Below are 169,879 nucleotides of genomic sequence, written 5' to 3'. Positions count from 1 at the left end.
ACTGTTCTGAGGGAATTTATTGATCGGGGTGTAACATATGTTTGACAAACCTACAGTGTTAGCGCCTCTTCTCCTCTGGAAACACTGTGATATCCAGTTTCTTTGCTGTTACCATTATCATATTTCATTGTTATGCCGCCTTTTGTATCACCCGGTTTGTAATAGTAATATCCTGTGTACGTATTATCCAGCTCATCCTCTCGAAAATCCCAATATGTTCCATAATTGTAATACAAAGCATTTCTGAACGATGCTTCATTAAAATACTCTGCATATAAAATTGTGCCATCTTCCTTATTAAAAGATACCTCCAGAGAATCACCTGATTCTGCATATTTTTGAAGCACAACATCTGAATCAAATGCAATATTATAATTCCTGCTTTTCGGTGTACCATTATATTCTTCTGCTGTATATTCCACACTGTGTTCTTCTATTAGTTTAAGAAGCTTATCTTCTGTTGTTTCTTTATTAATTTCCAGAAATATCTTTTGCAAAGCATCATATTCCTGCGTTTCCTCTGCTTTTGCTTCATTTGTTGAATCTGAAGCAGCCACGCTCCAGCATGAAACGGAAAAAGCAAGACCAGTTGCAATCCCTGTGGCAACAATTTTTAATATATTTTTTCTGATTTTCATTTTCATACAGTCCCTTCTCTTACCTAATTTCCGTTTTCTTCCCAGTAGTCATACGCATCATCGTATCCACCATCATAATCTCCGTCTCCAAATTCATCAGCCCAATCATCGGCAAAATCATCCGGGTCATCATAGTTACTGACATCATACGAATCACTCTTCCAGGAAGAATAGGAATTACCATTATATTTTCTTGGTACAGGTGTAGGAGTATTTCTCCTCTTTGGTGTATAATGATATTTTTGTGATTGGTTAAAAAGCTCAAAACTGTTATAAATTCTTTCACCATTGGAACTGCCTGAAGATTTCTTTTTGCTGTTTTCATAAATACTATTAATATGATCCCAACAGTACTGTGTTCCCGCATCTTTTAGATTCCAACACCCCGGCATTTCACAGAAACTATCATATATCTTCAAGCTCACAATCATCAGCAATAATAATCCCATGGTCACTGCGTATATTATTTTGAATTTCTTTGATTCAAAAAATGGTGGTAAAAACACATAGATTGCCCCCTTCTCTGTCGATTTACTAAATAATAAACTTTTGAGTATTCTAGCTTGCTACTTAACGAAATTCCACCGCACATGAATAATAATGAATTTCATTTTTTATTGATACTTCTCTTCCATGAGATTCCAAATACAAAAAGGATGCCAAAAAAATAGAGCGTTTTTTTCTGTTCAGTGCTTATGCTAAAATTTATACATCCACTTCTAATAAACTGAATAAGTTTTAAGATCTCGATAATTTGCAGACAAATATTCACTTACTTTATCTACTCTAATAAATTTTTGTTTTTTCCATTCATATATTTCGAAATAATCATTGATTTTTAGACATAAAAAAGTATCTTTGCCAAACATTAACTCATCCCTATAAGTCAATAAATTTTTAAACGCATTTAAAATTCCAGATACTACAAACACATTTCCCTCTGTGATATTGCTTACCGATGAATCGATCTTTTTTGCACTTCCAAGTCTGATTGCACGTATCTTAGGATTAGAAATCAATCGCTCCAACGCATTATCAACTGCCAAATTAGCTTGAGATGCAACTAAAACACGCTTATTTCGTATAACCAATTGATAAATTGCCTCTGCAATAACAGTTGTTTTCCCTGTTCCGGGAGGCCCCTGAATTAAACATACATCCGGAACAGACAATATTTTTTCTACCGCTTCTTTTTGTTTTTCGTTGATATCTGAATTCTGCCATGTACTTATTTTCTTGATTTCCTGTGGCGTTCTTGCTTTATTAATGTCAAAAAGCCATTGATCCAGTCCCTGTGAAGCAGCCTTTCCCATAACAAGATTGTTGACTGCACCTTTTAAACGATGAAGCAATGCAAAATCTCCAATTTGCGATGTTGCAATATAGCCATCTGCGTAAAGCTCTCCGGCCATTGTTTCCTCTACATCATCCTGAATGCTTCCCATTCGGCGTATCTGACGTTCAATCATTGTATTTGCATTCACTGTGAATTCAAAAACCAATTCCATCACATAAGGTTCAAAATAATTTCGATTAATTCCAGAAATCAGGGATCTTGTACCTGAATCTCGGTCATTCTCATATTTCTTTGCATAATCCTTTAATGTATCCCATTCATATGTTTCAAGTATTAAACTAAGCACAGTCATCACAAAAAACGTGCACAAAAAAAGACACCAGCCTCCCAGCCAGTGTCTTTTCAAAAACTTTCTTATTCATTCTTTCTACGCCATCATCTCATACGATCCCACCATCACGGGCATGGTCACGATTGACAACAGCGTCGTCAGAACATACAGTGAACTGGCGTATGCCGCATCTTTATCGTAGAGCTGTGCCATGGAGGTGACAGTCGCACAGGCAGGTGTTACAGATGCCAGATACACGGTCAGGAGAATCTGTTTTGCATCCATTATTCCGATAAATGCACAGATTATTTTCATCAGGAACAATACAAATATCGGATATACAATAAGTCTTAAAGCTGTAGAAACATAGTTTCTTTTTCGGTTAAAAACAGTTTTAAGCGGTACTTCTGCGATGACCATCCCAGCCAGCAGCATGCCAATTGGGCCGATCATATTATTCATCATATTCATGACATCCTGTACACCGGATGGCAGCTGGATTCTGCCAATAAACAGTACTACGCCTACTATAATGGATATGATATTTACATTCAGAAGCACCTTTTTCCATTCCAGTTTATCTTCTTCGCAGAGCATATTTTTGCAGTGTGTCCAGATTAATATAAGCTGTACTGCAATGTATGCACTTGAATAAATAACGTACTCCTGTCCGAGAAGTTCCTGCACCAGCGGAATGACCAGGTATACCATGATCACAGATACACTTTTGCTCTCTGAGGATTTCATAAGTCCTGCCTTTACGACTGCATATCCCATAAGCATGATTGCAAACAACTTCGCGATTTCTTCCATTAACAATAAACTGATTTCCATTTCTAGCCTCTCTTCTCCGTCATAAACTCCCGTACAATCTCCAGTCCGCCACTTGGTACGCAGAACTTCTCTCTGCTCTTCTGGCACTCTGCATAGGTTTCTTCCAGGGCAAACCATTCCACGGCCTCGACTTCTTCTTTCTGCAGAACCAGATCCGCGATATCTACCGGTTGATCATAGATATATACAAAAGCCAGTTCTTCATCTCGAAACATTTTGCCATGAAATTCTTTTGCAAACGAAATCGGGAATGTTCCGGCGAATACAAGCTGCTCCGGTGTGGCTTGTATTCCAAGTTCCTCTCCTAACTCGCGAAGTGCTGATTCCAGTGGTTCATCGCCTGCCTGGATGTGTCCCGCCGACGAAGTGTCAAATTTTCCCGGAAAAGAGTCTTTATTCATGGAACGCTTCTGAAGCAGCACTTCTGTTCTTCCATATTTCTCCCGTATGATCCATATATGTGCCGTCCTGTGTGGAATGCCTTCCGCATGCGCTTTCTCGCGGGTTACAGTCTCGCCGGTCGGATTTCCCTGTGTATCTATGATGTCAAATATTTCTTCCATTATCTTTGCCTTTCTCTGCCTGTTTTCCGCAACTTATCTCGAGTTCATTTTTCATCTGCGCGCGTGCTTTCCGCGCGATTCCGGAATTGCTGTTCATAATGCTTGCACGTGTGATCTTGTCGTTGCCGAATTTCTGTCGGATTTCGTCCATAGTTGCGTCCAGTTTTCGGTGACGTTCTTTCTTTTCATTATCTTCAAAAAGTGATAATTGCTCGAAGCTCTCGTCTGTAAGGTTTGTAAGTGCTACTCCGATCAGTCGGAGCGGTTCGCCTTTCCAGGATTCTGTAAAGAGTTTTTTCGCGTTCCTGAAGATTTCATCTGTCATATCCGTTGCATTGGAAAGTGTTGTCTGGTGCGACTTATTTTTGAAATCAAGCGTACGGAAAGTTACTGATACAGAAGTACATTTTTTTCCTTTTCGGCGCATTCTGGTGGTGACCACATCACATTGCTCCAAAAGAATCGGAAGTACCTGCTCTACTGAGACAATATCATCATTAAACGTTGTTTCTACACTGAAGCCCTTGGCTTCTTCAGGCTTTGCTTTGACTGGTGATTCATCGATTCCAAGCGCGTATTGATGCAGCTGATGTCCGGCTTTATTCCCTAATAATGCCTGTATTTCTGACTCACTTACATGTGCCATATCACCAATCGTGCGAATTCCGGCCTCTGTCAGTTTTTTCTCAAAAGCTTTTCCCAGAAACAACAGATCACGCACCGATAACGGCCACATCTTAGTCGGGATTTCCTCTGGAAAAAGTGTATGTACCTTGTCCGGTTTCTCAAAATCGGATGCCATTTTGGCCAGCAATTTGTTTGTAGAAATTCCTACATTAACTGTAAATCCCAGTTCGTCCCGTATCTTATCTTTTATCTCATGTGCTGTTTTTATCGGGTCTGGATAAATCAATGAAGTGCCTGTCATATCCAGAAAAACTTCATCTATAGAAAAGGATTCCATCACCGGTGCATACGACGCGCAGATTTCTTTAAATGCCCTGGAACATTTGATATACAGTTCAAAATCACTTTTTACAATGACGAGCTCCGGACATTTCCGAAGTGCCATTGCCACCGGTTCACCTGTCGTGATCCCATATTTTTTTGCCGGTATGGACTTTGCCACAACAATTCCTGTACGCTTCTTCGGATCACCGCCAATACATGCAGGAATATCTCTTAAATCTGACAGTCCCTGCTTCACTCTTCGTGCTGACTCCCATGAAAGAAACGCACTGTTGACATCTATATGAAAGATTAAACGGCTCATTTTTTGCCCACGTCCTATTCTTTCTTCTGATATTTCGTTCTCAAAAGCCACTTCTGATCGATCACTTTTATTTCATTTCCAAATCGAATATGCAGGGTCACAGATCCTGTCGCCTGCTCGATTTTTTCTATACAGCCTTCTCCAAACTTGGGATGCTGTACCTGCTCCCCGACCGTATACTGAACGATACTTGCCTGACTGCTTTTGTGTTCCTGCTGCCTTCGGTAGGTATCCCGTATCGCCACTGTCTTATCATGAATCGGATTTTTGAGTTTCTTTTCATAGTCATGTTTCATCAACGCTTCGCCAGCTTTGTAGTATGGTGTCGGCGCCGCTCCGACCAGGGAACAACAATATTTCCAGGCACTTCCATGAAGTCCCGGCTGCCACTGATATTCCCTTGGGATTACAATATGATGTTCCATATAATGGGCATACTCATGTTTATAAAGGTCCATACGGTCTTCTTTACTCAGGGGATTTTTTACTCCATATCCCACAAAAAGCAGAGAAAAATGGAAGTGTTCTTTTTCATGATGTCCGGTTCTTGTATAGGATCCCAGTGCATCTGTTTCAAATCCAAAAGTGATTGGAATCTGTGCCCCGCGAAGATGAAATTTCTTATCCAGTTCACGGTATAATGCCCGGATCTGCGCAGTCAGAATCGTAGTTTCTTTTTGTAAGGATGCATATAATTCTGTGTAATCTCTGTCACTCATATCATCTTATTATTTAAGGAAATATTTTCTCAGAAGGTACGTTGGTGTACAGCTCCATGCATGGCAGTAACTGTTTACGATACTGCTTCCATATGGAGACTCTGCCGGATTTTCCGGATTGTAGAGCTCCCAGAAAGTATCCGCACCGTGATTGATCATGCCGCCCCAGTAATATTTCATATAATCCATTGCCTGGTCTTTTTTGCCGCACATCAAAAGTGCTTCTACATAATGATGGTTCATGTATGGAGAGACCATTGCTTTTTCCGGTTTCAGCTCATCCAGCTTATCAAGCATTGCTCTGCCTTCTTCAATGCTGACTGCACCTGCAAGGATCAGCCATACCTGACTTGCGTAGTTGATCTGTTTTTCTTCGCCACTTACAAACAGGCCTGTTTTCTCATCCAAAAGATATTTTCTGACTGCTGCAGTCTTTTCTTCTGCTTCTTTTTTAAGCTCTTCTGCTTTTTCTGTATCACCAAGGATTTCTGCGATTTTCTGCACTTTCTTTGCGCAGTAGATATAAACACCCTGCATAGCTGTCTGTTTGTTCAGGCCTTCGGTCCAGTCGATGAATCCCCAGAAACCTTCACCGTTTTTCATAAGATTTTTTTCGTCAAACTGCTCGCCTGCGATCTCAATCTGGCGATATGCACATTCACTTAAATCCTGCAGAGTATCTTTATCGCCGGATGCTTCATAATAATCTAGAAGTGTTGCACCAAAGAACATGGAATAGTCCAGAAGAAAGGTATCATCTACGATGAATTTCGGCTCTGTAAACAGGCATGCACTTACCTGACCATTGTCTTTTGTCTGCCCTGCAAACAGGTACAGGCATCGTTTTACGAGATCCATGTTATGGAATGTTTCATAGTTTGCAAGTGCCTGAAGTCTTAAGTCTCCGAGCCACAGACGGCGGTCTCTCTTCGGTCCATCCTCAAATACGGACTGCATGCAGTTGTGCAGGGTACGAAGGCTGACCCTGTCCAGTTTACGGATTATTTCGTCATCACTCTCTACCGGTTTCACATCCTCCATGCGAACAGCAGAAACACTGGTGCAGTACACATCTTCTACTACCATCTGCCATTTCAGAGAAGTATCGATTGCCTCGATTTCCATATAGCGGAACGCATATCTTCTTGGGAGTTTCAGTTCCGCCGGAAGTACATCGATATGGATAAATTCTTCCTGAATCCAGCCACGACTGATCCATCCATTATAATCTGCGGAATCCTCTGTCATTTCTTTTGCGATCTCACCGAATTTCAGTCTGAAAAACGCCGGTGAATCCTGCGGACTTCCTACGGAATTCAGTTTCAGAGTCACATAGCCTACCTGATGATCTCCGAAATCCAGGCAGATTTTATCCCCTTTTGCAAGATGACAGGAAGAAAGATTCTCAATCTCATCTCTCTTATGGACTTCCGGAAAAATCTCTTCTGTTTTTACAATATCTACTATAGCAACAGGACGTACCACTGTCTCGATAAGTTTTGGCGTACATGCCTCTGCTTTTTTTACAAATTCATCATTGGTTACTCGAACCATATTTAAATCAATACTTACTGCTGGCATTATGTCATTTCCTTTCTAAATTCATGCAGACTGAATCTGCAAAATATCAAATTATTTTACCTTTTATTGTAAAATAAGCTATACCATTGCGTCAATATTTTTTACCTATCTTTCTCTTTACAAACCTTTCACGCTGACGTATTCTATAACAGGATGAAGAAAATATAATGTATTATTGAGGTTTTATTATGTCTGAAAATACGCAAAAAAAGGCCCGTTCCATTGAAATGGTAACGGGTTCTTTATGGAAAAATATTATTTTATTCAGTATTCCGCTGATGTGCTCGCAGCTTCTGGAAGTTCTCTTCAATTTAAGTGATGTCGCTGTTGTTGGGCGTTTTGCAGATTACAAGGCACTTGGTGCCGTGGGATCTACCACTTTGCTCGTCACATTGTTTGTCGGATTTCTGATTGGTATGGGAAGTGGAGTCAATGTCCGTGTTGCCCACGCACTTGGTGCCGGAAAGCACAAAGATACCGTGGAAACAGTCCACACAGCACTTCTTTTGTGTATGATGATGGGGCTCCTGATCGGAGCCGTCTGTTTCTTCTTTTCCGGGCGCATGCTCATGCTTTTGCATACAAAAGATGATCTGATCGGACAGGCATCTCTGTATCTGAAGATTTATGCGATCGGGCTTCCGGCCATGGGAATATACAACTTTGGTAATGGTGTCTTAAGTGCCCGTGGCGAAACAAAACGTCCACTTTATTATCTGGCGATTGCCGGTGTTTTGAACGTCATTCTGAATTTATTTTTTGTTATCGTACTTCACATGGCAGCAGCCGGTGTTGCGACTGCCACAGCAATTGCGCAATATGTTTCTGCCGGACTGATTCTGATTCACCTGCTCCGTCGCAAAGATGAATGCCGTGTTTCTTTAAAAGACATCAGATTTCACAGACACGCCGCCATTTCTATTCTGATGCTTGGTATCCCGGCCGGAATCCAGAATGCAATTTTCGCAATTGCCAATCTGTTTGTACAGACCGGTGTTAATTCTTTCGATACTGTCATGGTTTCCGGAAGTACTGCGGCTACAAACGCTGACACACTGATTTTTAATGTCATGTATGCGTTCTATACCGGATGTTCCAGCTTTATGAGTCAGAACTACGGTGCCAGAAACAAAAAGCGTGTGCTCAAAAGCTATTTCATCAGTCTGTTTTATTCATTTACAACAGGCTTGATCCTTGGTCTTCTGCTCTTTATTTTTGGTCATCAGTTCATGTCTCTGTTCGCCACAGACGCAGCGGTTATTGATGCCGGCATGCAGAGAATTAAGATCATGGCCTTTTCATATTGTGTGTCCGCTTTTATGGACTGCACAATTGCAGCATCCCGCGGTCTTGGAAAAACCGTCATTCCTACGATCATTATCATTCTGGGATCCTGTGTTTTCCGTATTGTCTGGATCTACACCATTTTTGCCTGGATTCATACAATTCCGGCATTATTCCTTCTGTATCTCTTCTCATGGATCATCACATCTATCGCAGAAATCATTTATTTCATAATAATCTACAGGAAGCTGTGATCCTGTAGATTATTTTTTTCTTTTCTTCTATATTAATAAGTAGGCTTTGTCATTTCTCCTTCATAACTGTTAAATTATTATCATTTTTTAAAAATTTCACTGTTTTTTTATTGCTTTTATTGATGAATTATGTATAATTAACTCTATGAGAAGTTGGAATGTTCCACTTCTTAGAGGTTAAAGAAGCCAGCATATAGATGGCCCTATTAAAGAAGAGAGGTAAATGTAAGATGGCAAAAATCGATTTAACTAAGTATGGCATCACAGGAACAACTGAAATTGTGTACAATCCTTCTTACGAAGTATTATTCGAGGAAGAGACCAAAGCAGGTCTTGAAGGATTTGAAGTAGGCCAGGAAACAGAACTTGGCGCTGTTAATGTTATGACAGGTATCTACACAGGACGTTCTCCTAAAGATAAATTCATCGTTATGGATGAGAACTCCAAAGATACAGTTTGGTGGACTTCTGATGAATACAAGAATGACAACCATCCTGCAACACAGGAAGCTTGGGATGCTTGTAAAGAAATTGCAAAAAAAGAACTTTCCAATAAGAAACTTTTCGTAGTTGACGCATTCTGCGGTGCTAATGCTGATACTCGTATGGCTATCCGTTTCATCGTTGAAGTTGCTTGGCAGGCACATTTTGTTACAAACATGTTCATCCAGCCAACAGCTGAAGAGCTTGAAACATTTGAGCCAGATTTCGTTGTATACAATGCTTCTAAAGCAAAAGTTGAAAACTACAAAGAACTTGGTCTGAACTCTGAGACAGCTGTAATGTTCAACATTACATCCAAAGAACAGGTTATCATTAACACATGGTACGGTGGAGAAATGAAGAAAGGTATGTTCTCTATGATGAACTACTTCCTGCCACTGAAAGGTATCGCAGCTATGCACTGCTCCGCTAACACAGACCTCAACGGAGAAAACACAGCAATCTTCTTCGGACTTTCCGGAACAGGTAAAACAACTCTTTCCACAGACCCGAAACGTCTCCTGATCGGTGATGACGAACACGGCTGGGATGACAACGGCGTATTCAACTTCGAAGGTGGATGCTACGCTAAAGTTATCAACCTTGACAAAGAATCTGAGCCAGACATCTACAATGCAATCAAACGTAACGCTCTTCTTGAGAACGTAACTGTTGATGCAAACGGAAAGATTGATTTCGCTGATAAGAGCGTTACAGAAAACACACGTGTTTCCTACCCGATCGACCACATCGAAAAAATCGTTCGCCCGATTTCTTCTGCACCGGCAGCTAAAAACGTTATCTTCCTGTCCGCAGATGCATTTGGTGTACTTCCGCCAGTATCTATCCTGACAGAAGCTCAGACACAGTATTACTTCCTGTCTGGATTTACAGCAAAACTTGCTGGTACAGAGCGTGGAATCACAGAGCCTACACCTACATTCTCAGCTTGTTTTGGCCAGGCATTCCTGGAACTGCATCCAACAAAATATGCAGAAGAACTTGTTAAGAAAATGGAAAAGAGCGGAGCAAAAGCTTACCTCGTTAATACAGGATGGAACGGAACAGGCAAACGTATCTCCATCAAAGATACTCGTGGTATCATCGATGCTATCCTTAACGGAGATATCAACAACGCTCCTACTAAGACAATTCCTTACTTCAACTTCGAAGTTCCAACAGAACTGACAGGTGTTGACACAGGAATTCTTGACCCACGTGACACATATGCAGACGCTGCTCAGTGGGAAGAAAAAGCTAAAGATCTTGCTGCAAGATTCATCAAGAACTTTGCTAAATATGAAGGAAATGAAGCTGGTAAAGCACTTGTTGCTGCTGGTCCTCAGTTATAATTTCATAACAAATAGCAAAACCCAAGGGGCTGCCGTTTAACGACAGCCCCATACTTTTATCTAAACGCTTTATATCTATCCCCCAAACTACTACGAAACGAGATGATGAAACATGAGTTGGTATAACGAAGCTATTTTTTATCACATTTATCCACTTGGCCTTACCGGTGCTCCCAAACAGAATGAGTACACAGAACCGGTACATCGCCTGAACACTCTTCTTCCATGGATCGGCCATATCAAAGAAATCGGATGCACAGCCCTGTATATCGGACCGCTCTTCGAAAGTGTCGGCCATGGCTATGAGACAACAGATTACAAGAAACTGGACTCCCGTCTTGGAACAAACAAAGATCTGACTGCTTTTGTAAAAGCCTGTCATGACAAAAAAATCAAAGTAATTTTTGATGGTGTATTCAATCATACCGGACGCGATTTCTTTGCATTCAAAGATATTCAGCAGAATCGTGAAAATTCCAGATATCTGAACTGGTATTGTAATGTAAATTTCTGGGGAAACAATGAATACAACGATGGATTTTCCTATGATAACTGGGGTGGATACAATCTGCTTGTCAAATTAAACCAGAGAAATCCAGAAGTTCAGGATTATATCTGTGATGTGATCCGTTACTGGGTTTCTGAGTTTGATGTAGATGGAATCCGCCTGGATGCTGCCGATGTACTGGATTTTGATTTCATGCGTGCGCTCCGCCGTACTGCAGAAGAAGTCAAACCGGATTTCTGGCTGATGGGCGAAGTAATTCATGGAGATTACAGTCGCTGGGTAAATGGAGAGACTCTGCACAGTGTTACAAACTATGCTCTGCACAAAGCACTTTATAGCGGACATAATGATCACAACTATTTCGAGATCGCCCATACGGTAAAATATCTCCAGAATATGGGAAATCTGGATCTTTATAATTTCGTTGATAACCACGATGTAGAAAGAATCTATACAAAGCTATCCAATAAGGCGCACTTTACTCCGGTTCATATTCTGCTCTATACCCTTCCGGGCGTTCCAAGTATTTATTATGGTTCTGAGTTTGGGATCGAAGGACATAAAGAACGCTCTTCCGATGACAGTCTGAGGCCGGCACTTAATCTTGAAGATTACGAATCTGCCCTCAGTGATAATCCTTGCACTGCTCTCATTGCAGCTCTTGGTAAGATCAGACAGAATACACCTGCTCTGAGCTATGGAAGCTACACAGAACTGCAGCTTACCAATCGTCAGTTTGCATTTGCACGTGATCTGGACAGCGTGCGTGTGATTGTGACTGTCAACAATGACGACAACGATGCCTGGATGAATCTTCCTGCCGGAAATGCTGTTGAATATATTGGCACACTGACCGGGCAGAAAGTTTCTGTAGAAGGTGGACACATCAATGTACGCGTGGGTGCAAACAGCGGTGAGATCTGGGTGCCATCAGAAGAAACATCTGTTCCTGAAACATTTTCTGAAAACAAGGACTCTATCGTTGAAGAAACACCTGTTACTCAGGAAGAAGTCAAAAACGAAGGCTCTGCAGAAACCAAAACAGCCTCTGCTTCCTCTGTACCGGAAGCTGCAAGTACAAAAGAAGACACCGATAGAACTCCTGCCTCTACTGAAAAGGAGCCTGTCAATTTCGATCCGAACAAAGCTCCGGAAGACATGTCCATCGAAGAGCTCCAGGCTGGCATCCTCGCAAAGATGGCAAACAACGGTCCCGTCACCGATCAGATGAAGAAAACAGTTTACGACAATATATGGCACGATTCTCTGGTCAACTGGCTCAAGAGCTTCTGCTGATTCATATTATAAAAGGAATACTGCATCGCAAATCGACAATTCTTTCTTAAGCGATGCAAAAAAGAGGAGTATCTCACACAATTTTCGTGTGATTACTCCTCTTTTCTTTTATATTGCTCTGTTATGCACATTCCCCGTCAGTCTCTGTCGCAATTCTCCACCGAGCATCGTCACAAATACACTTACCGCAAATACAGAAATGCATCTGTCCAGATAATCCGTCAGAAACTGTACTGCAAAGATACTTCCGGTCAGTCCAAGCGGTGTTCTGGAAAGAAGCTGGACCAGAATCGAAGATCCTGATGAGGTCACACCTCCAAATAATACTGCATTGATCACAGAACTTACAATCGTTCCCGGTACAGTGATCAGTACTGCAGCAAACAGCACTTTTACTTTCTTTACGGATAACTTACGAAAAACAAGTCCACTCATGATACCTGTGATCATACCCACAGGTGCAAAATATAACGAATAGATATCCACTGTCATACCCATAAAAATTCCACTGATCAGGTTCGGCAGCATACCAAACCACGGTCCCAGAACTGCACCTGTCAGAATAGTTCCAATGCTGTCCAGATAAACCGGCAGTTTCATAAAGAGTGCAATCTGTCCCCCGACAATATTGATTCCTACTGCCAGTGCCACCAGACAGATCTGGTAAACATTGATCTTGTTTTCTGAATAATCTTTTTTGTTTCTTTTCATTGTTATCTTCATTCTGTCACCTCTCTACAGCTCATGCAGAAGTTTAAATTCATCCTTCTTCCATCTGCTTCCATCATTTTTTCTGAGTACACGTTCCATAAAGAATGCAAAAAATCTTTCAGAATCTGTTTCTGTAAGAATCCTGCTATTCGGTTCTTTTTTCCAGAAGTTCATAGAATCTACAACAGTCTGACCACGACAAACTCCGTCAGTTGCAACGACTGTAAAGCTATCAAATCCATCGCACATGGATCGGTCAATAAAATATGCCACTGCCAGTGGATCATTGATCACGCAACCAATAATTCCCTCCTGTTCCCAGTGAAAATCCATATAAAATCCTGTGATCTTACGAATAAATTCTCCCATCTCCGGATCCAAGCGGCACATATATTCCAGCCTGTTCGGTGTCAGGACAATTTCACGCGTTACATCCAGTCCAATCATATGAATCTTGCTTCCTGCCTTTGCCAAAAGATCATACACAACGGCAGCTGCATCCGGATCACACCAGTAATTATACTCAGCTACCGGCGAACAATTTCCATGACTCTTGAAACTTCCTCCCATGGATACCATCTCTTCTACATTAGCGATCAGTTCCGGCTTTCTCGAAAATACTTTTGCCAGATTCGTCATCGGGCCAAGTGCGATAATGGATATTTTTTCTCTCTCCAGAAGTTCTGTCAGAAAATCAACTGCATTCTTCTTCTCATATTCACCTTCCACTTCCGGAAAAAAGCTTTCTCCAAGTCCATCCATCCCATGGGTATCCCTCGCATCAATATATTCTTCCCGGAGCGGAACTTCTTCTCCAATATAGATTGGAATATCCATTCTGCCAAGCTGCTTCAGAACCTTTCGTGCATTAGCCGCCCCCATATCAGATGGCACATTACCTGATACTGTTGTGATTGCCAGAATATCAAGTTCCGGAGAATTTGCAGCAAGCATGATCGCAAGTGCATCGTCAATTCCCGGATCACAGTCTATAATAATTTTGCGCATAAAAAAACTTCCAACCTTTCCTTCTTCCAGGTGATTTTTATAAAAATCCTCCACAGAAAAAGGTATCGACGATCGGAAGATACCTGCATGACCTAGTTTTTTATACTGGGAGGGTTTCGAACCAGTTATGAAATTTATAAAACATTTCATAAAAATCTACTTATGAAACTTTTTGTAGTATAACAAAAAGGACTCCGGAATGCAAGTATATTTTTACATTCCGGAGTAAAATTTTAGTTACTGTGTATGAAATAAGTATTTACCGATTTTATTCAAATAACTTCTTCACCATATCCGCGTCAAAAATCACAGAAGATACATGATTTACTTCAATCTGATACAGAGCATTTGCAGCAATGTGTTCTGCCGCCTGTTCCAGATCACGGATACCGGTCGTATCAGCAAACTGATCGATCACTGCATCAAGTCCATCCGGAGCCACTACGCACTCTTCTTCTTTGAGGCTCATGCGTTTTAATACTTTCGGAAGTGCAAATTTGGAGAAAATAACTTTCTTTTCTTCTGCTGTGTAATCCGGAAGTTCAATGACCGCAAAGCGGGACATTAACGGAGCACTGATCTGTGCTTTGTCGTTGGCTGTCGCAATCGGATAAACACCGACAGTCGGAACCATACATTCCATATAGTTATCTGTAAATCCAAGGTTATCAAGGAGTGTCAGAAGTACATCCGCCGGATTGCCATTTCCCTTGCCATTGGTTGCCTTATCTAGCTCATTGATAATAAATACAAGATTGGACTCGCCTGCCATGGAAAATGCTTCCATAATGATTCCAGGCTTTGCATTGGCATAGACACGGGAACTTCCGGTAAGCTGCTCCGGATCATTAATGGAACTCATATCCAATGTTGTCCACGGAAGTTTCAGGATACGTGCAACTGCATAAGCAATCTGGGATTTGCCGGTTCCTGCCGGACCAACCAGAAGCAGCCCGTATGCCGGAAGTGTATGCGTACGGTTAATCTGAATGATCGTCTCAATGATTCTCTGTTTTACTTTTTCCATTCCATAGAGTTCTTCATCCAGAATACGGCGCGCCTCTACTGGATCAATGGATTCAAAATAGTTATTTTTCCACTGAATATTCATCATAATGGACAGTGCTCTCTGTGCATGTCTGCGTTCTTCCTGCGACACCTCATGAGATTTCGCAACAGCAAGGTTTCTTCTTGCCCAGAGACGGATATTATCCGGCATGGTCCTTCCTGCACAGGTCATAAAATCCGTGATGCTCTGAATACTGGTCAGCTTCATATCATCGCCGTCTTCATCTTCCTCATCTCCATCCAGAAGCTCTGTCGGTGCATTACTTGCCAGAAGACGTTCGATCATAAACTGCAGGAATCCATCTTCTGCTGAAAGTTTTCCGGCTCCCCCAAACGCAGTTTCACGAATCTTATAGATTGCATATCCATCTTCTGTATTCTGTCCAGATAATCGTACACTAATATGGTTTTCGCCCAGCCATTTTACGAGGCTCACAAAACGTGCATCAATTTTGAGAATATCTGCCGGGAAAACACCGTCCTGTTCTTTGAATTCAAAAGAAGATTTCTGGTTTGGATTGGAAAAGACACCACAGGAATGATGCTTCCACTGACGACTTTTATTATCAATGATCAGGATCGGTTTCTCCGGTGACGGTACTTTTTCATTCGACTGGAACGTCGTATAAGTACATTCCGGATCTTTCTTTTCTGTTTTGCTGTTGCTGAAATCAAATACTGGCATAATAAACTGCTGCTCCTCTTTTATTGTTTGTATTGTTGCAATGATTACCATGAATCTATAATCACTTATCTGTCTTTAATTCTGATAAAACTCACCGCTGCACACATTATAGATTCCCCGTGGAGTAACGCGTATCTCTGGAATGACCGGCAGAGCCATAAAGGACAGAGTGATAAATGGCGCCATAGCATCCGGCACACCCATCTCGTGTGCCTTGTGGATCATTCGTTCCAGTTTTCTATGACTGTACTGAAAACCTGCATCACTCATCAGTCCCATTACCGGAAGTTCCAGTGTATCATATACATGATGATCTGCAACCAGTGTATAACCGCCCTGCGTACGGATCAGTTCCTGTACAGCAAGATACATATCTTCATCATTGTCACCAATTACAATGATATTGTGAGAATCATGGGATACACTTGACGCAATTGCACCACCCTGAATACCAAATCCACTCACAACACCGACACCTGTTTTTCCAGTTGCTTTGTGCCTTTCAACCACCGCAATCTTCTGATACTGTTCATCTGCGGTGAACACTCCCATTTCATGAAGTATCTGTACATTTTTACGGACAGTTGTAATTTCACCTTCCTGCATTCCGACTACATTGAATATACCATCCGGAGATTCCAGCCGCAAGTCTTCCTTTGAGAATTCTCCAACATGAACTGTATTTTTCAGTTCTGATGGACATTCTTTTACAATGATCTCTCCATCCTGATCAATTTTTCTGCCCTTATAGTAAACATCCTGGATCGTCATCTTTTCAAGATTATCCACAACAAGCAGATCTGCCTGATATCCAGGTGCAATCGCCCCAAGATGTGTTAATCCATAACATTTTGCAGAATTGATGGTTGCCATACAGATTGCATCTATCGGATTCATTCCGAGTCCGATAGCCTTACGTACATTATGGTCGATATGACCTTCTTTTTCAATATCTTCGATATGTTTATCATCTGTACAGAAGCAGAATCCCTCTCCATTCATCTGATTCTCTACGATTCCATTCACAATTGCTTTCAGATTTCTTGCAGCACTCCCTTCACGAATATGTACGATCATGCCATTTCGACGCTCTTTCATCGCATATGCAAAATCTGAACATTCATGATCTGTAGCAATTCCGGCCATCGCATATGCCTGCAGATCCATATCAGAAAGAAATGGTGCATGTCCATCCCTGACTTTATCCCTGAACAGTTCCAGTTTCTGGTGCATGGCTTCATCACCCTTTACAACTGATATGTAGTCCATGACTTCACCCAGTCCGAGAATTCTTTTTTTTGAAAGATAAGGTTCCATATCCTGTGCAGTAAGCGTGCATCCATTATCGTCGATCGCAGTTGCCGGAACACAGGATGGCATCATAACAAAAACATTGGCATCCACGTCTTCTGTCTGATTCAAAATATAATCAATGCCCTTTAATCCGGACACATTGGCCGATTCATGTGGATCTACGATAAACGTTGTCGTTCCATGCCTGGACGCCACTGTTACCAGCTCTGCCGGAGTCACAAGTGTAGATTCCAGATGCAGATGACTGTCTATAAATCCCGGACAGACATACCTGCCGCCCAGATCTGTTTCTTCTTCACCCTGGTAGTTTCCGATTCCAACGATCATTCCATCCTGAATCGCAATATCACCTTCCAGGATCTCTCTGGTAAAAACATTCACAATACGGGCATTTTTCAGTACAAATTCTGCTTTTCTCAGTCCACGGGTTACTTTTGAACATTTCTGATATTTCTGTAACTTCATAAAGCCCACACTCCTTTTTATTACTGCCCTTTACAGCAGTTCTATTTTTACCTTATTCTATTATTATCTGTGAAACTTCCGGCAGAAATTTAATCCAGTTTAATCCCGGAAAGTGCCTGTGCAAACGCATTATTTACTGGTTCTGCTGCTTCTTTCTGCTGTTTTTTCAGATATTTCTGTACGTCTCTTTTGTTGACACCGGCTCCTTCTTTGGTTCTTCTGGCCTGGAAAGATGACAGTTTCTCTTTATATCCACATACACATACAAATGTTTCTTCTTTGCCTTTGACCAGCATCTCCATTCGCTTGTGACATTTCGGACATCGTGCATTTGTTGTACGTGAAATTGTCTCTCTGTATCCGCATTCACGGTCCTGACACACCAGCAGCTTACTGTTCTTGCCATTTACTGCAAGCATTCGTTTACCACAGTTCGGACAGATCTTATTCGTCAGATTATCATGACGGAAGGTTCCCGTTCCTGTCTTGATCTCACCAACGATCTCCTCGGTATATTCGCGAATTCCATCAAGAAAGACTTTCTGTTTCAGTTTGCCTTTGGATATATCAGACAGTTTCTTTTCCCAGTCTGCTGTCAGTTCCGGCTTCTTAAGTTCTTCCGGTACAAGTTCCAGAAGCTGTTTTGCTTTGGAAGTCAGATAGATTTCATTGCCTCTCTTTTCCATAAGGAAGGTGTGGAAAAGTTTTTCAATAATATCTGCTCTGGTGGCAACTGTGCCAAGTCCACCGGTTTCTCCCAGCGTCTTTGCTGCTTGTGTATCTTTTGAGGACATATATTTCACCGGATTCTCCATTGCCGCCAGAAGCGTTGCCTCAGTAAAATGTGCCGGCGGCTTGGTCTTACCTGTTGTCAGACGAACACTGCCTATCGGAAGCTTCTCTCCCTGTTTCAATACCGGAAGCTTCTGGTCTTTCAGTGTCTGCTCTTCTTCGTCATCGTCCGTGCTTCCGCCTTCGTAAACTTCTTTCCAGCCAGCACTCACAACCGTCTTGCCACTTGCCACAAAACTCTGTCCCGCTGCCTTCCCTTCCATGGAAGTCTGTTCATATTCAAATGGAGAATAAAGAACACTCAAAAATCTCCGCACAACCATATCATAGATTTTGCGCTCTTCATTTGTCATATGATCCAGCTGTACAAACTGCTCTGTCGGAATGATTGCATGATGGTCACTGACCTTTTTATCATCCACGAAACTTCCGTTTGTATGGATTGGTTTAGTAAGCAGCGCACCGGCAAGTTTTCGATATGGGCCGGTTCCACAGGCTTTCAGTCTCTCTTTGATCGTCGGGACAACATCCTTGCCGATATAACGGGAATCCGTTCTCGGATACGTAAGTACCTTATGATTCTCATATAATCTCTGCATGATATTGAGTGTTTCTTTTGCGGAAAATCCATATTTCTGGTTTGCTTCCCGCTGCAGAGTCGTCAGATCATAAAGTCCGGGAGCCATTGTTTTCTTAGGCTTTCTGTCCACAGATACAAGTTCCAGATCCGTATTGGAAATCTTCTTCTGGATCTCCTCCGCACGCTCTTTCTGAAAAGTTCGATAGCTTCCGTTCTTCGCATCTTTCCATGTCCACTGTATTCCACCAGCCAGCAAAGTTACTCCAAAGTAATCCTCTGGTTTAAACTTACGTATTTCTTCTTCTCTTCTCGCAATGATTGCAAGTGTCGGTGTCTGTACACGCCCGCAGGAAAGCTGTGCATTATGTTTACAGGTCAGCGCTCTTGTTCCATTGATTCCAACCAGCCAGTCTGCCTCTGCTCTGGCAACTGCCGCACGATAAAGATTATCATAATCTCTGCCGTCTTTCAGATTGTGAAATCCGTCACGAATTGCTTTATCGGTTACTGAAGATATCCACAGACGGCGAATTGGTTTGTGACATCCGGACTTATCCAGAATCCAGCGGGCAACCAGTTCTCCCTCTCTTCCGGCATCGGTTGCAATGATGATATCACCGATATCTTTTCGGAACAGCTGTGTCTTCACTGCCTGATATTGTTTGGAAGTCTGTCGGATAACGACAAGTTTCATTTTATCCGGCATCATCGGCAGAGTTTCCATATCCCATTTCATATATTTCTTATCATATTCTTCCGGATCTGCAAGTGTCACAAGATGTCCCAGGGCCCATGTTACAACATATTCTTTGCCTTCAAGGATTCCGTTACCCTTCTGGGTACAATGGAGTACTCTTGCAATATCCCTTGCTACAGATGGCTTCTCTGCTATTACCAATGACTTCATACTTCTGCCTCTTTCTCAGGTTATTATCCGTTGCTGTCTGTTTTCCCAGCAAGCTTTCAGTTAAATCTGCTTTGATGTGAGTATATCATATCCCAACAAAAAAAGGAAGGTATGTCACCTTCCAATCTTATATCCTACGCCACGCACTGTTTCAATCAAATCTCCGGCGCTTCCCAGCTTCTGCCTGAGTGTCCGGATATGTACATCCACAGTTCTGCTTTCACCATCAAATTCATATCCCCATATCTGATTCAGAAGCTGTGTTCTTGATAAAACCATTCCGCTGTTTTTCAGAAGCAGCACTAGCATCTCATACTCCTTCAATGTCAGATTAACAGGTTCCTGATCCACCGTCACTATATGTCTTCCCGGACACAGATACAGGTTTTCCAGATGGTATTCTTCTGCGCCTTTATCCTCTGCCCGACGAAGCCGTGCCTTGATACGTGAGATCAGCTCCATCATACGAAACGGCTTCGGGATATAATCATCTGCACCGCTGTCCAGTCCCATGACCACATCATATTCTGTGCCTTTGGCCGTCAGCATGATTACCGGAATCTTGCGTGTGTCCGGTCTGGTACGCAGTTTTCGTAAAATCGATATTCCGTCTTCTTCAGGAAGCATGATATCCAGAAGGATCAATGCCGGCACTTCTTTCTCCAGTTCTTTCCAGAACAGGGACGGTCGTTCAAATCCTTTTGCATCCATTCCCTGACTCTTTAATGTATATACTACAAGTTCACGAATACTCTCATCGTCTTCTACAAGATAGATCATTTATTTCCTCCTGCCTGTCTGTTTCTTCACAAACAGGTTCTTTTTTATCTTTTTGCAAAGTATAAAAAATGAACGTTAAATTTCCGGCCTGCACAGTGTTAAATGTTTGTAAATTTCTGTCGAACATGCTATGATAAACGAGAACATAAGGGAGGAACTCATGTACTATTTTATTATAAATCCCAACTCCCGTTCCGGCAAAGGTGCTCTGATCTGGAGGGATCTGGAGAACATTCTGCGTGAACGGAATATTAAATACCAAACTTTTTTTACAGAATATAAAGGACATGCTGTTAAGCTTTCTGCTTCCATTACTGCCTCGATTCCGGAAGATAGTCAAATCAAGCTGATTGCCGTTGGCGGTGATGGTACGATACAGGAAGTCCTGAGCGGAGTAAAAGATATTTCCCGTGTCATTTTCGGCTACATTCCCACCGGATCCGGAAACGATTTCTGCCGCAGTATGAAACTTCCACAGGATCCTATGAAGGCACTTGAACTGATTCTTTCCGATAAACGTCCACATCTGATGGACGTTCCTCATATTTCCTGTGGTTCCAGCAGCAGTCGTTTCGCGATCAGCTGTGGAATCGGTTTTGACGCAGCGGTATGCCATGAAGTTGGCGTCACTCCTATGAAAAAAGTCCTGAACAAAATCGGCCTCGGCAAACTGGTCTATCTCTTTGTCGCATTGAAACAGTTGCTTTTCCTGAAGCCATCTTCTATGACACTGCTCATGGATGACAATAAAAAAGAAGAGTTTTCCAAAGTATATTTTACTGCCATCATGAATCAGAAATACGAAGGCGGTGGATTCAAATTCTGTCCCGATGCCAGTCCTTCCGACGGCTATCTGGATGTGATCGTTGTAGACAGTTTGAGCAAACCCAAAGTAATATGTTGTCTTCCTACTGCTTTCTTCGGAAAACATACACATTTCAATGGTATCCACATTTTTCGCTGTAAAAAAATTGATATCCACAGTGAAGCCAGACTGGCCGTACATAAAGACGGAGAATCCGCTGGCCTTTTGCATGATTTTTCTGTATGTATGGAACCGAAACAAATCAATATGATCTCATAGAAGTAATTTCTGCAACGCAAAAAACTTCCCCATAAAGGGGAAGTTTTTTAGTTGAATCCATAGAATTTCTGACATACTTTGTAAGCAGCTACGAACATTTTGCGTCCACCTCTGCCCGGAAGATTGGCTGCACGTCCCAGAATACTGTAACGCAGTTTATGATACAGCCAGAGATCCTGTTCACGAATATACTCCAGCATTTCTTTTTTCTTATCCAGTGCTTCCTGAGTACCTGCACGTACCAGCATGATCGAGGACACGGTCGTAATGATATCCAGATAGCTGAGCATATATTTCTTAAGATGTTTACTGTCAAACTGACAATTATGGAATGCGTCCGCCATCAATTTATTGACACGGATCTGCTGGTCAATTCTCTTAATCATTACCTTTTCATTGACAGACTGATCATCTCTTCCGATAAAATAACGATAAAAATTGACATCCAGATAGTACATGTTCTTCACAAACGGAAGCGGCTCAAATGCAAACAGGTTATCCACATAGAATGTATGCTTCGGCAGTTCCAATCCACATTCGTGAAGCAGTTTTGTACGATAAATAATAGAATGCATCAACAGATATTTACCTTTTGACATATGCACACTGTCCCATCCGAAAATTTCATTCACCGGAAGACAATGTCTGTACTGCATGACTTTTTTTCTGGAAGCACCCTGTTTTTCATATACAAAATTGCTGATCAGCATATCCAGTGTTTTTGGTCCTCTTGTCAGTTCTTCAAGTGTTTTTAAGATTTGTTTATATGCCTCTTCATTTACCCAGTCATCACTGTCAACAACTTTGAAATAAAGGCCTGTCGCATTACGGATTCCGGCATTTACTGCTTCACCATGACCACCGTTTTCCTGATGAATAGCTTTTATGATCGTCGGATATTTTTCGGCATAAGCATCCGCAATCTCAGCAGTTCGGTCAGAAGAACCATCATTGACCACAAGGATCTCCACTTCTTCTCCACCTTTTAACAAAGATTCGATACATTTCTCCATATATGCTTCTGAATTATAACACGGAATTGCTATACTCAACAATTTCATTTTCCAGATTCCTCCTTCATGTATTTTACATAAGCTCTGAATGCAGACGGAATCGCGTACTGCTTTTCAGACTGTTTTTTCTCAGCAAAAATAAATGGCAATCCTCTGTCTGTGTCCAGCGCTGCCACCCGAATCAGATATCCGGTCATCCTCCATTCAATATGCGAAAAAATATGCTTCGCATCCGGAAGTTTCTCAATATAAAGCGGTTCCAACTGCATATTTTTTACCTTATCCAGCACTTCCTCCCGTGTAAGATGGCCCAGAAGATTCGGAAGCTCATATAATCCGGCAAGAAGACCTTTTTCCGGTCGTTTCTGTATAGCAGTTTTCTCTCCGTCCTGAATCACAAGCACTGTCCTGTTTTGCAGAATACGCTCCTTCTTCGGTGCTTTGACCGGCAGCTCCTCTACTGTTCCGTGTCTGTATGCAAGACAGTACTCCGACACTGGACATGCTTCACAGCGTGCTGATCCATTCGGTACACAAACCACTGCCCCAAGTTCCATCAGCGCCTGATTAAAATCTCCTGGTGTCTCTTCCGGCATTATCCCCAAAAGGTTTTCTTCAATCTGCCGGCGTACTGACTGTTTCATAATATCCTGTCTGTCCTCTGTAATTCTGGATATCACACGAAGAACATTTCCATCTACTGCCGGTACCGGAATCTGATAAGCAATGGATGCAATCGCACCTGCTGTGTAATTCCCGATTCCTTTCAGACTCAGCAGTTCTTCGTAAGAAGCCGGAAGTTCTCCCTCGTATTCACAAACTACCGTCCGGGCTGCCGTCTGCATATTGCGGACGCGATTATAATATCCCAGACCTTCCCAGAGCTTCATCAGCTTCTCTTCCGGGCATTCTGCCAAAGCCTGGACATCTGGAAGCTCTCCGATAAAACGCTGAAAATAAGGCTTCACGGCCTCAACTCTTGTCTGCTGAAGCATAATCTCCGATACCCACGTATAGTAGGCATTGTTTTGATCTCTCCAGGGAAGAATCCGTTTATTCTGTCTGTACCAGTCTGTAAGAGGTTGTACGATTTCATTCAGCATGCTTCTGTCTTTTATCTGATCATTTTTCATCTTTTACCCTCAGTATGTTTTAGTATAACATAATTTCAGCCAAATGCCAGTTGATTTTTTTTATTTTACCGGATAGAATGTTATTACTTGGGATCATACCTGTAAATAATTATCTCCCATTACTAAAATTAATATTATTTTTGATACGAAAGGACCCTATTATGGACAGTATTATTTTTGATGTTGATGGAACTCTGTGGGATTCAACAGAAAGTGTTGCTCAGTCCTGGACCGCATATCTGCGGGAAAAAGAACATATGGATATTACCCTGACATCAGCCCGTCTGATGACACTTTTTGGGCAGACTCTGTCTGATATCGCACGCCAGATTTTCCCTGACTGTTCAGAAGCAGAACAGCTTCGCCTTATTGATGGATGCTGCCAGGCCGAACATGAAGCTCTCTTAAAAAAATGTGCCCCACTTTATGAGGATCTTGAAAAAATGCTGCAGATCATGTATAAGAAATATCCACTCTATATTGTCAGTAACAGTCAGAGTGGCTATATTGAAGTTTTTCTTCAGACATCAGGTCTTGAAAAATATTTCAAAGGTCATCTTTGTAATGGAGATACCGGTCTGGACAAAGGCTCCAATATCCGTAAACTTGCAGACACATATGATCTGAAATCCCCCGTATATGTCGGTGATACGTTTGGCGATTACCAGGCATGCCAGAAAGCAAATGTTCCTTTTATCTTTGCTGAATACGGCTTCGGAGAAGTTCCAAAACCGGATGCACGCATCTGCAAACCAATGGATCTTGTCAATATTTCTTTATAAATTCTCTCAAACAAAACAGGCACGGAAGATTTTTATCTCCCATGCCTTGTTTTATCTTTGTATTTATTTCTTGATGCATTTCTTTTTCAGGTATACCACAAATCCTACAAGAATCGCAAGAATTGCAAGAATATAAATAAACTTTGCAGTAAGACTTGTTGTGTAGGAATCTATAAATGTCACGATACCAAACAGAATCAATGTCACTCCGGATCCCTTAGTCATTTTTTTCTCATCATACTTTTCTTTGCGAAGTTTTGTGTTTCCACCCTTCAGAAAAATATCGCCATGTCCTGTCAGAAGCATGATTCCAACGATCAATGCTATTCCCGCAAGGATAAAATCAAATGATCTGTCCATTTTTTATCTCCTGTAATTATATATTAGTAAAAGCATACGATTGGCACACCATACTGTATGATATCATACAAAACTGCTGCATTATCCGGTGGAAGATTGATACATCCGTGAGATCCGTCTGTAAGATAAATATCACCGCCGAATTCATCTCTCCATGACGCATCGTGGAACCCAATACCTCCATCAAATGGCATCCAGTACTGTACCTCTGATTCATATTCATAAGTTCCGTCTGCTTTCATGGTTCCTCTCAGTACATCCGGACTTTTCTTATAGTACAATGTAAAGATACCTGCATGTGTCTGACGATCAGCATAACTCATATTTCCAGATACAAAATCTGACTCAAAGATATCGGAACCATTTTGATAATAATACATATGCTGTTCACTTAAATCTACTTCTATATAAGTATCACCCAGATCATTCACTCCGTAAGAATTGGCCGTCTGTGAATAAACAGGCTCTCTGGTCGTCTGTGTACCAGACTGAATTTCCTGACTCAGCTGAGCAGCCTCGGCAGCCTGATCGATTTTCCAGCCATATACAGAGCTGGAAACGTAAACGGTTCTGCCACTTGTGGTCTGGAACTCACGCTCTGTACCGACCGTATCATAAGTAGCTGCAAGCTGTGCAACATAATCTGATACATGCTGCTGGAAGGAATTATCATCCCAGATCAGCTGACCTTTCTCATCAAACTGCAGCCAGTCTTTGATCGTGTCGCCATTCAGAGTTGTTGTCTGACTGCCAAATGTATAGGTAATACTTGCTTTTGTATAATTATTACATGCTTCCAGTGCAGACTGCAGTGCCGGATCATCCTGTGTAACCTCTGCATTCACATATGCTTCCGGTGTATCACTGAAATTTACCGAAGTCTGACCTGCATCTACAGCAGCATTCAGTACTTTATATGCTTCTTTGATATTCAGTTTACTTCCCACTGTTTCCGGTACGATCACAAACTGTCCGTTCTGATATGCAACATATGCATTTTCCGGTTCTGTCTGATTCTCTGCCTGGGCACAGCTGAGTGTCTTAAGCTGTTCTTGCAACTGTGTTCTGTTATACCCTGTATTCTCGGATACAGTATAACTTTTCTGTTCATAGAGTCCTCTGATCCACTCATATGGCTTCTGCTGTTTCAGGAGCTTCAGAACTTCTCCTGTAGAAAGGTACTGATAACTGATATCCGCTCCGGAAATCGTCTGTGGTGCCTGATCTCTGGCTGAAACTTCAATGGTATAATTCTCAAACTTTTGTTTGAAAAGATTTTCTACCTCTGCTGCCGTCATCTGAGAACAGTTCACACCATTGATCCACGTACCTTCAAAGAATCTGTCCGCAAAATAATAACTTGCAGCCGCATAAGCACTCCCGCCAAGAACTACGATCATCAACATAATAAGGCCAAAAATCCGCGCCCCTTTGTGTTTCTTCGCAGATTTAGAATTCTGATACTCTGGTTTTGCTGATCTGTTCTTTTGCGTATTTGTTTTTCTGGATTTTTTCTTCCTGGAAGTTGACTGATCCGGCATTTCCATATCATCTACCGGAACATATACAACCGGACCTGGTCTGGCAGATTTGCGATGCTGTCTTACCGGCTGTGGATCTGGTTCTTCCTCTGCAGAATCATCATAATCTCCAAGGTCATCCATCTCATCTTCGTCCGTTTCCGGTGGAGCTATGATTTTATCCATGGTTGCATTGATTTCTTCTTCAATGCCTGTATTCTCATCCGACACTCCAGAAGTGTCTTCCTGAAGTCCGTCCTTCATTTCTTTGTTGCTCATTTAATATACTCCCTGAATATAAACAATTGAATACAACCATCTATTTATCCTGTTTTTTCCTGTAACGTTTCCATTATAACATACTTCTGTATTTTTGCACCTTAATTTATTGCTTTTTTATATTCTTTTTCCGAGGGTTGGAGCATTATAGTAACAAACCCCTGAATCTTAAGACTCAGAGGTTTGTTCAAAGTTCTGTTTATTTTAGATATTGTGATTATTTCTCAACCAGAAGACTTTCTCCCGTCATTTCTGCAGGCTGTTCCATTCCCATCAGCTGAATCAGAGTCGGGATGATATCTGCGAGGCATCCATTCTCTCTCAGAGTGTATTTCGGATCAGCGTTTACAAGAATGAACGGAACCGGATTCGTTGTATGAGCAGTCCATGGCTCTCCTGTCTCATAATCAATCAGCTGCTCTGCATTTCCGTGGTCAGCACAGATAAACATCTGTCCGTCAACTTCTTTGAGAGCTTCTACTGCTCTTCCCACACATCCATCAACTGTTTCGATTGCTTTGACAGCTGCTGCCTGTACACCAGTATGACCTACCATATCCGGGTTTGCAAAATTGATAATGATCACATCATATTTATCAGATTTGATTGCATCCACCAGCTTGTCACAAACTTCCGGTGCGCTCATCTCCGGCTGAAGGTCATAAGTTGCAACCTTCGGAGATTTAACGAGAATTCTGTCTTCTCCTTTGTTTGGTTCTTCTACTCCACCGTTAAAGAAGAAAGTAACATGTGCATATTTCTCTGTCTCAGCAATACGAACCTGTGTCATATCATGAGCCGCAAGATATTCACCAAATGTATTCTTAAGAAGTACTTTGTGGAACGCAACCTGTTTGTTCTGAATTGTTTCATCATAATCTGTAAAGCAGACATAAGTAAGATCCAGTTTCTTAGCTCTTTCGAAGCCTTTGAATTCATCATCGCAGAATGCTCTTGTGATCTCACGTGCACGGTCTGGACGGAAGTTAAAGAATACTACAGAATCTTTGTCCTGGATCTTTGCAACCGGCTGTCCGTCTTTCTCAATAACTGTCGGAAGGACGAATTCATCTGTCTTATCATTATCATAGGAAGCCTGAACTGCTGCTGCAGCGTCTGTACCTTTGACACCTTCACCTTCTGTCAGGGCTTTGTATGCAAGTTCTACACGATCCCAGCGATTATCTCTGTCCATTGCATAGTAACGTCCGGAAACAACACCGATCTGTCCAACACCGATTTCTTTCATCTTGGCTTCCAGCTGTTCAATGAATTCTTTTCCTGATGCCGGCGGTGTATCACGTCCGTCAAGGAAGCAGTGTACATAAACTTTATTAAGTCCTTCTCTCTTTGCCATCTCAAGCAGTGCATAGAGATGTGTATTGTGGCTGTGTACACCACCATCAGAAAGAAGTCCCATAAAATGAATAGCAGAATCATTTTCTTTTGCATTTTTCATTGCTGCAAGAAGTGCTTCATTCTTGAAGAAATCTCCATCGTTGATTTCTTTTGTGATTCTGGTAAGCTCCTGATATACGATACGGCCTGCTCCCATATTCATATGTCCTACCTCGGAGTTACCCATCTGTCCATCCGGAAGACCTACTGCCAGTCCACTGGCGTTTCCTTTTACAAATGGATATTCTGTCATTAATTTATCCATAACAGGGGTTTTTGCTTCATAAATTGCATTTCCCTCATGTCTGTCATTCAGTCCATAACCATCCAGGATCATTAAAACGGTTGGTTTCTTACTCATAATATTCTCCTTTTATTGTATATTTGTTCTGCATTTTAGCGCAGTATTACTGGTATCTTTTCCTATTATATAGTACCAAAAATTTAGAATTTTTCAAGGATTTTATCAGAAAAGCTTAACGGAAGTACGGATAGTTTGTCTTTCGTATCTGCCTGGAGCTGTTCAAGCCAGCCTCCGCAGATTGCTGTCAGAAGTTCCATCATCATTCCACGGGATTCCGGAGCAAATTTTTCCACACGTTTCACCATCGCAGCCAGACTTTTCAGTCCTCCGGACTGTACTTCACTCAGATTCTCGTAACCGGATGCCTGTAATGTTGCAAAAAGATCTTCAATCAGAAGTCTCTTCTGTTCCGTATCCATACCATCGATCCATTTGTGCAGGATTTCAATAAATCGGAGTGCCGTTTTGTTCAGACTGTCTCGCCGTACCAGCGCCGGTCCCTGCACCTCCCAGGAAAATCCATCATGCTGGAGAAGTCCCTTACTAGAGCTTGCAACAATAACTGGTTCTTTTTCATGCTCCAGAAGCGTCCCTATAATAGAATACTCCGGAATAATACGTATAATCTTCGGCATCATTTCTTTCATTTCCGGCAACTCTTGAAATTCTCTGGAGAATCCGGGCCCGTCATTAGAATAGATTTCAAGTATCTTTTCATGAGCACTTTTGCACATCACCGAGCCATAAATCGCAAGGTTTCCACCTTTAGAATGTCCTCCGACTCTGAGCATTCCATCTGTATGTTCCGAGATTTTCTGTAAATACTCTATGGCTCTTTTTTGTGCCGGAACTACACCTGTGCTGAGATTAAAATCTTCTTTCCATCCTATGATCGTATCATCCGTTCCGCGAAAAGAGACATAGGAAGTGCCATCCTCCAGAACAATTTCCATTGCAGCAAACTGCTGCTCAGCTTCCGTTACAATATCATTCACATAATTTCTTACCACACATTTTCCAAATCTGACAGACTTCGCCATTTCCATCATCATAAACGGAGCCAGGCGGATAAAAGATTTATCCGCCTCCAGTTCTTTCATCGTATGAAGTTTCATAAATTCTTTCGTCAGCTTTTTCAGTCCGATTCCCTTCTGTTTTGTCACTGCCGAAATTCCATCCAGATTCACATATGAAAAACATGCAAGAATCAAATTGTCCACTTCGTTAAACTGCGACTGTTCAAAGGAAAGATCCCCTCTCCAACTGATGTAATCCATAATATTTCCCATAAGCAACCCCTTTTGTGAAATTTTATACTCCGTCCACAAAGCAACTTAAGGTATCTCTGATCTATACGATCTTATTCTCCATATACACGAAGCATGCTGCTTACTTTACGTACTGAGCTTCTTCCACTCAGTTCTTCCATTGCCGTACGGAAATCACCTTCGCGAACTTTGGCTGTGATGACAACAACTTCGGCACTTTCTTCTGCACGGGCAGCTTTCTGAATGATCTGTGCTACGCTGACTCCATATTTTGCAAAGACAGCAGTCATTTCAGCAAGTACACCACAACGATCCTCTACGATCAATCTCATAAAATAACGATTATAAGTATCTGCCATCTTCTTTACCGGAAGTTCTTTATAACAGGTACATCCGATTCTGGCACAGCAGTTTGCCTTAATATTTCTTGCAATATCAAAAAGATCTCCTACAACAGCGCTTGCTGTCGGAAGCTCACCTGCGCCACGACCATAGAACATGGCATTTTCTACTGCATCACCATTGACAAATACAGCATTATAAGAATCATTTACAGATGCAAGCGGATGACTGCTTGGAATCAGCATTGGGCAAACATATGCTTCAATTCCCTCTTCTGTATTCTTTGCAACTCCAAGAAGTTTTATGTCACATCCCATTTCTTTGGCATATTTGATATCTTTTGCTGTAATCTTGGTAATTCCTTCAATATAAACGTCATCAAAAACAACTCTGGAATTAAATGCTACAGACGCGAGAATTGCCACTTTTCTTCCTGCATCCAGTCCTTCAATATCTGCTGTCGGATCGGCTTCTGCATAGCCAAGTTCTGTTGCAAGTGCCAGTGCATCTTTGAATTCCATTCCATCCTGGGTCATCTTTGTAAGAATAAAGTTTGTTGTACCATTGACAATACCCATAACTTCTGCCATATGATTACCGGCAAGACATTCTTTCAATGGACGAATGATCGGAATTCCACCTGCTACAGCTGCTTCAAACAAAAAATCTACATGATGTGCTTCTGCTGCATCAAGAAGTTCTTTACCATGTACCGCAATCAGATCTTTATTTGCCGTTACGACATGTTTTCCTGCATTTATTGCTGCCAGTATGTAGCTTCTTGCCGGTTCAATTCCACCGATCAACTCGATCACAATATCAATTTCCGGATCATTTACGATTTCATCCCAATTGTTGGTCAGAACGGCCGGATCTTCAACCTTTGCAGCAGCTTTTTCCAGATTACGTACCAGGATCTTCTTGATTTCGATCTGACTTCCAAGCTTCGGAATCATGTCTTCTTTCTGCTTCTGTAATACCTTATATACACCTGTTCCTACTGTACCAAAGCCCAGAAGGGCAGCACGAATGACTTTTTTATCCATTTTGAAATAGGCTCCTTTCTCCTCGTCCCTTATCTCTTTGTTCTTATATTACTGTTCACAGGTAATATCCCGCGAGGTGTTTTTCCATGAATATGGCAAAATCCCGAGACATACGGGGCAAAATGCTATCACCGAAGGTGATGTGGAATGCATTTTAACCAAGCTACTGTGAACGAAGTGAACAGTGAATATTTTACCACTTGTGTTTAATAGTATTGTATAAAGCGGATTTTGTCAAGCGCGGACATTTGTACGTCTCTGGAAACAAAAAAAAAAGCCAGATACCTCTTACCTGGCCGGTTTGAAGTATCTGACTCTTAAAATCATCTTATTGATAATTATTTGTAGTTAACAATCTTTCCGAAATCTGGTTTCAGGGAAGCTCCACCAACAAGTCCACCATCGATATCACCCATTGCAAACAGTTCTGCTGCATTTCCTGCATTTACAGATCCGCCGTACTGGATACGGATAGCTTCTGCTGTATCTGTGTCATAGATTTCAGCAACACACTCACGGATACCTTTGCAGATTTCCTGAGCCTGTTCGCTTGTAGCTGTTTTACCTGTTCCGATAGCCCAGATTGGTTCATAAGCGATAACCATAGTTTTAGCCTGGTCAGCTGTTACGTTCTGAAGACCAACTTTAACCTGCTGACGGATCCAGTCCATAGTGATGCCCTGTTCTCTCTGCTCAAGAGATTCTCCGCAACACATGATTGGTGTAATGCCATGTTCGAAAGCTTTAAGTACTTTCTTGTTAACGTCTTCGCTTGTTTCTCCGAAGTAATCTCTTCTTTCGGAATGTCCAAGGATAACATATTTAACACCAGCGTCAACCAGCATAGCCGAAGCGATTTCACCTGTGTAAGCACCTTTTTCTTCGAAGTACATGTTCTCTGCTGCTACAGCAATATTTGTACCTTTGCAGGCTTCAACAACCGGAACGATGTCGATTGCCGGAACACCGAATACTACGTCTACTTCATTGTTCTGTACAAGTGGTTTCAGAGTTTCTACTAATTTAACTGCTTCGCTTGGAGTCATGTTCATTTTCCAGTTTCCAGCGATAATTTTCTTTCTTGCCATTTTTATTATCTCCTTTTTTATTTATCATTAGCTGCTGCTACGCCTGGCAGTTCCTTACCTTCAAGGAATTCCAGAGATGCTCCACCACCAGTAGAGATGTGAGTCATCTTATCACCATAGCCAAGGATATTTACTGCTGCTGCGGAGTCACCACCACCGATGATAGTTGTAGCTTCTGTATCTGCAAGAGCTTTAGCAACTGCTTCTGTACCATGAGCAAAATTCGGCATTTCGAAGCAACCCATTGGTCCGTTCCATACAACTGTCTTAGCATCTTTTACAGCGTCACAGAAAATCTTTTCTGTTTCTGGTCCGATGTCCATTCCTTCCCAGCCGTCCGGAATGCATCCACGTTTTACAACCTGGATATTGCAGTCGTTAGAGAAGTCATCACCGATTCTGTTGTCAACAGGAAGAAGAAGCTTAACGCCTTTTTCTTCTGCTTTTTTAAGCATGTCTAATGCATACTGAAGATAATCATCCTCACAGAGGGAATTACCAATGTGTCCGCCAAGAGCTTTGGAGAATGTATAGGACATTCCACCACCGATGATCAGAGTATCAACTTTGTCAAGAAGGTTGTTGATAACAGAGATCTTGCTGGAAACTTTCGCTCCACCAAGGATAGCTACAAATGGTCTCTCCGGATTTTCTACTGCATTTCCAAGGAATGCGATTTCTTTTTCCATCAGATATCCAACAACTGCGGTATCTACATATTTGGTAACACCAACGTTGGAGCAGTGTGCTCTGTGAGCAGTACCAAATGCATCATTTACGAATACATCGCAAAGGGAAGCAAGTTCTTTACTGAACTCATCACCGTTTTTGGTTTCTTCTGCACGATAACGTGTATTTTCAAGAAGAATAACTTCTCCGTCTTTCATGTCAGCTACTGCTGCTTTTACGGTATCATCAACAACAACCGGGCTCGGAACGAATTTAACTTCCTGTCCCAGAAGCTCTGTGAGACGTTTTGCAACAGGTGCAAGAGAAAGTTCCGGTTTTGGTTCTCCCTTCGGTTTGCCAAGGTGTGAGCAAAGAATGATCTTTCCGCCATCTGCGATCAGCTTCTTGATTGTAGGAAGAGCTGCTACCAGACGGTTCTCATCTGTGATTTTGCCGTCCTGCAGAGGTACATTAAAGTCACATCTTACCAGAACTCTCTGGCCTTTTACATTGATATCATCAACGGATTTTTTGTTTAATCCCATGCTAATATTCCTCCAAATTCATAAAAAATGGGCCCGGTCCAAATCAGACCGGACCCTGACTGAGTCTATTTGTGTCATTGCAAAATGCAACAACTTACTCCACACTTTAACTTATGGACTTAATTAAGCGTTCAGAAGTTTTCCAAAATGTTTGATTGTACGAACCATCTGGCTTGTGTAGGAGTTTTCATTGTCATACCATGAAACAACCTGTACTTCTGTTGTGCCGTTCTCAAGTGGCAGAACCATTGTCTGAGTAGCATCAAACAGAGAACCAAATCTCATACCAACGATATCGCTGGATACGATTTCGTCTTCGTTGTATCCGAAGGATTCGTTAGAAGCTGCTTTCATAGCTGCGTTGATCTGCTCTTTTGTAACGTTTCCTTCAACTACTGCTGTAAGGATTGTTGTAGAACCTGTTGGGGTTGGTACACGCTGAGCGGATCCGATCAGTTTGCCGTTCAGTTCTGGGATAACCAGACCGATTGCTTTTGCAGCACCTGTGCTGTTCGGAACGATGTTAACTGCAGCTGCACGAGATCTTCTCAGATCACCTTTTCTCTGCGGTCCGTCAAGTGTCATCTGATCACCTGTGTAAGCGTGGATTGTGCACATGATACCAGATTTGATCGGTGCAAGATCGTTAAGAGCCTTAGCCATTGGTGCAAGGCAGTTTGTTGTACAGGATGCAGCGGAGATGATTTTATCTTCGTTTGTAAGTCCTTCATGGTTTACATTGTAAACGATTGTTTTAAGGTCGTTTCCAGCCGGAGCGGAAATAACAACATGTTTAGCACCTGCATCAATATGAGCCTGAGCTTTGTCTTTGGATGTATAGAAACCTGTGCACTCGAGAACTACGTCTACACCGATTTCTCCCCAAGGAAGTTCTGCAGCGTTAGCTTTTGCATAGATTTTGATTTCTTTTCCGTCAACTGTGATGGAATCTTCTCCTGCTACTACTTTGTCAGCCAGAGCATATCTTCCCTGAGTTGAGTCATATTTTAATAAGTGAGCCAGCATTTTCGGGGATGTAAGGTCGTTGATAGCAACGATTTCAAATCCTTCTGCTCCAAACATCTGACGGAATGCCAGACGACCAATACGGCCAAATCCATTAATTGCAACTTTTACTGCCATGATAAATTCCTCCTATGAAATAAATGGTTGATTATGGCGTTTGTTAAAGAAACGTCAACCTATTGCATATTGTATCGAATCTCGTACAAAAATTCAAGGGGATTTTATAAAAAACATCAGAAATTTCTATTTAAAAGGAAATGAAACCATAGCATATGCGATTTTTGCATGCTATAATAATGTCAATCCATACAAAGGAGGATACAAAAATGTCAAATCAGATCTTATGGGACTGCCATATGCATTCTTCTTTTTCTGCTGACTCAGACACATCTATGGAAGATATGATCCGCGAAGCAATCTGCCGGGGTCTCACCGGCATCTGTTTTACAGAGCATCTGGATCCTGATTACCCACCTACACCGGATAATGAAATATTTGAGCTGGATCTTGATGGATACAGAGAGACTCTCTTTAGACTCCGAGAAAAATATCAGAAGGAACTACAGATTCATTTCGGTATTGAGCTTGGTCTTCAACCACATTTGAACAGTTATTTTCACAAGCTTTTGAAAACCATGCCGTTTGATTTCGTAATTGGATCTTCTCATATTGTACACGGATATGACCCTTATTATAAAGAATATTTTAAAGGGCGCGAAGAATCTGCATGTTACCAGGAATATTTTGAATCCATTCTCGAAAATCTGCATGCATTTTCTGAGATGGATGTATATGGACATATTGATTATATTGTACGCTATGGCCCGAATCAGAATAAATACTATACTTATGAACGTTACCAGGATATTCTTGATGAGATCCTGCGCACCGTCATTGCCAGGGGACGGGGAATTGAGCTGAATACCGGCGGTTTCCACTACGGCCTCGGAGAGCCAAATCCCTGCCGTGCAGTCATTCGCCGCTATCGCGAACTTGGTGGTGAGATCATCACTGTCGGTGCTGATGCACATGGACCGGAAAAGATTGCCTATGATTTCGATAAGGCTGCTGCAATACTTGCAGACTGCGGTTTTAAGTACTATACTGTATTCCAAAACCGTAAACCGGAATTTGTCAAATTATAATTTTCAGATAAAGATACAAAAGGAGGAGATCCATCATGGCAAAAAAACGTCTTCAGAAAAAGCGTGAAGCTGCCAAAGCAGAAACCCCGAAAATAACTACAAAAAAAGTTCAACCAATTAAGGTTGAAACAACAAAGACTGAACCTGTTAAAGTCGAGACTAAGAAAACAGAGCCTATCAAGGTTGAAACAAAGAAAGTCGAACCTGCTAAAGTTGAAACGCAAAAAGCTGAAGCTGTCAAAGTTGAAACAGCTAAGGTCGAATCAGCTAAGGTTGAGACTAAAAAAACAGAGACTGCCAAAGTCGAAACTACAAAAGCTGAACCAGTCAAACTGGAAAATAAGCGTGATGATGATCACATCTATCGTGAGCGTCTTGCCCGTCATCTGGACGAGCTGAAATGGCTCTACTGTGAACTGTATCAGGATAACCCATATGTCACAATGCATCTCAATGATCTTCTCAAAGTCCTGAAGAAATTCTATGATATGAGAAATGATGCCTTGAAAGAATCTGATCTGAATCGCGAAAAAGATCCGACATGGTATAAACGCAACGATCTCACCGGTATGATGATGTATGTCAACGCTTTTGCCGGTACTCTTTCCAATCTGGAATCCAAACTGGATTATATACAGGAATGCAATGTCAATTATCTGCATCTGATGCCACTCCTTGACTCCCCGAGGGGACGCAGCGACGGCGGTTATGCAGTTGCTGATTTCCGGAAGGTTCAGGAAGAACTTGGAACCATGGATGATTTTGCAGCACTGACTGCTGCCTGCCATAATCGCGGCATCAACGTCTGCCTGGACTTCGTCATGAACCATACATCCGAAGACCACGAATGGGCAAAACGCGCCCGTGCAGGAGAAAAAGAATATCAGGACCGTTACTTTTTCTTTGATAATTATGATATTCCTTCATTATATGAGCAGACCTGCCCGGAAGTGTTCCCGACAACTGCACCTGGCAACTTCACCTGGCTGGAAGACCTTCATAAACATGTTATGACTACTTTCTATCCGTATCAGTGGGATCTGAACTACCGCAATCCGATCGTCCTGAACGAAATGATCTTTAACATGCTGTACCTGGCTAACCAGGGTGTAGATATTGTCCGTCTGGATGCTGTACCATATATCTGGAAGCAGCTTGGGACGAACTGCCGTAACCTGCCACAGGTTCACACCATCGTTCGTATCATGCGTATGATCTGTGAGATCGTATGCCCTGGCGTTCTTCTTCTCGGAGAAGTTGTCATGGCTCCTGAAAAAGTTGTTCCATATTTCGGAACTGTCGAAAAACCAGAATGTCATCTGCTGTACAACGTTACGACTATGGCAAGCACATGGCACACAGTTGCAACAAAAGATGTCTCCCTGCTTCGCCGTCAGCTGGATATCATCTCCGAACTTCCGAGAGATTATGTATTCCAGAATTATCTGCGTTGCCATGACGATATTGGATGGGGACTGGATTATGAATATCTTGAAAACTTCGGTATTCAGGAAGTACCTCATAAGAAATATCTGAATGATTTCCTTACAGGAAAATATCCAGATTCTTTTGCACGAGGAGAACTTTATAATGATGATCCGCGTCTTGGTGATGCAAGACTGTGCGGAACAACAGCTTCTCTCTGTGGTATTGAGCGTTTTGGATTTGAAGGAAATCAGGAAGGTGTGGACAGAGCTGTCCGTTATGATATTACACTGCATGCATTCATGCTCTCTCAGTCCGGTATCCCGGTAATCTACAGCGGCGACGAGATTGGTCAGGTGAATGATTATTCTTACAAAGATGATCCGGAAAAATCCGATGATTCACGTTATCTTCACAGAGGAAAATTCGACTGGAAGCTGGCTGAAAACCGTCATGATCCTGCTACTGTACAGGGCAAACTTTTCCCTATGCTTGATAAACTGGAGCATATCCGTTCAAGCCATGGTATATTCAACAGCAATGTGCCAATTCATACCATTGACACCTGGGATAATTCCATTCTCGCCTTTGTACGTGAGAATGATGAAGAAAAATTTATCGGAATCTACAATTTCAGCGAAAATGATAAAGTTGCATGGATCAATGAAGAAGATGGTATGTACACAGATCTTATCTCCGGACGTGAGATGGAAGCCAAAGGTGTGCAGATTCCTGCATTCGGATGCTATTGGCTGTGCAGAAATAAACAATAATTTTTAAGTACATAAATATTTAAAAAGGCTCCGGTCAGATTGACCAGAGCCTTTTTATTCGAATTCCTATTCTATTTGCGTAATTTATCAATAAATGCAGTAAATTTTCCTGGGTTTTCTTTATCCAGAGAACGTGCATAGATTCCCTTCAGCCAGACAGTGATCACATCGATCAGTACCGGTGCAAAGGTCATCAGGATGAATACCAGGATGATCATTCCAAAATCCAAAGAACCAAGAGAAAGCAGTTTCTGGAAAATAACGGCCGCCGCAAAGAATATAAACTGCATACCGTAAATGATCGTCTTACGATAGGTATTCAGTGGTGCATAAACGGTCTTCAATGCAGCCATATAGTTCCATCCCGTAACAAGAACACAGGCCGTATTCAACATTTCTGTGGAATGATATACATTCTGACAAACGAGCATGACCGCAAACACACACGATGTAATCGTGAGTGCTGCCGGAAACGCATTGATAAATACATGCCTCAGGAACGTGTGATCAATCTTCTCGTAATTGTTTTCCTGTGCAAGCAGGAATGTCGGAATACCTACCGCACACGCGCTGATCAGCGACATCTGGATCGGTTCAAACGGATACGTATTTCCAAAGAAGATCGTCAGCAATGACAACATAACGGAAAACATCGTCTTGATCAGGAACATGGATGCCGCCGTACGGATGTTGTTTACGACTCTTCGTCCCTGATTTACAATATGCGGCATAGATGCAAAATTTGAATCCAGAAGAACGACATTTGCAATATTCTTTGCAGCATCACTTCCCTGTGCCATGGCAATACTGCAGTCAGCCTCTTTCAGGGCAAGAACATCGTTGACACCGTCACCAGTCATAGCTACTGTATGTCCCTGGGACTGCAGTGCCTGAAGCATCGCTTTTTTCTGCTGTGGCGTCACCCGTCCGAACACGCTGTACTCTGCAACTGCATTCTGAAGCATCTCATCGGATGTCAATGTCGTCGCATCTACATATCTGTCGGCATTTTTAAGTCCGGCACGCTTTGCAATCGCTGCGACCGTCACCGGATCATCACCGGAAATGACCTTAAGATCTACCTCCTGGCTTTCAAAGAATGCCAGTGTATCTGGTGCTTCCTCTCTGATCACATCTGTCATAAGCATCAGTGCAAGCGGTTCCAGTCCCTCTGGAAGTTCTGTCCCTTCTACCATCTGGGAACTATGCGCCAAAACCAGTACTCGAAGCCCGTCTTCAGCATATACCTGACATCGTTCTGTCAGCTCCTGGTTATCTTCTGGAAACAGGAACTGTGCTGCTCCCATCAAATATGTGCCTTTTTCTTCAAAAACGGCACCACTGTATTTTCTGTCGGAAGAAAATGGAATCACATGTTCCAGTGTCATACCCTGCTTTGCCGGAAAACGTTTACGCAATGCATCGATCGTTGCATTCTGATCTTTGAGTACGTACATCATATTGCACATGATCTCGCCGACTTCGTCCATAAATGCCGGACCTGCGTCTGTTTCATCTGCCGAAACCTCAGTTGCAGAAACTTCTGTTATTTCTGTATCGGATACTTCGGCTGCCTGTACTTCTGTCTGTCTGAATTCCGTATCCATTTCTGTCAGTTCTGCTGATTCCGTAATCTCGGCCAGTCCTGCATCGACTTCCGCATCCGTACTCTCATCTTTAGAAACTCTGTAAGGCTCCACACGCTCCACGCACATGGTTCCTTCGGTGATCGTACCAGTCTTGTCCAGACAAAGTGTGTCAACTCTGGCAAGCGTCTCAATACAATAGAGCTCCTGCACCAGTGTCTTCTTATTAGCAAGGACAAGTGCTCCAAGTGTCAGTGCAACGCTGGTCAGAAGAACAAGGCCTTCCGGGATCATACCAAGGACTCCGGCTACCATACTTACGATAGAATCCTTAAATGTATCTCCGACAATATAGTACTGCTTGTAAAACAACAACGCTCCAATCGGTACAATAATGATACTGATCACCTTCAGAATCGCATTCAGAGAATTCTTCAGTTCTGAATTGTGACGCTTGAATTCTTTTGCCTCACTGGTGATCTGGGCTGCATAGTTGTCCTTTCCGACATGGATGATCTGACAGTTTGCCTCTCCGGAAGTCACAAAACTTCCGGAAAAAAGCTCATCTCCCACATTCTTGGGAAGATTGTCTGATTCACCAGTCAAAAGAGATTCATTGACCTCTACACTGCCTTCAAGCACCCTCGCATCTGCCGGTACCTGATCACCGGTCTTGAGACAGACCACGTCATCCAGTACCAGTTCTTCTGTCGGAACGGTCCATTTCTGTCCTTCACGGATAACAACTGATTTTCTCGCTGTAAGGATTGCCAGCTTATCGATTGTTTTCTTGGCACGTATCTCCTGTGCAATACCGATCAGAGTATTGATAACAATGATACATACAAAAAATGCATTCTTATAAGAGCCAACCAGAAGTACAAGCACCAGAAGTACAAGGTTCAGAAAGTTGAAAAATGTCAGTGTGTTTTCTCTTATGATCTGCTTATAGGTCCGGGTATTCGGATTCTCGTCCGCATTAACCTTGCCTTCTGCGATTCGCTCATTTACCTGTTCATCTGTAAGTCCTGTCAACATTTCACCTCACAATTTACTGTTTGCTACAAATTAATATTTCCAAACAGCATTCTCTATTTTACCGTTGGCATTCTCCCCCTCACAGCCGAATTTATTAATATTCTTCTTCCTCTTCACCCTCACTGATGTCAGACTTTGGTTTGTCCAGTCCCTCGATCACGATTCCATGTTTCTGTGCATAATCCCACAGTGCAGCATGGATTGCTTCTTCTGCAAGAAGTGAGCAGTGTACTTTGACCGGCGGAAGTCCGTCCAGAGCTTCCATAACGGCTTTATTTGTGATCTGCATTGCCTCTTCGATAGTTTTTCCTTTTACCATCTCTGTTGCCATACTGCTGGTTGCAACAGCAGCACCACAGCCAAATGTTTTGAATTTGCATTCTTTGATGATATGAGTCTTATCATCGATATCAAGGAACATTCTCATGATATCGCCACATTTAGCGTTACCAACGGTTCCTACACCACTTGCGTTTTCGATTTCTCCTACATTTCTTGGATGCTGAAAATGATCCATAACTTTTTCACTGTACATAATATAACTTCCTCCTGTTATTTTCTTCTTATTTTCTTCGGTCTATCATCGTCTGCCCTTGATAAACACTTTTATTTATTACTGCTGATGTTTCTTGATAAAATCTTCATATAATGGAGACATACTTCTCAGATACTGTACAATTTCTTTCAGTTTATCTACTGTAAAATCAAGATCTTCTTTTGTTGTCTCATCGCTTAAAGTAAGTCTCAGAGAGCCATGTGCAACCTCATGCGGTACACCGATCGCAAGAAGTACATGAGACGGATCCAGAGAACCTGATGTGCATGCAGATCCACTGGAACCGCAGATGCCGTTCTGGTCAAGCATCAGAAGCATAGATTCTCCTTCAATGAACTGGAAACTTACGTTTACATTGTTCGGAAGACGTCTTACTTTGTCACCATTCAGTCTGGAATATGGAATCTCAGTAGTCAGACGATTGATCAGATAATCTCTCAGCTCGATTTCCTTAGCAGTACGTTCTTTCATAGTTCTTACTGCACGTTCTGCTGCTGCACCATATCCAACAATTCCAGGAACATTCTCTGTACCTGCACGACGTTTACGTTCCTGTGCGCCTCCATGTACAAAGGATTTGATCTTGACACCTTTACGAATATAAAGGAAGCCGATTCCTTTCGGTCCATTAATCTTGTGTCCACTGGAGCTCAGCATATCAATGTTGTATTCATCCACATCGATCGGTACCTGACCAAATGCCTGAACTGCATCTGTATGGAACAGGATGCCATGTTCTTTGGCAATACGTCCAATTTCTTTGATTGGCTGAATGGTTCCGATCTCATTGTTTGCAAACATTACAGAAATAAGGATGGTTTCCGGTGTGATTGCTTTTTCCAGTTCATCCAGACGGACAACTCCATTCTCATCCACATCAAGATATGTGATCTTTGCTCCTCTCTCTTTTTCCAGATATTCACATGTATGCAGAATAGCATGATGCTCGATCTTGGTTGTAATAATGTGATTACCTTTGGATTTGTATGCTTCAAAGGTAGCCTTAAGTGCCCAGTTGTCTGCCTCACTTCCGCCTGCTGTAAAATAAATATCTTCTTTTCTGGTATTCAGTGCATCTGCAATCTGCTGTCTTCCTTTTGTTACAGCCTCTTTGCTCTTCTGTGCAAAATCATAGATACTGGAAGGATTTCCATAATATTCAGAAAAATACGGAAGCATTGCATCAAGAACTTCCGGAGCAGTTTTGGTTGTTGCTGCGTTATCCAGATATATTAATTTACTCATGTTTTTTCCTCCTGCTTAAAAAATGAAATTTTACATTTTTTCCTGTTGTTTTTTCCGGCTTTCTTCAATCAACTGATCCAGCATCATAGTATCTACCGCCTGTGTGATACTGTCGTTGATTCGTTTCCACACATATTTCGTCACGCAGATATCGTGATTCTCACAGGTGCTCTCATCTTCCATTCCGGAACACTGTGCAGCTTCCAGACTTCCCTCCAGAACCCTCAGGACATCACCCACGGAAATCTCTGCTGCCGGTCGTCCCAACCGGTAACCACCACCGGCACCTCTGGTACTATCCACCAGACCAGCCTTCTTAAGCTTCGCCATAAGCTGCTCCAGATAGCTGTCTGAGATATTCTGTCGGCTTGCAATACTCTGAATGGAAACGGCTTCTGTTTCACAATGCAGACCCAGATCAATCAATGCTTTGAGACCGTATCTTGCCCTTGTTGACAGTTTCATCCACTCACCTCTTTAATTCCTAGTGTTTTCGTCGGATTTATTTCAAATCATACTTTAGCAGAAACCCTCTGTTCTGTCAAGGAGGTTTTCTGCATATACTGTCAAAAAAGTCACAGGACGTTTTTCATGTCGAAAGAACGATTTTTCAAAGGAACTTTCCTTCTGACTTCTGCTGGCCTGATCAGCCGTATTATGGGCTTCTTTTATAGAATATTCCTTTCACATACCATTGGTGCAGAAGGAATCGGTCTGTATCAGCTGGTTGTTCCTCTGCAGCATCTGGTTCTTGCCATGACCACCTTCGGGATTCAGACAGCACTCTCCCGCCTGATATCCTCTCACACGGCACTTGGAGAAAAAAAAGAAGCGCAGGACTGTTTCCGCATTGGTACCTTTCTTGCTCTTTTTCTCTCCGGTATAGCCGCATGGAGCATTTTTACTTTTTCTGATTTTTTTGCTGTACAGATTTTAAAGGAACCGGCTACTGAATCACTGATTCGCCTGCTCGCCCTAAGTTTTCCCTTTGCTTCCGTCCATCTCTGTGTTAATAGCTACTATCTTGGACTGAAAAAAGCTTCTTTTCCCGCTGCCACACAGATTCTAGAACAGGTCGTCCGTATTTTTTCCACCTGCCTGCTCTGGCAGATCTGTCTTTCCCGCAATATTGCTGTCACCGCAATGATTGCAGTTGCAGGAAGTTTTCTCTCAGAACTTGCCGCTGCTCTGTGTTCTTTTATCTGTGTAAGTCTGAACAGTTCTGTATCTTCACATCATATAGAAAAACCTGTGCAAAAAATATCTGAGATCGGGCATATGGCACTTCCCCTGACTCTGAACCGGCTTCTTCTCTCTGTACTGGCCGCCATCGAAGTTGTATTGATTCCCCAGTGTCTCCGTATGTATGGTCTCTCTCCATCCGAAGCTTTGAGTCTCTATGGAGTTTTTACCGGAATGGCTCTTCCCTGCATTCTTTTTCCTTCTACCGTTACCAGCTCTGCATCTGTCATTCTGATGCCCTCTGTTGCGGAAATGCAGGCACTTGGACACCGCAAAAAAATCCGCTATATCACACGTACCACCTGTACTGCCTGTATCCTTCTCGGATCTTTATGCACCACCTTTTTTTACTTTGGGGGAAATTTTGCCGGAACCATACTTTTCCATAATACAGATGCCGGACTCTACATTCGTACACTTTCATTTATCTGTCCGTTTCTTTATACAAATATTGCACTTACCAGTATTTTGAATGGTCTGGGAAAAACCGGAACAACACTCGTTCACAGTGTTCTCGGGATTCTTCTCCGAATCTCTTTCGTAATATTTGCCATCCCTGTCCTTGGTATACGTGGATATCTGTATGGACTTCTGCTTAGTGAAATTCTGCTCAGTCTTTTACATATTTATGCACTGTATCATATGGAATTTTAGCAATTACACATGGTAACTTTATAAAGTTTTGCGTTAAATATATAACATTTCTATCGACAACCACTTTTTAATCGTTTATAATAAACGCGATATGTCCGATGCTGTCGGACAAACGGGGAACGCCCCGCATATGCAATTATGAATATACCATTATGTCCGGTAAATTCCGGATGCGAGGAGGAAAATATGGGATTCACTTTTTTAAAGAAACTGCCTACACCTGCCGAGATCCGCAACCAGTATCCCATCGATGCTGCAATTCAGGAATTGAAAGCAAAAAGAGATCAGGAGATCCGTGATGTCTTTACAGGCAAATCTGATAAATTTCTTGCAATCATCGGTCCATGTTCTGCCGATAACGAAGATGCTGTTTGTGATTATCTTCTTCGTCTGCGTAAAGTGCAGGATAAAATTGCAGACAAAGTTCTGATCATTCCACGAGTTTATACAAATAAGCCACGTACTACAGGTGAAGGATACAAAGGTATGGTTCATCAGCCAGATCCTGAAAAAGCACCCGATATGCTTGCCGGACTGATTGCCATTCGTAAAATGCATATTCACGCAATTCAGGAAAGCGGTTTCACCTGTGCAGATGAAATGCTTTATCCGGAAAACTATCGTTATCTTTCCGACATTCTCTCTTATGTAGCTGTCGGTGCCCGTTCTGTTGAAGATCAGCAGCATCGCCTTACCGTCAGTGGTATGGATGTGCCTGCCGGCATGAAAAATCCGACCAGCGGCGATTACAGCGTTATGCTGAACTCTGTTGTTGCTGCACAGGGTTCTCATCGTTTTATATACAGAAGCTGGGAAGTTGAAACAACTGGTAATCCTCTTGCACATACCATCCTTCGCGGTGCTGTAAATAAACATGGAGAGGCTATCCCGAACTACCATTACGAAGATCTTCGTCTTCTGTGGGAAAAATATCAGGAAAAGAATCTCCAGAACCCGGCAGTTATCGTAGACACCAACCACTCCAACTCCAACAAAAAGTATGAACAGCAGGTTCGTATCGCCAAAGAAGTTCTTCACAGTCGTATGGTCGATCCTGAACTTCATAAACTGGTAAAAGGTTTCATGATTGAAAGTTATATCGAACCTGGCAATCAGAAGATTGGCGGAAATCATATTTATGGAAAATCCATCACAGATCCATGTCTCGGATGGGAGGAATCCGAAAAACTGCTTTACACAATTGCAGAAATGTGTTAATTACTAAGAACGCCAAAAGGCAGAGCCGTTTATCTGACTCTGCCTTTTTAATGTCTGGGATGTGCTTTCATATACACATCTCTCATTCTTGCTACATTCATTCCCAGATAAATCTGTGTAGAAGAAATATCCGAATGTCCAAGCATTTCCTGCACGCTTTTTACATCTGCTCCGTTCTGCAGCATATGTACCGCAAAGGAATGGCGTAATGTATGTGGTGTAATATCTCTGTGAATTCCGGCATCTACCGCATATCCTTTCAAAACTTTCCAGAATCCCTGTCTGCTCATAGATTTCCCCGAACAGTTTGTAAATAAAGAGGATTCTTTTTTGTTCTTAACAAAAAAACCTCTGGAATGCTCCATATATTGCAAAATTGCATTTCTGCTCACATTGCCGATTGGAATGATCCGCTCTTTTTCTGAATCATGGCAGATCACATATCCCATCTGCAGATTAATATCTGTAATCTGTAAATGGATCAGTTCACTGACTCTCATTCCTGTTGCATACATCAATTCCATCATAGCATTGTCCCGAATACCCTTAGGTGTGTTCAGGTTCGGTTGTTTTAGCAGCCTGTCTACTTCTTCTACCGACAGAATTTCCGGCATTTTTTTCTCTAATTTTGGCGGCTTTAGTGTTTCAGACGGATCTTCCTGCATTTTCCCTGTTCTTATCATATAATGATACAGTGCTCTTATTGATGCAATATTTCTGGAAATTGTAGATAATGCCAGATTCTCCTTCTGCAATTCCTTCAGATAACCTTGTAGATCCGTCTTGGTAACTTCTGAAAAATCCATAATCTTCTGATTACGAAGATATCGGGCCAGTTTTTTCAGATCACGCTCGTATGAAATCTCCGTGTTCTGCGATGCCTTCTTTGCCTCTCGCATATACGCAATAAAATTTTCTATTACTTTTTCCATTCCCATTACTTCCCGTATTATATTAAAAATTTATCTTCCCCAAATGTATCTGTATTATACTTGCAATTTTACATAAAATCAAATCTTTTTTCTGTGCTAAACCCTTTTAAAATCAGGCTTTTCCGTGTTTTCTACAAAATATCGCAGATTTATTGTCAACCAATACTATATATGGTAAAACAACCTTTAAAATATTTTCAAATTCTGTATTAAAATTTTCATTATGACCGGATTGCAGTAAACCTCTGACAGAATTCCAGCACACAGGACAACTGCACATATCAGCATTTTCACTATATAAGTCGATACCTGTCCCGAAAAAGAGCTATGGTTTTTCCAAATTCTCATCGAATATTCATATACATTCTTACTTACAGCAAAAAAACATGGTACGTAAATAATAAACTGAGGAAACATCAGTCCTATGCCGATCAAACCACCGTGAAATCCGAACTGAAGGATTGACATGGTCATCAACATACCCATTCCTATTCCCAACAAAATCATTCCACCTACCGCAACCAAAACCCCAAATATCGTCAGGCCACTGCCAGCAACAAGAAGAAACAAACCTCCCCTCATTCTCAGCACTTTCCAGAAATACTCTCTGCTCCCTTTTTCTGCATAAATTCCCATAAGATATAATGCAGATACTGTATTTTGTTTCCACTGCATTTTATATATCAGATTCGGAAGCACAATCCCAATGACACACCCAATAAAAAACAGATAATAAGCCGGTAATTCTCTGTTTTTATTTACTGATAGTTTTTGTTTCATCTCCTCACCCCATACCAGTCTACGGAGTTTTTCTCAGACTTAGAACATAAAAAAAGGATATGACACTTCTCAGTATCATACCCTTTCTGAACTTCTATGTCCCCGAAAGATTACTTCGCATAATCTACCGCACGGCTCTCACGAATCACATTAACTTTAATCTGACCCGGATATTCCAGTTCAGCTTCGATCTGTTTGGAGATATCTCTTGCCAACAGAACCATATCTGCATCTGTAACCTGTTCCGGTACTACCATTACACGAATTTCCCTGCCTGCCTGAATAGCAAAGGACTTGTCGACTCCCTTAAATTCATTTGTAATGTCTTCCAACTGTTTCAAACGGTTTGTGTAAGTCTCAAGTGTCTCTCTTCTTGCACCCGGCCTTGCTGCTGAAATTGCATCAGCTGCCTGAACAATACATGCAACAAGAGATTCCGGTTCCACATCTCCATGGTGAGACGCAACTGTATTGATGACAACTGCGGATTCTTTGTATTTCTTACAAAGATCTACGCCAATCTGAATATGTGAACCCTCTACCTCATGATCGATAGATTTACCGATATCATGAAGCAATCCGGCACGTTTTGCCATACGGACATCTACACCGATTTCTCCGGCGAGAATTCCTGAAAGCTGTGCCACCTCGATAGAATGTTTCAAAGCATTCTGTCCATAGCTTGAACGGAATTTCATACGTCCAAGAAGTTTCAGCAGTTCTGGATGGATACCGTGAACACCAACATCCATTGCTGCGTTCTCACCATCTTCACGAATCTGTGTTTCTACTTCTTTCTGTGCTTTCTCTACCATTTCTTCGATTCTAGCCGGATGAATACGTCCGTCAACGATGAGTTTCTCCAGAGCCACTCTGGCGATCTCACGGCGAATCGGGTCAAAAGCAGATAAAACGACTGCTTCCGGTGTATCATCAATGATCAGATCAACACCTGTCAGTGTTTCAAGAGTACGAATGTTACGTCCTTCACGTCCGATGATTCTACCCTTCATCTCATCACTTGGAAGCTGTACAACAGAAATTGTAGTCTCTGCGACATGGTCAACTGCACATTTCTGAATTGCATTTACCACGTACTCTTTTGCTTTCTTGCCAGCTTCTTCCTTGGCTCTGTTTTCCAGTTCCTTGTACATTCTGGCAACATCAACTTTGACATCATCTTCTACACTTCTGAGTAACTCGTCTTTTGCCTGGTCGGAGGTCAGACCGGAAATTCTTTCCAGTTCCTGTACTCCTTTTTGTTCAAGTTCGTCTACTTTCTTTTCTCTTTTTTGTAACTCAGCAACTTTTGCTGTGCACTCTGCCTCACGCTTCTCTACTGCATCCGCTTTTTTATCAACCGATTCCTCTTTTGATAAAACACGTCTTTCGTATTTCTGCAGTTCGGATCTTCGTTCCTTGGTTTCCTTCTCAAGTTCATTTTTCGTTCTGAGGGATTCTTCCTTTACTTCCAATAAAGCTTCTCTCTTCTTCGTCTCAGCAGTTTTTAAAGCTTCATCTATGATGCTTCTTGCTCTGTCTTCTGCTGTGCCAACAACTTCAGCATCTTTTTTAGCTTTGTTGTTAACCGCAACCTTGCAAGTAAGAGGAACCGCAATAAGCAGTGCGACCGCTACAGCGACAATTGCTACAATAATTGTAATTGCCACAGGAGCACCTCCTTATTTAGTTTTCATTGTACAAATACAACAATACAAGTTTAGCTGTTTTTAGGATTTATGTCAAGTTTTTCTACATAATTTTTAACTCATAACTGTTCAGGTACAGAACCATTATGAGATATCCATTTCTTCCAATACGGAAAAAATATCTCCGGAGCGAAAACCACGTCGTGCCAGATACCCATACAGCCGTCTCATTTCCCTCTCATCAAGGCTGCTACCTGGAGCATATTTCTTCTCTACCATCTGCCGAAGGAGTTTCCTTTCATCCGGCATCTCCAGTTCTGCCGCTTCGTCCCATGCACTCTGGATCGTCTGACGGTCAATCCCTTTCTGCTGTAATTCCTGGAATATCTTCTGGTGACTCTTGTCATGAATCCTGTACATAATATAATTCGTCGCATATCTCGCATCATTTACATATCCATAATCCTTCACATATGCGACAGCATCTGCTGCCAGAGCTTCCGAAAAGCCGGCACGGAGAAGCCGATCATATAATCCCTTCTCCGTGCGGTCCATATGTTCCAGAAGCTTCAGTGCTTTCTTACGAACTTCTTTCTGCTGCTGTTCCATATCTGTCATTCAATTATTCCTGCTCTTCTTCTGCATCCTGCGCTGCCGGATTCTGCTGTGCAGCCTCCTCTTCTGGAAGAAGATGATACTGGATTCTTACCTGTTTTTCGATTTCTTCACAGATTTCCGGATGATCTTTCAGGAAAATCTTCACATTCTCTCTTCCCTGTCCGATACGCTCTCCATTGTAAGAGTACCATGCACCACTCTTATTCACCACATTGCATTCTGATGCAAGATCAAGAATCTCACCTTCTCTGGAAATGCCAGTACCAAACATAATATCAAACTCAGCCTGTTTGAACGGCGGAGCAACTTTATTCTTAACAACTTTGACCTTGACATGGTTACCAACCATCTCGCCACCCTGCTTCAGGGTTTCTGTTCTTCTGACATCAAGACGTACAGAAGCATAGAACTTCAGAGCTCGTCCACCGGTCGTTGTCTCCGGATTACCAAACATAACGCCAACTTTCTCACGAAGCTGGTTGATAAAAATAACCACACAGTTGGATCTGCTGATCGCTGCAGTCAGTTTTCTCAAAGCCTGCGACATCAGACGGGCATGCAGTCCAACATGGCTGTCTCCCATATCACCCTCGATCTCCGCCTTCGGAACAAGCGCCGCAACAGAGTCCACGATTACAATATCAACAGCCCCTGAACGAACCATTGTCTCAGTGATCTCCAGAGCCTGCTCACCATTATCCGGCTGTGAAATATATAAATTGTCAATATCAACACCGATATTCTTTGCATACACCGGATCAAGTGCATGTTCTGCATCAATAAATCCGGCAATTCCGCCTCTCTTCTGCACCTCAGCTACCATATGTAATGCAACCGTTGTCTTACCACTGGATTCAGGTCCGTAGATCTCCACGATACGTCCCTTCGGCACTCCACCGACTCCAAGCGCAATATCCAGTCCAAGAGAGCCTGTCGGAACCGCTTCTACTACCATATTAGAACTGGAATCCCCAAGCTTCATTACAGATCCTTTACCGTACTGCTTCTCAATATGTCCAAGAGCTGCCTCCAGCGCTTTCTGCTTCTCTTCATTAATCATCTTATGGATTCTCCTTATATTTTCTTAATTTCAAACGCTCATACCAAACCTATGTTCGTGTTTTCTTCTTATATGCTATTATAAATCGTCGGCAAAGTCAAGCAAAACTTTTCGACAAAAAGGGCACCGTTTCTGCACGGTGCCCTGCATCATATTTGGGTTTACTCCTTATTTATCACCGATCAGCCAGTTGTACATTTCTTCGTACTGTTTTGCAGAATGACTCCAGGAGAAATCTGCTGCCATGGCACGATCAACCATCTTGTTCCACTCGCGTTTATTATCGTAATATACACGTTCTGCATTGCGGACTGTTGCAAGCATTTCATGTGCATTGTAATTCGTAAAGCTGAATCCGGTACCTGTTCCTTCAAATTCATTGTACGGCTGCACTGTATCCTTCAGGCCGCCTGTCTCACGCACGATCGGAAGTGTTCCATAACGGAGACTCATCAGCTGGCTGAGCCCGCATGGTTCAAACAGAGACGGCATCAGGAATGCATCCGATGCTGCGTAGATTCTGTGTGAAAGCGGCTCATCATAATAAATCTGTGCCGATACTTTTCCATGATATTTCCAGTCAAAATGACGGAACATATTCTCATAGCGCTCTTCTCCTGTTCCAAGCACTACGATCTGTACAGCGTCCTGACAGAGTTCATCCATTACGTATGCGATCAGGTCAAAGCCTTTCTGATCTGTCAGACGGGAAACGATTCCGATCAGCATCGCATTCGGGTCTTCATTCAGTCCAAGATCTTTCTGAAGCTGGATCTTATTCTTAACTTTTTCCTTACGGAAAGTCTTTGCATTGTAGTTTCTGGTAATACATTTATCTGTTTCAGGATTGAATACATCATAATCAATTCCATTGACAATACCTCGAAGATCATGTGCTCTGGCACAGAGAAGACCATCCAGACGTTCTCCATAGAACGGAGTTTTGATTTCTTCCGCATAAGTATTACTTACCGTAGTTACTGCATCAGCAAAAACAATTCCACCTTTCAGGAAGTTTGCATCTTTGTATGCTTCCAGTTTATCCGGTGCAAAATAATAATCAGAAAGTCCTGTGATTCCCTGAACAGTCTTTACATCCCATACTCCCTGGAATTTCAGATTGTGAATTGTCATAACTGTCTTGATTCCCCAGAAAAATTCATTCTGCTGGAAGGAATCATGCAGATATACCGGAACAAGACCTGTCTGCCAGTCGTGACAGTGGATCACATCCGGGCGGAAACCGATAACCGGAAGGACAGACAATACAGCCTTTGAGAAGAATGCAAATTTTTCAAGATCCCATGGGGCACTGTCATATGGCTTCGGTCCACTGAAATAATATTCATTATCGATAAAATAAAACTGGATTCCTTCGTATTCCATATGCATAATGCCAACATAGCAGTTTTTGTATCCCAGATCCATATAAAAATGAGTAATGTATTCCATTTTATCTTTCCATTCCTGTTTCATACAGGCATATTTCGGCAAGATAACACGGACATCAAAATAGCGCTTATCAAAACATTTCGGAAGTGCACCAGCTACATCGGCAAGTCCTCCTGTTTTAATAAATGGTACCGCTTCTGATGTTGCAAATAAAATTCTTTTCATCTGTAAATCCCCCTCCTTGTATCTCGATGCCAGATTATTGTTATTTCGAACATCCGCTCGCTATTTTCTGACATTTCTGTCTGTGACAGACCTTTTGTTTATTATACTCCAAAACCACCTTGTTGAAAAGAGTGATTTTTGTATTCAAGGCGAATTTTATCTGCAATAAGTGCAATAAATTCTGAGTTGGTCGGTTTGCCTTTTCCTGTGCTGACCGTGTACCCAAACAGTGCATCGATCGTATCCATCTTGCCTCTGCTCCATGCAACTTCGATCGCATGACGGATAGCCCTCTCCACCCGGCTCGGAGTAGTCTGATGTTTTTTTGCAATTGTCGGATAAAGTACTTTTGTGATCGAATTCAACATTTCCATATCGTTAACAGACAGAATGATCGCATCTCTCAGATACTGATAGCCTTTTATGTGTGCTGGAACACCAATTTCATGTATAATATTCGTCACATCTGTTTCCAGATTCCGTTTTCCGTAAGGCGCCGGTTCCTCTCTCACCGCCTGTCGCACCGGTTCTCTCATTTTTCGTTCATTTCCCCTGCGTATATGTTTGATACGACTTAAGAGCACCTGTTTGTCAAAAGGTTTCAGCATATAATAATATGCGCCAAGATTGAACGCATCTTCTGTGATTCTTTCCTGTCCCACCGCCGATACTACAATAAAAGCCGGCTGTTTCTTTACTGAACTGTCATGACTGCAGTGTTCCATAACGGTAAGTCCATCCATCTTCGGCATAATGATATCCAATACAACAACATCCGGTTCTTTTTCTCTGATGATGCTGCAGATTTCTTCTCCATTGTGTGCTTTTCCGACCAAAGTCAGGTCTTTATCTTCTTCGATCATCTGACCGAGTATGTCAGCCATTCTAACGTTATCATCTGCAATCGCCACATTTAATTTTTCCATGAGGCCTTTCCCTCCTAACCAACAAAAATCTTCTTCCTTACAACAAGGACATTATAGTGGAAAGGCCTTCGCGAAATCAAGCCGAAACTGGCTGAAATACGGCATTTTCGTTCGGCCTGAATCGACTTTTTCAGATATTTTCCAGCATGTTTTCTGCAAAAATACCATATCCTCCTGTAGAATCCTGTATAAAAACATGCGTGACAGCTCCCACGAATTTTCCATTCTGAATCACCGGGCTTCCACTCATTCCCTGTACAATTCCTCCTGTCAGTTCCAGAAGTTCGGGATCTGTCACCTGAATTACAAAACTTTTATTTGTATCTTCATGATTCATGTCAATTCTTGTTATCTCAGCATCGAATTCACGTACCGTTCCATCCACACAGCACAATATGGATGCCGGCCCGATTTCCAGTTCCTGTTTGTATGCAACTTCCATCTTTCGCAATCCAAGCTCCTCCGGCAGTTCTGATAATCTTCCATAAATTCCCTGTTCACAGTTTTTTTCTATACTTCCGATGATTTTTTCCGCCTCATAATGAATCAGACCGGAAAGTTCACCCGGACTTCCGCTGCTTCCTTTCTGGATCCCAACGATCTGTGCCTGATACAGGTCACCATCATCAATATGAAGAAGCTCTCCGGTATCTACATCGCTGATTCCATGACCAAGTGCTCCGTAATTTCCATTCTGATCAACAAATGTGAGTGTCCCGATTCCCTGTGTATTATCTCTCACCCATATCCCCAGCTTATACTCGCCCTTGATATCTTTTACCGGACTCAGCGACAAAGGAATCTTTTTTCCTTTTCTTATTACCTGCAACTCCACAGTATCCTGTTTCAGCTTTTCGAGATCTTCTACAAGATCTTTTTTAGTTTCAATAATTTCATCATTAAATGCAACGATATAATCTCCCGGCTCTATAATTTTTTCTGCCGGTTCCTCCGCACGGCCTTCTTCAGAAATAATCTCACCGGTATCAATTACCAGTACTCCGTCGGTTTCCATATAGATTCCGACAGTGCTTCCACTGACAAGCACTGTCGTACTGTCTGTGGGGATTACTTTGACATCTTTAAACGGTATCACTCCCAAAATTCTGCTGGATAACAGATAACTTCCATCTCCGGAAACCGTAATTGCATCATCAAAAGAAAGCAGCGGATAATCCAGTACATTCTTCACCTGCTGTTCCTGACTTTCTGTCACATAAAGCTCATCAGGAATCTTCCTGTCAAGATATCGATATCCCAGCCATATCACCGTCAGCAGATCCAGGCATATGATCCACCAGAGAAGATGTCTGTATTTTGTTCTTCTGTCCATTCTGCCACATCCTTTCTTTTGTAAAACCAAACTCTCTTCCACCAGCATTTTTACAGAAAAAAAAGAGAAGCGATCCTGTTGGATCATCCTCTCTTATTATGCTGTGAATACAGCTATTTCAGTCTTGTATTTTTATGAACCCGTGCCAATTCTTTCATTTCTTTTGCGTTTTCAAAAACTGCCTGTGTAAGTTCAGCTCCACCCAGAAGTCTGGCAAGTTCTCTCACAGAATCATCTCCTTCCAGCGGATGAATCTCCGTGATCGTTTCTGTACCCTTCTGATGTTTTTCGATTTCAAAATGTGTATCTGCCATTGCAGCAATCTGCGGAAGATGCGTAATACACAATACCTGGTGACATTTTCCGATAACTGCCATTTTTTCGGATACTTTCTGCGCTGTCCTGCCACTGATACCTGTGTCGATCTCATCAAAGATCAATGTCTCTATCTGATCTCTGTCTGCAAGAATTGCTTTTATTGCAAGCATGATCCTGGAAAGTTCACCGCCAGATACAATCCTGCCTAATGGTTTTACGCTCTCACCCGGATTGGTAGAAATTTCATATTCTATATCATCAAACCCATTATCTGTATATTCTTTTTTTCGTTGAAAATCAATATGAAACTGTACGTCCAGAAAATTCAGATCTTTCAATCCCTCAATAATCTTATCCGTAAGCATCTGGCTGTATTTTTTCCGGATAACAGAAAGTTTATCCGAAACAATTTCAAGCTGTGCTCTGCTTTTTTCTACTTCAGCTTTTGCTCTCCGGAAATTCTCCTCATATCTGTCAAGATCTTCCAGTTTTTGTTTCTGGTTGCCGCAGTATGTGTGGATTGCCTCGATTGACTGTCCATACTTTGCTTTGAGATTGTTGATCAGATCCAATCTTCTTTCTGTTTCATAAAATGTTTCTCCGTCAAAGTTCAGTTCATCCACATAAGAGGAAAGCTCTCTGTTGAAATCATTCAAAAGCCCATCGATTTCCTGAAGTGCTGATGACATGGATTCCAGCTGGCTGTCATACTCCGTGACACGCATCAGCTCTTTCACTGCATTTCCAACCGCTTCTCCGGCTCCCTGCACGGAATCATTTCCTGTCAGATCCCGCACCTCCTGCAGAGTCTCAAGAATCTTCTTCCCGTTATCCAGCTTACGGTACAGCTTTTCCAGTTCTTCATCCTCTCCCGGATTCAAATTCGCGCTTTCAATTTCTTTAATCTCAAATTCCAGGAAAGCACGCTCTCTGTTTCTCTGTTCTTCATCCATATCAAGAGACTTTAATTTTTTTAGGCTGTCACGATATGTACGATATGCACGATTCACTTTTTCTTTGACCGGATAGATTTCATCTTTACCATATGCATCCAGAATCTCCAGCTGTTTATCCTGATAAAGCAGAGACTGGTGCTCATGCTGCCCGTGTATATCCAAAAGGCAGGAAGCTACTGCTTTCATCTGTCCAACCGTGCAGGTCTCCCCATTAATCTTGTTGATACTCCTGCCATCCAGAATTTTACGTGTCAGCAATACCTGTCCTTCTTCCAGCTCAATCCCCAGTTTGCCCAGCGCTTCTTCAGCTCTTGGATTTTCTACCTGAAACAACAGCTCCACCAGTGCATATGACGCACCTTCGCGGATCATATCCTTTGCAATTCTGCTGCCCAGGATCAGCTGCATGGAACCCAGCAGAATCGATTTACCTGCTCCTGTCTCACCAGTCAGAATATTCAGTCCCGGCCCAAATTCTACTTCAATATCTTCAATAAGTGCCAGATTCTTCACATGAAGATGAACTAACATAATTTCAGAATTCCTTTCAGCTTCTCAGCAACAATTTCTGCCTGCTCTGCATCACGTGCCACACACATGACTGTATCATCTCCGGCAATACTTCCAAGAATCTCCTTCCATTTCAGGGCATCCAACGCAGCCGCCACCCCCATGGCCATTCCCGGCACAGTGCGGATCACAAGCATATTCTGACCTACATCAAGTGATGTCAGTGTATCCTGGAGAATCCTTGTGTATTTGTCTCCCAGTTCCGCAGACGGTTCTGTAAGAATCGCGTAACGGGATTTTCCATCTTTTCCTGCAACTTTCATAAGCTTCAGTGCCCGGATATCTCTGGAGACTGTAGCCTGTGTTACTTTGAATCCTGCCTCATTCAGTCTGGCAGCAAGTTCCTCCTGTGTATCAATATCATATTCCTGGATCAGTTCTATGATCTTTTCATGTCTTGCACTTTTCACTGCATTACCTCCATCACATTGTCACTGTTATTCCATCTTCTGCCGTAATACCTCTACAAAGCTTAAATGATTTAATTTCAGGATTTTCACACTGGCTGAAGCTTTTTGAATCACGATCCTGTCTCCCGTCACGATCGGAATTTCTGTATCTCCGTCAAAAGAAGCAAGCCCCTGTTCCTGAACCTGCCTGCGGCCTTCTCCCAGCTCTACTGTAATAACATCTTCCTCCGGAAAAATAATACTGCGGGTATTCAATGTATGCGGAGCGATCGGTGTCATCAGCGTCATCGCCGCATTTGGAGATACAATAGGTCCTCCACATGAAAGGCTGTAACCGGTAGAACCTGTCGGTGTGGCAATAATAATTCCATCTGCATTATACGAATTAAGATAGACATCATTCACATAATTTTTAAATCTTACAACTCGAAGGGGGCCCTCTCTGCCTATTACAATATCATTCAGTGCAATGTCCTGCCCAATGATCTTATCACCATGCCAGACTGTTCCTGTAAGCATCATTCTTTCTTCGATCTCATAGTCATCTGCGATCAGTTTATCCAGTGCAGCATGTATCGACTGTCTGTCTACTTCAGCCAGAAACCCCAGCGTCCCAAGATTGATTCCCAGCATTGGAATTTTTCTGTAAACAACATCTCTGGCAGCCTGAAGAAGTGTACCATCACCGCCCAGAACCAGAATACACTGTGTTCCCTCTGGAATCAGTTCCGGATTTGTATAATGGTATGCCCCTTCCAACTTACGTTCCGCCTGCTGAACCTGACATTTCTTTCCATTTTTTTTCAGATAAGAAACAATTTCATTTGTGATCTGAAAATCTTTATCTTTATCATTGTTTGTGATGATATAAAACTTATCCATCTCCCCTAGACCTTCCTTAATCCAGTTGACTGTGTGCCTCCTGCACTACAGCCTCAGGTGTTACTTCAAGAGAGGACTGGATCACTTCCCCTTCCGGTCTCTTTTTCAAATGAAGCAAGTATTCAATATTTCCCTCTGGTCCCTTGATCGGTGAAAAAGAAAGATGGCACGGCTCCATTGCAATTGTAGACGCATAAGCGATCACTTTTTCAATGACTTCCAGGTGCACTGCCGGATCACGTACAACGCCTTTTTTCCCAACTTTTTCTCTTCCGGCTTCAAACTGCGGTTTGATCAGACAGACGATCTCTCCATCATCTGTAAGGAGGTTTCTCACTGGAAGAAGCACTTTTGTCAGAGAAATGAAAGAAACATCTATCGATGAAAACTGTGCTGGCTCCTGCAGATCTTCCGGAAGTACATAACGGATATTCGTTTTTTCCATACATACCACTCTCGGATCATTACGAAGTTTCCAGTCAAGCTGTCCATATCCGACATCGATTGAATAGACCTTCACTGCACCATTCTGGAGCATACAGTCTGTAAATCCGCCAGTGGATGCACCAACATCCATACATACCTTTCCATCCAGAGAAACGCCAAAATTATTCATGGCTTTTTCCAGTTTCAGTCCTCCACGGCTTACATATGGAAGTGTATTTCCGCGTACTTCAATCTTCACCGTCTCCTTGAACATTGTTCCCGCTTTATCTTCTTTCTGTCCGTCCACATAAACATCTCCGGACATAATATATGCTTTTGCTTTCTCTCTGGAAGGTGCAAGTGCACGCTCTACCATCAAAAGATCCAGTCTTTTCTTCATTCCTGCTCCTCATATTCCTCAATCGCATCAAGAATATCCGGTGCTGAAAGCCCGATTTTGGCTCTCAGACTGGCAATTTCTCCATGCTCTACAAAACGATTCCAGATAGCGATCGGAAGTACTCTTACTTCCGGATGACATGCTTCCATATAAGCTGCCACATGCTCACCAAATCCACCGTTTCTGACATTTTCTTCTACTGTTACAAATAATTTATGATCTTTTGCAAGCTCATCAAGAAGCTCTGTATCCAGTGGCTTCACAAATCTTACATTTACAAATGTTGGATTTTCACCTTTGTTCTTCAGTTCTTTGCAGACCTGTTCACAGACCTCCGTCATGCTTCCAACAGACAGAAGTGCTGTTTTCTCTCCACGGTAAAGAACTTCACTTTTTCCAAAACGTATCGGGCTGTCAAATTCCTCTAGTCCCTGATATGCAGTGCCTTTGGGATAACGGATTGCACATGGTCCTGCCGCATGAACTGCAAATTCCAGCATTTTTTCAAGTTCTCTTCCATTTTTTGGTGCCATGACCGTCATATTGGGCATCATTGTCAGATAAGACAAGTCAAAATTTCCCTGATGTGTCTCTCCATCTGCTCCTACAAGACCTGCCCTGTCAATCGCAAAGATCACGTGCAGCTTCTGCATGCAGACATCATGAAGCATCTGGTCTACTGCCCTCTGTAAGAAAGAAGAATAAATCGCTACGACTGGTATCACGCCACCCAGGGCAAGGCCGGCTGCAAAACTGACTGCATGCTCTTCGGCAATTCCAACGTCAAATAATCTGTCCGAAAAAACTTTTTCAAAAGCCTTCAGTCCGGTTCCCTCCTTCATTGCCGCTGTAATGCCGACAAGCTTCGGATTTTCTTTTCCCAGTTTCACCATAGCCTGTGAAAATACATCTGTATACGTCGGTCCTTTCTTCACAGAAAGCTGTCTGCCAGTTTTTATGTCAAACGGGCCAGTTCCATGGAACTGATCCGGATGCAGACTTGCCGGTTCATATCCTCTGCCTTTGTGCGTCAGGACATGAACGATCACTGGTCCTTCCACACGTTTTGCTTCGTTAAAAAGTTTCATCATCTGCCGCATATTGTGTCCGTCAACCGGTCCAAGATACGTCAGTCCCATATTTTCAAAAAGCATTCCCGGTATGATCAGCTGTTTGATACTGCTCTTGGTCCTGCGCATGGTATCTACAACCGCAGTACCTACCTTCGGTACCTTCTTAAGCGTCTTAGTCACATTCAGTTTCATTCCCGTGTAAGCTTCCGCTGTACGCAATGCACTGAGATAAGAAGACATTCCACCAACATTTTTGGAAATAGACATATTATTATCATTGAGTACAATAATAAAATTGGTTTTCAATTCTGCTGCATTATTCAATGCTTCATATGCCATGCCACCTGTCAGTGCACCATCTCCGATCACTGATACGACACGATAATTCTGTCCAAGCAGATCTCTGGCTCTTACATAGCCCAGCCCCGCTGAGATTGAATTAGAACTGTGGCCTGCATCAAATGTATCACAGTCACTTTCACAGCGTTTCGGAAATCCACTCATTCCGCCTTCTTTTCGAAGATTTTTGAATTCTTCTTTTCTTCCTGTCAGAATCTTATGGGTATATGCCTGATGTCCCACATCCCATACGATCTTATCCTGTGGAAGATCCAGCACATTATGCAAAGCCAGTGTCAGTTCCACTACCCCAAGATTCGATGCCAAATGGCCTCCTGTCTGGCTGACTGACTCAATCAGGAACTGTCTGATCTCATCTGCAAGCTGTGGAAAATCTGCCAACGCTATCTTGTGTATATCATTAGGCTTATTGATCTTTTCCAACATCCTTCGTATCCCTCTTTCATTTCCTGCGGGTTGCCATTTCCATGACCAGCTCCGTCAGGAACTCATTTTTATTATACAGTCTGTCCAGAACTGCCAGAGCTTTTTCAGAAAGTTCTCTGACCTGCTCAGATGCTTTCTGTACCCCAAAAAGAGTCACATAAGTAACTTTGTTGTTTTTTTCATCACTGTGTACCGGCTTTCCCAGTTCCTGACTGGTACTTGTCACATCCAGAATATCATCCTGTATCTGGAATGCCAGACCAATATCCGATGCAGCCTGTTCGATCATGGAGGTCTGTTCCTCGTCCGCTCCTGCCAGAACAGCTCCTGCCATCATGGACGCTTCGATCAGTGCAGAAGTTTTGTGTTCATAAATGTAATCGAGAAGGTCCTTCTCCAATGGTTTGCCATCATTTTCCACATCAACACTCTGACCGCCCAGCATACCGTAAATACCTGTTTTTTCTGCCATGATCCGCACAGCCCGGATCACCCTGTCTTTGTCATCTGTCAGTTCAAATGCACGAAACATGGTCTCATAAGCATAATTCAAAAGTGTCACACCGCTTAATACGCCCATTGCCTCACCATACACTTTGTGCGTAGTCAGACGACCACGGCGATAATCATCATTATCAATTGCCGGCAGATCATCATGTATCAGAGAATGTGTATGAATCATTTCGATTCCCGCCATAAACGGTTCAGCAAGTTTCTCATCCCCTCCAAATAATCGAAGAGTCTCCAGAAGAAGGATCGGCCTCAGTCTCTTGCCGCCGGCACACATGCTGTAGTTCATCGCTTGTGCCATCGTTTTGGAAAATCCACGTTCTTCCGGAAGCCATCTGCGGATCACTTCTTCTGCATAATCTGTTCTCTGCTGTAATTCTTCTTTAAAATTCACGTAATGTCCCATCCTCATCCATCTGAAGCATCTTCTTTTCTACAGTATCCAGTCTGTCACTGCAGTATTTCAGAAGCTCCATACCTTTTTTGTATAAACGAAAAGAATCCTCCAGCGATGTGTCACCACTCTCCAGCTTTTCAGCAATGGTGTCCAGTTCCTGAAAGACTTCTTCTATTTCTCTGTTCTGTGTATCTATTTTCTGAATCTGTTCTGTCATTTATTCCAGTCTTCCTTCCTGCTGCTTCGCACTTCTGCCTCGATCACACCATCTGTCACAGAAATCTCCAACAGATCTCCGGAATGTACCTGTTTTGTGGATATAATTCCATTTCCCTCTCTGTCCGAAACAAAAGAATATCCCTGATTTAATTTATACAAAGGAGACAGTCCTCTGTATCGTTCCAGATAGATTCCAAGCATATGTCTTTCTTCTGCAATGCGGTTTTTCATTGCTCTTCGAAGCAATTCATCAAGATCAGCCAGACGCTGTCTGTTATCCCTGAGCTTTGCTTCCGGGTTCAGATACTGAAAACGCATCTGATACTGCATCAGCTGTGCACGGCCAAGTTCTGCCATGCGCTGCATTGCCTTCTGCATACGGTCTCTGAGGCCAGCAATATTCTGCAGTATCTGTCTGAAATCCGCTACTGCAAGTTCTGCAGCTGCCGAAGGCGTTGGGGCACGAAGATCTGCCACAAAATCTGCGATCGTAAAATCAGTTTCGTGACCTACTGCCGAAATAATGGGCGTCCTGCACTCAAAAATAGCTCTGGCAACTTTTTCTTCATTAAATGCCCAGAGGTCTTCGATCGATCCACCGCCTCGTCCGACAATAATCACATCAACCTCTGCCTGATCCAGCATATGGATTCCACGTACAATACTGTCTGCTGCTCCTTCTCCCTGTACAAGTGCCGGATACAAAATAATCTGCAGATAAGGATCACGTCTCAGTGAAATATTTCTTATATCCTGCACGGCCGCTCCCGTAGGCGCAGTAACGACTCCCAGCCTGTGGATAAAAGCCGGAATTGGCTGTTTGTACTCCTGTGCAAACATTCCCATCTCTTCAAGCTCTGTCTTCAACGCCAGAAATCTCTCATAAAGTGCACCTGCTCCTTCAAGCGAAATTTCTTTTGCATACAGCTGATATCTGCCATCCCTCTCATATACATCCACGGCACCACCTACTACGACACGGTCACCGTCTTTCATTCGAAATGCCAGTCCTCTTCTGTGTCCGGCAAACATTACACAGGAAAGCACTCCTGTCTCATCTTTCAATGAAAAATAAATGTGTCCACTGGTATGATATTTGCAGTTGGAAACTTCTCCCTTTACATAGATCTTCTGCAGAATAAAATCCTGTGTAAACATATTCTTGACATATCGATTGATCTGGCCCACTGAAAAAATATTTTTCATTTTTATTATTCTGTGCTTTCTTCAGACGCTCTCTCAGGATTTTTCTGATCTTTGGAAGCTTTTCCATCCTTTTTGGATGAACGAATGATAATCTTTGCAGAATGAGTCTGACGACGTGGTTTCTTATGTTCCTCACCGGAGTCCTTCTTACCACTGGCGATTTTTCCAAGAATACCGTTAACAAAAGAGCCGGAGTCTTCCCCGCCAAAAAGTTTTGCCAGTTCTACTGCTTCGTTGATAGCAACTCCAACCGGTACTTCTTCATCCATTTTCATTTCATAAACAGCCAGACGCAATGCAGTCAGGTCAACACGATTCATTCGTGTAGTTTTCCATCCACGGCTGTATTCATTCAAGATCTGGTCGATCTCATCCAGATGTTCCAGAATATGCTGATATTTGTTCTGTATTGCTTCCTGATCTTTTTCTTCCAGTTCTCCTAGTGTATCAAAATACATGGAAACCTGATCTGACATTTCATTTTCAGAATTAAACTGTGTCATAAACAGCAGTTTAAAAATATGTTCTCTCTGTTCGCTTCTTCGCATGTTTCCTCCTAAAGAAAAAAGGAAAGGTTTACTTTCCTTTTTTCTCTCTTCCAATTTCCTTTACTTATCATTCTCCATATCAACACCTGCAATACGGATGTTTACATCTGCTACTTCCAGGCCTGTCATATTCTCAATGGATGATTTAACTTTGTCCTGAACTTTCTTACTGACTTCCAGAATATTCTTTCCAAATTCAATATTCAGAGTAAGATCCACGGTAACCACACCTTCCAGTACAGTGATCTTAACACCCTTGGAAAGATTCTTGACGCCAAGCTTGCTTACCAGTTCATTGGTGATATTTCCTTCCATGGAAGCGACACCCTCAACTTCTGTGGCCGCAAGTCCTGCGATAACAGTTACTACTTCATCAGCAATCTTAACTTCACCAATCCCACCTACATCCTGTAATTTATAAGTTGTTCTTTTTTCTGCCATTCCAATTCCTCCTGCGGATTTCGAATCGAATTTTGTTATTGTTCACTCCGTTCACAATAACGAATCTGTCAATTATTTATAGGCTTAGTATATCAAATCTGACTGCAAAATAAAAGCGTTTATTTACTGAATTCTGTCAGTACCAGATCTGGATTACGGTCTTCTGTCATGCCTACGCTCCATGCGTTTACAAACAAAAGCAGTGGATTGCCCTTCAGGTCTGTAACCTTCTTCATATCGGAAGTTCCGACAATCTTGGCAACATCAACTTCTTCTTTATTTGCAATCCAGCGGATATGCTCATATGGCAGGTTTTCCAGACGGATTTCTACATTATATTCATTCTCGAGACGATATTTCAGTACATCAAACTGAAGGACACCAACAACACCGACAATAATCTCTTCCATACCTGTATTAAACTCCTGAAAGATCTGGATTGCACCTTCCTGTGCGATCTGGTTGATTCCCTTAACAAACTGTTTACGCTTCATGGTATCGATCTGACGAACTCTTGCAAAATGTTCCGGTGCAAAAGTCGGAATCCCCTCAAATGCAAATTTCTTTCCAGGTGCGCAGATCGTATCTCCGATAGAAAAAATGCCCGGATCAAATACTCCGATAATATCTCCTGCATATGCCTCATCTACCACATGACGGGATTCTGCCATCATCTGCTGTGGCTGAAGAAGACGCATCTTCTTATCCCCCTGCACATGATAAACTTCCTGGGAAGCATCAAATTTGCCGGAACAGATTCTCATAAATGCGATTCTGTCTCGATGTGCTTTATTCATATTTGCCTGAATCTTAAATACAAATGCCGAGAAATCATCAGACATCGGATCAATCTCGCCTTCATCGGATACTCTCGGAAGTGGCGATGTTGTCATCTTGAGGAAATGTTCCAGAAATGTTTCCACACCAAAGTTTGTCAGCGCAGAACCAAAAAAGACAGGTGTCATATTTCCTTTGCTTACCTGTTCCTGATCAAAATCCACACTCGCTCCATCCAGAAGTTCGATTTCTTCCATCAGCTGTTCTCTCTGATCCGGATCCACAATATCATCCAGCCGTGCATCATCAATGTCAATTTCTTCGATCACACCCTCCTTGGTTCCTTTCTGTGTATCAGAGAAAGTCAGGACTTTATGTGTATTACGATCATAAACTCCGCGGAATTTTTTACCGGAACCGATCGGCCAGTTGATCGGACATGTTGCGATTCCGAGTTCTTTTTCTATTTCATCCAGAAGATCAAACGTATCATTTGCATCTCTGTCCATTTTGTTGATAAAAGTAAAAATAGGAATATGACGCATAACGCAGACTTTGAAGAGTTTTCTGGTCTGTGCCTCTACACCCTTGCTTCCATCAATAACCATAACAGCTGAATCAGCAGCCATCAGTGTACGGTAAGTATCTTCAGAGAAATCCTGATGTCCCGGAGTATCCAGGATATTGATACAATAGCCATCATAATGGAACTGCAGTACAGATGAAGTTACAGAAATACCTCTCTCTTTCTCTATTTCCATCCAGTCAGACACTGCATGGCGGGATGTAGCTTTACCCTTAACACTTCCTGCCAGATTAATGGCGCCTCCATACAGCAGGAATTTCTCTGTCAGAGTTGTCTTACCTGCATCCGGGTGGGAGATAATGGCAAAGGTTCTTCTTTTTTCTATTTCTTTCGCATACTTAGACACGTTTTTCCTCCTGTCTATTATCTGTTTTCTCAATTATCCAATTTCTATACAACTTTTTATTCTAGTATATCAAATACCCTGATGTCAAGAAAAAAAGGGAAGAACTGCCCGGCTCAAAAGTCCGGACAGTTACCCTGCAGGATACGGTCTGCAAATAACCATACAGACGCATTTTAATCATAGATTCCTTCCGTAACAATATCTTCTCCTGAAGTTTCCTGCTCCTTGTATGTATCAGTCTGTTGCTCATCTGTCTTCTCTTCGCCATCACTTTCCGAGGTCGTATCTGTTGCCGCTTCATCATTGCCTTCATTTAATGGCGTGATCACAATATTTTCCGGTGTGATTCCTGTCTTTCTTTTTACAATATCTTCAATCTGTGCACGCTGTGCATCTTCCAGCTCAGCCTCCGGAACAACCACATCTGCAGTCTCACCCGTCAGATTGACAATTGCATTTTCAAATCCTTTCGCCTCCAGAAGCATTTCTGCGGCAGCTTCCTTTTCGGATATTTCAGTCATCTGCACCATCGTATTTACTGCTTCCTGTTTCTGCTCATCTCCAACCTCTGTATTGTTCAGGATCTCCTGCAGATCCGCTTTACTCTGAGAGCGAACCTGTTCTCTTGATAATTTTGCCTGTGCTGCAAAATCCGATGCTCCTGTAAGGACCGCTTCTCCCGGCGTACTGCTTCCATCTGGTACTTCCGCAGTCTCCGCAGCAGTCTCTGCATTTTCATCTGCTACCGCTGTTTCATCACTCAGATCATACTCTACCTGGTCCAGGATACTGCTATTGTCCGTGCTTGCCTCTTTATCACCAATTCCCAAATCTACATCTGCAAAGTTCAAATACCCAGCTACGGCGATCAGAATTGCAAGAGATGTGATGATCACCTGATTTTTTTTGAAAATTTTTTTCACGTCTTAACTCCTCATTTCATTTTCATTATTCTAATTTTATGAGCATCTATCTGAAATAATGCCATTACTGCCTCCTGTATTTTCCGAACCGTCACAGAATTATCTGCTCCTTCTGCAACGATCAGCACTCCGGTAACTTCATTTCCCCCAGAACCATACAGCCCCTGCCCGCTCTCTGTCATCAGCATTACTTTCACATTTCCTACCCCTTCAACATTTTTCAAAAGATCTTCCAGTTTCATCTCAAGATCTGTCTTGGTTTCCATATTTTCACCTGTCGCCGTTGAAAAATTCTGATTTTCTGTTTCAGTCTCTGTTTTCGATATGGGAAATGCGATTACCATCAGTAAAAGGCCCAGAAGCAGAATCACCAACCAATGTTGTCTGTTCATCTTTCCCCATAAGAAGCTGACAGTTTTTCTCTTCGATTCCGAAGTCCCTGGCAAGTCCATCCCGAATTCCCCTTTCCTGCTCCTGTGTAATGTTTCCCGCTGTACTGATCACCGCCGTAATCTGATCTCCATTTATATGTACGACGATATCCTCTGTTTCTATTCCATTTTCCTTACATTTTTTCGAAATTTCTTTTTGCAGCTCCCTGCTGTAATTCTCCTGCAGGTAAAGTGCCTGAAGATTTTCTGTATTTTTTTCTTCCAGTGCTGTCAGTTCTTCCTGATAATTTAATCGAAATTCCTGCAGCAGTTTTTCCCCATTTCCAAACAGGTTAAAAACAGGTGTGCTTAAAATATAGATCAGAAGGATTCCCATGAAAGAACGAATATAACGTTCATATTTTACATCCGGCACCAGATGGAGCACTGCCGAAAAGACAATATAGAAAAAAGCAATCGTTTTTACCCATCGATAAATTTCCTCTTTCATCCGCTTCCTCCAATCCCGGTCATCAAAATAACAAAATCAAGGATACATAAAATCTCTGCCGTAAAAAGAATACGCAGGAGCAGCGCACAGCCTTCTCCCATCGTTGCAAGTGAATCTACGATCCTTTTTTCCGAGACTGGCTGCGCTATTGCTGCCAGAAATCGATAGAGCAGGGACAAAATTCCATAATGGATCACCGGACCGGCCCCTGCTGCCACAAAAGCAAACAGTATAACAACTCCAAGGCAGTTTCTCACAAGTACCGCACTTGTCAGTACCAGCTCTGTAACCATATTCACTGCATTCCCCACTCCTGGCAGCGCACCTGCTGCCTTTCCCAGTGCACTTCTTTTTAAAGTATCCATTACCGGAGCAATAAGTCCTCTCACAACCTGCAGTCCCACTACCATACCAAGAAGTGTTTTCAAGCCCCAACTCACTGCAGTGTCCAGAAGTTCCGCCATTTTTCCAAGCATTTCCTCTTTTGACAGATTGTTGATCAGCGAGATCAGCACATACAGGCATGCTCCCGGAAACAGAAGATTCAATATTACTTCCTGGATCAGCCAGGTAAGGATCAGAACCCCCTCATAAAAGACCGCTGCCGTCGAACTCCCTGCCGCTATCGATATAGTCAGGAAATATGCCGGGGCAAGTCCTCTCATAAACTCCGCCATCCATGTAATCGTCTGCTGCACGGACCTGGTAACAGATGAAAAAGAATCCATCAGCAGAATAAACAGCAACAAATAGACAATATAAAAACAGATATCTCCAATCTGTCCGCTCTCAAAAACATCTGCAAAATTCGCCAGTACAGCAGATAGTAAAATAAGAAGCAGTATTTTTATCAGAAGACTCTTTTCCTTTTCCAGACCGGAAAATAAAAAACTGTGCACCATCTCCTGCACAGTATCTTCAGATAATACCTTTTCTCCTTTTATCAGACCATCCAGCATGTCCTTCATGGAAAAGCTTTCTTCTCCGAGCATCTGGTCCAGCATCCTTTGCACCCGTGAAAGATCAAGTTCTTCAAGGATATCCGATACCGTGCTGGCTTCCGTCTGCGTTATCTTTTCTTTCCCTGTCCCTCCTGAATTATTTTCAATCTCTGTATTCTCTGACTGCCTTTCAGCTGCCTGACAGATAATACTTCCCGATATCAGATTCGAAATTTTCAGATCCGCCAGATTCATCAGTAATACGAGCATTCCTATCATAACTGGTGCATATTTTTTTCCACGCCATCTTCTGCTCTGTTTTCGGCGCTTCATCCCAGAAACTCCTGAATCGTTTCCAGCAATGCCATCAATACGGGAATACTCAGAACCATGACAGATAATTTACAAAAAAGTTCAATCTGTGACGCGGTTGCCTGATATCCCGCATCTTTACAGATCCCGGCAGAAAACTGCCCAATATATGTAATTCCTATCATCTTAATCAGCGTAAGAAAATACTCCGGATCCACCGACAGACTCTGCTGTATTTTTCCGATCATCCGGAAAAGATAATCCAGTTTATCCACAGCCAGTCCCAGAATTATGATACCTATCCCCATCGTTATGAACGAAACATATTCCGTTCTTGTTCCTTTCAAAAAAAAGCCAAGCACTACACCGCAGATTCCCAGCAGAGATATTCTGATAATATCCACGTTTTCTGCTCCTTTCAGATTACAAATAACTTCTGGATGTTCTGAAACAATTCATAAATATACGGAACGATCCAAAACAGAACGATCAACAAACCCGCAAGGCTTACCATAAAAGCCTGCTCATCCCTGCCACTGTGTTTCAATACCTGAGAAAGAATGGAAACAAGTATCCCAACTGCCGCAATCTTAAATATGATCGTAACTTCCATTCTCTCTCCTTTCTCCGGAATTACCAGAATAATATTGCAAGCAGGATACCACCCATAGCACCAAGACTTCGATATATTTTTTTCTTTTCCTCTTTATCTTTCCGCAGATTTTGCAAAAGATAAAGAAAATCTGTTTCATATAGTTCCAGCTGCCGAATCTGCATTTCCCGGTCCAGATAGCCAAGTTTCTCTCCCAGCAAACTTATTTTTCTCCGTTCATCCTCATCGAGTTTTAAATCTGTAAGGTAATTTTCTGTACAATTTTGAAAAATTATGCTGAGTTTCTCTTCTGTGTTAGCTTCTATGCATGCAGCCACCCTTTCTAAAAACTCCTCGTACCTTCCCCGACATCGACATGCCGTATCGCGAAGCGCATCCGAAAGCGAGCTGTTTCCGCACCGTATCTCTCCTTTCAGACATAAAATAACCTGTAAAAACTCTTCAAGATTTTTCTCATGTAGCATAAGTTCTTTGCTTTTTAAGTATCCCAGTCCTGCGGACGCGAAGATAATAAGGACAGCTCCCACCAGTTTCAGCATGGTTTTCCCTTCCCATCATATATTGCTTCTATACTTCCTGCATGTCCTTTTTTTCCAAGAACAATATATCGTTCAAAGACTTCCAGTTCTCTCAGTTTCTGAAAAAAGGGCTGTCTTAAAATATCTTCCAGTGAATTTCCGTGAGCTGTCGCAAACAATTTGCACCCACAATGGACCACGGACTCTACCGCTTTAAAATCTTCTTTCTTCCCAAGTTCATCTACAGCCACAACATCCGGTGACATCGAACGCAGCAACATCTGCATTCCTTTTGCCTTTGGGCAGGCATCCAGCACATCTGTCCGCATCCCCAGATCATTCTGTGGTATTCCCTGATAGCATCCGGCAAGTTCACTTCTCTCGTCCACCACTCCTACTGTCTTTCCCTGGATTCTATCTGTCCCATTGCTGATCTGCCGTATCATATCTCTGAGAAGGGTGGTTTTTCCACATCTTGGCGGTGCAATGATCAGTGTATGATATACCTGCTCTCCATTTCGGATATACGGCAACACTTCATCTGCGCACCCCTGTACCTGATGTGCAAGCCGCACGTTGATGCAGGAAATATACTTCATCCCCCGGATATGTTCCCCATCCAGAATGACTTTTCCGGTAATTCCTACCCGATGCCCTCCCTGTACACTCAGATAGCCCTGACATATTTCATCTTCATAAGCATAAAGAGAATATCCACTGATATACTCCAGTGTTTCTTTCAAATCCTGTCTCGTTACCCGATAAGGCATTCCATTTCCGGTTCGGAGAAATTTTTCTCCGTCTCCATAACACAGAAATACCGGTCGGCCTGTCCGAAGTCTGATTTCATAAAGTTTTTCGTAATCTATCACACATTCTTCCAGAAGTTTCCGGATATTTCCGGCAAAAAGACTCTGAATCTGTCCCGCCCTGATCGTCCTCACCTCTTTTACTACTGCGAACGACTGTATCTCTTTTACACTAATATATGTTCAATGTCCGGATTTAGTACAAAAAGAATCCCGCGATTTTGATTTCATCGCGGGATTCTGTATCACTCCAATATTTTAGCCATAATATTTCATGGCAGCTGTACTTCCGCATGCTCCCATCGCAATTCTAATGGTTTACGCGACCACACAGCGCCACTATAGTCTTCTCCGAGTTCCAGCATCAGATAAGTTCCGTCATCCATGGAAATCGTTCGAAGATCTCGGGACAGGCCTTCTCCCGTCCATTTAATATAGGCTTCCCTTAATACCCACTGCGTAAAAAAGGCTTTTTCCGGTTCATCACTGTCCAGTATTTCTCGAATCATATCCGCCGGAACCATTCTCTCCAGCATCCGTTCATAATTTACCTTTTTATGCACCTGCACATCTATTCCAATTTCCTGGTCTGCGATGATACACATTACATATTTGCCGGAATGTGTAATATTATAATGTATCTTCGGCTGCAGGGTAAGGAATGGTTTGCCATGTTCACCGGTAGCCCTCGGTTCAAATGCCAGCTTCAGTCCATACTCTTTGTAGAGTCCTGTCGCAAGCAGTTTCTCCCCTATCATGTGCTCCATATTTTTGTGTTCGTACTGCTGTGGAACTTCTGTAAAATAAATAACCGCCTTCATACTCCAGCCTCCTTTAAGAATCGGGACGGTTCCCGTTTCTTCTCATACTGCTGTCTCACGTAACATAAAGCCAACTGTTTCCTGGCCCGTGTCATTCCGACATAAAACAGTCTGCGTTCTTCTTCAATGGCAGGTTCCAGTACCGCTTTTCGATAAGGCATACTACCTTCATTAACATTCAGGATATACACCTGTTCATACTCCAGACCTTTCACCCCATGAAGTGTAGAGATCAGAACGCCCTCCCGTTCCTGCTCAGCTTTTCGTGCCTGCTCTTCAAGCTTTTCTGTGTATTCTTCTATGTAGGATTCCCATTCTTCCAGACTGTTCATTCCTTTTGTACTTTCTGTCAACCGGTCCAGAATCTCACTCAGCTCTTCTGGTTTTATTTTACGATACTCTGCATATTCACGCAAGTATTCTTCATATCCCATTCCCTTTCGGATAAAATTAATTGCAGCATAAGGTGCCAGACTCTTCAGCACTCGCAAATGCGTTTCCAATGTTGTGATACGGTCACACATCCAGTCCTTATCTTTATAAAATTCTTTTAGTTCTTCAAAGGATACAACTGATGATAATGACAAGGCATCACGGGAAATATATCGATTGGGCCGATTCATAAATTCAAGGAAATACTTCCTGTTCTTTTCCCCTGCTGCAAAATGCATATAGGCAAGAAGATTCCGGCAGATCCAATGCTGAAAAAGATTCGGGAGTTTTTCCTTCATGTTAAACGGGACCTGTCGTTCCATCAATGCACCTACCAGTCCTTCTGCCTCCTGATTCGTTCGAAGAAGAATTGCCGTATCTTCCAGACGCTCTCCGTTTTCCATCCGTTCTCTGAGTTCCGAGACAACTGCAAGATATTCTTCTCTCGGATTTTGGAATTCCCGTATCTGAACCGCTTTACCTACCTGATTCGGTGTGGAAAGCTTTTTGGAAAAACGTTTTTTATTTTCTCCGATCACGTGCATCGCTGCTGAAAGGATCTGTCCACTGCATCGATAATTCACATCCAGTGTAACTGTTTCCGCATCCGGATAATCTCTGGTAAAATTCAGCATAATTTCAGGCCTTGCACCACGAAAATGATAAATCGACTGATCATCATCTCCAACGATAAACAAATTATTCTGTGGCTTTGCCAGCATGCGTACAATATCATATTGCAATTGGTTGATATCCTGAAATTCATCCACAAGAATATACTGAAATTTCTTCTGCCATGCTTCCAGAATATCTTTTCGCTGCACAAAAAGCTCATAACAATACAGGATCATATCATCAAAATCCAATTTACGTCTGCTCTGACAGGCTTCACGGTATCCCTGGTAAATCTGTCGGAACACTTCATCCGGACAGCATGAAGAATAGTAATGTTCCAGTGCAATTTTGTTTCCTTTCACCACACTGATCTCCCTGGCAATCTCTTCCGGAAAATCTCCTTCTTCTGCCAGATCACCACCATAATTCAACGTCAGTTCTCTCAAAATGCCGAATTTTTCTTCATCAGACAGAATATTAGCCGCAGTAAATCCATATGCCTGTTTCAATATTCCATAAAACACGCCATGAAATGTACCAAAAGTAACCGGAGTATACTGCTGTCCGGTAAAACTTAAAAAGCGCTCCTTCATTTCCTTTGCCGCCGCCCTGGAAAAAGTCACGACCAGAATATTTGAAGGTGAGATTCCGCCTTCATTTATCATATATGCAGTTCGTTCTACAATTACGGAAGTTTTCCCCGAACCGGGGCCTGCCAGAACCATCATTGGTCCTGACAGGTGGGCGATCGCCCTTTGTTGAGATGGATTTCTTTTTATCATTTATTACTCTCAGCTGAGTTTCTCAATTGCTGCCTTTACACGTTTCAGTGTTTCTTCTTTGCCGATGATTTCCATAATTTCTGTTGCTCCGGCCGGTGTCATCTGTTTACCGGATACTGCTGTACGAAGCGGCCACATTACATAACCGTTCTTATAACCTTTTTCTTTGACAAATGCACTTAAAGAAGCAAACAGTGGATCATTTGTATAATCTTCCTGTGCTTCCAGAACCGGAAGAACTTCTTTCAATACTGCAAGAGAAGTTTCTTCATTTGTCTTCATCTTCTTATGGCAGTACATTGCAGAATCATATTCCGGAACTTCTTCAAAGAAATCGATCAGTGCCGGGATATCCGGGAATGTCTCGATTCTGGTCTGTACCATTCCGGCAATTTTACGGAAATCATAATCTCTTTTGAGAACTTCCTTCATATATGGAAGAGCTTTTTCATAGAACTCTTCCGGATCCATTTTCTTAATATACTCGCCATTCATCCAACGAAGCTTGGTAATATCGAATACGGCCGGTGATTTGCTGATATGATGATAATCAAAAGCTTCGACCAGTTCCGGAAGTGAGAAGATCTCACGATTGTCCTGCGGGCTCCATCCAAGAAGTGCGACAAAGTTAACGATTGCCTCTGTAACAAATCCCTGATCCAGAAGGTCTTCATATGAAGAATGTCCGGAACGTTTGGAAAGCTTCTGATGTTCTTCGTTTGTGATCAGCGGACAATGAACGTATACCGGAATCTCCCATCCGAATGCTTCGTAGATACGGTTGTATTTTGGTGCAGAAGAAAGATACTCATTTCCTCTGACAACATGAGTGATTCCCATAAGATGGTCATCAATTACGTTTGCAAAGTTATATGTCGGATATCCATCAGATTTGATCAGGATAAGGTCTTCCATCTCTTCGTTGTTAACTGTGATATCTCCATAGATCACATCATGGAATGTCGTAGTTCCTTCTGTCGGCATATTAAAGCGGATAACGTGTGGTTCTCCTGCATCAAGACGTCTCTGTACTTCTTCTTTTGACAGACGCAGACATCTCTTATCGTAGATAGAGATTTCTTTTCCTGCAACTACACGTTTCATAGATTCCAGCTCTTCCGGTCCACAAAAGCAGTAATAAGCATCTCCCTGCTCGATCAGCTGCTGTGCATATTTCAGATAAAGTCCCGAAGCCTGTCTCTCACTCTGTACATATGGTCCATATCCCTTATCTTTGTCCGGACCTTCATCATGAATGAGTCCTGTTCCTGCCATCGTACGATAGATGATATCTACAGCGCCTTCCACATAACGCTCCTGGTCAGTGTCTTCGATTCGAAGAATAAAATCTCCACCTTCGTGTTTTGCAATGAGATATGCATAAAGCGCTGTACGAAGATTACCTACATGCATTCTTCCTGTAGGGCTCGGTGCAAATCTTGTTCTGATCTTTGTCATTGTATCTTTCCTGCCTTTCAAAATATATAAACTCAGAAAAAACCCCTGAGACATCACTGCCTCAGGGAATGTTCTGCATACTAAGCTTCGATGCCTCTGCCTTTCAGATATTCGATCACATCTCCCACTGTTGCCAGTTCTGTCAGCTCTTCAGCAGGGATCTCTATATTGTATTCATCTTCCAGAGCCATTACCAGTTCAAAAAGATCAAGAGAATCTGCTCCAAGATCATCTTTAAAAGAAGTATCTGCTGTAATTTCGCTTTCTTCGCAGTTTAACTGTTCTGCAATCATTTTTCTCATTTCTTCTAACATTGCTATTTCTCCTTTATCAAGTAACAATTTTGCTCTACTTTGATGTGCAAAGTATATATTCTGAGAACCTATTTGTCAATAGATTTTGCTTATTTTAGAGAAGCCTTTCCGGCTCTTTAAATTTAATCTGTCTGGCCACACTCAATGCCAGTCCCATCTCTGCCATCAGGAACAGGATTGATGTACCTCCATAACTGATAAACGGCAAAGTAACACCTGTATTTGGCATCAGATTTACCACTACGGCAATATTAAAAATAACCTGCAGTGCAATATGAATAAAAATACCGCTCACTATCAATGAGCCAAACAGATCTGGTGCATTCTGTGCAATAAAGAACAATCGGTACAAAAGGTAAGCAAACAGAAGAAGTACGATCATTCCGCCAAGAATTCCAAGTTCTTCACATACAATAGAAAAGATCATATCGTTCTGCGCTTCCGGCACACTTCCGAGCTTCTGGATACTGTTTCCAAGTCCTCTTCCCAGAAACCCTCCTGATCCAATCGCATACAATGCCTGTATCGTCTGATAGCCATCTCCTGATGCATAATCCTCCGGATGCAGCCATACAAGGATTCGTCTCAAACGGAAACTTGAACTGGTTTCCATCGTTGCACTTAAGAAGCTGATAGCAACAATAGCAACAACCAGGAGAATACCTGCTGCAATGAGGAATGGTCTTACTTTTGGATGTGCAATAAAGATAAGGCCAATCGTAATACCGAAAATAATGATCGCAGTACTCAGGTTATCTGTAAATACATATGTTATGAATGCAAGCGCACCACCACTTCCTGCCAGCATCATAAAGCCTTTCAGTGTACCAATCTTTCTTCCCATATTTACGATCATATAAGAAAGACAGACGATCACTGCAATCTTCGCGAGCTCCGACGGCTGAAATGACAATGGTCCCAGATTCAGCCATCGACGCGCTCCATTTGCGCTTCGTCCAAGAGGTGTCTTGACCAGCAGCATCAGCACTGCTGCTACACCATAAATAACCCCTGTAAATCTCGTCAACATATGATAATCTATCTTTGAGATTGCAAGTGCGGCTATGATACATGCCAGACTGATCGCAGCCTGTTTTTTAAAATAATACATGTCATCGCCATAGTTCAGTTCTGCCATGTAAGAGCTGGTACTGTACAGCATAACCAGTCCAAAACAAGTCAAAAGAATGATAACCGCGAGAAGACTGTAATCATAATAATCGGTTTTCTTTTTTATTTTTGGTTTTCTTACAACTGCTTTTTTTCTACTCATAGCATACAGTATAGCAGACTCCTTTCCCGTCCGCAAGAAAAAAACAGGGAAACGGCATACAATCCGTCCCCCTGTTATACTGTGGATCAACGACCATTCCCATTCCTGCAAACAATCGTTTATCTGTCACATTTTTATATTACTTATCACTGTCATTGTCGATAGCTGCGGTCTCGATCACGAACTTCACATTGCCGTCCATGTCATCTTCCTTACCACTGAAGGAACGATATGCATTGTCATCAGAGCAAATTGCATCCAGGCGATCCAGGATATCCTGAAGGTCATCATCCACGATATCAGAGAGTTTTTTGATTCCATCATCATTAAACTCTTTTGTTCCGTCAGCAAGTTCCTTTGCTCCATCAGAAAGACTCTTAATTCCACTCTTAACCTGTGCACTTCCGCTGCTGAGTGTAGATGTTCCGCTCATAAGCTGCTGTGTACCGGATGCAAGCTGGCTGGCTCCACTGTTAAGCTTGCTGCTGTTTGCAGAAAGTGTACTTGCTCCACTGGTAAGCTGACTCGTGGCACTTGTTACTTTGGAAGTTCCACTGTTGAGCTGTTTGCTGGCCTTTGTAAGCTTGCTTGCTCCACTGGTCAGTGTCTTTCCAGAACTTTCCAGTGCAGTTGCTCCGCTGGTAAGCTGGCTGTTGCTTCCCATCAGAGTCTTGGCTCCGTTTACAAGTGTCTGAGAAGCTTCTGATGCCTGTGAATAACCATCTGACAGATTCTTTGCACCGTCAGAAAGCTGTTTGGCTGCATCTGTCAGATCTTTCAACTGACTTCCATCTCCAAGCATTTCACTGAGTTCTGTCTGAATCTTTGTGATTCCTGCTTTGACTGCCTCAGCACCCTGTGTCAGGGACATAGTCTCTGCAGTTGTACCTTCGGTACTTGTTCCTTTAGCTGTCAGCTGATCTCCTGCTTCACTGAGCTTAGCCCCGTTATCTATCATTCCCTGCAGACCATTATCAAGTGTATCTGCAAGACTCTGTGCTGTTTTCAGAGCTGAGGTTGTATCCTGTGCCTCCAGTCCGGAAGCACCTGCCTCTATCTGGCTGAGTCCTTCCTGGAGCTGATCAGCTGCCTCTCCAACAGCTGCAGTCTGTGCACTCTGTGCATTTACGGAATCTGCTGCTGCCTGTACCTGTGCTGCCTGATCAGACAATCCTGATACCTGACCTGCATGAGCCTGAAGACTTGCAACACCTCCCTGTGCAGTTGCCACACCACCGGAGATTGCTCCGATCGCACTCTGTACTGCACTGTTGACTGCTGCTGCAGTCGCCTCATCCATGGAAGATGTATCAATACTACTTAAAATATCAATTGCGGAACTTGCACTGTCCAGACCTGCTGAAATCGTACCTGCATCACCCTGCAGCGCATCTCCTGTTCCGGCTGCAGCACTGACCGCACTCGCTGCCGCAGATACCTGATCTCCTGCGGAAGCTGCACCAGTCTCTGTAAGAGAGGCTGCTGCTGCTTTTGCTGTTTCAAGGCCATCTGAAATCTGCTCTGCGCTCTGTGCTGTACTGCCACCATTCAAATTATCAATGATTTGCTTTAATCCGGCGGATGCTTCTTTTAACTGCACAGGTGCCTGTGTATATGCTTTTACATTTGCTGCATACTCAGCTGTACTGGATGCATATTTCTCTGCACTGTCTGCAAAATCAGAAACACTTGCAAGTGAAGTATTCAGTTCCGGAAGTTTTGCAGCTACAGCTGTTGCAAGTTTTGAAATACTGTCTGTAACTGTTGTAATTCCTGCTGTTTCTGTTCCGATACCTGTGAGCAGTTCTCCGATCGCAGATATATAATCCTGAATTCCCTGTCCGAGAGAAGAAGCGCCGGATACATATTTCTTCACACCATCTGTCAGTGTATTGCTTCCTTTTACATACTGCTGAACACCGGACGCCAGTGTGCTGACACCACTGTTGTATTCTTTCAGGGATTTTGAAAGAGTACCAACTCCGGCTGCATATTCATTTACACCGGATGCCAGTTTGTCTGCTCCGGCAGTATAAGAGGAAACACCACTCTTAAGAGTAGCTGCTCCGCTGTTCAGACTGCTTACTCCACTTACGAGGGTTCCGATACCGGAATCAAATTCCTGATATTTTTCATCAAGCGTAGATGCTCCATCAGAAAGTTCCTTGCTTCCATCTACCAGTTTGGCTGCTGCATCTGTCAGATCCTTCATAGAATCTTTCAGATCATCAATACCATCAATGTTATCTACATCCAGAGAATCCAGAAGATCTGTCAGTGCAAATGTAAATGTAGAACTCATATTAAAGTCTGTCACATCTGCTTCCATTGTAAAGTTTTCCGGAATATCCAGATCAATGTCTTCATCTATGCTCTTAAGATCAAGATTATCAGCAAGTCCCGGCATACCAACGCCTACTACAATATTTCTCTGTCCGTCTGAAAGGATCTTTCCATTATCTATCGTTACATTTGTAAAATTGTCTGTAGGAAGGATCATCGCTGTTACCATTACAAACGGTGCATACAGATCTGTTGTTTTGTTTCCAACTTTTGTTTTATTCTTCACATTATTTTTGTATGCTACTTCGATCTTCAGATGTCCGCTTTTACCCCCGAGATCATCCGGATTTACCTGAGTACCATTCAGATAATATTTAATTTCCATGGAAACTGGAAGATCCTGGGTTGTAGTTCCCTGATAATAAATATCTTTATCATCTGTGTTCCAGGTCAGCTTATCTCCATTCTGAGAGAAAGTTTCATCACCTTTTACATTCTTGATGTCTTTCAGATCAGATACATCACTTAAGTCTCCTGCAGAAGCTGAATTTTTCAGCCAGTCAGAAACTGTGATCTCCTGTGGAGTTCCGTCTGCCGCTGCATTTACATATACGGTCTCTTCTTTTGAAATATCTGTATTTGCTGCCAGTACCGGGCTAAATCCCATTACCATAGTCATTCCTACTGCTACAGAAGCTGCTACCGCTTTTTTTCTGTTTCGGTTCATATTATACGACTCCTTTTCCAGCCATTGGCTTTTTATATTTAATGGTTGTTGTGTACTTATTATTTTTTGTCAGGTAAAAAACCTTTTGATGTATGAACGATGATCGGATCAAACACCATAAACATTGCAGGTAATACAAGAAGTACAACAATCGTACTGATCACTGCACCACGTGCGAGCAGTGTACAGATCGCACCGATCATATCTACCTTTGAGTACAGGGCTACACCAAATGTTGCCGCAAAGAAACTACATCCACTTACGATAATAGATTTCATTGAGAATTTATGTGCAATGGAAATAGATTCTTTTTTAGTTTTTCCAAGATGACGCTGTTTCTGATAGTTACTTGTCATCAGGATCGCATAGTCTACAGTTGCACCCAGCTGGATGGCACCGATTACGATACTTGCAACGAATGGAAGCGTTACCCCCTGGTAATACGGGATTGCCATATTAACAAAAATTGCAAATTCGATAACAAACAGCAGAATAAATGGTAACGAGATTGATTTGAATACAAACAGGATAATCAGGAATATTGCTGCCATAGAGAGGATATTTACTCTCTGGAGGTCAACATTTGTTGTATCCTGAAGGTCTTTCATCAGAGGTGCTTCACCGATCACCATTGATTCCGGACTATATTTCTTAACGATCTTCTGAATCGCATCAAGCTGTGCGTTACATTCATCCGTTGCAGAAGAATATTCAGAGCAGACAAACTGTACTTCATAGTTGTCGGACTGAAGCATTTTTTTAATATTGGAAGGAATCATAGATTCTGGGAATGTCGGTCCGATCAGAGAATTCATTCCAAGTGACCATTTTACTCCGTCAACTTTATCAATCTGATCCAGCATCTGTGTTTTTTCTTTGCTGTCCATTCCGTTTTTCAGAAGAATCATATGAACAGTACTCATATCGAAGTCTTCTTTCAGTTTTTCATTGGATACATTACTGTCCAGTGTAGCTGGAAGAGACTTATCAATATTGTAATAAATCTGAGTATGATTGTTTCCGTAAACAGCCGGATACAGCATTACCAGGAAAACAAGAAGCCATACTTTGTAATGCTTTGTGATAAAACCAGAAGCCTTATCCAGGCTTTTGACCAGTGGTTTATGTTTTGTTTTTTCAATCACTCCGTCAAATACAAGGATCATTGCCGGCAGTGTGGTAATACAGCAGATAACACCGATGACAACACCTTTTGCCATAACAATACCCATATCACGTCCAAGTGCAAACGTCATAACACACAGAGCAAGGAATCCGGCAATCGTAGTAACCGAGCTTCCGGCTACAGATTTAAATGTATCTGCAATCGCATGTGCCATCGCACGGTCTTTGCTATCGTATTTTTTCTTATAATTTTCAAAGGAGTTCAGAAGGAAAATGGAATAGTCCATTGTTACACCTAGCTGAAGTACTGCTGTCAGAGATTTTGTTATATAACAAACTTCTCCAAAGAAAATATTAGTTCCAAGATTGTAAACAACTGCAAGGCCTACACTGAGAAGGAACAACACAGGAATTACCAGTGAATCCATTGCAAGAAGCAGAACCAGCAATGATAAGCAGGCTGCGATCACAACATAGATCGGCATCTCTTCAAGTGCCAGGTTCTTGATATCTGTTACAACACCGGACATACCACTGATAAAGCACTGTTCGTTTGCGATCTTACGCATGTCGCTGACTGCTTCCATCGCTGCATCAGATGATGTTGTATTATCAAACAGTGCAATCATCATGGTAGCATCACCATTAAAGAATCCATCCTTAAACTTTTCCGGAATCATGCTTACCGGAATACTTAAATCAGCCACACTGTCATACCACAGAACGTCTTTTACATGCTCCACATTCTGGAATTTTTCTTTTAATGCTGCGACATCTTTCAATTCCATATCTTCCACGACTACCATGGAGAATGCACCCATTCCAAATTCATCCACCATGATATCCTGGCCTTCAACTGTTTCCAGTGATTCCGGCAGATAACTCAGGATATCGTAATTTACTCTCGTCGCTGCCATTCCCAGGAATGACGGGATAAGCAGTAACATACTGATGATTACAATAATCACTTTATGCTTTGCTATCCACTTTCCAAACTTAATCATCATGTCCTCCTTATTGAATATATTTTTCATTAATGACTATCAGTCACTTTTTATTCATCTAGAGTTATATACCCAAACTGACCATTAGTCAATATACGTTTTTGCCAATGTGTCCAAAAATCAACAACTTCTTTTTGTGATATTGACTTTTGGTCATTTCTGTTTATAATAAATGGCGACCATCAAATACAGGGAGGTTTTCTTAATGGGTAAATTAGAATCAAATAAAAAGAAAAAAGAAGACGCACTGTATAACACTGCTTTCGAACTGTTTACAACAAAAGGGACCAATAAAACTACTATCTCTGATATTGTTGAGAAAGCCGGAGTTGCTAAGGGTACTTTTTATCTGTATTTCAAAGATAAATATGATATCCGAAACAAACTGGCCTCTTCCAAAACGCAGGATTTATTTTTCGCTGCATATCTGGCTGTTCGTCAGAATCAGATCACAGGTTTTCCTGCTCAGCTCCATTTTATGATCGATCATATCCTAAATGCACTCAAAAATGATTCTCAGCTTCTTATCTTTGTTTCGAAAAACCTCTCCTGGAATGTATTTCAGGCTGCATTGGAACAAAAAATGCCTGACAGAGATGTCAGATTTTATGATAAATATCTCCAACTGATCGAGGAAGGTCATCAGGCTTATGAACATCCTGATCTGCTGCTCTTCTCAGTGATCGAGCTTGCAAGTTCAACCTGCTACAACTGTATTCTGTATCAGCAGCCAGTTCCACTTGAAGAATACATGCCTTATCTGCACAAATCCATTGATGGGATACTTTCCAGTTATCAGAAAGATTCTTCTGATACTTCCGCAGACTAAAACAGAGCTGTACCTTATTGGTCAGCTCTGTCTTATATTTCATATCTATTCTGTTTTTAATTTTCCATCTCTTTTGGCTTTTTCCACAAGTCTCCGATTAGCCGCATTCATTGTACCAAACTTATCCACACAGCAAATGACTTCTGCACAATCATCCATCATTTTCTCTGCTTTTTCCAGATGTTCTTCTGTAACAGCCTCGAATGGTTCTTCACTGATCACCTCTGCTGCCAGTGCTTTTGCAACATCATAGTCCAGATCATTACTGTGGATCACACCTGCAATAAATGGAATACCCGCTCTCTGCAATTTTCGATATACCGGAATTCCTCTGCCATTTCCACCAATGACAAATACCTGTGGTTTACCTGCCGGAGCGCCCATTTCCAGACATCCAAAAGAAGCATTATAGCTTCCCGTTGTAATTCCATAAAGATGATGGATATATTCGGATGTAAAAATCTCCTCCGGTGTACCGTATTTTTCGATCCGGTCACCATGGACACAGATCACATAATCTGATATTTTCTGAGCCAGATCAAGTTCATGAAGCGACATCAACACAGCTGTGTGATGTTCCAGAACCATCTTCTTTAATATAGAAAGAAGTTCCAGTTTATGACGAATATCCAAAAAGGAAGTCGGCTCATCTAGAACAATCACTTCTGGTTCCTGGCAGATTGCTCTGGCCAGCAGAATCCTCTGTCGCTGTCCATCACTGATCTCGGTAAAATCTCTGTCCTTAAAATCCAGTGCATGGACCATTTCCATTGCCTTATGTACCTTTTCCCAGTCACCCTCCGATAAGATTCCCAGCGTACCTGTATACGGATATCGTCCTGTTGCAACAATATCCTCACATGTCATAAGCTCTGGTCTTATTCTCTCCGTCGTTACAACGGCCAGCTTCTGTGCAACTTCCTTACCTGACATCTGACTCATCAGTTTCTGATCCAGATACACAGTTCCTCCTACCAGTTTTAGCTGTCTGGTAAGGCTCTTCAATATTGTTGATTTTCCTGCACCGTTCGGTCCGATCAGAGTCAGGATTTCTCCCCGGTTCAATCGAATTTCAATATCACGGATCAGTGGCTTTCCATCGTATCCTACTGTCATCTGTTCAGAATGAACAAAATATTCTCCCATCAGGCCATCCTCTTTCTTCGAATCATAATATAAATCACAACCGGAGCTCCAAATACTGCAGTAACAGAACTGATACTGAGTTCTGTCGGTGCAAAAGCAGTTCTTGCGATCAGGTCACAGAAGAGACAGAATACAGCGCCTCCAAGAAAACATCCCGGGATCACCAGAAGCGGCTTGGATGTTTTCATAAGACTTTTTATAAGATGTGGTACCGCAATTCCAACAAAGGAGATCGGACCGGCAAAAGCGGTCACGCAGGCTGACAGAATACTGGAAAGCAGTATCAGTGCAATACGAAATGCTTTGATATTTACTCCCATATTCTGTGCATAGCCCTCGCCAAGCTGATATGCACTGATCGGCTTGGACATTAAAAATGTAAGAAAAAGTGCAGCAAACACCACAACTGCCATCACAGAAACATTATCCCAGCTTGTTCCGGAAAAGCTTCCCAGTGACCAGTTATGAAGATTTACAATATTGGAATCATCTGCAAAAGTAACCACAAAATCTGTTATCGCAGAACAGATATATCCAATCATAATACCACTTACAACAAGCATGGACATCTGCTTTACCTTTCGTGAGATCAAAAGCACAAATCCCATGGATATCAGAGATCCGGTAAACGCAGCCAGTATCATCAGACCTGAAGTAGCTACCATAGATTTTCCCAGCAGATAGATCATTGTCAGTGCCACGATCAGTTTTGCACCTGATGAAATACCAAGTACAAAAGGACCTGCGATCGGGTTTCCAAAAAATGTCTGCAGAAGAAACCCTGATACTGAAAGCGCTCCTCCAAGAATCACTGCCGCCAGTATTCGTGGCAGTCTTATCTCCCAGACAATATTGTAAGCAGTTTCATCTCCGTTTTTGTGGAACAGTATCTGAAATATATCATTCAGTGAAATAGAAATACTTCCTGAATTGATATTCCAGAATATAAAGACCAGCAGAAGCACTATCAGTATTATAAAAGACAGCCAGTATCTGAAATGCAATTTCTTCCGCATGTTACTTCCTCTCATCATTTTAATTTATGCATGTAAGTCAGTGTATCCAGATTTGGATCATCTGAGGTCAGCATGGTATGAATATCTTCGATCATTGTTCCAAGTTCCATTGTCTCCTGAAACAGATTCTGATTGGTACACCAGACATTTCCATCCTTAACTGCTTTAAAATCAGCAAGCAGAGAACTCTTCTCCAGCATCTGGCTGATATCTGTCAGTTCACCATCGATCGTACTATTGTAGATGATATAATCCGCATCCTTAGCTCCGGCATAAAACTCTTCCATCTGCATATTCATTGTGGAAAGAGAGTTATCATCCTCCGCTCCAAGGTCACTGAAAATATATTTTCCACCGGCGAGTTCGATCATCTTGGATACATAATCTCCTGACTTACGAACATTGGCAGCCCCTACTGAATTGATATAGAAGAAAGCCACTGTCTTTCCGGTAGATTCACTGTCCTCTATTGCTTTCAATTTATCAACCTGTTCCTGAAAAAGTTTGTCTGCAAGTTCTTCTTTTCCAAGAAGAACCCCATATAGCTTCAACCACTCAGTACGGCCAAGCGGATGACTTTCGTAACTTGAATGCTCTACCAGAACCGGGATCCCGAACTGCTCAAGCTTTTCTTTTACTTCCGGTTTATGGTAGATCATTGTAGACTCAATCGCCAGATCACAATTTTTAGACAAAATCAGTTCGTAATCCGGTGCACTGTACTTACCAGCAAAAGAAATACTTCCATCTTCCAGTGCTTTCTTAGCCTCGTCGATATACCATCCGTCAGCATTGGTTCCTGAAAGACTGATACTGTCCAGCCCGTCCAATGCACAGAAAAGATCCATTGCCGATGTTGCCACAAGATAGATATTATCAAGTGGCTGTTTAATAACTGCAATATCACTGTCAAGGCCTTCCGGAGCTTCTTTTCCTTCCGGAACAAGAAGAAACTGCCCATCTCCTGCAATTGTGATAAGTGCATAACCATCTTCATAATAATCTACTGAAAACTGATCTGCATACTGAAGTTCCAGACTGTGATCATATTTTAAGCCAGCCAGATCCTGTCTGACAGCATTGCTTTCTGTTGTTTCTGTTGTCTCTTTTTCTTCAGCCGCCTGAACCAAAGCAGGTGCAGTCGCCATCATAGATGCGGTCAGTGCCGCACATAAAAACATGCGTAACTTTTTTTTCATCTTTATTTTTCAGCCTCTTTGATACTTGCAGAATCAAACTGTAAAGTATATTCAATCTCATGAGGAGTACTCATCGCAACTGTATCTGCTACAACTTCCATTGGATAATCAAATCCATCGACTGGTATTTCAAACACAGAATTACCATCCTTATTAACTGGTTCGTATTTTTCATCACCAATCAGCATATAGTCATAGTACGGACTGCTCCATTCTACAGAAGCGGTCACTTTGCCATCCTTAACTGTAAATCCAGTCGGACTGGTAACGCTTGCTTTACCAGAACCACCTTCCATTTTTACTTCTGCTGTATAGTCTCCGTCTTCCAGTTTCAGATCTTCAGCAGTTACTTTTTTTGCATCAGTTTCTTTTGTATCAGAAGCTTCAGCATCGGCTTCTTTCTGAGGATTTGTTACTTTTACTTTATGATCGTACCATTTGTTCTTCTTTCCGATCAGAGCAACGTCAAATTCTTCGTCAATGGCAGGAACCGGAATGTCAAATCCATAAACTTCTTCGGTATATCCATCACTATAGGTTACTTCATCTGTTGTCGGCTCAAGAATCTCAGCTCCGTCTTTCTGGGCATCATCTGCCTTTCCAACAAAAAGGTTTACAATCTTCTTTGAATTCAGGCTTACATGAATCGTCATTTTACCGTCTTTGACTGTCAGTGTTCCCTTACCGTCATTTGCTTCATTTACATGAAACATGGAGCTGTCGGTATCAAATTCTGCACTGTAAGTACCGTCTTCAAGAACTTCTACTTTTGAAGTATCTTCTTTTTTCTCAGATTCATCCTTTGCTTCATCTGTTTTGGAATCCTCTGTCTTCTCTGTTGTTTCCGCAAAAACAACCGGACTGTAAGCACTGATCATAAGTGCTCCGCTTAATACGCATGCCATCATTGCCACTGAACGTTTCATAATATAAATCCTCCTGATTTTACAGGAAATGCCCGGAAGACAATCAAGCCTTCCGGGCAGTCCCGTTTATTGCATAAATTATTTACACATTACATTATTCTGCTGCAGAATCGTCTGTAACTTCTTCTGCACCATCTGTTGTGTCATCTGCTGCTTCTGCAGTATCATCTGTTGTTTCTTCAGCTGTATCAGCTGTTCCAAGAGAATCAATTGCTGCTTTTGTATGCTCTACGTAAAGATCCTCTACAGCTTCAATTCTTCCAAGACCTGCGATCTGGCAGTCAACGCTGTCAAATGCACCAGATGCATTGAACTGAGATTTCCAGGAATCGTCATCATCACCAGCCATATCGTTGTTTGCATGGTCACCAGCAACAACCATCAGCGGACGAAGAACAACTTTCTTGAATCCTGCGTCTTTAACTTTTGCAATAACAGCCTGGCATTCTGTATCTTCTGGCTTACCTTCTACAGTTCCAATGAAAGCGTTTGTAAATCCAAGATTATCCATCTGTGACTGCATCTGATCATATGTTACATTTGCTGTATGGGAAGTACCATGTCCCATGAATACAAATGCTGTGCCATCTTCTGCAGCTGCTTCCATGCTGTCATATCCAGCTTCTTTGCAAGCTTCATCTGTGATAGCCTGCGCAACCGCTTTCTTGTCATCGTTGATTACTGTAGCATCTTCACCAACTTCACCAAGCATTGGCTCTGCGATCGCAACAGATTCAAATTTATCTTTGTATCCATCAATTGCTTCTGTCATTTCATCATATTCAGCACCATGCATCAGATGTGTAGGCTGAACAACAAGATTTTTAACGCCATTATCAACTGCACGGTCAAGTGCCTGCTGCATATTGTCAATCACTTCATCATCTCTTGCTTCTACATGGTTGATGATGATCTGTGCTGTAAATGCACGTCTTACAGACCAATCCGGATATGCTTCCTGCAGTTTGTCTTCGATTCCTTTGATATCCTCAGCACGGCTGTCGTTGAAGGATGTACCAAAGCTTACAACAAGAAGTTCATTCTCACCGATTTCATCCTGGTTACGAGGATCATCTTTGGATGCATCACCAGTGTCACGTCCGAAGTAATCCGGATCAGCTTCTTCGCCTTCAACCAGTTCCTTCTGAGCGTCTGTCAGTTTATCCCATGCTTCTTTGGCAGCTTTGCAGTCTTCATCTGTTGTATCAGTTCTTTCCTGAACATAGATCTTGTCGATCAGTGCTGCTACTTCATCTGCTGCTTTCTGATCATCATCGGAAGCTTCTTCTGTATCAGCGGTTTCTGCATCATCTGCTGTTTCTTCTGTTGCTGTCTCAGCAGTGTCATCAGAAGCGTAGATGCTTGCAGATCCCATCATTGTGACTGTTGCTACAGTCATTGCAATTGCCAGTGCTTTTACAGTTTTGTTTTTCATGTTTTTTTCCTCCTGTACCTGTTTTCTCATGAAAATTAAAATGAATAACAAAGTACGGCAGCAAGCCTGGTCAAAAAATATTTTTCGGAGAAATACTATATTTCCCAACAAAAAAACTCCTGCACCGGGCTAGAGTTTCTGGATTATGGTACAACCAATTACTCGTGATCCGGAATTTAAAATCCCCGTACCAATAGCAGGCAGGTTTCCTGACTTACAGATCAATACACCCGAATCGTCTTCCCAGTTTCCCAGTGACTGTGCATACACACATGATTCTGCATTCCCTGTATACAGTGACGAGATCGTACAGGACTTACACCTGTTTCCCTTTTAACTGAAGGCTATTTGATTATCTAACATCAGCACCTGTTATTTTTATTATTCAATTTCTTACAGAATACCACTATTTTGGTCAATTTACAATAGGGCAGTTATTTTTTTAACACTAAATCGCACAACGGAAGCAGATACAAAAACACTGCAAATAAGACGCTGTATCCCGGTGCACCTGCTGCTGTAAGCGGAACAGCACACGCGATCGACCACGGCACCAAAGGTGCTATGAGTACTGCACTGTCCTCCAGATTATTGGCAAAACGCAGCTTATCCGGTTCTGTTCTGCTGCAGAGCTGATCTGTAAGCATGATTGCCAATGTCTGATTACATGCCATAACGCTTGTCAGGATTGATGTGACAAGCACTGCAAAATATGGTTTTGTCCTGTCGGCAAGCAAACAGACCATTTTCTGAAATCCATTCAGGATTCCTGTTGCCTGAAAAATTCCTGAATAAGATGAAGAAATGCATACGATTGCTCCAACCTTCAACATCGAAGTGATACCACCTCCATTCAGCATTGCCGCTACCGTCACATCTGTAGAATGGAAACCATTCAGAAGAAGTTCAGGAAGTTCCGTAAATGCCATATTCTGAAGGCCAATACAGACAGGAATTGCAGTAACTATACTTGCGATCATTGCGATCTTCACCCCTGCCTGCATAACAGACAACAGCAGAATCACCGCTGCAGGCAGCAATGCAATCCAGCTGAGCCGGAACTCACTGCCAAAAGCATGTCCAAGATCCGGCATCTCTGTTTTTCCATGAAGCTGTATGCTGACAGTCAGATAAAGAATACAGGTAATGGTAAATGGTGCCAATGCACTTTTGATCATATTTTTTATATTTGTATAGATACCTGTCTCCGTCAGTTCGGCCACCAGAAGTGCACTTGTCGAAACAGGAGAACAACGATCTCCGAAATATACCCCGGAAAGAATTGCACCACCGGTCATCCATGAAGGAATTCCAAGTGCAGAAGCCATCGTTGCACATACAACACCAATCGTAGCTGCCGTACCAAGAGCAGTTCCTGTCAGGACTGAGATCAGACAATTCAGAAGAAATGTCATCAGCAAAAATGTCGATGGTTTTATCAGATGCACGGTATAACAGATGATTGCAGGAATTGTTCCAGCCTGTCGCCAAAGTGCTGTCAGCATTCCGATCAGTATAAATGTGAGCAGAATATTTTTTACTTTCCAGGCTCCCTGTAATGCCATCCTGCTAATCTGTCTCCAGCTATATCCCTGTTTTTTTCCATACAGGCTGAAAATGATCAGACCTGCCAGAAGAGCATATAATATAGATTTTCCTGTTATGATGCATATAATGAGCAAAGCACAGAAAATCCCAATCGTCAGAACTTCCATGATCGTTTTCCTTTCATATTTAATGCGTTGTCATAATAACATGGATGAAAGGAATTGTAAAATCCTGTATTTACCCTAAAAGACCCGGAAGAATCCTCCCAGGTCTTATTTGATATTTCTTTGTTGTTATGAATTTTTACAGGACGCCTCACATGGACAGTCAAAGCTTGGATTGAATGCATAGAAGTTTTTCGCATCCAGCTGTTCCTGTACGGAACGAAGTGCTTCCCCGAAACGCTGGAAGTGTACGACTTCTCTCGCACGTAAAAAACGAATCGGATCTGCAATTTCAGGAATGTCACGGACAACTCGAAGAATATTATCGTACGTTGCCCGGGCTTTCTGTTCCGCAGCAAGGTCTTCAAACAAATCTGTGATCGGATCACCTTTACTCTGGAATTCACATGCATTGAAAGGAACTCCACCGGCTGCCTGTGGCCATACACCTACTGTGTGATCAATATAATATGGCCCAAAACCACTTTTTTCAATTTCTTCCATAGAGAGATCTTTTGTCAGCTGATGAACGATCGTGGAAACCATTTCCAGGTGTGCCAGTTCCTCAGTGCCAATATCATTCAGCACTGCCATGGCCATGCGATTTGGCATAGTAAAACGCTGAGAAAGATAACGCATAGATGCTCCGATCTCGCCATCCGGGCCACCATACTGACTCATGATGAACTGGGCGATCTTTGCATTTGGAGTCTTAATATTTACCGGATACTGCAGTCTTTTTTCATAATTCCACATAAACTATCTGCACCCTCCTTCCGTTTCCCATGGGAATGGCTGCTGCACCCATTTCCATGTATCCCCACCAGATTCCAGTGCAGCATCTACTGTCAGTGGGCCATAACACTGCGCATATTCTTTCAGCAGTTTCTGGCGTTCCTGTTCACACTCCTGATAAAAGGAGATTGCTTCTTCACAGCATGGATGTGTATCCAGATAAAGCAGAACATCATTTACTGCAAAACTGACTTCGTTGATACGGTTCATTAATTTTTCTTTTGCAGTACACTGATTGCGATACATCATCTCTGCCCACCTCTCTTTCCACAAAATGGTTTACAGAGCTGCGGAAAAACAGTTCCGACCTTCAACGCATATCCAAGATCATATGTCGTAGTAAATTTCTGGCAGGGAACATACGCCATGGCTGCTTCCATCTGATCGATGTGTGTATACATTTCCGCATCTCTGGTTTTGGCATCCGGAAGGTGACACGGACATGGCGAAGGGCGGGATGGCTGATTTCTGGAATTATTCCGGCAGGAACACTGCTGCCCGGACATCATCTCTTTTGCCATTCCACAAGTTGCATTATATGGGCGGCCACATGGACGGTTCATCTGATAATTTTCCATGAGCAAATCCTTTCTGTCACAAATAATATGTCTCTATATTTTATGACATAAATATGGAATGGTGCGCATATCTGCCCATAAAAACAGCTCCCTTCACCGGGGAGCTGCACATTTCTTATCGCATTACTCAATCACATATGCATCTACGATTTCTCCGTAATATGCAATGTGTGTATCTCTGTTTGCACCTGAAAATGAACTTTCTACATTCTGTGGGTAAAACTTCTCTCTGTTTTCCTCTGTCATGGCCTCTGTATCCTGTGTCTGTTTATAGACTACTTTGCATTCCAGTGTCAGTGGAAGTTCTTTTACTCCCGGGACAGAAATTGTTTCCGGTTCTTCGTAAGTCAGACCAATTTCTTTCGCTTTATCTACATCTCTTCCTGATTTTGCCCCACAGTATCCAAGAATTTTTTTTGCACTGTCATCCAGTGGAATATTAACCGTAAATTCGCCATTCTTCTCAAGAAGACTTCTTGTAAAACGACTTTCTCTGACAAATGTAATAAAAACTGGTTTTCCCCATTCTACGCCAACCATTCCCCAGGAAATTGTCATAGAGTTCACTCTGCCATCTGCTTTTCCGGTAATCAGCACTCCATTTTTTACTCCGTTCAAAATTTCTCCCATATGTTCAAAAACATCTATTTTTTTCTTCATGATCTTATTTTCCTCCTGTTAGTTTACATACATTTCTTTTGTCCTTTATCTTAAGATAAAAAACAGGAATCTGCAAGTATTTTGTACTTTATCATTCACGTTTTTAAATGTATAATAGAAGTACTTTAACAAAGGAGTTCAGAATCATGTCACCATCAAAATCCAAAAATCTTACCCCTTCCTATGCAGTCATCCAGGGACTGTACTGGATGTATTTTGCAGCAATCATGAGTTTTTCCGGTTTTTTTCTTCTTTCCGGTGGATTTACCAATACTCAGATTGGAATCCTTGCAGCTATAGCAGGACTTCTGTCTGCAGTACTGCAGCCTGTCCTTGCAGGTTACGCTGACCAGCCACAAAGCCCCTCCCTGAAAAAACTGATCCAGATGCTGTATCTTCTTCAGCTGATCCTTGTGATCGGATTATTTTTATCCCATTCTCTCATACTTACCGGACTTCTTTATGGTTCCAGTATTGCCCTGCTGCAACTGATGACTCCTTTTATTAATTCCCTTGGAATGGAAAGCATCAATCAGGGACATTCTCTCAATTTTGGTCTTGCACGTGGAATGGGATCTGTCGCTTATGCCTGTATCTGTTACATTCTGGGGATCATTACGGTAAAAGCCGGACCTGTTTCCATCCCGATCACTGTAATTGTCCTTACCCTGCTGTCTCTTGGTATCCTTATTCTTTTTCCATTTTCCAAAGCAAAATCAGACAGCACTGCCACGAATGCTCCCAAAAGCAGCTCAGACAGTAATCCAATACTTTTTTTCAGGAAATACAAACGTTTTTCCCTGGTACTGCTCGGATGTATCTTTATCTATCTCAGCCATGTTCTGCTGAATAACTTTAATTTTCAGATTGCCCTGGCAAAAGGGGGCGGAAGTGCAGAAATGGGAACAGCCTCAGCAATCGCCGCCATATGCGAATTGCCAACGCTTTTCCTTTTTGGCTATATCATCCGCAAATTTCGCTGTGACCTTCTGCTAAAAACTGCCGGGATCTTTTTCACGATAAAAGCACTTGGCACGCTGCTTGCTCCGGGTATTCCGATATTTTACGGCGTACAGATTTTTCAGATGCTCGGATGGGGACTTATGACTGCAGCTTCTGTTTATTATGTAAATGCCCTAATGGAACCGGAAGACGCAATCAAGGGGCAGGCCTATTTCACAATGGCATATACCCTTGGAAGCGTACTTGGTTCTTTTCTTGGCGGAACACTCATCGACCTTGCCGGAGTACACGCAATGCTGCTCTTCTCAACAGTCTCTGCATTCATTGGTGCACTGATCGTACTAATCTTTGCTGAACGTACTTCAAAATAATATTCCAAAAAACACCGCAAACAGATACTACTTCCATCCGTCTGCGGTGTTTTTCATTTGTTATTTTTCATTTGTTTCGTTTCCATCTGCTCTGTTTATTCGCACAAATCTCATTCCACTGACAATTCCCACAGATTTCCACCCGTTTTCCTGACTCGATCACATTTTTCTGCACATTTTCCACAAATTCCTGAAATCTCATCTGTGCTTTTTCACTGAGTCCGCATGCTTCAAGCACTTTACGGTCATAGGCTTCCACCAGACCGGCACTCACGCAACTTCCCTCTTTCAGATTCGGACACTCTTTACAGATTTCATCTCCGGATACGGTAAGCTCAATATCTGCGCCTTTTTCAAAAAACTCCAGCATCTTCTGCATATTTACTGTGAATCCGCCACTGTAGCCTTTTCCTTCAAAATACGCAAGACACATTCCATGATGCGGTCTTAAACAGATCATGCTACAAATTTGCGGAGCTTTCTGGAAAGACCATAAGCCAGAACAATTTTAATAATATCCGGAATGATAAATGGAATGACACACCATCCCAGAACAGTTGCAAGACCAACGGCACCATTCGCTCTGCTGTAAACGATCATAAACCATGCAGTACCAAAAGCATAGCATACGATCAGTCCTACGATCATGGACACAATCTGCATTACGGATTTCTTACCCGGAAGTTTTTCCATTGCCCACATAACAAGGGCAGAAAACAGAAAACCAATAATATATCCGCCAGTTGTTCCAGCAAGAACACCAATACCTCCAGAAAATCCTGCAAATACCGGTACTCCAATTGCTCCAAGCAGAATAAATACCAATATGGAAAGTGTTCCTCTTTTTCCACCAAGGACACCTACCGCTACAAAAACGCCAAACGTCTGCAGTGTAAACGGAACAGCTGTCGGAATGGATATCCAGGAACAGATTGCCATAATAACTGCAAATACGGCAATGTACACAATATCATAAGTTTTACTTCTGGTTGCTGCTATTGTACTCATTTTTTTCTCCTCCTCGTGATGACAGTTCTATCTGTTATCTATTTAACAATTTAACACAGGCCTTTCCAATTGTCAACTTAATATAAAAAGAGGTTTACATTCAAAAAATTATATTCTTAAATGTAAACCTCTTTTTATAATATTATTTATCGTCAACTATTTCTGTTGATGTACATAAACCTCCATCTGGTTATATGGAATCACAATTCCGTTAGCATCAAATTCTTCTTTTATCTTCTGATTCAGGCGCCATTTCGTTGGCCAGTAACGTTCTGTCGACACCCAGACACGCAAGCCCATGATCACTGCACTGTCTGCAAGCTCGTCCACAAACACAACCATTTCTTTTGTGTCGCTTTTGGTATCTGCATCTTCTCTGAGAATTTTCTCAATGATTCTCTTTGCCTTCTGAATATCTGCCTCATAGGAAATTCCAACTTTGATCTCAAGTTTACGATTCTCCTTGGCCGTTACATTTATGATCGTACTGTTTGACAGTGTTCCATTTGGTACCACAATTTTTTTATTGTCAATGCTCAGAAGTGTTGTATAGCAGATCTCAATCTTGGCGACCGTACCCTCACACCCGTTTGACTGATCCTGAATGATATAATCTCCAACTACAAAAGGTTTAAAAAGCAACAAAAGAACTCCTCCTGCCAGATTTGCAAGACCTCCCTGTAGTGCCAGACCAACCGTCACACCTGCCGTACCAAGCAATGCCGCTACAGAAGATTCCTTTACACCAAGGCTTACTGCAATATTGATGATCAGAAGGACATACAAAACCGCTTTCCCGGCAGAAGAAGCAAACTGTATCACACCAGCATCCACATTGGCTCTCTCCAGAGATCGTCTCATAACATTCAATATCCACTGAATGATTTTTCGTCCCACGAAGAACACAATTACTGAAAGAACAACTTTAATACAAAAGCCCATAACTGCCGGAACCTGGTTTTCCATATACTGTTTAAAATTCAACAGATCTTTCAGACTATCCTTCACACCGTCAATTCCCATTTCCTGCAGACCTTCATCTACTTTACTGACAGTTTCACTGACTGTATCCATAAAAAATCCCTTTCTTTTTTCAATCTGTAATTGTATCTATCATACATCTCTGATATTTTCTTTTGTATTTATTAATATACCATGATTTTTCTGCAAAAACTATTTTAAATATTTAAAAATCCCATATACAGTGATATAATGGAAACACTTATAATAATTATATTCTTTTTACGGAGGAAAGCATGCATATTATAATTGTCGGATGCGGCAAAGTTGGAAGCACCCTTGCAGAGCAATTACAGGAAGAAGATACTGATCTTACTCTGATCGATACAGATGCAGACGTTATCAACAATCTCACCGAAGATATTGATGCCATGGGAATTGTTGGAAATGGAGCCAGCATCAATACACTTATGGAAGCCGGCGTCAAAACTGCTGATATCATGATTGCAGTCACCGCTTCTGATGAATTAAACCTGCTCTGCTGTCTGATTGCACAGAAAGCCGGACATTGTCAGACCATTGCCCGTGTACGCAATCCACTTTACAGTAAAGAGATTGGTTTTATTCAGGAACGCCTTGGTCTTTCCATGATCATCAATCCGGAACTGGCCACTGCCAGAGAAATCTCAAGACTTCTGCGTTTTCCGGCAGCCATCAAAATCGATCCATTTTCAAAAGGACGTGTAGAACTTCTCAAGTTTAAAGTTCTCCCGGAATTTGAACTGGATGGAATGTCAGTTTCCCAGATCACAGACAAATATCGCTGTGATGTTCTGTTTTGTGCCATTGAAAGTAAAACGACCTTAAGCATCCCGGGCGGTGATCATCTGGTTCACAATGGCGATTTTATCTCTATTATCGCAACACCCAAAAATACAGCTCTTTTCTTTAAAAAGATCGGGCTGAAGACACATCAAGTCAAAAATACTCTGATCATTGGCGGCGGCACAATTTCCTATTATCTTGCCAAAGCCCTTTCTGATCTGAAGATCAGTGTTAAAATCATTGACAAGAACAAAGAGCGCTGTGAAGAACTCAGCGAGATGCTTCCAAATGCCACAATTATCTGCGGTGATGGTACAGACCGCGCACTTCTCATGGAAGAAGGTCTTTCCACAGTAGAATCCTTTGTCACACTCACAAACATGGACGAGGAAAACATTTTCCTGTCACTGTCTGCAAAAAATATGACACAGGCCAAACTGATTGCCAAAGTAAACCGTCTTCCTTACAAAGACGTTATCGATGAGTTGGATATTGGAAGTGTGATCTACCCGAAATATATTACCTCTGATTCTATTCTCCGGTATGTACGTGCCATGCAGAATACTATCGGAAGTAACGTAGAAACCCTTTATCATGTGCTTGACAATCAGGCGGAAGCGCTTGAATTTATCATTCGTGATAATTCTCCTGTTGTGGGAATTCCACTTTCCAAACTGAATCTGAAAAACAATCTTCTTGTTTGCTGCCTTACACGTGAGGGGACTGTCAGAATTCCAAGAGGACAGGATTCCATTCAGATTGGCGACAACGTGATCATTGTCACAACCCATAAGGGACTTCGCGATATCCGCGATATTCTGGCATAAGAAGGGATGTATACAGATGAATTTTCGAATTATTGCTTATATCGTTGGATGGGTGTGTAATTTTCAGGCAATGTTCATGGTTCTTCCATGTATCACGGCTCTCATTTATCAAGAACATGAATTTTTCGCTTTTCTGATTTCCATGATTGTCTGCCTGATCGTAGGTCTTCCACTGACTATCCGAAAACCTAAGAACAAAGTTTTTTATACCAAAGACGGATGTGTTGCAGTAGCTTTGAGCTGGTTTGCACTTTGTATTTCCGGTGCAGTACCTTTTGTCCTCAGCGGTGCTATCCCACATCCAATCGATGCTTTTTTTGAGACAGTATCTGGGTTCACAACAACCGGATCCAGTATCCTGACAGATGTGGAAGTTCTCCCTCATTGTATTCTGATATGGAGAAGTTTCACACACTGGATCGGTGGCATGGGGGTTCTTGTATTCTTGCTCTCACTGCTGCCACTTGCCGGCGGGTATCATATGAATCTGATGAAAGCCGAAAGCCCTGGTCCTTCCGTCGGCAAACTGGTTCCAAAAGTTCAGCAGACCGCCAAAATTCTTTACACGATTTATATTGGAATGACACTGTTCCAGATTATTCTTCTTCTGATTGGCAGAATTCCTCTGTTCGATACCCTGTGTATTTCTTTTGGTACAGCCGGTACTGGTGGATTTGGTATCGTCAATGACAGTATGGGAAGCTACAGCACCTACTGTCAGGTTATCACAACGATTTTTATGATTCTTTTTGGAGTCAACTTTTCTGCATATTATCTTCTTCTTACGAAAAAGTTTGTGCAGGCATTTAAATTTGAAGAAGTACGTTATTATTTTGGAATCATTCTCGCTGCAATCCTTGTGATCGGATTAAATACAGCTCATCTGTTCCGCAATCTGGGTGAAGCATTTCAACAGGCAGCCTTTCAGGTTGGTTCTATCATTACAACAACCGGTTTTTCCAGCACAGATTTCAGCCAGTGGCCCTCTTTGTCCAAAACGATTCTCGTACTTCTGATGTTTGTCGGTGCATGCGCCGGAAGTACCGGTGGCGGAATCAAAGTTTCCCGAATTTTGATTCTATGTAAAGCAGCCAAAAAAGAATTCCAGTTATATCTGCACCCGAATGCAGTCAAAAAAATCAAAATGGATGAAAAAACGATTGGACATGATATCATCAGATCTACAAACATTTATCTGAGTGTATATCTCCTGATCTTAGCAGCTTCTGTCCTTATTATCTCTCTGGATAATTTTGATCTTATTACAAACTTTACAGCAGTCACCGCAACATTGAATAATATCGGTCCTGGTCTGGAAATTGTAGGCCCGATGGGGAACTTCAGTTCCTTTTCCTATCTTTCCAAATGTGTGTTAATTTTTGACATGCTTGCCGGACGATTGGAAATTTTTCCTCTGATGCTTCTTTTCTTTAAAGGAACCTGGAAGAAATTCTAGTTCACAATTTTTTCAAATTTATACCATATTTTTTTCACATTTATTAGGTATATTAATATGCATAGAAGGTGCATGCCTTCTATAAAATATTTTTCTTTTTCATACGCGCCGGTACGAAAGTACCGGCCTCCTTCCATTTATGGAACTTTTTTTATTTACGCAACGTCAAAAGCTCTGTCGTATCAATCACTGATACAACAGAGCTTTTTATTACTGTAAATTATCGCTGATCGTCTGCCAGATACTGCTGTTTTCAAATCCCAGCTTCCACTGTGCAACGCCCGCAAGATTATATTTCGGAATCAGTTTCACTTTCTCCGCGATCGATTGTGCATCTTCCAGCCAAATCTGATACGTTGAATTATCTTTTTCAAATGTTGCATAATTCTGACTGACACTTCCGTCCCATACAGCTTCAACGCCATTTTCAGTAAGGACATTCTGTGCTTCATCCATTCCAATCGCCTCACTGGTCAGAGCCCCACCAGTTGTTTTCCAAAGTCTTGTATAAAACGGAATTGCAAGAACTGTTCTTTCTGCCGGCGCTTCTGCAATCGTATCCTGCACGCCCTGCTCCACCCATGGAAGAGAGGCCACAGATCCGGCATCTGACCCTACATAATGTTCATCATACCCCATAATAACAATATAATCTACCACCAGTCCTTGTTCTCTGCGGTCATAATGGCTGGTAAAATCTTCCGGAACCGGATTATCTACTGAAAGAACAAGATTATTCTTATGACATTCAATAGAAAGTTCTCTTAAAAATTCCAGGAAATGAGGTCCCGCATCTTCACTGAGTGTCTCGAAATCCACATTTATACCATCTAGCCCAACGGTAGTTGCTGACTGAATCAGCTGCTGAATCATATTTTGTCTGGATGACAACTGTGAAAGTGTATCCGTTGTACTCACTTCTGCCGTAAAATTATCAATCAGTCCCCAAACCTTTAATCCGCGTTCATGTGCAAGTGCCACATAGTCCGCCGACGCAATATTTCCTATATTTCCTGCTGTGTCCTGAATATAATACCATGTAGGAGAAATTACATTTACACCGCTGACATTTGCGATCGTGTCCGCCAGATATGCATTTGCATCCTGACTTGTCACCTGATGCCAGCTCATATTTACTTTTCCATCCATAGTAAGATAGGTATATTCCTCTTTCTCAAATGATCTCTCAAAATCTTTTGTCTCAGCAGATGCTATCGTATCCTTCTGAACATATCCTATATAGCCATCCATTGTAGCAACCTGGGCCCAGTCTTCCAGTTCTTCCAGAAAGATCAATGTATCCCCCGTCTTCACATCTGTCAGGATCGGAGACTTGATTCCACCCTGATAACGGATACTTGTATCTTTTTTAACTGTCGTTGTCTGCACTCCGGTAAACCTGTACTGGATTGCAACTCTGTTCGGATTTTCATATACATAAGCATCCAGGTCTGTAAATTTCTGCACGAAACCAAGACGCAGATAAACTGTTCCATCCTTCAGCCATACATCGCCTTCTCCGCTCTCTGCTGCCGGATAATACTGCAATTCAGAAGGTGTCGCATAAAGTACTTGCTGGTCAGCACTATCCCAGTAATATCTCTGATTCAGATATGTATTTACCATATCAAGTGGAAGATATATCTGATCTCCTGACATCAATGCGCGTTCTTCCATGATTTCAGTTCCCAGAACAACTGCCATTTCCCCATCTCCGGGCTGTCCATAATATTCTGTAAGATTCATTCTTTCTTTTGTAGGAATATATTTCTTAATAAAATGCATTCCCAGCCCCATAACTGCCAGCACTAAAATCAATATGCAGACAATTACGACAGGCATGTGTTGATTTCTCGTTTGTTTTTTTGCCTGATGCTTCATCTGTTTCTCCCTTTAATTTCAGATAAGATCTGTAACCATTCTGTGTTGCGCTTCTTTTTTTCTTACGTATCGTAACACTTTTTATGCTATTCTCAGTAACCTGATTATTACATATACTTTTTTATTATAACATGCTTTACTATATAATGTCTTAACTAATTATAAATTTTCAAATATTTCCTGTACAGAATCATTACCTCAGACTTTTTAATTTTGTGCAGGATTTTCCGGTCTGGTTAAGTACGAGAGGGGAAACTGCACTTGTACCGGAAAATCGCTGCAATCATCTTATGTATATAAAAGCAGGTATTTATCATCTTCTGTTTTTGGGAAGTTCCCTGATATGTTCAAAGTTCACTTTTGCAATCCTGCCTTCTTCATCTGCAGTATAATCCCTCATGTAACCACCGTCTTCTGCGATCATACAGGCTTTCGCAATACATTTCGGTGTACTGGGATTTCCATTCAGAAAAAGCCTGACACCTTGTTTCCGATAATCTTTTAATTCATCCTTCAAAGGTTTCAATGACTTTTTACTGCATTTACTGTGTGACATATTTTATTTTTTTCGGCCCTCCTTTCCTGAAATTGATTTTAGAAAACACCTGATAGGTTCAAGAAAAAATAATCCTCCGTATAATTGAATTTAATCTTATTGTGGGATTTCCACACTGCCCCAGCAAGAACGCTGTATGATATGTTGTATTACCGGCAATGATATGGAAGGAAAATGTATTGTGTAAGTCTTGCCTCTAATCTGTTCTTCAGCTATATGACGAATATTTTTTCTTATTCCTCATTATACAGAGTTCCTTTGTTTATGCAAGCCTTTTTAGCACTTTATCTAAAAATTCCCAATTAATTTCTAAATATTTTATAAATAGACAGGTTCTATTTCTTTACATTTTCTATGATTGTGGTATATAATATGTCATATTAATAAGTCATGGACTATATAGCCTGTCGTTCTGATATTTTCATATAATATAGCAGAGACAGGTGCATAAGAATAGGATGTGATCATAATGAAAATAGAAAAAATCAATGAAAATCAAATCCGCTGTACATTAACCCGAGAAGATCTCGAAAGCCATCAGGTTAATCTCAAAGAGCTGGCTTATGGTTCCGAAAAGGCAAAAAAACTTTTCCGCGATATGATGCAGCAGGCACAGATACAGTTCGGTTTTGAGGCTGATAATATTCCTCTCATGATCGAAGCAATCCCGGTCAATTTGGACAGTGTCATCCTCATCGTTACTAAAATAGAAGATCCGGAAGAACTGGATACTCGTTTTTCCAAATTTTCACCATATAAGGACAATGCTCAGGCAGAACCACTTCAACTTGACGGAGCAGACAACATTATTGATATCTTCCAGAAAATATGTGAGGCAAAAATGAAAGGTACTACTCGCAAGCAGGCCAATCAGAAAGAAACTTCTGAGAAATCTGCTGCCTCTTCTGAAACACCGACAGTTGATCTGATCCGGTTGTTCAGCTTCTATCATTTGGATGATGTCATCGCTGCTGCACACGGTCTGAACGGATTTTTCACAGGCAAAAATACTCTTTATAAAGATTCTTCAGACCGTCGTTACCAGCTTGTCCTTCATCAGTCTGAATACTCACCAGAAGAATTCAACAAAGTTTGCAATATTCTTTCTGAATATGGATCCGGCAGAGCATTTTCCGCAGCCGGTGAAGCTCATCTGAAGGAACATGGAGAACTGATTTCTTCCAGTGCCCTTCAGCAACTTACACAGCTTTGATAAACACCATGACTTATAAAATGCAAAAAAGACTGGCCCGAAAGCCAGTCTTTTTTATGCGGTAAATCCGTGCTTATTCACCAAGAAAATCATTGATCTGCTGAACCAGAACATCTACGTCCATTCCATGAACCATAGCTGCTTCTTCCAGAGATTCCATCTGTGAAGACGGGCATCCAAGGCAGTGCATACCAGCTCTCATGAGAATTGGTGCAATATTAGGATCTAAAGTAATTAACTGGCCAATCAGCATGTCTTTTGTAACTTTTGCCATTGTAAATTGCCTCCTTTAATATGGAATTCTTAAAATTCCCGACTATGATTTATTATAATATAAAAGTTAGAAGCGGTCAACCAAAAATATCGATTTTTTTGCTTGTTCACAATTTTATACTTGTAATCCATAAAGATATATATTAGAATAACGATATAGAACCTGTAAGGGTACTAACGAGAATAAAGGAGGATACTATAATGGCATATGTAATTTCTGACGAATGTGTAAGCTGTGGAACATGCGCAGCTGAATGTCCAGCTGAAGCAATTTCTGAAGGTGCAGAGCATTTCGAAATCGATGCTGATGCTTGCCTTGACTGTGGAACATGCGCTGATGCCTGTCCTACAGAAGCTATTCACCCAGCTGAATAATTTCATTCATATCAACCAAAAAGCTGCAGCGTCTGCTGCAGCTTTTTTATATTCCGTTACTTATCCCGGTGCCTTCGTCCAGATTTTTTCTCAGCAGCAGCTGCTGCCTCTTTTCGTGCAAGCTGCTGTCTGCGTATCGCATAATCAAGCGATCTGCATCTTTCTTCATCTTCATTCTGTGCCTTCAGTTCCTGCGTGATCAGTCTTTCAAGAATCGCCTGAAATTCTAAGATCTTATCATTTTTCCCCTCGTCTTTTTTGGATATTTTTTCTTTTAAATCCCTGTCTGTTTTTACTTCAGCATGATCTATAACTTCTCCTTCCAGAAGTGTTGATGCACTTTCTCCAAATCCGGTCATAGATGCTGTTATCTGAGGGATCAGGTTCTTGATTGCCCGAAGCTGCAATCCTCTTTTCTTCAGTTCTTTAATATTCAAAAAAAGTTGAATATCATATCCGGTGTAATAACGGTGTCCCAATTCGTTTCTGTGAATCTGTAGTTCCAGTTCCTCTTCCCAGTATCGCAGGACATATGACTTGACTCCAGTCATTTCCACCGCCTGTCTGACTGTATATCGTGTCTCCATCATGCACCTCCTTATGAACTTCATTACATTTTATTATAAAAAGTAACCCTTACGAATTCAACAAAAAACGTTCGACAAAAAAGCAGGCATCCACCTCAGAACTATGTTTATTCTTCGGTAGATACCTGCTTTCTGCTTTTTTATTATTTCTTCATGTTTACAAACTGTGTATATCTTGGCAGCCATACCAGTTCAATCGTTCCGATTGGACCATTTCTTTGTTTGGCAATGATTACTTCTGCAATATCTTTCTTCTCTGTATCTTTGTGATAATAATCATCGCGATACAAAAACATAACGACATCGGCATCCTGCTCAATCGCACCAGACTCTCGAAGATCCGAAAGCATCGGTCTGTGATCCGGTCTCTGTTCAACCGCACGACTAAGCTGCGACAGTGCAATGACCGGTACACTCAGTTCCCTGGCAAGTGCCTTAAGCGAACGAGAGATATCAGAAATTTCCTGCTGACGTGAATCACTTTTGCCACTGCCACTCATCAACTGAAGATAGTCGATCATAATGATTCCAAGATTATGTTCCAGTTTATATTTTCGACATTTGGATCGCATTTCCGCAATACTGATTCCCGGTGTATCATCAATGATCAGGTTGGAACGTCCAATGATATCCGCTCCTTCCACCAGCTTTGTCCAGTCCTCATCTTTCAGATTGCCGGTACGCATATTCTGTGAATCGACATGCGACTCCATCGCCAGAAGTCGGTTTACAAGCTGTTCCTTTGACATTTCCAGACTGAATATCGCAACCGTAACATCTTTACGAAATGCCATATACTGTGCAATGTTCAGAACAAATGCAGTTTTACCCATAGAAGGACGTGCTGCGATCAAAACCAGATCTGACGGATGCATACCTGACGTCTTGTAATCCAGATCGATAAATCCTGTCGGAATACCGGTTACACTGCCTTTCAGTTTGGATGCCTTCTCAATGTTGTTGATTGCATTCAACACAACCTGCTGAATCGGTACATAATCCCCGCCAATACTTCTCTGCAGAATATTAAACAGTTTCTTTTCCGACTCTTCAAGAATCATCTCTGTACTTTCTTTTTCCAGATAACAGGTATTTGCAACATCTTCTGTCGCTTTGATGAGGCGACGCAAAAGTGCTTTTTCACTTACAATGTTGGCATAATACTTCACATTGGCAGAAGTAGGAACTGCCTCAATAAGCTCTCGTACATATTCCATACTGCTGATATCCGGAGGAAGATCTTTTTCTTTCAGTCGATTCTGCAGAGTGATCAGATCAACCGGCTTCCCTTCATTACAAAGCTCTACCATTGCATCAAAAATAATGCCATACTGATTCTGATAAAAGTCATCACTTGTCAGGATTTCCGATGCAATCAGAATCGCATCTCTGTCAAGGAGCATGGCGCCGATGACAGACTGCTCTGCCTCAATACTGTGAGGCGGTATTCTTTTTATCAGCGCTTCTTCCATAGCAGATTCTCCTTACTTATGCTTCTTTGATCCATACTTTCAGACTTCCGGTTACTTTAGGATGCAATTTCACCGGAACCTGTGTCACACCGAGATTTCTGATCGGACTTGGCAGTTGAAGTTTCTTTTTATCAATATCCAGCCCAAGCTGAACTTTGGCTGCTTCTGAAATTTCTTTGGAAGATACAGATCCGAAAGTTCTTCCGCCTTCTCCTACTTTCAGTGTCAGAATGATTTCTTTTGTTTCAAGATCTTTTGCAAATGCCTGTGCTGACTCAAGATTTTCCTGTGCAACTTTTTCTGCATTGGCTTTCTGAAGTTTCAGGTCATTCAGATTCTTCGGAGTAGCCTCTACTCCCAGTTTTTTCGGAAGAATCATATTTCTTGCATATCCGTCACTTACATTTACAATGGCGCCTTTTTTTCCAAGTGCCTTTACGTCTTCTAATAAAATTACTTTCATTTCTTGCCTTTTTCCTCCTGATACAACTCATCTATAATTTCTTTCAGCATATCCTGTACTTCGTCAATCGGACGTTTTACCTGTGCGCCGGCAATATTAATATGTCCGCCACCGCCAAGTTTTTCCATCATTACCTGTACATTAACTTCATCGATTGCACGGGCACTGACATAAACTTCTTTATTATATGTGGTCAGTACAAATGATGCTTTTACACCGGCAATATTCAAAAGTTCATTTGCCGCCTGTGCACCGACAACTGTCGGACTTTCCAGTCCCTCACTCGGACATTTTGCAATAGCAAAGCATCCTCTGTAGATTTCTGCTGTTCGAACAGCTTCCGCTCTTGCCTTATAAGAATCAATATTATCACGAAGCATCTTACGCACTCTGGTCATATCCGCACCGGAACGACGCAGGAATGCGGCGGCCTCAAATGTACGCACACCGGCCCGTGTAATGAAGTTGTTTGTATCTATCATAATACCGGCATAAATGCAATCTGCCTCAATATTACGAAGTCTAAGATCATCCGAGAAATACTGCAGGATCTCAGCTACCATTTCACATGTTGAAGATGCATATGGTTCTACATAGGATAATACCGCGTTCTGGATCACTTCGTTGCCTCTTCGGTGATGGTCGAGAACCACGATTGTCTTTGTCATGTACAAAAGTTCTTCGCACTCTGTATAGCTTGGCTTATTTGTATCAACAACAACCACTACCGTATTGTCATCTACCAGTTCCATTGCCTGGTTCCGGTCAATGAACATAGATGGTTCATAGTCCGGATTATTTATATATCCAGCCATAAGCGGACGTATGGATGTAGATGGGTCATTTACAACAATGTGTACCGGTTTGCCAAGTGTCTTACCTGCACGATAAATACCAATAGCCGCGCCCAGAGCATCAACATCTGTGATCTTATGCCCCATAACAACAACACGTTCTTTAGTGCTCATGAACTCTTTCAGCGCCTGTGCTTTGACACGGGCTTTGACACGGGTAGTCTTTTCCATCTGCTGGGCCTTACCACCATAATAAGTAATGCTGTCACCGTTTTTGATAACAACCTGATCTCCGCCACGTCCAAGTGCCATTTCAATGGCAATACGTGAATACTCATAGTTCTGAAGATAAGTTGCAGCATTCAGACCGATACCAATACTTAAAGTCACTGTCATTTCGTTACCGATATTAACAGTTTTTACTTCATCAAGGATATGGAATTTCTGCTCCTTCAACGTTTCCAGCGAACTCTGCCTCATGATCAGAAAATATTTATCTTTTTCCAGTTTTCGAACCAGGCCATCATAATTGGAAAAATATTTCGTGATCTTACGGTCGATCAGAGCAATCAGAAGCGATCTTCTGACATCTTCTACACTTTCCAGTGCTTCTTCATAATTATCCAGATATGCAAGAGCAACAACAAGTTTATTGTCTTCATTCGCCTGGATATATTCCTTTAACTCAGTCTCATCGTACAGATACATTGCAATAAGACTCGTTGTTTTCGGAATATCCATCAGCAGTTTGGACGGTGCAACAGACTCTCCCAGAAAAACTTTCTGCATAGAGATACGATAAATGCGGTCCCCAAACTGGGTACTGACTTCTGTGATATCTTTTCCATCATGTCCCGGAAGTTTGTTCGCTGTAATATCCGGAAAGATCGTACTGACATTCTTTCTGTAAAACGGATCTTTTCCCGTCAGCTGAGAAAACATTCTGTTTGACCAGATCATTCTCCCCTGCATATCCATCACTGCATATGGAAGTGCCAGTTCTTCGAGTACTTTCTTTTCCAGAAACTCATACTGGCTGGCAAAAGCAATCAGATCATTAAACATCAATGGTCTGTGATAAAACAGAAGTGCAATCGCTGCCACAAGATAAAGGACGTTTCCCATCGTGACAACCACACCTGCTTTGATGTTGATCACATATACCAGAATGTTCAATACAATCAGCAGAACGGACAAATACAGTGGCCAGCGGGCTAAATGCTTCAGATGGCCTTTTAATTTTAATTTTCCACTCATAACACTCTTTACCATTCTTTTTCTTAGTTATTTAAACGCTGCCTTTTATTATACCAGATATCCATGAATTATGCCAGATATTTCCCACAAACTAAAAAAAGAGCTACGTCCGGAAAGCATATTCTGCAATCCGGACACAGCTCCCAAACTTCAATAAGCTATATCGATCAGATTAGTCCTGAACATATGGCATCATGGAAAGATGACGTGCTCTCTTAACAGCAACAGTCAGAGCTCTCTGATGTTTTGCACAGTTTCCTGTGATTCTTCTTGGAAGGATTTTACCTCTTTCAGAAACATATTTTCTGAGTTTTGCTACATCCTTGTAATCGATTTCATTATTTTCTTTACCGCAGAATACACAAACTTTTTTTCTTCTGCGTCCGCCTCTTCTCTTCATTGGAGAGTCCGGTCTTTCGCCTCTATTGTAAGCCATGATGGTTTCCTCCTGTTCTTATTTCTTTCAGTTTAGTTAAATGGAAGTTCTTCGTCGATTCCATCCGGAATATTCATAAAGCCGTCTGCGCTTGCTGCCCCCGGACTCGGCATAGACGGAGCCGGTGCTGCATTCTGCTGAGGATGTGATGCTGCATAGCTGTCACTGGAAGCTTTACTCTCGGCAAATTCCTGTTCCTCAACTACAACTTCTGTAGTATATACTTTCTGGCCATCTCTGTTTGTGTAGCTTCCGGTCTGAATACGACCACTTACTACAATTCTGATTCCCTGATGGAAGTACTTCTCTGCAAATTCCGCGCCACGTCCGAACACAACACAGCTGATAAAATCTGCAGTTGCTTCTCCGTCACGACGAAATCTTCTATCTACCGCTAATGTGTATCTAGCAATTGCCAGTGCATTTTCTCCTGCGGAATATCTCACCTCAGGATCTCTTGTTAAGCGTCCCATTAAAATTACTTTGTTCATTAAAATACCTCTTTCTTCATAGTGAGTGAACGGGTTTCTTAATGGTGCTTTCTAAAATCCATCTGTAAAAAGATTATGCGTCTTTACGAACGACTAAGTATCTTAATACGTTGTCCATGATACGTACATGTCTTTCTACTTCTGCCGGACACTGTGCGTCTGCTTCAAACTGAATGAAATAGTAGAAGCCTTCATGCATTTTCTGAATTTCGTAAGCTAATTTCTTCTTACCCCATTCTTCTACTTCTGTGACGTTTCCGTTGTAACGAGCGATGTAGCTTTTAGCTTTCTCTACTACTGCATCACGAACTTCGTCTTCAACTTTTGCGCTCACAACTAATGCTAATTCGTACTTGTTCATGCTTTCTTACCTCCTTATGGTCTTCATGGCCCTCTGCCTGTATATCAGAGAGCAAGGATATGAAAAATATATCACACAGTTGATTATTCTATCATAGAAAATTTTAAATGTAAAGAACTTTTTTGTCGAATAAATTATTTTTTATAAATATCATGTTTCCTCAAAATACATACTTATTTAATCAGTTTTATTTCTTGTTATTTTGCATAATTTATTGTTTTCTTTTCCAAAACAAGATATACTGATTGCACAAACGCATTTGCGTTATCTCAGGAAAGGAGCACATTAAAAATGAACTCTGCATTATATGCAAACTATCTGAACATCCTAAAACAGGAACTTGTCCCTGCTCTTGGATGTACAGAACCGATTGCGATTGCATACGCAGCAGCAAAAGCACATCAGGTCCTCGGAGAATTTCCTGACTCTGTAAATATGAGTCTCAGTGGTAACATCATTAAGAATGTCAAAGGTGTCACTGTTCCAAACTCCGGAGGTCTGAAAGGAATCGATGTAGCGGCAATCCTCGGCATCGTTGGTGGAAATGCTGACAAGGCTCTTGAAGTCTTAAGCGAAATCACAGAAGATGACATTGCCAGAACCCGAGAACTGGTCAAACAGCATGTCTGTTCCTGCTCTCTGGTCGAAGGGGTAGACAACCTCTACATCACTGCCAAAGTAATCAAAGGTGATCATTTCGCCTCTGTTACGATTGAGCACCAGCACACCAACATTACCAGAATTGAAAAAGACGGTGAAGTTATTCTGGATAATCCATATCAGGCAGAATGCAAAACTGTCATAGACAAATCTAAACTTACAGTCAAGGACATCCTAGATTTTGCTGATCAGGTCAGAATAGAAGACGTACAGCCGATCATTGACCGTCAGATTAAACTGAACTCTGCAATTGCTCAGGAAGGGCTGGATAACAACTATGGTGCACAGATTGGTAAAACTCTAATGCATGTATGGGGCAAAAGTGTCACCACAAGAGCTTGTGCCCGGGCTGCAGCCGGGAGTGATGCACGTATGGGAGGCTGCTCCATGCCAGTTGTTATCAACTCTGGAAGTGGTAACCAGGGAATGACTGTTTCTCTCCCGGTCATCGTATTTGCCGATGAATGGGAAGTATCACATGAAAAGCTCTGTCGTTCTCTCGTCGTCAGCAATCTGATTGCCATTCATCAGAAATATTATATAGGAAGTCTTTCCGCATACTGTGGTGCAGTCAGCGCTGCATGTGGTGCCGGCGCCGGTATCACATACATGTATGGAGGTACTTATCAGCAAGTATCTCTGACTATTATCAATACACTCGGAAATGTAGGTGGCATCGTCTGCGATGGAGCAAAACCCTCCTGCGCAGCCAAGATTGCTTCTTCTGTTGACGCTGCTCTGATGGCTTTTCAGCTCAGTATACAGAACAAGAGCTTTCTTCCTGGTGAGGGTATCATCAAGGATGATATTGAAGAAACAATCAAAAGTATGGGTTATATCGGACGTGTCGGTATGCGTTCTACCGATACTGAAATTCTCAATGTCATGATTGACCGGGCAGATATCAATCAGGAATGCTGAAACATAGCCGTTACTATAATGGAATAAAACGTAACTTATAAACTTTTACAGGGGGATTTATAAAATGAAAAAAAACAGTTTTTTTACAAGCCTTCCGTTTAAACTTCTGGTAGGCGTTATCGTTGGTATTATTGCAGGTCTTATTTTAAGCAGTACCGACTCCTATTCCATTACTATGGGAATCCTGAATGTTGTTGTAACTCTGAAATACATCCTTGGTCAGCTGATCAACTTCTGTGTACCACTGATCATCATTGGATTTATCGCACCTTCCATCACTAAACTCGGTAACAGTGCCTCCCGTATGCTTGGTGTGGCTCTTGTTATCGCCTATGTTTCTTCCATCGGTGCAGCTCTGTTCTCTGTTGCTGCCGGCTATACACTGATTCCACACCTCTCTATCGTTACAAACGTAGACGGACTGAAGGAACTTCCGGAAGTTGTATTTGAGCTCTCTATTCCGCAGATCATGTCTGTAATGAGTGCACTTGTTTTCTCCATCATGGTAGGACTTGCAGCTACCTGGAACCAGGCAAAACTTATTACAGGTCTTCTTGATGAATTCCAGAAGATCGTACTTTCTATTGTGTCCAAGATCATCATTCCGGTACTTCCTTTCTTTATCGGACTGACTTTCTGCGGACTGGCTTACGAAGGTTCTATCACCAAACAGCTTCCTGTTTTTCTCAAAGTTATTGTAATCGTACTAATCGGACATTTTATCTGGATGACACTTCTGTATGTTCTTGCAGGTATTTATTCTCATGAAAATCCATGGGAAGTTGTACGTAACTATGGTCCTGCTTACCTGACTGCTGTTGGAACCATGTCCTCAGCCGCAACTCTGGCAGTTGCATTACAGTGTGCCGGCAAAGCCAAACCGCTTCGTAAAGATATGGTGCAGTTTGGCATTCCTCTTTTTGCAAATATCCACCTCTGCGGATCAGTTCTGACAGAAGTATTCTTCTGTATGACAATCTCCAAAATCTTGTATGGCTCCATTCCAGCTCCAGGAACTATGGTTCTGTTCTGTCTGCTTCTCGGAATCTTTGCTTTGGGAGCCCCTGGTGTTCCCGGTGGTACTGTTATGGCCTCTCTTGGTATCATCACCGGTGTCCTTGGATTCAATGAAACCGGAACTGCTCTGATGCTTACCATCTTTGCTCTTCAGGACAGCTTCGGAACAGCCTGCAATGTAACCGGCGATGGTGCTCTGACACTGATTCTTACTGGCTATGCCAAAAAACACAATATCAAAGAACAACATCTTGATATGATCGACCTTTAAATGAATCTCCAATAAATAGTATTTCATAACCAAGGTTCCCAAACCGGAGGGTTTTGCCGACTTGACAAAGCTCTCCGGTTTCTTCTATACTCATATTAAGTCAATATGAAAACAGATTGTAACTTTCTGCTTTCATTCATTTTTTCTGTCAGGAGGTTAAGCTTATGCTTTTAAAAAACGGACATCTTATTGATCCGACAACTAAGACAAACGAGTTTATGGATATTCGTATCGAAAACGGAATCATCACGAAAATTGCCAAAGATCTTACATCTGAAACTGGTGAAGAAATCCTTGATCTGTCCGGCCTTACAATTGCTCCGGGACTCATCGACACTCATGTTCATTTCCGAGATCCCGGACTTACTTATAAAGAAGATATTCATACCGGTTCTCTTGCCGCTGCAAAGGGTGGTTTTACCTCCGTCATCTGTATGGCGAACACCAAACCAACAGTAGACTCTGTAGATACCCTTAACGATATCCTGAATCGTGCCAAAGTGGAAAATATACATATTTATCAGACCGCTTCCGTTTCCTATGGTTTAAACGGTGAAAAAATGACGGATTTCGATGCTCTTGCCGATGCTGGTGCCTGTGGATTTACTGATGATGGAATTCCGCTCCTTAACGCCACCTTCTGCTATGAAGCCATGCAAAAAGCAGCTGCACTTCATATGCCGATCAGCCTCCATGAAGAAGACAAAGCATTTATTACCAATAACGGTATTAACGCCGGTGAAACTTCTGCCCAACTCGGTGTTATCGGTTCACCTGCCATTGCAGAAGAAGTGATGGTTGCACGGGACTGTATGCTTGCCCTTCGAAGTGGTGCTACTGTTGTAATTCAGCATATTAGTTCTGGAAATTCTGTAGAACTTGTCCGCACTGCCAAAAAACTCGGTGCTGACATCCACGCTGAAGCAACCCCTCATCACTTTACATTAACTGAAGGTGCACTCCTGGAACACGGCACTCTTGCAAAAATGAATCCACCTCTCCGTACAGAAAAAGACCGCCAGGAAATCATTCATGGCCTTAAAGACGGCACAATTGATCTTATTGCCACTGATCATGCTCCACACAGCGAAGAAGAAAAGGCAAAACCGCTGACCGAAGCGCCCAGTGGTATCACCGGACTGGAAACCTCGCTTGGACTTGGAATTACTTCACTTGTAAAAGAGGGATACCTCTCTCTGATGGAACTTCTCGAGAAAATGACCTGCAATCCAGCCTTTCTTTATAAGCTTCCAGGAGGGGTGATTCAGGTCAATGCACCAGCCGATTTTGTTATCTTTGATCCTGATGAAAAATGGACTGTCACAGACTTCGCATCAAAAGCCTCCAACAGCCCATTTAAAGGATATGAATTATATGGAAAAATCCATTATACGATCTGCAATGGAAAAATTGTATATGAAGGATAAATTTGTTTCACATTTCAAATATATAAATTAATCTATTGTTATTAGATGAAGCTCCCCTGGTGTAGCGATCTTGCTGTCTTCAGGGGAGTATTTTATACCGGCAGGATTCTTCTTTACTCTTCATAAATCTGATCGAATACACCACCATCTGCAAAGTGAGTTTCCTGTGCCTTGTCCCATCCGCCAAAGTCGTCAATGGTCACAAGATTAACATTCAAGTCAAAAACATCTGCATATTCTTTAAGAATATCTTCATTGGATGGACGATTTGTTACAAGAAAGGAATCTCAAATTCTGAAAACGATGTCATTTAAATAAAAAAAGCTGCAGGATTCAGCGGTCTTTTGACCGGAATCTTACAGTTTTTCTGCATTTTTTGTCTATTTTATGAAAACGTTATCACTTAGGATTTATAAGGATTATAAGAATAAATAAAAAATCCAGGATAAACTCCTGGATTTTAGTAGAGGTGCCACCCGGATTTGAACCGGGGATAGAGGTGTTGCAGACCCCGGAAAAAAACCTCGGAACCCTCTAAAACTCTAAGGTTTTCCAAACTGTCCACCTTATATCCACCCTAATTTTCATGTTGCTTTCATGCCATATCAGGTATTTTACTGTGCCAAATCTATGCCACTTAGCACCCCTATGGGCATATTATATACATTTTAGTATCTTTCGTCTACAATTATTTTACTACAACTACAATATTATATGGAGGTTTATCGTGAATTATCAATTAGAATTAAAACAAATTGTGGATTTTCCACGCTGCCGGATTTACCGGGAATTTATACAAACCCTTATGAAAGACAGAAGCATCCGTACCAACGGAGGTTCCTGTCTTTTTTATTTTCTCATTTTATGTTCTTATGCAAATTACAGCTCCTCTTATCGGAACATCGAACACCTTACTTACAAAGTTGTTCCTGGCGAATGGATCTGTTCTCTTAAAGAACTACAGATTCACTTCCGCCAAAAATTCCAGCACCAGGTCATATCCATACTGGATACCCTGGTTGAGCAAAACCTTTTAACCTACTCACTGCACGAAAAAAATAAGATTATCCAATACAAGATCAAAGACTGGCCAAAAGATAATACTGCCCTTTCCTATAATTACCCATGCAAAAAAGACATCGGGTTTTTCTTTTTTCCAATCGCAGATGTTCATAAACTAATCGGACTGGGAAAATGTTCAGAAATGGATGCTCTTTTGGATCTTTGGATTCATGCAGTCTATAATGATCCATCTGTGCAAGGCTCTGATGCCGGTCCAGTAGTATATTTTCGCAATCAGACTGGAAATCCCTTGTTCAGTTATCAGGAACTTGCCAGACGTTGGAAACAGTCGAAATCTTCTGTATCCCGTCTGCTTAAAAAACTTGAAGATACCGACATGATCACACTGATTTCCTATTCCGGGAAACATGGTAGCATGGTATATCTGCGTAATTATCTGTCCGTTATGTTTAATATCAGTGATGTCATGATTGATAAGGAGGAAATTGCCATGAAAATGCAACTGCCAATACATATAACCGAAGATACCTTGCCTGACAAAAACAATTCTGAATGCGTTTCAGAATCTATTACTGACGAACAAATCATCGTTTCACAGGAAGGCTCCTGCGTTCCAGAATCGCACATCAAAGTCATTGTTCGCAAAGTCGCTGAAATACTGGAAATACAAGGCATTTCTTGTTGTAGATGCCCCAAAACAAAGTATATATTATCTCCTTTATCAGCCTGCAAGGATAGTATATATCTATATTCACTACGTATTATCTGCCCCTGGGGGAAAGCAGCCTATCAGTTTGAATTAAAACTAAAACCGGAAAATCACGCCGTCACCAACGTCCCAGGGCATACTCCGCCTCTGCAGCATACCTTACCTGCCTTCGCTGAAATCCCAGAAGTTCTGTTGAAAGGAGGGGTTGTATAATGGCAAAGAAAAATCACCACCCTGTTTCTGCTGAAGTAGAAAATAATCCGTTGTACCATGATACCTATAAGCTGCTCCGTTGTTACCGGGATTCTACTTATAGCCTGATGGTTGCTGTCCGGCAGGTGGAAATTCAATTCCAACTGGAATACAACACCAGTGTAGACGAATTTCTAGATTCCATCTATGCTGCAGGAGCAGATCTGGGAGACAGCCAGATTGAAGAATGGGCAAAAAGCATTGCCCGCAGTAACAAAATGATAAAGCTGCTTCTCTCTTCTGTGGATCTGCTCCGGAAAAATCATAAGCATGGGGAAGAATATTACTGGATATTATATTACGCCTTTCTGTCTCCCCATGAACTGAAAAATACAGAGGAAATCCTGGAAGAGTTGGAAAAGCACGTTCCCAGTATCTCCTACCGGACGTACTACCGAAGGAGGCAGGCTGCTATTAACGCTCTTAGCAGCATACTATGGGGATTTTCTGCAAAGGGGACACTGGAAACTTTAAATAAGTTTTTCCCAAAATAAAATCGACATTTTCCATATAGGCACTCATAATTGAAAAAAACAAAGGAGGGTGCCTATTATGGATCAATTATCAAATTTTATATCCGAATATCTCAAAACATGTGAAACCATAAAAAAGTTAAATTCCAAAACCATTAAAGCATACCGTATAGATTTATCACAATTTCTTACCCTTTGAATCTGAATAATGTTTGTCTCTTTTATTTTATTAAAAAAGTGCATATCCTGAAACTGAATATGCACTCCAAATAGCATTATATATTTATTTTCTTTTGCACAAAAAAGCACGATATTTTCTAAAACTCTATCTGTGTGTCAAAGTAAAAGCTTCTTCCACTTCCTAATCTTTGTCCGAAATGTTCCAAAAGGGGCTACTGTATTTACATGAATAAACTTATAAACTTCCCATACTGCTGTTTTGGTAGCTTCATCTGCCCACTTTCTTTTATGTGGTAAAAATAGCTCCTCTTCCGTCATAGAATCAATCATTGTAAAAATTTTCTGTATATTATCATCCAGCATGCCCATTAGTTCTTTTAGAGATAAATGGGCATAGGTATCGGTAAACCACTGATACAATTCCCCCAATTGATTCCACTTAAAACCATCCGATGGTGTTTTCACTGGAAGTCCAGCCTGTTCATCATTTTCCCATTTCAATACTAATGCGGTCCACCCAACCTGATATGCAAGATTTTCTGCAGGTGTTCGATCTACCTCCATACATTGTTTGTCCTTCAAGGATTCCGGGATATCCTTAAACTCTGCAATATATTTGTCGTAAGCCCTCTTGATTTCTGCCTTTAGTTCCTCTTTATTTTCATACGTCTTCATCGTTTACCTCGCAGTCTTCCGTCTTTACTCCTTGTTCCACACTCCAAAATTGATTATCCCCTGCGAATTTCAATAAGCTGAAGTACATCCGCAAACATTTCTCCTTGATCTTCTAAATCAATCATAAGCCATTTTTGTCCATTTCCCCATCTTGTTTTTTCATAAAGTTCTCTTAATTCTGGGGCACAGTCGCATAAAATATTCTCAACTGCTTCTTTTACTTTTGAACCAATCACAACCAGCACTGTGAAATACCCTTCTCTTGGATATATCGTACACAGGCTTTTCCCAGACTTTTTAAATTTTACATTCCAACCACGTTCTAAACTACAACGGCTAAATTCTATTTTTTCATGGCACCTGTACTTCTTTTTAATCTCGGAACAAAATTTCATAAATACTGGATTTCTAATATATGCCGCAAAATCCTCTAAGATCGGAATTTCCTCTTGATTCTGCATATCAATCATGACCATTCTCCTTTGCTCTTTATAGAAACTGGAATTTTTTGTTGAAACACTTAAACAAATGAAGCATAAATAACATAAATTTCTGCAATCAAAACAATTCCGAGAACGCCATCTATCATCAAATTATACTGTATATCTGTCAAAAATGTTTTTGAATGTGTCAGGAAATATTTAATGTTTTCTTTTCCAGTCAAAAGTGTAATTATGATTAACAAAATAGGAAATAAAAAAATCTCTACCTTATTTCCAAAATCATCTGCTATCCCATTTGCAAAATGAACAGGAATAATCTGAGGTAAGAAAAACACGCTTACTATTGCTAATAAAACACCAATACTGCAAATTCCCCATGTTAATTTTCTGCTTCCTACAAGTTTCATAAAAATGCCTTCTTTCTGCAAAATTTAATTTTATATTTTTTCTCTTGGCTATCCCTATTTCTCCACAAATCTAATAATATGGACTTCAGTATATCATATCATTTATATCGCATCAACATCCAATCTTGTGAGGTACATTTGAAATAATTCCGGCTAAATACTCCTTGCTGTCTTGCCCCTTCTACTCTGTATCGGATTTCTCTTGATCTGCGTCTTCTCTTTTATTCCTCCTTTTCGTTAACCTGTTTTTCACTTCAACCAACCCTACAAAGGCAACAACCACTGTAGCCATCCCCATTCCTATCCCTGAAGCAATATCATTGATGATATTTTGAGCAGGAGATAACGCCCCTACCAGTAAAACGCCATATACCATCGCAAATAGTAGAGCAGAAAGAATGTCTTTGACCTTACGTTCACGAAATGTCTTCTTATACTTTTCCTCCCATTCTTCTTTCATACTTTGCAATTCTACTTTCCCTTTTTTCCCATCCTCTAATAATAATGTAAAAGGTACATAAGCTCCGATCAAAACGCTAATTGTTATATTTGGAATTTCTAAAGCCATTTTCGAAGCATCACGACTTGCAATAATAAATCCCGATATGCAGGCTCCCACATACGCCATAAAAATATAGCGTTTTTTTTCACTTATCCCCAAATCATTTTTTTTAAAACATAAAGAAAACAGATAGTCCATAGCCCAAATCAAAAGAAGTAATAGCACCGCACATATCACAGCATTAAAATCAGCCTTTATGAGTAACGAAAAGCATATATAGGCATACGATGATAGGAGCATAAGAAAAACATAAACAAGTTGCTGTATCGGCTTCTTTATTCTGTTTACAAATTCAAAAACCCAATATTTCTCTCTATAAATACAATAAATAAAGCCTGCCGTAAGTATCATACTGATAATATAAGATATTATTAAAACTCTCTCCATGTATTTCTCCTTTGTAAAATCTGTTTGATATAACCTATTTCTTATTTAGATAGATTCGTTAACTATGGAGGGACAAAACATTGCAGCTAAATATATTTTCTACCCTATATATCTCAAGGAATATGAAAAATCATATTCCCCAATTATTCTACCATCCAACACACCTACCACTTAGGTCGTAACTGTGCATTGGTAATTTCATCAATGATTCTTCACCATGTTCTGAGAACACAACCACTGCTCCTCTTAGTGAAAATTCAACTAAAATTTCCTCTATAGTATGATTCCAAACATTTTCAAACATTTCATGCAAAATAATAATGTCTGCTTCTTGAAGAAATGCCACTAATATTTCTAAGCAGTATCTCTTAGATATATCCAATCTGCTAACCATTTCGTCTTTACAATCGGACAACTTCCCCATTCCCAGAAAGCCTTCAATCACATAATCTTTGTTTATAATTGAACCTACATTTCTCTCTATATACCGAGATACTGTAACATTATCCTCTGGCTTCATGTTTTTCAGTTCAACTTCTTTTATGCTTTTTGTTGTTCCATAGCATTTTATAATGTCTGTTATCTTACGCTCTTGTTTACTACTACAATTATAAAATCCAACTATGTCTCTCGAACTTATGCGGAACAACCCATCTTCTTCATCATTTTTACTAAACTTCATTTCTATCATATATTCCCTCAACTCCTATAAGCAATGGTAATTTGGGCATCTTATATTTTAACAAAGCATAAGCGATTCCTGATAAACCAGTCATAAAACCTGGATTGTATAATTCTGTTGGTAATATATTTTCCTCATTAAGGAATTCCAAAATCTGTTCAAATCGAGAATCACAAATGCTTCTTACCTGCTTATCATCAAAAATTTCTGCATATCTTTTTAAAATCAATAAATTTCCCATGTTTCCATGGCATAGGCAGAAACCTGCATGTAACCCGTCTTCAATTAATTTATTTTTAGCAAGGCTTATATCTTTAATAGCTTGCTGAAGCAATGCAGTTTCTCCTAAATTCTTGATGGCATTATATAAGGTTAATCTGGATAACAGAATACCCGCAGCTCCATGGCACCACGCTATTGGTTGACTCTTATGCTGATCAACCTCTGAAAACTTTCTTAAATCAATCCAATTATTATCCTTTTCTGAGTATAAAGAATTTTCATATTCTACTAAACTTGAAAGGATATCTAAATATTTTGTTTGTGGATATACCTCATATAATCTTGAAAATAGTTCTATAAAACCACTGTTTCCATGTGCAAATCCCGCCAATACTTCAGGAACCACCTCTGATTTCCAACCAACTTTTCCATTTTCAGTAATCATATTCTCTATCAATTGTTCTGCTATTTGTATAGCTTTTTGTAGATAAATAGGCTTTTTTGTTTTTCTATACATATTAATCAGAACCAAAACTATTCCCGAATTTCCCGAAATCATATCGAACAAACGATCTTCTAAGATAAGTGTTTCCATACAATTTAGCCACTTATCGAAATATTCCTTATACTTGATATCATCATATATTTCATATAAAATACCCAACGTATATAAAATCGAACCTTCGCCGCTAAAGATTCCTGTATTAAAGTCTTCGATATTCTGTTCCCCTTCACTTATAGTATCAATATACCTCAACAAACGATTATCTAAAACCTCACAAATCTTATGATATTTTCTGTCATGGTATATCCATTCATATAAATGGAATACCAAATTAATCCCAACCGTACCATCATATAATGTATTCGGTAATGCCTGGATCATCCACTGATTTTCTTTTATACCAAATAATTTTACGCCAATCCAATTAACGTCTGCTCCATCTTCGCTATAAATCGCATTTGTTCCTATTTTATCTAGCAGCTCTTTTGCCAATTCTTCTGCCGTTTTGGCCATATTACTATAAAGATCTAGTTTTAACCTTTTATTCTTTATTTTCCTTGTTCCTGCATTCTCCATATTAAAAGTAATTTTAATATATTGCGTCTGTTGTTCTAAATTCTTATAGGACAAATTCTGTATATTTTCCTCAATTTGCTGCAAAGCTGGCTTACTAAAGAAATCCTTTACTTCTCTGCCATCCCAAGTATAAATGTTTTTTTTACTTCCACGAAAATAAAAATACGGTATATCACCACTTAATAAATCTTCAATTTCATACTCAATAAGAGATCTACTCCTTTGATTTTGAAGATTTCCATTTGCCAATGAATAAAAAAATAAATTTCGTGCTCCTCCATCCACTAATAATTCAGGATGATATGAACTACTCAACACAATTGCATACTGTTGTGTATTTCTAATCAGATATCTCACCTCTAATTCACCATATTGTTGTATGATTCTTAATAGTGTTTCTGTATTTTCCATTGCACCTAAGTATGCACTTTCAAATCCCTGGATAATTTTATCTGCAAATTCGGAGGGTTGAATAAACCTTCCTTTTAGCATTGCCAAATTGTGATTTCCTTTCGATACTGGATAATCATAGACAACCCTCATGTTAACCGACTTCGGATTGATAATAAAGGGGATTTTTATCGGGAATTTTTGTCCTTCTTCTCCACTAATGGCACTCATATTGATTCCTGTATCTCCTGCGTTATTCCATGAATAAAAGGGGAGTATTCCTGAATACAACACCGATTTTCTTAAAAGACTAGCCACTTTTTCTGCTGCACTTTTCCCATTATTCTCTTCTATATTTCCTATAAATGTTTCCGCATCAATAATAACTGGATATTCATTGCATGCAATGAGATTTTCAAAATGAATATCTCCTCCTTCCAAAAGATAATTTATAAACAAAATAATCCCTATTCTTTGATAATATCTTGAAAGTTCTTCTATAGACTTACAATCTCTTTGTATTACAATTTCGCACCAACCATACATTTCTTTATCAAGTATAGAATACTCATAACTTCCCAAATTACATATTCTATAGAAATAATTTGTAATCTCTTGTAGCTTAATCTCATTTTGCAAACTTCGTGGTTTATATAAAATTTTATCTCCCGATACAAATTCCACACAAAATACTCTTCTCCCTTTTTTATGCGAATCAGAAAAATCTGTCGAAAGATGGTTTACGACAAATCCTTTTTCAGTGATATTAAATTTTTTCATTAAAACATCTGCATCTTTCTCAATGCGCTCTATCACTTCTTTGTAAATATCTATCGCATTTTGTATAATTTCATTTATCCTTCTTTCTAACACTGGATAAAGCGAAAATAAATCATTCAAATATTGTTTATCCTTTAAAAAATGGTCGATATAATATTGATACTGTTCAGATTCATTTCCCCTTAACACGCCTTCTTGTCCACATATATGCATTTCATAAATTAAAGTTCGGATACAAAGATTATTAAGCGAATTAAACAAAAATTGCTGAAAATCAAATAGAATCGATTCATTGATATATCGTCTTTGTATAACTATTTCTCTAAGCTGTCTATTTGCCTCTTGCACAAAAGGATCATAAAATGCTCCGAAAACCATTTTCTCACCCTCATGCCTAAACGCCTTTTTGTTCAAAGACAATTTCACAAAATTTCGTGGTTGACTCTTCTCGTGGCTACTAAAAGCACAATTATTTATAAAACCAAAAAAATACTCAAGGTGGTTTTTCTTTACATATTGTAATCCTTCCTCCTTCAGTATTTTCTTCCAATACTCTAAAGACTCCATATTTATTTCAGACGGAATAGCATCATACACTCTTTCAGATAAATAACTAGATTTTTTCATGTTATCTCCCTTTCTCTTAATCCAGGCCCTAGTTCTAAAATCATCTTTGGTTAATTAGCAACAAGCAAGTGTAAAAATACTTCCGCATTCAACAGAAATTGTGCAAACCACACCTGATGAAGCTAAACTATCAACTTTGTTACTTGTCAAATCTGCTGCTTCTAATTCTGTCAAAAGATCTCCAGCCGGGTTGTTATATTTCATATTTGTTCTGTCAAATTTTCTCATAATATCCACCATTCCTTTCTTCAGAACTAGGGCCTTTTGATACCTAAGTATCTTGATTTTTATTATATCCTATCTCCGAATTTCGTCTTTATTTTTGGTATAGATTGACATTTTTTCTTCCTAATTGGTTTTCAACTGTCTTTATCATTTCCTAAATATGCCACAACTTGGCACACTTCTGCGATTGAAGGGTAATTTTACCCATGTTACAATAGGTATTGCTTATAGTATTCCTATTTTCCCCAGCACCTTAATCGGTGCTTTTTTTGTACCCGTAAACCTTTCGCTGACAGTAGCCAATACTTACACAGTACGTACAGCGTACTTCCCCTAAAATAAAACGTATTCTGTGCGTACAGTGTAAGTAAAACTTCCTATTATATAATGAAGGGAGATTACCATGAAAACAAGAAATGAAATCTATCAAGGGGAAGGTGCCCAACTGCTCCGGTTCATTACAACTTACCATTCGTTGCAATATGAACAGGTCTTACGGCTCTTTTCCAAAAACAGAGAGTCTATCAAATCTCTGATCACAAGTCTGGTAAAACAAAAACGCATTATCTATGATAAGGAGAACGGGCTTCTCTTCGACAGCCAGGAATCTGCAAACAATCCTGATTATGGCATGATTGCATCCTTTTGGGTGCTTTTGGACTTCAAAACAGCCATTGTGTACCATACTGACGGTGAATTTCCTGTGAAACTGAACTTTTTCTCTAAAGATGAGTGGTATGAAGTCCTCTATGTCCCCCAGGAACAAGAATATCTTATCAATCATGTCATGGAAAGCCAGACAAAAAGCGATGCGAAACGGCTGGTTGTATTAGAAACAGAAGAACAGGCTGCAAAAATTCATATCACAGGCGTGATTGCCTTTTGCCTTGTAGACTCCTCTACCGGATCTGTCAGCTATTATGCAAAGAAATGAGGTATGTATGAACACCAAAACTGTTTTTGACCGTTTACAGAGCATTGATGATGAAGTCCAAAAACTTCACAACACTATTTTTGCATTGAAAACAACAGATATTCAAGCGTATGCCGACAAATACGAAGAGCTGAGTATCAGTGCTGCCCTACGTTCTGAAAGGATTGCCTGCCAGCTCAGAAATCTGGTATATACCACAACTGACACTGGAAAGAAAGACTATCTGAAACAGGCTGCGGCTGTGCAGGGAATCAAAATCTCTTTTTCAAATAGTGTTCTTTCCATTACCATGCCAGGACTACTGCCCAAACGTAAATTGCGAACCAACACCGCTTTTCTACATGAGCCATTAAACCTTGCCTTGCAGACTTATGTGACAGAACATTCTATTCCGTTATATAAAAGATGTGTGGTCTGTTTTAGTCAAATTTATGACCAGAGCCTTTCTTTACAACGGATACGTGATTACGATAATTTGGAGTTCAAACAGATTTTAGATACTATCGCTTCCTATGTTCTGGTTGATGATACGGGACTCTTTTGCGACTCCTATCACACTACGGAACTGGGGAATTACGATCACACCGTTATCTTTGTAATGGAACCGGAAATCTTTCCTGGCTGGCTGAAAGATAGAAAAGAGTCTATCAAAACCATATCGGAAATTTCCTGATATTTTTCTTTCTTTTTCCGATATGGGTAATTTTTCTGCAAAGAAGCCATATTCTTTGCATTTTTTATGCTTAATACCGCCCTTACTTTACCCAAGTATAGGCTGTCATAGGTAAAAATCGAACTGAGGTGATGCTTATTTGATAAAAACCGATTCTATAAAATATCAGCTTTTGGAAATGGTTGGGCTATGTGGGGAATTCCCTTCCGGACAGCTTAACAGATTGATTGAGAGTGATTCCTATGCAGAGAAGGTGGTTACAGATTTAAAGCAGAGTAAGCTTATAAGAACACACTATAAAGATGGCCTACGAGGTTATCGCCTTACCAAACGGGCAAAAGAACTGCTGCTTTCGCAAAATCCCTGTCGTTTTCAAAACTATTTAACCGGAAATGCAGAAACCAACCTCATACGTAGTGAATTACCAAGACGGCTGCGACTTCATCAAAAAGCAGAAACCTATTTAACGCTTTCACATGCCGGAATCCCATTCTTTCCAGATGAAAAGCCGCTGCTTTTTTCTGAATCCAGCGAAGCGGCTACGTTTCCTGTGCGAAGCCTTCCTCTGTTTTACTCTTCCAGAGAAATAAAAAATCTTGGAGCATCCACTACCAAAATTAAAAATTCCCGTTGTATAGGAATCCTGATGGCTCCTCACTGTGTCTATGCTGTTTATAATACCGGAAATACACTTCTAAAATGGGAATACAAAACGGAAGTCCGACTCAATGCTTTTTTGCAGCACTATCTTCAGGGACTTCCTTACCATGGGCCACCTACCGTTTATGCCATCATGACTGGCAGTGATATGGATATGGCTTTCCGGCTCCTTACCAGTACCGGTGGATACAAAAAAACACTGTTCATGCTGGATACTTCGTATGAACACTTCTATTTCCTGCCCAATAACAGCTACGGAGAATACCTGCTCCGTTTATTGGTACAACCCCAGCGTATGATGCAGCTCAATCAGCTACTACTGTCCGACTGTTTTCCCCAGCGTGAGGATCTGCCAATTGAACATGATGGAATAGACAGCCAGGAAAATCCTATTTTGCTTGCGTATGATTTTGACATGCAGCGTATCAACCGCTTCAATACTGGATTAAATGTATATGGGCTATCCGGGAACCTGATTTGCTTTGACTTTCAGCTTCCCTGCCTGAAAAAATACCTAACTGCAGATATACACTTCTCCAGCATTGATTTTCAAAAGTTTAAAAGGAGGTTTTTCAATGAACCGTAAATGGTGGAAGTTCCTGTTTTTGCTTCCCATAAGCGTCTGCACTCTGTATGCCGGAGGATACGCAGCACAATTTATTAAAAACTATCAGGAATGGACTTCTGCCGGAAACTTTGCCGGCAACGGAACCTATCCGCAAGCAGCTTCTTTACACCCATTGGTCTGCTTTCATACCGCCCTTACCGATTTCCCATACAATTTGTATGGGATTTTTCTTTGCCTGGTTCTCTTTGGGCTTCTTACTTTTTTACTTATGCGTATGGGATATGACAGAAACGGGGAAATTAGTGACCATGACCGGAACTTAAATTACTCTACAAAAGGAACCTACGGTACATCCGGATTCATGACTCCAGATGAAATGATGAAAGTTTTGGAACTGACCGGAGATGTCAAGAAAAATAAAGGAACCATTTTAGGAAAATTAAATGGCAAAGCCGTATGTCTTCCATATCAAACACGAATGAATAAAAATATCGCCGTGTATGGTGCCAGCGGTTCCATGAAATCCAGGGCATTTGCCAGGAATATGATTTTCCAGTGTGTCGCCAGAGGGCAGGAAGGCAACAACGCTTCCGGGGAAAGTTTAATCATTACCGATCCCAAAAGCGAACTCTATGAAAGCATGTCTGCTTATCTGGAAAATGAGGGCTATGTAGTAAAAGCATTTAATCTGGTCAATCCGGAAAACTCGGATAGTTGGAATTGTCTGGGTGAAATCAATGGACAAGAAACGATGGCTCAGGTATTTGCAGATGTCATTATCCAGAATACAGGTTCCGGAAAAGGAGATCATTTCTGGGATAATGCGGAGATGAACCTGCTAAAAGCCCTGGTTCTCTATGTAGATCAGGGCTTTCCGCCGGAAGCCAGAAATATTGGACAGGTTTATAAGCTGCTGACCATGAGTTCCGAAAAGGAGCTGAACAGTCTTTTTGATCTGCTCCCAGTGTCCCATCCAGCAAAAGTTCCTTACTGCATCTACAAACAAGCCAGTGATACCGTGCGAAGCGGAGTTATTATCGGATTGGGTGCCAGACTTCAGGTATTTCAGAATAAACTCATTCGGCAGATTACCTCTTATGATGAGATTGATCTGACACTTCCAGGGAAACAGAAATGTGCTTACTTTTGCATTACCTCAGACCAGGACAGCACCTTCGATTTTTTATCTTCCCTGTTTATGACCTTCATCTTCATCAAACTGGTCCGTTATGCAGATAAGTATGGAGAAGAAGGAAAACTTCCTGTTGCTGTACATATACTGGCTGATGAGCTTGCCAACACCGGAGCTATCCTGGAACTGAATAAGAAAATCAGTGTAATCCGAAGCCGGAATCTCAGCATTTCCTGCATCTTTCAGAATTTGCCCCAGATGCAGAACCGCTATCCTTATAACCAATGGCAGGAAATCATTGGCAACTGTGATACCCAGCTCTTTTTGGGCTGCACAGATGAAGTTACTGCTACCTTTATCAGCAACCGCAGCGGCGATGTGACCGTAGGGGTAAGCAGCGAAGCCAAGCAGCTCAATAGCTGGCGGGTATCCGACTATACACCGGAATACCGGCAGACAAAATCTATCGGCAAACGAAAACTCTTAACACCAGATGAAATCTTGCGGCTCCCGCTTGATACTGCTTTGGTTATCCTACGTGGGCAAAAAGTCCTAAAAGTAGAAAAGTACGATTATACCCTGCATCCAGATGCCAAAAAGCTGACACCAAGAAAAGCATCGGAACACATACCTGAATGGCGCAAAAATGGGTCTTCGGAAGAAACAGAGTATCGACCACAGCCCTCACCCGGATCAGCCAAAAGGAAACGCCGTTCATCTTCTGCGTCAATAGCAAAACAGAAACCACATTTTACATCCGAACCCGTTTATCAGGAACCTACTCCCGATGATTTTATGGAGGATTTCTTTCAGGAAAATTTTATAGAAGATTCCCCCGAATCTGGCATGGTTCCTTTAGATAAAGATTCCATCATGTCATAACACATTTTGAAAGGAGATAACATTTATGGCAAACGAAACAATGAACCTGAACACCCCTATTTTAACCCTTGACTCCGATACTGTATTAGAAACTGCTCAATCAAAAGCGGATTTAATCTGGCATGACATCCAAAATGCCTATCGTACCCGGAAAATTCTCACCGGCATTCTGGGCGGTATTGAAAAGACCGAAGCCGGCAGCTTAATAGCAATTATTTACTATAAGGATTACCGGGCTGTCATCCCTATCTCGGAAATGATGATCAATCTGGTCCAAGATGAAGCCCATGACTACGGTGACATTTCCCTCCGCCAGAATAAGGTTCTGAATAATATGCTTGGCTGCGAAATTGATTTCATTATCAAAGGTCTGGATACCAAATCCAGAAGCATCGTTGCCAGCCGGAAAGATGCTATGCTGAAAAAACGTCAGATTTTCTATTTTGATCAGGACTCTTCCGGGCAGACTAAAATCCATGAAGACCGTATTGTACAGGCCAGGGTCATTGCCGTTGCTGAAAAAGTAGTCCGGGCAGAAATCTTTGGTGTAGAAACTTCCATCCTTGCAAGAGATCTGTCTTTTGACTGGCTGGGTGATGCCAGGGAGCGATTCCAGGTAGGGGAACACATTTTGGTACGTATTCTGAACGTAGATGGAGATTCCCCTGAAACGCTCTCCATCCATGCAGATGTAAAAAGCGTGGAAGGCAACACCAGCAAAGAAAATCTGAAAAATTGTCGGGTACAGGGAAAATATGCCGGAACGGTGGAAGACATCCACAAAGGAACTGTTTTTGTCCGGTTAGAATTGGGCGTCAACGCCATTGCTCATAGTTGCTACGACAGCCGCACCGTTGGAAAGAAAGATAAGGTGTCCTTTGTTGTGACACATATTGATGAAGAACGGAATGTTGCAGTTGGAATTATCACTCGGATTATTAAACAGAATATTTAACATCAAGATGGAGTAAAAAACTATTTTCTATCATTATGAACGATAAAAGGATAAAATTGGAAGTTACTCAAAATTAAGCACCTACGTCTCAAACTAAAATAAAGTAAAACGCTTGCATCTATCATTTTAGGTGCAAGCGTAATTAAGGAGAGTATGGGCTTTATCCTGTTTCAGGCATCTGCTATGCAGGTGGAAACAACGGGTTATTCACCCTGAAAAACCCAAAGCCTTAACTGACTGAATTTTCACCAAAAGTTATCAAACAAGCTCTGGAAAGTTGCCAACATTTCTCTTATACTCTTCTCGTTTTAGACTTCCCCAACTTTTCGCACATTATAAAATATTTTCTTGTCCCTATTATATAACCTCAACTACAACTCATAAGAAGTATAGATTAAATCTCTATTAAAAAATCATTTGAATATTACTCTAAATCAAACAATACTCCAGTATATGCTAATCGTATCCCTTTATTTGCATAATATTTTATCAATTCTTCAACAGCTCTAATATCCTTTATTTCAATATTAGGATGTGTTTCCATAAAATATTCTCTATTAATAAACCATAATGGATCATCAAATATACTTTCGTTAACCTCTATTCCATAGTTTTGTCTTTCATCCCACAAGTCAGAAGGCATTAACCACAACCAATTAATATTTGCTAAAATTTTAAAATTATCATATAAATAGGCTGCTGTAGAAATTGTACTTTTTATTTCCGTAATTGTTTCCCAAGGAAATCCTATAATAAAAGAAAAAAAAGCTTTGTCTTGTAGATCCAACTCATATAAATGTTCCGCACATTCCTCTAACTGTGCTATAGTAATCCCTTTTCTAACTTTTTTAAGCCCTTCATTGTAACCAGCTTCTACACCAATTTGAATATTATCTATAATTTTCTCGGGAATATTTTCCAAAAATCCAACCTGCATTAAATCAGTTACCCTAGCCTCAAATGATATTCTTAGATCCAAACTCTTTTTTGAAAGTAAATTCAAAATATTCTTAGCTCTTTTAACATCTGCCGTAAAACAGTCATCGACAAAGTATATTTTCGCATAATTACTTTTTGTTTTTTCTTTTATAGTTTCTACTTGAGACATAATATTATTTACAACATATTGCTCCGTCAATCCTCTCCATATATGTTTGTACAAAACAGAACAAAAAACGCATCTAAATCTGCAGCCTCTAGAAGTTTCTAACCCTATACACCCATAACTATTTTTAGGTACTTTAGAATAGTCAACGTTTTTAATTTCCTGCAACTCCTTGATTTCCATTAATTCATTTTTTACAGTTTCTACTACTTGTTCCCCATCATAAAACACAATGTTGGGAATTTTTTTTAACTCATTATAATTCTTTACATTTTGTATTACACTTACAATATTCTTTTCTCCTTCTCCTTTCAAGGCTATTAAATACGGCATACCTGTAATTATATATCTTGCAAAATAAGATACATGAATCCCTCCTACACAAATAGGTATATTGGGAAACTCTTCATGTATTTGTTGTATCATTTCTTTGGTTACACCCCAATTCCCCGTTGTAGCAGAAAACAAAATAGCATCATACTCTTTATTGTCAAATAAATTTCCAATAAATTTTTTAGCTTCTACATTCGTATCAAAATATTGTGACCTAGAAATTATGGACGGATCCACAATATCCACCTCAATTCCATTATCTTCTAAAATGGTAGCTAAATAATAAAGTGCCAGTGGTGGCATTGAGCGCATTCCAATTGTATTACATTTTGGATGAACCGGCAAAAATAAATATAATACTTTCATATATTCCTACTCTCCGCTAATTTCTATTGCATTTTTCAATAATGTTTCTTGCTTTTAAAGTTCCACACGCTTCCGCTAAGCTTTCTATTGCTTCTACTCTTGGCAAATAGTTTGCTACATTCTTATTTTCTTCGCAAAGTTTTTGATATATTTCTTCTATTGTCAATTTACCATCTATCTTTTTTATAAATGTTAATGTTGCATCATCTAACTGCGCAATTATTTTTCCGTTTCTACAAATGGCATAATATTGGGGAAACTTTTGGATTTGAAAGTCTTTATTATTTTTTAAAACTGGAACATCATCTTTTGACCATGTGGTTGTCATATTGATGACTTCTATGCTTCCCTGTGCCGGCTGCGTTCTTTCTACTTTTAAATAATAGTTATACACAGAAGTCGCATTAACTTTTTTTATCCAGTCTTTATATTTTTCAAACAATTCATCAGCATTTTTACCATTCATTTTACCCATATTTATAGCAACATAAGATGATCTTCTTAAATGTGCCTCAATTGAGAATTTAAAATCTAAAATCACCGTTATTTTAAAATCATTGCCTAATTCTGTACGTAACTCATCTATTAAAAACGGTTCTTTTTCTGTCCCTATTGCTTCTCCTACCATATATGCTCGCCCATTGATATTTAAATGCCTTTTATACCCCCGTATAATATTCAATGTAATTTCTAAACCATTTTCTCCCCCATTTCCTGCTATTGGAAAATTCCAGTCTTGTGGCACAGCAATAAAAGGTGGATTTACATATATTTCATCAAATGTTGTATTACCAAGATTTTCATATAAAGATCCTTCTTTCACTCTTACCTTATCCTCAACATTATTTAAAACAATGTTAAATTTTGTAAAGGGAATTGTTTTATGATTAATTTCTACCAAGGTAACACTATTAGCCTTATTAGCAGCACAAATTCCTTGAATTCCACTTCCGGCACATAGGTCTAAAACTTTATCTACTCGTTTAGATGTTATATTCTCTGTTAATCTATATGTATCCATGCCTATATAAACAGATGGATCCTTTATCCTGCAATTAGGATTATTATAAGGTAATCCCACTAAAAAATATTTATCCAAAAAGGAAATTATAATATAACTGTCCGTCTGAACATAACCATCACTTTTTATAACAATCCCTAATTCAATCAATAAATTCAGGAACTCGGTACCAATTGTATTTTCAATCTCATTTAATTCAATCTTATCTCCTAGCAATAATAATTTCAACAATACTCTTTTGTCTTTTTTTAGCTTTAACAATTCTAATTGAATATTATCATATTCATTTGGTAAGGGATTAAAAAAATAATTCTGATGCTGCCTGATTTTTTGGTTTAATGTGTCATAGCAAGTATCATCTAAATAATTTCTTAATTTTTTAATTTTTTCTATATTTATTCTTATCATTGTTTTCTCCTTGTCAATCATGTTTAACAGAATCTCTTAAGCAAAATAGTCCTATATATTCTAAACTCATTTTAAAGAATAAGACCTTTGATTTACTTTTCTCTGCATTACAATTTATCTTATAATTATTTATACATGCTTATAAAACACTTCAAAACTTTCTAATTTTTCTTTCGATTTTTCTAATCATTAAAACACACATAATTATTTGTGCCATACAAACCCATGGAGTAATAAATGAACCTATGCTTTCATATCTTAATATAATATCAATTATACTTGTTAATATTAAAATTACAAATCCATATCTAAACATAATTTTACCAGCATATATATTGGCTTTCTTAAAAATGGTTTCATTTTTCATTGCCGCAGGTGTCCTCCAACCAATCCACCTATTTTTTTTTGGCGTCTTTGTTTTCATCCCCATTCCTAATCCAACAAGCAGAATTGGAATGCAAAGTGTGAAGAATATTTCTAAATTACTCATAATTATCTCCTTTTCTACTCAGAGAGAGTTAGAAGAACCTCATTTCAATAATAATATTCTGTCTAAACTCTCTCCACTAGCTCACCATCATTTCACTGTAAATACAGCTCCAACAACTGCTAATACTACTACTGCAACACCTGCCAATGTTGCAACAGCCGCATTTGCATATCCTATAGCATTGGCTACGCCCTCAGCGTTTCCTACCCAATTTGTATTGGCTGCTACAGATCCTCTCTGTCCATCTTGAGCCAAACTGTACATTTCCGGACTTTCATACATACGTATCACCTCCTACTGAAAAGTATTTATGGTTAATATTCCTCACAATCAGTAAGGTATTACCATACTATCGTTTAATTCGTCCAAGGAACAGACTTAATAAAAATAATCGTATATTAGTACATCTTGTCCAATTGTCAGTTCATCTTTTAATTCTGCTACTTTAATAAAAGATAATTCTATTAAGCTCTGAATAAGCTCTTTATATATCTCTGTATCTTTATTTTCAAAACTAATACGTATCTTTTTACTATCCTTTTTCACCTCATTTTTATAATTGATTAAAACACTGCCAATAAAATCTTTTAAAACTTGCTGGTTGAAACTCTTCGTTAAAACTATCTTTCCTATAAATGATGTTTGATTTATGTAAACTTTTCCATTTACAATACTAATAACTCCATAGATTTCATCCTCTTTTCTAAGTAAATAATAATCTTCCACATACATAAATACTTTTGCACGAATACTGATTGCATTATACAATTCTTCAGGTGTATTATAATCTCTCATATCTAAAATAGTATCTTGATCGTTTAAAATTTTATAAATTAACTTTAAATCACCTTCACTACATCTATATATTTCAAAATCATTTATTCTTTTTATGTCGTGTCCTTTATACATTTTTTCTACTCCTCTCACTTTAATAATTTCTCGCCTTTCTCCCTCATATAAAAAAGAATACACATCGTTCTCTACCACGTCCTTTTCTACCTCTGGATATTTTTGTATCATTAAATTTATTATTTCTTCTACTGTTCTCTTATTATTTATAAATTCTAAGATTTCCTTTCCTTGCTCATTAATAATAATAGCATCATCGTATGTTTTACCATTTTGAATTATCAATTCACTGTTTTTTAGTTCTTCTCTAACAAAAGCATTTTTAATCCTTTTCAAAACTATGCAATCTTTACATTTTCTATCAAACATCTTTCTCTCCTATTTATATAATTTTTCAAGTGTAAATTCTTCAAGATGATGCATTATATCATCATCTACTAAATCTATTTCAATATTATCTTCATAAAAAATTTTCGGCAGCTCTTGTAAATCGTATTTCATATCTTCTATACAAACCACAAACTCCGCAAGTTCTCTAATTACAGGAATATCCCAAACTTTTCCTAATCCTGCTTTCCAATAATCTTTTAGAGAATGTCTTTTTAGATTTCCCACTGTTACTGGAATATAAGCTGAAGCTGTAAGATTGCCATCTGACTTTATCTCTGAAAATATATTATTTTTAAAATTTAATGTAGTAAATCTTCTGAGATGATCTAAAGGATCACTCCAATCTATTCTAAACTTGTTATTATAATCTCTCTTAGCGTTAAATCTTTCGATATATGCAACTAATTCTCTATATTCCTCTTCCGATGCAAATAATTCACTTTTTCCTTCAACCGCTTTTCCCAATGGCATCAAAGGCTGAACTTTAATTTCCCTTAGATTTTCAAATTTTTGAAGCAATTCAACTACCTCTGGAAATTGCTTGATATTAAATTGTGTCGGACTAAAAGCAACTGCCGAGGAAATTCCTGCATCATCAATAAAATTTAAAGCATCCAATACTTTTTCATAAATTCCATTAATCCCTCTCATACGTTCATGCGTTTTTGCATCTTTTCCGTCCAGACTAAGTTGTATATGTGTAAGACCAGCATTTCGTAAACTTATTACTCTATCTTTAGTTAAAAACCAACCATTTGTAACCATTGCTATATTCGGGACTCCACCATTTTTTAAGACTTCTGTTGCTCGCAAAACTAAATCATATTTCATCATTGGTTCGCCTCCACAAAAGCATGTAGAAAATGGTTTTATCACTGCTATTTCTTTAAATATTTCTAACATTTCTCTGTCTGAAATCTCGTTACGCAACAATCCGTTCCCACTCCTATTAAAACAATGCAAACATTTTGCATTACATTTATTAGTAATATCTATCGCTATGTGTAATGGTCCTGATAAAATATCACTTTTATCAAATTCCTGGAACCTATTTTCTTCTAAATTTTTATATTTATAATATTTACCCATCTCCCATTATACAGATGCACAATACATCTTTCTCCTTTCCACTACTTTAGTGTTCTAAATTTTATATAATATTGAATTATTCATAAAGCCTTGCAAATGTTTCACTTTTCTACACAATACTAAATGCTGCAATATTTCTACGTTTTCATTATTTTCACCTTCTCTACTAAATTTTTAGATATTTTTATTTTCATATCAGCTTTATTAATAACCATTTCGTCATGGCTTATTATTAAGACTATTTTTTTCTTCTTTATTTCCAATAAAAAATCTAAAAATAAATTAGCAATTTCTATACTAAGATTTGTGGTAGGTTCATCCAACAAATATATATCTGCTTTTTTCAAAATAGTTCTCAAACATAAAACTATTTGTCTTTCTCCATCTGAAATCTGCTGCAAATTTTTCTTTCTTAGCTCTTCTAAGTGAATTTTATTTAATAATTCTCCTCCACCTATTTGTATTATTTCGTCTTTAATTTTCTTTAAAGAATTCTTATCCAAAAATTTACATAAATATTCTTCGACATTCATATATGGAACTTTTTCATTCTGTAGCATAACTGATATATTATTTTTCCTTAAATAGAATTTATCTATTTTCCCTAAATTTTCATCTGAATAATAAACATTCCCTGTATATTCATTAAATAATCCCAACATTCCTTTTAAAAATGTTGTTTTACCTATCCCATTTTCTCCAGTAACAACATACATATTATTCACTTCTAGCTTTTCGTTAAAGCAAAAAAGATTTCTTATACAAAAATTCTTTATATCTATTTCTTTTATTTTTTCCAGACAGACTGTCCCATTATTTTCAAGCGGAATACTAAAAATTTCATTTATACGGTCAATAGAACTTTTCACGTCTTGATATTCTTTTCCCAATCCGAAAAAGTATTTAATCAGCGTTAAAAGATTTAAAAAATATATATTAATTATTGTATATTGGCCAATTGATAATTGACCTTTCAAAACTAATGCCCCTCCCAATATTAGGGTTATTGCTTGGAAACACACACAAACAATTTGATCCAATGTTTGAAATAGAAGTCCAACTTGATATGCTTTATATGCATGCCAAAAAAAACTCTTATAACTGCTATTTAAAACTTTTCCAAATATATTAAAAATAGAATGCACTTTAATTTCTTCACGTAATACTAATTGCTCATTCAACGTATTAAAAAAATCACTTTGATTTTCCTTAAATTTGTAATTTCTTTCATAAATTTCCCCTTTTAAAAGCAAATAAATAAAAATATATATAAGAATAAATACTCCTGTAACCCCAAAAATCGGTTTACTTAAATAAAATAACAAACTTATCAGAAAAAACATTACGAATAAATTAATAGTAGCAGTAATAATTTTATCAAAAAAGAAATCAACCACTATTCTACTATCCGAATTTAAGCGTTGCGTCATATATGTAGGTTCATATTCAATCTCTAAAGGAATTTTCTGCAGATGGAGTATGCCCCGACTATTTATTTCAAATGAAATATTATTCTTAACCTTCATTATTTTTAAGTTATATATATATGACAAAAATAGTGAAATAATCCCCACCCCAGCAATAGTTATTGCGTATTTTATGACCTCTTCAACATTCTTTATGTCTATAAGCATATCAACAAACATTCCGTTCATATACGGTAATAAAGTAGATAATATAACCGATATGAATTGTATTACTAAAATTGTTACTAGAAGGTATCTTCTTATTTTTAAACTATCCTTTAATAATTTATACAATGTTTTATCTCCTCATTAATTTTTATAAAATTAAAAATCAAGTCAGCATAGCCACATAAAAAATTTATTATCTAAATATGCTATGTACTTATCATTTCGTTTAAAATTTCTATTTAATATTTTTAAAAATAATGATAATAGAATTTTATTATTATGGTATTCATAGTACCAAGTAATACAAATAAAGTTTGATATCTGCTTTATATCTATTATGATCTTGTTTTTACGTTTACTTGATAAAGCAATAAATAGAAAAAGATAATAATTAATTTTGTAGAAGCATTTTTGTTCTACAATCCCTTCTGGTATCTCTGTCAAACTTTTATTTTCATCAAGTCGAATTACTATACGTTTTTTTATAATAGATTCCATGGAAATATACTCTATTAGTTTTTTAACACTTATCATATTTATTTTCACCATTCCAATATAATTATTAGCACATTTTAATACTTTTCCTAAACCATAAAGTCAACCTTTAAGATCCACTATTCTGTAAAATAGAACCTGCCTCCCGATTGATAATTTTGTTCTACCAGTTCCAAGATTAGTGAATTCATAACTCTACCACACATAATAATCAACACTATATATTCTAATTAGACTCTTATTGAGAAAATTGATTATTTTTTGTTTTTCCCACATTACAATATTTTCTATATTTTGCCCATATTTTTTGTCTAAATCGAACTTTTTTCTTCCTATATGGCATATTTATTTCTTATGTTTTGTCCCAACTTGGCACACTTCTGCGATTTACAGGGAAATCTACCCATGTTAAAATGATACTGTCAAAATTGTATGTAGCGAAAACGCAGCTTTCCAGGGAATGCCTCTTCTCTGGTGCAAGCTGCGTTTTTTCGTGCATGGAAAGGAGTATTACAACTAAATATAGAATAAGCGTTCCTCCGTATTGACCGGACGGAAGCTTCTATGAGGCAGGAAAACTATAAGCCAGGGCAAAGTGAAAGATCTCACTTTGCCCTCTTTTTATGAAGGAGGTTCATTTACTTGAAAAACCATACTCACAAAGAAGCACCACCGGGCATGAAACATCATTGGAACTATGGCAAATATCTCTATACTGCCTTCCTTGTCTTTACTCTGATTGCCTGTAATGTACAACCCGTTATGGCTGCTACCATCTGGGACAAAGCTTCAGAAATCATGAAAGACGTATATAACCAGATTATCCTGATTTCCACCATTGCGGCTGTTGTAACTGCATCGGTTGCTTTGCTTTTGATGAATTTTTCCAAATCCGGAAAAACCGTGGATGAATCCAGGGCATGGCTCAAACGAATCATCATTACATGGGCTATTCTCAATGGTCTGGGATTTATCATGGCTTACATCACTCCGTTCTTTGCCGGCGGGCAGTGGAATGGATAATGCAGATAAGGAGGTGGCTCTGTCATGGGAATACTTGACGGAATTGTAGAATGGATTGCCGAACAGGTCATGAACATTCTGGATTTGATTACTACTTCTGTTCTGGGTGCACTGGGATGTTCCATGGATACTTTTCTCCGGTATTTTCCAGCAGCGGAAACAATGTACCAGATTTTTCTGGCACTGGCTATCGGACTCATCCTTTTAAACTGGGTTTGGCAGCTTTTTAAGAATTATTTTATGGGGACAGGGATTGACGCTGAAGATCCAATCAAATTATCACTGCGGACATTTATGTTCCTTTTCCTGACATTCTATGCCAAAGACATTGTGGATCTTCTATTGAATATTGCAGGAACCCCGTATAGCTGGATTCTGACTGAAGATCTTCCACCACTGGAATTTGCCAAGTTTAATTCTGTAATCACAGTCATCCTGGGAGTATGTGCCAACGGTGCTGTTGCCATTGTTGCCCTCATACTGGTACTGATCCTTGCCTGGAATTACATCAAGCTGCTTTTTGAAGCTGCGGAACGTTATATACTGCTTGGAGTTCTGGTCTACACCGCACCTGTTGCATTTTCCACAGGTGCTTCCCAGGCTACTGGAAATATTTTTAAGAGCTGGTGCCGTATGCTCGGCGGACAGTTCTTTTTGCTTTTAATGAACGCCTGGTGTTTGCGGCTGTTTACTTCCATGGTGGGAACATTCCTTGCAAACCCTTTATCACTCTAGGAAGGAGGAGATTATGAAACATAAGAAAACACTGCTCTGCAGCCTGCTATTGATTTCTTGTCTGATTCTTGTAACATCCATGCCGGTCTTTGCCGCAGAACTCACAGAAGCAGAGGTACAGCAAGCTGTAGATGCACAGGGAAAAGAAACGGTCACCGGTAATGTCTTTATCTGGTTTCTGTGTGCCATTGCTTTTTTGAAGGTTTCTCAAAAGATTGACAGCTTTATGGCAAGTCTGGGAGTCAATGTTGGAAATACTGGTGGAAATATGATGGCTGAACTTTTAATCGCCGGAAGAGGTCTTGCAAGTTCCTTTCGGGGGCATGGCGGTGGAAGCCATAGCAGTTCCCATTCTTCCTCTCCCGGAAGTGCTGCAGTACAAAGTTCTTTCCTATCCGGAGGATTAGCCGGAGCCGTTGGAAGGCAGACAGAGCGTTCTGCGGTAAATGCAGCCACCGGATATACCGAAGGACCAAGTATCGGAAATGCACTTTATCAGTCTTCCCTTGAAAAGGGCGGAGATTTTGCTAATAACGTTATCAGCAATATTGCTCAAGGAAACTATGGTCAAGTTGGCTCAATCAAAGGTGATGGAGCTGTTTCTGCATTTCAATCCTACATGGGAATTCAAAATGAAGATAAAACGGATCATTCCTATACCAATGTTGAGATTGGCGGCGGCAGGATAACAGGAGTTGAGTCCGGTTCCAATGGGGACAGCCGGGAATTTGCTATGTACCATGCCGATCAATATACGGCTCCTACCCAGGGAACCTATGAAACTGTGCAATCTGTAGACGGAGCTACCTGGTACAAGCAATATGCCGAAAATACGGTATCCAAAATCCCTTATGATGCTGGCGATGGAAAAATAGCCTACAACGAATCCATTGTCCAAAAGCTTCCTCCTACTCCTCCAAGAAAGGATCGGATTTAGTAATGGATACAGAACGCTCTGGACTTGACGAAGCAATGGATGTAGGCTCCAGTACCGTTTCTCACCTAAAGTCCTTAAAAACAGCAGCCACTTTCTCCAAAGCAGGATATGGTGCCGCCCTTGGCGGACCTTTCACAGCAGCAATTGGAGCCGTCATAGCCAACCGGAATCAGCTCGCTAAAATTCTTCTTGTTATTCTCGCCATACTGCTGCTCCCGGTTTTATTTATTGTGATGCTCCCTGGTCTGATCTTTGGAAGCCTGACCGAGCAAAGTGATGTACTAAACAGCAACTCTATGATCAGTGAAAACATCCGTGCTTCCCGTGAAGCCATCGTTGAAGTGTTAGAAGAAAGCCATGAAGACATTCTGGCAGAGATCCATGCAGCAATTTCCCGTCTTCCACAAGGTGATACTGCATCCATCAATGATCCCTATACATACAGCATCTCCGTCAATGCCAATCTGCTGATTTCACAATTTTGTGCCAGCCAGGATGACTATAAAAACATCAACCTAAACCAATTAAAGAAACTCATCCGTGAAAACAAAGAAGGACTTTTTTCTTATGATGTAGCAACCGAAACAGTTACCATGGAAGTTACCGTTGATGGCGGTGCAGAAGGAGAAGCCGGCACAGAACAGGGACAGGCACAAACACAGACGGTTACTTTTACGAAACACACCTATACCGTTGTTTATGCTGGGGATTCCTATTTTGCAGACCATGTATTCCATCTTACAGACAAGCAGAAAGAACTTGCCAAAAACTATGCAGAAAATCTGACTGCTTTCTTTGGAACTGCTTCTTCCGGCATAGTAGCTGCTATCAATCTTAGTGATGAGGTATTGTCCTACCGCCCTGCTGTAGAAAGAGCCGCTGCGAAATATGGTATGAGTGATTATGTGGATTTAATTCTGGCAGTCATGATGCAGGAATCTGGCGGACGAGGGCTGGATGTTATGCAAGCAGCGGAAGGTGGATTTAATACCCGCTATCCCCATGTGCCAAATGGGATTACAGATCCTGAATACTCCATTGAATGTGGTATTCAGGAATTAAAATATGCCCTCGACAAAGCCGGCTGTACCGGACCTACGGACTTAGACCGGATTAAACTGGCTCTTCAGGGTTACAACTACGGTTCTGCATACATTGACTGGGCAATGGAGCGTGACGGTGGATATACCAAAGAAAATGCGATTGCCTACTCTGATATGATGTGTGCAAGACCAAGCTGGCCTTATGACCGGTATGGTGATAAAGAATATGTGGAGCATGTCCTTCGGTATTACCAAATTACTGCCAGTGGCGGCAGCTATCCCGCAAACGGCATGCAGATTCCACACTATCTCCAGACAGACTATGGAAACATTCCATACGGCGGGGGTTCCATCGCCAGCAGCGGATGCGGTCCGACAAGCTTTGCTATGATTGCCAGTTATCTTACAGGCACTACCATTACACCTATTGATGCAATATCCTGGTGCGGAAATTCCTATTACAAACCAGGAGTCGGCACTTACTGGTCTTATTTCCAGGCAGCGTCCGATCATTTTGGGTGTGGAACTGTCACACAGACCAGTGATCCCAACCAGGTACTTCAGGCTTTATCTGAAGGTCATCCGGTCATCAGTTCCCAAAGAGCTGGGCTTTTTACCAGTGGCGGACATTTTATTGTCCTTCGTGGTGTAACGGCTGGAGGTAAAGTATTAGTCAATGATCCCAATGACAGTTCCTCCAAAAACTACATCAACCGTGAATTCGATATGATGACGGAAGTGCATGCAACCGCAAATGCCTATTGGATCTTCGCTAAAAAATAAAGGAGACACTTATGAACAGAAAAAAAGTAATTCTGGCTATCTTTATGATGGCCTTTTTAATTATCATCGGATTTGTCTTTCCCTCCATCTGGAAATCCCAAAAAGGAAACAAAAAATCCGAGACAGAAAATACTCAACACGATAATAATGAAAATACCGAGACAGAACAAGCAGAAAATAACGAATCCATAAGCTTTCAGGATTTTGAAGCTTTGGAATACTTTTTCTCCAAGGAACAGGTGAAACTTTTTCAGGAAGAACTGACCTCCTATCTTAAAAACGTAAAACAGATGTCTCTAACTTCCATCCGTTTCCTTGCTGATGATACTACCTATCCCAATGCTTCTGATATTAATTTTTTGTTCCAGCTTCCGGATAAGTCCGTTCTTCCTGTGTACTACACTTCCCCTACTGGAAGATTCTTTTTCGGTGAGGAACGTACCCCTGATTCTGGAAAAGAAATCATCTATGAACGTCCGACAGATGACAAACTTCCTTCCATCACAACAGAGGAAATTGAACAGTTGCAAGAAGGAGGTTATGACGATACCTCCGTGAATTCGGAAAAAGCTGCCCCTGTCACAGAAGTTCCTGAAACTCCTTCCATGGAAGAACCAAAGGAGGTGCAGCCATGAACAATACTGAAGAACAACATCCTGTCTTCATCCCTCGCAATTTTATAGAAAAAGGGACCTTTATGGGCGGAATGTTTAAAATCCGTAATGCCATCGAAGGCGGTGTCCTGGCAATCCTGATCACCATTCCTGTTATCAATCTGCCTCTGACACTCACTGTCAGGATTATTATTCTCTGTATGACTGCTCTGCCTGCAGCTATGATTTCTCTAATTGGAATCGGTGGAGAAAGCATTACTGCGTTTTTAATGAACGCTCTGCGTTTTCTGAAAAACCGCCGGGTTATTTACCGTATGGATGTACATCCGGAGCCGAAAAAAAAGTACCGGATAAAAAAGCCCCGCAACAAAGAACCAAAAACCAAGAAACGCAAACGGCATCCAAAACAACCTGCAGAATCTTCTTCTGAAAAGAACTGCTCACAGATGTCTTCCGAAGAGGAGACAAAAGAATCCTCTGCTATTAAAAAAAAAGAACGCCGGCAGTTTGACACTTCTACAAAACGTGGAATACGCAAACAGGCTCGTGAAGACATCCGGATTCTTAAATATGAGTCCCGACAATTAAAAAAAGAACAAACCGCTGCACGTAAAAGTGCGAAAAGGCAGGCAAAACTTGAAAAACAACAGATAAAGCAGCAACTTTCGGAGGAACGAAAAAAAGAAAGAACTGCGAATAAAGCTTCCAACCAGCCTCCTGCTTCCGGGAAAAGCAAAAAGAAAAAGCGAAAAGAAATCACCTTGGAAGATTATCTTCCTATTGATAAGATTGCCAATGGTGTTATCTACACGACAGACCATCGTTATGTAAAAATCCTGGAGATTGAACCGATCAATTTTCTCTTACGCAGTGCCAGGGAACAACAGGGGATCATTTTCAGCTTCATCTCCTACCTAAAAATCAGTCCTGTGAAACTGCAGATTAAGATGATCTCCAAAAAAGCGGATATCAACAAACATCTGGAACAGTCCCGTTTGGAAATGGAACGGGAATCAGATCCTAACTGCCGGCAGTTACAAAAAGACTATATCCAATTTGTCCGGCAGTTAAGTTCCAGAGAAGCGGTTTCCAGACGTTTTTTCCTAATCTTTGAATACGAACCTTTCAATGTGAATCGGAAGGTGGAGGAAAAGGAAATCCTGGCAGCTTTGGAAACTGCTGCACAGACCGCAAAAACCTTTCTATATCAATGCGGCAACGATGTGCTGGTTCATGACAATGAAGATGAGTTTACAACCGATGTACTCTACACTTTACTGAACCGTACCAAATGTACCGAAACACCTTTGCCAAAACGGATTAACCAGGTACTTACCCGCTATATGGAATCTGGTCGTGAGCAGGAAGTGGATAACATCCATATCAATGAATTCATTGCACCAGAGTCTTTGGACTTTAAACACAGCAACTATGTGCTGGTAAATGGCATCTACCATTCTTACCTGCTGGTGCCGTGCGATGGTTACAAAGCAAAAGTAATGCCAGGTTGGCTGTCCCTGCTTATCAATGCTGGCGAAGGAATTGACATTGACTTTTTTCTGTATAAACAGCCCAAAGATAAGATCCAGCAACGTCTTGGACAGCAAATCAGGATCAACCGTTCAAAGATCAAAGATGCCTCTGATACCAATGCGGATTTTGATGATCTGGATTCTGCCATCCGTTCCGGCTATTTCCTCAAACAGGGACTTGCTAATAATGAAGATTTCTATTACATGAATCTTTTGATTACAATTACGGCAGGTGATCTGGAAGAACTGCAATGGCGGATTCAGGAGATGAAAAAACTTCTCATCTCACAGGATATGGATCTGCGGTCTTGTCACTTCCTGCAAGAACAGGGATTTTTATCTTCCCTTCCTCTTGTAAACCTGGATAAAAAACTCTATGAACTCTCAAAACGAAATGTCTTAACCACCGGAGCTGCCAGTTGCTATCCTTTCGTCAGCTACAGCATTTGCGATGACAACGGCATCCTATTTGGAGTAAATAAGCATAACAACTCTTTAGTGATTGCTGATATTTTTGACTCCAAACAATATAAAAACTCCAATATTGCGATTCTTGGCACTTCTGGATCCGGAAAAACCTTTACCATGCAGACTATGGCACTTCGTATGCGGCGTAAAGGAATCCAGGTATTTATCATCGCACCGTTAAAAGGTCATGAGTTTTATCGGGCTGCCAGAAATGTAGGAGGAACCTTTATCCAGATTTCTCCTGCCAGCCAAAACTGCATCAATGTCATGGAAATCCGAAAAGTAGATAACTCTGTCAATGAGCTGCTGGACGGTCCAACTTTAGACGCATCTGCCTTAGCCAGTAAGATTCAACGTCTGCACGTTTTCTTTTCTCTGCTCATTCCAGATATGAGCCATGAGGAAAAACAGCTTTTGGACGAAGCACTGATTAAAACCTATGCAAGAAAGGGAATCACCCATAAGAATGAATCCCTCATTGATCCCAAACACCCGGATCATTATAAAGCGATGCCAATTCTTGGAGATGTATATGATGTTTTGATGGAAACTGAAGATACCAAACGGCTGGCTCACATCCTGAACCGTCTTGTCCATGGCTCTGCTTCCTCTTTTAACCAGCAGACCAATGTAGATCTGACCAATAAATATACCGTTTTGGACATTTCAGAGCTGACTGGCTCCAGTGATCTCTTAACGGTAGGGATGTTTGTTGCTCTGGACTATGTATGGGATAAAGCCAAAGAAAACCGTACCGAAGAAAAAGCCATTTTCGTAGATGAAGTATGGCAGCTCATCGGTGCCTCCAGTAACCGCCTGGCCGCTGAATTCGTTTTGGAGATTGCCAAGATCATCCGGGCATACTCTGGTGCCGGTATTTTTGCAACCCAAGACCTTAATGACTTTTTTGCTCTGGATGACGGAAAATATGGAAAAGGCATTATCAATAACTGTAAAACCAAAATTATTCTTAACATGGAAGATGAAGAGGCACAACGTGTAAAAACCATTCTTCGTCTTTCCGAAACCGAAGTTATGAATATCACCCATTTCCAACGTGGAAACGGACTGATTTCAACAAACAACAATAATATCACTGTGGAATTTAAAGCTTCCAACCTGGAAAAAGAATTAATTACCACAGACCGACAGGAACTCCTGGAAATCTTGAAACGCCAGGATAAAAAAGTCGGTTAATGTTACCTGCAGCCCGAATATGGCTGCTTTTCTTTTTAACAAAGGAGGAGATTTATGTTAAAACCAGCAAAACAACCTCATATCCGGCTAACCGCCCTTTTTCTTTGTGTCACGATGTTTCTTAGCACACTCTTTTTCAATGCCCATACCGCTTATGCTGCAGATGGAACCATTGATTATACGGCAGGAGCCAAAATTCCATACGGGGACTATTATACTTCCCGCATGAGTTTTGATGGTAATAATACGGCTTATTGCGTTGAACCATTAAAGAAAACACCTGCTTCCGGACAATATCCTTATAATCTTTTAGGAAAGGATTCCCCACTTAGAAAAGCACTCTACTATGTCAATGGTGGATACGGCTACGAAAAGCTCATAAAAGATCAATATTTCCAAGGATGGTCCGATGACAACTCTTATGTCATTGGTCATCTGGTCGTTTCCTATATCCACGCTGGAAATAACGGGGACACCGGTGCCTTCCATGGCGCACCTCAAAATTATATTGACAAAGCATTGGAAGTTGCCAACGCCATTGAAGGGCTTCCTGCCCCACCAGAATCCTTCCGTGCTTTTATCGTTCCTGGCGATGCTTCCCAAACTTTTGCAGGAAGCTGGTATCAGGTTCCAAACGGCTTTATCGAACTGCAGAAATCCTCTGCCAATACCGATATTTCCGATAAAAATGGCAATTACTCTTTAGAAGGAGCCAAATACGGAATCTACAAAGGGGAAGAACTGGTAGAAACTCTTGTTACCGATAAAAAAGGATATGCAAAATCCAAAGAACTGGCAGAAGGAAGTTACACCGTTAAAGAAATCAGTGCCCCAGAAGGATTTGCTATAGATACTTCCGCCCATAATGTTACGGTAAAAGCAGAAGGAACATCTACCGTAAAAGTAAAGGATATTCCTCAAAATAATCCCGTAAAACTGCTCCTTAAAAAGCTGGATGCTGACACACAGCAAAATTCTGCACAGGGAACCGGCTCTCTCGCCAATGCCGAATTTACAATAAAATTCTATACAGAGCAGTCAGCTACCGATCCCGGAGCAAATGGTAAGAAACCGGTTCGCACCTGGATATTGAAAACAGATGCCTCTGGAGAAATCCATTTTACAAAAGATTATTTGGTATCCGGGGATGAATTTTTCTATGCCAGTGATGGAAAGACCGTCTGCTTCCCACTGGGTACAGTAACCGTACAGGAAACCAAAGCCCCTGCCGGCTATCTTCCAAACGAATCTGTTTTCGTGCAGCAAATCACCAGTACCGGTACGGAAGAAACTATCTCTATTTATAACGCTTCTTCTGTCGAAGAACAGGTCTTCCGAGGCGGCGTCAAAATTCAGAAGCGGGATCTGGAAACTCAGGGAACACAAGCACAAGGAACCGCATCTCTTGCAGATGCCGAATTTACCATTACCACTCTGAACAAACAGCCAGTATGGGTAGGTGGAAAGCTCTATGAAAATGGTCAGGCAGTGCTTACAATCAAATCGGATACACATGGTATTGCTGCAAGTGCCGCTGATGCCCTGCCCCTTGGACATTACCGGATAGAAGAAACCAAAGCGCCTTCCGGATACCTAACCGATGGTGCAAAGGCTCTTGAATTTGACATCACCCAAAATGGAGAAATCGTAGATTTAACAACAGAAGAGACTTCTGTTTCTAACCAGATTATCCGTGGCGGTGTCAAAATCCAAAAACGGGATCTGGAAACAGGAGAAGCCAAACCACAGGGAAATGCTTCTTTAAAGGATGCAGAATTTACAATCACCAATCTTGGTCCAAATCCTGTTCTTGTGGATGGAACCCTTTACGAAAAAGATCAAGTAGTTCTCACTTTGAAGACAGATGAAAAGGGGCTTGCTTCCACCAAAAAAGATACGCTCCCTTATGGTCATTACCGGGTTGATGAGACAAAAGCACCGGAAGGTTATTTGAACGAGGGCAAACTCTCTCAGGAGTTTCATATCACAGAAAATGGGAAAATTTTGGATTTAACTGCAAAAGAAACAGCGATTTCCAATCAGGTAATCCGTGGCGATTTAGAATTCGTAAAGGTCTCTGACGGAGATTTAAACCGGCTGGCAAATGTCCCATTTTCCATTACCTCCAAAACTACAGGAGAAAGTCATACCATTGTAACAGACAAAAATGGCTATGCCAGTACTTCCTCAGAATGGAATAAGCACACTACAAATACCAATCGTGGGGAAACTTCTGAAGACGGAATCTGGTTTGGCGCTTCTAAACCTGATGATGCCAAAGGAGCCCTGATTTATGATACCTATATTTTGGAAGAACAACGCTGCGATTCCAATGAAGGTATGAACCTCTTAAAAATTGAGGTCTCTGTATACAAAAATCACGTAGTCGTGGATATGGGAACTTTAACGGATGATCAGATTACCATTGGAACTACTGCCCTTGACAAAGACAGCAACTCCCACTTTGCCAAACCAGAAGAAAAAATCACTCTGGTTGATACCGTAGAATACGAAGGCTTAAAGAAGGGACAGTCTTATAAGCTCATCGGTACACTGATGGATCAGGAATCCGGAAAGCCAATTGAAATAGATGGAAAACCTGTCACAGCAGAAACCACCTTCAAACCAAAAAAATCTTCTGGTTCTGCAAAAGTGACCTTTACGTTCAATGCCTCTTCTCTGAAGGGCAAAACAATCGTAGTATTTGAGGAACTGTACCAGGAGGATTTAAAACTGGCTGTTCATGCGGACATTACAGATCAGGATCAGACTATCTATTTCCCAGAAATCGGGACCACTGCAAAAGATAAGGAAACAGATATGAATCTTTCCCAAGCAGATAAAGAAGTTACCCTTGTAGATACGGTAGCTTACAAAAATCTTCTGCCCGGCGAAGAATATGTTATGACTGGAACCCTTATGGATAAAGAAACCGGAAAACCTGTCGAAATAGATAAGAAAGAGGTTACTGCCGAAACCACATTTACTCCTAAAGAATCCTCTGGAACGGTAGATGTGATTTTTTCTTTTGATGGGACCTCCCTTGCCGGAAAAACCGTAGTTGTTTTTGAATCTGCTACTTATGACGGCAAAGAATTTGCAACACACGCAGATCTTGAAGATAATGGGCAGACCATCTACTTCCCAGAAATCGCTACTACTGCAAAAGATAAAGCAGACGGAGATCATTTTACCAAAACCGATAAAGAGATTACCATCGTTGACACGGTTAAATATAGTAACCTAATTCCAGGAAAAGAGTATGCACTTACCGGTATCTTGATGGACAAAGAGACAAAAGAGCCTCTTCAGGCAGATGGTAAACCGATTACTGCCACTACGACCTTTACTCCTGAAGATGCCTCTGGCAGTATTGAACTTACCTTTACATTTGATGGCAGCATCCTGTCCGGCAAAACAATTGTTGTCTTTGAGTCTTTAACGTATCAGGAAAAAGAGATTGCTGTTCACGCCGATATAGAAGACCATGAACAGTCTATCTACTTCCCAGGAATTGGAACTACTGCGAAGGACAAAGCGGATGGGGATCAGGAAGCCGTTGCTACGAAAGAAGTAACCATCATTGACACCGTATCCTACCAAAATCTGATTCCGGATACTCCATACAAACTGGTCGGCACACTGATGGACAAAACAACCCAAAAGGAAGTTATGATTGATGGAAAACCTGTCACGGCAGAAACAGAATTTACACCAAAGGATTCCAATGGTTCTGTCGAAGTCATCTTCACTTTTGATGGAAGCACATTGGCTGGACATGATGTAGTCGTTTTTGAAAAACTTTTTTCCCTTGAAGGAGAAACAGCACTTGAAATTGCTTCCCATGAGGATCTGGACGATAAAGGACAGACGATAAAACTTACGGAAGCTCCAAAAGACACACCTGAACCTTCCAAACCAGTCAAGACCGGAGATGAAACAACCGTTCTTCCTTATCTTTTACTGGCAGGTGCCGCACTCCTCTTTGCTGCAGGATTTGGTATCTTATATATCCGTAAGCGGAAAAAAGATAAGTAACTATCAATAGATATGCTCACAGGCAGCTTATTACGGCTGCCTGCTATAAAGGTGATGAATATGGAACAATCTCGTTGTAATGCCGATGCCAAACACATCCGGCATTTTTTAGATATTTGTGATGGAAATTGGCATTCCTGTATTTATGTTCGCTGTGTTTCCTGTAAAACCCCAGGTTATTGTAATGGCCCACACTTCTTATATCATCCAGATGAAAACGGCAGTCCATGTGTCCTGCCCATGGCAGATGCCCGTATGCTCTTCTCCCGCATACCGGAACCAACGGAATGTCTATCCGCCATAACACTGGAACAATTTCAGTCTTTATATGGACTCTACTTTGCAAAAGAAGCATTGACCGATAAGCCATGTCCTTGTTTTGCTTTACTGCGGCACCAGGAAGCATCTCATTATCACTGGTAAAAGGTTGCACTTTTGGCACTTTCTGCGTACAGGATAAGAAAGGAGGCGATTTTATGTTGAATTTCACTGCTATGATTCAAGGAATCGATACAATATTTACGAACTTTATTTTTATTCCTGCACTTTTAATCCTGTACCTGAAGTTTCGTCCGAGAAAGCCCTGGAACAAACGCACCAGAAATCTGTATCGGCTATGTATAGCTCTGATTTCTGTTTATGTCATCCGGATTTTCTGTGCAGGGTTCATCTTTACACCAGTAAATTACTCACGTTTTGCAGACAGCGGTTTCTTTCCGCTTATCAAGGCACTGTTCTATTCTTAGATTTTCTGCCATTTTGTGCCATTTAGTCCGAATCTGGGAGTAGTTTCTATGCCCATCCTATGGGAATTCATCACCTGCTTTCTTACAATATACGTATAAAACACGTAAGCGAGGTGAATCTTTATGAAACAGAAACAAATCCGCTGCCCATACTGCGGCAGCATCGCAATTTTAAGGGATGCGTCCTATGTATATGGAAATAAAGCGAAAGATGGAAAACTCTATGTGTGCAGTCACTTCCCACAGTGTAATTCTTATGTAGGAGTTCATCCTGGCACTACCAATGCCAAAGGAAAACTGGCAAACAAAGAGCTTCGGCAAAAAAGGATCCAAGCACACCGGGTGTTTGACCAGATATGGCTAAACCACATCTTTACGAAATCGGAGGCTTACCGCTGGATTGCTGATAAATTCTGTCTGACTGCCAAGGAAGCACACATCGGAGAATTTAGCACTTATATGTGTGATCAACTAATTCTGGAATCCATGAAGATTCTGGAGAATAACCATATCCCTCTCAGGGCCATTGGTTGAAAGGGGGGATATGTATGATCATCCCGATGACAGATGATGAACGCCGATTGACAGAGGAGTACTTATATTTGGTACCTGAAATGGTAAAAAAATTGACTACTCGTTGTGCTTATGTCTCATACGATGAGCAGCAAGACCTTCTGCAAGCCGGAAACTTAGCTTTATGCAAAGCCGCCATGAACTATGACAACACCCGTCCCTTTGCAGTTTACGCCAGAGTTGCCATACGAAATGCCATTTACAGTTATTGGAGAAAACTGCAAAAAGAACGAAAATACACCTGTTCCATGTATGCATCTTCCGAATTTGACATGGAACCCCTGCTTGTAGACCAAAAAACCGAACTATGGCAGGAACAATGTATGAACCAGGAACCCATTTATAAGCACCTGCAGTCCTTAGAAGCGAGAAGCTGCAATACACTAAGAAAAGGAATACATGCCCTGCTCCTGCAGCAAAAAGGATATACCAACCAAGAAATTTCCAAACATTATGGTGTCCCAATGAATCATGTCCGGGCATGGCAAAGCAAAGCCCGGAAATACTTACAGCAGGATACCAAATTATATACTCTTTTATCTTGAAGGGAGAACGATTATGCTGACACTTTATACTGCAGTCGGAATCCTACGATTCCAGGATTCCATAAAGGAACATAAAACACCGACTGTTATCAATAACCGGCAGGAATACGGACTGACAGAAGAAGAATTCTTTCTGTGGAGCAGCCTCGCATTTCAAATCCGACAGATCCATGAATTGCAGTCTGCTTTTTCCGAACGCTTGAAAAAACATCACCGTTCGGAAAATATCCCCATTGAACCTTACCTGAATCGGCTGCTGCTTCGAGGACTGGTTGTAAAAGGGGATGGTTTAACTGGTGTGGATGCCCTGTACCGCCTCTTAGGAGAACTTTATATCAGCCCATTGCAGGACAGTTTTTCAGTACGGCTTTTTACCTGCATCTATCTCTGCATGAAGAAAAAACTGCACACAAAGGAACTGATCCATTATCTAAAAAAGCCGGCACGGACTGCTATAGAGGACACGGTACTCCAAATAGCAAAAAAAGTACAGATTTCTACGGCAGAGCTTGTAACCTGTGTAGAACAGGGCATCCATCCACAAAATACAGAGCAACTTTTGACGCAGCTCTATGAAACCTCGGATGCAACATTCCGTACCCTGGCACAGGATATCCAATTCACCCATGCCGGTTATCCTGTACTGGAAGCCATCAGTAATTTGTACCTCAATAAACAGATTGCATTTGAAAAATTATAGGAAGGAGCAAATTATGCCAAAACCATTTCTTAATAAGCTGATTGTCCATGGGGCAATCGGCTTTTTCTGTGTCCTATTTGGATGTATTTACGGATTTATAACAGACGACCAGATATTTCTCCTTATGAGTCTTTGCATCGGTGTTGGAACTGCCATACGAATTGTGAGTCTGCTACATACCATCAAGATGCATGACTATACCGAATTAACTGGAACCTGTACAAAACGTGAAGTCAGCCCACTTACCAAGAAACAGAAAATTATTTTCCGTTCCACTGACCAGAAAGAATATCACTTTACATTCGATAAAAATATCCGCCTTTTATCTGGACATTATTATCGCCTATATTTCCGGAATGTAGCAAACCTTTCGGGTGAAGAAAAGGTTACTCCAGATTTACTTGCGTATGAGGAATTATCCCTAAATGAAGATGTTTCCCCGAAGAACTCTTAGATTTCTTCTCTAAATACAATAGAAGTGGATATGCCACTTTCACATACCCACTTCTATTATGCTTTATAAGTTTTCCTTCTGCCGTCCCAGTGAAATGACAAAAACCACTCCGAACTACCACGTATTCTGTCTCAAGGATGACAGCATAACAGCAATCGCAGGGAATAATAATCTATTGTATTCCAGAAGACTCTTCAAAAAATGGACAGTGCTTTCACTTTCAGGGTTTCAAAATGCAGTAACAATATCTTTTATTTTTCTACTGTGACCAATTTTTTCATATTAAGGGCAACTTTATACTGACAGTGAAAATTCCCGCTTCATAATTCACTTGAATATCACCACTTATTTGTATTACTAGCTTTCTAGTAGCATACAATCCGATACCACTGCTTTTTATCCTTGCTTCATCTTTTGTGTAAAACAAATCAAATATAGATTTTAATTCTTCATCACTAATATAATCAGAAGGATTGCTTATTTGTATATGACAATACTCGGATTCTCCCCACATGTAAAACATTATATCACCAGTACTATACTTTAAAGCATTATCTATTAAATTACATAAAATTCTAATTAATATTTTCTCTTGAGCAAGTATCCAAATGTTTCCATGTGGCAGTCTAATATCTAATTGTTCTGAGGCACGTTTTGAATTTTGAATATATTCCTTTAACAAAGAAGTGACTACCTCTGTAATATTGACTGATTTCATATCAACTTCGCTCTCTATTGCTTCACTCCAAAACAATAAATATAAATCGTCTACTAATTTTTTTAAATAATCCGCCTTTTTTTCAATATGTTCTATATAGCTATTAACAGGTTCATTCACATTTTTTTCTAATCTAATTAACTGCAAGTAACCAATAATAACAGTTAATGGAGTACGTAAATCGTGTGATAAATTTGCTACCATCTTTTTAAAATTTTTATCCTGTTTTTTTAGCTGATGTTCTTTTCGTTCATCTTCTTTAATTCGCTTGTTGATACTAAGTGCAAGGTTCTCAATATCTTTATCAAATACATTGACCGAGTAGATATGCTCATTATGTTCTATCCATTCTATAATTCTTCTAATTTCCCTCTTCAGATGAAAAATGTATAATATGCCTAATAATATAAACACTCCTGTTATTAAAAAGACAACTAGCAAACTTCATATCTCCTTATAATATTAGAATCTCATCACATGTATTCAAGATTGCATTATCATGTGAAACAATAATAATTATTTTATGATTTTTAATTTGATCGATCAACTGTAAAAATTGTTTTTTTCCACTCTCATCCATAGCTGAGGTAGGCTCATCAAAAATCATTACCTGACCGTCTTGCACTACTTGGCGAATAATTGCAATTTTTTGCTTTTCTCCACCGGAAATATTACTTGACTTTTCATTAATTTGCAAATCCCAATTATCTCTTTTCAAAATACTATCACCAAAGCAATCAACGGCTCTCTGTATACATTTTACATCAAGCTTTCGATATAAAGCAATATTATTATATATTGTATCTGCTATTAAAGTCGGCTCCTGTTCTGTTACACTGATTACATGTTCTCTTATATAATCCATATCTAAATTTCTCATTTCTGTATCGTTCCATATTATATTCCCTTGATATTCATCTACATACATACCCATTAAAATTTTAATAAGTGTACTTTTCCCACATCCGTTTTCTCCTTTCAATCCATAAACTTTCCCCTTTTTTAAGTTTGTAGAAAAACTTTTTATGGTTTCTTTCTGGTCATATGCAAAATTCAAATCCTGAATTCTAATTTGTTTGATTTCATTAAGTCTTATACACCCCTTAGACTGCTCCTTAATTTCTAAAATAGATTTTATACGTTCAAAGGATACATAAGCCTCTTGGTATTCTTGACCGTATGCCACTATTTCTTTTCCATATTCCAAAATCATATTAAAATATACTGAAATCATATAGAAATATCCTATTTGCATATCTCCAGTAAGTATCTTTTTTCCTCCAATCCAAAGTAAAATGCATACAGATATTGCCCCTACAATCCCTTCAAGATTTGCAAATGCCTGGATAGTCGCTTGTTGTTTAAATATAGATCGATATAATTTTTGATATGATGCTACTAACCTATTTGAAAAAAATGAATCCATACTATGTATTTTTATAAACTCTATTTTTTCTAATTGTTCCTGCAGTCTGGAGAAGAAATTGGATTTCTCCTCTTTCATTCCATAACTGCAATTATAAATACGCTTTTTGAAGCCAATATATATAAAAAAATAAAGTGCTAATAAAAACATTGTAACTATAAAAGCAATCGAATCCATTTTCCAAATCATAAATAAGATTATACCCGCTGAAAAAACTGAAAATATCAATTCAGTCAAGGAGCTGATGAAAAAAATAAGTACATCATTCGCATCATTGTTTATCCTTTGAGATAAGTACGATAAATCAGTTCTGCCAATTACGAGTGGCGAAACTTTTTTTAAATGATTTACAATTTCGAAATTTAATGAAAATGCTGCATTAGTCTGTATCCTTATATAAAGTATTTTATTGACATAGCAGACAATTTCCTTACCAACATACAATAACAGTAATAAAAATATGAATTTTAACATTGCTGAATATGTTGTTTCCACATTAAACATATTAATAAATTGTCCCATAGCAGCCGGTATAAATGTATTTAACCCGCACAGTATAATACCCAACAAAAAATATATCCCATATTCTATTTTATATTGAAAAACATATTTACTGCAAAATTTTATCATTCCAATTCTCCCTGCTATTTCATTGAGCCATTTCTTTCATCAGCTCCAACATCTCTTCTGCATTCCATTTTACTGAAGAACAAATCTTATTTTTATAAGCAGCACACCCACCATAACATACTGGAAAAAATGAACAATCTTTACATTCTTGATCCTTTACGACATCATAGGAAAGCCATTCTACAAATTTATTTGTAAGTTTGATTCCTTTTTCCAAATTACCGATACTTCGTTCACTATATCCAATATCATTCCAACATTTATACAACGCTCCATCTGGACCTATCACAAATGAATTTAAGCTAATTGCTCCACATACACCATAATTGCTCGGCTTAACACCTTGGTACATAAAGCCTCTCTTAATCCCTTCTTTATAAAACGCAATCTCTTCTTTTGCGTACTGTGGTCGTTCCATACATATATGATTATTACATACTCCATTAATATCATCTACTGGTGCTAAATAATAACCAACTCTACCTTTTAAACCATATCTTTCTAGCCAATCAAATATTTCTGTTGCTTCGTTTATATTTGTCTTGTCAACATTAATTCTTATCGAAATATTCAAAATATCCGCACATTCTCTTATATTGTCCAATATATGTTCGAAGGTAGGCTGATGATTATGGAGAATCCTTCTACTATCATGGGCTTGTTTTGAACCATCTAAAGTAACTTGAATATAGTGGATGTCCATGTCTTTTAATTTTTCAGCTACTCTTCTAGTCAATTTATAACCATTTGTGACCATATCCGCATTATATTTGCAACCAAGTGGCAAAACAGACTTTATCTTTTTGGTTAATTTTTCAATAGTTTCAATTGCCAATAATGGCTCCCCTCCATACCAAGATACCGTTAATTCATGTATATGCTGATATTTTTCTTTGAGCTGCGATGTTAATTGATCCTGAACAGTCTCAGACATAGTAATATATTCTCTCCCTTTTTCATAGCAATAGGGACAACAAAAATTACATGCCATAGTTGGGGCAATAGTTAATGTAAGATTTGAATCCGCAAACCTTTCTATTTTATTTCTTATAAGCAATTCTGCAAATTCATCTTTATCATCTTCAACTAGCATACCACCCTCTAATAATGCTGACTCTAAATCAGGCTTTGAACATTTTTTCCCTTCTTTCATTTCATAATATGATTTTTCATAATCAGTATCTAATTCCAGTATTGCAGATGTGACCGTATTGTAAATCAAACAACTTTTATCTTCTTTTTTCTCTATATTGTATCTTGATAATTTCATTATTATATCCTCTTTTCTTAATCTCTTGTTTTCACAGTGTTCTTTGCAATAATGAAAATGTGCCCAGCATATTGCTGAGCACATTTTCCTTTACTGACTACAAATATCTTTAGTAACGAATTACACATGTAGCCTTTTTAGATCCACAACCTTTATCATTGTAAACCCAGCAGATTCTTGTACTTTTGTCCTCTGATGCTTTGTTAATCCACTTCATTGCAATATCCTCCTGTAAAATATTTATTTATTTCAAAGTAGTAAGAGCTACTTGAAACACAAATTAAAGTTCTTGACGTTTCAATGCAAAATGCATTAAAACTATCCCCACCAGGCACGCACCCATACCATACATAATAGTTCCAACAACAATCCCATTTGTCATCCGATATCCACAAATATTATACATATAAGTGGTCGGGTTCATAACACAAAATGCTTTAAGAAGCACTGATTGATTTTGAAAATTCTCATATACCATAGGATAAGTAATCGCACCTGCAAAGAAATATACACATGATAAAGCTGCCACAATTCCTGTATTCTTTACTAAAACCGTAATCAAAACCGCCACAGCTTCCATTCCAATCATAGCTATCATATTTAAGGTAACCATTCCGATAAAAATCAAAAATTCCTCACCTTTATAATGAAAACCATACTTCCATGCTAATCCTAAGCCTAATGCAGTTTCCACAATATAATAGAGAATAAAAAAGTGAACATTTATCACCAGTAATTTACTTAAAAATAATTTGGTTCGATTTATCCCATATACGACAGAAGCTCTTATTGTTCCTTGATGAAATTCTGCAGATACCATTGTCGTAATATAGACAATTAATCCAATCCAAGAAAAAAAATTAATTGATAATGCAAATCTTGCGATTTCTGCAGCTTTTACATTATTCATGTCGTCTATGTAGCAAATCCAACCAATGCTATCTATATTTCTATAATCACCAAAAGTCATAAACAATGTATCATTTCCCACAACGAACGGTATAAAAAAAATAAATGCCATAAATACTAAAACCCACTTCGAGGCTCGCGAATATTTCATTTTATAGTACTCTGCTTTAAGCTGTCTCATTCGATTTCACCTCCGATAATAGATTTGTGTAATACTCTTCTAAGTCTTCTCCTTCATATCCTATTTTTTCTACACCAACTCCTCCATATACTAATTCTTTTGTTATATCAGAAATATTTTTATTATAACCAAATACCTTAATCACATTTCTTAAATAAACTTTTATTTGACTTTCTGGATACCTCTCATCTAAAATACAACTAGCCTTTTCCACATTGTCTACTTCGATATGAACATGACGACGACATTTCTCATCTAATTCTTTATCTGTAATCTGTTGTAACATTTTTCCATGATGTATAAATCCATATACAGTTGCAAGTTGATGTAACTCTGGCAAAATATGACTGGATATAAGTATCGTTGTACCATCTTCTTCATTCATATTCTTTAAGACTTCTCGCACATATTTAATTTTGGTTGGATCTAAGCCATTTATTGGTTCATCTAAAATTAGCAACTGTGGGCGACCAAGCAATGCAATTGCAATTCCTAATCGCTGTTTCATCCCTAAAGAAAAAGCCTTCACTCTTTTATTTCCAGCGTCCTTTAAATCCATTATTTCCAGAACTTCATCAATACTACTTTTTCCTGGAATTCCTCGTTGAGTACGCTGGATTTCCAAATTTTGGCGTGCTGTCATGTCCATATACAAAGCTGGATTTTCAATTAAACATCCTATCTTATTTCTTTCATCTTCAAGATTTTTTTTACCAAATAAACTTATCTCACCTGAAGTCGGCTTTGTTAGTCCTGTAATAACTTTCATCAGGCTACTTTTTCCTGCACCATTTTCTCCAACCAGTCCATATATCTCGCCCGCTTTTATCGTAAGATTTACCTGATTAAGTACCATATTTTTTCCGTATGCTTTACAAATATCTTTTGCTTCCAATATTTTTTCGGGTTCTTTCATTCTAATCACTTCCCTCGTTTCTTAAATCCTATAATGATAATGATAATGTCTAATTCTAACATTTCTCTTAAATCAGTTCTTAAATTTCCATAAAATTATAAATTTATCTTTATATTTTCCCACTCGCCTATGAAACCTTCAAATTATTTAAAACAGTAACTTGTATGAAATTACAAATCATGTTAGTATTTTTACCATACCTATTACCAAAGGAGTTTATTATGATTGATATATTATTAGTAGAAGATGATAAAGAAATTTGCTTTATTCTTACAGAATTATTAAAAAGAAACCATTACAATGTTTCAGCATATCACAATGGGATAGAAGCAATTGAAGCTCTTTCCTCTAAAAAATATGATTTAATGTTATTAGATTTGATGCTTCCCGATTTGCCTGGTGAAAAAATACTATTTCACCTAAAAAAACACAACAATTCTATTCCAGTTATTGTTATATCTGCCAAAAATCAGCCTGAGATTCGTATAAACCTTCTCCGATCCGGTGCAGATGATTATATAACTAAACCTTTTTATCATGAAGAAGTTCTCGCACGAATAGAAAGTGTTTTGCGCCGTTGCAGCGAAAGTCCCCAAACGGAATATTCCTTTAAAGATATTCGCATAAATGTGGATGATCACAAAGTACTTGTAAATAACACAGAGCTTACTCTGACTACTACCGAATATAACCTCTTACAGCTACTAATCAAACATCCAAAACAGACTTTTACAAAGGAATCTTTATATCAACTTATTTGGGGAAAAGATTATATTTCAGATGATAATACTCTCAATGTCCATATAAGCAACCTAAGAAAAAAACTAGAGCCTATAGGAAACCAAGCCCCTTATATCGATACTGTATGGGGAATAGGTTATAAATTACACCATTAGAATAAATTCACGCAAAAAATACCATTACAAAGATTAATCTGTAACGGTATTTTTTACCCTATTCACTTTTTTCATACTTTCAAACAACTAGGTATACCCTCAACAATTTTTTCAGGCACAAACACTTCATTAACTATCACATACGTCCAAGCACCATCTGAGTTATCCGTAGTTTTAGACACTACAATGGCTTAACTTCCACGCAGTATATATTAAATCTACGAATTACAAATGCAAAGACACAACTTCGAACCACTACATATTCCTTTCCAAGGTAACGGTGATTGTGGTCTATGAAAATCATTTGTATTTCAGCTGACCATAAAAAACACCGTTGCAGATTCACTCCCCCACAACGGCATCTTTCATTTTTTTTATTCGATTTTATCTTCTCCTGTTGCCTTTATAAATCTCATAACCTCATCAATGGTTTTCCCAGATGCTACCAAAGCCTTAAACAGATCATCTTTCTGCTTCTCTTCTATCTCTTTTTGAATCTCTTTTGCTTTATGACGCAGTTCCTTTAAATCGGACTCTTTTGTACGAATCTCCTGTTCCACATACTCCAGTTGCTCTTCCAAACATGTGTTTTCCAGTTTTTTTCGTCTTGCCATAATGCATCCTCCTAATAATTTTTCCTCATTCTACCACATTTTATCTACTCTGAAAAGGTAGTAGTGTTTTATGAAAATTTTATATCTATTTGGGATTATCCTCATAAAATACTACACTTCCAAGCATTTTGACACAAAAATTATTATTTCGAATCGCAAAATACTATATATGGTATTTTATCATTGACCTTCGCTATATCTTGTGTTACTATGATATTGTATTTAAGTTTTGTGTTATCCCTTTATAGGGTGTCTGGATACTATCTCCAGTACACATGCAGTTTAAGTTGGAAAATCGTGTCATTATAATGCCGTTTTATACGGTGCTATAATGGCACTTTTTTTATTTATCACTATTTTATCGCCCAAAGGGCAGAAAGGAGAATTTTTATGTCATCTATTATCATTGTAACAGGAAGGGTAACTGCCGATCCGGTTATGCAACAAGCAAAGAACTCCGGAACTGAATACATCAGTCTGGGGCTTGCTACCAACCAGAGAGGTCAAAACGGAAAGGAAGAACCCATCTTCTATCAGTGTTACTGCAACAAGTTTCTTGCAGATCGACTGATAAAAGCCGGTGTCAAAAAATCAACGTGTCTCATGGTCTACGGAGATTTAGAACTCCATCCGTATATTCACCAGAAAGGCAATAATGCAGGTCAAGCAGCTATCACGCCGCAAATTATGGTAAAGGACTGGCAGTTCTTACCTGCGAATCGTAATGATACCAATGCAGCAACACCTGTACCGGGGAATCCAATGGTCGGAAATCCGAATGTTCCACCAGTACCAGCAAACGGTGCTACTTATAATGGAAACCCGGGAATGAATCCTTCCGGTACCGTGCCTACTGGCGCAATGCCAGTCAATAACAATATGATGCCACAGGCCGCACAACAGATGTCTTATGCTCCGGCAGGGGGATCGGCTTATGCACCACAGGGATTTACGGCTGGCAATGTATCTGGTGATGGATTTACCAATATTCCGGAAAATACACCACCACAGCAGCTTCCATTCCCGTAAATTATCAAAGATCCCTAAAATGAAGGAATTGCGACTTTCCAGTATCTACTGGTCTGCTGCAATTCCTTTTTCTATTGAAACAAACATGGAGGAAATGAAGTGAATACACAAAAGAAATTTCTTAAAGTTCTAAGTATGCTCACAATAATTTTGTTAATTGCAACTATATTCATACCAGGAAATGGAAATCGTAATGCAGTCGCAAGTATCGGAATCCTTGGCATCCTGCTGCTATTTCTTTCCACACTTCTTCCTAAAATCTATAAACTGACTCTAAACCTACTCAAGAACCAGGGCAAAACAAGCCCTTGGTCTTCTTTGAAATCATCTGAGCCAGTTTCCGAAACAGAAGAATTGCTTTGGAGACAAATCAGCTATCAGATTACCGACAAACTACAGGCTGCATTTCCAAATGCAACATGGGAATTCCAGAAGCCGCCATCCATGAAGCAGCTTCTTTGCGGAAATCCCATACGTCTGAGAACCTTTCATACGGAGGACTACAACTTTGCGGAAGCACGTATGAACCAATACGGATATCTGGAACTTCAAATGCTGACCATTGCCAGCCTCAAAAAGACTGTCACAGTTACCGATGAGGACGATGTTCCTTTTGCTGATCCGGAATCCTGGTATTCCTTAATTGGCAAGAAAAAACTGGAGAACCTTATCGGACAGCTCCATGCGAAAGGACACCATAAACTCTATATTAATGAAAACGGGCAAATTTACATCCAAAATGGTGATACAGCGGAAATCAAGGATTGTTTTGATTATTTCCCGCCACGAAACTATTGGGATATTCTCATTTCCATCTTCCAAAAAGATGAATTGACCGCAAAAGAAAAGGACCAGGCACTAGAATTATCCTGGATAAAAGAATAAAGGAGGAAATACTATGCCAAATACAAACTTTGTCCCTAACTGGACTTTTGAAAGAACGCTACCATCTCCATTTGACAGCTATTCCGGGAAAAGTGCAGTGATGAAAGACATCGCTTCCAAATACTGTAATCAGCCTAAAAAACGGGCTACTCTCCATTCTGCTACTTTGCAGGCAGTTTTTTCTTATATGAATTTGGAAAATCCACCTGCTGGAAAAGCAGAGGAAGAACTCGGAGCCATTGGAAGCCAGGCAAACAATTTTACAATCGCAGAATATCCAAGCCGTACCGGGTTGCTGCATGTAGTGGTCTACAACCGTATGACTGGGAAATTTATAGCCGGAAAGTATGAAAAACCTTTGGATCTGGACAGTAAACCAGAGCCATATCAGTTTAAAAAAGATGAAGATTCCGGAAGTGCTCTTTATTTTGCTTTAATGCCTACTTTCCTTTCAGATGACGAATTCAATGAAAAATATCAGGAATTAAAGCAACACCGTGATGACGGTTTTCCTGACCTGCCCAAAGCTGCAGAAACGGCTGCGGTTCTTTGTGATAACGTGTACCGCAGGATCCGTTATGGTGATTCCCTTCCTATCGGGAACATCAAAGTTGACACTCCTGCAAATGGCGTGCTCCAAAGACTTACACCACTGAATATCCAAAAAGGTGTTTATGCACCAACGGAAATTATCCAGGGTACCTTTCAGGTATTAAAAGGTGGACATCACTATACTGCTTCCGCCGTTTCAATTCCCAAAGAAGATTTTGTCGATAAATACATCCTGTCCAATTCTCGGACATTAACTCCCCAAGAAGAATCAACCGTTCCTATTCTCGAAGATTGGTATGTAATCCCAAAAGAAATCCAAAGAATATGCGAACATGCCAAATTAACAACTGACAGCAAGCAGCCTATGAGGAATTTTATGCTCCGTGGGCCTGCTGGAACGGGAAAGACCGAAGGTGCCAAAGCCATTGCTGCAGGACTTCACCTGCCTTACCGATGCATCACCTGCTCGGCAAATACAGAAATTTTTGACCTTCTTGGACAGATTTTACCTGATGTAGATGAAAAACAGCTTTCTTTGGTAGGGGAACTGCCCTCTTTTCAAGACATTACCCTCGATCCGGCTACTGCCTATGAAAAATTAACGGGTACTTATGATGAAAAGGTATCAGAAAATACAGTTTATGAAGAATTGATCCATCATATATCTGAGGAAATGAAGCAGAAACAAGCTGCTACCTCCAGCAGCCAACAGTTCCGCTATGTGGATACACCACTGGTTGAAGCCATCCGAAACGGCTATCTGGTAGAAATACAGGAGCCTACGGTGATTGCCAATCCTGGTGTACTGGTAGGACTTAATTCCCTATTGGACCGTTGTAACAGCGTATTTCTGCCAAACGGGGAAGTCATCCATCGGCATCCGGATACTACCATTGTAGTCACAACTAATCATGACTATGCCGGCTGTCGTCCCATGAACCAGTCTGTCATTTCAAGGATGAATATGGTCATAGATATGGATGAACCGGATGAAGAGACCATGGTAGAGCGTGTTCTTGCTATTACCGGATGTTCCGATAAAAAATCAGTACGTACCATGACACAGATTGTACGTTCCATCGCACAGTATTGTCAGGATAACCTGATAACAGATGGCTGCTGTGGAGTCCGGGAATTAATTGCCTGGGTTCAGTCTTTTATGGTATGTGGCGATATACAGGAAGCTGCTCATTATACCATTTTATCTTCCGTCACTGCCGATTCTGAAAGCCGTATCGAAATTGAAGGTTCTTGCTTGGATACAGTTCTTGCATCATAACACACTATTGAGGAACACCTTTTATACCGAAGCCGAACTACGCAAAACTCTGGCAGAAAATCTCGTTTATTTAAGAAAATCCAAGCAGACGAAACTCTCTCAGAAAGCCGTAGCAAGACTTCTGCATCTACCGGAAAAAACAATTATGAACTATGAAAATGGGCATACGCTTCCATCTGCTTACGCCGTCTTTCGGTTAGCCCAGTATTACGGCTGTACAATGGAAGATCTCCTAACCCAAAATATGAAAAAGAAAGAAAGGTGAAAAAATTGAATAACACTCAAAAAGCTTTAAAAAGAATGATCCGGGATACGGAGTCAAAAATCACTGATGAAGAACTCTTTCTTTCATCGGCTTTCCAAAAATACCAAACATCTCTGGCGAAAGCGGCTACTGGCCGTTCTCGCTATGGACTTCAGGTGCTTATGGAATGGGACAGTTCTGAAAATGCAGACATCGCTTATACAGATAATTATAGAATTCACTGTAACGCCGCAAACTCGATAACCCAAAGCTTTCCTTCCCGATTTCTGCGGTCACAAAGCCTGACTGGTCTAACTGGACATGAAATCGGACATCTGCGTTACTCTGATTTTGCATCACTACAGCTTTATCTGACCAATATGGAAAATGGTTCCTTCTATCCAGAAGCACCAGACAATCTGCCTTCTGGATACAAGGCAAATCTGCAGGACATCTTAGATGCCATGGAAGAAAAAGATAACGCAACGTGTCTGACGCTATCCCGCTGTGCTGCACAGTTTAATAATATACTGGAGGACATCTACATTGAAGCCCGGATGTGTGAAGAATATCCCGGAACTTTTAAGCAGGGAATACAGATCAATAATCTGCGGATGTCTGAATTGATTCCTTCTATACAGGAACAAATTGACTGTGGCTATCAGCCGTTTTCCATTATGAGCAATTTAATTTTGTCTTATTGCCGGACTGGTAATATAAATAACCGCACGAATTATTCTGGAGAATACACAGACACCCTTTCAGACTGCATGGATTATATTGACGATGCTTTAATTGCCACACAGGGGAAAGAACGCTTACGTGCTTCCAACTATCTTTTAGTACTTTGCTGGAACTATATTCAGCCTATGGTAGAGTTAACCAGAGAGTCTTTAAAAAAGCAGGATAGTACCCAAGTTGGCGATGCTCTGGAGGATCTGCTGCGGAAAGAATCAGGTAGCGGATCTCCTCTTCCAACTGGTAAAAACGGAGGAATCCCTAAAAACATTCCAGGTCCTACAGTAAAATCAAAAACTCCTATAACCTGTGACTTATCTGGTCTTGATCCAAATTACAGGCAAGATGCAATCAACCAGGCAGAAAAGGTACTGCAGGAAGAAGGAGGAAGAATTGAACTTGCTAAAACTACAGCAGTATTAGATGGAAATAATCCAGGAATCACATACGCATCACAGTATGCCGGTTCCGGTTATGAAAATGCAGCGAATGATCTTGCACGCATCCTAAATGATGTTGCTACGGAAAAAGCCCAAAATGATTATGAACAGGAATTAACAGAAGACTTGCAAAAATCGGCGGATGAAATACATTACGGAAATGCCCATGCAGGCATCCATGTAACAATCCACCGCATCAATCCAGTTTCCGACTTTTTTATCAAATCTTATCAAACAGTTGTTTCCCCTCTTTTGCGGACCTCCAAAAGGCTGCAAAGTTCCATTCTTCCTTTATTAAAAGAAGAGGCAGAAGGCGGGAAACAAAAAAACCTGTTATTTGGTAAAAGGCTGGATATGCGGGCTTTACACCGAAAGGACGGCGGTATCTTTACCAGAACCAGGCTTCCGGATGAAGAACAAAAACTTTCCGTGGGACTTTTGGTTGATGAAAGTGGTTCTATGGGCTGGGGAGATCGTATTACCCATGCCCGGAAAACTGCAATCGTGCTGTATGATTTCTGTATGAGCCTGGGAATTCCTATTACCATTTATGGGCATTCTACAGATTCTAAGGGGGTTGCTTTGTATTCCTATGCTGAATTTGATTCTCTGGATGACTCTGACCGTTACCGGCTGATGGATATGTCTGCCCGTAATGGCAACCGGGATGGAGCTGCACTTCGTTATGTTGCGGAACACCTGGCAAAGCGTCCGGAATCACAAAAACTCCTCATCATAATCTCTGACGGACAGCCCGCAGATTGTGGGTACAGTGGTACGGAAGCAGAAGCAGATCTTCGTGGTATCAAGAATGAATATCGTAAACGTGGCATTGTGATCTTTGCTGCAGCAATTGGTGATGACAAAGAAAACATCCGCAGAATCTATCAGGATGGTTTTTTAGATATTACCAAATTAGAAGATTTGCCCAAAAATATGACACAGCTTGTAAAACAATATTTGAAATAGAAAGAAGGAAAACATACATGAGTGAAAATTATCAAAACTCAATTACAGATCAGATATGCAAAGTACAGACCAGTAAAAAATTAATTGCACTGTATGACCGTCTCCGCTACACAAGTTATAACAGCTATGCACAGCTTCATGCAAAAGGAGAATTTGAAGAAAATGGTCATAAAGTTCACTCCCTTATTGGAATCTCCATACAGGATTACTCTAGTGGTACCGGTGATAAAAATATTATCACCCGTTTTCATCTGGCACCCGAACAAATTCAATTTCTGCTGTCCAGAGTTACCGCTGGCTTTCCTGAATTTGAATGGTCGCAAAGCAAAATATTTGGTGTGCCGGATGGCAATGGCTATTCTACTGCACAACAGTTTTTTATTTCCCGCCACGTATATAACAACCAGCAGGAAATACTGACCAGCCCATGGAGAATTCAAATTAATAACGGAAAAGGTATCAAGAAAAAGAATCATAACGGCGGCACTTATATGCAGGCTCAAAGTTTTATCTCTGAAAAAAGTGCTTTTATCCAATTGACAGATATGGATTTTTATATGCTGTTAAAACGTGCTGATTCCTATATCGTAAATTGGGAAAACTACGTTGCATCCTTCCTGATTCAAAACGGCAAACAACAATTTAAAAAACAACAGGACGCACGAATGGCACAAAATATACAGCCACATGAAATGTCTTCCTATATGCAAGAACAACCACAAGAACAATATCTGAATGGTATGTATGTCGCTTAAAGAATTTCAACAAAGAAGCAGCCGAAAAGACTGCTTCTTTTTATAAAGGAAAGGAGATTTCTATGGATTATGCCACAACACTAAATATTGACCAACAAGGGCGGATCATTATTCCTGCCAAAGTAAGAAAAGCCCTACAGCTTCATACAGGCGATGTATTGATGCTGGAAGCTGACACACGCAACATCTGTCTTCGTAAATGCGACTCCCATATCCCTATGGATATCCGGTTAGACAGTTTTCTGGATATTTTACATAGTAATGTCCCTTGCCGGATCCTGTTATGTAATGATTCCAAAATCATTGCTTCCAAGAATTATCATACAGCACTTAATATGCCTGTAACAGAAAGTATTCAAAGGCTTCTGCAACAGGGAAAGATGAAATTATTCTCTGAAAAGGAACGCATATACCCTACTATGACAGGAAAATATCCCATATCAGTCTTTTTCCCTATTTCTAAAAAAGACGAATTTGGTGAAACGTTGGGTCTTTTACTATGTGCAAAAAACCAACAGCCTTTCAGCGAAATGGATTTAGGCTGTGCCAAAATGACTGCGGCGGCGATTTCCCGCTACATCCAACAAAATTATGAAAGGAAGGTGACATAAAATGAATGACTTAATGCTGCATCGGGCAGCACAATTATTAGAAGCTGAATTTGGTCCCCAATGGCGTACTGTCGCTGACATGCTTGGAACGGAAGGATTGCGAAAACGTGTAGGAAAGGAACTGACTTCTTTCATGGCATACCCAGAACGTGGAGAAGGCGGTAACAGCCAGTGGCGTGGTAACTGCTCCCCCGAAGTGGTTGCAGCACTTCTACGCTATTGCTTGGACGATAAGCGATATTACGGAAAAGATACCAGCACCTTTACCCTCTTAGATCCTATGAGTGGCTCTGGGACTTCAAACGCGGCTGCTGACCGTTATCAGGTACGCTCCCTGCTCTATGATCTAAATCCGGCACCTGCGTATGGAAAAGGTAACTGGAATGCTCTAAAAGATGAAGTAGAGGATTCCGCTGATCTCATCTTTTTCCATCCACCCTACCATAATATGATCCAGTATTCCGGAAATATCTGGGGAACCCCTCACCCGGACGACCTATCCCGCTGTGAAAACTATTCGGATTTTCTTGAAAAACTAAATCACTGTATCCGGAAATTTTTCCTGGCACTTCGGAAAGGTGGGAGGCTTGCCATACTGGTAGGCGATATGCGGCTCCATGGTAAGTTCTATAGTATGCAGAATGATTTAATGCGGATGGGTGATTTTGAATCCTTTCTGGTAAAGGGCCAGTTTAATTGTGTTTCTGACAATCGGACGTACAAAAAGCCTTTCATTCCCATTGTGACAGAATATGCTCTGTTGCTGAAAAAAACAGATTCTTTCATTATCCCCTTCAGCATCCGGCAAGAAGGTGTGTTTTCTGTACAAAATACAGATATTCTTGCACTGACTTGGCATCATCTAATCCGGATGACAATGGAGAGTATTGGAGGAAGAGGGGCTTTAAAAGACCTGTACGATTTATTAAAGGAACACCCAAAAGCGAAAAAGAATCCGCATTATCAGGAACGTATCCGTGCCACCTTATATGAACACCCAGACGAATATATACCTGTATCGAAAGGATATTTTCGTTTGAGTTACCCTGTTACATAAAAACGAGCCATGAAAAACAGATTTTCTATGACGCTACAAAAGGAGTGTGAACACTATGACAAATCGAAAGCACCATGTGAAAGATAAACAAATAACGACACTCTCAGGATGGTTTCATTCTTCGCTACGGGTTGGGGAACGTGCTATTATTTCTGGAGTCAATGGTTTCTCTATTCTGACATCTCCTATCCTAACGATTTTGGAAGTATCAAATGACAGTATCGTTTTCGAAACAGAAAATACCATTTACCATTTGGTTCATACACCAGAGACCGTATCGGAAGTGATGTGTGCTTGAATAACATATATGAATTGGGAAGCAGGCTTTGTGAATTGCTTTCAACTTTGAAGAAAAACCGAGAATACGTTCCACTTGAAATTTTACAAACACAGTATCGGATTCCTTATGAAAGCCTAAAAAAGCAAATTGGTGATACAGCAACAGCTTTTGTAAAAGAAATTACATTATCAAAGCTTATGATAAATCCAGATGTATCTCTGGAAGAGCAGATTTCTGTTATCCAACAGGCAATTACAACATCCGGGATGCTCAAAGAAATGAGCTATACCTTATCAAAACTGTATGATGTGGAACTACTGCACAGGCAGGCATTAAAATTAAGGACATATATTGAAGATGCTCTATATCCATATATTGCCCTTCAGGATTGCCTTGTCGTTGATATGGAACGTATAGAGGATACGCCAATTATCTACAATACAATTACCCAAAAGGTTTATGAGAATGGGCAATGGAGTAAACAGGATTTGGATCTGCATGGGAAACTATTAATCTATGTAAAATCTAGTCCTCCTATGCCTGCAGCAACAGAACAAATAAACAATGGATTCTAAATTCAAAAATTTTTATGTCAAGAAGGGAAACTTTTATGGGTTTCCCTTCTTATGAAAATAATTTCAGTTGTTCATATTCTGCTGTCCGATTCAACAGTATGGGCTTCTTAGCAAGAATAAATTCTACCGCTGCATCCTCCATAATCCAATCTTCCAGTTCTTGTCGTTCCAAAAGCAATGGCATCCGTTCATGCACTGGTGCTACGGAAGCATTTGCCTGCGTAGTCAGAATTACAAAACGATTTTGACCATTATAGATTTGATAACACCCTGCCATAAATAATGTGGCATCCTGCTTTGGACTTTGAAAAGTATATTTTTCTTTGTTTTTACTCCATTCGTAAAAGTGATGGGCAGGAATCACACATCTTCGATGCAGCACACTGTCCCGAAAGGTCTTCTTGTCCAGTATCGCCTCTGCCCTTGCATTGATAAGCAGTCCCTTTCCCTGGAACCCCGGAAAGCCCCACTGCATCTGCCTCGCAGCCACTTCCTTACACTCCTTTGTAAGAATGACTGCAGATTCAGACGGGTGGATGTCCTGTCCATGCTCTATCTTTAAACGCTGGTCCAGTTTCCTTACAATCTTTTCAATTTCCCGTGAAGTTTCATCATCCACATAATATCTTCCGCACATTTTCTGTCCTCCTTTTTCCTATTTTACTTCATCCCTGGTATCTTATACAACCAGTTTCCATGCACAATCCTCCGGACAAAAGAGAAGCACAAAATTGATTTGTTTTCCCAAAAGTACCGCCTGACATCTATACTTCCAGTTCAAAATTCCCGCATACCACTGCTTTTCTACAGTCAGAACCTGGATATGATTGATTTGAATAATCTCTTCATCCTCCCCTTTTACCTTCAGCATCAATGGCAGAGATTTTCCGGTAGCTGTGAACCAGCACTGGACTGCCACCTCATGATAGGTTCCGGATAAAGGCTCCTGCTCTGTATGCTCTGTATTTATTCCGATTCCAAATGCCACCTTTCCTTCCCCCTTCCCGCTATTCTGTCTTTAATTTCTCATAGTCCACAGAACGTTTTTCCCGTGAAATGCCACCACTCATGTGATCAATACACCCACCTAAAAAAGCCGCACGTATTACCGAATCATTCCCATACCGTTTTCTGATCTGATCTATCGTTTCATCCATTTTTTCCAGTTTCTCATAATCATTCGTATCAAACAGATTTAGTTGTCTCATATTCACCTGATCCTTGATGCGGCTGGTATGGATTCCCAGATGCCGGATGGGTGTCCCATCCCAGAGCTGGTCAAATAACTGGCAAGCACACTGATGAATCTCTATCGTAATATTGGTTGCATTCTGAAGCGTCATCTGGTGACTGGCATAACTGAGATCATAATTCTTGATCCCTACTGCAATCACTTCTGCCCTGACTCCTGCTCCACGAAGTCTGCTTCCTACTGTCTCTGCCAAAGCCAACAGCACCAATTTTGCTGTAGATGCATCTGTCACATCAAAAGGAATCGTTGTAGAATTGCCGTATCCCTTATTAGCAGGCGGGGCCGACTGGACTACAGACACATCAATCCCATTTGCAACCCCCCAGACAACTTCCCCATGTTTCTTCAAATGTTGTTTTAAGTAACTCGGATCACTCTTTGCCAAATCTCCTATGGTCCGAATTCCCAACTTGAAAAGTGTCTTTGTTGTTGCCCGTCCTACAAAAAACAAGTCGCTTACCGGCAATGGCCACATCTTTTTCTGTAACTCAGACTTCCATAGTGTGTGCACTCTGTCGGGCTTCTGAAAATCACTTGCCATCTTAGCTAACAGTTTATTCTCTGAAATACCGATATTCACTGTAAATCCAAGCCGTTCCTTAATCTGTCTCCGCATCTTCTCCGCCGCTTCCACTGGTGTCCCCCAAAGCAATTCCGTTCCAGTCATATCTACAAACGCCTCATCTATCGAGTATTGTTCCACTGTGGGAGAATACTCTTGCAAAATTCCCATAAAAGCTTTGGAACACCTCTCATACAATCCATAATTCGGAGGCACTAAGATAAGATTTGGACATTTCTGTTTTGCTTCCAAGATTGATTCACCTGTCTGTATCCGATATTTCTTTGCTGGAATGGATTTTGCCAAAATGATTCCATGACGCATCGCCATATCCCCACCTACCGCTGACACCTGTTCTCTTAAATCGCCTTTCCATCCCA

156 protein-coding genes, 1 pseudogene and 2 riboswitches are annotated in these 169,879 nt (G+C 40.5%); of the genes and pseudogenes, 48 read left to right on the top strand and 109 right to left on the bottom strand.

The features are described from left to right. Nucleotides 1-50: 50 nt before the first annotated feature. From LI112_RS06600 to LI112_RS06565, 8 genes are all read right to left on the bottom strand, one after another. Nucleotides 51-644 carry a hypothetical protein gene (locus LI112_RS06600; RefSeq protein ID WP_227190382.1) on the bottom strand — a complete coding sequence of 198 codons (594 nt, stop codon included), beginning with the start codon at nt 642-644 and terminating at the stop codon, nt 51-53. A gap of 17 nt (nt 645-661) precedes the next feature. Continuing rightward, nucleotides 662-1,144: a hypothetical protein gene (locus LI112_RS06595; protein ID WP_005426863.1), complete on the bottom strand. Its 483-nt coding sequence runs from the start codon at nt 1,142-1,144 to the stop codon at nt 662-664. Nucleotides 1,145-1,357: 213 nt separating this feature from the next. Beyond that, entirely contained in the window at nt 1,358-2,305 is a 948-nt protein-coding gene (locus LI112_RS06590; protein WP_207658418.1) for an AAA domain-containing protein, read from the bottom strand. Between the two features lie 57 nt (nt 2,306-2,362). Then, on the bottom strand, nt 2,363-3,100 hold the full coding sequence (locus tag LI112_RS06585; protein WP_227190381.1) for an AEC family transporter: 738 nt from the start codon (nt 3,098-3,100) through the stop codon (nt 2,363-2,365). Nucleotides 3,101-3,102: 2 nt separating this feature from the next. Beyond that, nucleotides 3,103-3,663 (bottom strand): NUDIX domain-containing protein, encoded by a 561-nt coding sequence (locus LI112_RS06580; protein ID WP_005426869.1) that lies wholly within the window; start codon nt 3,661-3,663, stop codon nt 3,103-3,105. After that, nucleotides 3,647-4,936 carry a DNA polymerase IV gene (locus tag LI112_RS06575; RefSeq protein WP_005426870.1) on the bottom strand — a complete coding sequence of 430 codons (1,290 nt, stop codon included), beginning with the start codon at nt 4,934-4,936 and terminating at the stop codon, nt 3,647-3,649. Before LI112_RS06575 ends, LI112_RS06580 begins: the two co-directional genes overlap by 17 nt. A 14-nt stretch (nt 4,937-4,950) precedes the next feature. Next, on the bottom strand, nt 4,951-5,655 hold the full coding sequence (locus tag LI112_RS06570; protein ID WP_005426871.1) for a hypothetical protein: 705 nt from the start codon (nt 5,653-5,655) through the stop codon (nt 4,951-4,953). A 9-nt stretch (nt 5,656-5,664) separates the two neighbouring features. Continuing rightward, nucleotides 5,665-7,236 (bottom strand): cellobiose phosphorylase, encoded by a 1,572-nt coding sequence (locus LI112_RS06565; protein WP_227190380.1) that lies wholly within the window; start codon nt 7,234-7,236, stop codon nt 5,665-5,667. Between the two features lie 188 nt (nt 7,237-7,424). On the opposite strand from LI112_RS06565, the gene LI112_RS06560 reads away from it, so the two are divergent. From LI112_RS06560 to LI112_RS06550, 3 genes are all read left to right on the top strand, one after another. After that, nucleotides 7,425-8,774 carry an MATE family efflux transporter gene (locus tag LI112_RS06560; RefSeq protein ID WP_005426875.1) on the top strand — a complete coding sequence of 450 codons (1,350 nt, stop codon included), beginning with the start codon at nt 7,425-7,427 and terminating at the stop codon, nt 8,772-8,774. 230 nt (nt 8,775-9,004) lie between these two features. Beyond that, complete coding sequence (pckA, locus tag LI112_RS06555; protein ID WP_118013013.1) at nt 9,005-10,609, top strand: phosphoenolpyruvate carboxykinase (ATP); 1,605 nt, start codon at nt 9,005-9,007, stop codon at nt 10,607-10,609. A 112-nt stretch (nt 10,610-10,721) separates the two neighbouring features. Beyond that, entirely contained in the window at nt 10,722-12,413 is a 1,692-nt protein-coding gene (locus LI112_RS06550) for an alpha-amylase family glycosyl hydrolase (RefSeq protein ID WP_227190379.1), read from the top strand. Between the two features lie 108 nt (nt 12,414-12,521). On the opposite strand, the gene LI112_RS06545 is transcribed toward LI112_RS06550, so the two are convergent. The 6 genes from LI112_RS06545 to LI112_RS06520 form a co-directional block, all read right to left on the bottom strand. Next, nucleotides 12,522-13,136 (bottom strand): ECF transporter S component, encoded by a 615-nt coding sequence (locus LI112_RS06545; protein ID WP_005426881.1) that lies wholly within the window; start codon nt 13,134-13,136, stop codon nt 12,522-12,524. Between the two features lie 12 nt (nt 13,137-13,148). Beyond that, a complete protein-coding gene (locus LI112_RS06540; RefSeq protein WP_227190378.1) occupies nt 13,149-14,132 on the bottom strand; it encodes a nucleoside hydrolase in 984 nt (327 codons plus the stop codon). Nucleotides 14,133-14,218: 86 nt separating this feature from the next. Then, nucleotides 14,219-14,263: riboswitch (PreQ1 riboswitch) on the bottom strand. 137 nt (nt 14,264-14,400) lie between these two features. Next, the gene (locus LI112_RS06535) at nt 14,401-15,885 is read right to left on the bottom strand and encodes an AAA family ATPase (RefSeq protein ID WP_227190377.1); all 1,485 of its coding nucleotides are present in this window, start codon (nt 15,883-15,885) and stop codon (nt 14,401-14,403) included. A 75-nt stretch (nt 15,886-15,960) separates the two neighbouring features. Next, nucleotides 15,961-17,664 (bottom strand): adenine deaminase, encoded by a 1,704-nt coding sequence (gene ade, locus LI112_RS06530; RefSeq protein ID WP_227190376.1) that lies wholly within the window; start codon nt 17,662-17,664, stop codon nt 15,961-15,963. An 89-nt stretch (nt 17,665-17,753) separates the two neighbouring features. Then, the gene (locus LI112_RS06525) at nt 17,754-19,943 is read right to left on the bottom strand and encodes a DNA topoisomerase III (protein WP_227190375.1); all 2,190 of its coding nucleotides are present in this window, start codon (nt 19,941-19,943) and stop codon (nt 17,754-17,756) included. 114 nt (nt 19,944-20,057) lie between these two features. Continuing rightward, nucleotides 20,058-20,723: a response regulator transcription factor gene (locus LI112_RS06520; RefSeq protein ID WP_005426890.1), complete on the bottom strand. Its 666-nt coding sequence runs from the start codon at nt 20,721-20,723 to the stop codon at nt 20,058-20,060. A gap of 160 nt (nt 20,724-20,883) precedes the next feature. On the opposite strand from LI112_RS06520, the gene LI112_RS06515 reads away from it, so the two are divergent. Continuing rightward, a complete protein-coding gene (locus LI112_RS06515) occupies nt 20,884-21,807 on the top strand; it encodes a diacylglycerol kinase family protein (protein ID WP_055055490.1) in 924 nt (307 codons plus the stop codon). A 47-nt stretch (nt 21,808-21,854) separates the two neighbouring features. Here LI112_RS06515 and LI112_RS06510 read toward each other — a convergent pair whose 3' ends face one another. Together LI112_RS06510 and mutY are read right to left on the bottom strand one after the other, a co-directional pair. Beyond that, nucleotides 21,855-22,868: a glycosyltransferase family 2 protein gene (locus LI112_RS06510; protein ID WP_005426893.1), complete on the bottom strand. Its 1,014-nt coding sequence runs from the start codon at nt 22,866-22,868 to the stop codon at nt 21,855-21,857. Further along, the gene (mutY, locus tag LI112_RS06505; protein ID WP_227190383.1) at nt 22,865-23,923 is read right to left on the bottom strand and encodes an A/G-specific adenine glycosylase; all 1,059 of its coding nucleotides are present in this window, start codon (nt 23,921-23,923) and stop codon (nt 22,865-22,867) included. The genes LI112_RS06510 and mutY overlap by 4 nt, the downstream gene beginning before the upstream one ends. Before the next feature lie 191 nt (nt 23,924-24,114). Between mutY and LI112_RS06500 the strand changes: the two genes are divergently transcribed. Next, the gene (locus LI112_RS06500) at nt 24,115-24,735 is read left to right on the top strand and encodes an HAD family hydrolase (RefSeq protein WP_173903997.1); all 621 of its coding nucleotides are present in this window, start codon (nt 24,115-24,117) and stop codon (nt 24,733-24,735) included. 63 nt (nt 24,736-24,798) lie between these two features. On the opposite strand, the gene LI112_RS06495 is transcribed toward LI112_RS06500, so the two are convergent. From LI112_RS06495 to gap, 8 genes are all read right to left on the bottom strand, one after another. Further along, a complete protein-coding gene (locus LI112_RS06495; protein WP_005426901.1) occupies nt 24,799-25,095 on the bottom strand; it encodes a DUF3784 domain-containing protein in 297 nt (98 codons plus the stop codon). A 23-nt stretch (nt 25,096-25,118) separates the two neighbouring features. Then, nucleotides 25,119-26,894, bottom strand: a complete 1,776-nt coding sequence (locus LI112_RS06490) for a L,D-transpeptidase family protein (protein ID WP_227190374.1) — start codon at nt 26,892-26,894, stop codon at nt 25,119-25,121. A 217-nt stretch (nt 26,895-27,111) separates the two neighbouring features. Further along, nucleotides 27,112-28,653, bottom strand: a complete 1,542-nt coding sequence (gpmI, locus tag LI112_RS06485; protein ID WP_227190373.1) for a 2,3-bisphosphoglycerate-independent phosphoglycerate mutase — start codon at nt 28,651-28,653, stop codon at nt 27,112-27,114. 83 nt (nt 28,654-28,736) lie between these two features. Then, nucleotides 28,737-29,885, bottom strand: a complete 1,149-nt coding sequence (locus LI112_RS06480; protein ID WP_227190372.1) for a DUF2974 domain-containing protein — start codon at nt 29,883-29,885, stop codon at nt 28,737-28,739. A gap of 71 nt (nt 29,886-29,956) precedes the next feature. Next, nucleotides 29,957-31,252, bottom strand: a complete 1,296-nt coding sequence (locus LI112_RS06475; protein WP_195967177.1) for a homoserine dehydrogenase — start codon at nt 31,250-31,252, stop codon at nt 29,957-29,959. Between the two features lie 338 nt (nt 31,253-31,590). Further along, nucleotides 31,591-32,340: a triose-phosphate isomerase gene (gene tpiA, locus LI112_RS06470; RefSeq protein ID WP_227190371.1), complete on the bottom strand. Its 750-nt coding sequence runs from the start codon at nt 32,338-32,340 to the stop codon at nt 31,591-31,593. 17 nt (nt 32,341-32,357) lie between these two features. Then, nucleotides 32,358-33,554, bottom strand: a complete 1,197-nt coding sequence (gene pgk, locus LI112_RS06465; protein WP_005426908.1) for a phosphoglycerate kinase — start codon at nt 33,552-33,554, stop codon at nt 32,358-32,360. Between the two features lie 123 nt (nt 33,555-33,677). Next, nucleotides 33,678-34,697: a type I glyceraldehyde-3-phosphate dehydrogenase gene (gap, locus tag LI112_RS06460; RefSeq protein WP_005426909.1), complete on the bottom strand. Its 1,020-nt coding sequence runs from the start codon at nt 34,695-34,697 to the stop codon at nt 33,678-33,680. A 209-nt stretch (nt 34,698-34,906) separates the two neighbouring features. Between gap and LI112_RS06455 the strand changes: the two genes are divergently transcribed. Beyond that, nucleotides 34,907-35,725: a histidinol-phosphatase HisJ family protein gene (locus LI112_RS06455; RefSeq protein WP_227190370.1), complete on the top strand. Its 819-nt coding sequence runs from the start codon at nt 34,907-34,909 to the stop codon at nt 35,723-35,725. Nucleotides 35,726-35,760: 35 nt separating this feature from the next. After that, a complete protein-coding gene (locus tag LI112_RS06450; RefSeq protein ID WP_227190369.1) occupies nt 35,761-37,923 on the top strand; it encodes an alpha-amylase family glycosyl hydrolase in 2,163 nt (720 codons plus the stop codon). Between the two features lie 71 nt (nt 37,924-37,994). Here the strand turns inward: LI112_RS06450 and LI112_RS06445 are convergent, their stop codons facing one another. The 4 genes from LI112_RS06445 to LI112_RS06430 all read right to left on the bottom strand — a co-directional run bounded on the left by LI112_RS06445 (nt 37,995) and on the right by LI112_RS06430 (nt 42,813). Beyond that, on the bottom strand, nt 37,995-40,547 hold the full coding sequence (locus LI112_RS06445; protein ID WP_227190368.1) for a cation-translocating P-type ATPase: 2,553 nt from the start codon (nt 40,545-40,547) through the stop codon (nt 37,995-37,997). Between the two features lie 94 nt (nt 40,548-40,641). After that, nucleotides 40,642-41,082, bottom strand: a complete 441-nt coding sequence (gene nifU, locus LI112_RS06440; protein WP_005426917.1) for a Fe-S cluster assembly scaffold protein NifU — start codon at nt 41,080-41,082, stop codon at nt 40,642-40,644. A gap of 78 nt (nt 41,083-41,160) precedes the next feature. Next, nucleotides 41,161-42,348: a cysteine desulfurase NifS gene (nifS, locus tag LI112_RS06435; protein WP_005426919.1), complete on the bottom strand. Its 1,188-nt coding sequence runs from the start codon at nt 42,346-42,348 to the stop codon at nt 41,161-41,163. A 30-nt stretch (nt 42,349-42,378) separates the two neighbouring features. Continuing rightward, nucleotides 42,379-42,813, bottom strand: coding sequence for an Rrf2 family transcriptional regulator (locus tag LI112_RS06430; RefSeq protein WP_005426920.1), 435 nt, complete (start codon nt 42,811-42,813; stop codon nt 42,379-42,381). 126 nt (nt 42,814-42,939) lie between these two features. Between LI112_RS06430 and LI112_RS06425 the strand changes: the two genes are divergently transcribed. Continuing rightward, nucleotides 42,940-44,244 carry an oligosaccharide flippase family protein gene (locus LI112_RS06425; protein ID WP_227190367.1) on the top strand — a complete coding sequence of 435 codons (1,305 nt, stop codon included), beginning with the start codon at nt 42,940-42,942 and terminating at the stop codon, nt 44,242-44,244. Nucleotides 44,245-44,430: 186 nt separating this feature from the next. Beyond that, nucleotides 44,431-45,462, top strand: a complete 1,032-nt coding sequence (locus LI112_RS06420) for a 3-deoxy-7-phosphoheptulonate synthase (RefSeq protein ID WP_044925957.1) — start codon at nt 44,431-44,433, stop codon at nt 45,460-45,462. Nucleotides 45,463-45,509: 47 nt separating this feature from the next. Here the strand turns inward: LI112_RS06420 and xerD are convergent, their stop codons facing one another. From xerD to LI112_RS06250, 34 genes are all read right to left on the bottom strand, one after another. Further along, nucleotides 45,510-46,394 carry a site-specific tyrosine recombinase XerD gene (gene xerD, locus LI112_RS06415; RefSeq protein WP_022389273.1) on the bottom strand — a complete coding sequence of 295 codons (885 nt, stop codon included), beginning with the start codon at nt 46,392-46,394 and terminating at the stop codon, nt 45,510-45,512. A gap of 186 nt (nt 46,395-46,580) precedes the next feature. Further along, on the bottom strand, nt 46,581-47,174 hold the full coding sequence (locus LI112_RS06410) for a stage II sporulation protein M (RefSeq protein WP_005426928.1): 594 nt from the start codon (nt 47,172-47,174) through the stop codon (nt 46,581-46,583). A gap of 110 nt (nt 47,175-47,284) precedes the next feature. After that, nucleotides 47,285-48,844, bottom strand: coding sequence for a ribonuclease Y (gene rny / locus LI112_RS06405; RefSeq protein ID WP_117592600.1), 1,560 nt, complete (start codon nt 48,842-48,844; stop codon nt 47,285-47,287). 123 nt (nt 48,845-48,967) lie between these two features. Further along, nucleotides 48,968-49,441, bottom strand: a complete 474-nt coding sequence (locus tag LI112_RS06400) for a regulatory protein RecX (protein ID WP_117592602.1) — start codon at nt 49,439-49,441, stop codon at nt 48,968-48,970. 4 nt (nt 49,442-49,445) lie between these two features. Further along, entirely contained in the window at nt 49,446-50,501 is a 1,056-nt protein-coding gene (recA, locus tag LI112_RS06395) for a recombinase RecA (RefSeq protein ID WP_005426937.1), read from the bottom strand. Nucleotides 50,502-50,669: 168 nt separating this feature from the next. Further along, nucleotides 50,670-52,118 (bottom strand): glycogen synthase GlgA, encoded by a 1,449-nt coding sequence (gene glgA, locus LI112_RS06390; RefSeq protein WP_005426939.1) that lies wholly within the window; start codon nt 52,116-52,118, stop codon nt 50,670-50,672. A gap of 101 nt (nt 52,119-52,219) precedes the next feature. Further along, a complete protein-coding gene (spo0A, locus tag LI112_RS06385; RefSeq protein WP_005426941.1) occupies nt 52,220-53,044 on the bottom strand; it encodes a sporulation transcription factor Spo0A in 825 nt (274 codons plus the stop codon). Between the two features lie 130 nt (nt 53,045-53,174). Then, entirely contained in the window at nt 53,175-54,377 is a 1,203-nt protein-coding gene (gene spoIVB / locus LI112_RS06380; RefSeq protein ID WP_055066378.1) for a SpoIVB peptidase, read from the bottom strand. 113 nt (nt 54,378-54,490) lie between these two features. Beyond that, nucleotides 54,491-56,182: a DNA repair protein RecN gene (gene recN / locus LI112_RS06375; protein ID WP_055066356.1), complete on the bottom strand. Its 1,692-nt coding sequence runs from the start codon at nt 56,180-56,182 to the stop codon at nt 54,491-54,493. Next, on the bottom strand, nt 56,176-56,631 hold the full coding sequence (gene argR, locus LI112_RS06370) for an arginine repressor (protein WP_022389268.1): 456 nt from the start codon (nt 56,629-56,631) through the stop codon (nt 56,176-56,178). The genes recN and argR overlap by 7 nt, the downstream gene beginning before the upstream one ends. Nucleotides 56,632-56,658: 27 nt before the next feature. Next, a complete protein-coding gene (locus tag LI112_RS06365; RefSeq protein WP_055066357.1) occupies nt 56,659-57,513 on the bottom strand; it encodes an NAD(+)/NADH kinase in 855 nt (284 codons plus the stop codon). Nucleotides 57,514-57,529: 16 nt separating this feature from the next. Next, on the bottom strand, nt 57,530-58,339 hold the full coding sequence (locus LI112_RS06360) for a TlyA family RNA methyltransferase (protein WP_055055477.1): 810 nt from the start codon (nt 58,337-58,339) through the stop codon (nt 57,530-57,532). Further along, nucleotides 58,336-60,198, bottom strand: a complete 1,863-nt coding sequence (dxs, locus tag LI112_RS06355) for a 1-deoxy-D-xylulose-5-phosphate synthase (RefSeq protein ID WP_022389266.1) — start codon at nt 60,196-60,198, stop codon at nt 58,336-58,338. The genes LI112_RS06360 and dxs overlap by 4 nt, the downstream gene beginning before the upstream one ends. Nucleotides 60,199-60,214: 16 nt before the next feature. Further along, nucleotides 60,215-61,102, bottom strand: a complete 888-nt coding sequence (locus LI112_RS06350) for a polyprenyl synthetase family protein (protein WP_055055475.1) — start codon at nt 61,100-61,102, stop codon at nt 60,215-60,217. Then, nucleotides 61,092-61,322, bottom strand: coding sequence for an exodeoxyribonuclease VII small subunit (gene xseB / locus LI112_RS06345; RefSeq protein ID WP_022389264.1), 231 nt, complete (start codon nt 61,320-61,322; stop codon nt 61,092-61,094). The genes LI112_RS06350 and xseB overlap by 11 nt, the downstream gene beginning before the upstream one ends. After that, on the bottom strand, nt 61,319-62,530 hold the full coding sequence (gene xseA, locus LI112_RS06340) for an exodeoxyribonuclease VII large subunit (RefSeq protein ID WP_022389263.1): 1,212 nt from the start codon (nt 62,528-62,530) through the stop codon (nt 61,319-61,321). The genes xseB and xseA overlap by 4 nt, the downstream gene beginning before the upstream one ends. A gap of 5 nt (nt 62,531-62,535) precedes the next feature. Next, entirely contained in the window at nt 62,536-63,078 is a 543-nt protein-coding gene (gene nusB / locus LI112_RS06335; protein WP_005426957.1) for a transcription antitermination factor NusB, read from the bottom strand. 60 nt (nt 63,079-63,138) lie between these two features. Further along, a complete protein-coding gene (locus tag LI112_RS06330) occupies nt 63,139-63,519 on the bottom strand; it encodes an Asp23/Gls24 family envelope stress response protein (protein WP_005426959.1) in 381 nt (126 codons plus the stop codon). Nucleotides 63,520-63,638: 119 nt separating this feature from the next. After that, entirely contained in the window at nt 63,639-65,228 is a 1,590-nt protein-coding gene (locus LI112_RS06325) for a peptide chain release factor 3 (protein ID WP_044925960.1), read from the bottom strand. Between the two features lie 173 nt (nt 65,229-65,401). After that, a complete protein-coding gene (locus LI112_RS06320; protein ID WP_022389261.1) occupies nt 65,402-66,151 on the bottom strand; it encodes a SpoIIIAH-like family protein in 750 nt (249 codons plus the stop codon). An 11-nt stretch (nt 66,152-66,162) separates the two neighbouring features. Next, nucleotides 66,163-66,417 (bottom strand): stage III sporulation protein AG, encoded by a 255-nt coding sequence (locus LI112_RS06315; protein WP_022389260.1) that lies wholly within the window; start codon nt 66,415-66,417, stop codon nt 66,163-66,165. Between the two features lie 40 nt (nt 66,418-66,457). Continuing rightward, complete coding sequence (locus LI112_RS06310) at nt 66,458-67,033, bottom strand: stage III sporulation protein AF (protein ID WP_227190366.1); 576 nt, start codon at nt 67,031-67,033, stop codon at nt 66,458-66,460. Further along, nucleotides 67,030-68,307, bottom strand: a complete 1,278-nt coding sequence (locus LI112_RS06305; RefSeq protein ID WP_227190365.1) for a stage III sporulation protein AE — start codon at nt 68,305-68,307, stop codon at nt 67,030-67,032. The genes LI112_RS06310 and LI112_RS06305 overlap by 4 nt, the downstream gene beginning before the upstream one ends. Continuing rightward, the gene (locus tag LI112_RS06300; protein WP_022389258.1) at nt 68,304-68,690 is read right to left on the bottom strand and encodes a SpoIIIAC/SpoIIIAD family protein; all 387 of its coding nucleotides are present in this window, start codon (nt 68,688-68,690) and stop codon (nt 68,304-68,306) included. Before LI112_RS06300 ends, LI112_RS06305 begins: the two co-directional genes overlap by 4 nt. Before the next feature lie 14 nt (nt 68,691-68,704). Continuing rightward, nucleotides 68,705-68,899 (bottom strand): stage III sporulation protein AC, encoded by a 195-nt coding sequence (gene spoIIIAC, locus LI112_RS06295; RefSeq protein WP_005426972.1) that lies wholly within the window; start codon nt 68,897-68,899, stop codon nt 68,705-68,707. Nucleotides 68,900-68,919: 20 nt separating this feature from the next. After that, a complete protein-coding gene (locus LI112_RS06290) occupies nt 68,920-69,438 on the bottom strand; it encodes a stage III sporulation protein AB (protein WP_022389257.1) in 519 nt (172 codons plus the stop codon). Further along, nucleotides 69,432-70,361, bottom strand: coding sequence for a stage III sporulation protein AA (spoIIIAA, locus tag LI112_RS06285; RefSeq protein ID WP_330368451.1), 930 nt, complete (start codon nt 70,359-70,361; stop codon nt 69,432-69,434). Before spoIIIAA ends, LI112_RS06290 begins: the two co-directional genes overlap by 7 nt. A 137-nt stretch (nt 70,362-70,498) precedes the next feature. Beyond that, nucleotides 70,499-71,047 carry a 4'-phosphopantetheinyl transferase superfamily protein gene (locus tag LI112_RS06280; RefSeq protein ID WP_055055471.1) on the bottom strand — a complete coding sequence of 183 codons (549 nt, stop codon included), beginning with the start codon at nt 71,045-71,047 and terminating at the stop codon, nt 70,499-70,501. Continuing rightward, nucleotides 71,044-72,873 carry an ATP-dependent helicase gene (locus tag LI112_RS06275; protein ID WP_117628160.1) on the bottom strand — a complete coding sequence of 610 codons (1,830 nt, stop codon included), beginning with the start codon at nt 72,871-72,873 and terminating at the stop codon, nt 71,044-71,046. The genes LI112_RS06280 and LI112_RS06275 overlap by 4 nt, the downstream gene beginning before the upstream one ends. A gap of 12 nt (nt 72,874-72,885) precedes the next feature. Continuing rightward, on the bottom strand, nt 72,886-74,334 hold the full coding sequence (gene gltX, locus LI112_RS06270) for a glutamate--tRNA ligase (protein WP_044926048.1): 1,449 nt from the start codon (nt 74,332-74,334) through the stop codon (nt 72,886-72,888). An 80-nt stretch (nt 74,335-74,414) separates the two neighbouring features. Then, on the bottom strand, nt 74,415-74,648 hold the full coding sequence (gene acpP / locus LI112_RS06265; RefSeq protein WP_005426982.1) for an acyl carrier protein: 234 nt from the start codon (nt 74,646-74,648) through the stop codon (nt 74,415-74,417). A gap of 94 nt (nt 74,649-74,742) precedes the next feature. Continuing rightward, a complete protein-coding gene (locus LI112_RS06260) occupies nt 74,743-75,921 on the bottom strand; it encodes an FtsW/RodA/SpoVE family cell cycle protein (RefSeq protein WP_227190364.1) in 1,179 nt (392 codons plus the stop codon). A gap of 139 nt (nt 75,922-76,060) precedes the next feature. Beyond that, a complete protein-coding gene (locus tag LI112_RS06255) occupies nt 76,061-78,931 on the bottom strand; it encodes a hypothetical protein (RefSeq protein ID WP_227190363.1) in 2,871 nt (956 codons plus the stop codon). Nucleotides 78,932-78,990: 59 nt separating this feature from the next. Next, nucleotides 78,991-81,060 (bottom strand): RND family transporter, encoded by a 2,070-nt coding sequence (locus LI112_RS06250; RefSeq protein WP_227190362.1) that lies wholly within the window; start codon nt 81,058-81,060, stop codon nt 78,991-78,993. A 205-nt stretch (nt 81,061-81,265) separates the two neighbouring features. Between LI112_RS06250 and LI112_RS06245 the strand changes: the two genes are divergently transcribed. Then, the gene (locus tag LI112_RS06245) at nt 81,266-81,889 is read left to right on the top strand and encodes a TetR/AcrR family transcriptional regulator (protein WP_005426992.1); all 624 of its coding nucleotides are present in this window, start codon (nt 81,266-81,268) and stop codon (nt 81,887-81,889) included. 45 nt (nt 81,890-81,934) lie between these two features. Here the strand turns inward: LI112_RS06245 and LI112_RS06240 are convergent, their stop codons facing one another. The 10 genes from LI112_RS06240 to LI112_RS06195 form a co-directional block, all read right to left on the bottom strand. Further along, nucleotides 81,935-83,035 carry an ABC transporter ATP-binding protein gene (locus LI112_RS06240; protein WP_022389056.1) on the bottom strand — a complete coding sequence of 367 codons (1,101 nt, stop codon included), beginning with the start codon at nt 83,033-83,035 and terminating at the stop codon, nt 81,935-81,937. After that, a complete protein-coding gene (locus LI112_RS06235) occupies nt 83,035-84,051 on the bottom strand; it encodes an iron ABC transporter permease (RefSeq protein ID WP_055066362.1) in 1,017 nt (338 codons plus the stop codon). Before LI112_RS06235 ends, LI112_RS06240 begins: the two co-directional genes overlap by 1 nt. A 14-nt stretch (nt 84,052-84,065) precedes the next feature. Beyond that, a complete protein-coding gene (locus tag LI112_RS06230) occupies nt 84,066-85,250 on the bottom strand; it encodes an ABC transporter substrate-binding protein (protein ID WP_227190361.1) in 1,185 nt (394 codons plus the stop codon). Nucleotides 85,251-85,252: 2 nt separating this feature from the next. After that, nucleotides 85,253-86,176 (bottom strand): hypothetical protein, encoded by a 924-nt coding sequence (locus LI112_RS06225; RefSeq protein ID WP_117739425.1) that lies wholly within the window; start codon nt 86,174-86,176, stop codon nt 85,253-85,255. A gap of 94 nt (nt 86,177-86,270) precedes the next feature. After that, nucleotides 86,271-87,611, bottom strand: coding sequence for a sirohydrochlorin cobaltochelatase (locus tag LI112_RS06220; protein ID WP_227190360.1), 1,341 nt, complete (start codon nt 87,609-87,611; stop codon nt 86,271-86,273). A gap of 181 nt (nt 87,612-87,792) precedes the next feature. Continuing rightward, nucleotides 87,793-87,999: riboswitch (cobalamin riboswitch) on the bottom strand. A gap of 46 nt (nt 88,000-88,045) precedes the next feature. Next, nucleotides 88,046-89,326 carry a Na+/H+ antiporter NhaC family protein gene (locus tag LI112_RS06215; protein WP_227190359.1) on the bottom strand — a complete coding sequence of 427 codons (1,281 nt, stop codon included), beginning with the start codon at nt 89,324-89,326 and terminating at the stop codon, nt 88,046-88,048. Nucleotides 89,327-89,452: 126 nt separating this feature from the next. Beyond that, a complete protein-coding gene (locus LI112_RS06210) occupies nt 89,453-90,079 on the bottom strand; it encodes a manganese catalase family protein (protein WP_055066365.1) in 627 nt (208 codons plus the stop codon). A 3-nt stretch (nt 90,080-90,082) separates the two neighbouring features. Next, nucleotides 90,083-90,367, bottom strand: coding sequence for a spore coat protein CotJB (locus LI112_RS06205; RefSeq protein WP_005427180.1), 285 nt, complete (start codon nt 90,365-90,367; stop codon nt 90,083-90,085). Further along, entirely contained in the window at nt 90,364-90,696 is a 333-nt protein-coding gene (locus LI112_RS06200) for a spore coat associated protein CotJA (RefSeq protein WP_022389031.1), read from the bottom strand. Before LI112_RS06200 ends, LI112_RS06205 begins: the two co-directional genes overlap by 4 nt. A 123-nt stretch (nt 90,697-90,819) precedes the next feature. Then, nucleotides 90,820-91,356 carry a flavin reductase family protein gene (locus LI112_RS06195; protein WP_005427184.1) on the bottom strand — a complete coding sequence of 179 codons (537 nt, stop codon included), beginning with the start codon at nt 91,354-91,356 and terminating at the stop codon, nt 90,820-90,822. A gap of 146 nt (nt 91,357-91,502) precedes the next feature. On the opposite strand from LI112_RS06195, the gene LI112_RS06190 reads away from it, so the two are divergent. Continuing rightward, the gene (locus tag LI112_RS06190) at nt 91,503-92,690 is read left to right on the top strand and encodes an MFS transporter (RefSeq protein WP_227190358.1); all 1,188 of its coding nucleotides are present in this window, start codon (nt 91,503-91,505) and stop codon (nt 92,688-92,690) included. Nucleotides 92,691-92,757: 67 nt separating this feature from the next. Here LI112_RS06190 and LI112_RS06185 read toward each other — a convergent pair whose 3' ends face one another. The 3 genes from LI112_RS06185 to LI112_RS06175 form a co-directional block, all read right to left on the bottom strand. Further along, nucleotides 92,758-93,150 carry a DUF1284 domain-containing protein gene (locus LI112_RS06185; RefSeq protein ID WP_227190357.1) on the bottom strand — a complete coding sequence of 131 codons (393 nt, stop codon included), beginning with the start codon at nt 93,148-93,150 and terminating at the stop codon, nt 92,758-92,760. Beyond that, complete coding sequence (locus LI112_RS06180) at nt 93,147-93,698, bottom strand: biotin transporter BioY (RefSeq protein WP_005427192.1); 552 nt, start codon at nt 93,696-93,698, stop codon at nt 93,147-93,149. The genes LI112_RS06185 and LI112_RS06180 overlap by 4 nt, the downstream gene beginning before the upstream one ends. A gap of 156 nt (nt 93,699-93,854) precedes the next feature. Beyond that, nucleotides 93,855-94,772, bottom strand: coding sequence for a mechanosensitive ion channel family protein (locus LI112_RS06175; RefSeq protein ID WP_005427193.1), 918 nt, complete (start codon nt 94,770-94,772; stop codon nt 93,855-93,857). Between the two features lie 182 nt (nt 94,773-94,954). Between LI112_RS06175 and trkA the strand changes: the two genes are divergently transcribed. Both trkA and LI112_RS06165 read left to right on the top strand, forming a co-directional pair. Beyond that, nucleotides 94,955-96,310, top strand: a complete 1,356-nt coding sequence (gene trkA / locus LI112_RS06170; RefSeq protein ID WP_227190356.1) for a Trk system potassium transporter TrkA — start codon at nt 94,955-94,957, stop codon at nt 96,308-96,310. Nucleotides 96,311-96,326: 16 nt separating this feature from the next. Beyond that, nucleotides 96,327-97,766, top strand: coding sequence for a TrkH family potassium uptake protein (locus LI112_RS06165; protein ID WP_227190355.1), 1,440 nt, complete (start codon nt 96,327-96,329; stop codon nt 97,764-97,766). Nucleotides 97,767-97,976: 210 nt separating this feature from the next. Here the strand turns inward: LI112_RS06165 and LI112_RS06160 are convergent, their stop codons facing one another. Both LI112_RS06160 and LI112_RS06155 read right to left on the bottom strand, forming a co-directional pair. Further along, nucleotides 97,977-99,647, bottom strand: coding sequence for a glycosyl hydrolase family 18 protein (locus LI112_RS06160; RefSeq protein WP_118035211.1), 1,671 nt, complete (start codon nt 99,645-99,647; stop codon nt 97,977-97,979). 313 nt (nt 99,648-99,960) lie between these two features. Then, nucleotides 99,961-100,173 (bottom strand): hypothetical protein, encoded by a 213-nt coding sequence (locus LI112_RS06155; protein ID WP_227190354.1) that lies wholly within the window; start codon nt 100,171-100,173, stop codon nt 99,961-99,963. A 499-nt stretch (nt 100,174-100,672) separates the two neighbouring features. On the opposite strand from LI112_RS06155, the gene LI112_RS06150 reads away from it, so the two are divergent. Beyond that, on the top strand, nt 100,673-101,416 hold the full coding sequence (locus LI112_RS06150) for an adaptor protein MecA (protein WP_227190353.1): 744 nt from the start codon (nt 100,673-100,675) through the stop codon (nt 101,414-101,416). A gap of 73 nt (nt 101,417-101,489) precedes the next feature. Here the strand turns inward: LI112_RS06150 and LI112_RS06145 are convergent, their stop codons facing one another. Then, complete coding sequence (locus tag LI112_RS06145) at nt 101,490-101,690, bottom strand: DUF1858 domain-containing protein (protein ID WP_015541070.1); 201 nt, start codon at nt 101,688-101,690, stop codon at nt 101,490-101,492. 200 nt (nt 101,691-101,890) lie between these two features. On the opposite strand from LI112_RS06145, the gene LI112_RS06140 reads away from it, so the two are divergent. Beyond that, nucleotides 101,891-102,064, top strand: a complete 174-nt coding sequence (locus LI112_RS06140; RefSeq protein WP_005427212.1) for a DUF362 domain-containing protein — start codon at nt 101,891-101,893, stop codon at nt 102,062-102,064. A 56-nt stretch (nt 102,065-102,120) separates the two neighbouring features. Here the strand turns inward: LI112_RS06140 and LI112_RS06135 are convergent, their stop codons facing one another. From LI112_RS06135 to rpsF, 7 genes are all read right to left on the bottom strand, one after another. Continuing rightward, entirely contained in the window at nt 102,121-102,651 is a 531-nt protein-coding gene (locus tag LI112_RS06135; protein WP_055066369.1) for a MerR family transcriptional regulator, read from the bottom strand. 143 nt (nt 102,652-102,794) lie between these two features. Next, on the bottom strand, nt 102,795-104,123 hold the full coding sequence (gene dnaB, locus LI112_RS06130) for a replicative DNA helicase (protein ID WP_005427215.1): 1,329 nt from the start codon (nt 104,121-104,123) through the stop codon (nt 102,795-102,797). A gap of 16 nt (nt 104,124-104,139) precedes the next feature. Continuing rightward, nucleotides 104,140-104,586 carry a 50S ribosomal protein L9 gene (gene rplI, locus LI112_RS06125; protein WP_055055454.1) on the bottom strand — a complete coding sequence of 149 codons (447 nt, stop codon included), beginning with the start codon at nt 104,584-104,586 and terminating at the stop codon, nt 104,140-104,142. Further along, entirely contained in the window at nt 104,583-106,637 is a 2,055-nt protein-coding gene (locus tag LI112_RS06120) for a DHH family phosphoesterase (protein WP_055066382.1), read from the bottom strand. The genes rplI and LI112_RS06120 overlap by 4 nt, the downstream gene beginning before the upstream one ends. 172 nt (nt 106,638-106,809) lie before the next feature. Then, nucleotides 106,810-107,073: a 30S ribosomal protein S18 gene (gene rpsR / locus LI112_RS06115; RefSeq protein WP_005427218.1), complete on the bottom strand. Its 264-nt coding sequence runs from the start codon at nt 107,071-107,073 to the stop codon at nt 106,810-106,812. A 32-nt stretch (nt 107,074-107,105) separates the two neighbouring features. After that, the gene (locus LI112_RS06110) at nt 107,106-107,564 is read right to left on the bottom strand and encodes a single-stranded DNA-binding protein (protein ID WP_005427219.1); all 459 of its coding nucleotides are present in this window, start codon (nt 107,562-107,564) and stop codon (nt 107,106-107,108) included. Between the two features lie 73 nt (nt 107,565-107,637). After that, the gene (gene rpsF, locus LI112_RS06105) at nt 107,638-107,925 is read right to left on the bottom strand and encodes a 30S ribosomal protein S6 (protein WP_005427220.1); all 288 of its coding nucleotides are present in this window, start codon (nt 107,923-107,925) and stop codon (nt 107,638-107,640) included. 291 nt (nt 107,926-108,216) lie between these two features. On the opposite strand from rpsF, the gene LI112_RS06100 reads away from it, so the two are divergent. The 3 genes from LI112_RS06100 to LI112_RS06090 all read left to right on the top strand — a co-directional run bounded on the left by LI112_RS06100 (nt 108,217) and on the right by LI112_RS06090 (nt 112,221). Further along, nucleotides 108,217-109,506, top strand: a complete 1,290-nt coding sequence (locus LI112_RS06100) for a serine dehydratase subunit alpha family protein (RefSeq protein ID WP_055066372.1) — start codon at nt 108,217-108,219, stop codon at nt 109,504-109,506. A gap of 64 nt (nt 109,507-109,570) precedes the next feature. Further along, nucleotides 109,571-110,794, top strand: a complete 1,224-nt coding sequence (locus LI112_RS06095; protein ID WP_227190352.1) for a dicarboxylate/amino acid:cation symporter — start codon at nt 109,571-109,573, stop codon at nt 110,792-110,794. Between the two features lie 164 nt (nt 110,795-110,958). Next, on the top strand, nt 110,959-112,221 hold the full coding sequence (locus tag LI112_RS06090; protein ID WP_138343844.1) for a dihydroorotase: 1,263 nt from the start codon (nt 110,959-110,961) through the stop codon (nt 112,219-112,221). A gap of 113 nt (nt 112,222-112,334) precedes the next feature. Here the strand turns inward: LI112_RS06090 and LI112_RS18670 are convergent. Next, nucleotides 112,335-112,487, bottom strand: a pseudogene (locus LI112_RS18670) (sulfate ABC transporter substrate-binding protein); the annotation flags it as partial. Between the two features lie 461 nt (nt 112,488-112,948). Between LI112_RS18670 and LI112_RS06080 the strand changes: the two are divergent. Beyond that, nucleotides 112,949-114,166 (top strand): helix-turn-helix domain-containing protein, encoded by a 1,218-nt coding sequence (locus tag LI112_RS06080; protein ID WP_055154206.1) that lies wholly within the window; start codon nt 112,949-112,951, stop codon nt 114,164-114,166. Further along, the gene (locus LI112_RS06075) at nt 114,166-114,699 is read left to right on the top strand and encodes a hypothetical protein (protein ID WP_015526878.1); all 534 of its coding nucleotides are present in this window, start codon (nt 114,166-114,168) and stop codon (nt 114,697-114,699) included. Before LI112_RS06080 ends, LI112_RS06075 begins: the two co-directional genes overlap by 1 nt. A gap of 315 nt (nt 114,700-115,014) precedes the next feature. Here LI112_RS06075 and LI112_RS06070 read toward each other — a convergent pair whose 3' ends face one another. From LI112_RS06070 to LI112_RS06040, 7 genes are all read right to left on the bottom strand, one after another. Beyond that, nucleotides 115,015-115,533, bottom strand: a complete 519-nt coding sequence (locus tag LI112_RS06070) for a ClbS/DfsB family four-helix bundle protein (protein WP_054338129.1) — start codon at nt 115,531-115,533, stop codon at nt 115,015-115,017. A gap of 53 nt (nt 115,534-115,586) precedes the next feature. After that, on the bottom strand, nt 115,587-116,003 hold the full coding sequence (locus LI112_RS06065; protein ID WP_054338130.1) for a DUF3788 domain-containing protein: 417 nt from the start codon (nt 116,001-116,003) through the stop codon (nt 115,587-115,589). Between the two features lie 50 nt (nt 116,004-116,053). After that, a complete protein-coding gene (locus LI112_RS06060; protein ID WP_054338147.1) occupies nt 116,054-116,383 on the bottom strand; it encodes a DUF1648 domain-containing protein in 330 nt (109 codons plus the stop codon). 181 nt (nt 116,384-116,564) lie between these two features. Continuing rightward, nucleotides 116,565-117,332, bottom strand: a complete 768-nt coding sequence (locus LI112_RS06055) for a hypothetical protein (protein ID WP_114002467.1) — start codon at nt 117,330-117,332, stop codon at nt 116,565-116,567. Between the two features lie 148 nt (nt 117,333-117,480). Further along, complete coding sequence (locus tag LI112_RS06050; protein WP_054338131.1) at nt 117,481-118,023, bottom strand: hypothetical protein; 543 nt, start codon at nt 118,021-118,023, stop codon at nt 117,481-117,483. Then, on the bottom strand, nt 118,004-121,114 hold the full coding sequence (locus tag LI112_RS06045) for a type 2 lanthipeptide synthetase LanM family protein (protein WP_117843977.1): 3,111 nt from the start codon (nt 121,112-121,114) through the stop codon (nt 118,004-118,006). The genes LI112_RS06050 and LI112_RS06045 overlap by 20 nt, the downstream gene beginning before the upstream one ends. Before the next feature lie 54 nt (nt 121,115-121,168). Further along, nucleotides 121,169-121,342, bottom strand: a complete 174-nt coding sequence (locus tag LI112_RS06040) for a plantaricin C family lantibiotic (RefSeq protein WP_114002469.1) — start codon at nt 121,340-121,342, stop codon at nt 121,169-121,171. Nucleotides 121,343-121,742: 400 nt separating this feature from the next. Between LI112_RS06040 and LI112_RS06035 the strand changes: the two genes are divergently transcribed. The 5 genes from LI112_RS06035 to LI112_RS06015 all read left to right on the top strand — a co-directional run bounded on the left by LI112_RS06035 (nt 121,743) and on the right by LI112_RS06015 (nt 127,143). Next, entirely contained in the window at nt 121,743-122,273 is a 531-nt protein-coding gene (locus LI112_RS06035) for a DUF5697 family protein (RefSeq protein WP_054338136.1), read from the top strand. Between the two features lie 7 nt (nt 122,274-122,280). Next, a complete protein-coding gene (locus tag LI112_RS06030) occupies nt 122,281-122,946 on the top strand; it encodes a DUF6100 family protein (RefSeq protein WP_025579351.1) in 666 nt (221 codons plus the stop codon). A gap of 139 nt (nt 122,947-123,085) precedes the next feature. Next, complete coding sequence (locus LI112_RS06025; protein ID WP_226854332.1) at nt 123,086-124,192, top strand: hypothetical protein; 1,107 nt, start codon at nt 123,086-123,088, stop codon at nt 124,190-124,192. Next, nucleotides 124,182-126,188 (top strand): VirD4-like conjugal transfer protein, CD1115 family, encoded by a 2,007-nt coding sequence (locus LI112_RS06020; protein ID WP_118062078.1) that lies wholly within the window; start codon nt 124,182-124,184, stop codon nt 126,186-126,188. Before LI112_RS06025 ends, LI112_RS06020 begins: the two co-directional genes overlap by 11 nt. 25 nt (nt 126,189-126,213) lie before the next feature. Next, nucleotides 126,214-127,143 carry an RNA-binding protein gene (locus tag LI112_RS06015; RefSeq protein WP_117942325.1) on the top strand — a complete coding sequence of 310 codons (930 nt, stop codon included), beginning with the start codon at nt 126,214-126,216 and terminating at the stop codon, nt 127,141-127,143. A 424-nt stretch (nt 127,144-127,567) separates the two neighbouring features. Here the strand turns inward: LI112_RS06015 and LI112_RS06010 are convergent, their stop codons facing one another. The 7 genes from LI112_RS06010 to LI112_RS05980 all read right to left on the bottom strand — a co-directional run bounded on the left by LI112_RS06010 (nt 127,568) and on the right by LI112_RS05980 (nt 134,954). Beyond that, nucleotides 127,568-128,947: a radical SAM protein gene (locus LI112_RS06010; RefSeq protein WP_117942323.1), complete on the bottom strand. Its 1,380-nt coding sequence runs from the start codon at nt 128,945-128,947 to the stop codon at nt 127,568-127,570. 16 nt (nt 128,948-128,963) lie between these two features. After that, a complete protein-coding gene (locus tag LI112_RS06005) occupies nt 128,964-130,376 on the bottom strand; it encodes a methyltransferase (protein WP_173819807.1) in 1,413 nt (470 codons plus the stop codon). A 151-nt stretch (nt 130,377-130,527) separates the two neighbouring features. Further along, nucleotides 130,528-130,866 (bottom strand): SdpI family protein, encoded by a 339-nt coding sequence (locus LI112_RS06000; RefSeq protein ID WP_117942321.1) that lies wholly within the window; start codon nt 130,864-130,866, stop codon nt 130,528-130,530. Nucleotides 130,867-130,953: 87 nt separating this feature from the next. Then, nucleotides 130,954-131,148, bottom strand: a complete 195-nt coding sequence (locus LI112_RS05995; RefSeq protein WP_117942320.1) for a hypothetical protein — start codon at nt 131,146-131,148, stop codon at nt 130,954-130,956. A 96-nt stretch (nt 131,149-131,244) separates the two neighbouring features. After that, nucleotides 131,245-132,084, bottom strand: coding sequence for a PqqD family protein (locus LI112_RS05990; protein WP_117942319.1), 840 nt, complete (start codon nt 132,082-132,084; stop codon nt 131,245-131,247). 9 nt (nt 132,085-132,093) lie between these two features. Next, on the bottom strand, nt 132,094-133,194 hold the full coding sequence (locus tag LI112_RS05985; RefSeq protein ID WP_117942318.1) for a radical SAM/SPASM domain-containing protein: 1,101 nt from the start codon (nt 133,192-133,194) through the stop codon (nt 132,094-132,096). A 137-nt stretch (nt 133,195-133,331) separates the two neighbouring features. Continuing rightward, nucleotides 133,332-134,954 carry an ATP-binding cassette domain-containing protein gene (locus LI112_RS05980; RefSeq protein WP_117942317.1) on the bottom strand — a complete coding sequence of 541 codons (1,623 nt, stop codon included), beginning with the start codon at nt 134,952-134,954 and terminating at the stop codon, nt 133,332-133,334. Between the two features lie 1,047 nt (nt 134,955-136,001). Here LI112_RS05980 and LI112_RS05975 point away from each other — a divergent pair. From LI112_RS05975 to LI112_RS05920, 12 genes are all read left to right on the top strand, one after another. Continuing rightward, nucleotides 136,002-136,346: a fimbrial protein gene (locus tag LI112_RS05975; RefSeq protein ID WP_117942482.1), complete on the top strand. Its 345-nt coding sequence runs from the start codon at nt 136,002-136,004 to the stop codon at nt 136,344-136,346. Nucleotides 136,347-136,370: 24 nt separating this feature from the next. Continuing rightward, the gene (locus tag LI112_RS05970) at nt 136,371-137,081 is read left to right on the top strand and encodes a conjugal transfer protein TrbL family protein (protein WP_055151488.1); all 711 of its coding nucleotides are present in this window, start codon (nt 136,371-136,373) and stop codon (nt 137,079-137,081) included. Between the two features lie 13 nt (nt 137,082-137,094). Continuing rightward, on the top strand, nt 137,095-138,018 hold the full coding sequence (locus tag LI112_RS05965; protein ID WP_015526852.1) for a hypothetical protein: 924 nt from the start codon (nt 137,095-137,097) through the stop codon (nt 138,016-138,018). A gap of 2 nt (nt 138,019-138,020) precedes the next feature. Beyond that, the gene (locus LI112_RS05960) at nt 138,021-139,844 is read left to right on the top strand and encodes a lysozyme family protein (protein ID WP_117942315.1); all 1,824 of its coding nucleotides are present in this window, start codon (nt 138,021-138,023) and stop codon (nt 139,842-139,844) included. Nucleotides 139,845-139,855: 11 nt separating this feature from the next. After that, nucleotides 139,856-140,479, top strand: a complete 624-nt coding sequence (locus tag LI112_RS05955; protein ID WP_118064631.1) for a DUF5038 domain-containing protein — start codon at nt 139,856-139,858, stop codon at nt 140,477-140,479. Next, a complete protein-coding gene (locus LI112_RS05950) occupies nt 140,476-143,655 on the top strand; it encodes an ATP-binding protein (RefSeq protein ID WP_138270784.1) in 3,180 nt (1,059 codons plus the stop codon). The genes LI112_RS05955 and LI112_RS05950 overlap by 4 nt, the downstream gene beginning before the upstream one ends. A 54-nt stretch (nt 143,656-143,709) precedes the next feature. Further along, entirely contained in the window at nt 143,710-147,693 is a 3,984-nt protein-coding gene (locus tag LI112_RS05945) for a VaFE repeat-containing surface-anchored protein (protein WP_118064635.1), read from the top strand. Nucleotides 147,694-148,169: 476 nt separating this feature from the next. Then, nucleotides 148,170-148,439 (top strand): hypothetical protein, encoded by a 270-nt coding sequence (locus tag LI112_RS05940; RefSeq protein ID WP_005340350.1) that lies wholly within the window; start codon nt 148,170-148,172, stop codon nt 148,437-148,439. 123 nt (nt 148,440-148,562) lie between these two features. Further along, nucleotides 148,563-148,973 carry a zinc-finger-containing protein gene (locus LI112_RS05935; RefSeq protein WP_004223692.1) on the top strand — a complete coding sequence of 137 codons (411 nt, stop codon included), beginning with the start codon at nt 148,563-148,565 and terminating at the stop codon, nt 148,971-148,973. A 14-nt stretch (nt 148,974-148,987) separates the two neighbouring features. Further along, on the top strand, nt 148,988-149,557 hold the full coding sequence (locus LI112_RS05930) for a sigma-70 family RNA polymerase sigma factor (RefSeq protein ID WP_054337558.1): 570 nt from the start codon (nt 148,988-148,990) through the stop codon (nt 149,555-149,557). Between the two features lie 13 nt (nt 149,558-149,570). Beyond that, the gene (locus tag LI112_RS05925; protein ID WP_004223695.1) at nt 149,571-150,257 is read left to right on the top strand and encodes a hypothetical protein; all 687 of its coding nucleotides are present in this window, start codon (nt 149,571-149,573) and stop codon (nt 150,255-150,257) included. A gap of 13 nt (nt 150,258-150,270) precedes the next feature. Continuing rightward, a complete protein-coding gene (locus LI112_RS05920) occupies nt 150,271-150,711 on the top strand; it encodes a hypothetical protein (protein ID WP_025580278.1) in 441 nt (146 codons plus the stop codon). Nucleotides 150,712-150,988: 277 nt separating this feature from the next. On the opposite strand, the gene LI112_RS05915 is transcribed toward LI112_RS05920, so the two are convergent. The 5 genes from LI112_RS05915 to LI112_RS05895 all read right to left on the bottom strand — a co-directional run bounded on the left by LI112_RS05915 (nt 150,989) and on the right by LI112_RS05895 (nt 156,761). Beyond that, nucleotides 150,989-151,870: a sensor histidine kinase KdpD gene (locus LI112_RS05915; RefSeq protein ID WP_227190351.1), complete on the bottom strand. Its 882-nt coding sequence runs from the start codon at nt 151,868-151,870 to the stop codon at nt 150,989-150,991. A 13-nt stretch (nt 151,871-151,883) separates the two neighbouring features. Next, nucleotides 151,884-153,485 carry an ABC transporter ATP-binding protein gene (locus LI112_RS05910; RefSeq protein WP_117457428.1) on the bottom strand — a complete coding sequence of 534 codons (1,602 nt, stop codon included), beginning with the start codon at nt 153,483-153,485 and terminating at the stop codon, nt 151,884-151,886. A 19-nt stretch (nt 153,486-153,504) separates the two neighbouring features. Next, nucleotides 153,505-154,755 carry a radical SAM protein gene (locus LI112_RS05905; protein WP_025580532.1) on the bottom strand — a complete coding sequence of 417 codons (1,251 nt, stop codon included), beginning with the start codon at nt 154,753-154,755 and terminating at the stop codon, nt 153,505-153,507. A gap of 280 nt (nt 154,756-155,035) precedes the next feature. Beyond that, the gene (locus LI112_RS05900; RefSeq protein ID WP_054337552.1) at nt 155,036-155,845 is read right to left on the bottom strand and encodes an ABC transporter permease subunit; all 810 of its coding nucleotides are present in this window, start codon (nt 155,843-155,845) and stop codon (nt 155,036-155,038) included. Next, nucleotides 155,832-156,761 (bottom strand): ABC transporter ATP-binding protein, encoded by a 930-nt coding sequence (locus LI112_RS05895; RefSeq protein WP_015526838.1) that lies wholly within the window; start codon nt 156,759-156,761, stop codon nt 155,832-155,834. The genes LI112_RS05900 and LI112_RS05895 overlap by 14 nt, the downstream gene beginning before the upstream one ends. Nucleotides 156,762-156,982: 221 nt before the next feature. Here LI112_RS05895 and LI112_RS05890 point away from each other — a divergent pair, with 221 nt between their 5' ends. After that, nucleotides 156,983-157,657: a response regulator transcription factor gene (locus LI112_RS05890; protein ID WP_227190350.1), complete on the top strand. Its 675-nt coding sequence runs from the start codon at nt 156,983-156,985 to the stop codon at nt 157,655-157,657. Nucleotides 157,658-158,031: 374 nt separating this feature from the next. Here LI112_RS05890 and LI112_RS05885 read toward each other — a convergent pair whose 3' ends face one another. Next, nucleotides 158,032-158,271 (bottom strand): flagellar export protein FliJ, encoded by a 240-nt coding sequence (locus LI112_RS05885; RefSeq protein ID WP_118064356.1) that lies wholly within the window; start codon nt 158,269-158,271, stop codon nt 158,032-158,034. Nucleotides 158,272-158,661: 390 nt separating this feature from the next. Between LI112_RS05885 and LI112_RS05880 the strand changes: the two genes are divergently transcribed. From LI112_RS05880 to LI112_RS05835, 10 genes are all read left to right on the top strand, one after another. After that, nucleotides 158,662-159,300 carry a single-stranded DNA-binding protein gene (locus tag LI112_RS05880; RefSeq protein ID WP_054337550.1) on the top strand — a complete coding sequence of 213 codons (639 nt, stop codon included), beginning with the start codon at nt 158,662-158,664 and terminating at the stop codon, nt 159,298-159,300. Between the two features lie 99 nt (nt 159,301-159,399). Next, nucleotides 159,400-160,185 carry a hypothetical protein gene (locus LI112_RS05875; protein WP_055151549.1) on the top strand — a complete coding sequence of 262 codons (786 nt, stop codon included), beginning with the start codon at nt 159,400-159,402 and terminating at the stop codon, nt 160,183-160,185. Nucleotides 160,186-160,198: 13 nt separating this feature from the next. Next, entirely contained in the window at nt 160,199-162,016 is a 1,818-nt protein-coding gene (locus LI112_RS05870) for an AAA family ATPase (RefSeq protein WP_118064354.1), read from the top strand. Then, on the top strand, nt 161,904-162,281 hold the full coding sequence (locus tag LI112_RS05865) for a helix-turn-helix domain-containing protein (RefSeq protein WP_225084396.1): 378 nt from the start codon (nt 161,904-161,906) through the stop codon (nt 162,279-162,281). The genes LI112_RS05870 and LI112_RS05865 overlap by 113 nt, the downstream gene beginning before the upstream one ends. Then, on the top strand, nt 162,278-164,407 hold the full coding sequence (locus LI112_RS05860; protein WP_118064352.1) for a nitric oxide reductase activation protein NorD: 2,130 nt from the start codon (nt 162,278-162,280) through the stop codon (nt 164,405-164,407). Before LI112_RS05865 ends, LI112_RS05860 begins: the two co-directional genes overlap by 4 nt. A gap of 17 nt (nt 164,408-164,424) precedes the next feature. Continuing rightward, nucleotides 164,425-165,162: a hypothetical protein gene (locus LI112_RS05855; RefSeq protein WP_054337547.1), complete on the top strand. Its 738-nt coding sequence runs from the start codon at nt 164,425-164,427 to the stop codon at nt 165,160-165,162. Between the two features lie 62 nt (nt 165,163-165,224). Beyond that, the gene (locus LI112_RS05850; RefSeq protein WP_055151554.1) at nt 165,225-165,773 is read left to right on the top strand and encodes an AbrB/MazE/SpoVT family DNA-binding domain-containing protein; all 549 of its coding nucleotides are present in this window, start codon (nt 165,225-165,227) and stop codon (nt 165,771-165,773) included. Nucleotide 165,774: 1 nt separating this feature from the next. Beyond that, on the top strand, nt 165,775-166,830 hold the full coding sequence (locus tag LI112_RS05845; RefSeq protein WP_118393317.1) for an SAM-dependent methyltransferase: 1,056 nt from the start codon (nt 165,775-165,777) through the stop codon (nt 166,828-166,830). A 55-nt stretch (nt 166,831-166,885) separates the two neighbouring features. Next, complete coding sequence (locus LI112_RS05840) at nt 166,886-167,128, top strand: hypothetical protein (protein WP_054337546.1); 243 nt, start codon at nt 166,886-166,888, stop codon at nt 167,126-167,128. Beyond that, the gene (locus LI112_RS05835) at nt 167,125-167,685 is read left to right on the top strand and encodes a hypothetical protein (RefSeq protein ID WP_054337545.1); all 561 of its coding nucleotides are present in this window, start codon (nt 167,125-167,127) and stop codon (nt 167,683-167,685) included. Before LI112_RS05840 ends, LI112_RS05835 begins: the two co-directional genes overlap by 4 nt. Before the next feature lie 49 nt (nt 167,686-167,734). On the opposite strand, the gene LI112_RS05830 is transcribed toward LI112_RS05835, so the two are convergent. The 3 genes from LI112_RS05830 to LI112_RS05820 form a co-directional block, all read right to left on the bottom strand. Continuing rightward, the gene (locus LI112_RS05830; RefSeq protein ID WP_054337544.1) at nt 167,735-168,322 is read right to left on the bottom strand and encodes an SOS response-associated peptidase; all 588 of its coding nucleotides are present in this window, start codon (nt 168,320-168,322) and stop codon (nt 167,735-167,737) included. A 42-nt stretch (nt 168,323-168,364) separates the two neighbouring features. Next, nucleotides 168,365-168,673 (bottom strand): hypothetical protein, encoded by a 309-nt coding sequence (locus tag LI112_RS05825; RefSeq protein ID WP_054337543.1) that lies wholly within the window; start codon nt 168,671-168,673, stop codon nt 168,365-168,367. 19 nt (nt 168,674-168,692) lie between these two features. Continuing rightward, on the bottom strand, nt 168,693-169,879 hold a 1,187-nt coding region (locus tag LI112_RS05820; protein WP_227190349.1), incomplete at its 5' end, for a DNA polymerase IV.

This window comes from Blautia sp. 210820-DFI.6.14 (genome assembly GCF_020558815.1).
In the GTDB taxonomy this organism is placed as follows: domain Bacteria; phylum Bacillota; class Clostridia; order Lachnospirales; family Lachnospiraceae; genus Blautia_A; species Blautia_A obeum.
This window is presented reverse-complemented; position numbering and strand designations above follow the sequence as displayed.

Bases quoted from the DNA above. Each gene is read 5' to 3' on its own strand.
- LI112_RS06180 (WP_005427192.1), bottom strand. From the start codon at position 93,698: ATGAGTACAATAGCAGCAACCAGAAGTAAAACTTATGATATTGTGTAC.
- LI112_RS06075 (WP_015526878.1), top strand. From the start codon at position 114,166: ATGGCAAAGAAAAATCACCACCCTGTTTCTGCTGAAGTAGAAAATAAT.
- LI112_RS06185 (WP_227190357.1), bottom strand. From the start codon at position 93,150: ATGATCTGTTTAAGACCGCATCATGGAATGTGTCTTGCGTATTTTGAA.
- dxs (WP_022389266.1), bottom strand. From the start codon at position 60,198: ATGTTGGAAAAGATCAATAAGCCTAATGATATACACAAGATAGCGTTG.
- LI112_RS06480 (WP_227190372.1), bottom strand. From the start codon at position 29,885: ATGGGAAATATTATGGATTACATCAGTTGGAGAGGGGATCTTTCCTTT.
- LI112_RS05950 (WP_138270784.1), top strand. From the start codon at position 140,476: ATGAACAATACTGAAGAACAACATCCTGTCTTCATCCCTCGCAATTTT.
- glgA (WP_005426939.1), bottom strand. From the start codon at position 52,118: ATGAAAAGAATTTTATTTGCAACATCAGAAGCGGTACCATTTATTAAA.
- nifS (WP_005426919.1), bottom strand. From the start codon at position 42,348: ATGAGTAAATTAATATATCTGGATAACGCAGCAACAACCAAAACTGCT.
- LI112_RS06220 (WP_227190360.1), bottom strand. From the start codon at position 87,611: ATGAAAAACAAAACTGTAAAAGCACTGGCAATTGCAATGACTGTAGCA.
- LI112_RS05925 (WP_004223695.1), top strand. From the start codon at position 149,571: ATGCTGACACTTTATACTGCAGTCGGAATCCTACGATTCCAGGATTCC.
- acpP (WP_005426982.1), bottom strand. From the start codon at position 74,648: ATGTTAGAAGAAATGAGAAAAATGATTGCAGAACAGTTAAACTGCGAA.
- xerD (WP_022389273.1), bottom strand. From the start codon at position 46,394: ATGGAAAAAGTAATAGAAAATTTTATTGCGTATATGCGAGAGGCAAAG.
- LI112_RS06190 (WP_227190358.1), top strand. From the start codon at position 91,503: ATGTCACCATCAAAATCCAAAAATCTTACCCCTTCCTATGCAGTCATC.
- LI112_RS05965 (WP_015526852.1), top strand. From the start codon at position 137,095: ATGAAACATAAGAAAACACTGCTCTGCAGCCTGCTATTGATTTCTTGT.
- xseB (WP_022389264.1), bottom strand. From the start codon at position 61,322: ATGACAGAACAGATTCAGAAAATAGATACACAGAACAGAGAAATAGAA.
- LI112_RS06570 (WP_005426871.1), bottom strand. From the start codon at position 5,655: ATGAGTGACAGAGATTACACAGAATTATATGCATCCTTACAAAAAGAA.
- LI112_RS06240 (WP_022389056.1), bottom strand. From the start codon at position 83,035: ATGGGAGAATATTTTGTTCATTCTGAACAGATGACAGTAGGATACGAT.
- LI112_RS06585 (WP_227190381.1), bottom strand. From the start codon at position 3,100: ATGGAAATCAGTTTATTGTTAATGGAAGAAATCGCGAAGTTGTTTGCA.
- LI112_RS06520 (WP_005426890.1), bottom strand. From the start codon at position 20,723: ATGATCTATCTTGTAGAAGACGATGAGAGTATTCGTGAACTTGTAGTA.
- LI112_RS06095 (WP_227190352.1), top strand. From the start codon at position 109,571: ATGAAAAAAAACAGTTTTTTTACAAGCCTTCCGTTTAAACTTCTGGTA.
- LI112_RS06020 (WP_118062078.1), top strand. From the start codon at position 124,182: ATGAACCGTAAATGGTGGAAGTTCCTGTTTTTGCTTCCCATAAGCGTC.
- nifU (WP_005426917.1), bottom strand. From the start codon at position 41,082: ATGTACAGTGAAAAAGTTATGGATCATTTTCAGCATCCAAGAAATGTA.
- LI112_RS06495 (WP_005426901.1), bottom strand. From the start codon at position 25,095: ATGGACAGATCATTTGATTTTATCCTTGCGGGAATAGCATTGATCGTT.
- LI112_RS06580 (WP_005426869.1), bottom strand. From the start codon at position 3,663: ATGGAAGAAATATTTGACATCATAGATACACAGGGAAATCCGACCGGC.
- mutY (WP_227190383.1), bottom strand. From the start codon at position 23,923: ATGCTGAATGAAATCGTACAACCTCTTACAGACTGGTACAGACAGAAT.
- xseA (WP_022389263.1), bottom strand. From the start codon at position 62,530: ATGAAAAATATTTTTTCAGTGGGCCAGATCAATCGATATGTCAAGAAT.
- LI112_RS06235 (WP_055066362.1), bottom strand. From the start codon at position 84,051: ATGCGGAAGAAATTGCATTTCAGATACTGGCTGTCTTTTATAATACTG.
- LI112_RS05905 (WP_025580532.1), bottom strand. From the start codon at position 154,755: ATGAAATTATCAAGATACAATATAGAGAAAAAAGAAGATAAAAGTTGT.
- LI112_RS06450 (WP_227190369.1), top strand. From the start codon at position 35,761: ATGGCAAAAAAACGTCTTCAGAAAAAGCGTGAAGCTGCCAAAGCAGAA.
- LI112_RS06425 (WP_227190367.1), top strand. From the start codon at position 42,940: ATGTCGAAAGAACGATTTTTCAAAGGAACTTTCCTTCTGACTTCTGCT.
- LI112_RS06055 (WP_114002467.1), bottom strand. From the start codon at position 117,332: ATGGAGAGAGTTTTAATAATATCTTATATTATCAGTATGATACTTACG.
- LI112_RS05845 (WP_118393317.1), top strand. From the start codon at position 165,775: ATGAATGACTTAATGCTGCATCGGGCAGCACAATTATTAGAAGCTGAA.
- LI112_RS06120 (WP_055066382.1), bottom strand. From the start codon at position 106,637: ATGAGTGGAAAATTAAAATTAAAAGGCCATCTGAAGCATTTAGCCCGC.
- LI112_RS05880 (WP_054337550.1), top strand. From the start codon at position 158,662: ATGTCATCTATTATCATTGTAACAGGAAGGGTAACTGCCGATCCGGTT.
- LI112_RS05890 (WP_227190350.1), top strand. From the start codon at position 156,983: ATGATTGATATATTATTAGTAGAAGATGATAAAGAAATTTGCTTTATT.
- LI112_RS06245 (WP_005426992.1), top strand. From the start codon at position 81,266: ATGGGTAAATTAGAATCAAATAAAAAGAAAAAAGAAGACGCACTGTAT.
- LI112_RS06145 (WP_015541070.1), bottom strand. From the start codon at position 101,690: ATGGCAAAAGTTACAAAAGACATGCTGATTGGCCAGTTAATTACTTTA.
- LI112_RS06575 (WP_005426870.1), bottom strand. From the start codon at position 4,936: ATGAGCCGTTTAATCTTTCATATAGATGTCAACAGTGCGTTTCTTTCA.
- LI112_RS06490 (WP_227190374.1), bottom strand. From the start codon at position 26,894: ATGAGCAACAAAGAAATGAAGGACGGACTTCAGGAAGACACTTCTGGA.
- tpiA (WP_227190371.1), bottom strand. From the start codon at position 32,340: ATGGCAAGAAAGAAAATTATCGCTGGAAACTGGAAAATGAACATGACT.
- LI112_RS05945 (WP_118064635.1), top strand. From the start codon at position 143,710: ATGTTAAAACCAGCAAAACAACCTCATATCCGGCTAACCGCCCTTTTT.
- LI112_RS06035 (WP_054338136.1), top strand. From the start codon at position 121,743: ATGAAAACAAGAAATGAAATCTATCAAGGGGAAGGTGCCCAACTGCTC.
- LI112_RS06600 (WP_227190382.1), bottom strand. From the start codon at position 644: ATGAAAATGAAAATCAGAAAAAATATATTAAAAATTGTTGCCACAGGG.
- LI112_RS06365 (WP_055066357.1), bottom strand. From the start codon at position 57,513: ATGGATAAGTTTTATATCATCACAAACAATGATAAAGATAAAGATTTT.
- ade (WP_227190376.1), bottom strand. From the start codon at position 17,664: ATGAAGTTACAGAAATATCAGAAATGTTCAAAAGTAACCCGTGGACTG.
- LI112_RS05970 (WP_055151488.1), top strand. From the start codon at position 136,371: ATGGGAATACTTGACGGAATTGTAGAATGGATTGCCGAACAGGTCATG.
- LI112_RS06150 (WP_227190353.1), top strand. From the start codon at position 100,673: ATGAAAATAGAAAAAATCAATGAAAATCAAATCCGCTGTACATTAACC.
- gap (WP_005426909.1), bottom strand. From the start codon at position 34,697: ATGGCAGTAAAAGTTGCAATTAATGGATTTGGCCGTATTGGTCGTCTG.
- LI112_RS05975 (WP_117942482.1), top strand. From the start codon at position 136,002: ATGAAACATCATTGGAACTATGGCAAATATCTCTATACTGCCTTCCTT.
- LI112_RS06280 (WP_055055471.1), bottom strand. From the start codon at position 71,047: ATGAAGGCGGTTATTTATTTTACAGAAGTTCCACAGCAGTACGAACAC.
- LI112_RS06535 (WP_227190377.1), bottom strand. From the start codon at position 15,885: ATGCCAGTATTTGATTTCAGCAACAGCAAAACAGAAAAGAAAGATCCG.
- LI112_RS06410 (WP_005426928.1), bottom strand. From the start codon at position 47,174: ATGAAACAAAAACTATCAGTAAATAAAAACAGAGAATTACCGGCTTAT.
- LI112_RS05920 (WP_025580278.1), top strand. From the start codon at position 150,271: ATGCCAAAACCATTTCTTAATAAGCTGATTGTCCATGGGGCAATCGGC.
- LI112_RS06135 (WP_055066369.1), bottom strand. From the start codon at position 102,651: ATGGAGACACGATATACAGTCAGACAGGCGGTGGAAATGACTGGAGTC.
- LI112_RS06200 (WP_022389031.1), bottom strand. From the start codon at position 90,696: ATGGAAAATTATCAGATGAACCGTCCATGTGGCCGCCCATATAATGCA.
- LI112_RS06140 (WP_005427212.1), top strand. From the start codon at position 101,891: ATGGCATATGTAATTTCTGACGAATGTGTAAGCTGTGGAACATGCGCA.
- LI112_RS05990 (WP_117942319.1), bottom strand. From the start codon at position 132,084: ATGTTTGATAGAAAATGTAAAGATTGCATAGTTTTGAAAAGGATTAAA.
- LI112_RS05850 (WP_055151554.1), top strand. From the start codon at position 165,225: ATGGATTATGCCACAACACTAAATATTGACCAACAAGGGCGGATCATT.
- LI112_RS06230 (WP_227190361.1), bottom strand. From the start codon at position 85,250: ATGAAAAAAAAGTTACGCATGTTTTTATGTGCGGCACTGACCGCATCT.
- dnaB (WP_005427215.1), bottom strand. From the start codon at position 104,123: ATGGAAGAAGCGCTGATAAAAAGAATACCGCCTCACAGTATTGAGGCA.
- LI112_RS06165 (WP_227190355.1), top strand. From the start codon at position 96,327: ATGAATTTTCGAATTATTGCTTATATCGTTGGATGGGTGTGTAATTTT.
- LI112_RS06400 (WP_117592602.1), bottom strand. From the start codon at position 49,441: ATGACAGATATGGAACAGCAGCAGAAAGAAGTTCGTAAGAAAGCACTG.
- LI112_RS06560 (WP_005426875.1), top strand. From the start codon at position 7,425: ATGTCTGAAAATACGCAAAAAAAGGCCCGTTCCATTGAAATGGTAACG.
- LI112_RS06210 (WP_055066365.1), bottom strand. From the start codon at position 90,079: ATGTGGAATTATGAAAAAAGACTGCAGTATCCGGTAAATATTAAGACT.
- LI112_RS05985 (WP_117942318.1), bottom strand. From the start codon at position 133,194: ATGGGTAAATATTATAAATATAAAAATTTAGAAGAAAATAGGTTCCAG.
- LI112_RS06060 (WP_054338147.1), bottom strand. From the start codon at position 116,383: ATGAAACTTGTAGGAAGCAGAAAATTAACATGGGGAATTTGCAGTATT.
- rplI (WP_055055454.1), bottom strand. From the start codon at position 104,586: ATGAAAGTAATTTTATTAGAAGACGTAAAGGCACTTGGAAAAAAAGGC.
- gltX (WP_044926048.1), bottom strand. From the start codon at position 74,334: ATGACAAAGATCAGAACAAGATTTGCACCGAGCCCTACAGGAAGAATG.
- LI112_RS06475 (WP_195967177.1), bottom strand. From the start codon at position 31,252: ATGGATAAAAAAGTCATTCGTGCTGCCCTTCTGGGCTTTGGTACAGTA.
- LI112_RS06050 (WP_054338131.1), bottom strand. From the start codon at position 118,023: ATGATAGAAATGAAGTTTAGTAAAAATGATGAAGAAGATGGGTTGTTC.
- LI112_RS05940 (WP_005340350.1), top strand. From the start codon at position 148,170: ATGTTGAATTTCACTGCTATGATTCAAGGAATCGATACAATATTTACG.
- LI112_RS06015 (WP_117942325.1), top strand. From the start codon at position 126,214: ATGGCAAACGAAACAATGAACCTGAACACCCCTATTTTAACCCTTGAC.
- LI112_RS05840 (WP_054337546.1), top strand. From the start codon at position 166,886: ATGACAAATCGAAAGCACCATGTGAAAGATAAACAAATAACGACACTC.
- spoIVB (WP_055066378.1), bottom strand. From the start codon at position 54,377: ATGGACAGAAGAACAAAATACAGACATCTTCTCTGGTGGATCATATGC.
- LI112_RS06550 (WP_227190379.1), top strand. From the start codon at position 10,722: ATGAGTTGGTATAACGAAGCTATTTTTTATCACATTTATCCACTTGGC.
- LI112_RS06515 (WP_055055490.1), top strand. From the start codon at position 20,884: ATGTACTATTTTATTATAAATCCCAACTCCCGTTCCGGCAAAGGTGCT.
- LI112_RS06540 (WP_227190378.1), bottom strand. From the start codon at position 14,132: ATGCGCAAAATTATTATAGACTGTGATCCGGGAATTGACGATGCACTT.
- LI112_RS06430 (WP_005426920.1), bottom strand. From the start codon at position 42,813: ATGAAACTGTCAACAAGGGCAAGATACGGTCTCAAAGCATTGATTGAT.
- LI112_RS06455 (WP_227190370.1), top strand. From the start codon at position 34,907: ATGTCAAATCAGATCTTATGGGACTGCCATATGCATTCTTCTTTTTCT.
- LI112_RS06305 (WP_227190365.1), bottom strand. From the start codon at position 68,307: ATGAAGCGCCGAAAACAGAGCAGAAGATGGCGTGGAAAAAAATATGCA.
- trkA (WP_227190356.1), top strand. From the start codon at position 94,955: ATGCATATTATAATTGTCGGATGCGGCAAAGTTGGAAGCACCCTTGCA.
- pckA (WP_118013013.1), top strand. From the start codon at position 9,005: ATGGCAAAAATCGATTTAACTAAGTATGGCATCACAGGAACAACTGAA.
- rpsF (WP_005427220.1), bottom strand. From the start codon at position 107,925: ATGAACAAGTACGAATTAGCATTAGTTGTGAGCGCAAAAGTTGAAGAC.
- LI112_RS05895 (WP_015526838.1), bottom strand. From the start codon at position 156,761: ATGAAAGAACCCGAAAAAATATTGGAAGCAAAAGATATTTGTAAAGCA.
- LI112_RS05870 (WP_118064354.1), top strand. From the start codon at position 160,199: ATGCCAAATACAAACTTTGTCCCTAACTGGACTTTTGAAAGAACGCTA.
- LI112_RS05855 (WP_054337547.1), top strand. From the start codon at position 164,425: ATGAGTGAAAATTATCAAAACTCAATTACAGATCAGATATGCAAAGTA.
- LI112_RS05955 (WP_118064631.1), top strand. From the start codon at position 139,856: ATGAACAGAAAAAAAGTAATTCTGGCTATCTTTATGATGGCCTTTTTA.
- LI112_RS06290 (WP_022389257.1), bottom strand. From the start codon at position 69,438: ATGCTGAAACTGGTGGGAGCTGTCCTTATTATCTTCGCGTCCGCAGGA.
- LI112_RS06175 (WP_005427193.1), bottom strand. From the start codon at position 94,772: ATGGATACAGTCAGTGAAACTGTCAGTAAAGTAGATGAAGGTCTGCAG.
- recN (WP_055066356.1), bottom strand. From the start codon at position 56,182: ATGTTAGTTCATCTTCATGTGAAGAATCTGGCACTTATTGAAGATATT.
- LI112_RS06010 (WP_117942323.1), bottom strand. From the start codon at position 128,947: ATGAAAGTATTATATTTATTTTTGCCGGTTCATCCAAAATGTAATACA.
- LI112_RS06070 (WP_054338129.1), bottom strand. From the start codon at position 115,533: ATGAAGACGTATGAAAATAAAGAGGAACTAAAGGCAGAAATCAAGAGG.
- nusB (WP_005426957.1), bottom strand. From the start codon at position 63,078: ATGCGAAGAAGCGAACAGAGAGAACATATTTTTAAACTGCTGTTTATG.
- LI112_RS06420 (WP_044925957.1), top strand. From the start codon at position 44,431: ATGGGATTCACTTTTTTAAAGAAACTGCCTACACCTGCCGAGATCCGC.
- spo0A (WP_005426941.1), bottom strand. From the start codon at position 53,044: ATGGAAAAATTAAATGTGGCGATTGCAGATGATAACGTTAGAATGGCT.
- LI112_RS06330 (WP_005426959.1), bottom strand. From the start codon at position 63,519: ATGGCAGAAAAAAGAACAACTTATAAATTACAGGATGTAGGTGGGATT.
- gpmI (WP_227190373.1), bottom strand. From the start codon at position 28,653: ATGAGTAAGAAACCAACCGTTTTAATGATCCTGGATGGTTATGGACTG.
- LI112_RS06215 (WP_227190359.1), bottom strand. From the start codon at position 89,326: ATGGAAGTTCTGACGATTGGGATTTTCTGTGCTTTGCTCATTATATGC.
- LI112_RS06260 (WP_227190364.1), bottom strand. From the start codon at position 75,921: ATGAGTAGAAAAAAAGCAGTTGTAAGAAAACCAAAAATAAAAAAGAAA.
- LI112_RS06360 (WP_055055477.1), bottom strand. From the start codon at position 58,339: ATGAAGAAAAGACTGGATCTTTTGATGGTAGAGCGTGCACTTGCACCT.
- LI112_RS06255 (WP_227190363.1), bottom strand. From the start codon at position 78,931: ATGAACCGAAACAGAAAAAAAGCGGTAGCAGCTTCTGTAGCAGTAGGA.
- LI112_RS06445 (WP_227190368.1), bottom strand. From the start codon at position 40,547: ATGTTGACAGGACTTACAGATGAACAGGTAAATGAGCGAATCGCAGAA.
- LI112_RS06040 (WP_114002469.1), bottom strand. From the start codon at position 121,342: ATGAGAAAATTTGACAGAACAAATATGAAATATAACAACCCGGCTGGA.
- LI112_RS06545 (WP_005426881.1), bottom strand. From the start codon at position 13,136: ATGAAGATAACAATGAAAAGAAACAAAAAAGATTATTCAGAAAACAAG.
- LI112_RS05910 (WP_117457428.1), bottom strand. From the start codon at position 153,485: ATGATAAAATTTTGCAGTAAATATGTTTTTCAATATAAAATAGAATAT.
- LI112_RS06030 (WP_025579351.1), top strand. From the start codon at position 122,281: ATGAACACCAAAACTGTTTTTGACCGTTTACAGAGCATTGATGATGAA.
- LI112_RS06045 (WP_117843977.1), bottom strand. From the start codon at position 121,114: ATGAAAAAATCTAGTTATTTATCTGAAAGAGTGTATGATGCTATTCCG.
- LI112_RS06065 (WP_054338130.1), bottom strand. From the start codon at position 116,003: ATGATTGATATGCAGAATCAAGAGGAAATTCCGATCTTAGAGGATTTT.
- LI112_RS05995 (WP_117942320.1), bottom strand. From the start codon at position 131,148: ATGTATGAAAGTCCGGAAATGTACAGTTTGGCTCAAGATGGACAGAGA.
- LI112_RS06525 (WP_227190375.1), bottom strand. From the start codon at position 19,943: ATGAAGTCATTGGTAATAGCAGAGAAGCCATCTGTAGCAAGGGATATT.
- LI112_RS06160 (WP_118035211.1), bottom strand. From the start codon at position 99,647: ATGAAGCATCAGGCAAAAAAACAAACGAGAAATCAACACATGCCTGTC.
- LI112_RS05930 (WP_054337558.1), top strand. From the start codon at position 148,988: ATGATCATCCCGATGACAGATGATGAACGCCGATTGACAGAGGAGTAC.
- LI112_RS06195 (WP_005427184.1), bottom strand. From the start codon at position 91,356: ATGAAGAAAAAAATAGATGTTTTTGAACATATGGGAGAAATTTTGAAC.
- rpsR (WP_005427218.1), bottom strand. From the start codon at position 107,073: ATGGCTTACAATAGAGGCGAAAGACCGGACTCTCCAATGAAGAGAAGA.
- LI112_RS06225 (WP_117739425.1), bottom strand. From the start codon at position 86,176: ATGAAACGTTCAGTGGCAATGATGGCATGCGTATTAAGCGGAGCACTT.
- LI112_RS06000 (WP_117942321.1), bottom strand. From the start codon at position 130,866: ATGAGTAATTTAGAAATATTCTTCACACTTTGCATTCCAATTCTGCTT.
- recA (WP_005426937.1), bottom strand. From the start codon at position 50,501: ATGATTAATGAAGAGAAGCAGAAAGCGCTGGAGGCAGCTCTTGGACAT.
- LI112_RS06110 (WP_005427219.1), bottom strand. From the start codon at position 107,564: ATGAACAAAGTAATTTTAATGGGACGCTTAACAAGAGATCCTGAGGTG.
- LI112_RS05900 (WP_054337552.1), bottom strand. From the start codon at position 155,845: ATGAGACAGCTTAAAGCAGAGTACTATAAAATGAAATATTCGCGAGCC.
- LI112_RS06500 (WP_173903997.1), top strand. From the start codon at position 24,115: ATGGACAGTATTATTTTTGATGTTGATGGAACTCTGTGGGATTCAACA.
- LI112_RS06100 (WP_055066372.1), top strand. From the start codon at position 108,217: ATGAACTCTGCATTATATGCAAACTATCTGAACATCCTAAAACAGGAA.
- LI112_RS06005 (WP_173819807.1), bottom strand. From the start codon at position 130,376: ATGATAAGAATAAATATAGAAAAAATTAAAAAATTAAGAAATTATTTA.
- LI112_RS06090 (WP_138343844.1), top strand. From the start codon at position 110,959: ATGCTTTTAAAAAACGGACATCTTATTGATCCGACAACTAAGACAAAC.
- LI112_RS05885 (WP_118064356.1), bottom strand. From the start codon at position 158,271: ATGGCAAGACGAAAAAAACTGGAAAACACATGTTTGGAAGAGCAACTG.
- LI112_RS06205 (WP_005427180.1), bottom strand. From the start codon at position 90,367: ATGATGTATCGCAATCAGTGTACTGCAAAAGAAAAATTAATGAACCGT.
- LI112_RS06510 (WP_005426893.1), bottom strand. From the start codon at position 22,868: ATGAAATTGTTGAGTATAGCAATTCCGTGTTATAATTCAGAAGCATAT.
- LI112_RS06310 (WP_227190366.1), bottom strand. From the start codon at position 67,033: ATGAAAGAGGAAATTTATCGATGGGTAAAAACGATTGCTTTTTTCTAT.
- LI112_RS06315 (WP_022389260.1), bottom strand. From the start codon at position 66,417: ATGGAAACCAAGACAGATCTTGAGATGAAACTGGAAGATCTTTTGAAA.
- LI112_RS05960 (WP_117942315.1), top strand. From the start codon at position 138,021: ATGGATACAGAACGCTCTGGACTTGACGAAGCAATGGATGTAGGCTCC.
- spoIIIAC (WP_005426972.1), bottom strand. From the start codon at position 68,899: ATGGAAGTTACGATCATATTTAAGATTGCGGCAGTTGGGATACTTGTT.
- LI112_RS05830 (WP_054337544.1), bottom strand. From the start codon at position 168,322: ATGTGCGGAAGATATTATGTGGATGATGAAACTTCACGGGAAATTGAA.
- LI112_RS06250 (WP_227190362.1), bottom strand. From the start codon at position 81,060: ATGATTAAGTTTGGAAAGTGGATAGCAAAGCATAAAGTGATTATTGTA.
- pgk (WP_005426908.1), bottom strand. From the start codon at position 33,554: ATGGGATTAAACAAAAAATCCGTTGATGATATCAATGTAAAAGGCCAG.
- LI112_RS05935 (WP_004223692.1), top strand. From the start codon at position 148,563: ATGAAACAGAAACAAATCCGCTGCCCATACTGCGGCAGCATCGCAATT.
- LI112_RS06565 (WP_227190380.1), bottom strand. From the start codon at position 7,236: ATGCCAGCAGTAAGTATTGATTTAAATATGGTTCGAGTAACCAATGAT.